The following is a 226,520-nucleotide window of genomic DNA, read 5'->3' as shown; positions in this document are numbered from 1 at the left end:
CGGCCGCCCCTCCGGCCGACCTTGCCCATACGCCGCCAACAACGCCTGCGCCTCAATCGGATCACCGAGCGTCGTCCCCGTACCGTGCCCCTCCACCACATCCACATCCGCAGACGACAGACCGGCAGCAGCAAGGGCCTGCCCGATCACCCGCTCCTGCGAAGGCCCGTTCGGCGCCGTCAACCCATTCGACGCACCGTCCTGATTCACCGCCGAACCCCGCACCACCGCCAGCACCGGATGCCCCAGACGACGCGCATCCGACAACCGCTCCACCAACAGCACACCCACGCCCTCGGAGAACCCGGTCCCGTCCGCCGTAGCAGCGAACGACCGGCACCGGCCGTCCGGCGAAAGCCCCCGCTGTCTGCTGAACTCCAGCAGCACCTCGGGCGTGGCCATCACGGTGGCGCCCCCGGCCATTGCCAGCGAGCACTCGCCGTTGCGCAGGGCCTGGGCCGCGAGGTGCAGGGCCACCAGCGACGACGAACACGCCGTGTCCACCGTGACCGCCGGGCCCTCCAGGCCGAACGTGTACGCCACCCGGCCCGAGGCGATCGCCCCGGCGGCGGAGCTGTTGGCGTAGTCGTGGTACATGACGCCCGCGAAGACACCGGTGGCGCTCCCGCGCAGCGAGGCGGGGTCGATACCCGCCCGCTCGAACGCCTCCCACGAACACTCCAACAGCAACCGCTGCTGCGGATCCATCGCCAGCGCCTCGTTCGGACTGATCCCGAAGAAACCCGCGTCGAACTCCCCCGCCTCATGCAGGAATCCACCCGAGCGCGCATACGTCCGCCCCGCCGTCCCCGGCTCCGGGTCATACAGCCCGTCCGCGTCCCAGCCCCGGTTCACCGGGAAGCCCGACACCGCATCCACCCCGGACTCCACCAGCCGCCACAACTCCTCCGGCGACGACACCCCACCCGGGAAACGACACGCCATACCGACAATCACCACCGGCTCGTCATCGACCCGCGCAACCGGCGCTGCCGGTGCGCGTCGGTCGGCCGTCCCGAGCAGGCGGATGTGCAGGTGGTCGGCGACGGCGGTCGCCGTCGGATGGTCGAACACCAGCGTCGCGGGCAGCCGCAGACCGGTCACGGCATTCAGCCGGTTCCGCAGCTCCACCGCGGTCAGTGAGTCGAAGCCGAGCTCTTTGAAGACACGGTCGTGCGCGACCCCGTCGACGGACGCATGGCCGAGGACGTCCGCGACCTCTCGGCGTACGAGGTCCAGCAGCATCGGCCGGCGCTGTTCCTCCGGCAGCCGGGCGAGGCGGTCGGCGAGCGTGGCGCCGGTCGCCGTCCGGTCGGCCTGGCGGCGCGGTGCCCTGACCAGGGCGCGCAGTACGGCGGGCAGCGTGCCGGACGCGGCCTGTGCGCGCAGCCCCGCGGGCTCCAGCTTCAGCAGGACGGGAGCGATGGCGTCGGACGCGATGGCCGCGTCGAACAGCGCCAGTCCTTCCGTCTGCGACAGCGCGCCGAAGCCATGCCGGTGCAGCCGGCGCAGGGCGGCCTCGTCGAGGTGGCCGGTCATGCCGGTGTCCCGCGACCACATGCCCCAGACACACGACTGGGCGGGCAGCCCTGCGGCCCGGCGGTGACCGGCCAGCGCGTCGAGGAAGGTGTTGGCGGCGGCGTAGTTGCCCTGGCCGCCGGGGGCGACGGTGCCCGCTGCCGAGGAGAACAGGCAGAACAGGGCGAGGTCATGGCCGGCGGTCAGTTCGTGGAGGTGCCAGGCGGCGTCCGCCTTCGCACGCAGCACGGCATCCAGCCGCTCCGCGCTCAACGACGCCACCACACCGTCGTCCAGCACACCCGCCGTATGCACCACACCCGTCAGCGGATGTTCAGCCGGTATCCCGTCCAGCACCGCACTCAGCGCCGCCCGGTCCGACACATCACAGGCCGCCACCGAGACCTCGGCACCCAGCTCCTGCAGCTCGGCCACCAACTCCCCCGCACCCGGCGCCTCCACACCCCGACGACTCACCAACACCAGCCGCCGCACCCCGTGTTCAGCCACCAGATGCCGCGCCACCAGCCCACCCAGACCACCGGTACCACCGGTGACCAGGACCGTGCCTTCGGGGTCGGGCGTGCGCGTGCCTTGGGCGGTGAGCGGTGTGCTGGTCAGCCTGGGGGCCAGGACCCTGCCGTTGCGCAGGGCCAGTTCCGGCTCGTCGCTGGTCACGGCGGCCGGAAGGGCACGTACCGAGGCGGGGTCGTCGTCGGTGTCGACCAGCACGAACCGGTCCGGGTTCTCCGCGACGGCCGCGCCGAGGAGTCCCCACAACGGCGCGAGCACCACGTCGGCGGGGTGTGTGTCTCCCGTGAGCGACAGCGCCCGCCGGGTCAGGACGACCAGCTTGGACGCGGCGAAGCGCTCGTCGGCGAGCCAGTCGTGGACCACGGTCAGCGCACCGCGAGCCACCTCGTGCGCGGCGTCCGGTACGGCCCCGTGATCGGGCCGGTCGACCGCCCAGACCACCGTGTCGGGCACGGTCTCCGTCTCGTCCGGCGCGGCGCGCACCACGTCCAGGTCGGCGAGGCCGGCCGTCGGCCCCTCCTCCCGCACCGCGAGCGGGATCCACTCCAGCCCGAGCGGCTCCACGGTCGGCGCGCCCCGTACGGACGTCAGGTGCTCGGGCGACACCGGCAGTGCCGACAGCGCGGCCAGGGACAGGACGGGGTTGCCCGCCGGGTCCGCGGCGTCCAGCCGTTCGCCGTCGGGTCCTTGAGCGATCCGGATCCGCAGCGCGCCGGCGCCCACGGCATGCAGCCGCAGCTCCGTCCACTCGAAGGGAAGCCGCGTGGCCGTGCCGGGCCCGCTGAGCGCGCCGGGGTGCAGACACGCGTCCAGCAGCGCGGGGTGCAGGAGGTAGCGCTCGGCGTCCGCCCGCAGGGCTTCGGGCAGTTCGACCTCGGCGAAGGTCTCCTCGCCCCGTCGCCATATCGCCGTGACGCCTTGGAAAGCGGGGCCGTAGCCGTACCCCTGGGTCGCCAGCCGGGCGTAGCCGTCCGTGACGTCCACCGCCGTGGCTCCGGCCGGTGGCCACTGCGTGAAGTCGAACGGTGCAGGGGTGTCCGCCGGGTCGGTGAGCAGGCCCTGGGCGTGCAGGGTCCACGGTCCCGTGTCCTCGGCGGCGCCGGAGTGCACGGTGAACGGCCGGGCGCCGGAGTCGTCGGCCGCTGCCACGGCGATCTGGACGGCCACGCCGCCCTGTTCGGGCAGGACCAGCGGTGCGCGCAGCGTCAGTTCGCCGAGCACGGGGCAGTCCAGCTGTTCGCCGGCGCACAGTGCCAGTTCGACGAGTGCCGCGCCGGGCACCACTCTCGCGCCGAACACCTCGTGATCGGCGAGCCACGGCTGGGCCTGGACGGAGAGCCGGCCGGTGAGCAGGGTGCCGCCGGCGTGTGCCGGTTCCACGGCGGCCGACAGCAGGGGGTGCTCGACGGTGCGCTGCCCGGCGACGGTCCGGTGCGCGGTCCCGTCGGCCGGGTCCTTCCAGTACCTCTTGCGCTGGAAGGCGTAGGTCGGCAGGTCGACGGTCCGGGCGCCCGGCAGGAAGGGTGTCCAGTCCACGGGGACGCCCCGGACGTGGGCCTGGGCCAGCGACAGGGCGAAGCGGTCGAGGCCGCCCGCGTCGCGCCGCAGTGAGCCGAGGGTGGCCGCGTCGACGCCGTATGCCTCGCAGCTGTCCTGGACGCCGTTGGTGAGGACGGGGTGGGCGCTGCACTCCACGAAGACGCGGTAGCCGTCCGCCAGCAGGGCCTGGGTGGCCTCGGCGAACCGTACGGTGCCGCGCAGGTTCCGGTACCAGTAGTCCGCGGTCAGCTCCGCCGTGTCCAGCGGGGCGCCGGTGACCGTGGAGTAGAACGCGATGTCCGCGGTGGTGGGCCGTACCGGGGCGAGGACGTCCAGGAGGCCGTCGCGCAGTTTCTCGACGTAGTGGGAGTGCGAGGCGTAGTCCACCGCGATCCGGCGGGCCTGGATCTCCTCGGCCGTCAGCTGGGCGAACAGTTCGTCCAGGGCGGCGGTCTCGCCGCACACCACGACGGACGAGGGGCCGTTGACGGCGGCCAGCTGGAGGCGGCCCGGCCATGGTGCCAGGCGGGGTTCGGCGTCCGTGCGGGAGAGCGGTACGGACAGCATCCCGCCGAGGCCGGCCAGTTCGGCCCGGATGAGCCTGCTGCGCAGTGCCACCACCCGGGCGCCGTCCGGCAGGGACAGCGCGCCGGCCACGCAGGCGGCGGCGATCTCGCCCTGTGAGTGACCGACGACGGCGGAGGGTCGTACGCCGTGCGACTCCCAGAGTGCTGCGAGCGACACCATGACCGCCCACAGCAGCGGCTGCACCACGTCGACCCGGTCCCACAGCGGAGATCCGGTGTCGCGCAGGACGTCGGTGAGGTCCCAGTCGACGAAGGGGTCCAGCGCGGCCGAGCACTGTGCCATCCGCTCGGCGAAGGCCGGTGCGGTGTCGAGGAGTTCGCAGGCCATGCCGCGCCACTGCGAGCCCTGGCCGGGGAAGACGAACGCCACGCGGGGGTCCGGCAGTGCCGTGCCGGAGACCGCGACGGCGGTGCTGTCGTCGGCGCGTTCGCCGGTGGCCAGCAGGCGCAGCCCGGCCAGCAGTCCGGGGGTGTCGGTGCCGAGGGCCACGGCGCGGTGTGCGAGCAGGGCGCGGGTGGTGAGCAGGGAGTGTCCGATGTCGGCCGCGCCGGCCGGGCCGCTGTCCGTCACGTGGGCAGCGAGGCGTTCCGCCTGTCCGCGCAGTGCCTCCGGTCCGCGGCCGGACAGCGCCCACGGGACCACCGTCGGGGCCCCGGCGGCCCCTTCGTGCCGCGCGCTCATGCCGTGTTGCGGGTGGGCCGGTCCGACGCGCCGTACGGGAGCAGGTCGCCGAACTCCGGGAACTGGGCGATGGCCTGCTCGGCGGTCAGCGCGGGCTTGCGCGGCCCGCGCAGCACCGCCAGCAGGAAGGCGGGGGACATCATCGCGGTCATCGGCTTGACCAGGGAGGCCACGCCGAACACGGCGTTGATGACGTCGCGGTCGCGGCAGCCGGTCCTGGCGACACGGGCCGCCATCCGGTCCGCGAGGGCGCCGCCCTGGAGGCGGACGTTGGCGCGGACGGCGGGCAGGCCCTGATCGGTGTTGGTGGCCAGCCGCCAGGCGCCGCCGTTGATCCGGGCGATGCCGGCCTGCACGCGGCGTGTCAGCTTGGGCCGCAGGCCGCCGCCCGCCAGTTCGTCGCGCAGGAGCCGGGCGCACTGGGCGGCGACGGACATGCCGGTGCCGTGCACGGGGTTGAGTGCGGACGCGGCGTCGCCGATGACGACGAAGCCGTCGGGCAGGGCGAGCTTCTCGTAACGGCGCCTGCGGTCGGGGATGTTGCGGTAGGTACGGATCGGGCCGGCCGGGGTGGCCCGTGCTATCAGATCGGCGATGATCGGGTGGTGCCGTTCACGGGCGAACCGTGCGAAGCCGTCCTCGTCGTTGGGGGGTTCGCCGCCGCGGCTGCCGAACAGGCTGAGGATCCAGCGGCCGTCCTCCATCGGCAGCAGTCCGGCACCCTGGCCGGGCTTCCCGGTGCCGGGGGTCATCTGGATCATCACGCCGGGGAAGTCGTCCTTGGTGCCGGGCGGTGCCTCGAACCATCGGCTCACATAGGTGATTCCGGCGTCGACGACGTCCTCGCGGACCTGGGGCAGCCCGAGCGCGGTCAGCCAGGCCGGGGCGTTGGAGCCCCGGCCGGTGGCGTCGACGACGAGGTCGGCGTGGAGCCGCTCCTGTCCTTCGCCGGTCTCGGTGACCACACCGGTCACCCGGGAGGCGCTGCCGGTCAGCTCCAGCACCTTGACGGCCTCGCGCACGGTGACCCGGCCGTCGCGCAGCACCTGGCGGCGGACGATGTGGTCGAGCAGGTCGCGGCTGCACAGCAGCAGATAGGCGTCGGTGTCGATGCGTTCCATCCACCCCTCGGGGCCGCGGGCCAGCGCGCCCCAGGGCAGTCCGCGTTTCTTGGCTCCGGCGGCGTAGAGCAGGTCGACGGTGCCGGGCAGCAGTTCGTCGATGGCTTCGACGCCGCCGCGCATCAGGATGTGGCTGTGGTGTCCCTGCGGCAGTCCGCGGCGGGGCACGGGAGCGTCGGGGAAGGTGTCGCGCTCCAGTACGACGACGCTGTCGACGGTGTCGGCGAGGGCGGTGGCGGCCAGCATGCCGGCGAGGCCGCCGCCGAGGACGAGTGCTCTGGTCACTGGTCGACCCCCGAGACGGCGAGGAACAGCTTCATCCGCTGTTCGGCCAATTCCGGGTCGGGGAAGGCGCCCGCCTCGTCGGCCAGCCGGTAGGCGGTGGCCAGGTGCGGCACGGACCGCGCGGACTGCTCGCCCCACACCATCCGGAAGTGCGGGGCGTGTCCGGACAGCCAGGCCAGGAACGTCACGCCGGTGCGGAAGAAGTAGATGCTGCGGCCCTCGCCGCTGAACAGGTGCCGGTTCAACGGCAGGGTGGCGTCGAGGAGTTCGGCGGCTTTCGCGTCGTCGCCGTCGTCCAGCGCGCGGACGGCACGGGCGGCGAGCGGGATCACGGGGTCGATCACCGGGGTGAGGCCGTGGCTGTGGCCGCGCTCGTCACCGACGAACATCCGCGCATAGTCGGTGGTGTCGCTGGTGTAGAACTTCACGCCGTCGGGCAGTTTGGCGCGCCAGGCGGTCTGGCGGTCGAGGTCGGCGGGGCCGATCTTGACGCCGTCGACCTTGCCGGGGTGGGCTTGGACGATCTCCAGGAGCGCGTCATAGGCGGGCTCGGGCTCCTCGTGGCCCCAGTACTCGGTGTTGCGGGGGTCCCACTCGGAGGTGATCCAGTGCAGGATCACCGGCCGGCTCGACTGCCGGATCAGGGCGCCGTACACCTCGGCGAAGTCGTCGAAGGCGCGGGCCGCGACGGTGAGATGGGGGCTGCACATGATGACCGGCTGGGCGCCCGCCTCCTCGACGACGGCCATCTGCTCCTCGTAGGCGGCCTGTACGTCCTTGAGGGTGCACGGCTCGAAGGGTTCGATCTGGTCGGTGAGAACGGCGGCGGCCATCCGGCCGCCCACGGCCCTGGCCTCGGCGCCGCAGCGACGGATCAGTTCGGCGGCCAGGGGCCAGTCGACGCCCATGCCGCGGTGTGCGGTGTCCATGCCCTCGCACAGGGTGAAGCCGTGGGCCCACAGGTGCCGGCGGAAGGCGAGCGTGGCGTCCCAGTCGAGGCTCTGCGGCGGCGGGGTGGGGCCCACCGGGCCGAGCGGCTCGTTGTCGGCGAGCGGGTCGGCGAGCACATGGGCCGTCGCCAGCATCGACCGGGTCCGGAACGGAGTGGGGTCGGCCGGGTACACCTGGGCGGTGTGGTCCGGTTCGTAGGTGGTGAGGGTGCCGTCCGCCTCGGGAAGCTTGATCATCTTCTGCTCCGTACCCCGTTCCCGGGAAGGTCTCGTGGAGCCGCGGAGCTCCGTCGGGAGCTCGCGCGGCTCATGCGTCGTTGACGGAAATCGCTTGGACCGGACAGTTCGCGGCGGCGGTCAGCGTCGCGGCGCGCAGCCCTTCGTCCGGCTCCCCGACGAGTAGGAGGACCCGGCCGTCGGGGTGCTGGTCGAACACGCCCTGAGCGAAGAAGACGCAGTTCCCCGATCCCACGCACGCCTCGCGGTCGACCGAGATCCGCATCGTTCTCCCCCTTGTCTCACCAGGTGACGGGCAGTTCGTGGAGCCCATAGGCGTGTGCGTCGAACATGTAGGGCAGCTCGTCGGCGGGTGCCGCGAGGCGCAGGCCGGGGATGCGGGTGAACAGCGTGCCGAACACCACTTCCAGCTGCATCCGGGCGAGGTTCGCGCCGGGGCACATGTGGTTGCCGTAGCTGAACGCCATATGGCCCTCGGCGTCGCGGTGGATGTCGAAGCGGTGCGGGTCCGGGTACCGGGCGGGGTCCCAGTTGGCGGCGCCGTTGAGGGCGAGGACGCCCTCGCCCTCGCGGACGGTCTCGCCACCGGACAGCTCGATGTCCTTGGTGGCGACGCGTACGGTCGCCGAGTCCAGGATGCTGAGGAAGCGCAGCAGTTCCTCGATGGCGCCGGGCAGCAGCGACGGGTCGCGCCGTACCTCGTCCAACTGCTCGGGGTGTTCGAGGAACACGGCGGTGCCCAGCGAGATGACGTTGGCGGTGGTGTCGGAGCCGGCGATGACCAGCAGCCGGGCGATGGCCACCAGGTCGTCGTGTCCGAGGGTGGGCTCCTCGGGCAGCTTGGCGGCGATGCGGCTGAGCAGGTCCTCGCCGGGGTTGCGGGTCTTCTCGGTGATCAGCTCGTCGAGGAACTCGTCCATCTCGGCGATGGCGCCGGCGACCGCCTCCATGCTGGAGTCGCGTCCGGTGGTGGTCTCGGCGTAGTTCCGGAAGTAGGAGATGTGCTCGGTGTCGGCGCCGAGCAGCTCGCAGAACTGGAGCGAGGGCACCGGCACGGCGAGTTCCGCGACGAGGTCGACGGGGCCGCCCTTGGCCAGCATGGCGTCGATCCGCGCGTCGACGATGGCCTGGGTGCGCGGCTTCAGGTCGGCGATCCTTTTGGCGGTGAACTCGGGGATCACCATCCGGCGGCGCACGGTGTGCTCCGGCGGGTCCATGGCGGCGAACGGGAAGGCGATGTACGGCAGCATCTCCTCCGGCACCTGGAACTGGTGCGGGTAGCCGGGGTTGCGGGCGTTGGAGCTCATCGACGGGTCGCCCAGCACCTGCCGGACGTCCGCGTACCGGGTCAGCGCCCACGCCTGCTTTCCGGTCATGCGGTTGACGACCTCGGCGACCGGCTCGTCGGCGCGCATCGCCTCGTATTCCTGGGGAACCGAGAGCGGGCACTTCCTGCGGTCGAGCGGAAACACCGGGAGTGACCCGGTGGTGCTGCCGGTCTCGGCGTTCTCGGTCATCGCCTGGGGGTCCTCTCTACGGTCGTGGCTCGATCCAAGCGCGCACCGGACACCCGGACAGCCGGGAAACCCCCCTAAGGTCGCCGGGCAACCCCTAGCGGGCTCCGGGGGCGCCGGCTGGGGTCGCCCCTACGCCCGGCGGGCCGGCGGCGCGGGGTGACGTATGGTCCTTACGGCGGGTGGTTCTCCCGGCCGGCCGCGGGGTCCGCTCCCCCGCGCCGCCGGCTGCGCCGACCGCCTCCCGCGGCGCGGGTGGCCCGGCGCCGGGGCGTTCCGGCAGGTCAGCGTGGGGGCCGTCGTGTGCTCGGCGCCGGAGCCCTGTTCGGTTGCGGAGAGGAACCACCTACACTGAGCCGCAGGACGACCGGTTCCGCCCCGGGCGGGACCATGCGAAGGAAGTGGAGTCGATGGACGCAAGCAGGGAGCCCACCCTGCCGAGCTACCTCGGCGAAGCATGGGGGCTGCGGGAGAGGCCGAACAAGGGACCCAAACGCGGTCTCAGCCTTCAGCGCATCGTCGACGCCGCCGTGGCCATCGCCGCCTCGGAGGGCCTGTCCGCCGTCTCGATGAGCCGTGTCGCGGCCGATCTGGGCGCCTCGACCATGGCCCTGTACCGCTATCTCGCGTCGAAGGACGAGCTGCTCGTCCTGATGATGGACGCGATCTACCAGACGCCCCCGTCGCCTCCTCAGACCCCGGACGAGGGCTGGCGCGCGGGTCTGTCGCGCTGGGCCTGGGAGCAGCACACCATCCTGCGTAAGCACACCTGGGCGCTGCGTATCCCGATCACCGGCCCGCCGGTGACGCCGAATCAGATCATCTGGCTGGAGCGCGGTCTGCACTGCCTGGGCGACACCCCGTTGTCCGAGGGCGACAAGCTGTCCGTGATCATGCTGCTGAGCGGTTACACCCGGAGCGAGGCGACCGTCTCCGCGGACGTCGAGGCGACGTTCATGGCGAAGGCGCCGGACGAGCTGGCGGCCATGGTGTCGTACGGGCAGCTCGTGCGCCGACTCGTCGGCCCCGACCGCTTCCCCGCCCTCAACAAGGTGATCGACGCGGGCGTGCTGGACGAGCCCGCGGGTCCGGACGACGAGTTCGTGTTCGGTCTGGAGCGCATCCTCGACGGCATCGGTGTACTGATCGACCAGCCACGGGACTGATTCCTCCCGTCTGCTTCCGCCGCTTGGCCGCGCACCCCTGATTTCGGGTCAATTCCCTGGGGTGCGCGGCTTTTTGGCCTTCCTTTACGGACCTTTCACCGGACCCGGGCAGGGTGCTTGACGGTCGTTTCCGGTACTGCGTAGCCTATACGCGTGCACCATACGCAGAAGCGTGGTGCACTGGCAGGCACGGCACACGCGGCCAGGACAGGAAGCCCGGCGAACGCGTGCATCATCTCCGCTCAGGGATGGGCGGCCCCCGGACAGCTGTACCCCGGCAGCTCTCGGCACGCCGGGGACGAAAGGTACGTCATCATGAGTGATTCCCCGGGCCTTCTTGCGAAGGTTCCAAGTGGCCGCGGATCCAAGTGGCTTGTCCTGCTGGGGTGGCTTCTCCTGGCCGGCCTGCTCACCCCGCTGTTCGGCGGCCTGGAGGACTACGAGGACCGCAGCCCCTCGGGCTCGCTGCCACGCGGCGCCGAATCCACCGCGGTCATGAACGAGTTGGAGAAGTACAGCGAGGCGCTGGAGGAGGCTCCCGCGGTCGTCGTCTACACCCGCGAGGGCGGCATCCAGGCGGCCGACCGGAAGAAGGCCGAGTCCGACCGGGCCGCGTTCGCGAAGCTGGCCGACAGCGGTGAGAACGTCGCCGCGGCCGTCCCGTCACGGGACGGCAAGGCCCTGATGACGGTCGTCCCGCTGACCCGCGACGACGTCGAGATCGACTTCGCGGTCAAGGAGATGCGCAAACGCGCGCAGGACGGCGCACCCGCCGGCCTGGGCGTGGCGGTCGCCGGTCCCGCGGGCCTGCTGAACGACTACACCCAGGCCTTCGAGAACCTCGACGTCAACCTGATGATCATGACCAGTTCGGTCGTCATCGTCCTCCTGCTGCTCATCTACCGCAGCCCGTTCCTGTGGCTGCTGCCCCTGCTGTCGGTCGGTTTCGCCGCCGTCCTCACCCAGGGCGTTGCCTATCTGCTCGCCAAGCACGCGAGCCTGCCGGTGAACCCGGCCAGCTCCAGCCTCCTGATGATCCTGCTGTTCGGCGTCGGGACCGACTACGCGCTGCTGCTGATCGCCCGCTACCGCGAGGAGTTGCGGCGCCACGAGGACCGGCACGCGGCCATGGGGATCGCGCTGCGGCGCTCGGGCCCGGCGATCCTGGCGTCCGCCGGAACCGTGGTGGTCGGCCTCGTGTGTCTGGCCCTGGCGGACATGCAGAGCTCCCGCAGCCTCGGCCTGGTCGGCGCCACCGGTGTGCTGTGCGCCTATGTCGCCATGGTCACGATCCTGCCGGCGCTGCTGGTCCTCGTCGGCCGCTGGGTGTTCTGGCCGTTCGTGCCGAGGGTCGGCCAGGCGGAGCGGTCCGCGACGGGCGCGTGGGCGCGGATCGGCACCTCCGTCGGACGCCGTCCCCGCCTGGTGTGGCTGGGCTGCCTGGCCGTGATCGCCGCCCTCGGGGTCAGCGCCCTCGGCATGAACCTGGGCCTGAGCAAGTCCGATGTGTTCCAGACGAAGCCGGAGTCCGTCACCGGTCAGGAGCAGCTCGCCCGGCACTTCCCGTCCGGCGCCTCCGACCCGGCCGCGGTCGTCGCGGACGCCGGCGCCGAGGGTGCCGTCGTCTCGGCGGTGCAGGGCGTCGACGGGGTGCAGGTCGGCGAGCGGTCGCCGAGCCCCGACGGGAACCGGGTGATGATCGACGTCGTCCTCGCCAACGCGCCCGACAGCGACGCGGCCATGGACACGATCGAGGATCTGCGGTCGGCCGTGCACGCCGTGCCCGGCGCACACGCCGTCGTCGGCGGCACCACGGCCGAGACGCTCGACATCGACCACGCGCAGAGCCGTGACCTCCGGGTCGTCATCCCGGTCGTCCTCGCGGTGATCCTGCTCTTCCTGGTCGTTCTGCTCCGGGCCATCGTCGCGCCGCTGATCCTGCTGTCGACCGTCGTGGTGTCCTACTTCGCCGCGCTCGGCGCCTCCGGCCTGCTGTTCGAGCACGCCTTCGGACATGCGGGCGTCGCCTGGCAACTCCCGCTCGTCAGCTTTGTGTTCCTCGCCGCGCTCGGCGTCGACTACAACATCTTCCTGATGACCCGGGTCCGTGAGGAGGCCCAGCTCCACGGCCATGCCGAGGGCGTCCGGCGCGGTCTGTCGGTGACCGGCAGTGTCATCACGTCGGCGGCGGTCGTCCTCGCCGCGACGTTCGCGGTGTTCACCTCGATGCCGGTCGTCGACATGGTCCAGCTCGGTGTGGTCGTCGCGGTCGGCGTCCTGCTCGACGCCTTCCTCGTCCGCACGCTGCTGGTGCCGGCGCTGTCCCTGGACGTCGGCCGCGCGAGCTGGTGGCCGGGCAGGCTGTACCGGCGGCTCGGCGAGGGCCCCGGACCGGCCGTCCGTGCGGGACAGCAGCGGGCGGACGCTACGGCGGCCCGCTGACCTTCCACCCCCCAGGCCGACCCACGGGCGGGCCCCCGACGCGGACCTCCGCGCCGGGGGCCCGCCGCGTGTGCCCCGCCCCAACAGGTCGGCCGCTCCCCCGGCTTCGGGGTGCCGGGGCCACGCAGGTGCTTCCGGTTAGGGGGCGCAAGGGGGACCGCCCTGGACTCCCCGTGGTTACGGTCTGCCCGGAGTGCGCCGCCCTGCGCTTGCCGCGTCGGCCGTCGCGCACCCGCAGCAGGGCCGCCGGGCGGGCAGGGCGTCGGGCCGGCGGTGCGACCGACACCCCCATCGCAGGAGGCGACATGACCGACACCAGCGCCGCGCTCTACCTGGAGCTGCTGAAGAAGGTACTCACGAACCGGATTCAGATGGACACCCCCTCGGCCTGGCCGGCCGGTCCCGGCGGCGCGGAGGACGAGGGCGAGGCCCGGCCGGGCGCGTTCACCGCGCACACCATGGTCAGCCCCGAGAGCCTCGACAACGTGCAGTACTGCGTCGAACACGCCCTCGCGGACGGCGTGTCCGGCGACCTCATCGAGACGGGCGTCTGGCGCGGCGGTATCTGCGTCCTGATGCGCGGCATCCTCAAGGCGCACGGCGTCGAGGACCGGCGGGTGTGGGTCGCCGACTCGTTCGAGGGCGTGCCCGAGGCCGACGACGGCAGCCACCCGCTGGACCAGGAGATGGCCCTGCACAACCTCAACACCGTGCTCAGCGTGCCGGCGGACGCGGTCCGGGCGGTGTTCAAGTCGTACGACCTGCTGGACGAGCAGGTCGAGTTCCTGGAGGGCTGGTTCAGCGAGACGCTGCCGGCCGCGCCCATCGAGTCGCTGGCCGTGCTGCGGCTGGACGGGGACCTGTACGTCTCGACGATGGACTCGCTGTCGGCGCTCTACCCCAAGCTGTCGCCGGGGGGCTTCGTCATCATCGACGACTACAACATGGCCCCGTGCCGTGCCGCGGTCCACGAGTACCGCGACGCCCACGGCATCAAGGAGGAGATCAAGGCGGCCGACAGCGTCGGTGTCTGGTGGCGCAAAGAGTCCTGACACACGGCGGCGGCCTCCACGACACGGGTCGTGGAGGCCGCCGCCGTCGGTGCGCCCGAGCCGACGGTGCGTCAGTCGGCGCGCCGCTGGAAGAAGACCGCGGCGAGCGTCACGGACACCAGCAGGATGCCGCCGGACCACACGAGCCCGATCCAGGCGTGGTCGCCGACCGGCCGGTCGAGCAGCAGACCGCGGACGCTCTCGATGATGGCCGTGCACGGCTGGTTCCGGGCCACGCCCTGCAGCCAGCTGGGCAGCGTGTGGATCGGCACGAACGCGCTGCTGATGTAGGGCAGGAACATCATCACGAAGGCGAAACTGGCGGCCGCGTCCGTGGACTTGGTGAGCAGGCCGACGAGGGCCGACAGCCAGGACATCGCGAGGATGAACGCCACCAGGATGCCGGCGGCCGAGAGCCAGCCGAGCAGGTCGGCCTTGGGGCGGAACCCGATGAGCAGGGCGACGCCGATCACCACGACGGTCGAGGCGATGTTCTTGACGATGCTGGCCATCACATGGCCGCCCAGCAGGGACGCGCCGCTGACGTCCATCGAACGGAACCGGTCGACAATGCCGTTGGTCATGTCGCTGGCGACGCCGACGCCCGTCTGGGCCGCTCCCCACGCGGTGCACAGCAGGAGCACGCCCGGTGCCACATAGGTGACGTAGTCGCCGCCCGTCTGGATCGCCCCTCCGAAGAGATAGACGAACAGCACCATCATCATGATCGGCAGCATCAGGGACATGATCATCGCATCGACGTCACGCCTCGTGAGGCGAATGCAGCGGCCGATCATCGTCGCCAGGCTGGACACCGTTCCGACGGAACGGGGCGTGGAGGTCAGGGCGATGCTCTCAGACACCGGCGGTCTCCTTCACTTCGCCGGCCTCCGCGTCGGGAACGGTGCGGCCGGTGAGCGCCAGGAACACGTCGTCCAGGGTGGCGCTGTGGATGCTGAACTTCGCGACACGGTCGCGGTCGGGGTCGACCTCGTCGAGCAGGGAACGGACCCGGTGGGCCGAGCCGTCCGTGGCCACGCCGATGGTCAGCAGGTCGCGGTCCTGCTCGGCGATGCGGTCGCCGAGCAGCCCGAGCACGGTCTCGAAGGCGTCCCGGTCGGCCAGTTCGAGGTCCAGACGCTGCCCGGAGACCCGCTCCTTGAGTTCGTCCGGGGTGCCCTCGGCGACCACCTTGCCGCCGTCGAGCAGGGCGACACGGTCCGCGAGACGGTCGGCCTCCTCCAGGTACTGCGTGGTGAGGAACACGGTCAGGCCGCTCGCGGCGAGATCCGCGACCACACCCCACAGCGCCTGCCGGCTGCGCGGGTCGAGCCCGGTGGTCGGCTCGTCGAGGAAGACCACCGACGGAGAACTGACCAGGCTCGCCGCGAGGTCGAGCCGGCGGGCCATGCCGCCCGAGTACGTGCCGAGCCTGCGCCCGCCCGCCTCGGTGAGGTCGAACCTCTCCAGCAGGTACCGCGCACGCTCGTGGGCCCCGGCACGGGACAGCCCGGAAAGCCGGGCCATCATGTAGAGGTTCTCCGCGCCGGTCTGGTTCTTGTCGATCGCCGCCTGCTGGCCCGTCAGGGTGATCCGCTGCCGGACCTTGCGCCGCTCCCGGGTGACGTCGAAACCGGCGACTTTCGCCTCACCGCCGTCGAGGGACGTCAGTGTCGACAGAATGCGGACCGTGGTCGTCTTTCCCGAGCCATTCGGGCCGAGCAGCGCGAAAACACTGCCCTTGCGAACGCCGATATCGACACCCTGGAGCACCTGTACTTTTCCGTAGGATTTCCGTAGACCACTGGCTTCGACAGCCATTTCGTGGATCATTCGCCGTTGCACCCCTCGCCATCCGGAGAGCACGTCCGCAGCATCTTGAACGCGATCTGCGTGTACCGTACGCTATAGAGCGTATCCCATACACAGTCCGGTGTCCACCCGCCTCCTGACCTGTGGAGAAGTCCAACTCAGGGCATCCGAGGCGGGGTTCGCATGCGAGGGATCGATGACTTGGAGGGCAAGCATGCCGTTACACCGGGAACGTGGCGTCGACGTCACGGTGAATCCGGACGGCTGGCTCGTGCTGCGCTGCGGGCAAACGGGTGAGGAGCACTTCTATCCGCCCCCGTTCACGGTCGCCTGGATCGCCCTGCAACGGTGGGGCGGCAACCCTCATCTCGCCACGGACGAAATAGCCGAGATGTGGCAGGAGGACCGGTCGGAGACATTCACCGCGGTCGAGAAATGGCTGGACGAACTGCGGTCGGCCGGGCTCATCCGCGACGACCTCTCCTAGGCCGGATTCCACACGCCCCCCACGGCCGATTTCGCACTCCCCCCACGGCCCGATTTCGCACTGCGACAGAAGGTGACGACTATGGAAGGGCACACGGACCAGGGCCTGCCCGCCCACCTCGCCGACGCGTGGGGACTGCGCGACCGGCCGGCCAAGGGGCCGAAACGCGGACTGAGCCTGCGGCGCATCGTGGACGCCGCGGTCGCGGTCGCCGGCGCGGAGAGCCTGGCCGCCGTCTCGATGAGCCGGGTGGCGGCCGAGCTCGACGCGTCCCCCATGTCCCTGTACCGCTACGTGGCGTCGAAGGAGGACCTGCTGCTGCTCATGGTGGACGCCATCTACCGCACCCCGCCCTCCCCGCACGCGGCGGACGGGGGCTGGCACGAGGGCCTGCGGCGCTGGGCGTGCGAGCAGCACGCGATCCTCGATGCGCACCTATGGGCTCTCTACGTCCCGGTCAGCGGGCCGCCGATGACGCCCCATCAGCTCAACTGGCTGGAGCACGGCCTGGCCCGGCTGGGCACGACCGCGCTGGCCGAGAGCGAGAAACTGTCGGTGATCATGCTGCTGAGCGGCTACATCCGCAACGAGGCGACGGTGACCGCGGAGGTCCGGCAGTCGTTCCTCGCGGCGGCGCCCGACGAACGAGCGGCGATGGCGTCGTACGGCCGCCTGATGCGCGGCCTGACCGGCCCGGGCCGCTTCCCGGCGATGAACCGGGTCATCGACGCGGGAGTCCTCGACGAACCCACCGGCAGCGACAAGGAGTTCACCTTCGGCCTGGACCGCGTCCTCGACGGCGTGGGCGCACTGGTACGGGCCCGGGCGAAGAAGGGCGACGACCATGTCCCGGCGGGCCGGTAGCACGGGGGGTCAGGGGCACGTCCCGACGCCGGCGGTAAACCGGGTCATCATCGACAGGCGCGGTTCTCGACGAACCCACCGGCAGCGACAAGGAGTTCACCTTCGGCCTGGACCGCGTCCTCGACGGCGTGGGCGCACTGGTACGGGCCCGGACGAAAGAGGACGACGGCCGCGTCCCGGCGGGCCGGTAGCGCGAGGGGCACGGGCACGCCCCGACGCCGGCCGTGGGCGAGGTCCTCGACGGCGTTGGTGTACTTGGGCGAGCCCGCGCGAAGGAAGGCAGCGGCTGAGGCCCGACCCGCCGGTAGGGCGGGAGTTACGGGCGTGGGCCGTACCCAGCGATCGACCGGGGCATCGACGCACGGGGCGCTCGACGAACCCACCGGCAGCGGCGAAGAGTTCGCGTCCGGCCTGGACCGGGTCCGCGACGGCGTGGGCGTGCTTGTGCGCCCCCGGGTGAACGGCGGCGGGCGTTACGGGCGTGTCCCGTTCTCCGCCGGCGCCGTCATCCGTCGTCGTATCAGCGCGACGACGTCCTTCGCGTGCCGGTTGAGATAGAAGTGGCCGCCGGGGAACACCCGCAGATCGAAGGGGCCCGTGGTGTGTTCCCGCCACGCCTCGGCCTCGGCCACCGTGACCTGGGGATCGGTGTCCCCGGTCAGCGCCAGCACGGGGCACCGGAGTTGTGTGCCGGGCCGGTGGCGGTAGGTCTCGGCGGCCTTGTAGTCGCTGCGGAACGCGGGCAGGATCATCCGAACGAGCTCGGGGTCCCGGAGCATCGCCGGGTCCGTGCCCTCCATCCTGACGATCTCGGCGAGCAGTTGCTCGTCGTCGCCCAGATGCACCCACTGCGTACGGTGCCGGGACGGTGCCGTACGCCCCGAGACGAACAGCGTCAGCGGGGTGATCCCGGCCGCCTCCAGCCGCAGCGCGACCTCGAAGGCGATCGTCGCGCCGAGGCTGTGGCCGAACAGGGCCAGCGGCCGGTCCGTGACGTCCGCGAGCTGCCCGGCGACGGCGTCGGCGAGCAGCTCCGCGTCCTCGAACGGCGCCTCCCGGCGGCGTTCCTGCCGGCCGGGGTACTGCACGGCCAGCACGTCCACGGCGGGCGACAGCGCCCTGGAGACGGGGAAGAAATAGGACGCGGCGCCGCCCGCGTGCGCGAAGCACACCAGCTGCGCGGCGGCCCCCGGAGCCGGATGGAAGCGCCGGATCCACTCTCCCGTGCCGACGGTCACTGCCTGTCCCTTCGTCGAACCGAACCGAACTGAACCAAACCGAACGTGCCGTCAGTTGTCGTCAGTCGCCGTCAGTCTTCGTCATCCTCGTCCGCGTACCCCGCCGCCGACAGTTCGGGCGCGATGGAGAAGTCCGAGACGTCCACCGTCGTGTGCTCGACCCGGCCGAGGGCCTCCTTGATCGGCACGCTCAGCCGCTCGGCCTTCTCGGCCTCCTTGCGGTCGCGGCCGTCGACGAACTCCGGCATCACCTCGCGGGCGAACAGCTCCAGCGACTCGCAGATGTGCTCGTGCTTGTTCTTGCCGATCTGCACCGAGAAGATGATCTGGTCGACGCCGACACTCTCGTAGCGGCGGACGATGTCGCGGATCTGCTCCGGAGTGCCGATGCCGCGCCGCAACATGCCGACCTGGTCCATCATCGCCTGCGCGACCTGCGACTGGACGTCCTCCTCGGCGGGCGCGACCGGCTCCCGGGTGAAGCCCATCGCCTCCTTGGCGGCCTGGAACTCCGCCCAGATGTCGGTGACTCCGGGGCGGTGCTCACCGGTGACGTAGTAGTGCATCAGCGAGTACGAGAAGAAGTGCGCCGCCTCCAGACCGCGGTCCAGGGCGACTTCCTCGTCCTCGTGGCACATGAACGGCAGCACCATGGACACGTTCGCGTTGACCGCGCGGCCCACCGGCCGGCACTCCTCCGACGCGAGGGTGGCGTAGTACGCGTCCACCCATTCCTTGGCCTCCTCGGGGTTGACGAAGGAGAAGGCCAGCGCGCCCATGCCCTCGCGGGCGGCGTCCTGGATGCTCTCGCGGCGTGTGCACGCCCGCCACAGCGGCGGGTGCGGCTTCTGCTTGGGCTTGGGCACGAGGTTGCGGGGCGGCATGTTCACCCAGGTGCCCTCGTGACCGGTGAACGGCGTCTCGGTCATCAGCCGGATGACGATTTCCAGAGCCTCGTGCCACTGCTCGTACTTGTCCTTGAGCTCGATGCCGAACGCGCCGACCTCCAGCTGCGAACTGCCCTGCCCGGAGCCGAAGTCCAGCCGTCCGCCGGAGATCAGGTCGAGCACCCCGAGCCGTTCGGCGATGCGCGCGGGGTGGTTGACCGCGGGCGGCATGTGGATGATGCCGTGCGCGAGCCGGATGTTCTTGGTGCGGGCCGCGGCGGCACCGAGGAACACCTCGGGCGCCGACGAGTGGGAGTACTCCTCGAAGAAGTGGTGCTCGGTCGCCCACGCGTAGTCGAGGCCGAGCCGGTCGGCCAGTTCGATCTGCTCCAGCGCCTCGTTGAACAGCCGCTCCTCGCTGTCCTCCTCCCAGGGCCGCGGCAGCTGGTGATGGTAGATCAGGCCGAATCTCATGGAATCCTCCGCAGGACGAGAACCGCACAGAAGGGGGCGTGAGGCCGACACTAGGACGCCGTGCCGGGCCGGTGAGACGGCCGACCGGGCGCTGAGGGGGTCGGCCGGACGCTTCAGGGGGTGGGTGCCGGACCGTTAGGGGTGGTGGGGGCGGCGCGGTGGTAACGGGCCAGGTAGAACAGCAGCGGGTCGGGCTCGTCGGGGGTGACGCCGAGGTCCTGCACCCGGCCTACGGCGATCCGGTGGTCGCCGCCGGGATACACCGCCTCGATCGTGCAGTCGACCCAGGCGAGTGCCCCCGCGAGCCGGGGCGATCCGGTGGCCGGGCTCGCCCTCCACTCCACGCCGGCGAACCGGTCCCCGTCGGTGGCCGCGAACCGGCGGCACAGCTGCTCCTGTCCGGCGCTGAGGATGTTGGCGCAGAACCGGCCCGCGCGCCGGATGCCCGGCCAGGACCGGGAGAACCGGGACACCGAGAACGACACGAGCGGGGGCGCGAGGGACAGCGAGACGAACGACTGGCAGGTGAACCCGACGGGCTCCCGGCCGTCCTCCCGCGCGGTGATGACGGCGATCCCGGTGCAGAAGTGGCCGAGGACGTGCCGCAGCTGGGCCGGCTCGAGTCGGCTGCCTTCGCTGGTCTGCTCGGTGTGTACGCGCATCGGCTGCTCCGCCCGTCAGTCTCTCGCCGCACGGCTGCCGTCGCCCGGTTCGGGAGCCGGCTGTTCGAGGACCACGTGCGCGTTGGTCCCGCTGATCCCGAACGAGGACACCGCTGCCCGCCGGGGCCGCCCGGTGTCCGGCCACGGTCTGGCCTCGGTCAACAACTCCACCGCACCGGAAGACCAGTCCACCTGGGGCGTCGGCGCGTCGACGTGCAGGGTCTTCGGCAGGACGCCGTGCCGCATGGCCAGCACCATCTTGATGACCGACGCGACTCCGGCGGCGGCCTGGGTGTGCCCGATGTTGGACTTCACCGAGCCGAGCCACAGCGGCCGGTCCGCCGGTCTGCCCCGGCCGTAGGTGGCCAGGAGCGCCTGGGCCTCGATGGGGTCGCCGAGGCGGGTGCCGGTGCCGTGCGCGTCCACCGCGTCGACCTCGTCGGCCTTCAGCCCGGCCTGCTGGAGCGCGTCCCGGATGACACGCCGCTGCGCCGGTCCGTTGGGCACCGTGATGCCGCTGGAGGCGCCGTCGGAGTTGGTGGCCACGCCCCGCACGACGGCGAGGATCCGCCGCCCGTTGCGCTCGGCGTCCGACAGCCGCTCCAGTACGAGCAGGCCGGAGCCCTCGCCCCAGCCGGTGCCGTCGGCGGCGGCCGCGAAGGACTTGCAGCGGCCGTCCGGGGCCAGACCGCGCTGCGAGCTGAAGTACACGAAGGTCTCCGGGGTGGACATCACGGTTACGCCGCCGGCCAGCGCGAGCGTGCACTCACCGGTGCGCAGCGCGTGCATCGCCATCCGGAGGGCGACCAGCGACGAGGAGCACGCGGTGTCGAGGGAGACGGCGGGGCCCTGCAGGCCCAGGGTGTAGGAGATGCGGCCGCTGGTGAGGCTGCCGCCGCCGTCGGCGCCGTCGTAGTCGTGGTACATGACGCCCACGTACACGCCGGTGGGGCTGCCCTTGAGGGACAGCGGGTCGATCCTGGCGTGCTCCAGCGCCTCCCACGCCGTCTCCAGCACCACCCGTTGCTGCGGGTCGACGTCCCGGGCCTCGCGCGGGGACATGCCGAACAGGTCCGCGTCGAACTCGGCGGCGTCGTGCAGGAACGCGCCCTCCTGGGTGACGGTCCGGCCGGGTCTGCCGGGCTCCGGGTCGTACAGTCCCCCGACGTCCCAGCCGCGGTCGGCGGGGAACGCGGTGACCGCGTCACGGCCTTCGGCCAGCAGCCGCCAGAACTCCTCGGGCGAGTCGGCTCCGCCGGGGTAGCGGCACGCCATGCCGATGATGGCGACCGGCTCGGCGGCGGCGCGCAGCAGCCGGACGTTGTCCTGCTTGAGCCGGTCGTTCTCCAGCACGGAGGCCCGCAGCGCCGCCACGATCTTCTCGGTGTCCGCGGTCGTCATCGGTCCTGCTCCGCACCGGTTTCGGCGGCCGCGAGGGCGGCGGCGACCAGATCGTCGACGTCCATGCTCCTGATCTCCTCGCTGCGGTCCGCCGGGGCGTCGGCCGCATGGTCGGTGGGTGGTGCGCCGGGTGCCGGGGCACCCAGGCGCAGGATCGCGTCCAGAAGTCCCGCCGCGCGCAGCGCCGATACGGGTACGGCGGCCAGCCGGCGCCGTACCTCCGTGTCGTCGGGCTGCCCGCCGCCGGGTGCGAGTGCGGGTGCGGGCTCCGCCGGGGCGGGGGCGTCCGGCAGGTCGGCGGCCAGCTCTTCGAGCAGCAGCGCGACCACGTCGGCCGGGGTGGGGTGGTCGAACATCATCGTGGCCGGCAGTCTGAGCCCGGTGGCCGCGCCGAGCCGGTTGCGCAGCTCGATCGCGGCGAGGGAGTCGAGTCCCAGTTCGGTGAATCCCCTGCCCATGTCGACGCTGCCGGCGTCGCCGTGCCGCACCTCGGCGACCTGGGCGCGCACGAGGTCGGCCAGCAGCCGTTCCCGGCCGTCGGCGGACAGTCCGGCCAGCCGCCGCACCAGGTCGTCCGGATCCCCGGCCCCCGCCGCCCGTTGTGCCGGGGCGGCCTCGGTGGGAGGTGCGCTGCGCGGGGCGGCCGGCATGACGTCGCGCAGCGCGGCCGGGATCTGCGTGCCGGACGGGTCGAGCCGCAGCGGGACCAGGACGGGCTCGTCCACGGTGAGCGCCCGGTCGAACAGGGCGAGTCCCTCGGCGGCGGTCAGCACCGGGGTGCCACGGGCGGCCAGGCGGTGCACCAGCGCGGGATCGGTGCTCCGGGCCATGCCGCCCTCCCCTGCCCACAGATTCCACACCAGGGAGGTGGCGGGCATCCGGTGCCGGTGCCGATGCCGTGCCAGCGCGTCGAGGAAGGCGTTGGCCGCGGCGTAGTTGCCCTGGCCGAGCGGGTCGAGCAGTCCGGCGACCGAGGAGAACAGCACGAACGCGTCGAGGTCGAGATCCTCGGTCAGCTCGTGCAGCGCCCAGGCCGCGTCCGCCTTCGGCCGGAGCACCGTGTGCAGGTGCTCGGGGGTCAGCGAGGTGACGAGGGCGTCGTCCAGCACGCCGGCCGCGTGGATCACGCCGGTGAGCGGATGGTCGCCGGGCACGGTGGCGAGCAGTTTGCCGAGCGCGTCCCGGTCGGCGACGTCGCAGGCCACCACGGTGACCTCGGCCCCCGACTCCTCCAGTTCGGTGCGGAGTTCGGCGACGCCGGGGGCGTCCGGGCCGCGGCGGCCGACGAGCAGCAGATGGCGTACGCCGTGTTCGGCGACGAGGTGACGGGCGAGCAGGGCGCCCAGCCCGCCGGTGCCGCCCGTGATCAGCACGGTGCCGTCCGGCCGCCAGCGCGAGGCCGGGGGCTGTGCCGGCTGCGGCACGTGGGCCAGTCGTGGGACGCGCACCTGGTTGCCGAGCACCGACACCTCCGGCTCGGACAGGGCGGCGACCGCGGGCAGCCTGGCGAGCGAGGACTCCTGGGCGTCCAGGTCGACGAGCACGATCCGGCCGGGGTTCTCGGCCTGCGCCGCGCGGACCAGGCCCCACACCGGTGCGACGGTGAGGTCCAGGTGTGCACCGTCCCCGTCGGCGCCGAACCAGGTCAGAACGGCCAGCCGGGTCGCGGCGAGCCGTTCGTCGGCGAGGAAGTCCTGGAGCGTGGCGAGCACGGTCGCGAGCCGCGAACGGACCGCGTCCGGCATCTCGTCGTCTCCGGGCTCGACCGGCAGGAACACCAGCTCCAACGGCGCCGCGTCGTCGTCCAGCGCGGCCCGGAGCGCGGTGAGGTCGGCGTACACCGGGACGTCCTCGGGGCCGATCCCGAGCCCGTCGGAGCCGAGGACGGCCCATCGGCCCGGGGCCGCTTCGCCCGCGTCGCCCAGCGGCAGCGGGATCCAGCCGGCCCGGAACACCGATTCCAGGTGCCGGGCCCCGGTCTGGGCGGCGCCCTCGGCGACGAGTCTGTCCGCGGTGACCGGCCGTACGACGAGCGACTCGACCGAGGCGACGGGGCTGCCGTCGGGTGCGGCCAGGTCGATGCGGACCGCCTCGGAACCGGCCTGTTCGTCGGAGCCGATCCAGTTGATCCGGGCCAGCAGCCTGCTGTGGCCGCCCGCCGAGTGCAGTCTCACCCCGGTCCAGGAGAACGGGAGTTGGCCCGCTCCGACGTCCTGCGGTCTGCGGCCGCCCAGGAAGTCCGTGGCGGACATGGCGGCGTCCAGCAGCGACGGGTGCAGCCGGTAGGCGCGGGCGTCCTGCTCGGCGTGGTCCGGGAGGGCGACCTCGACGAACAGGTCCCGGCCGCGCAGCCACACCGCGCGCAGGCCCCGGAACATCGGGCCGAAGTGGTAGCCCTTGCCGGTCAGGTAGTCGTAGACGCCGTCGATGTCCACCGGCTGCGCGTCGACGGGCGGCCACCGGTCGCCGCCGAGGCCGAACTCCTCGCTGCCGGGGGCGGGTTGCCGCTCGGTGGCCAGCATGCCGGTGACATGCCGGGTCCAGGGCACCTCGTCGGGGGCGTCCTCGAAGCGGGAGTAGATCGCGAACGGGCGCCGCCCCGACGGGTCCGGGCCGTCGACGACGACCTGTACGGCCGCGCCGCCCCTTTCGGGCAGCGGCATCAGCTGCTGGATCACCAGCTCTTCCACGGTGTCGCAGCCGGCCTCCTCCGCGGCGCGCAGGGCGAGTTCGACGAAGCCGGTGCCGGGCAGCAGGCCCATGCCCATCACGTTGTGGTCGGCGAGCCAGGCCTGGCTGTCGGTCTGCATCGAGATCCGGCCGGTGAGCACCAGGCCGCCGCCCTGCGGGGCGGGCATGACCGCGGACAGCAGCGGGTGGGCGGCGTTGCGCTGGCCGTGCCCGGTCGCGTCACCGGCCTCCCTTGCGCTCGTCGCGCCGGCCGGCGGCGAGAGCCAGAAGTGCCGCTTCTCGAACGGGTAGGTGGGCAGGTCGACACGCCGGGCTCCGGTGTGCGCGAAGGCCTGCGTCCAGCGGACCGGGATGCCGGTGACGTGGAGCTGGGCGAGGGCGGTGAGCAGTTGGGCGGGTTCGGAACGGTCGCGGCGCAGCGCGGGCGCCACGAGCCGGTCGCCGTCGGTGACTTCGTCGACCATCGGCGTCAGCGCGGCGTCGGGCCCGAGTTCGAGGAACGCGGTCACCCCGCGCTCGACGAGGCCGGCGACGCCGTCGGCGAAGGCGACGGTCCGCCGTACGTGTTCCACCCAGTAGTCGGGGGTGCACAGGGTCTCGGCGTCGGCCGGGCCTCCGGTCACGTTGGAGATCACCGGTATGCGCGGCGGGCCGTAGTCCAGTGTGGACGCCACGGCTCGGAAGTCGTCGAGCATCGGTTCCATCAGCGCGGAGTGGAACGCGTGGCTGACCCGCAGGCGGGTGGCCTTGCGGCCCTGCGCGAGGAACCGGTCGACGGTGGCGGTCACGGCGTCCTCGGGGCCGGAGACGACCACCGAGCGCGGTCCGTTGACCGCCGCGATGTCGACGCCCGGCGGCAGCGCGTCACGTACCTCGCCGGGCTCGGCCTGCACCGCGGCCATGGCGCCGCCTGCGGGCAGTGCCTGCATCAGCCGGCCCCGGGCGGCGACCAGCCGTGCCGCGTCCGGCAGGGACAGCACGCCTGCGGCGTGCGCGGCGGCCAGCTCGCCGATGGAGTGCCCGGCCACATAGTCCGGCTGTACGCCCCACGACTCGACCAGCCGGAACAGTGCCGTCTCCACCGCGAACAGCCCGGCCTGCGCGTACACCGTCCGGTCGACGAGTTCCTCGTCGTCTCCCCAGATCACGTCCCGCAGGGGCCGGTCGAGGTGCGCGTCGAGGAGGTCCACGGCAGCGTCGAAGGCGGTGGCGAACGCCGGGTGGACGGTGTGGAGTTCGCGGCCCATGCCGAGCCGCTGGGCGCCCTGGCCGGTGAACAGTACGGCGAGGCGGCCGTTCTGTGTGGCGGTGCCGGTCACCACGCCGGGCGCGGGCCGTCGGGCGGCGACGGCCGCGAGGCCGGCGAGCCGTTCCGTCCGGTCCCCGCCCAGCACCACGGCCCGGTGCTCCAGTGCCGCGCGGCCGGACGCGAGGGACCAGCCGACGTCGGCGCACGGCGGGGTGGTGGCGGTGACATGGGCGGCAAGCCGTTCGGCCGCGCTGCGCAGGGCCATGTCGGTCCTGCCGGACAGGACCCAGGGCACAGGCGTGGCGGCCGGGGGGTCGTCGGGGGCGGCGTCCGTGGCGGCGTCGACGTCGTCCGCGGGCGGCTCCTCCAGGACGACGTGGGCGTTGGTGCCGCTGAGACCGAAGGACGACACCGCCGCCCTGCGCGGCCGGTCGTCTCGCGGCCATTCCCTGGCCCGGGTGAGCAGTTCGACGGCGCCCACCGACCAGTCGACCTGGTCCGAGGGCTCGTCCACGTGCAGGGTGCGCGGCATGACGCCGTGGCGCATCGCCTGCACCAGCTTGATCACACCGGCGGCGCCGGCCGCGGCCTGCGCGTGCCCGAGGTTGGACTTGATGGAGCCGAGCCACACCGGCCGGTCCGCCGGCCGGCCCTGCCCGTACGTCGCCAGCAGCGCCTGCGCCTCGATGGGGTCGCCGAGCGCGGTGCCCGTACCGTGTCCCTCGATCAGGTCGACGTCCCGGGGCGAGAGCCCCGACGCGGCGAGCGCCGCCTCGATGACCCGCTGCTGGGAGGGGCCGTTGGGTGCGGTGAGACCGTTGGACGCGCCGTCCTGGTTGATGGCGGACCCACGGATCACGGCGAGCACGGGGTGGCCGTTGCTGCGGGCGTCGGAGAGCCGTTCCACCAGCAGCAGGCCGATGCCCTCCGACCAGGCGGTCCCGTCGGCGCTCTTGGCGAACGCCTTGCACCGGCCGTCCGGCGCCAGGCCGCGCTGCCGGCTGAAGTCCACGAACACGTCCGGCGTCGGCAGAACGGTCACGCCGCCCGCGAGCGCCATGCCCACCTCGCCCTGCCGCAGCGCCTGGCAGGCAAGGTGCAGGGCCACCAGGGAGGAGGAGCACGCGGTGTCGATGGTGACCGCGGGGCCCTCCAGGCCGAGGGTGTAGGCGACCCGCCCGGAGGCGATGCTGGCGCCGCTGCCGCCGGAGAGATAGGCGGCGATCTCCTCGGGAACGTGCTGCTGCACCCGTATGCCGTATTCCGTGTACATCACTCCGACGTAGACGCCGGTCCGGCTGCCGCGCACCGAGGCGGGGTCGATCCCGGCCCGCTCGAAGGTCTCCCAGGCCCCCTGGAGCAGGAGCCGCTGCTGCGGGTCCAGGGCCGGCGCCTCGCGCGGCATGATGCCGAAGAACTCGGGGTCGAACTCCCCCGCGTCGTGCAGGAATCCGCCGCTGCGGACGTACGTCTTGCCGGGGACGCCCGCCCTCGGGTCGTACACGCCGTCGATGTCCCAGCCGCGGTCGACCGGGAACCCGGTGACGGCGTCCCGGCCCTCGTCGAGCATCCGCCACAGGTCCTCGGCGGAGTTCACGCCGCCGGGGAAGCGGCAGTGGATGCCGACGACGGCGATGGGTTCGTCGGCCGGGGCGACGGCCGCCGCCACGGGTGCGGACACAGGGGTGGTGGTGGCGGACCCGGTCAGCCGGGAGACGATGAACTCGCCCACCGCCCCGGCGTTCGGGTAGTCGAAGACAAGGGTGGCGGGAAGCCGCAGCCCCGTCGCCGCGTTCAGCGCGTTTCTCAGCTCCACCGCGGCCAGCGAGTCGAAGCCGAGGCCGGAGAAGGGCCGGTCGGCGCGGACGTCGTCACCGCTCGCGTGCCCGAGCACCGTGGCGGCCCGGTCCCGTACGAGGTCGACCACGACACGCACCCGCTCGGTCCCGGACAGCCCCGCCAGCTGCTCGGCGAGAGCGTGAGCGGGTGCACCGCTGCCCGCGGCGGCCTGCGCGGCGCGGCGGGTGGTGGTGCCGCGCACCAGTCCCCGCAGCAGCGCCGGCACCTCACCCCTGGCCCGGACCACCGCGCGATCGACCCGCAAAGCCGTCGCACAGGGCTGCCCGGCGGTGACGGCGGCGTCGAGCAGGGCCAGCGCGTCGGCGGGCGGAAGCGCGGGGAGCCCCAGGCGCCGCACCTGGGCCACGTCGGAATCCGCGGAGGACTCGGCCGCGGCCGGGTCGCGGGTGTCCCAGAGGCCGAACGCCACCGACGTCACGGGCAGGCCCACGGCGGCGCGGTGCGCGGCGAGGGCGTCCAGGAAGACGTTGGCAGCGGCGTAGTTGCCCTGCCCGGCGGCCAGCACCAGTCCACCGGCCGAGGAGAACATCACAAAGGCGTCCAGGCCGGCGTCGAGGGTGAGTTCGTGCAGATGCCAGGCCGCGTCGGCCTTGGGCGCGAGTACGGAGCCGAGCCGCTCGGGTGTCAGATCGGTGACGAGCCCGCTGTCGGCGACGCCCGCCGCATGCACGACCGCGTGCAGCGGATGCTCGCCGGGAATCCCGGCCAGCACGGCGGCCACTTGCGCCCGGTCGGCGACGTCACAGGCCACGACGGACACCGCCGCGCCGAGCCCGGTCAGCTCCTCGCGCAGGGCCTTGGCCCCGGGCGCCTGCGGGCCGCGACGCCCGGTCAACACCAGGTGGCGGACTCCGTGTGCCGTGACGAGATGCCGGGCGACCAGCGCGCCCAGCGCACCCGTACCCCCGGTGACGAGCACGGTACTCGTGGAGTTCCACGGCTTCTCACCGCCGCCGGTCACGGTCAGGGGCGCGAGACGTGGCACGGTCAACCTGCCGGACCGCAGGGCGAGTTCCGGTTCGGTCGTCCCGGCGAGCCGTCCGAGCACGGCTGAGGACTCGGCCGTCCCGTCGGTGTCGACGAGCCCGAACCTGCCGGGATGCTCGGCCTGCGCCGCCCGGACCAGCCCCCACACCGGCGCCTGGGCAAGCTCGACCGGCTCCCCGTCGTCGGTCGCCGCGGCACCCCGGGTCACGAACACCAGCCGGCTGCCGGCGAACCGGTCCTCCGCCAGCCACTCCTGCACGGCGGCCAGCACCTCACCGGTCCTCGCACGACACCCGCGCAACGGATCGCCGTCCTCGGCCCCCACGGCCCAGAACACCACGGGCGGTACGACGTCCAGCGCTGCCAGTCCGGCAGCCCGCGGGAGCTCGGTGCCAGGAAGATCACCCACGAGCGCGGCCCCGCCCGCGCTCTCCGGCACCGGCACGGGTGTCCAGGCCAGCCGCAGGAGATCGCCGCCGTGACCGCCCCGGTCGAGTTGCTCGGCGGACACCGGGCGTACGGTCATCCGCTCCACGGTCGCCACCGGCCGCCCCGTCGGGTCGGCGAGCCGCATGGCGCACACCTCGTCGCCCCGCAGCCGTTCCAGATGCACCCGGAGCGCCGTCGCACCCGTGGCGTGCAGGGTCACACCGGACCAGGAGAACGGCAGCAGCGTGTCGCCGTCCACGGCCCCGTGCTCCCCCAACTGGTCCGCGTGCATGGCCGCGTCCAGCAGAGCGGGGTGCAGCCCGTACGCCGTGCCGTCACCGCCCTCGGGCAGCTCCACCTCGGCGTACACGTGCTCGCCCTGCCGCCAAGCCCTGCGCAGCGCGCGGAACACGGGGCCGTAGCCGTAGCCGCGCTCACGCAGACCCTCGTACAACCCGTCGACCGGCAACGGGATCGCACCGTCCGGCGGCCACTGCACCAGATCGAAGGACGCGTCGGCCACGTCGGGCGCCACCGCGCCGGTCGCGTGCAGCGTCCACGGTGTGTCGGCGTCGGGCCGCGAGTGGACGGTCAGCGGTCGTACGCCCGCCTCGTCCGGCGCGTCCACCACGACCTGCACGGTCACCGTGCCGACGGCGGGCAGGATCAGCGGCGCGCGATGGGTCAGCTCCTCCAGCCGTCCGCAACCGACATGGTCCCCGGCCCGGACGGCCAGCTCCACGAAGCCGGTGCCCGGCAGCAGCAGGCTCCCCAGGATGTCGTGATCGGCCAGCCATTCCTGACGGCCGGGCGAGAGCCGACCCGTCATGATCACGCGGTCGGCGTCGGCCACGGTGACGGCCGCGCTCAGCAGCGGATGCTCGACGGCCTCCAGCCCGGCGGACCCCACGTCACCTGCGGTGCGGAGGGGGGTCAGCCAGTAGTGGTCGCGTTGGAAGGGGTAGGTGGGCAGGTCGTCGATGTGCCGTCCGGGGTGGAGGGCGGTGAAGTCGACGTCGGTGCCCCGGGTGTGGAGGGCGCCGAGGGCGGTGAGGAGGGTGTGGGCTTCGTGCCGGTCGCGGCGTTGGGTCGCGATGACGTGTGTGTCTGCGGGGAGGGTGTCTTCGGCCATGGCGGCGAGGACGGTGTCCGGGCCGAGTTCGAGGAACGTGGTCGCGCCCTGGTCGGTCAGCGCGGTCACCGCGTCGGCGAAACGGACCGGCTCGCGGACCTGGCGGACCCAGTACTGGGGATCGCACAGGTCGTCGGTGACCGGCTGGCCGGTCAGGGTCGAGATCACCGGGATCAGCGGCGAGTTGTAGTGCAGCTGGGATGCGACCTCGGCGAAGTCGGCCAGCATCGGCTCCATCAGCGGGGAGTGGAAGGCGTGGCTGACGCGGAGACGGGTGACCTTGTGGCCATGGAGCTTGTCGATCGTCTCGGTCACCCCGTCCTCGGTGCCTGAAATGACCACGGAGCGGGGGCCGTTGACCGCCGCGATCTCCACACCGTCGACCAGCGCCTCGCGCACCTCGGCCTCGGCGGCCCGGACGGAGGCCATCGCGCCACCCGCGGGCAGCGCCTGCATCAACCGGCCCCGGGCGGCCACCAGTTGGGCCGCATCCACGAGCGTCAACACACCGGCCACGTGCGCGGCGGCGAGCTCTCCGATCGAATGCCCGGCCACGAAGTCCGGCTTCAGACCCACCGACTCCAGCAGGCGGAACAGAGCAATCTCGACGGCGAACAGGCCAGGTTGCGCCCAGCCGGTCTGCTCCAGCAATGCGGGGTCCTCGCCCCACAACACCTCACGAATCGGCCGCTCAAGGTGGGCATCCAGTGCCCCGGCTACCTCGTCGAAAGTCTCGGCGAACACCGGGAAACGGGCGGCCAGTTCACGCCCCATCCCCACCCGCTGAGCACCCTGCCCGGTGAACAGGAAGGCGAGCTTGCCCTCCAGCCGGGAGGCCGTACCCACATCGCTCAGCCCGGCCAGCAACTCCTCACGGTCCGCACCCACAACCACGGCCCGGTGCTCGAACCGCGCACGCCCGGCCAGGGACCACGCCACATCCGGCAGAGACAACGCCTCATGCTCGGCCGCATACGCCCTGAGCTGATCGGCCTGCGCCACCAGCGCCTCGGGCGTCTTCCCCGACACCACCCACGCCACCGGCGCCACATCACCACCAGAAGACGCCGCCTCGCCGGCCGCTGGCTCCTCCACGATCACATGCGCATTGGTCCCACTGATCCCGAACGACGACACCGCCGCCCGACGCGGACGCCCCGCAACCCCCGGCCACTCCCGAGCCTCCGTCAGCAACTCCACCGCACCGGAAGCCCAGTCCACCTGACCCGACGGCTCATCCACATGCAACGTCCGCGGCAACACCCCACGCCGCATCGCCAGCACCATCTTCATGATCCCCGCGACACCCGCCGCAGCCTGCGTATGCCCCAGGTTCGACTTGATCGACCCCAGCCACAACGGCCGCCCCTCCGGCCGACCTTGCCCATACGCCGCCAACAACGCCTGCGCCTCAATCGGATCACCGAGCGTCGTCCCCGTACCGTGCCCCTCCACCACATCCACATCCGCAGACGACAGACCGGCAGCAGCAAGGGCCTGCCCGATCACCCGCTCCTGCGAAGGCCCGTTCGGCGCCGTCAACCCATTCGACGCACCGTCCTGATTCACCGCCGAACCCCGCACCACCGCCAGCACCGGATGCCCCAGACGACGCGCATCCGACAACCGCTCCACCAGCAGCACACCCACGCCCTCGCCCCAGCCGGTGCCGTCGGCCGCGTCGGCGAACGACTTGCAGCGGCCGTCCGACGACAGGCCGCCCTGCCGGTTCATGTCGACGAAGGTGTCCGCCGTGGACATCACGGTGACGCCGCCGGCCAGGGCGAGCGTGCACTCGCCGGACCGCAGGGCCTGGGCGGCGAGGTGCAGGGCCACCAGGGAGGACGAGCATGCCGTGTCGACGGTCACCGCCGGGCCCTCCAGGCCGAACGTGTACGCCACCCGGCCGGACACGACGGCGGTGTGGCCGCCGTTGCCTAGGTAGCCGGCGTACTCCTCCGGTATGTCGCCGGGCCGGTTGGCCCAGTCGTGGTACATGACGCCGGAGAAGACACCGGTGCGCGAGCCGTGGACCGAGCGAGGGTCGATTCCGGCCCGTTCGAACGCCTCCCAGGAGGCCTCCAGCATGAGCCGCTGCTGCGGGTCCACGGCCACGGCCTCGCGCGGGCTGATGCCGAAGAAGTCCGGGTCGAACAGGGCGGCGTCGTAGAGGAATCCGCCTTCCTTGGTGGCGGTCTTGCCGGGCTTGCCCGGTTCGGGGTCGTACAGTTCGGCGATGTCCCAGCCACGGTCGCCGGGGAACTCGGCGATCGCGTCCCGTCCTTCGGCGACGAGCCGCCACAGGTCTTCCGGTGAGGACACGCCGCCCGGGTAGCGGCAGGCCATGCCGATGATCGCGACGGGTTCGTCGGAGACCCCGCGCACCGCGGGTGCGGTCGCCGCCCGCTTCGGACGGCCCTGGACGAGGCGGTCCGCGAGGTGTGCGGCCAGCGCTAGGGGTGTCGGGTAGTCGAAGACGAGGGTCGCGGACAGCCGCATGCCGGTGGCCGTGTTGAGCGCGTTGCGCAGTTCGACGGCGGCCAGTGAGTCGAAGCCGAGGTCGCTGAACGCCCGTTTGGCGTCGATCGCGTCCGCGCCGGAGTGGCCGAGTACGGCTGCGACCTGCTTGCGCACCAGGTCCAGGAGGTGGTCCCGGCGCTGCTCGTCGGACAGTTCGGCCAGACGCTGTGCGGTCGTGGTGGGAGGGGCCGGGTCGGCCGCTCGTCGGGCAGGTGCCCGGACCAGGGTGCGCAGCAGCGGCGGTATGCCTCCCGGCCTGCCGCGCAGGGCGGTTGCGTCGAACCAGAGGGGCGCGGTGAACGCCTCGCCTGAGCGCAGTGCGGCGTCCAGCATGGCGAGGTTCTCGGCGACGGAGAGTTCGCGCAGACCGAGCCTGGTCACGCGGTGGACGGCCACGTCGGACAGGCCGGCGCCCATGCCGTGCTCGCGGGGCCACAGCCCCCAGCCGATGGAGGTGGCGGGCAGCCCCGCGAGTCGTCTGTGCTCGGCCAGCGCATCCAGGAAGGTGTTGGCCGCCGCGTAGTTGGCCTGGCCCGCGCCGTCCAGGAATCCGGCCGCTGACGAGAACAGGACGAAGGCGCTCAGCGGCAGGTCGCGGGTCAGCTCGTGCAGGTGCCAGGCGCCGTCGGCCTTGGGGGCGAAGACGGTACCGATACGGTCCGGGGTCAGATCCTCGAAGGTGCCGTCGTCGACGATGCCGGCCGCGTGCACGACGCCGGTGAGGGGATGGTCCTCGGGTATGGCGTCGAGTACGGCGGACAGCGCGTCGCGGTCGGAGACGTCACAGGCGGTGACCGTGACGATAGCTCCGGCCTCGGTGAGTTCGTCGCGCAGCTGCTCGGCGCCTTGCGCCACGATGCCGCGCCGTCCGGCCAGGACCAGCCGTCGTACGCCGTGCTCGGTGACGAGGTGGCGGGCCACCAGCGCGCCGAGCCCTCCCGTGCCACCGGTGATCAGCACGGTGCCGTGGTCGGGCCAGCCGGCCGCTTCCGCGGTGCCGCCGCCGCGCACCAGCCGGGGGGCGAGCAGCCGCCTGTCGCGCACGGCGAGTTCGGGCTCCCAGCAGGCCACTGCCGCGGGCAGCAGCGACGCCAGGCCCGCCGCTCCACCGGCCGTCGTCAGGTCCGCGTCCACCAGGATCACGCGGCCCGGATGCTCCGCCTGCGCCGCGCGCAGCAGCCCCCACACGGGTGCCGTCGCCCGCGCGGTCTCGTCGGGAGCCTCGGTCCACAGCGCCGGTACGGCGTTGTCGGTGACCACGACCAGTCGTGCGCCGGCCAGTTGCTCGTCGGCCAGGAAGTCCTGTACCAGCCGCAGCGCCCGCCCGGCGGCCTCGCGTGCCGCATCTGGCGGCGTGGCCCCGGCCCTCGCCCGGAGGGCGGTCACCACCACATCGGCGCCCGCCGCCTCGGCCGTATGCCGTGCGCCGAGGGCTTCGCCGAGTCCGTGGGGGTCGTCCCCGAGGACGGCCCAGGTGGCGTTCGCGGCGGATTCCGCGAGCGGCAGTTCGGTCCAGTCGACGCGGAGCAGTGCGCCCCTGGTGCCGGCTGCCGCGCCGATGCGGTCGGCATCGACCGACCGGACGACCAGGGAGTTCACCGTCGCCACCGACACGCCCGTGCCGTCGGTGAGTTCGATGCTCACGGTGTCGGATCCGGTCGCGGTGATCCTTACCCGCACCTCGTTCGCGCCGGTGGCGTGCAGGGACACTCCGTGCCAGGTGAAGGGCAGCGTCACCCGGCCGTCCGGCTGCGGCAAGGCGTGGCCGAGTGCGTGCAGCGACGCGTCCAGCAGGGCCGGGTGGAGGCCGTAGGCGGCGTCGCGGTGGTCCACCGGGAGCGCGACCTCGGCGTACACCTCTCCTTCGGTGCGCCACAGGGCGCGCAGGCCGTGGAAGGCGGGCCCGTACCCGTATCCCTCGTGCGTCAGCCGTTCGTAGAAGCCGGTGACGTCGACCGGCTCCGCGCCGGGCGGCGGCCACGCCGTCGTCCCCGCCGCGGGGGTGGTGGTGGCACGGGCGAGTACGCCGCCGGCGTGCCGCGTCCAGTCGTCCTCGGCGGTGCTGTCCTCACGGCGGGCGTAGAACTCCACGGTGCGCCGGCCGGTCGCGTCGGCCTCGCCGACCACGAGTTGCAGGGCCGTCCCGCAGTCGTCCGGCAGGGCCAGCGGCGCTTCCAGGTCCAGGGCCTCGACGGTGTCGCAGCCGACCTGGTCCGCGGCGAGCAGGGCGAGTTCCACGAAGGCCGTGCCCGGCAGCAGGGTGCTGCCCGCGATGACATGGTCGGCGAGCCACGGCTGTACACGGGGTGAGAGCCGGCCGCTCAGCAGTACGCCGTCGCCGGCGGCCAGGGTGAGCATCGCACCGATCAGCGGATGCCCGACGGGCTGCTGTCCGACACCTCGCGCGTCGCCCGCGGTCTTCTGCGCGGTGAGCCAGTAGCGCTGCCGCTGGAAGGCGTACGTCGGCAGGTCGATCCGCCGGGCTTCTGGGTGGCAGGCGTCCCAGGCCACGTGTGCGCCGCGTACATGGGCCAGCGCGACGGCCGACAGGACGCCGGTGTGCTCGTCGTGGTCGCGGCGCAGGGCCGGGGCGAACGCGCAGTCGGACTCGTCGGCGACGCAGTCCTCGGCCATCGCCGAGAGCACGCCGTCGGGGCCGAGTTCGAGGAAGGTGGTGACCCCGGCCGCCTCCAGGAAGGCGATGCCGTCGGCGAAGCGTACGGGCTGCCGTACGTGGTCGACCCAGTACTCGGGCGAACGGAGCCGGTCCGTGGCGAGCAGGGTGCCGGTGACATTGGACACGACAGGGATCGTGGGCTCGGCGTACGTCATGACCTGCGCGATCCGGCGGAACTCGGCCAGCATCGGTTCCATGAGGGCCGAGTGGAAGGCGTGGCTGACCCGCAGGCGTCTGGTCCGGTGTCCTCGGGCCGCGAGTGCGTCGGCGATCCGCAGGGCCGCCGTTTCGTCGCCGGAGATGACGACCGCGTTCGGTCCGTTGACCGCGGCGATGTCGACGCCGGGCTCGTCGCGCAGCAGCGCGGTGACCTCGTCGGCGGGCGCCTGGACGGCCACCATGGCGCCCGTCTGCGGGAGTTCCTGCATCAGCCGGCCGCGGGCGGCCACCAGCATCGCCGCGTCGGGCAGGCTGAGGACGCCCGCGACATGGGCCGCGGTCAGTTCGCCGACCGAGTGACCGGCGACGAAGTCCGGGCGCAGCCCCCAGGACTCGACCAGCCGGAACAGGGCGGTCTCCAGGGCGAACAGCGCGGGCTGCGCGTACATGGTCCGGTCGAGCAGCTCCGCCGCCTCGGAGTCGTCGGCGAACAGCACGTCCCACAGGGAGTGTTCCAGCTGGAGGTCGAGGTAGCCGATCGCCTCGTCGAGCGCCTCGGCGAACCGGGGGTGGGTGCGGTAGAGCTCCCGGCCCATGGCGTGCCGCTGACTGCCCTGTCCGGTGAACAGGAAGGCCAGCCCGCCGCCGGTCACCGTCCCGGTGACCAGCGCGGGATGGGTCTCACCGGCGGCGACGGCGCGCAGGCCGGCGTGGAGTTCGTCGTCGTCGGCGGCCAGCAGCACGGCCCGGTGCGGCATGGCGGCCCGGCCGGTGGCGAGGGAGTGCGCGAGGTCGTCCCGACGGGGGCGGGGCTCGGTGCGCACGAAGTCCAGCAGGCGTTGTGCCTGGGCGCGCAGGGCCTGTGCGGAGCGGGCGGAGAAGGCCGTGGGCAGCGGGCCCTCGGGCTGCGGGCGCGGTGCGGGGGCGGGCAGCGGGCTCTCGCTCTGCGGCCGCGGCTCGGGACGCGGGGGTTCCTCCACGACGACATGGGCGTTGGTGCCGCTGACGCCGAACGCCGAGACGCCGGCGCGGCGCGGGCGCTCGCCGGGCTCCCAGGGCACCGCCTCGGTCAGCAGACGGACGGTGCCGGCGGACCAGTCGACGTGCGGGGTGGGTTCGTCGACGTGGAGGGTGGGCGGCAGCACGTCATGCCGCATCGCCATGATCATCTTGATGAGTCCGGCGGCGCCCGCCGCGGACTGGCTGTGTCCGATGTTGGACTTGACCGAGCCCAGCCACAGCGGCGTCCCGGGCGAGTGTGCGGTGCCGTAGGTGGCGATCAGGGCGTGCGCCTCGATCGGGTCGCCGAGGGCTGTGGCTGTGCCGTGCGCCTCGACGGCGTCGACGTCGCCGGTGGTCAGCCCGGCGTTGGCCAGTGCCTGCCGGATGACCCGCTGCTGTGCGAGGCCGTTGGGCGCGGTCAGGCCGTTGCTGGCGCCGTCCGAGTTGATGGCCGTACCGCGGATCACGGCCAGCACGGGGTGCCCGAGCCGCCGCGCGTCGGACAGCCGGGCCAGGAGGAACACGGCGGCGCCCTCGGACCAGGCGGTGCCGTTCGCGGCGGCGGCGAAGGGCCGGCAGATCCCGTCGGGAGCCAGTCCGCGCTGGCGGCTGAACGAGGTGAACGCGCCCGGGTGGACCATGACGGACGCGGCGCCGGTCAGCGCGAGCACGCACTCGCCGGCGCGCAGCGACTGCACGGCGAGATGCAGGGCCACCAGCGCGCTGGAGCAGGCGGTGTCCACGCTCAGCGTCGGGCCCTCGGTGCCCAGGACGTAGGCGACCCGCCCGGACAGCACGCTCGGGGAATTGCCGGTCATCAGATAGCCGTCGAGGCCGTCGGGGGCCTCGTGCAGCGGCATGCCGTAGTCCTGGGGGTCGGCGCCGATGAACACGCCGGAGCGGCTGCCCCGGAGGGAGTCCGGGTCGATGCCGGCACGCTCCAGCGCCTCCCAGGCCGTCTCCAGGACGAGCCGCTGCTGCGGTTCCATGGCCAGCGCCTCGCGCGGGCTGATCCCGAAGAAGCCGGCGTCGAAGTCACCGGCTTCCTTCAGGAATCCGCCGTGACGGACGTAGGTGGAGCCGGGGGTGGCAGGGTCCGGGTCGTAGAGCCGGTCGAGGTCCCAGCCGCGGTCGTCCGGGAAGTCGTCGACGACGTGGCGTCCCTCGGCGATCAGCTGCCACAGCCGGTCGGGGGAGGCAGCGCTGCCGGGGAAGCGGCAGCCGATGCCGAGGACGGCGATCGGCTCGTCCGTGGCCTGGGGCGGCGGGGGCTCCTCGGTGGCCTCGGCGGCCGATCCGAGGAGTCCGTCGCGCAGATGGCGGGCCAGGTCGGCCGCCGTCGGGAAGTCGAACGCGACGGTGGGCGGCAGGGCCAGGCCGGTGGCTGCGCTCAGCAGCCGCTGGAGCTTGACCAGGCCCAGGGAGTCCACGCCGACTTCGCGGAACGGGCGGGCGGGGTCGACCGCGTCCGGCTCCTCGCCGGCCTCCCGCAGCACGGCCCGCACCTGCTCGCGCACCAGCTCGGCCAAGACTCTCAACTGCTCGGGTGCGGGCAACGTCCCCAGCGTGTGTGCCGACGTCACGAGGTCCCCTCCGCGATCTTGCTTCCGCCTGCCGTCGCGGGCCACGATCGCGCAGCGGACGCCGGCCAAGAGCCCCTAACGACCCCTACGTGGCGTCAGTTCGGCCGCGTAGGGCCCGCTTCCCCGGCCGCTTCCTCGGCGAGGCGTCTGCGGTCGATCTTCCGGTTGGAGTTCAGCGGGAACTCCGTCAGGTGGGTGTAGCGGCGGGGCAGCATGCCCTTGGGCAGGAGTTCGGCGAGCTGCTTGGCCAGACGGGGGGCGGGCATGGATTCGCCGGTGTAGAAGACCACGATCTCGACGGTGCCGTTCGCGGCACGGGTCACGGCGACCGCGTCCCGTACGCCGGGGCAGGCGGCGAGCGCGTACTCGATCTCGGCGAGTTCCACCCGCCAGCCGTTGACCTGGACCTGGGAGTCCCAGCGGCCGAGGTAGATCAGCTCGCCGTTGTCCAGGGTGCGCACCCGGTCGCCGGTGCGGTACCAGGTACGCCCGTCGTGGTGGAGGAACCGTCCCTCGTTGTCCTCGGAGTCGAGGTATCCGGGGGTCATCTGGGGGCCGGTGACGCACAGTTCGCCCTCGTGGCCGGAGAGCTGCCCGTCCGGTGTGAGCAGCAGATGGTCGTGGCCCTCGTGCAGGCTGCCGATGGGCACGAGGCCGTTGACGCACAGGTCCGGCGAGGTTTCGGGGGACCAGCGGTGGCCGGTGACGGTCAGGGTGAGTTCGGTGGGCCCGTAGATGTTCGCGACGGTGGAGCCGGGGGCCGCGGCCTGCCAGGCGACGACGTCCGCCGCGCGCAGAGCCTCGCCCGCGAACAGGCTCCAGCGCAGCGCCGGCATGGCGTCGGGGGCGAGAGCGCCGGTGCGGCGGGCGAGGGTGATGGCGCTCGGTGCCGAGAACCATACGGTCAGGGCGCGTTCGGCGAAGAACCCGGGCAGGTCGCGGTAGGCCTGGGCCGGGACGGGGTGGAGGCTCGCGCCGGCGCCCCAGGCGCAGAACATGTCGAACATGGCGCAGTCGAAGTTCAGGTCGAACGTCTGGGAGAACGCGTCCTCGGCGGTGAAGTCGTAGGACCGGTCGGCGAGCGTGAAGTAGTGCCGGGTCATGCCGTGGGTGAGGGGAACGCCCTTGGGCCGGCCGGTGGAGCCGGAAGTGAACAGGACGTACGCCGTGTCGGTGTCGCGCACCCGGGCCGGTGCGTCGAGGGGGCGCCCGGTCACCGGGATGCGGGGCAGGGTGCCGTCGTCGTCGGCCCCGGGCGCGAGCACCGGCAACCGCAGCCCGGCCTGGGCGAGTTCGCGCAGGGTGGCAAGGCCGGGCCCGTCGGCGACGACCGCGTCCACACGGGCCGTCTTGAGCATCCGCCGGGTGCGTTCCAGCGGGAAGCCCGAATGCAGCGGCACCACGGCGGCCCCGGCGTACAGTGCCGCCAGGACACCGGCGTAGCCCTCCAGGCTCCGGTCGGTGAGCACACCGACGGCGCGGGGCGGGCCGTCCGGGGCGGCGTGCAGGGCGCCCGCCCAGCTCAGGGCCAGTTCGTGCAGCTCGGGGTAGCGCACGGAGCGGGCGCCGACCCGTACCGCGGTGTTGGCGGGGGCGGCGGCCAGCCCGCGCAGGAAGCGCGCGGTCAGGGCGGAGTCGACCAGGTCGGACATTCCGATCTCCAGCGAGTAAGGGGGGATAGGGGTTGCCGCTACGTCCGGTAGTGGTCTTGCATCGCGAAGAGCAGCCACGTCTCTGAGTCGGAGTCATCATGCTCGACGCCAAGTTCGACGCCATACTGCGCAGATACCTTCCGTTCATATCCGCGGCGGATGTGATAGCCGAGGACACTTCGCTCCGGGATTACGGTCTGGATTCCATGGCCACGGTGGAGCTGATGAGCGACCTGGAGTCGGAGTACCGCATCCGGTTCGTCGACGACCTGCTCAGTCTGGAAACGTTCGCCACACCCGGTCGGATCTGGGCGAGTATTTCGCAGATGACCGCACCCGCCGAATGACCGCGGGGGTCGCCCGGGAGGGCGTCCGGCCGGTTGAGCGGCAAGTCCTTTTCGGACGGGCGTCATCCTGACGAGGTGCGGCGGGCACCGACACCCCTACCGACCCCAGAGTTCACCGTCAGGAAGCCCCTCACAGCGACCTTGCACTCGCACAACCCGACGCTACGCGCGAATACTTGATGGAATGTCACCATCTGGCCGCTCTCGGGCGGTCCGGGCCGTACACACGACCCGGGCGGCGGCGGCCCGAACCCCCGCGGCACACCGTCGCAAATCAGCCAACGGCGGCGGCTCGGGCCCCGGGGGCCCGTGGACCCGGCACGCTGTCAAGCGACTTGAACAAAATCCGAGGAAACAGCCGCGGACAGGAGAGCGCACCACGCATGAGCAAGCGGCAATCGCCCCAAGACCCTTACCGATTCTCTTGCGCCACCGAACAGTCGGACAAATAATGCGACCATCATGACGGACAGCATTACGGCCAAGATCACCGCTTCGCACGCGGGCCGACGCCCGGCACCCAACCCCGGTTACTTTTACCGTCAACCATTCCCGGGTGAGAACGGCAGCGATTCACCGCCGGCTCCCGCGCTGTTCGTAGACGATTTGCCATCGCCCACCCCCCACGGCGATACCTGCTTTTTACTTTTCCACCTGAAAAACAGAGCCTCCATCGCGTGAAAGAGGGTCCCCAAAGATGGGTCGGGTTGAGAACAAGGTTGTCGTGATCACCGGTGCGGCGAGAGGTCAGGGCCGCAGCCACGCGGTCCGGCTGGCCCAGGAGGGCGCCGACATCGTCGCCGTCGACCTGTGCAAGGACGTCGAGAACGCCGGCTACTCCATGGCCAGCAACGAGGACCTGGAGGAGACCGCCCGGCTGGTCCGCGAGACCGGGCGCCGCGCGGTGGTGAAGTACGCCGACGTACGGGACTACGCCGCCGTCCGCTCGGCCGTCGCCGAGGGCGTCGCCGAGCTCGACGGGGGTCTCGACGTGCTGATCCCCAACGCGGGCATCCTGCCGATGGGCCCTGATGTGACGGTCTCCGGCTTCGCCGCCAGCATCGACGTCAACCTGGTCGGCGTGCTCAACACCGTGCACGCCTCGCTGCCGCACCTGCGCGACGGGGCGTCCGTCATCCTGTCGGGCTCGATCGCGAGCCTCATGCCGCCCATAGGCGAGGACGAGATGGCCGGCGCCGGCTACGTCGGATACCGCTTCAGCAAACATGCCCTCGTCGACTACATGAAGGAGCTCACCCTTCAGCTCGCGCCGCGCGGAATCCGGGTGAACTCCGTCCACCCCACCACCGTGGACACCGACATGACCAACAACGAGGCCATGTTCAGGACCTACCGCCCCGACCTGGAGAACCCCACCAAGGACGACGTCGCACCGATCCTGGCCACCCTCCAGGCGATGCCCATCACCCATGTCTCCACCGCCGACGTCTCCCACGCCGTGGTCTACCTGGCCTCGGACGAATCGCGCTACGTCACCGGAACACAGCTGAGGATCGACGGAGGTGCTCTCGCCAGACACCGCCTGTGAACGGGGCGCGCGCCACTCGGCGCGCCGTCTCGCTCAGCACAGGACAAGGCCGAGCTCGGGGGTAGGCACAGATGGCGAGAATGGGCTACGACGCAGCATTGTCCCAATTGCGGGGACTTCTTGCGGAGAGCAGGAGCGGTAGCGGCAGACTGGCCCTGGTCGAGGGCGGCCTGGCCAGCGGCAAGACACATCTGCTGCACGAGTTCTCACGGCAGGCGGTGAAGTCGGGCGCCCTGGTGCTCACCGCCACCGGTTCGAGGGCGGAGCGGAAACTTCCGATGGGCGTCGTGGACCAGTTATTCCGCAGCGCCGGCCCGGCGGCGTCGCTGCCGGAGCACGCCACACGGCTCATCGGCATCCCGGACGAGTCGGCCGCTTCGTGGGGAGCGAACCAGCTGACTCCGTACCGCACTCCGGACACCAGGGTCCGCGAACTGTGCGGCCTGCTCCTCGACCTGTGCGCGGACCAGCCGGTGGTGCTCGCGGTCGACGACGTGCAGTTCGCCGACGGGCCGTCGCTCAGACTGCTGCTGTCCCTGCAGCGCAGAATGGTCAGCGCCCGGCTGCTGATCGTCCTCAACGAGTGGCACCGGGGCAAGCCCACACTCCCGGAGTTCCGGGCCGAGCTGACCCGCCACCCCTACAGCCACCTCCGGCTGGCGTCCCTGTCGGTCGAGGACATCACCACCCTGCTCGCCAAGGAGGCGGGCGTCCCGGACCCCGCGCGGCTCGCCCAGGGATACCACCGGGTCACCGGCGGAAACCCGATGCTGATGCACGCCGCGCTGGACGACCGGGCGGGCGCGCTCGCCGCCGACGAGGACGCCGACCGGGACGGACCCGTGGTCGGGTTCGCCTTCGCGCAGGCCGTCCTGGCCGGCCTGTACCGGTGGGACGCCGAACTGCTGTCCGTGGCACGCGCCGCCGCGGTCCTCGGCGGCCGTTCGACACCGGCGCTGATCACCCAACTGCTGGGCAGCAGGCTGGAGGACACCGAGGAACTCGTCCGTATCCTCGCGGACTCCGGCATGCTGCTCGGCGCGCGGATCCGGCATCCGCGTGCCGAGACCGCGATCCTCGACGGCATGCCGTACGGGGAGCGGTCGGGCCTGCACACCCAGGTGGCACGACTGCTGTACGAGCGGGGCACGGCCGCGATCGACGTGGCCCGGCATCTGCTGGCCGCCGACGAGGCGCCCGAGCCGTGGGCGGTGGCCGCGCTGCGTGACGCCTCCGAGCACGCACTGGCCGCGGGCGACCCGGACACCGCGGTGCGCTGTCTGGAGCTGGCGGTCGGCGCGAGCAGCGACCCGCGGGAACGTCACGCGAGCATGTACGACCTGACGCGCGTCCTGTGGCGGAAGAACTCGGCGGTGGCCACCACCTATCTGCCGTCGCTGCGCGGCGCCGTGGAGGCGGGGCAGCTGTCGGTCGCCGCCGCGGTCGCGGTGGTGCGGTACTCGCTGTGGCACGGCGAGGTCGAGGCGGCGACGCGTGCGGCGGCCGTGCTGACCGAGGCACCGGACGGGCTCGATCCGCGCAGCGCCGCGGAGCTGTCCGCCACGTTCCACTGGTACTTCGGCTCCGACCGCCGGCTGAAGGCCGGCACCGACGGCGCCCGTTCATCGGCGCGCCGGGGCACCTGGGCCCATGCCGTGGACCGGATGACGACGTTCTGGGTCCGGGGCGGCAGCGACACGGCCACGACGTCCGCGCAGCACATCCTTCAGAGCTGTCATGTCGGGGACACGCCCCTGGAGGTGGTGGCGGGCGCGCTGCTCGCCCTGCGGTGCGGCAGCAAGCCGAAGCTGGCGCGGTCGTGGTGCGAGCGGCTCACCCAGGAGGCGGCCCGGTTCGGCGACGTCACCTGGCAGGCGGTGCTCAGCGGCATCAGCGCGAGCATCGCGCTCAGGCTCGGTGACCTGGCCACCGCCGTGCAGCAGGCGGAGCGTGCGCTCCAGCTCCTGCCGGCCAAGGCCTGGGGCATCCTCATCGGACTGCCGCGCGCCACGCTGGTCGCCGCCCGCACCTGCCTCGGCGACTACGACGCGGCCGCCCAGGTGCTGCGGCAGCCCGTACCGGACGCCATGTTCGAGACGTTCCTCGGGCTGTACTACCTGGAGGCGCGGGGCCGCTTCTTCCTCGCCACCGACCAGGCGCTTGCCGCGGGCGGCGACTTCCAGCTGTGCGGCAGGCTCATGCGCGAGTGGGAGGTCGACCTGCCGGCGCTCAACCCGTGGCGCGGCAACCTGGCCCAGGTGAACCTGGAGCTCGGCCACACCGGCGAAGCCCGCGAACTGGTCCGGCAGCAGCTGGAGCGGGCGCGGTCGGCGGACATCCGGATCCGGGGCATCTCGCTGCGGGTGCTGGCCGCGGCCAGCGAACCGGCCCAGCGTCCGGCCCTGTTGCGGCAGAGCGTGGAGTTCCTGACGGCGGCCCAGGACAGGCTGGAGCTGGCCAGGGCGCTCAACGACTTCAGCCTGGCGCATCAGAAGCTCGGCGAGTGCGACCAGGCCCGGCTGCTGGCGCGCCGCGCCACCCAGGTGACCCGGGCCTGTCTCGCGCCGGGGCTGCCCGCCGACGAGGAGGGCGGCGCCGACCAGCGCACAGCCGCGCAGGCGGGCTGGCGCCAGGAGGACCACCAGACGCGTCAGGTGCTCAGCGAGGCGGAGCGCCGGGTGGCGGAGCTCGCCGCGCTCGGGCACACCAACCGTGAGATCAGCCAGATGCTGTACATCACGGTGAGCACGGTCGAGCAGCACCTCACGCGGGTCTACCGCAAGCTCGGAATCACCCGGCGCACCGATCTGCTCGCGGTGTACGAACTGCGCGAGCACGGTGGCGGACCCCAGCAGAACGATCTCACCGACGCGGACACCCTGTTGTCCGCGGGCCGCGAGGACATCGCCAGCTGAGGCGGGCCGGGGGGTGGTTGTGGTGGGCCGGGGGCGCAGCGCGATCGCGGGGGTCAGGGGCACCACGTCGAACCTGGTGCGGACACAGTCCACGCGGCCCCACAGCCCGTCCGGCCCGGAGACCGCCAGGCGTTCGACGCCGTGGTGGGCGAGGGTGGCCATCGCCGTGGGCCACTGCACGGTCCGTACGACACCGTCCAGCAGCAGCCGCCGTACGCCTGACGCCGTGTCGACGACGGTTCCGTCGTGGTCGCTGACGATCGGCAGCTGCGGGTCGCGGAGGTCGAGCTTGTCGACGAGTTCCCGCTCGATGATGTCCCGCAGCGGGGCGAACACCGAGGCGTGCATCGGCGGACGCATCGTGTACATCGGCAGGCCTCCCCCGGCGCGCAGGGTGGTCCGCAGCCAGTCGAGCCGGTGTTCGCGCAGCGACAGCATCCAGAAGTCGTCGTCGACATGGCAGGCGATCTCGTACCACTCACCCGCCTCGTCCAACTCCCCGAGGATCTCCGCGAGCCGGGGTTCGGGGGTGCGCGCGAACGACAGGGTGACCACGTCGCCGTGCTCCCGGGCGAAGTACTGCTCGACGCAGTCGTTCCACCCGGCGGTCAGCCGGACCGCCTCGGCGAAGTCGAGGGCTCCGGCGTACACGGCCGCGGGCGTGCCGCCGAAGCTCGCGCCTGCGCACAGGCGGGGTCTGAGGTCGAGGGCGTCCTCGGCCCAGTGCGCCAGCGCCAGACAGGTGACGAGGAAGGAGACCCGTTCGCCGACGGAGTAGTCGTCGTCCGCCTGGCGGTAGCGGTCGAGGGTCGAGCAGCCGAGCGTGTCGTCGGCGATCTCGGTGAGCCGGCGCGCCACCGGATTGATCAGCAGGAACTTGCCGAGGTCGGAGAACGGGCTCGGCCTGATGCCGGGGAAGACGACCGCGGTCGCCGGGTCGGCGGCGCTCACCGCAGCGCCTCTGCTTCGGCGACGGGCCGCTCGCCCAGGATCTCGCGGGCGATGGCCTCGACGTAGTCGGTGATGGTGACGTCCCGGTCGAGGTACGGCACCAGCTTTCGGGTCCGCTCGTACAGCTGCCGCGTGCCGCTCGACAGGGCGTCGGCGCCGCCCCGGATGTCGACCGCCTGGCACGCGCACAGCAGCTCGAACGCGACGACGTACGTGGCGTTGTCCAGTGCCTCGCGGGCCTTGCGCGCGGCCACGAAGCCGAAGGACACGATGTCCTGGAAGTCGCCGGTGCTGGTCAGCGACTGGATGGACATGGGCATCGCCATGGCCCTGGTCTCGGCGGTCAGGGACGCCGTCATGAACTGGCCGCCCATGAGCCCGAGACGCAGGCCCGGGTTCTCCCGGCACAGGAAGGCGGGCAGGCCGTTGCTGTTGCTCTTGTCCAGGAAGCGGTCGATGCGGCGGTTGGCCAGGTTGGTCATGGTGGCCAGCGAGATGACCAGGTGGTCCATGGCCATGGAGACGTACTGGCCGTGGAAGTGGCCGTTGTGGAAGACGTCGTTCTCCTCCGGCACCACCAGCGGGTTGTCGTTGGAGGAGTTGAGCTCGTCCTCCAGGGTCCTGGCGACCTGCGTCATGTTGTCCAGGACGGGGCCGAGGATCTGCGGGGTGCAGCGGATCGAGTAGGCGTCCTCGATGGGCTGCGAGGCGTGCTTGGCCGAGTCCTCCATCTCACCGGCGAGCGTGGTCTCGGTGTCGAGTTCATTGACCGCCATGGCCGAGTCCTTGAGGACGTCCCAGAGCCGCTTGGCGATCTCCCGCTGGCCCCGGTGCGGCTTGAGTTCGTGCACCCGGGGGTCGAACGGCTTGGTCATGCCCCGCAGACCCTCCACCGACAGCGCCGACACCATCAGGTAGGCGTCGAGCAGCTTGCGGGCCCGGGCGAAGACGAGGCTGCCGAGGCCGACCATGCCGGACGTGCCGTTGATCAGCGCCAGGCCCTCCTTGAAGCTGAGCGTCATCGGCTCGATGCCGGCCTTGGCCAGGGCGTCCGCCCCCGGCATCACCTCCCCTTCCAGCCGGGCCTTCCACTGGCCGATGCCCACCAGGGCGATGGCGGCGAGCGGTCCGAGGTCGCCGCTGGTGCCCAGCGAGCCCTTCTCCGGCACACAGGGGGCGATGCCCGCGTTGTGGATCTGTATCAGCTTCTCCAGGTTCGCGGGGGAGATGGCCGAGTTGCCCCGGGCCAGCGAGACGATCCGGGAGAGCATGATGGCGCGGACCGTACGGTCGTCGAGGTACTGACCGACGTTGGTCGCCACCGCGTTGATCAGGTTCTCCTGCAGCTCCTGGGCCATCGTCACGGGCACGAGCCAGTCGACGAAGCCGCCCATGCTGGTGTTCACGCCGTAGATGACCCGGTCGTTCTCGACGAACTTCTCCAGGGTCTCGCGCGAGGTGCGGACCCGCTGCCACACCTCGGTGTCGAGCTCGACCGGGACGGCCCCGGCCGCCGCGGCGTCCAGCTGTTCCAGGGTGATCCACTGGTTGGCTTTGATGGTGAGCGTCATGAGGAGACCCTCCTGATGTCTGGTGATCATGTCCCCGCGATGACAGGGCAGGCGATCCCCAGCCAAACCAGCCACACCGACGCAGCGCACCGCCATTGCCCCCTAAGGCGCGCCCCGGATCCCCCTAACCGTCCGGCCGGGCCGGGGCGGTCGCCCGGACACGGAGAAGCCGTCCGCGTCTCAACGCAGCCTGCGTGAGCGCCTGTTGAGGCGCGGGACGCGGTCGAAGACCGCTGCGAGGCGGGCCGCCTGGTCGAAGAGGGTGTCCGGGCGGGAGCGGTCGCCGTCGAGGTGGGTGAGGGTCTCCATGCCGAGGTAGAACGCCACCGCCGCACCGGCCAGGACGCGCACACGGACCAGGGACGCGAGCGGCTTGCCGCGCAGGAGGACGGTGAGCAGTTCCTCGGACAGCTGCTCCCAGTTCCGGGTCTCCTCGGCCAGCTGGGCGGCCAGCCGTGACCCGGGCCTGGCTCCGGAGTACAGCTCCTGGACGGCGGCGATGTGCCCGGTCTCGGTGTCCTCGTCGTACAGCTCCCGCAGCCGCGCGACCAGGGGCACGGCACGGTCGGTGCCGGACAGTTCGGTGCGGTAACGGTCGATGCGGGAGCCGCTGGTCCGTGCCAGCGCCGCGACCAGGAGGTCGTCCAGGTCCGAGAAGTGGTAGTAGATCACCCCGGGCGCGAAGCCTCCGGTCTGCGCTATCGCCCGCGCGGTGGTTCCGCCGTGTCCGTTGCGCACCAGGCAGGCGAGGGTGGCGTCGAGGACACGGTCACGGGTGTCAGACAACGCGCACCGGCCGTACTCCGTGGGCGGCGAAGTGGCCTTCGAGCCGGCGCGCGAGTTCGGGCAGGTGGTGGCTGGGCACACGCGGGTAGAGATGGTGCTCCAGGTGGTAGGTGAGCTCCAGGAAGACCGCTGGGACGATCCTTCCGCGCAGGGTGCGGGTCTGCGTCAACGGGGTGTCTCCGTAGTCGTGGTGCGGCAGATACACCGTCAGGAGCGGGTACACCCAGCTCCCGACGATCGCCATCACCGTATAGAGCAGCAGCCCCGGTGTGTACGGCAGGAGCAGCACTCCTCCGGCCAGCGCGGCGAGGGGGGCGGCGGCCTCCGCGAGGAGCCAGCGGCGGTCCCGGCCGCGCCGGTAGGACCACAGCCACAGGCGTACGAGGAAGACGGGGCCGTAGCAGACCGCGCCGAGCAGGGACAGTTCGGCGGGGTAGCCCTCCGGGTCGTCGGGGTGCGGGAAGAGCCGGTGGTGCTGGGTGTGCGTGGCCCGGTAGGCGTGCCCGCTCTCCAGCAGGACCAGTCCCGTCGCGAACAGCGCCCAGTCGGTGGCGCGCGGCGACAGGCCGATCGTGCGGTGCACCACGTCGTGGGTGACGGTGACGACGGCGACGAAGACGCCGAAGACGATGACGGGAGTCAGCCACCACCAGCCGAGCCACATCGCACCCGCGAAGCAGAGCACTCCGATCGCGGGCCGGGCCAGTGCGAGGATCCGCTGCCTGCGGGTGGTGACGAGCAGGTCCTCACCGAGCTCCGCGAGGGTGGGCAGGCCGGGAGCGGGGGGCCCGTCGGCCCTGCGGGGTTCCTCGGCCGGCCGGAAGCCGGGGGCCGGGTCGGGCGGCGTCATCGGGTTCCTCCTCTTTCCTTCCGGGTCTCCTTGACCACGCCCTCGGCGACGATGCGGCTGCCCAGGACGCAGGCGACCGTGCCGAGGCCCGGCCAGGTGGAGTCGCCGACGAGCCACAGCCCCGGACCGCCGAGATCGTGCGGAACGGCGTGCTGGTTGGTGTTGCGCAGCCGTTGCCGCACTCCGCCGACCGCTCCGTGCGGGCGGAAGCCGAACCGCTCGTAGCTGCGGGGCGTTCCGGTCTGGGCGATCACGGCGCGTTCTCCGAGGCGCGGGTACGCGCGCCGGGCCCAGCCGACGAGCCGTTCGCCGGCTTCCTTCTTGCGTTGTGCGTACGCCTGCGGGTCCAGGTCGCGCCAGTCGGCGAGGTCGGTGTGCGTGGAGATCATCACCGCACGGTGGCCGGGTGGTGCGCTGACGGTGTCGCCCGGTGCGGAGACGGAGACGAACATGTTGTTGCCGTCGCCGAGGGGACGGTCGTACGACTGCAGCAGTTGATGGTGGGTGAGGTCCTGCCCGGCCACTTCGGATTCGGGGACGCCGAGGAAGACGACGGTCGCGCCGCCGAGCGCGTCCGCGTCCCGTTCCAGGTATCTCCGCAGCCGGCGGGCGACCGGGAGTCCCGCGCAGATCGTCGCCGTGGTGGCGGCGGGGACCGCGCAGACGAGCCGACGGGCGTGGACGGTTCCCCGACGGGTGGTCAGCCGGTAGGCGCCCGGGGCGCCGTCGACGCGCGAGACAGGCCAGCCGACCCGCAGCGAACCGCCCATACCGCGGTAGTGCGCGACCAGGACGCGCCAGAATCCATGCATGCCGCCGGTGTGCCGGCTGAGACCCGCGCCCCGGATGGTCACCCCGAGCGCCCCGTTGATCAGGGGCGCGTCGTCGACACCGGTGTGCAGGGTGTCCTCGACGAGCATGCCGAGCAGCGCGACCAGCGCGGTGTCCCCGCGCAGCGAGTGGGCGCGCAGGGCGTCGCCCAGGGTCCGGTTCAGGTGCCGGGCGTGCAGGACGCCACTGGCCCCGACCGCCCGCAGATCGTGGAGAGCGTCGGCGGGGCCTCGGACGGGCAGCCGTACGCCCGCCCGGCTGGCGCGCCAGAAGGTGTGTGCCAGCCGGTCGAGCTGGGCCCAGAACCGGCGGTGGTTCTCGCTGTCGCCCAGCGTGCGCAGCCGTTCGGCCTGCCAGGCGGCACGGTCGCGGTACAGCACCACCTGACGGTCCGGCAGAAATGCCGTGTAGCCGGTGAGTTCCTGCGCCTCCAGTGGTCCCAGCCCCACGCTGTCGAGGAGTTCGCCGCCCACACCGCCGGGCCCGAAGTCGACGAGCGTGGTCGCGCCGACGTCGAAGGAGAATCCGCGCTTTCTGTAGTACCCGGCGCATCCGCCCGCGTGGCCGTGCGCCTCCAGCACGACGGTGGACAGTCCCGCCGTCTGCAACCTCAGCGCCGTGGCCATGCCGGCCATCCCGCCGCCTATCACCGCCACGTCGGCACAGTCGTCCGCGGTCTGAACGTTCGTTCTGAACATGCGTTCAGGGTGTGGCAGTTGGGTTCTTCCCGTCAAGACGCGGGCGTGTGCGCAGAATCATGGGGAACGGTGACCGGCCGGTAGTACGCAGGGCATTGCGTAGGTCCACGGATGCGGCGGCGGGCGCCCTCGGATCGGCTTGCCGCACGCCCGAGGGATCGCCTCGTGTGTCCGCACGTCGCCGGGTGACCGGTGCGCTGGACGGGCCCCCCGGAGCGATTGTCAGTGGCCGCCGCTAGCGTTCCGCACATCGTCGCACTGGGGCCGGGATTCCCCGGCTGCAGTGCGCTGTCCTGTGGACCGGATGCGGAGGGCTGGGGCTCGTGGGTTGGCTGTCGGCGGGTGACGGGTATGAAGTCGCCCTTGTGGAGGGGCGGGTGGCGGCACGCGCCACCTCGGGCCGGGCGGCGGGACGGCAGTTGAAGGCGCTGCCGCGCGCGCTCAAGGACCATCCGGAGGTGGACCGGCTGCGGCGGCTGGCCGAGTGGCTGGACCGGCACGCGGCGGCGTGCGTCGCGCAGGTCGACTCCTGGATGGTGTCCTCGCTGCCCGTGCCCACCGGCCTGCTGGCCCGCGTGTGGCCGGACGAGGCATGGCAGTCGGCGCTGCGGGACATGGCGGTGGTCGGCGACGACCCGGACGAGGTCGGCTTCCTGCGGGGCGCGACCGAGGCGGGCGAGCTGCGGATGGTGAACCTGGACGGCGAGACGGTCCGGCTGTCCCCGCGCACGGTGACACTGCCCCACCCGGTTCTGCTGCCGGACCTCGACGACCTGCGGGAGTTCGCGGCCGAGCTCGGCATCGTCCAGCGCGTCGAGCAGATCCACCGTGCCATCTGGCGACGCCCGGACGACCTCGGCGCGAAGGCGACCGAGGTGCGGGACTTCACCGGGGGCTCGTTCCGCTCCCGCTTCGCCCTCGCCGCGCGCGCGTCCTCGCTGGGCTACCGCGTGTCCGGCGGCTGTGCCACCGCCCGGGTGCGGGACGGCGGGCGCACCGTCGAGGCCTCCGTGTGGATCGGGGAGCCGTACTGGGACGACGAGGTGGAGACCGGCAGCCTGACCTGGCAGGACCAGGACGGCCGCGCCCTGCCGCTGCGCGAAGTGGGCCCGGTGGCCTGGTCGGAGGGGATGCGCATGGCCGCGGCGCTGTACGCCGGGCGTGTGATCGAGGAGGGCAAGGGCGCATGAGCGGGGGGACACAGGTGTCGTACGAGGAACTGCTGACGGCGGGCGGAGTGCTGCCGCCGGACACGGAGGGGGCCGGCGAGCGGGCGGTGCCGCTCACGGCGCGGGCCTACCGGCACCCGGGGGTCGACGACCGGGTGGTGGTCCGGCTGGTCGCCGGGGAGCTGGGCGCGGCGGAGGACCTGGCCGCCGGGTTCCTCGGCCTGGAGCAGGACGCGGAGCCGGTCGTGGTGGGCCTCGGGCTGCGTCAATCGCTGGGCTTTCCCGAGTGGGTGCTGGTGCACCACCCCGAGGACGGGCACCACGCGCTGGGCGTCGTGCCGGACCTGGAGAAGGCGGCCCGGCAGGCCAAGTCCAAGCCGAAAGCGGCCATGGACCAGTACGTCGAGCTCGGCGGGCGGCTGGCGGCCTCGGTGCCGCACTTCCTGCCCACCTACTACGAGCAGGCCGGCCGGGTGTTCCTCGCGGAGGAGAACGCCACCTACGCGGCCCAGTTGTTCACCCGCGCCCGCAAGGCCGAGGCCGAGCACGGGCTGACGCTGGACGAGGAGCGGCTGGACGCCGTGTTCCTGGAGTTCGCGCTGGCCGGTGCGCTCCCGGTGAAGGTGCTGTCGGCGTACGCGAAGGAACTGGCCGCGCGTGTGCCGGCCGAGGAGGCGCTGCGGCGCTTCACCCGGCTGTGCCAGCGCCGTACCGCGGGCGGTATGCCGCCGTCGGCGCAGATGGCGAACGACCTGCGCAAGCTGGCCCGCGCCGCGGGCCGGGACGCCGATCTGACCGAACAGGAGTACCTGGCCGAGCTGCTCGGTCTGCCGGCCACGCTGCGCGCGGCGGCGGGCTGGTGGAAGGGTCACCGTACGGCCCTGGTGGCGCTGGCCGGGCGCGAGCCGCGGGTGCGGGGCGCCCTGCTGGACCTCCTCCCCACCTGCCGCGACGACGAGATGCCCGCGCTGTGGCTGGGGATCCTGGAGGAGTCCGGTGCCACGGCGGGGCTGTGGGACGGCTCGCTGCCCGAGGAGGAGCGGCCGCGGGACGGTACGGCGGGCTGGCTGGAGCGGTTCCTGACGTTCCGGGAGGACGTGCGCTCGTGGCGCGGCTCCACCCGGATGGCGGAGCTGTACCCGCTGGCGGAGCGGGCGGCGGACCGGCTGCGGGCCGAACTCTCGGCATCCGGCGGCGAGTTGAAGGTCCTCCATGACATCGACCTGATGGACCTGATGCTGTCCCTGGACGTGCCGGTGGCCGCTCCGGAGAAGCACGGGGAACTGCTGCTCGCGCAGTGGGCGCCGGGCGAGGGCCACCGGGAGCTGCTGTCGCTGGCCGCGGACGCCCGGTTCCACGCGGCCTTCTGGCGGGGTGCGGACAGCTTCGGCGACAACGACCAGGGGCTGCGGGCAATCCGGCTGCTGGCGGCGTCGCCCGGCGGGCGCCCGATGCTGACGGAGTGGGTGCGCGGGGTCGTCCGGCGGTTCACCGCGGTCGGTCTGCCCCAGCTGCCCGACGCGCTGACCCGGCTGAGGTGGCTGCCCGCCGAGGCGCTGGCGCTCGCCGAGGACGAGGTGCGCGAGGCCGTCGCCACCGACCTCGCGCCGGTGCTGGCGCGCACCCTCAAGGCCGGGCTCTTCGACGAACTCGGCTGGCCCGCCTGGGAGGACGCGGCCGCCGGCCTCGTCCCCAAGGACGACGTCGAGGACCTGATCGTCGCCGACGCCTGGCCCCATCTCATCGTGGCGGGCTCCGCCCAGGCCCGGGTGATCGGCGCCGAGGGCACCCTCCTCACGCACGACCTGCGCATCCCGGCGCACGACAGCTGGGGCGACCCGGGCTTCCACCACGTGGACGGCGAGCTCCTGGTCTACTGGAACACCCGCGACGACGGCCTGCGCGGCTACTGGCACACCCGCGCCGACCGCCCCCAGACCCTCCAGGGCGCCCACAACACCCGGGGCACCCAGATGAACTGGTACAACGGCAGCCTCCCGATCACCCTGCCGCTGCCAGGCGGCGGCCGGACCACCGGCGGCGGCGTCCTGCACGCCGGGGACACCACGCTGCCCGAGGAGCGGTGGGTGGTCACGGACGGCGTGTCGTACTGGGCGTGGCATGCGGAGGGCGAGGACCGCTCCACATACGGCTGTTACGAGTACGACCCGGCCACCGGGGAGCACGGGCGCAAGAGCAAGCCCGCCTTCCTGGCCGACGCGCTGCGCGACGCCCCGGCCGGCAGCTCCGACGACGGCGGCTGGCTCGGCCCCTCGCCGACGGCCGGCCCCACGCCCGCCTGCGCGCCAGTGGGCGGACTGGTCGGCCTGCGTGTGGTGACGCTTCCCGACGGCTCGCGGCGCGCCCAGGACCTCGCCGGACACACCGTCACCCTGCCCGCGGACATGGACCGGCCGGCCGCACTCGTGGTGTTCCCCGGCGACGACCGGGCCCGTGCCGTCGTGCGCAACGGCTGGCAGCTCGAACTGATCGACACGGACGGTGTCGTCGCCTCCGTGGCCAAGACCGACAATGCGCCCGGTGTCTTCGGCGAGGGCTCGCTGCTGCTGCCGCCGGTGCAGTTCTGGGAATGCATGACACCCCGCGATCCGCAGGGCTCCGAGGCGCTGCGACGCATCGACCGGGACACCTCGGCGGCCCTGCTGGCGGCCGCCGCCCAGGAGGACAAGGACGCGCTGCCCGAGGCGATCCGGACGCTCCTGCCCGTCACCCACGCCGCGCTCCTCGCGGGCATCGCCGGAATCGTGCGCCACGCCGCCGGTCAGCAGGCCGTCCTCGACGCCGCGGCGGCCCGGCTCACCCGGGCACTCGACGGCGGCCTGGAGGAGGAGGGTCCGGCCGGGCCTGCGGACGTCGTGCTCCTCGACGCGATGAGCGGTCTCGGCGGGTCGAGCGGCTACTGGTGGAACCGCGACGAGGAGGCCGACACCGCCTTCCGTGCCCTGCGCGTGATGAGCAGGGCCGCCGGACTTCTCGACGCGCCCCGGCCCAAGGGGCCGGCCGTGCCGGAGGGGCCGGCCGTGCGTCTCCACCTCGAAGGACCCGGGCTGCCGAGCGGGCAGCCGGAGCTGGAGGCGCTCGTCGACCGCGCTACGGCCCTGGCGTACCGGGCCGCCGCCGGGACCACCTCCGAGGAACACCGCGAGGCACTGCGCGCGCTGCTCGCCGGGTTCGACGCACTGGGGCTGGGAGCGTCCGCCGCGCCCGAGCGGTGGCGCAAGGTCGAACTGCACCTGGAGGCAGGCCTGTTGCGCTCGCCGTCGGGCGAGTGGCGCCAGGGCCAGTGGCAGGGGCTGCTGCCGCTGGGCCAGGGTGCCTTCATCGCCTGCGTACGGCACGACTCGGCGTACCGGTCCGACGACGGCTGCGTCTTCACCGGGTACTTCCACGACCCGGCAAGCCGGTTCGAGGTCCCCGAGCCCTACACGCTCCGGCAGTCGTCCCCGCTGGGCGAGGACGATCACGCCGGAAGGCTCGGGGCGTTCCTCGCCGAGCTCGCGGCGCGCGGACCGGCGCCCTGGTTCCCGGAGGCCGCCGAGGAGTTCGCCCGCCTGACCGGGGTCACCGACACGATGGCCCGGCTGATCGTGGCCGGTCTGCCGCGCATCGACGTCTACGAGCGCACCTTCCTCACCACCGAGGCACGGCACGTCATCGGCGTGAAGGCCGCGCCCGCGGCCGTCGCCAAGGACGAACTGCGTGGCATCGGCAGCGAGATCCGTGCCGCGGTGGTGGCCGCGCTGCTGCCGGCCGAGCCCGCCCGGCTGTGGACCGAGGGACCGGACGTGGCCGCCGCGGCCGAGGTCTGGAACAGCACGGTGGGCAGACGGACGGCCGTCCCCGAGGAACTGCTCGGCGACGCGCTCCGCGCGCTCCGGCATGCGCGGTGGGGAGTACGGGAGGCGTTGCCCGCGCTCCTGCACCCGGCCGGTGAGCCCCGGCTCACCCGGGACCTGGAGTGGGCGGTCGACGGCGACCGGGTCCGGCCCGTCGGCGACGACACGGCCGGGTTCACGGCGGACACCCTGGTCGGCTCGGTGGGACTCGCCGCCTGGCTCGCCCACCGCCTGCCCGCCGGCGACCCGGTCCGGGCCGCGCTGCCCGCCGCGCTCACCGCCGTACGCGAGCGCCTGGCCCACCCCGGGCTCGTGCTCGACCTCGGCCGGTACATCAGTCTCCCCGATTTCCGGAAGACCGCAGGCACCCCGACCGAGACCGGGAAGGGCTTCGAGCGGTACGGCGCCGTCATCCTGGCCACCCACGACGACCAGCCGGCCCCGGGCCTCAGGGTCGCCCTGCTCGACGAGGCCGGCCAGGACCCGTACCTGCCCGCGCTGCGTGAGGACGCCCGGCGGCCCTACTCGGCCGAGGTCGCGCTGCGCCTGGCCCGCGACCCCCGGTTCGCGGCCCTCCTCGCGGACCCGGGCGACCCGAGCGCGGGCGAGCGGGGCAAGGACGGCACCTGGTGGCCGCAGGACCCCGGGCGTTCCGTGCCCGACCTCGTGACCGAGGCGGCCAAGCAGCACGGCATCGGCGAGGACGCCGCCACGCTCTATCTGATGCTGCTCGCCATGCCCGACCCGACCGACCGGTCGACGGCCCGGTGGACGGGCTGGAAGCCGGCCCGGCTCAAGGCGGCGCGTGCCGAACTGGCCGCGGGCGACCTGGTGGTGGAGGCCGGCCGGACCAGGGCCGGTCGTTCGCTCTTCCTGCCCGGCGGCTGGGTCGACACGAAGGCGCCGCGCGTTCCGCTGGAGCGGTGGAAGCTGCCGCTGTACAGCGACCTCCTCAGTGACGAGTACACGCCATTCGGGGTGATCGTGCCGACCGAACCGGCCGCCGACCTGTACCGCAGGGCCTGGCAGCGGGTCCAGGACGGCGACGCGCCCCGGTTCGAGGAGCTGAAGGTGCGGCGGGGACGCCGCCGCTGAGGGTCGGGGGCGGTGGGAAACCGGCTCCGACCCGCGCCCCACCGCCCCCAACCCCCGCCCCACGACGCCGGACAGACCCGCCGATCGACGCCGGACCGACCTCCCGACCGACCACAGTCAGACCCACCACAGACAGACCGACCGAGCAAGGACATCCATGACCCCGACCGATACGGTGACGGCCCCTCCGGCCCGGCAGACCCTGCCCGCCGAGGAGTTCCACGCCGCCGAACTCGCCTTCCTCGCCGCCCACGACGAGGGACCCCGCCCGCCCGGCTGGCGGCTGACCCCGCGCTCCGTGGTCACCTTCGTCTGCGGCAGCGGCGGCGAGACGCTGAAGCTGCCCAAGCCGCACGAGACGCTGCCCGACCGGCTGGTGATCACCCCCAAGTTCGTCGGTGAACGCGCCCTGGTGGAGCGGTGCGTGGTGACCCTCGCCGGCGAGCGGGGCCTGCTGCTCGTCGGCGAGCCAGGCACCGCCAAGTCGATGCTCTCCGAGCTGCTGTCGGCCGCCGTCTGCGGCACCAGCGCGCTGACCGTGCAGGGCACGGCGGGCACCACCGAGGACGCCTTCCGTTACGGCTGGAACTACGCCCTGCTGCTCGCCCAGGGCCCCAGTCCGCAGGCGCTGGTCGACTCGCCGGTGCTCGGCGCCATGCGCACCGGGCGCGTGGCCCGCGTCGAGGAGATCACCCGCTGTCTGCCCGAGGTGCAGGACGCGCTGGTGTCGATCCTGTCCGACCGGCGGGTGAGCGTCCCCGAGCTGTCCGGCACGGACGACGCCCAGGTCGCGGCCGCTCCCGGATTCACCGTCATCGCCACCGCCAACCTCCGCGACCGCGGTGTCTCGGAGATGTCCGCCGCGCTCAAGCGCCGCTTCAACTTCGAGACCGTCCACCCGATCGCCGACGTCGACGCCGAGACCGCGCTCGTGCGGCGGCAGGCGGCGGCGGCCGTCGAGCGGGCGGGCGCTGCCTTCGGCGTCGACGACGCGGTCCTCGACGTGCTGGTCACCGTCTTCCGCGATCTGCGGGCCGGGCGGTCCGCCGAGGGCTGGGACGTGGAGCGGCCCGGCACGGTGATGTCCACCGCCGAGGCCGTGCAGGTCGCCGCCTCCCTCGGGGTGGCCGCCGCCTACCTGCCCGGCGGGGACGCGGTCGATCTCGTCCCCGGTCATCTGCTGGGCGTGGTCCGCAAGGACGACCCCGCCGACCACGCGCGGCTGCTCGGCTACTGGGACGGCCCGGTGCGCCGCCGTGCCGAGGACGGTTCGGCGATGTGGCGCCGCCTCTGGGACCTGCGGGAGAACCTTCGGTGACGCACGCTCAGGAACCGCGGGCTGCGGTCATCGGCCTCGCCGACTCCACGGTGCCGTATCTGCTGGGCGTACGGCACCACGGCCCGGCGCTCGCCGCGGCCGTGCCGGCGTTGCTGGACGCCGCCGGCGCCGAGGTCGTGTGCGTGGAGCTGCCCGCCGACTTCCAGCCGTGGCTCACCCATCTGGCGGCCCCCGGCACCGTCGCACCGGTCGCGCTGGCCGGGGCCGCGGAGGGCGGGCGGCTCGGCTTCTACCCGTTCGCGGACTTCTCCCCCGAACTCGCCGCGGTCCGCTGGGCGCGGGAGCGGGGGGCGAAGGTCGTGTGCTGCGACCTGCCGATGTCCGATCCCGCGTGGGACGGGTGTGTCGGGCTCCCGGCGGGGGACACGAACAGCGGGGACAGCCCCGCCTCGGCTGCGGACCCGCGTGCTACGGACAGCCCCGCCGAGGGCGGCGACCCCCGGCAGGCGGACAACCCCGCCCCGGCGGGGGACACCGCGAGCGCCGACCCCGCCCCCTCAGGGAACACCCGGACCGCGGTCGTCGAGGACGCGCCCCCCGCCTCGTCCTCCGTCTTCGGGGACGCGCTCACCGCCGCCGCGACCGGACGTGACGGTGACGACCTGTGGGACCGATGCGTGGAGGTCCTTGCCCCGGGGTGTGCCCCCGAGGCGATCCGCCGCGCCGCCCTCGGCGTGGGGTGGGCGCTGCGCCGGGACGCCGAGTCGGCGGGGGGCGTGCCGTCGGTCGACCTCGCCCGCGAGGCCCACATGCGCGAGACGATCGCGCGGGCCGCGGCGGGCGGGCGCCGGGTCGCGGCCGTCGTGGGTGCGTTCCATGCACCGGCGCTGGTGGACAACGCCACACCGGCCCCCGGTGAGGTCCACGGGGCGTCGGTGACGGTCGCAGCACCCCCTGTCGGCACGGCCGTTGCCGACGCACCCCGCGTAGGGGAACACCCGCCCGTCGTCACCTCCCTCGTCCCGTACGCCTTCGATCTGCTGGACTCCCGTTCCGGCTACCCCGCCGGCATCCGGGACCCGCGCTGGCAGCAGGCGGTGTTCGCGGCCGGGGGCGACCCCGGGCTGCTGCACGACGCCGCCGCGCGGGCGATCACCGATGTGTGCCGGGAACTGCGCGCGGCCGGGCACACCGCGGGCACGGGTGAGGCCACCGAGACCCTGCGGATGGCATGCGATCTGGCCGCGCTGCGGGGGCTCGCGGCCCCGGGCCGGGGCGAGGTGCTGGAGGCGCTGACGACCGTGATGGGCCAGGGCGAGCCGCTCGGCCGCGGGCGGGCCCTCGCGCGGGCGCTCGAGGTGGTCCTGGTCGGCACCGACCGTGGCCGGATCGCGCCGGGCACACCGCGCTCCGGACTCGGCCCGTCCGTGGAAGCGGAGCTCGCCGCGCTGCGGTTGCCGGGCCCGGACGACCCCGGTGCACGCGAGATACGGCTCGACCCGCTCCGTTCCGCCCTCGACGCCCGCCGCGAGATCCTGCTGCAGCGCCTCGCGGTGTGCGGCGCCGGCTACGGCGAGGCCGTCGACGTGTCCCGCACGGGCGACGGGACCGCGCTCACCACCCGGTGGCGGCTGACCTGGACACCGGCCGTTCCCGTACGTCTCGACCTGGCCGGGGTACGGGGCGTGACCGCGGCCCTGGCCGCCGAGGGCACCCTGCGGGACACCTTCCGCCGGGAGTCGGCGGACGGCGGGCCGACCTGCGCCCATGTCCTCACGGGGCTACGGGCGGCCGCCCGTTGCGACCTGCCCGCGCTGGTCGCCGAGCGCCTGGCCGACGCCGCCGCCGTACTCCCCGCCGCCGCCACGCTCCCCGAACTCCTCGAAGCACTGGACCTGTTGGAGGCACTGCGCCGGGGCCATCTCCCCGGCACCACGCCCGAGCGCAGACAGGAGGCCGCCGAACTGGCCGCCGACCTGCTGGAGGCGGCGGTCCGTGCCCTGCCCGGCCTGGCGGGCAGCGACCAGCCGAAGGACGCGGCAGCACTGATCGCGCTGGCCTCACGGGCCGGTGAACACCGTCTCGGGCTGCGGATGGACGACGCCCTGGCCACGCTCGTGCGCACCGGCTCCCCGCTCGTCCAGGGTGCGGCCCTGGCCGCGCGGGTCCTGCTCGACCTCGACGACACCGGCACCGTCGGCGCGCGTGCCGCCGGCTGGATCGACACGGCCACCGGCCCCGACGGGCGCCAGGGGCTGGCCCGTCGGCTCACCGGGCTGCTCAGTGGTGCCGCAGCGCTGCTCCAGTCGGCCTCGACCGTTCTCGACCCCCTGCTCGACCGCATCGACACACTCACCGACCAGGGGTTCCTGGACCGGCTGCCCGCGCTGCGCGGCGGCTTCGACACGCTCAGCCCGGCCGACCGCGACCGTCTGCTGAACACCGTGACCGAGCGTCTCGGGGACCGCCTCGACCTGTCGCTCGGTGCCTCACCACGGCTCCTCGCCCTGTGGACGGCCGCGGACACGGCGGGCCTCGCGGCAGTCAACTCCCTGCGTCTGCCGGTCGGGACGGACCTGACGGAGTCCGAGGACGCCGACGTTGCCGCCCCCGGCGACGCCGTACCCCGCCCCGAGCAGACGCCTTCCCCCATCCGCCGGCTCACCCCCACCGACCGCTGGCGGCTGCTGCTCGGCCGGGAGAGCGACAAACTGCCGCCGGGCGCCCGCCGTTACGCGCACGCGCTGGACGAGCTGTACGGCACCGGCAGGGGCGAGGGCGCCTCGGACCTCGGCCGGGACGGGTGCCAGGGCGGGGCAGGCGGCCAGGAGGCGTCCTTCCCCACGGCCCGCGAATGGGCCGAGGAGCTGGACGCGCTGTTCGGCAGGGAGGTCCGCGAGGAGGTCCTTGCGCGGGCCGCCGACCAGGGCCGTACCGACGTACTGGCCGAACTCGATCCCAAGGCGGTTCGCCCCTCGGTGGACCTGCTGACCTCTGTGCTGTCCCTCGCCGGAGGGATGCCCGAGCAGCAACTGGCCAAGCTGCGCCCGCTCGTACGCCGACTCGTCGACGAGCTGGCCAAGGAGCTCGCCACCCGGATGCGTCCGGCCCTGACCGGACTGGCCACACCGCGCCCGACCCGCCGTCCGGGCGGCCGGCTCGACCTGCCGCGCACGCTGCGGGCCAATCTGGCGCACGCGCGCCGGACCGGGGACGGCCGGACCCTGGTCGTCCCGGAGCGGCCGGTGTTCAGTACCCGCTCCCGCAAGGAGGCGGACTGGCGGCTGATCCTCGTGGTCGACGTGTCCGGGTCGATGGAGGCCTCCGTCGTCTGGTCGGCGCTGACCGCGGCCGTCCTGGGCGGGGTGCCCACGCTGTCCACCCACTTCCTCGCCTTCTCGACCGATGTGATCGACCTGACGGACCGGGTGGACGACCCGCTGTCGCTGCTCCTGGAGGTACGCGTGGGCGGCGGCACCCATGTCGCGGCCGGGCTCGCGCACGCCCGCTCCCTGGTGACCGTGCCCAGCCGCACCCTCGTGGTGGTGGTGAGCGACTTCGAGGAGGGCTACCCGCTGGGCGGACTCCTCGGCGAGGTCAGGGCCCTCGCCGGTTCCGGTGTGCAACTGATGGGCTGCGCCGCCCTGGACGACACCGGCACCCCGCGCTACTCGGTGCCCGTCGCCCAGCAACTCGTCGCGGCCGGTATGCCCGTCGCCGCCCTCAGTCCCCTTGCCCTCGCCCGCTGGGTGGGCGACTGCCTCCGCGGAGAGACCCGATGAACGCCGAACTTCCCCCGGTGGCGCCCGATGTGGTTGCCGCCGCAGTCGAGAGCCTGACCTCCAGGCTGCGCAAGAAGCTGGACGCCGCGATCGAGTCGTACGCGGCCACGCCCGTCACCGCCGACGACGGCGTGGTGCGCATCCGGTGCGGTGAGGACGCCGAGGTCACCCTCACGCCCGGTCCCTCCGGCGCGGTCTCGGACGCCGGGCAGGCGGTGTGCAGTTGTCTGCTCGCGCCCCGCTGTCTGCACCGCGCCGCCGTGCTCGGCGCCTGCCCCTTGGCGGAGGCGGACGTGATGGCGGAGCCGCCGGACGCGGTGGCGGACGCCGAGGGTGACGCCGTATCAGCGGAAGGAACCGCCCCCGAGGCGGCAACCGGGCAACCCACCGCCCTCGCCGCTTCGGACCCCGCCGAACCCACGGGAGTGGGCGCCACCGAGGTGACGACGCCCGCCGGCCCGACCGACGCCCAGGTGGCCGCCGCGACCGCTCTGTGGGCGGCCACCGCGGCCGTCCTGGCCGCCGGGGTGCCCGCCGCGGGCGCGGTGCCGCAGGCGGAGCTGCTGCGGGCGGCCCACACCGCCCGGCTGGCCGGGCTGCACCGCGCCGAGGCGGCCGCCCTGAGGGTCGTCCGAGGACTGCGCGGCGCCCGCGCCCGGCAGGACGGCCACCGGCTTGCCGACCTGGTCGGCCATGTGCGGGAACTGCTGCTCACCACCACTCTGTTGGCGGCGGCGGACCCTGATCCGGCCCTGGTCGGCACCGCCCGCCGCAGCTACCGGCCGGGCGGCAGTCTGCGGGTGCACGGTGTGTGCCGGGAGCCGGTGATCGCGGCCACCGGCTACGGCGGTGTCGTCACCCATCTCGTCTCCGACGACGGGCGCTGGTTCTCCGTCGCCGACGTCAAGCCCGGCGGCCCGGCACGGGCCCGGGGTGCCGGCACAGCCACCGTCGCGCTCGGCTCGGGCAGCCTCGATCACGCCCAACTCGGCCGTGGCGGGCTGCTGGTCTCCGGTGCGACGCTCTCCCCGGACGGCCGCCTCGGCTCCGGCAAGGGCGTACGGGCCACTCCGGTCGCCGGTCTGTCCTGGACGTCGGGTCCGCTCGCCGCCCTGTTCGCCCGCCCCCTCACGCAGGCCGTCGCCGAACGCCTCACGGGAACCGCGGGGACCGACCCGGACCGGTCCGAGCAGGCGGTCCGTGAGCTGATCGGCTGCGACCTGGTTCTCGTCGGCGCGGCCGGCGACCAGTTGCTCGCCCGCGAACTGATCCCCGGACGACCGGACGCGGACGGCCTCCTGATCCGGCTGACCCCGGCCAACGGCCATCCGGACCTCGCCCACACGGCCAACTTCCGCCGACTCGCGTCGCGGCCCGGACTGCGGCTCCGTGTGATCGGCCGGCTGGACCCCGACCGCGCCGCCACGCTCCGCCCTCTCGCGGTCGGCCCCGTGCCGGACACCGAGGCGACCCTGCGGCTGCCCGAGGACTGGATGGGCCGTGCCGACCTGGGCTACGACCGTCTGGAGGGCGTCCACTTCCCGCCACCCGGTGCCCTGCCTCCCGTGGAAGGCCTCGGCGACGTCCCGCCGGACCCGCTGGCCGAGGCCCCTCTGTGGCGGCTGCGGCGGCTGGTCGAGGTCGCCGTGTCCGGGGGCCGGCGGGCCGTCGCCGAACCCGCGCGCGACGGCGACCGGAACGGGGGTCGGGCGGCGCTGCGCCGCAGCGGATTCCGTACGGCCGCGGACCTGGCGACCGCGCTCTCCGCGGAGGCCGACCGCCGCACCCGCGATGTCTTCGGCCGCACCGCCGAGGCCGACCCGGACGCCTACGCCCGGGCGTGGCTCGCCGCGGCCGTCTATCTGACCAGCACCGAGCGAGCCCTGATACAGGCCACCTGGGTCACAGGAGACTCCCTCACCTAGTGCCCCGGCAGGCACTGGCAGGGGGTAGGAGCCGCAGGCCGCGCGCGCCGGACGTCGCGGGAATGCGTTCCAGGACGCCGCCCGCGAAGACGTCGTAGAGCGGCAGGGTCTCGAGGTGGACGTAGCCGATGTGGCAGTCGCAGACGGTCAGGGGGCAGGGGCGCGGGCCGAGTGCCGTACGGTACGAGCCGTCGTAGAGGTTGCCCAGTTCGGTGCGGACGAAGTGGCAGCGGCGGACCGTGCCGTCGCCGTCGACCGAGATCACGGACTCGCCGGTGCGGCAGGGCAGGCCGGCGCTCGCGTGGGGGTGGCGGCTGTACGGGAAGAGGGGGTCCAGGGCGGTCCAGAGCCCGGCCTCCGTGTCGTCGTAGGTGTGGCCCTCCGCGGCGTTGACCCACAGGTACACCTGCTCGGGCAGTTCGGCGCGCAGGCGCCGGGCGGCTTCCAGATGGCCGGGCAGCCCGACGATGCCGACGCTGAAACGGACGCCGAGGCGGGCCAGTTCACGGCACTTGGCGAGGAAGCGGTCGTACGGCGTCTGCCCCGGGTGGTACGTGCACCACAGGGCCAGGGTGTCGAGGTCGGCGTCGGCCAGCCAGTCGGTGCGGCAGCTGAGGTTCGTCTGGATGGCGACGCGGCGGATGTGGGGCTGGTGGGAGAGGTCGGTGAGGGTGCGCCGGTACCAGGAGCGCACCAGGCCCTCTCCCCACGGGGTGAAGAGGATCGAAAGACCGTCGTCGGTGTTGCCGGTGGCCCAGTCGGCGAACCGCTCAAGGCTCGTCCGGTCCGCGCGCAACTGCTCCCTGCTGTCGCGGCGCTTGGCGAAAGGGCAGTAGGGACAGTCGTAGTCGCAGGACGCGAGAGGGCCGCGGTACAGAAGGGTCAGGTCCATCGCCGCGGGCTCACTTCCTCTCGTAGGCGGCCATCGCGGCCCGTACGGCCGGGGAGAACAGCTCCGGGCCGATGGCGTCGGAGTGGGCGAGCCCCTCCGGGGTCAGGCGGAGGACGGCGGCGTGCGGGTCGCCGGATTCCAGCCAGCCGCGGTCGGCGAACCGCTCCAGTTCGGCGGCGAAGTCGTCCGCGGGGGTGCGGCCGCCGAACCGCGCCCGGTAGTCGGCGACTTGGAGCCCTTCGGCCTGGAGCAGCGACTGCAGCAGATGACGGCGGCGGGCCTCGTCTGGGTTCATGGGGCGGCCGTGTTCGGCGTGGGCGAAGTCCGTGGCGGGGCGGGAGACGTAGTCGTCGATGATCGAGCGGATCTGGTGCATCCCGACGGCGTAGTCGAAGGAGTAGTGCAGCCGCGCGGTGTAGGAACGGGCCCCGCAGCCCAGGCCGATCATGCCGTCCGTCTGGCAGGCGTAGTCGTCCGCGCCCTGCGGCGGTGCGTCGGCGCGCCGGAACATACGCATGGACTGCTGCTCGTAGCCGTGCGCGAGGAGGTGGTCGCGGCCCGTGCGGTAGAGGCGCAGGCGCTGTTCGTCCCAGGCCTGGTCCGGCCCGTCGGCCCGGCGGCCGAGGCCGGTCAGGGGGCGGATGTAGAGGGGGTAGAGGTAGAGCTCCTCGGGGCGCCAGGCGAGGGCCGCGGCCAGGGAGCGCAGCCAGGTCTCCTCGGTCTGGCCGTCGATGCCGTAGATCAGGTCGATGTTGAGCACCGGTATCCGGGCGTCGCGGACGCGGCCGAGTGCCGCCTCCACGTCGGCGCGGCGCTGCGGGCGTACGGCGGCCCGGGCCTCGGTGTCGTCGAAGCTCTGCACACCGAGGCTGAGGCGGGTGGTGCCGCGTTCGGCCAGGACCGTCAGCCGGTCGGCGGTGGCCGTGGCGGGCGAGGCCTCCACGGAGAGGGGCACGGCCCGGAGGTCGGCGCCCATGCGGTGTTCGGCGATGTCGCAGAGCCGTTCCAGTTCGGCGGCCGTGAGGAAGGTGGGGGTGCCGCCGCCGAAGGCGGCGGTGGCGAACCGCACCGGTGCCTCCTCCCCCAGCGCCGCCCTCACGGCGGTGGCCTGGCGGTCCAGAGCGTCGAGGTAGGCCGTGGTGAGGCCGTCCGGGGCGCCGATACGGGTGAACAGGTTGCAGAACCCGCAGCGGATCTCGCAGAACGGAATGTGGAGGTAGAGGGAGAGGGCGTCCTTGGGCTCGGCCGCCCACAGGGTGCTGAGCGGCGGGCGGTCGTCGAGCTTCCGGTACGCGGTCTTGTGGGGGTAGGCGTAGACGTAACTCTGGTACGGGGCCACGCGGTCGGGGCTCGTCACGGTCGTCATCGGGCGGCCTCGGCGGTGGCGGGCGTGGTGTCGAGGAGGAAGTGGGCGTAGGGCACCGTCCACACGGATTCGTGGCCGATGCGGTGACCGGTGTAGCCGTCGTCGCCGTACGCCGTGCCGTGGTCGGAGCAGACGATCGCGAAGCAGGGGCGTCTGCTGCTCGCGGCGGCGAACAGACGGCCGATGTGCCGGTCCACGTACTCCAGGGCGGCGGCGTGCGTCTCGCGGGAGTCCCCGGCCTCTTGGGTGGCGCCCGGGAGGTGGAACCAGTTGGGCTGGTGCAGGGCGGACACATTGACGAAGAGGAACAGGCGCTGCTCCTGGGGCAGTCGGCCGATCACCTCCTCCGCGCGGGTCACCTGTGACGCGAACGACGTCCGTGACGTCACTCCGAACTCCGGCTCCCAGTGGGACTCCTGGAAGAGCCCCGGCAGCACCGAGCCGAGCGGACCCCGCTTGTTGAAGAAGCCGACTCCCCCGATGCACACGGTGCGGTAGCCGGCCTTCGCCAGGCCGGAGACCAGGTCCGGGGTGTCGTAGACGAAGGTGCGGTCCGCCGTTGTCTCGCTGCCCGCGAAGTCGGCCGCGAACAGGCGGGGGTGGCGGCCGGGAGCGGCGGGGGTGGGCAGGAAGCCGGCGAAGATCGCCTGGTGGGAGGCGTAGGTGAAGCTGCCCGGGGCGTGCCGCTCCTCCCAGCGGCCGGCGGGCAGATGGCGGGCGAGGTGGGGGATGCGGCCGGTCGCGGCCAGGTCGGCGGCGACGTCATGGCGCAGGGTGTCGAGGGTGACCAGCAGGATGTCGTGGCTGCCGACGATCTCGTTCATGTCCGGAGTGCCGGAGGGGGGCGGGAGCAGACCGGGGCCCGGCTCCGGGCGGGTCGGTTCAGGCGCTGACATGGCTGGTTCCTGTTCTGTGCGGGTGGTGCGAGGCGGCCTGTCCGGCGGGCAAAGAACGGCGCAGGACAGCGGCCACCTGGGCCGCGTAGGTGTCGAGGCCCTCCGCTTGGCTGCCGGGAAGTCCGGTCAGCCGGGGCAGCAGGTCGCCGAAGGCGTTGACCTCGCCGACGGCGGCCCTGCGCCAGCCGACGGCCGGCAGCAGGTCGACGCCCACGCACAGGGTGCGCGGGAAGCAGGCGGCGGCCTGTTCGCAGACGGCGAGGACATCGCTCCAGCGGGCGCCCGCGGCCTCGAGGGCCTGCCGGGCCTCGTCGAGGTCGCCCCGGCTGCCGCCGAGGTGGAGGTTCGTCAGCGGCGAGGAACTGGTGCGGACCACCGCATGGGTGGCGCGGCCGTCCACGACGACGACCCTGAGATCGGCGGCGCGGCCCCGCTGGGAGGCCTTGGGCAGCCAGCGCTCCAGGTGCAGGCCGTCGGGGGCCAGCGCGTCCACGATGGCCGCGATGTCCTGCTCCCGTTCGTAGCGGCGCACCTTGAGGGAGTTGAACAGCCTGCCGTCCGGGACGAGTTCGACGGAGGTCGTGGCCCTGATCCGGCCGGCACCCGCCGACTCGACGGCGAGGACCCCGGACGCCGACGAGCCGTGCGCGGGCTTGACGAAGAGCCTCGGCATCCTGTGCTCGCGCATCAGGGTCCGTACGTCGTCCCAGCCACGGACCGCCGCGGCCCGCGGGCCCGAGGTGGGCGAGGCCGGGACCGGGACACCCGCAGCGGTCAGGACCGCGTGGCAGCGGCGCTTGTCGAACAGGACCGCCACCTCGTGCGGGTCGTCGAGCCGGATGCCGCCGCGCAGGCTGCGCAGGGCCGCCATGAAGTGCGTGTACCAGCGGGCCGAGCCCTCGACCCGGGTGGGGTCCGGGGTGCCGCGCAGAAGCAGGTCGACCTCCGGGTTCTCGCCGGGAGAGTCGATCCGGACCGTCTCCTCGGCCGCGAAGTCGGCTCCGCCGTCGCGCAGTATCTCCTGCCAGGACACGATGCGCGGGCCGGGCAGGCCGGCCGCGCGCACCGCCTCGGCGAACAGCGTGACCCGGCGGTTCTCGGGGTTGCCGACCACCGCGAACCGCGGCCGGGTGTCACTCGCCGACGGCGACATACCGCGCCTCCGGGCCGTCCCTCAGATGCGAGCGGCGGCGGGCCGGGGTGAGGGCGAGGCTCACCCCGTGCGGCTCCAGCGTCTCGCGGAAGCGCTCGACCAGTTCGTCGCCCATGAAGTGGTGCCGCAGGTCCAGCGACCGGAGATGGGTCAGCGGCCGGCCCGCGAGCAGTGCCGCGCCACCGTCGTCGCTCAGCACGCCCATGCTCAGATCGAGGGACTCCAGACCCGCGACGACGGGAGCACCGGCCAGGGCGGCGGCGATGTCGTCCTGGATGTCGCTGTTGCGCAGGCCCAGGTGACGCAGCTCGGGGCAGCCGGCCGGAGTGGTCAGGAGCGGGGCGATGTCCTCGCGCGTGCAGTCGCCGCCGTACCGGGTGGTGCCCAGCCACAGGTCCAGGTGGCGCAGCGCCTTGAAGTCGCAGGCCGCCAGCGCGCGGACCGGGTCCGGGGGCAGGCCGCCCGACTCGATGCGCAGGGTGTGCAGCCCGTCGTGGCGCAGGGGTTCGATCACCAGGCCGTCGGCTCCGCGCACGCCCAGCTCCCGCAGCCCTGGCCAGGCGCGCAGGACGCGGGTGACCTCGCCCTGCATGATCCAGGAGATCTCCGACTCCTCCGACACCACGTCCCCGAGGAACACGGCGCGCAGCCGCGGGAAGCGGGGTGCCGCGGCGGTGAGCAGCTCCAGGACGGGGTCGATGCCGTTCTCGTCCCACTCGTCCCACCAGGCGCCGAGGACCAGTGCCGTGACCTGGTCGGTGCGCACCTGATCGAGGAAGCGCCGCCACAGGGAGTCGAAGGGGAACTCCCCCTCGGTGGTGAGCTTCCATGCGACCGACCCGGGGGCGGGCAGCGGGGTGTGGCCCTCCTCCTCGACCACGGGAAAGACGTGAACGGGCAGACCGTGGAGGTGGGTCAGGTGTGTCGGGTAGCAGCCCATGGGCGTGCGCTCACTCCCCCACGGCGACGTACCGGTAGACCGTGCCGTCGTCGTCCTCGTCCTCGTCCGCGTCGTCGCGGTCCAGGTCCACCACGACACCGGCGGGTTCGAGGGTGTCCCGTATGCGCTCCTTGAGCGGCTCGCTCAGGTAGTTGTGGTGCAGGTCGAGCGTCTTCAGATGGGTGAGCGGCTGCCCGGCGAGCAGCGCGGCGGCGCCCTCGTCGCTCAGGACGCCCATCGACAGGTCGAGGACCTCCAGGCGGGCGACCACCGGGGCGGACGCGACGGCCGCGGCGACCTCGTCCTGCATCTCGCTGTTGCGCAGGGCCAGATGCCTGAGGCTCGGCAGACGGGTGCCGGACAGGATCGGCTCCAGGTCGGCGGCCTCGCTGTCGCCGCCGTAGTCGGGGGTGCCCAGCCACAGGTCCAGATGCTCGAGGGCGGGCAGTTCACTGGCGGCGACACCGCGTACCACCTCGGCGGGCATGCCTCCGGTCTCCACCTCCAGCTTGCGCAGGCTCTTGTGGCTCACGGCCGTGAAACCCAGGCCCGATCCGCCGCGCACACCGAACTCCTCCAGCGCGGGGAAGCCTTCGAGCAGCCCGGAGACATCCGTCTGGTTGATCCAGGAGATTTCGCACTCCTCCATCACGATGTCGCCGAGGAACAGCGACCGCAGGGCGGGCAGCCGGTCACGGGCGGCCAGCAGGGCCTCGATGACGGAGGACGCGTCGGTGTCGTACGCCTCCTGCCAGGCGCCGACGATCAGCGCGCGCACCCCCGTCGTGTCCACCGCGGAGCAGAAGCGGGCGAAGGCCGCCTCCCACTCCTCGTCGGCGTCGTACACATCGCTGGTGATGCGCCAGGCGACGGCGCCGGCCTCGGGCAGCTCCGTCTTGGCGTCGGGCCCGGGGAAGGTGAAGGCGGGGAGGCCGTACAGCTCATGCAGGTGGTCGCCGATGGTCATGCGAGTTGCTCCTGACGTGCAACGGATGAGGTGTGCGTGCGCTGTGCGGCGCGTGCAGCAGTTCTACCAACAGGGACTGACAACGGGCCGCGGCGGGGCGGCGTCCGAGGCCGTTGTCAGTGGCGGCTCGTAGTGTCGATCTCGACGCCGGGGCACTGTGCACCGGGCGGGAGGGAGAGCCATGTACCGGCAGGGGGACGTACTGATCGTGTCCGTGGCGGAGGAGGCCGTGCCCGCACATGTGGCGCACGCGCCGAGGGAACCGCGTGACGCACGGGGGCGGTTGGTGCTCGCGCTGGGCGAGGTGACCGGGCACGCCCATGCGGTGGTCGGTCCGGGCGAACTGGTGCGGGAACCGGGGCCGTTCGGTCCGCTGCTGCTGCATCTGCCGCAGGGCGGGCGCGTCGTGCACGAGGAGCACGCGGCGATAGCGCTGCCCAAGGGGTGGTTCCGCGTGATCCGGCAGCGGGAGTACGTGCCGGGGTCGGTGCGGATCGTGGCGGACTGAGGCGAGAGACAGAGGGAAGGGCGGGAACCCGGTGAGCGAGACGATGGTGGCGGACGAGGTCCGGCTGTGGCGTGCGTGTGCGGCCGCGGCCGTACCGGCGGACCGGGGGGCGGCGGAGGCCGGGGTCCGGCTGGCGTACCGGCGGGCCGGGCTGGCGCAGCCGGAGCGCGTGGTGTGGGCCGGCTCCCCGCGTGAGGCGGTGACGCTGATACAAGGCTCGTCGGACCTGGGCCCGAGCATGCGCGAACAGGTCCGCAGCGCTCCCTGGGCCGCCGAACGACAGCGTGTGCACGAGGAGTTGGGCGCGGCGGGCTGGTCCGCACGCTGGACCGCGACCGGCGGGCGCCTGTGGGACACGACGCGGGCACTGGTCGACCGGATCCAGCAGGGCGTACTCGAGGAGCTCGCGGACGGCGACCGGCGCGCGGGGACGGAGATCCGGCTGATCCTGCTGGACGCCGTGCTCGGACAGCACGACGCGCCGTGGCTCGCCGCACTCGACACGGACCGGGCCCCGCTCGACGGGCTGGCCCAGGTCTGCCGCAGCGCGGGCTGGTGGTGGCCGTTCGAAAGGGCCGCGGTGGTGTGCGAACGCCCGGTCGCCCTGCACCGCGACGAGGCGGGCAGGCTCGACCGCGGAGACGGTCCGGCGCTGGCCTACCCCGACGGTTTCGCCCTGTACGCCTGGCGTGGCATGCCGGTGCCGGCCGGCTTCCTGGCCGAGCTGCGCACGCTGACACCCGAGCGCCTCCGCGCCGAGGAGAACGCCGAGTTGCGGCGCGTCATGCTCGAGTACTACGGCTACGACCGCTACCTCGCCGACTCCGGGGCCCGGCCGGTCCACCGGGACGAGACCGGAACGCTCTGGCGCATCGATCTCGTCGGGGACGAGCCGGTCGTGATGGTGGAGGTCCTCAACTCCACACCGGAGCCGGACGGTACACAGCGTACGTACTGGCTCCGGGTGCCGCCGACGACACGGGAGGCAAGGGAGGGAGTGGCCTGGACGTTCGGTCTGAGGCCCCAGGTGTACGCCCCGCTGCGGGAGACATGACGGCCGGCAGTCAGGCTCCGGTGCGGCAGGTCTCGGCCGCCCGCAGCCACGGTGCGAGGGACACCACCACGGTCACGGTGATCGTGGTGAGCCACACCCGGTACAGACTGGCGGGCCGCACCCGGCGACGCGAGACCACCCACACGGTCCACGAAACCGCCGACCCCGCGGCCAGCGCCCCCAGGACGGCGGTGGGCAGCACGGAATCCGAGAGCGGGTGCTCGGGAGGGATGCTTCCGGCGCTGCAGTACGTTTCGTGGCCCGTGAGTCCGACCGCCATCAGCACCAGCGAGGTCACGAGCACCGACGAGATCCAGGCCGCGGCGGCCACCAGCCCGGGCCACACCCCGCGCCGGTCGCCCAGGGCATGGGCCAGCCTCCGGCGCATCAGCAGGATCGGCACCGCCATCATCAGCGCCGAGAACCAGAGGTCCTCATAGCGGGAGTCGTCGACCTGCCCGTCGTCCTGCCAGTAGAAGCACAGGTAGGTCTGCACGAGCGCGGTGAGGAACACCAGCGCGGCCAGCGCGTTCGCACAGACACGGGCGCCGAGTGGTGCGCCCCCGAAGGACGGAGGCCACAGGATGTGGTGCGCACGGATGCCCGGCCCCAGGCTGACGGCCTCCCGCCGGCGGTCACTGATCACACGCCTCACGGCCCGGTCGCCCCCCTGTGCTCTGCCGGGTTTCGCGGCGCACACGCACCGCGGAAGCCGACATCACGCACGACCCTGCCGTAACGCGCACCCGGGCGGCATCCGTGAATCCACGTGATCCACTACGTAGATGCGGCCAGGTCCTCGGGGGACGACGGAGTGGCTGCCGGGCGGCGCCAGGGACGGGCGATGGGTCCCGACACGGCACGCCACCACGGATCGGAGGGGAGGGCTCCGGCGGGCTCGAAGGGCTCGCCGGGACGGGGGAACGCGGCTGCCTGCCCGACCTCCTCGGCGGCATCCCTGGTCCACTCGCCGGGCTCGGCCCAGGCGTGCAGCGCCAGATTGAAGGTGCCCCAGTGGATCGGCAGCAGCACCCCGTGCGGCCGGCCGCCCTGCAGGTCGAGGTGCGCCCGGACCCCTTGGGCGGGTGACATGTGGATGTCCGGCCACGCGCCCGGCAGGGGCGTGGGGTCCGCGCGGTCCTTGGGCCAGTAGTCCGAGTAGGCACCGATCTGGATCATCGTGGCGTCGAACGGGCCGTGCGCCGCACCGATGTCCTGGAAGCCCTCGAAGTACCCGGTGTCGCCGCTGTGGTAGACGCGATGCTCGGCACCGGCGACCACCCAGGAGGCCCAGAGCGTGTGCTGGGTGTTGCGCAGCCCGCGGCCGCAGAAGTGTCGGGCCGGGGTGGCGGTCAGGGTGAGCCCGCCGACCTTCGTCTCCTCGTGCCAGTCCAGTTCGAGCAGCCGGTCGGCCGACACACCCCAGTACTCGAGATGGGCGCCGACGCCGAGCGGCACGGCGAACATGGTGTCCGTGCCGGCCAACGCCTTGAGCGTGGGCATGTCGAGGTGGTCGTAGTGGTCGTGCGAGATGACGACGACGTCGACCGGGCCGAGCGCGGCGAGCGGCAGGGGCACCGGATGCAGCCGCCGGGGTCCCGCGAACGGGAACGGGGAACAGCGCTCGCCCCAGACGGGGTCGAACAGCACCCGCTGTCCGTCGATCTCCGCGAGGACGCTGGAGTGGCCCATCCAGGTCAGCCGCAGTCCGCCGGCGGGCTGCCGCGCGATGTCGGCGAGCGTCGTGGCGTGCACGGGGACGGTGCCGCTGGGCGCGCGGCGGGACCGGGCCTCCTTGTCGAGGAAGTCCTTCACGAAGGCCGACGCCGAGCCGGAGGGCCGTATGCTCGTCGGCCCGCCGGGATTCTGGAAGACCCCGTCCTTGAAGTGCGGCGATCTGCGGATGCGCGCCATGCGCTCACCGCTGGGGTCCGCGCCGAACGCCGCGGGCCTCGGCGTGCGGAGCCCGGAGCTGAGGGAACGGAAGCCGGCCACGGTACCTCCAGATGGAGTCGGTGAGACATTCCATTATGGGCAGCCCCTCCGACAGGACGGGGCCGGACCGATCACGTCCGGTCCGGCAAGGCCCCGCTGATGATCCACTCACCGCGTTGACAGGCCATGACACCACTCCGGATACTGACCCGCGATTCAGTAACCGGCTCTGATCACCCTCCCCGAGGAGACCGCATGACCGCCCCCGTGATGTCGCTGACCTGGACCGACCACCTCACCGGTCGCCAGGGCTTCCTGGTCGTCGACCGGCTGGTGCGCGGCGTCTGCAGCGGCGGGCTGCGCATGCGCGGGGGCTGCACCCTGGACGAGGTCGCCGGCCTCGCCCGCGGAATGACCATGAAGGAGGCGCTGCACTACAACCCCGAGGGCCGCTACATCCCCCTCGGCGGCGCCAAGGGCGGCATCGACTGCGATCCCCGGGACCCGCAGGCGTACGGAATCCTGGTGCGTTATCTGCGCGCCATGCGGCCGTACATCGAGAGCTGCTGGACCACGGGCGAGGACCTCGGCCTCGCCCAGGACCTCGTGGACCGGGCGGCCGCCGAGGCGGGGCTCGTCTCGTCCGTCCAGGCCGTCTATCCCCTGCTCGACGACGAGACGGCCGCCCGGCGGCGGCTCGCGGACGCGTTCGCGGTCGAGGTGGACGGCATCGGGCTGGACGAGCTGGTCGGCGGCTGCGGGGTCGCCGAGTCGGCGCTCGCGGCCCTGGACCGGGACGGTGTGCCGTATGCGGGCGCGCGGGTCGCGGTGCAGGGGCTCGGCACCATGGGCGGGGCCACGGCGCGCTTCCTCGCACGGGCGGGGCTCACGGTCGTGGCCGTCGCCGACATCAAGGGCACGATCGCCAACCCGGCGGGCCTCGACGTCGAGGCACTGCTCGCCGCGCGGGATGTGCACGGCACCGTGGACCGGGCCGCGCTGCGCCCCGAGGACCGTGAGCTGCCGGTCGACGCATGGCTGTCCGCCGACGCGGAGGTCCTGGTGCCGGCGGCGGTCTCGTACGCGATCGACACGGCCGACCAGGAACGGATCACGGCTCGTTGGATCGTCGAGGCGGCCAATATGCCCGTACTGCCACGGGCGGAGGAGCTGCTCGCTGCGCGCGGGGTCGTCGTGCTGCCGGACGTGGTCGTCAACTCCGGGACCAACGCCTGGTGGTGGTGGACGCTGTTCGGCGACATCGGCGCGGACGCGGACGAGGCGTTCGCGCACACCCGCCGCGCCATGCGCACGCTGGTCGGCCGGATGCTGGAGCGCGCGGCGGCCGACGGGACGACACCGCGGGCCGCGGCGCACGCCCTCGTCGCGGACCGGCTGCCGGTGATCGCGGAGCGTTTCGGCTGGTACCGGTGATGGTGCGCCCGCCACCGCACACCCCGCCCCTTCGCCGGCCGGGATACGGTCGTCCGCGCACGTCACAGCCGGGAGGGGCTGTGTAGGGTGACGCCGTGACGAGAGTGCGGTTGAGCGTGGCGGAGCGGCGGGAGGAACTGCTGCGGGCCGCCGTCGAGCAGATCGAGGCGCGAGGTGTGTCGGCGGTCCGGATCGCCGACGTCGCCTCGGCGCTCGGCGTGAGCAACGCGCTGGTGCTCTATCACTTCTCGACCAAGGAGAAGCTGGTCGCCGCCGCGTTCACCCACGCGGCCGCGGGCGATCTCACACGGCTGCGCAAGCTCCTCGGCCGGCGCACCACGGCGCTGCGCCGGCTGCGGTCGGCCGTGCGGTGGTACGCCCCGACCGGCCAGGCCAAGGGCTGGCGGCTGTGGATCGAGGGCTGGGCGGCGGCGCTGCGCGAGCCCGCGCTGCGGGAGGTCACCCGTGACCTCGACCGGCAGTGGAAGGCGGCCCTGACCGAGGTCGTCACGGAAGGGGTGGCCGCGGGCGAGTTCCAGTGCCCCGACCCGACGGGCACGGCCCTGCGCCTGACCGCCCTGCTCGACGGTCTCGCCGTACAGATGACCACCTACGCGGGCGCGGTGTCCCGCGCACGGGCCCTGGAATGGGTGGACGAGGCCCTGGCCCGCGAACTGGGCCTGGCCCGTGAGGCGTTGACGACGGCGTAATCACGAGCCGCGCCGACCGCCGCTCGGGATCGACAGCTCGCGCTCTCGTTCTCCGTCGCGCGCAGCCACGGCCTGGGGAGCCGGGCCGCCCCACACAAATCGCGGCCCTGCGACGGGCCCGGGCACGCCAGGCGCCAACGAAGCCGGCACCGTTCGCAGGGACCCGTCGAGGCAAGGCTCCGGCTGGACAAACGCCTCCGGCGCGCGGCGCGCTTCGCGACCCCGCGGACAGCGGAGTTGCCCGGCCGGACGTTCCACGCCGAGCGCCGGCGCAGAACGACACCGACCACAAAGCACCGTCAAACCACGGCGCGCCAACCGCACAAACCCCTCCAGCGCGCGGCGCGCCTCGCGACCCCGCGAGCGACGGAGTGCCCGGCCGGGCGTACGCCGCCGCCGTAACACACCCGCCCGCCTGCCGCTGCTCGTACCGTCCTCACGCCACCGACGCGATCCGCATCTTGATGTCGTCCGGCGACAGTGCGCCCTTGGCCGTCACATGGTCGCCCGAGGACTCCCCGCGCAGTCGGCGGCCGATCCACGGGACCAGGTACTCGCGTGCCCAGTGGACGTCGTCGCGCCGGACGTCGAGGGTGCCCCGGGGCGGGAGCGGGGGCCAGGGCTGGTCCGGGTCGGCCGGGACGTCCAGGCCGAGGACCTGGCCCGCGCGCAGCGCCACGCGGGTGTGGCCCTCGGGCGACAGGTGGAGCCGGTCGTCGTCCCAGGCACGGCGGTCCTGGACGGTCTTGAGGGACCACAGGTCGAGCACCGGGCAGCCGTACCGGTCGGCGATGGCCCGCACATGACCGTTGTAGGTGGCAATCTTGCCGCGCAGATGCTTCAGCACGGGTACGCCGCGGGTGTCGAAGCCGGTCGTCACCATGACGGTGCCGCAGACCTCGGCGAGCCGGGCGAGCGCCCTCTCGAAACGCTCGGCGACCTCGTCGGGGTCGGTGCCGGGCCGGATGATGTCATTGCCGCCGGCACAGAACGACACCAGGTCCGGGGCCAGTTGGACGGCCTGCGGAAGCTGGTCCTCCACGATCTGGTCGAGCAGTTTGCCGCGTACCGCGAGGTTCGCGTACCTGAAGTCGCCCTCGGGCCGCCGGTCGGCGAGAAGTACCGCGAACCGGTCGGCCCAGCCGACGAACGCCCCGTCGGGGCCGGGGTCGCCGACGCCCTCGGTGAAGCTGTCCCCCACCGCCACGTACGACCCGATCACTGATCTGCTGTCACTCTTCGAATCGTCTGCCACATCGGTCCATGATTCACCTTCGGATGTGACCTACGCGATCGTAGGAAGGGGTTGACGAGCGGTGAGATAAGCCACTCCTAAAGGGTTCGCCAACCCGGGAATACGCGGGGATACCCGGGACACACCGACACCCCGACACACCGACACATCAGACACACCGATGGCCGGACCCGGGGATCGGGGTCCGGCCATCGGCGGCGTGTCAGGCAGGTGAAGTGTGGCGCGCCGGTCGTCAGCCGATGGCGACGCCGTGCGAGCGGAGGTAGGCGACCGGGTCCACGTCCGAGCCGTAGTTCGGCGTGGTCCGGATCTCGAAGTGCAGGTGGGGTCCGGTGACATTGCCGGTCGCCCCGGAGAGGCCGATCTGCTGGCCCGCGGTGACGGTCTGGCCCGCCGAGACGGAGAGCGAGGACAGGTGGCCGTACTGGGCGTAGTAGCCGTCGTTGAGCTTGATGACGACCTGGTTGCCGTAAGCACCGCCCCAGCCCGCGGAGACGACCGTGCCCGCGGCCACGGCCTTGAGCGAGGTGCCGGTCGGGACGACGAAGTCGGCGCCGGTGTGGTAGCCGCTGGACCACATGCTGCCCGCCACGCGGTAGGCGGTGCCGACGGTGGCACCGCTCAGCGGGGCGCTGTAACCGCTCGAGGCGGCGGCCGGCTGAGCGGCCCGGGTGACGGCCGCCGGTTTCTTCGCCGGGGCCTGCGCGGCCGAGGACGACTTCGCGGCGGAAGACTTCGCGGAGGACGGCGACTTGGCCTTCGGGACGCTCGTCACGGCCTTCTTGTTGATGCTGAGCTTCAGGCCGGGGTGGATCAGCGACGGGTTGTCACCGACGAGATCACGGTTGTCCTGGTAGAGCCTCTGCCAGCCACCGCTGACATGCTGCTCCTTGGCGATCTTCGAGAGGTAATCGCCCGCGCGCACCGAATAGAGCCGCACATCCACCTTCTGCGTGGCGGCCTTCTTCCCGGTCGCCTTCGTCGCGGCCGGAGCGAACTGCACGGCCTTTTCCGAAGCATTCTGGGAAATGGACTGGGAGGGGGCGGCGTGGGCTCCGGTGGCTCCCAGGAGCGGGAGGGCGAGCGCGGCGCCGCTGGTTCCGGCGACGGCGATCGAGCGGGTGAAACGACGGGACTTGGGACGGCGATGCTTACCCTTCGCGGGCATGGCGAATTCCTCTCCGGCGCCTGCGAGGTGAGCTGTCGGGTGCGGACTGGAGATGTCCGGCCGCGCCGAAACGCGGCTTTACCCCTAGCCGTTCCGGAGACCGGAACAGGCGTTGTACCTGTGGGTCCCCCGCTCCTGCCGTGCACGGGTGAGTGTGTGCTTGCTCCGGGCGGCGGCAGGATTGGGCGTCCGTCCGGATCGGTGGCGAACGTAAGCGAGCACGGCACAAAGGGACAACCGACCGGTTCCGCACGAATGCGTTTCTCTTGATCCCTTACGGGAATTTACGGTCACCCTCAGTGAATTAGAAGGCCGTCGCTCTCCTCAAAGTCCATGAAAAGCACCTGAATTACGTGAACATGACGGACGACGCACGGTCACGAATATGACGCTCCTCACGCACCACTGCCCAGGACCCCCTATTCCAGAAGGAGTTGGAATGAAGGCGCCAATTCGGACAGAAGGCTCAGATGCGGCGGAGCTATTTAAATTGACGTCGTCGCGCATCCGGCAGTGGGGCGCTGTGCGGCCCGGACAGAAGCCACGTACGGCCGTTTTCGGCGATCTCCAGCGCCATGCCTCACAGGTCCGAACAGGTGCACTCAAGGACCAACATCATCAGCGGACGCCGGCGGGCGGGACAACGCCTGTGGACACATCATTGCCTCAGGAATCCATGTCGTATCGTCGAGAGCGTGTCCGTCGATGAGCCACGTCGACGGGCCGGATGGGGAGGAGCCCTCGTGACGCAGCAGATCCCGTCGACCGAGCCCGAGCTCGCCGGTGTGCGCAACTTCCGTGACGTCGGCGGACTGCCGACCGTGGACGGCCGGCGGGTGCGGCACGGAGTCCTGTTCCGCAGCGGCCACCTCGCCCATGCGACTCAGGAGGACGCCGCGTTCCTCGGCTCCCTGGGCCTGCACACGATCTTCGACTTCCGCAACGCGGCCGACCAGAAGCTTGAGGGCCCGGACGTCGAGCTGCCGGGCGTGCGCAATGTGAATCTGCCGCTGTCCGACCCCGCGGACGGCGCCGAGTTCTGGAAGATGGTCCGCGACGGCGAGATCGAGCAGCTGCGCGGGATCCTCGCGGACGGCAAGGCGGCGAACCGGATGATCACCTCCTACCGCAGGATCATCAAGGAACGCACCGCCGAGCACTCCGAGGTGCTGCACTCGCTCGCAGAGGACAGTGTCCCCGCGCTGATGCACTGCGCGGCGGGCAAGGACCGCGCGGGACTGTCCGTCGCGGTGACGCTGCTCGCCCTGGGCGTGGAGCGCGAGGCGATCCTCGCCGACTACCTGGAGTCCAACGCCACGCACCGCCGCTACAAGGTGCACCGCAGCAGCAAGTCCGCGGCGGCCTACTCCCCCGAGGTCATGGAGCTGCTCAGCCCCCTGTTCGACGCGCGCGCCGAGTACCTCACGGCGGCCCTGGAGACCATCGAGGAGACCTGGGGCGCCGTGGACGCCTACCTGGAGAAGGGGCTGAGGGTCACCCCGAAGATGCGTGAGCGGCTGCGGGAGCGGCTGCTCGACTGACCTCCTGGGTCCCCATGTGACCGCCCGGGTCCCCATTGCTCCCTACTGCTTCACTGCTTCGCGCCGACCTCGAACAGCAGGTAGACGAACGCGGCGAAGACGTGCCCGACCGCGATGTAGATGATCAGCCGTATCCACAGGGCGCGGGGGAACTTCTCCTCCATGTTTCTGTCGCTCATGGCATCTCTCCGGTGACGGGGCCCAGGCACAGCGTGGCCGTGGGGCTCTGCAGCAGGGTGTGGACGAACAGGAGCTCGACCCCGTCCGGGTCCAGGGCGGCGATGCGGTGCGGGGTCAGCGAGTCGAAGTGCGCGCTGTCGCCCGGGCCGAGCCGGTGCGTGGTGTCCCCGAGGCGCAGCCGCAGCCGCCCCTGTGTGACGTACAGCCATTCCTCGCCGGGGTGCACCCGCACGATGTCGCCCTGGGAGCCGTACGGGACGTGGACGCGCAGGGCCTGCATTCCGCGGCCGGGCGCACCGGCCTGCCAGTAGGTCCAGCCGGCCGCCGCGGTCGGCTCCATGTCGGCGGCGCGCACGACGGCGTCCCGGTCGGCGACCGTCTCTCCGAGCAGCTCCGAGACCGTCGTACCGTAGATGCGCGCGAGAGCCAGCAGCATCGGCAGGGAGGGCTGCCGCTGCCCCGTCTCCAGGCGGGAGAGGTGGGCGGGCGACAGTCCGGCCGCGCGGGCCGCGGCCTCCAGGGTGAGGGAGGCCCGCCGACGCAGCGACCTGAGCTGCGGTGCGACGGCGGGCAGGTCGGTGACCGGCCCGGTCGACGGCTCGTTCTCGGCTTCCGGGGAGCTCATGCTCTCCATTCAGCCGAAGCTTTGCCCCTTGGGCAAATTTGTTGCCTCTCAGGCAAAACCCAGGAATCAACGGTTCGCGACCGCCTGCTTCACCAGCGTCTTGCCGAAGTCCCACATCAGCCCGCCCCCGCTGTGCGCGTCGTCCATCACGGCGGTGAACGCCTCCACGAACCGGTCCACCTCCCGTTCGCCGATGATCAGCGGAGGGATCAGCTTGATCACCTCCAGGTGGTCGCCGGAGACCTGGGTGAGGATCCGGTGCCGCTGGAGCAGCGGGACCACCACCATCTGGGCGAAGAGTCCCTTGCGGGCGGCCTGCAGCATGGTCCAGCGGCTGCGCAGCTTCAGCGAAGCGGGTCTGCCGAACTCGATGCCGATCATCAGGCCACGGCCGCGGACGTCGGCGAGCAGCTCGTACTTGTCGGTCAGCGCCGCGAGCCGGCACCTGAGCTGCTCACCCGTGGCGCGGGCGTTCGCGACGATCTGCTCGTCCTCGATGACGGACAGCACGGCCAGGCCCGCCGCCATGGCCTGCGCGTTGGACCCGAAGCTGGCCGAATGGACCAGCACCCGGTCCATCGACGAATAGACCTTCTTGAAGATCCAGTCCTTGCCGAGGGTGGCGCCCACCGGCACATAGCCGCCGGACAGCGCCTTGGCGACGCACACCAGGTCCGGCTCGACGCCCTCCTCGTGCTGGTAGGCGTAGAAGTCGCCCGTCCGGCCGAGGCCCGTCTGCACCTCGTCGGCGATGAGGAGCGCCTTGTGCCGGTGCAGCAGGTCCTGGGCGGCACGCAGATATCCGGGCGGGGCCTCGTGCACACCCTTGCCCTGCACGGGTTCGACGATCAGGGCGGCGACGTCGCCCTTCTTCAGCTCCCGGGCCAGGGCGTCGAGATCACCGAGCGGGACGGCCGTGTCGGGCAGCAGCGGGGCGAAGCCGTCCCGGAAGCCGTCCTCGCCGTTGACCGACAGCGACCCGGTCGTCAGCCCGTGGAAGGCGTGGTCGCAGTACAGGACGCGCGGCTTGCCGGTGGCGTACCGGGCGAACTTCAGCGCGGTCTCGACCGCCTCGGTGCCGCTGTTGCCGAAGAACACCCGGTCCAGGTGCGGGCTGTGCGCGAGCAGCTTCTCCGCCAGCAGCCCGGGCAGCGGCTGGCAGTCGAAGCGGGTGAGGTCGGCGAGCTGCGCGTCGAGGACGTCGTGCAGCGCCTTGCGGACGACGGGATGGTGACGGCCGAGGCCCATCACCCCGAACCCGGCGAGCATGTCCAGGTAGTCCTCGCCGTCCGCGTCCCAGAAGTACGCGCCCTCGGCCCGCTCGTAGACCTTGTCGAAGCCGATGGTGTGCAGCATGCGCGGGAGCTGGTGGTTGAGATACCTGCTGTGCAGCTCGTAGCGCTCGGCTCCGCGCTCGGCCAGCAGGGCACCGAGGTCGAACTCCTTGGTCATTCGGCTTTCTCCTTGACTGGCACGGCGGCCGGACCGTCGTGACTGCCCTCGGCCTGCTCCTTGACGGCAAGGCTCGCGCTGATACGGCCGGCCACCTCGACGGGCGTGAGCCCGATGTCGGCCAGTACCTCCCCGCGCTTGGCGTGCGCGAGGAACTGCTCCGGGATGCCGAACCGCCGTACGGGGACGTCGACTTCGGCATCGCCCAGCGCCAGCGCCACCGCGGCGCCGACCCCGGAGGCGCGGCTGTTGTCCTCGACGACGGCGACGAGACGGTGTCCGGCGGCGAGGCCCGGGAGCGCCGGGTCGACGGGCTTGACCCAGCGGGGGTCGACGACCGTGCAGCCGATACCGCGGGCCTCGAGCAGCTCGGCGGCCTGGAGGCACACCGGTGCCATCACGCCGACGGCGACGAGCAGCACCTCGGACGGGCCGGGCCCGCGGTGCAGGACGTCCATTGCGCCGACACGGTCCACCGCCGGCACCGACGGCCCCACCGACTCCTTCGGGAAGCGCACCAGCGTCGGCGCGTCGTCTACGGCGACGGCCTCCCGCAGCTGCGCCCGCAGCTGGTCGGCGTCGCGCGGTGCGGCGATCCTCAGACCCGGTACGACCTGGAGGATCGACATGTCCCACATACCGTTGTGGGAGGGCCCGTCCACGCCGGTGACACCGGCGCGGTCGAGGACGAAGGTGACCCCGCAGCGGTGCAGTGCCACGTCCATCAGGAGCTGGTCGAAGGCACGGTTGAGGAAGGTGGCGTACACGGCGACGACGGGGTGCAGTCCGCCGGTGGCGAGGCCGGCCGCGGAGACGGCCGCATGCTGCTCGGCGATGCCGACGTCCCACACCCGGTCCGGGAACCGCTCGGCGAACTTGCCCAGCCCCACCGGGTGCAGCATGGCCGCCGTGATCGCCACGACGTCCTCCCGCTCCTCCCCGATGCGGACGATCTCGTCGCCGAAGACCGAGGTCCAGGACGGACCGCCCGAGGGTGCGAGGGGCGCGCAGGTGAGCGGGTCCATCACACCGACGGTGTGGAAGTGGTCCTCCTCGTGGGCGAGAGCGGGTTCGTAGCCGCGGCCCTTCTCCGTCAGACAGTGGACGAGGACCGGCCCGTGGAAGCGTTTCGCGCGCCGGAGCGCGGACTCCACGGCCCCTACGTCGTGCCCGTCGATGGGGCCCACGTACTTCAGGCCCAGGTCCTCGAACATGCCCTGCGGCGCGAACGCGTCCTTGAACCCCTTCTTCGCGCCGTGCAGCGACTCGTAGATCGTGGTGCCGACGACGGGCGTGCGCAGCAGCACGTCCTTGCCCCAGGCGAGCACCTTCTCGTAGCTGTCGGTGGTCCGCAGGGTGGCCAGATGGTTCGCGAGTCCGCCGATGGTCGGGGCGTACGACCTCTCGTTGTCGTTGACGACGATGATCAGCGGCCGGTTCTTGGCGGCCGCGATGTTGTTCAGCGCCTCCCAGGCCATGCCGCCGGTCAGCGCCCCGTCGCCGATCACCGCGACGACGTGCCCCTTCTCCGCCTGCACCTGACGGGCCTTGGCGAGTCCGTCGGCCCAGCCGAGCGCGGTGGAGGCGTGGCTGTTCTCGATGACGTCGTGCTCGGACTCCTCGCGCGAGGGGTAGCCGGACAGGCCACCCTTGCCGCGCAGCTTGGAGAAGTCCTGCCGGCCGGTCAGCAGCTTGTGCACATAGCTCTGGTGGCCGGTGTCCCACAGGATGCGGTCGACCGGTGACTCGAAGACCCGGTGGAGCGCGAGCGAGAGTTCCACCACGCCCAGATTGGGCCCGAGGTGTCCGCCGGTCCTGGCGACCGCGTGCACCAGGAACTCCCTGATCTCTTCGGACAGTTCACCCAGTTCCGCCTCCGACAGCGCCTTCAGGTCGCGTGGTCCCCGGATCTTCTCCAGAATCGTCACGTCGGGCCCCCTCCAGGTCCGTGCTGATCAACTCACGGTGACGGCCGGCTCCCCCGAGGCGACGCCGTCCTGTTCCATCTGTTCGGCGATCTTCATCGCCTCCTCGATGAGGGTCTCCACGATCTTCGACTCGGGTACGGTCTTGATGACCTGGCCCTTGACGAAGATCTGCCCCTTGCCGTTGCCGGAGGCGACCCCGAGGTCCGCCTCCCGCGCCTCGCCGGGGCCGTTGACCACACACCCCATCACCGCGACGCGCAACGGAACCTCCATGCCCTCCAGGCCCGCCGTGACCTCGTCGGCCAGCTTGTAGACGTCGACCTGGGCGCGCCCGCAGGACGGACACGACACGATCTCCAGCCGGCGCTGCCTCAGGCCGAGCGACTCCAGGATCTGGATGCCGACCTTGACCTCCTCGGCGGGCGGTGCGCTCAACGACACCCGGATGGTGTCCCCGATCCCCCGTGAAAGGAGCGCCCCGAAGGCGACGGCCGACTTGATGGTCCCCTGGAAGGCCGGGCCCGCCTCCGTGACACCCAGGTGCAGCGGGTAGTCGCATCGCTCGGCCAGCAGCCGGTAGGCGTCGACCATCACCACGGGATCGTTGTGCTTCACCGAGATCTTGATGTCCCGGAAGCCGTGCTCCTCGAACAGCGACGCCTCCCACAGCGCCGACTCCACGAGCGCCTCGGGGGTGGCCCTGCCGTACTTCTCGAGCAGGCGCCGGTCCAGCGAGCCCGCGTTGACCCCGATACGGATCGGCGTGCCATGGTCCCCGGCGGCCCGCGCGATCTCCTTCACCTTGTCGTCGAACTGCTTGATGTTGCCGGGATTGACGCGTACGGCCGCGCAGCCGGCCTCGATCGCCGCGAACACGTACTTCGGCTGGAAGTGGATGTCGGCGATCACCGGGATCTGCGACTTGCGGGCGATGGTGGCGAGGGCGTCCGCGTCGTCCTGCGTGGGGCAGGCGACGCGCACGATCTGGCAGCCGGACGCGGTGAGCTCCGCGATCTGCTGGAGGGTGGCGCCGACGTCGGACGTACGGGTGGTCGTCATCGACTGCACCGACACCGGAGCCCCGCCGCCCACCGCCACCGGACCGACGTGGATCTGCCGCGACACGCGCCGCTCGGCGATCGGCCGGACCGGTGGCTCGGGGACGCCCAGGGAGACGGCGGTCATGACGTCACTCCCGGTTTCCGGAGACCGTCTCGCGCATCGCGCGCAGGGACTCCTTGAGGGACCCCATGGTGGCGAGGACGGCGGTGGGCTCGTAGCCGCAGTGCGCCATGCAGTTGGCGCAGCGCGGATCCTTGCCGCGGCCGTACTTGTCCCAGTCGGTCTCCTCGATCAGTTCGCGGTACGTCGGCACATAGCCGTCGCTCATCAGGTAGCAGGGCCGCTGCCAGCCGAAGAGCGAGTAGTTCGGGATCGCCCACGCCGTGCAGGGGAAGTCGACCTTGCCCTCCAGGAAGTCGAGGAACAGCGGGGAGTGGTTGAGCCTCCAGCGGCGCCGGTTGCCGCCCGCGAAGGCCTTCTTGAACAGCTCCCGGGTCTGCTCCACGCCGAGGAAGTGCTCCTGGTCGGGCGCCTTCTCGTAGGCGTAGGCGGGCGAGATCATCATCTCGTCGACCTTGAGGTCGTCGTTGAGGAAGTTGAGCACCTCGATGATGGTCTGCGGGGTGTCCGTATTGAAGAAGGTCGAGTTGGTGGTCACCCGGAAGCCACGCCGCTTGGCCTCCTTGATGGCCTCCACGGCCTCGTCGAACACGCCCTCCTTGGCAACCGACTCGTCGTGCCGCTCCCGCAGCCCGTCGATGTGCACGGCGAAGGCGAAGTAGGGAGAGGGCTTGAACCTGTCCATCTTCTTGCGCAGCAGCATGGCGTTGGTGCACAGGAAGACGTATTTCTTCTTCGCCACCAACTGCCGTGCGATCTCGTCGATCTGAGGGTGCATCAGGGGCTCGCCGCCCGCGATGGACACCATCGGCGCACCCGATTCGAGCACCGCTCCCACGGCCTGCGCCACCGGCATGCGCTGCTTCAGTACTCCGGCCGGGTGCTGGATCTTGCCGCAACCCTCGCACTTCAGGTTGCATGCGAAGAGGGGTTCCAGCTCGACGATCAGCGGAAACTTGTCTCGCTTGCGGAGCTTTTGTTCAGCCAAGTACGTAGCGACCTTGATGGACTGACGCAGCGGCATGGCCATCTGGCTCACCTCCTGGGGAGCAGCAAAGAACGGTGCCATTCAAAGAACGCGGGAAGAATGGAACGAAGGACACGGAAAGCTGATATTCCACCGCGCACCGTGCCGATTCGTACAAGTTCATGTTCTGGAGCGTCCACCACCACCCGGACGGCCGCAACCGGGCGCTCGCCCGTGCGCAGGGCGCTCAGCAGCGTCGCCGCCGACTCCATGTCGACCGCGATCGCACCGGTCGCCAGCAGCTCGGAGCGTTCCGGGCCGCGCACGACGTGATCGGAGCCGGTCAGCGGCCCGGTGTGGACAGTGCGCCCGGGCACGGCACGCACCAGTTCCTTCACGAGCAGCTCGGTGCCCACGCACGGGACGTTCCCGCGCGGGTCCCGGGTCTCCTCGGCGACGACCAGGTCACCGGGGTGCATCCCGGGGGCCAGTCCCGCGCAGAACCCGGTGGCGAGCACGGCGGCCCCGGCGAGCGCGGGGCCGGCGAGCAGCCGGGTGACCGAGCGCTCGGCCGCCTTGGGCCCCATGCCGGTACGCAGGACGGTGACGGGCCCGCCGGCGGCCCATGTGTCCGGTTCGGCTCCCCGGCGCTCGCTCAGGCGCAAGGCGAGGTGCTCGATGCCGAGCGCGCAGGCGATCAGCAGCGGGGCCGGGGCGGGCCGGGTGCTCATCAGCCCCCCTCGGCCCCGGCGAGCGGCTTCTTCGCGAAGGGCTCCCCGTTGACGTACCGGCCGAGTGCGGTGAGCGGGAACACCTGCCGGTAGAGGTGGTAGTTGATGGAGAAGTCCCAGGGGAACCCGGTGCCGGTGAAGTACGGCTCGTCCCAGGAGCCGTCCTCCCGCTGGGTGGCGGCGAGCCATTCGACACCGCGCTCGACCGCCTTGGAGTCCTTCTCCCCCGCGGCCAGCAGCGCCATCAGCGCCCAGGCCGTCTGTGAGGCGGTCGAGGCGCCGCGGCCGCTCCACTCCTTGACGTACTTGTAGGAGCGCAGGTCCTCGCCCCAGCCGCCGTCGTCGTTCTGGACCGACTCCAGCCAGGCCACGGCCCGCACGATCGCGGGGTGTGCGGCGGGAAGGCCGGCCGCGGTCAGCGCGGGTACCACCGACCCGGTGCCATAGATGTAGTTGACGCCCCAGCGCCCGAACCACGAGCCGTCCGGCTCCTGTTCGGACAGCAGCCACTGGATGCCGCGCCGGGTGCGCGGGTCCTTGGAGAGCCCTTCGACGGCCAGCATCTCCACGACGTGCGCGGTGACGTCGGCGGACGGCGGGTCGATGACCTCGCCGAAGTCGCAGAACGGCAGCCGGTTGGGGAACGGGCTGGTGTTGTCGACGTCGAAGGCGCCCCACCCGCCGTTCCTGGACTGCATCCCGAGGTTCCAGCGCACCCCGCGCCCGATCGCCCGCTCCACCCGCTCCGGGTCGTGGTGGCGCACACGGCGCAGCGCGAGGACGACCTCGGCGGTGTCGTCGATGTCGGGGTAGTTGTCGTTGTGGAACTCGAACGCCCAGCCGCCGGGTGGCAGTCCGGGCCGCTTGACCGCCCAGTCACCGGGCCGGACGATCTCCTCGCCGAGCATCCAGTCGGCGGCCTTCACGATCTGCGGGTGATCCGCGGGCACCCCCGCGTCGACCAGCGCGATGGTGGCAAGACAGGTGTCCCACACGGGCGACTGGCAGGCCTCGATCATCCGGGCGCCGTCCTCGCGCCACACGGCGAAACGGTCCAGGGACTCCAGCCCCGAGCGCATCACCGGGTGCTGGAGGTCGTAGCCGACCAGGTGCAGCGCGATGATCGAGTACACGGCGGGCGGCTGGATACCGCCCCAGCAGCCGTCGTTCTCCTGCCGCTCGATGATCCAGCGGGCGGCGCTGTTCATGGCGGCCCTGCGCAGCGAGCGCGGTGCGACCTTGCGCAGGGCGTGCAGCGCCTTGTCGAGCCGCTGGAATGCGCCGTCCCAACTCGCCGCCGGAGCAAGGGGCTTGGGCGGGCCGGGGCGGTCAGGGTCGGTGTGCAGCTCGTCGAGCGCGAAGGGCGCGGGCCGTACCGGGCGCTTCGCGGAGACGATCGTCAGCGGGACGATGGTCTGCCGGGCCCAGCACCCGAAGTCGTAGATGTTGAGAGGTACCCAGGTAGGGAAGTAGATGAGCTCCGGGGGGAGTTCGGGCAGGTCCTCCCACTTCCACCAGCCGAACAGCGCCAGCCAGATCCGGGTGAAGACCCGGGCGGCGGCGATGCCGCCCTGCTCGCGGATCCAGGCGGAAGCCCTCGCCATGTGCGGCGCGTCCGGGGCGTCCCCGGCCAGCCGCAGGGCGACATAGGCTTCGATGGTGGCGGAGAGTTCGCCGGGTCCGCCGTAGAACGTGGCCCAGGTGCCGTCCTCGCGCTGCTCGCCCCGGATGAAGAGTCCGGCGGCGTGGCTCGTCGCCTCGTCGAGGATGCCCAGGAACTGACGGAGCAGCAGGTCCTCGGCGTCCATGGTGACGTTGGTCTCGAGGTCGCCCTTCCACCAGCCCTCGTCGTCCTGCCGGGAGAGCAGGAAGTCGGTGGCGCGTTGCGCCGCGCGCGCGGCGGCTTCGTGCACCCCGGCCGCCACGGGGGTGTCGGTGTCGGTGTCGCTGGCCGCGGCAGCTCGGGGCGGCAGGGCCCCGGTGCTTCCGTCGGTCGTCGCTGTCATGGCTTCCCCTTCGTGCAGTCGTGCAAGTCGTGCTGCTGTGGGTCCGCCGTCGGCCGGTGCTCGTGCGCCCGGGGCACCGGCCGGCGACTACGCGAGGGCTGTTCGACCGATAGTGATCATCTCTTTCGTACGACGACGAAGTCGGCGAGCGCCGCGAACCGCGCCCGTACCCGGTCGGGCATGTCGATGGCGTCGAGGGCCTCGACGGCGACGGTGTGCTGGCGGCGCGCCTCCTCGGCCGTCCACTCGCGGCCGCCCGCCTCCTCGATGAGGGCGGCGCGGGCCGCGAACTCCTGCTCGGAGAAGTTCTCGAAGTCGCTGCTCTTGGCGTCGGCGGCGAGCATCTCGCCGAGCCGCTCGGAGGCGGGGCCGCCCGCCGCGAGCGCGGCCACGACCGGCAGGGACTTCTTGCGCTGGCGCAGATCGCTCCAGGTCTGCTTGCCGGTGGACACCGGGTCGCCCCAGATGCCGAGGAGGTCGTCGACGGCCTGGAAGGCGAGGCCGAGGTGGTAGCCGTACTTCTCCAGTGTGTCGGCGGTGCGGTCGTCCGCGCCGCCGAGCACGGCGCCGATGGAGCTGGCGCAGGCGAGCAGCGCGCCGGTCTTGTTGCCCTCCATCTCCAGGCACTCCTCGACGCTGACGCGGTCGCGGTGCTCGTAGGAGATGTCCTGCGCCTGGCCGTCGATCAGGGCGCGGGAGGCGGTGGTCAGACGGCGGGTCGCCCGTCCGGCCTCGACCGAGCCGAGTTCCAGCAGAACCTCGTTGGCCAGGGCGAACAGGGCGTCACCGACCAGGATCGCCTGCGCGGGGCCGTGCACCTTCCAGACCGTGTCGCGGTGGCGGCGCTGTTCGTCGCCGTCCATCAGGTCGTCGTGCAGCAGCGAGAAGTTGTGGACCAGCTCGACGGCGACCGCCCCGGGGATGCCCACCTCGGGTCCGGCGCCGGTGACCTCGGCGGAGAGCACCGCGAGGGCGGGACGTACGGCCTTGCCGCCGTCGCCGTCCGCGGGGTTGCCGTCGGCGTCGATCCAGCCGAAGTGGTAGGCGGCGACCGTGTCCATGGGAGGTGCCAGGCGGTCGATGGCCGCCCGCAGTACCGGTGTGGCCAGGGTCCGGCCGCGCTCCAGGAGCGCGGTCACGTCCACCGCGGTCTCTCGAGCGGCCGTCGAGGCCGGGGGCACAGTGGGCACAGTCTCTCCTCTTGTTGCGGTACCGGGGGTGCGGGGACCTGCCTCATGCTGATCGAGCATCAAGCCGCCTCCTCGAACTCGAAGAGATGACGGGGGCGGGGCCGGCCCAGGGCGGCGAGTGCGGCGTCCGCCGCGCTCACCCCGCTGCGGACCGCACTCTCCATGGTCGCGGGCCACCCTGTGGCGGTCCACGCTCCGGCCAGGTACAGGCCGGGGGCCTTGGTGCGGGCGCCGGGCCTGAGTCTGCCGACGCCGGGGGTCGGAGCGAACGTCGCCGTGCGCTCCCTGGTCACGAAGAAGTCCCGCACTTCGGCGCCCCGTGAGGCGGGCAGCAGCCGCTCCAGCTCGGGCAGATAGCGCTCGCGCAGCGCGGCGACGGGTTCGTCGATCTCGTCCTGCGCGGCCGACTGCGACAGCGCCAGGTACTGGCCGTCCCGCAGTCCGGAGGCGCCGGTCCGGTCGAAGACCCACTGCACCGGGGTGCCGAGGGCGGCGAAGAACGGTTTGTGCAGCACCTTGCGGTCGTAGACCACATGAAGGTTGAGGATCGGCGCCGTGCCCATCCTCAGCAGCCGCCCGGGATCGTCGAGCGCGCCGGGGGGCAGCAGGTCGTGGGCCTCGCGCTGCGGTACGGCGAGGACGACCGCGTCGGCCGGCAACGTCTCCCCGGGAACCTGAACGTTCCACCTGCCGTTCTCGTTTACAGAGACGGAGGTGACGCGTGAACGGACCTCGGTACGCACGCCCGTGGAGTCGAGCGCCTTGCGGGCGAGCCGGTCGTGCAGTTCGCCCAGCGGCACATGCGCCCAGCCGATGTCGGCCGCGCCCGGGTCGGACAGCAGACCGGTCTTGAACACCATCGCGGCGAGCCCCAGCGAGGCGTCGCCCGCGAACGCGTTGAGGGTGGCGACCCCGACCAGGTCCCACAGGGCCTCGACGGCACGCGCCGACTGACCGTGCGCGGTCAGCCAGCTGCCGAAGTCCTGTGCGTCCAGGGTCGGATCGGCGAGGTCGAGCCCCTTGAGCGCGAGCGCGGCACGCCCCACCCGGGCCCGCTCGGCGAGCGAGAGATGCGGATACGTGGCGAGGCTGCGCCCCAGATGCAGGGGCACGGGCAGCGCGTCGCGCCGCAGCCTGCCGAGCCGCTGCCCAGCGGGCCGTGCGATGTCGAGTACGGGCACGTCGAGACGATCCTGCAGGGGTGCCAGAGCCGTCCCGTCGATCCGGTCGAGGAACCAGCGGTAGGCGGTGCAGCACCGCAGGTACACATGCTGGCCGTTGTCGACGGTCAGTTCGCCGCGCTGGAAGGAGAAGGCGAGTCCGCCCAGGCGCGGCCGGCCTTCGAGCAGCGTCACGCGCACTCCGGCGTCGGCGAGCGCGAGCGCGGCGGTGATGCCGGCGAGCCCGCCGCCGACCACGACGGCGTCCCGCACGGCGCCCGCCGGACGGCCCCCGGGCGGTCCCGCGGACCGCGTGGCGTCACTCATCGTGCACCCTCCCCGACGCGCCCGTCGTGCTGGTTGAACGGTGCACGGCAGGCCGTTGCAGTCAGGGACGCCGCCCGGAGCCGGAGGGTTGCGTGCCGCTTCTCGCCGGTGGCATCACCTGGTGCCCCGGCAGGCAACGTTTGCCCGTCAAAGGTTGCCTCTCGGGGCACGGGGAGCGGATTGTCCATCAGGTGCGCCTCCTGACGGTCCGCCGGGTGACATGCCGGGTGTCCAGACCCGACAGGCCGCGCACGGCGACGTACGCCTTCTCGCGTCCGGGCAGCGACACCCGGCCGCGCAGCACGGCCTCCGGGTCGCGCTCGATGCGGTCGAGCAGCCGGCGGTAGATGCCGGCCATGGCGGCGACGCAGGCGCCGCTGCGCCGGTCGAGCATGGGGAGCAGCCGGTAGCCCTCGGCGAAAAGGGCGCGGGCCCGTCGCACTTCGAAGTGCACGAGGCCCGCGAAGTCGGAGCCCTCCGGTGGTTTCGGCCCCTTGAACCCGGCCGAGCAGCCGAACTTGGCGAGGTCGTCGGCGGGCAGATAGGTGCGCCCGCCCTCGGCGTCCTCGCGGACGTCCCGGAGGATGTTGGTGAGCTGGAGCGCGAGCCCGAGCGTGTCGGCGTACTCCGGTGCGCGCTCGGCGCCGCGCGCCCCCGGTTCGGTGCCGAACACACCGAGCGAGAGCCGCCCGATGGCGCCGGCCACACAGCGGCAGTACACCTTCAGGTCGTCCCAGGTCTCGTAGGTCTCGCCGCGTACGTCCATCAGCACGCCGTCGATCAGCTCGTCGAGGCCGCCGAGCGGGATCGGGAAGGTGCCGGCGGCGTGTGCGAGGGCCACCGCGACCGGGTCGATGTCGTCCTCGTCGACCGCGCCCTCCCGGACCCTGGTGAGCAGCCCCCGGGTGTCCTCGAGCCTCGCGATCTTGACGTCGTCGGCCAGCGCGCCGTCACCGATGTCGTCGACGCGCCGCGAGAACGCGTACAGCGCCGACATCGCGCGGCGCTTGGGCGACGGCAGCAGTCTGATGCCGTAGGCGAAGTTACGGGCCTGCTGTCCGGTGACGGCCTCGCAGTAGCTGTAGGCGGCGAGTACCGGTGCGGACACGTGTTGTTCCGACTCCACGGTCCGGATCACCCCTCTCCTCGCAGAGTCACGCCCACCTCACGCAGCAACTGGATCTTGCCGGGCTTGGGCGGGCCGGGAAGTACGTCGTATTCGGCGGCGGCAATCGCCCGGATCGCCGCCCTTCCCCCCGCCACGAATCCTGCGAGCAGCAGCCTCAGCCTGCCGTGGACGCTACCCACCAAGGGGGCGCCTTCATTCAGGAGATCGCGGGCGCGTTCCGCTTCGTACGCGACCAGTGCGCGCACCGATGCACCCGCGGTTTTCGTGGCGAGATCCGCTTCCTGGACGTGAAAGCGCTTCATGTCCTCGGCGGGCAGGTAGATACGGTCGCGGCCGAGGTCCTCGGCCACGTCCTGGAGGTGCTCCACGATCTGCAGGGCGGTGCAGATCGCGTCGGAGAGGCGGATCCGCTCGGGGGTCGACGTGCCGGTGACGCAGAGCACCAGGCGGCCGACGGGGTTGGCGGACAGTTCGCAGTACGCGAGGAGGTCGTCGTAGGTCTCGTAGCGGCCGACGAGCTGGTCCTGGCGGTTGGCGGCGATCAGGCCGAGGAAGGGCTCGGGGGTCAGCGAACACCGGCGGACGGCCGGCTGGAGGCGGCGCAGCAGCGGGTGGCGCGGTGTCGAGTCGAAGACCCGGCGCAGATCGGTCTCGAAGGCGTCGAGCAGCAGCAGCCGGTCGTCGGCCTCCTCGGGCGACACGCCCAGCAGACGGGCGTCGGCGCCGCCGGGGGCAAGGTCGCCGTCGCCGATGTCGTCGACGAGGCGGGCGAAGCCGTACACCGCGATCAGGTCGGTCCGCCAGGCCCGGGGCAGGAAGAAGGGGGCCACGGGGAAGTTCTCCGCCGCGGCCTTGTCGAGTGTGCCGCGCTCCGGATCGGCGGCGCGCGGCGTGCCGGTTCCCGTCACCGCGGACCGCCCGGGGCGGGGACGGCACCTGCTGTGGTGAGCTGGGGAGTTTCCGTAGCCATCGCCGTCACATCTCCCGTTCTACACCGCCGACCCAATACACACTATTTCGGACACGCCGCCCGGCCGTCCGGGCGGCGGCCCGGCTGAGGATGTCGCGTATTATCGCCCCACTTGCCGCCTTTCGGCACCGGTACAGCTTACGTTGTACAACGCAATATCGTTCGCCCGGGTGTCCTGCACATCACAACAACACACCGATTGCCGTCAAGATTCCTAAGGGCGGCCGGAGTTGACGTTTCCTTTGCAGACGCAGGGCCCCACCGGTCAGTTCCGGCGGGGCCCTGGACAAAACGGGTTACTTCCCCGTGAACTTCTCGTACTCCTTGAGCACCTCGTCGGTGGGGCCGTCCATGCGGAGTTCGCCGCGTTCCAGCCACAGCACGCGGTCGCAGGTGTCACGGATCGACTTGTTGTTGTGGCTGACCAGAAACACCGTGCCGGCCTCCTTGCGCAGTTCCCGGATGCGCGCCTCGGAGCGCTTTTGGAACTTGCGGTCGCCGGTCGCCAGGGCCTCGTCGATCATCAGCACGTCGTGGTCCTTGGCCGCGGCGATGGAGAAGCGCAGGCGGGCCGCCATGCCGGAGGAGTAGGTGCGCATCGGCAGGGTGATGAAGTCGCCCTTCTCGTTGATGCCTGAGAAGTCGACGATCTGCTGGTAGCGCTCCCTGATCTGCTCCCGGGACATCCCCATGGCGAGCCCGCCCAATATGACGTTCCGCTCGCCGGTGAGGTCGTTCATCAGGGCCGCGTTGACGCCGAGCAGCGAGGGCTGGCCGTTGGTGTAGACCCTGCCCTCCTCGGCGGGGAGCAGGCCCGCGATGGCGCGCAGCAGGGTCGACTTGCCGGAACCGTTGGAGCCGATCAGGCCGATGGCCTCGCCGCGGTACGCGATGAAGGAGACGCCCTTGACGGCGTGCACCTTGCGCACCCCGCGCTCCTCGCCCCGCCGGAGGATGCGGCTGAGGGCGGCGGTGGCGCTGCCCTTGCCGGTCTTGGCGCCGTTGACGCGGTAGACGATGTGCAGCTCGTCCGCGATGACGGTGGGGATCCGCCGCTCGTTGGTGTCCTCAGCCACGGCCGTACCTCTCCTCCGCCTTCCAGAAGTACACGAAGCCGCCGACCGCGAACAGGACGGCCCAGCCGACCGCGACCGCCCACACGTGGTCCGGCAGGTTCTCGGAGCCGTAGCCGTCGATCAGGGCGAAGCGCATCAGGTCCATGTAGATCGCCGCGGGATTCCACTGGAGGACGTCCGCCACCCACTGCGGCTTGTCGGCGAGCATGATCGGGATGGAGAACATCACACCGGACGCGTACATCCACGTCCGCATGACGAACGGCATGAGCTGCGCCAGGTCCGGGGTCTTCGCGCCGGCCCGGGCCATGATCAGCGCGAGGCCGGTGTTGAAGAGGAACTGCAGGCCGAGGGTGGGAAGGATCAGCAGCCAGGACAGGCTGGGGTAGCTGCCGAAGCCGATCACCACGGCGAACAGCACGATCATCGAGGCCAGCAGCTGCTGGAGCTGCTGCATCGCGAACGAGACCGGCAGCGAGGCGCGCGGGAAGTGCAGGGCGCGGACCAGACCGAGGTTGCCGGAGATCGCGCGTACACCGGCCATCACCGAGCTCTGCGTGAAGGTGAACACGAACACGCCCGTGACCAGGAAGGGGATGTACACCTCCTTCGGCATGCCGCGGCTGGCGTTCAGGATGACGCCGAAGATGAAGAAGTACACGGTCGCGTTCAGCAGCGGCGTGGCCACCTGCCACAGCTGGCCGAGCTTCGCCTGGCTGTACTGGGCGGTCAGCTTCGCCCGCGAGAAGGCGAGGATGAAGTGACGCCGGTCCCAGAGCTGACGGACGTACTCGACGAGTGAAGGCCGGGCGCCGCTCACGGTCAGCCCGTACTTGTCGGCGAGCTGTGCCGCCGTGAGGCCCTCGTCGGGCGACGCGGGCACGCTCACCGCGACCCTGCCGTCGTGCGTTGTCTCACTCACTGGTGGAAACTTTCGTCTTCGAGATGCGCAGCCCGGGTTGGCCTGGCATGAGCCTGGGGGCTCGGTACGGCCCCGTTGCTCTCCGGAACGAGCTTGTCAGATGACGGGGGGCCGGCCCAGTCGCGTCAGGCGCCACACCGTACGCCACTTCATGGGCCGGCGCGGCCCGCACGACGTGGTCCAGCCTTCCCGGAATCCGCCGAACCACGCCTTCAGTGCGGAGCGCGAGGGGCGGCGCAGCAGGGTCAGCAGCAGCCAGACGCCCAGGTAGACCGGGATCAGGGGGACAGGGAGGTTGCGGCGGGCGAGCCAGACGCGGTTGCGGGCGACCATGCGGTGGTAGACCGCGTGCCGGGAGGGCGCGGTCGTCGGGTGGTACAGCACCATCTCGGACCGGTAGTCGATCATCCAGCCCGCGTCGAGGGCCCGCCACGCGAGGTCGGTCTCCTCGTGTGCGTAGAAGAACTCGTCAGGAAGTCCGCCGACCTCGGCGAAGACCTTCGTACGGACGGCGTTGGCGCCACCGAGGAAGGTGGTGACCCGGGAGGAGCGCATCGGGTCGGAGGCACGCAGCCGCGGGACGTGACGGCGCTGGGTGACGCCGGTGTCCGGGTCGGCGATGCGGAAGCTGATGATGCCGAGTTCCGGGTCGGCCTCGAAGGCCTCGCGGCACAGCTGGGCGGTGTCGTGGTGCGCGAGGAGGCCGTCGTCGTCCAGGAAGAGCAGGAGGTCCACGTCACGGCCGCCGGGGCCGAAGGCCTCGATGCCCACGTTGCGGCCGCCCGGGATGCCGAGGTTCTCGGGGAGCTCCAGGGTCCGTATGCCCTCGGGGACGTCGGGGACGGGCGAGCCGTTCCCGACGACGACGACCTCGACGGCGTCACCGTCCTGCTTGGCGATCGAGTCGAGCAGCGCGCGCAGCTCGTCGGGGCGGTTGCCCATCGTGATGATGACGGCGCCGGCCTTGAGCGAGGAAGCCACGTCGCTCACCTCAGCCTGCTGGACGCAAGGATGGAGACGAGGTGGAGGACGGTCTGCAGGAGCGCGATGCCCGCCAGCACCGCGACGCCGAGCCGGGTGAAGAACAGGTCGCCCCGCATCTGGTCCAGGACGGCCAGGACGAGGATCAGCAGGGAGGCCTCGATCCCGAGCACCAGCCGGTGGAACTTCAGCGCGGCGGCCGCCCTGCGGGCCAGCGCCATGCCGGACGAGCGCGGCTCGGACGCCGCCTCCTTGACCGGCGGCATCCCGCCCTGGTGCCGGGCGACGCCGACGAGGTCGGTCTCGGCCTTGATCAGGATCGCGCCCAGCGCGGCCAGGGTGCCGAGGAAGGCCCAGAGCCAGTCGATACGGCCGCTGCCCCACAGGTCGGCGGCGCGCAGACCGAAGCCGACGAGCACCGCCGCGTCGGTCAGATAGGCGCCGACGCGGTCGAGGTACACCCCGCTGAGCGAGTACTGCTGCTTCCAGCGCGCGATCTCGCCGTCGACACAGTCGAGCAGGAGGTAGAGCTGGACCATCAGCACACCGAGCACGGCGCCCGCGACCCCCGGCACCAGCAGGGCCGGGGCCGCGAGGACGCCGCAGACGGTCATCAGGTACGTGAGCTGGTTGGGTGTGACCCTGGTGTTCACCAGGTAGCGGTCGACCCGCAGGGACACCTCGCGCATATAGAGGCGTCCCATCCAGTGCTCACCGCTGCGCCGGTCCTTCACCCCCGGGGGGTGGACGACCGGTCGGAGTTCAGCTACTGATGGCCTTGACATAGTCGGCGTAGATGTCCTTGATCTGTTCGGTCTTGAGGTCGAGGTGTTCCAGGATCGTGTAGCGGCCGGGCCGGGTCTGCGGGGCGAACTCCACGACCCGGACGAACTCGTCGTGCGTGAAGCCGATCTCCTCCGGCAGCACCGGCAGTCCGTGCCGGCGCAGCACCTCGGCCATGTACGCCGACTCCTCGTGCGCCCCGCGCAGATACATCGCGAAGGCCGCGCCGAGGCCGCACTGCTCGCCGTGGGCTGCGGCGCGCTTGGGGTACAGCAGGTCGAAGGCGTGGTTGATCTCGTGGCAGGCGCCGGAGGAGGGCCGTGAGTCGCCCGACACCGACATGGCGATACCGCTGAGGACCAGCGCCTCGGCGAGCACCTGGAGGAAGTCGTTGTCCCCGATCCCGCCGGGGTGGCGCAGCACGGCCTCGCCGGCCTGGCGGGCCATCGCCGCGGCGAGCCCGTCGATCTTCTCGCCCTTGACGCGGTGGGCGAGCTCCCAGTCCGCGATCGCGGAGATGTTGGAGACGGCGTCGCCGATGCCCGCGCGCACGAAGCGCACCGGCGCCTCGCGGATGACGTCGAGGTCGATGACGACGGCGATCGGGTTCGGCACGCCGTACGAGCCGCGCCCCGCGTCGTTGTCGAGGGTGGCGACCGGCGAGCACAGGCCGTCGTGCGCGAGGTTCGTCGGTACGGCGACCAGCGGAAGGCCGACGCGGGCCGCGGCGAACTTGGCGCAGTCGATGATCTTGCCGCCGCCGAGGCCCACGACGGCGTCGTAGCGGCCGGCCTTTATGTCGCCGGCCAGCCGGATCGCGTCGTCGAGGGTGCCGCCGCCGACCTCGTACCAGCCGGCGCCGGGCAGCGAGGGGGCGAGCCGCTCGCGCAGCCTTGCCCCCGAGCCGCCGCTCACGGCGACGGCGAGCTTGCCGGAGTGCGAGACGCGCTCGTCGGCGAGCACGGAGGCCAGGTCGTCCAGGGCACCCGGGCGGATGTCCACGACGACCGGCGAGGGAATCAGCCGCGTCAGTACCGGCACGCGATCTCCCGTCCCTTGGCGAGATCGTCATGGTTGTCGATCTCGACCCACTTGACGTCGCCGATCGGCGCCACGTCGATACGGAAGCCGCGGTTGACGAGTTCCTGGTAGCCGTGCTCGTAGAACTGCTGCGGGTCGGTCTCCCACACGGTCTTGAGCGCGTCGGCCAGTTCGGGGGCGGCGTCGCCCTCGATGAGGGTGACGCCGATGTACTCGCCGGTGGCCTCGGACGGGTCCATCAGCTTGGTGATCTTCGTCATGCCCTTCCCGGGGTCGACGACGACCTTCATCTCCTCGTCCGCGAGGGACTTCACGGTGTCGAGGGCGAGGATGATCTTCTTGCCGTCGCCGCGGGCGGCGAGCAGCGTCTTCTCGACGGAGACCGGGTGGACGGTGTCGCCGTTGGCGAGGATCACCCCGTCCTTGAGGGCGTCACGGCCGCACCACAAGGAGTAAGCGTTGTTCCACTCCTCGGCCTTGTCGTTGTCGATGAGGGTGAGCTTGAGGCCGTACTTCGCCTCCAGCGCCGCCTTGCGCTCGTACACGGCCTCCTTGCGGTAGCCGACGATGACCGCGACCTCGGTCAGCCCGATCTCGGCGAAGTTGCCGAGGGTGAGGTCGAGCACCGTGATGCTGTCCTCTATGCCCGCGGGCCCCACCGGCACCAGCGCCTTGGGCAGGCTGTCGGTGTAGGGGCGCAGACGCCGTCCGGCGCCGGCCGCCAGCACGAGGCCGATCATGCGGGTTCTCCTTCATCGTGTACGGCGGGCGCACCCCTCAGATGAGAGGCCACCCAGAAGCGGATGCTCTCGACGAGCACCACGAGGGCGACGGCCACGGCGAGGACCGTGAGCGCGACCGTGAACTGCGAGGCGGTGAGCACCGCGGCAAGGACGGTGACGAGCAGCGTCCGCCCCTCCTGCCCCCCGATGGCGCGCACCAGCCAGGCCGGAGGCGCTCCGGCGTTGCCGCGGATGCGGTACACCGTGTCGTAGTGATGGTAGGCGACGGCCGCCACCAGTCCGAAAGCCGCAGGAAGGGCTCCGTTCACGTCCGCGTGGGCCGCCAGCACCAGGACGGTGCCGTACTCGGCGGCGCGGAACAGCGGCGGGACCAGCCAGTCGAGGGCGCCCTTGAGGGGCTGGGACAGGGCCAGCCCCGAGCAGACGACGTAGACGGCCGCGCCCGCGACCGCCGCCCAGGGCTCGCCGGAGGGGACGGCCGAGGCGAGGATCGCAGCGCCGATCACGGCCAGCAGCAGCGGGGAGCTCGGGTAGAAGCGGGTGTTCGGACTGCGCCGCTTCGCCACGAACCCGGCGAGCGGGCCGTTGTCCGCGAGATCCGCCAGCGCCTGTGCCGCCCGGTCCGTGCGGCTCGCCTTCCGGGTCAGCGACCGCAGTACGCGGCCCGCCGCGGTGTACGTCGCCGCGAAGGCGCAGCCGATGAGCAGCGCGTAGAAGGTGATGCGGGGGGTGGTGACCGCCGTCAGGACGGCGATCATCGCCCAGCGTTCACCGATCGGCAGGACGATCATGCGGCGGACCCAGACCGTCCAGCCGACGCTGTCGAGCTTGTCGGAGAGGGCGGCGGTCGGGCTGGTGTTGGCGGTCGCGTCGTGGTTCGCCTCGTTGAAGGAGAAGTCCACGACATGCCGGCACGTCTGCAGGATCATCGCGCCGAGCGCGAGGGCCCATACGTCGTCGCCGCCCCGGGCGGCTCCCAGGGCGAGGCCCGCGTAGAAGGCGTACTCCTTGGCCCGGTCGAAGGTGGCGTCCAGCCAGGCACCCAAGGTCGAGTACTGCAGGGAGTAGCGGGCGAGCTGTCCGTCCGTGCAGTCCAGGACGAAGGAGGCGATCAGCAGGACACCGGCCGCCACAAAGCCGCCGCGGGTGCCGGTGGCCGCGCAGCCCGCCGCGATCAGCGCGGTGAGCAGCGACGCGGTGGTGACCTGGTTGGGGGTCAGTCCGCGGCGGGCGCACCAGCGGGCGATGTAGCGGGAGTACGGGCTGATGAAGAACGTGGTGAAGAACCCGTCGCGGGCCTTGACGGCCGACTTGAGGCGTATCGCCTCGTCGTCGACGGCGGCGACGGCCTGCCGTGCCTCGTTGCGGGTCTGCGGGTCGGCGGGGACGGCGGCGACCAGGCTGCCCAGCTCGGGACGGTGCACGCCGGCGCCGTCGGCGTCCAGGGCGGTGACGATCCGGTCGGGGAGGCTGTCGACGGCGACGGCCGTACCGCCGCCGGCCGAGTTCTCCCGGGCCAGCGCACGGGTCAGGGCCTGCCTGCCCCCGGGCTGGGCCGTCATCGCGCCCGGCACCGCGGCGAGCGGGAAGCGGGGGTCGGTCAGGCCGAGACGCAAGGCGTGCAGGTGGCCCACGAAGCGGGCGTCGATCACAGCGACCCGCTGGTCCGCGGGTACCCCGGCGAGAAGCGTCTCGGCGTCGGCGGCGTCGGCGGCGACGCGCACATCGAAGCCGAGGGACCGCAGATCGCCCTCGATCGACGATCCGGGGACCGGCTGACCGGTGAGGATGGCGGTCGACAACCGAACTCACTCCCTGGGTGCCGACGCCTCCGCGCCGGTCGCGTGTGCATGATGGGGCGCCTTGCCTGCGGCACCCGGGCGGCATGTCGGCAGAGGCTATCGGATGCCCGGAAGCCCGCGTTCACCGCCCGTTTCACGTCCCGATCGACGTGGTTTGAACAGGTCTTTGCCGCGATCATCATCGGGGATCCCGGGCCCGGCCCACAAACCGCACGCACAGAAGGGGCATCCCGGACAGCGCGTCGCGCCCCGCCCGAGCGGCATAGGGTGAGCGGTCATGACGTGGCTGATCACCGGCGGTGCCGGGTACATCGGGGCCCATGTGGCGCGGGCCATGACCGACGCCGGGGAGCAGGCGCTCGTGCTGGACGACCTGTCGGCGGGAGTCCCCGCGAGGCTGCCGGCACACATCCCGCTCGTGCACGGCTCCTCGCTCGACGGCGCCCTGCTCAAACGGGTCTTCGCCGAGCACACCGTGACCGGTGTGGTGCACCTCGCGGCGCGCAAGCAGGTCGCCGAGTCCGTCGCCGGGCCGACGCGCTACTACAGGGAGAACGTCGGCGGGCTGGGCACGCTGCTGGAGGCGGTCGCCGAGGCCGGGATCACACGGTTCCTCTTCTCCTCGTCGGCCGCCGTCTACGGCAATCCTGATGTGGATCCCATCACGGAGGACACGCCCTGTGCCCCGGTGAATCCGTACGGTGAGACCAAGCTCGCCGGGGAGTGGCTGGTGCGGGCGGCCGGCCGGGCTCACGGGATCGCGACCGTGTGCCTGCGCTACTTCAACGTGGCGGGCGCGGCGGCGCCGGAGCTGGCCGACACGGGCGTGTTCAACATCGTGCCGATGGTCTTCGACCGGCTCACCCGCGACGACGCCCCGCGGATCTTCGGGGCCGACCATCCGACGCCGGACGGCACCTGCATACGTGACTACATCCATGTCGCCGACCTGGCCGAAGCCCATCTGGCGGCGGCCCGGCGGCTGGCCGGGGACGGGGTGCGGGGCGACCTGACGGTGAACATCGGCCGCGGCGAGGGCGTCTCGGTGCGCGAGATGGTCACCCTGATCGGCGAGGTCACCGGGGACCGCCGTCCGGCCGTGGTGGAGGCCCGCCGCCCCGGGGACGCGCCGCGCGCGGTCGCCTCGGCCGCCCGGGCCGCCGAGGAGCTCGGCTGGCGTGCCCGGCGCGACGTACGCGAGATGGTCGAGTCGGCCTGGCAGGGCTGGCAGCTGCACCACGGCGGCTGAGCCGCTGCCTCCCCCTCCCCCGCACCCGCCCTGACCTGCAGATCGTTTCCGCAGGTCAGGGCATATGACAACGGTGTTCAGTGCCGCGTTGCCCAATACCCCCCACCCGTAGTTCACTGTGATCCCGGGCGCACCACAGGAGGGCAGTTTTCATGGGTGCAGGGCACGATCACGGTCATGCGCACGGCGCACCGGCCGGCGGTACGGCGGCTGCGGCATACCGCGGCCGGCTGCGGGTCGCGCTGTCGATCACGCTCGGCGTCATGGTGGTCGAGATCGTCGGCGGTGTGGTCGCCGACTCGCTCGCGCTCGTCGCGGACGCCGCGCACATGGCGACGGACGCCCTGGGCCTGGGTATGGCGCTGCTGGCGATCCACTTCGCGAACCGGCCGCCGACCGGGAACCGCACCTTCGGCCTGGCCCGCGCCGAGATCCTCGCCGCGCTCGCCAACTGTCTGCTGCTGCTCGGGGTCGGCGGCTATGTGCTGGTCGAGGCGGTCCAGCGGTTCGTGACGCCGGCACCCACCGAGGGCGGGCTGATGCTCGTCTTCGGCGCGATCGGCCTGGTCGCGAACATGGTCTCGCTCACTCTGCTGATGCGCGGCCAGAGGGACAGCCTGAACGTGCGAGGCGCGTTCCTTGAGGTCGCCGCGGACGCGCTGGGCTCGGTCGCGGTGCTGATCTCGGCGGCGGTGATCCTCACCACCGGCTGGCAGGCCGCCGACCCGATCGCCTCCCTGGTCATCGGCCTGATGATCGTGCCGCGCACCTTGAAGCTGCTGCGCGAGACCCTCGACGTACTGCTGGAGGCGGCCCCCAAGGACGTCGACATGGCGGAGGTGCGGGCCCATGTCCTCGCCCTGGACGGCGTCGAGGACGTCCACGATCTGCACGCCTGGACCATCACCTCCGGGATGCCGGTCCTGTCGGCCCATGTGGTGGTCCGCTCCGACGTCCTGAACGCGATCGGTCACGAGAAGATGCTTCATGAGCTGCAGGGCTGCCTCGGCGACCACTTCGACGTGGAGCACTGCACCTTCCAGCTGGAGCCGGTCGGGCACGCGGAGCACGAGGCGCGGCTGTGCCACTGAGCCCCCGGCCCTGACGGAATGCAGCGATCCGGAGCGCGGATGCGTCCTCATGCTCATCACCCCGCTCCGGGCGGTTCCGTGTTCGCCGCGCCGGGCACGATCAACTGCCGGGAGTGCCGGATTCGTACGGCAGACTTGGGGCGCGAAGACCGATGCGAAGGATGGGTATGCCGATCACACCTGCCGCGGCGGAGCACAGTTCGTCGAACGGCACCGCGGACGCGATTCTGCTGGAACTGGTCGACGAGAACGGCGTGACGATCGGCACCGCGGAGAAGCTCGCCGCCCATCAGCCGCCGGGGCAGCTGCACCGCGCCTTCTCCGTGTTCCTCTTCGACGAGCGCGGCCGGCTGCTGCTCCAGCAGCGCGCCCTGGGCAAGTACCACTCCCCCGGTGTGTGGTCCAACACCTGCTGCGGCCACCCCTACCCCGGTGAGTCGCCGTTCGCGGCGGCGGCCCGGCGGACGTACGAGGAGCTGGGAGTCTCCCCTTCGCTGCTCGCCGAGGCGGGCACGGTCCGCTACAACCACCCCGACCCGGCCTCCGGTCTGGTAGAGCAGGAGTACAACCATCTGTTCGTGGGGCTGGTGCAGACCCCGCCCCGGCCGGACCCGGAGGAGGTCGGCGCGACGGCCCTCGTGACCTCGGCCGAGCTCGTGGAACGGCATGCGAAGGACACCTTCTCGTCGTGGTTCATGACGGTGCTGGACGCGGCCCGTCCCGCGGTGCGGGAGCTGACGGGCCCGTCGGCCGGGTGGTGACGGGCCTCAGAGGACCCGCGTGGGTTTGAGCGGCAGCGCTGCCCAGATGACCTTGCCGCCGCTCGGGGTGTGCTCCACATCGCACGCCCCGCCCGCCTCCCGGGTGATCTCGCGCACGAGCAGCAGTCCGCGGCCGCCGGTCCGGCCGTGGTCGGCCTCCAGGGCGGTCGGGCGGTAGGGGTGGTTGTCCTCCACGGACACCCGCACCCACTCGGCGCCGACGGCGACCTCCACGGCGAGCATCGGTGAGAGCAGCGCCGCGTGCTTCACGGCGTTGGTCACCAGCTCCGAGACGATCAGCAGGAGCCCCTGGACCAGATCGTCCGAGACCGGTACGCCCTGGCGGTGCAGCAGGTCCCGCACGGCATGCCTGGCCTGCGGGACCGAGGCGTCGACGGCGGGAGCGGTGAACCGCCACACGCCTTCGTACGGCAGCGGATCCGGCGGCGTCGGTACGAGGGGCTCGTCTGCGCCGCCTGCTGGGCGTGGGGCGGGCCCGCGCCCATGGTTGTCCATCGTCCGGTCTCCACCCTTGCGCTCGATTGTCACCACACGTCGAGTGTTGGTAACGACCCGCTCCGTGCCGGATACCTGACCAGAAGTCAGCTGGTATCGAGCGTTTCTGACCATTGGCGTATGACACGGTCAGTTGTGGGACTGATTCCTGCCCTGTTGTGCCGCCTCGGCGCACTCTTCGGGTTGTACGGGTTGGGCGGCGACGCCCGCCGGAACGGGGACGGATAGCATCCGCCGCATGGAGCCCCAGCTGTTGCACGGCGTCACCGACTCGGTGGCCACCGTCGTCGTCCACCATCCGGCCAAGCGCAACGCCATGACGGCCGCCATGTGGCGGGCGCTGCCACCGCTCCTCGACACACTGGCTGCCGATCCCGACGTACGGGCCCTGGTGCTGACCGGGGAGGGCGGCACGTTCTGTGCGGGGGCCGACATCTCGGCACTCCAGGGATCACCGGACGAGGCGCAGGGTCTGGCCGTGCGGGCGGAGGAGGCGCTCGCCGCGTTCCCGAAGCCGACGGTGGCGGCGATCCGCGGGCACTGCGTGGGCGGCGGGTCGCAGCTCGCGGCGGCCTGCGATCTGCGGTTCGCCGAGGAGGGTGCGCTGTTCGGGGTGACGCCTGCGAAGCTCGGGATCGTGTATCCGGCCTCCTCCACCCGGCGGCTGGTGTCGCTGGTGGGCCCGGCCGCCGCCAAGTACCTGCTGTTCTCGGGCGAGCTGATCGACACGCAGCGCGCGCTGCGGACCGGCCTGGTGGACGAGGTGCTGCCCGAGGGCGAACTCGCCAAGCGGGTCGGGGAGTTCACCCGCGTGCTGGTGTCCCGTTCGCAGCTGACGCAGGCCGCCGTGAAGGAGTTCGCGGGCGGGCGCACGGACCGGGACGCGTACTGGGCGGAGCAGGCACGCGGCAGCGGCGACACCGCCGAGGGGGTCGCCGCGTTCCTGGAGCGCAGGCAGCCCAGCTTCACCTGGACCGTGGGCGACCCGGCGTCGTAGGGCGGCTGCGGGTCGTACTCCGTGGCCAGCTGTACGGCCTGGGCGTGGTCGTCGCCGGGCAGGGCGTCGCGCTGCGCGAGGAGATCGAGCGGGCGACGGACCGAAGGGACCGTGCACCGTACGAGCACCTGGCGTTCGCCGGCACGGCACTCGCGGTCGCACGGCGAGCATGCCGCCGGGCAGCTGAGGTACCCGGGTCTCTCCCGGCCACGGGGGCCGGGAGAGGAAAGGGGAAGTTCGTGTTCCGTGCGATTGCAGATGTTCTGCGGCAGATCGGCGCGGCCGTCGCCACCGTGGTGACGCTGCCCTTCCGGATGCTGGCCAGGCTCTTCGGCGGGGCCTCGGGCTCCACGCGCAGCCGCAGGGCCTGATTCCGCCGCCCGGCCCGCCGTGTGCCGCCCTTGATCCCCGGTTGTCGGTGCCACCTGCCACAATTACCGCGCAACCTCAGTGAGAAGGCGGTACGGGATCGTGACCACACCCGGGTCCCTCGGAGCAGGGTCCATCGAAGGCAGGATCGCCGAAGAGCTCGGCGTACGGGAGCGGCAGGTCAAGGCCGCCGTGGAACTGCTCGACGGCGGTTCGACGGTGCCCTTCATCGCCCGCTACCGCAAGGAAGCGACCGAGATGCTCGACGACGCGCAGCTGCGCACCCTCGAGGAGCGGCTGCGCTATCTGCGGGAGCTGGAGGAGCGGCGGACGGCGATCCTCGACTCCGTGCGCGAGCAGGGCAAGCTCACCGAGGAGCTGGAGGCGCAGATCCGCGCGGCCGAGACCAAGGCCCGGCTCGAGGACATCTACCTCCCGTACAAGCCGAAGCGGCGCACCAAGGCGCAGATCGCGCGCGAGGCCGGGCTCGAACCCCTCGCCGACGGGCTGCTCGGCGACCCGGGCGTGCAGCCGCTCGCCGCGGCCGCCGCGTTCGTCGACGCCGACAAGGGGGTCGCCGATCCGCAGGCCGCCCTGGACGGCGCGCGGGCGATCCTCACCGAGCGGTTCTCGGAGGACGCCGACCTGATCGGCGAGCTGCGCGAGCGCATGTGGGTGCGCGGCCGGCTGGCCGCCAAGGTGCGGGACGGCAAGGAGGAGGCGGGCGCCAAGTTCGCCGACTACTTCGACTTCGCCGAGCCGTTCACCGAGCTGCCCTCGCACCGCATCCTCGCCATGCTGCGCGGCGAGAAGGAGGAGGTCCTCGACCTCGTCCTGGAGCCGGAGGAGCCGACGGAGGGGCCGTCGTCGTACGAGGGCATCGTCGCGGTGAAGTTCGGGATCGCCGACCGCGGGCGTCCCGCCGACAAGTGGCTCAAGGACACGGTCCGCTGGGCCTGGCGCACCCGCCTCCTGGTGCACCTCGGCATCGACCTCAGGCTGCGGCTGCGGACGGCGGCGGAGGACGAGGCCGTGGGCGTGTTCGCGGCGAACCTCCGTGACCTGCTGCTCGCCGCCCCCGCCGGCACGCGCGCGACGCTGGGGCTGGACCCCGGGTTCCGTACGGGTGTGAAGGTCGCCGTCGTCGACGCGACCGGCAAGGTCGTGGCGACGGACGTGATCTATCCGCATGTCCCGGCCAACAAGTGGGACGAGGCGATCGCCAAGCTGTCAAGCCTCGCCAAGGAGCACGCGGTCGAACTGATCGCGATCGGCAACGGCACGGCGTCCCGGGAGACGGACAAGCTCGCCGGTGAACTCATCACCAGGCACCCCGAGTTGACGCTCACCAAGGTGATGGTCTCCGAGGCGGGCGCCTCCGTGTACTCGGCCTCCGCGTTCGCCTCGCAGGAGCTGCCCGACATGGACGTGTCGCTGCGCGGCGCCGTGTCGATCGCGCGCCGGCTCCAGGATCCGCTCGCCGAGCTGGTGAAGATCGACCCCAAGTCGATCGGCGTCGGGCAGTACCAGCACGACCTGTCCGAGGTGAAGCTGTCGCGTTCGCTGGACGCGGTGGTGGAGGACTGTGTGAACGGCGTGGGGGTCGACGTCAACACGGCGTCGGCGCCGCTGCTCGCCAGGGTCTCCGGCATCACCTCGGGGCTCGCCGAGAACATCGTGGCGCATCGCGACACCAACGGCCCCTTCACCTCGCGCACCCAGCTCAAGAGCGTGGCGCGGCTCGGTCCGAAGGCGTACGAGCAGTGCGCGGGCTTCCTGCGGATCCGCGGCGGCGACGACCCGCTGGACGCCTCCAGCGTGCACCCGGAGGCGTACCCGGTGGTGCGGCGGATGGTGAAGACCGCCGGGCAGGAGGTGGCCGCGCTCATCGGCAACACGAGCGTGCTGCGCTCGATGAAGCCGGGGGACTTCGTGGACGAGACGTTCGGTCTGCCGACGGTGACCGACATCCTCAGGGAGCTGGAGAAGCCCGGACGCGACCCGCGGCCCGCCTTCAAGACGGCCACCTTCAAGGAGGGCGTGGAGAAGATCTCCGACCTGGCCTCCGGCATGGTCCTGGAGGGCGTGGTCACCAATGTGGCCGCCTTCGGGGCGTTCGTGGACGTCGGCGTCCACCAGGACGGCCTGGTGCATGTCTCCGCGATGTCGAGGACGTTCGTGAAGGATCCGCGGGACGTGGTCAAGCCCGGGGACATCGTCAAGGTGAAGGTGCTGGACGTCGACATCCCGCGCAAGCGGATCTCGCTGACCCTGCGCCTCGACGACGAGGCCGCCCCGCAGGGTCAGCAGGGCGGCGGAGGCGAGCGCCGGCAGCGCGGCGGGCGTCCGCCGCAGCAGCGCCAGCAGCGTCAGGGCCGTGACGGCGGCGGCTCCCGCCAGGCACCCCCGCCCGCCAACAGCGCGATGGCCGACGCCCTGCGACGAGCGGGACTGCTGGACCCCAAGCGGCGGTAGTCGGGTACGACACGGCCAAGGTGACGGAAGCGCCCCCTCGGGGGCGCGGGGCTGTGTGGATGTGCGGCTCCGCCGCGCGGGCGCGACCAGCCACAACGCACCCGCAGACGGCGACCGCACCCAGCGGAGCGCCTACCGTTCCGTCACCTTGCCGTCCGCCACCTCCAGGCGCCGTGTCACCCGCACCGCGTCCAGCATCCGCCGGTCGTGGGTGACGAGGAGCAGCGTGCCCTCGTAGCTGTCGAGGGCCGACTCCAGCTGTTCGATCGCCGGAAGGTCCAGGTGGTTGGTCGGCTCGTCCAGGACGAGCAGATTGACACCCCTGCCCTGAAGGAGAGCAAGCGCCGCCCTTGTGCGCTCGCCCGGCGAGAGGGTGGCCGCCGGGCGCAGGACATGGTCCGCTTTCAGCCCGAACTTGGCCAGGAGCGTACGCACTTCGACCGGTTCGGTGTCCGGCACCGCCGCGCAGAAGGCGTCCAGCAGGGACTCCGGACCATGGAAGAGCCCCCGGGCCTGGTCGACCTCACCGACCAGGACTCCAGGGCCCAGCGCTGCCGAGCCGGCGTCCAGCGGAACGCGGCCCAGCAGCGCGCCGAGCAGGGTCGACTTGCCGGCGCCGTTGGCTCCGGTGACCGCCACCCGGTCCGCCCAGTCGATCTGGAGCGAGACCGGACCGAGCACGAAGTCGCCGTGGCGCACCTCGGCGTCCCGGAGCGTGGCGACCACCGCGCCCGAGCGCGGCGCCGCCGCGATCTCCATGCGCAGCTCCCACTCCTTGCGGGGCTCCTCGACGACCTCCAGCCGTTCGATCATGCGCTGGGTCTGCCGGGCCTTCGCGGCCTGCTTCTCGCTGGCCTCGCTGCGGAACTTACGGCCGATCTTGTCATTGTCGTTGCCCGACTTTCGGCGCGCGTTCTTGACGCCCTTGTCCATCCAGGCGCGCTGCATCTGCGCCCGGTCCTGGAGCGCCGCCTTCTTGTCGGCGTACTCCTCGTAGCCGTCGCGGGCGTGCCGACGGGCCACCTCCCGCTCCTCCAGATAGGCCGCGTAGCCGCCGCCGTACAGGTTGATCTGCCGCTGGGCCAGGTCGAGTTCGAGGACCTTGGTGACCGTGCGGGTGAGGAACTCGCGGTCGTGGCTGACGACGACCGTCCCGGCGCGCAGGCCGCTCACGAAGCGTTCGAGCCGTTCCAGGCCGTCCAGGTCGAGGTCGTTGGTCGGCTCGTCGAGCAGGAAGACGTCGTAGCGGGACAGCAGCAGTGAGGCCAGTCCGGCTCTGGCCGCCTGCCCGCCGGAGAGCGAGGTCATCGGCTGGTCCAGGCCCACGGCCAGGCCCAGGGTGTCGGCGACCTCCTCGGCACGCTCGTCCAGGTCGGCGCCGCCGAGCCCGAGCCAGCGCTCCAGGCTCGTCGCGTACGCGTCGTCGGCGCCGGGTGCTCCGTCGACGAGTGCCTCGGTGGCCTCGTCCATCGCCCGCTGGGCCTCGGCGACTCCGGTACGGCGGGCGAGGAACGCCCGTACGGTCTCGCCGGGCCGGCGCTCCGGCTCCTGCGGCAGATGCCCGACGGTCGCTGTGGGCGGGGACAGCCGCAGCTCCCCCTCCTCCGGTGCGGCCAGTCCGGCGAGCAGCCTGAGCAGCGTGGACTTGCCGGCTCCGTTGGCCCCGACGAGGCCGATCACCTCACCGGGTGCGACGACGAGGTCGAGCCCGGTGAACAGGGAGCGGTCGCCGTGGCCGGCGGCGAGGTTCTTGGCGACGAGGGTGGCAGTCATCAGAGCGCCGATCCTAACGGTCGCCCCGGCGCGGCGGTGTCCCGGTATTCACCGTGACACGGCCTCCACCAGCACGCTTCCAAAGGTGCGGGCCACCACGAAGGCCTCGCCCTTCACCGCCTCGGCGTCGAGGGCGATGCGGTGGTGTCCGGCCTCCAGGACGCCGTCGAAGATCTCGTGGGTGTGGGTGCGGTGGAGGCGGTCGAGACGGTACGCGGTGAGCCGGACCCGGCACGGGGCGGTGACCTCGACGCCCGCCTCGCCGTCGGCGGCCACCAGCCCGGCCAGCCGGCGTCTCTCCAGGGGGCTGCGGTCCAGGGCGTGCTGGATCTGGGCGACGAGGAGAGGAACGATCGGGGCGAGGCCGTCGACATGGGCGACGTCGACACCGGCGCGTTCGAAGGAGCGGCGTACCGCGTCCCGTTCCGCCTGGGGGACGGCGCGGCCGAAGGCGACGGCGCCGTAGGCACGCAGTTCCTCGGCGGGTACGTCGTTCGCGTCATGGGCGATGTCCGCGCCGATGCCGATGCCGCGCAGCGCGGCGGCGAGCTTGGCCAGGACGGCGACGCGGGCGCCGATCAGCAGGACCCGGCGGCGGGCGCCGCTCCCGTCGCCGTCCAGCAGGGAGGCCAGTGCCGCGCGGTACTCGGTCCCCCGGAACCGGAAGGGGCCGATGCCGTGGTAGCCGCTCAGGTGCAGGTCGGCCTGTTCGTCGGTCTGCCAGGCGAAGTCCCGCCAGATGTAGTCGTCGCCGTCGCGCGCGATGACCGCCGTGACGGCGCCGCAGGCCAGGTCCTCGCACTCGGGGCAGCCGTAGACGACGTAGCGGCCGCCGGGCAGCGGTGCCTCCGTCTCCAGCAGCAGACTGCGGACCTGGGCGGTGAAGATCGCGGGCGGGACGTCGGAGGCGAGCGGGGAGACGGCATCGAGGTCGGAGAGCCGGAACAGCAGCGGGCGTCCGTCGACGATGAAGTCCACGAAGTCCCGGTGGACTTGGTAGTCACCGCCTGCGAGGACTCCACCGGCACGCATCGCCGGTGCCAGGGCGAAGGTCGCGTATGCGGCAGACATACGGGGAGTATTCCCACATCGGGCCCGGTCCGCGCACGACACGGCACATTCCGCTAGCGTCGGCGCGTGGACAGTGGGCAGGGCGGCGAGGTCGTCGTGGTCGGCGGCGGGATCATCGGGCTGACGACGGCCATGGTCCTCGCCGAGCGGGGCGTCCGGGTGCGCGTGTGGACGCGGGATCCCGTCGAGCGGACCACCTCGGCGGTCGCGGGTGCGCTGTGGTGGCCGTACCGGATCGAGCCGGTGGCGCTCGCGCGCACCTGGGCACTGCGCTCCCTGGACGTGTACGAGGAGTTGGCCGCACGGCCCGAGCGGACCGGCGTACGCATGGTCGAAGGGGTGTTGGGCGAGGCCGACCCTGCCGGGGCGCAGGCGTGGACGGCGGGCCGGGTGCGGGGGCTTCGGGCGTCGACGGCGCGGGAGTACACGGGCACCGGGGTGTGGGCGCGGCTACCGCTCATCGACATGCCCGTCCATCTGCGATGGCTGCGGGAGCGGTTCCTCGCGGCGGGCGGTTCGGTCGAGCAGCGCACGGTGTCCGGCCTCGCGGAGGCGGACGCGCCGGTCGTGGTCAACTGCACGGGGCTGGGCGCCCGCGAGCTCGTGCCGGACACGTCGGTGCGTCCCGTGCGGGGACAGCTGGTCGTCGTGGAGAACCCCGGCATGCGCACCTGGCTCGTCTCCACCGACGCCGCCGGGGAGATGGCCTACTTCTTCCCGCAGCCGGGCCGGCTGCTGCTCGGCGGCACGGCGCAGGAGGGCGTGTGGTCGACGGTGCCGGATCCGTCCGTGGCCGAGGCGATCGTACGGCGGTGCGCGGCGCTGCGGCCCGAGATCGCCGGGGCGCGGATCCTGGAGCACCGGGTGGGGCTGCGGCCGGTGCGGGACTCGGTCCGGCTGGAGCGCGAACCGCTGCCGGACGGACGGGTGCTGGTGCACAACTACGGCCATGGAGGCGCGGGCGTGACCGTGGCCTGGGGCTGTGCGGAGGAGGCGGCGGACCTGGCCGCCTCCTCCGGCTGAACGGGTCAGCGGCCCGGCGTCGGGAAGGCGCTCACCGGCTCCCTCCGGGGATCCGGTGGACCGTGCCCGGCGCCTGGACCCCGTCGAGGGGCGTGGCCCGCGGTGCGGCGGACGCCGGGCCCGCGGTGGCCCGGGCGAACGCCGGCGCCCCGCCGACCAGCGGCACACGGGCCGACGTACGGGACAGGTCGAGCGTGAGCGTGGGCGGGCTGGACGGCGGGTCGATGAGGTCCTTGTCGGTGCCCGCGACGATCAGGGCCAGGCGGTGGCCGGCCGGGACGACATGGTCGGTGGCCGCAAGGTCCAGGGTGATGGTGTACGCCTTGCCCGGGGTGAGCGGGACGCCCTTCGCGTCGGAGGCGTGGTTGCCGAGGTCGGCCCAGCCGCGGCTGACGACCGTGTGGTCGACGTCGGCGGTCCTGGCCCGTGTGTCCTTGAAGCAGGCGCTGTCGCCCGCGCTGCTGGCGCCCCAGCAGGTGCGGTCGGTGAGCGTGGTGATGCCCTCGCCGCTCGCGGCGTAGTCGCGGATGGTGTCGGGGCCGAGGTCGACCAGGACGGCGGACAGGTGCGCCGTCGAGGTGGTGGGGGTGGCGGTGACCTTGACCTCGGAGGAGCCGGAAAGGCGCAGGCCGCGGGTGAGCGGAACGGTCACGAAGCCGGCCTTGTCGGGCGTGGAGGTGTCGATCCGTGCGGCCCAGTCCGTCTCGCCGTGCTGCGGGTCGTCGGTGAAGGTCTCGGTGCCGGTGCCCCTGTTCGGGCCGAGCGTGCCGACGCCGGGCTGTGGGCCCGAGTCCGGGCGCAGGGTCGTGGTGGCCGTGCCGCGCGGGGGCCAGACCTTCGAGGTGATCCACTGGTCGGGGTGGCGCTCGATGTCGGCCATGGGCTCACGGTCGATGCCGTTGTCGTAGCCGAGCAGTTCGTGGTCGAACCAGCGGTGCAGGGTGTCGACCCAGGTGGCGCGGCGGAAGTCGAAGGGGTCGACGTGGCCGGTCTGGGAGAGCCAGATCTTGCGCTCGACACCGTGCTGCGCGAGGGCGTCCCACCACTGGCCGAGGTGCTTCATCCGAACGTTGAGGTCCTGTTGGCCGTGGATCGCGAACACGCTCGCCTTCACCTTGCCCGCGTCCCTGACGTAGTCGCGCTCGGTCCACAGCGACGTCCAGTCGCCGGTGCGCGGGGCCTCGTCGACGAGCCTGCGCTGGACGGCGGCGCATCTGGCGCGGGCATCGGGGCTGTCGACGTAGTCGGACAGCCAGTCGGGGCCGGAGTCGTACAGGGGTGCGCCCTTGGCGAAGTAGTAGTCGTACCAGGAGGAGATGGCGCTGATCGGGACGACGGTCTTCAGGCCCTTCACTCCGGTGGCCGCGACTCCGTTGGCGATCGTGCCGTCCCAGCTCTTGCCGATCATCCCGGTTCTGCCATTGGTCCAGGCCGCCTTGGCGCGGACCGTGCCGGTGCGGGTGGTGTAGGCCCTGGCTCGGCCGTTCAGCCAGTCGACGACGGCCTTCGCGGACCGGATGTCGGAGCGGCCGCCCACGTCCACGCAGCCGTCGGAGCGGTTGGTGCCGGCGAGGTCGACGCCGACGAAGGCGTAGCCGCGGGGCACGAAGTAGTTGTCGTAGAACAGCGGCATCCGGACAACGTTGCCGCCCCCGTCGTACGTCTTCTTCTGGCTCTCGTTGCCGCGCCCGCAGCAGGAGTAGTAGGGGCTGGCGTCCATGATGACGGGCACCTTGCGGCCCTGCTGGGCGGGTTCGCGCGGGCGGACGATGTCGACGGCGACCCGGTCGGTCTTCCCGTCGCCGTCGCCGTCTAGGCCGGTGGCCACCCAGACGGCCTCGCGGATCGCGTTGTCGTACGAGTAGACGGGCCGGCTCTCGCGCGGGGCGCCGTGGGCCGCGGCGGGGGTCAGGAGTGCGGCCGTCAGGGCGGCGATCGCCGCCGTCGCGAGCGGTCTCCAGGTCGTGAGGCGCATGCGTTTCGGCATGCGCGGACGGTACATCGGTCAACTCCCGTGCAGAAGAGGGAAATCGGACGTGCGTGTGAACCGTGCAGGGCCTTGGGACGGGGTCACTCAAGACGGCTGAATGGCGATCGTGTGACAGGCGCGGCCGTGGACACGTCCCGGGACACAGGGACTCAATAGGCTCCGGAACAGCCCATGTGCCCCTACGACTTGGAGCTTTCGTGCACCGCAGAATCATCGCGCCGGGCGCACTCGCTTCGGCCACCCTGTTGCTGGCGATCCCGGCCTCGGCGGCGAGCTACTCCCCCGGTGCGCCGGGCATCGGCGACCCCTACTACCCGGCCTACGGCAACGGCGGATACGACGTCTCCCACTACGACCTCCGGCTGAAGTACCAGCCGGCCACCGACGAACTGGAGGGCACGGCGACCCTGCTGGCCCGGACCACGCAGGATCTGTCCCGGTTCAATCTGGACTTCGTGCTGGACGTCGGCGAGGTGCGGGTCAACGGCGCCGAGGCGGCGTTCCGGGCCTCGGGCGAGCACGAGCTGGAGATCACGCCCAGGACGCCGCTGCCCAAGGGCACGGCCGTCACCGTCGTGGTCCGCTACCGCGCAGTGCCGTCCACCAAGCAGGCGTACGGCTTCACCGGCTGGCACCGGACCCCCGACGGCGGCATCGGGGCGAACGAACCCGAGGCGGCCTGGTGGTGGTTCCCGAGCAACGACCACCCGCTCGACAAGGCGACCTACGACGTGTCGGTGGCCGTGCCGGACGGCACTCAGGCCATCTCCAACGGCACACTGCAGTCGACGGTTTCCCGGCTGGGCTGGACCCGCTACAACTGGCGGTCCAACAAGCCGCAGGCGACCTATCTCGCCACGCTCGCGGTCGGGAAGTTCGACATCACCACGGGGAGGACCGACAGCGGTGTCCCGGTGATCAACGCGTACAGCAAGGACCTCGGCGACAACTACGGCGCGGCGCGGGCGAGTGTCGAGCGGACCGGGGAGATCGCCGACTGGCTGAGCGGATACTTCGGGAAGTATCCGTACAACGCGCTCGGCGGGTACGTGCCGAACACCACGACCGGGTACGCGCTGGAGACGCAGACCCGGCCGTTCTACAGCCCGCGGCAGTTCGCGAACGGCTCCAACGTGTCCGTCGTCGTCCATGAACTGGCCCACCAGTGGTACGGCGATCTCGTGTCCGTCGCCGGCTGGAAGGACATCTGGATCAACGAGGGCTTCGCACGGTACGCGCAGTGGCTGTGGTCCGAGCACGAGGGTGAGGGCACGGCGCAGGAGCTCGCGGACCACGTGTACGCCTCGCACCCGGCCGACGACGCGTTCTGGACAGTGAAGCCGGGCGACCCGGGGCCGGACAACCAGTTCCATCTCGCCGTCTACGACCGGGGTGCGCTGGCCCTCCAGGCGCTGCGCAACGAGGTGGGCGACGACGCGTTCTTCGCCCTGCTCAAGGGCTGGCCGCGGAAGTACGCCTACGGCAACGCCTCGGTCGCCGCCTTCCGGGCGTACGCGGAGGAGGTGTCCGGCAGGCCGCTGGCGGCGTTCTTCGACACGTGGCTGTTCCAGCCGTCGAAGCCCGGCGTCTCCGCCGCCCGGGGCGCCTCGATCTCGACCCGGGACCCGGGAACGAAGGGTGCGCCCGGTCGGCCGGAGTCCTGGAAGAAGATCGCGGCGACGAACGGCGTGCACGAGCACCCGGAGCGGTGACCTAACGCGAGAAGGCCGGGGACGACTCCAACCCGTCGACCCGGGACAGGAGTTCGTCCCGGGCCAGCGCGTCGGTCCGGGTCGCCGGCACGGTGCAGGCGTGGGCGCCGGCGACCGCGCCGTACAGGGCGCAGCGCTGCGGTGGCTCACCGCTGAGGCGGCCGAAGAGGAACGCGGCCGCGAAGGCGTCGCCCGCGCCGTTGGAGTCGACGACCGGCGCGGGCGGTGTCACCGCCGGTACACGGGTCAGCTCGCCGCCGGCCAGCAGGTACGCGCCCTCGGCACCGGCGGTGGCGACGACGGCCTCGGCCCGGCCGCGCTCGGCGATACGGCGCATGGTCCGCTCGGGGTCGGTGAGGGCGGCGGCGGAGAGAAAGACGACGTCGGCCGCGTGCGCGAACGGCTCGTGGTACGGGTTGTGACCGTCCCAGTTGTGCAGGTCGGTCGAAACGGTGACTCCGGCCTCGCGCAGGACGGGCAGCATGTCGGCGCACGGCTGGGTGATGCAGACGTGCACATGGCGGCTCGACTCGGCCAGGGCGCGGACGACGGGCACCGGAAGCCGGTCCGCCGCGCGGGTGCGACTCGTGTCGTAGAGCGACAGCCGCCTCCCGTCCGGCCCGACGAGGTTGACCGCACGCTTGGTGCCGGCGGGCTGGGGGACGGCGGTCAGCGCGATGCCACGGTCACGGTGCAGCGCACGGACGAGGTCGCCCTCGGGATCGTCGCCGATCAGGTCCAGATGGTGCGTACGCAGACCGAGGGCACTCAGTCCGAGGGCCACGAAGTCACCGGTCTGCCCGGCACGGGCCCGGATCCCGGAGTCGATCATGTAACTGTCGGCATACGGAAGCGGCAATTCCGGCACCTGCACGATGGTGTCCACCCCCGCACCACCCAGCACAAGAACATCCACGCCCCGACTCAACTCCGCCCCTCCCCATGGTCGCGCGCCCCTTGGGGTGCGCCGCCCTGACCGTACGCCGACATGTGCAGCTGTGTCACTCACAGGTTTCACAGCGATGGTGAGACAGCGATACTGCTGGACATGACGAACGACACCGGGGAGCCGTCCCTCACGATCGACGAGCTGGCCGCGCGGGCGGGTATCACGGTTCGTACCGTTCGTTTCTACGGGACCAAGGGGCTGCTGCCGCCGCCCGTGATCGGTGCGCGGCGGGTGGGGCACTACGGGCAGGAGCATCTGGCCCGTCTGGAGCTGATCGAGGAGCTGCAGCGGCAGGGCATGACGCTGGCGGCCATCGAGCGCTATCTGCAGCAGCTGCCGGCCGGCCTGAGCGCCCACGACCTGGCCATCCACCGGGCGGTGGTGGCCTCCTGGGCGCCGGAGGCCGTGGAGACCGTGGCACGGGAGGAGCTGGAGCGGCGGGCGGGGCGGGCGCTCGGCGACGACGAGATCGAGCGGCTGGGCGCGATGGGGGTGGTCCGGGCGGAGGACGGCTCGTACCAGGTCGACATGGGTCTGCTGCGGCTCGGCGTCCAGCTTCTGGACGTACCGCTGTCGCAGCAGGCGATTCTCGCGGCGCGCAAGGTGCTCATCGAGCACTCGCGCGCCGCCGCACACGAACTGTCGCAGCTCTTCCGCGGGGAGGTGGGCCAGCGGGACGCGCGGGACGTGAGGTCCCTGTCGGAGCACATGCACCCGCTGGTCGTGCAGGCACTGCTGACGACCTTCCAGCGGTCCCTGAAGGAGGAGCTGCGTGAGTGGGTCAGTGCGTCACAGGTGCGCCGGCCCGCCTGACATGTCGGTTCCGACGGCAGCTCAGCAGCGTGGAACCGGTTTGCTGTACGAGGTGCTGCTCGGCGTGGCCACGTAGTGGTCCGACACGTAGTGCCCGTTGTCCAGCCGGTCCCACACCTTCGTGGCGCCCACCGTCGATCCCGCGCGCTGGCAGGTGACCCAGGCCAGCGCCCCGTTCGGCGAGGTGCCGACGGCCGTGTACCCGGAGCCGGGGCCGCTTCGTTCGGTCAGGCCGCCCGCGGCGGTCACCTGGTACGGATAGGTGCAGCGGGGCAGGGGCGCGCTGTAGCCGGTACCGGACGGCGTGCTGACGTAGTGGTCCGAGACATAACTGCCGTTGCTCAGCTTGTCCCACACGGACGTGGTGCCGACCTTGGATCCCGGTGCCTGGCAGACGACCTTGACGGACGAGCCGGGCGCATGGGTCCCGGAAACCGGGTAGCTCGTCGACGGACCGGTGCGGGCGTTGAGCGGGGTGGTGCTGGTCACCTTGTACGGGTGGGCGACCGTGGCGACGGGAGCGTCGAGACGGTCGTTGTCGATGTTCAGGGTGACACCGCCGTACGTCTCGTCGTGGCTGCCGCGGTACTGCTTGGCCCGCTGGTGGACGGCCCACTTGGAGTCCGCGATGCCGGCCCAGCCCTTGAGGGAGTCGACGCCGTCGTAGCGCGCGATCCACAGGGCGTCCGGACGGGCGTACGTCGTCGACGTGTAGACGTCCGCGAGTTGCTTGGCGCCGAGGTTGAGGTTCATGTAGACGCCGGAGACATAGCCGATCCGGTGCAGTTCCTTGGTCCAGGCGGAGACGTAGGTCAGCACGGCGGTGCGGCATACGCTTTCGGTCTGGGAGTAGTGCTCGATGTCGTTGTAGAGGGCGCTGCCCGGCAGCATGCCGAGGGCCTTGGCCGCCGTGACCGCCTGCTGGGCCGCCGCGGTGCCCTGCGACCGGGCGGTCGCCGGGCTCGTGCTGATCTTCGCGTCGGTCGGCCGGGCCCCGCAGGGCGGCTGCAGGCCCTTGTGGATGGGGATCAGACGCCACTTCAGCTTCGACACGGAGGCGACCCACGATGCGGTCAACTGGGGCTGGGCGCAGGTGCGGTTGACGCCGGAGACATAGACGCCGAGCGCACGGTACGGCGAAGCGTTCCATGCCTGCACGGTGGAGAGCGGCGGTGCCGTGCAGGCGTCGAAGGCGAGACCCGAGTACCGGGTGGCGGTCGCGCCCGACGGATAGGCGACGGGTGTGGACGGTTCGGCGCCGGCGACCGGAGCGAGCGCCAGCACGGCGGTGCCGCTCAGGACGCAGGCGGACGTGACAGCAAGAAGTCTTCGCAGGGCAGAACGCGGATACGGCATGACGGACCCCCCTGGGCGTTTCGGCCGAGTGCCGTCAGGTTCAGCGCCTGTGCCGCCCCCTGGCAATACGTCGAACGGCCCTATCTCTGCCGTTCATTCACCGATCACCAGCGGGCGCGCGCGAGCCGGAGGCGGCGTGACGCTCGGCGTCACGCCGCCTCCGGCTCGGCTCTCAACAGCCTCGTCCCCAACCCGCCGGACGGGCCGGCCTCAGTCGGCGAACCGCTCCCCCTTCTCCGCCTTCTCCACCAGCAGCGCCGGCGGCGTGAAGCGCTCGCCGTAGCGTTCGGCGAGTTCACGGGCGCGCGCCACGAAGCCGGGCAGGCCCGCACCTACCCGGGCGCTGCCCTCGTAGCCGTTGATGTACTGGAGGATGCCGCCGGTCCAGCCCGGGAAGCCGATGCCGAAGATCGAGCCGATGTTGGCGTCGGCGACGGAGGTCAGGACGCCCTCTTCGAGGAGCTTGACCGTGTCGAGCGCCTCGGAGAACAGCATGCGTTCCTGCATGTCCTCGAAGGGGATCTGCGCACCCTCACGGCTGAAGTGCTCCCGCAGGCCGGGCCACAGGCCCGCCCGCTTGCCGTCCTCCCCGTACTCGTAGAAGCCCGCGCCGCCGCTGCGGCCCGTACGGCCGAACTCGTCGACCATGCGGTCGATGACCGCCTCGGCCGGGTGTCCGTGCCAGGTGCCGCCGGCCTCCTCGACGGCCCGCCTGGACTCGTTGCGGATCTTGCGCGGCAGGGTGAGCGTCAACTCGTCCATGAGGGACAGCACCTTGGCGGGGTAGCCGGCCTGCGCCGCCGCCTGTTCGATGGACGCGGGCTCGATGCCCTCGCCGACCATCGCCACGCCCTCGTTGATGAAGTGCCCGATCACCCGCGAGGTGAAGAAGCCGCGCGAGTCGTTGACGACGATCGGGGTCTTCTTGATCTGCCGGACCAGGTCGAAGGCCCGGGCCAGCGCCTCGTCGCCGGTCCGCTCGCCCTTGATGATCTCGACGAGCGGCATCTTGTCGACCGGTGAGAAGAAGTGCAGCCCGATGAAGTCGGCCTGGCGCTCCACGCCTTCGGCGAGCACGGTGATCGGCAGGGTGGAGGTGTTGGAGCACAGCAGCGCGTCCGGCTCGATGATGTGCTCGATCTCCTGGAACACCTTGTGCTTGAGCGAGGTGTCCTCGAAGACCGCCTCGATGACCGCGTCGCAGCCCGCGAGGGCCGCCGGGTCCGCCGTGGGCGTGATGCGGGCGAGCAGCGCGTCCGCCTGCTCCTGCGTCGTACGGCCGCGGGAGACGGCCTTGGCGCACAGCTTCTCGGAGTAGCCCTTGCCCTTGGCGGCGGCTTCCTGGGACACGTCCTTGAGGACGACCTCGATGCCCGCGCGGGCGCACGAGTAGGCGATGCCCGCGCCCATCATCCCGGCACCGAGCACGGCGACCTTGCGGACCTGGCGCGGCTCGACGCCCCTTGGCCGGTTGGCGCCGGAGTTGACGGCCTGGAGGTCGAAGAAGAAGGCCTGGATCATGTTCTTCGAGGTCTGGCCGGCGGCCAGTTCCACGAAGTAGCGGGCCTCGATGACCTGCGCGGTCTCGAAGTCGACCTGGGAGCCTTCGACGGCCGCGGCGAGGATGTTGCGCGGGGCGGGATAGGGCGCCCCGTTCGTCTGCTTGCGCAGATTGGCCGGGAAGGCGGGCAGGTTCGCCGCGAACTTGGGGTTGGCGGGTGTGCCGCCGGGGATGCGGTAGCCGGGCTTGTCCCAGGGCTGCTGCGAGGCGGGGTTGGCGTCGATGAACGCGCGGGCCTTGGCGATCATCTCGTCCGGGGTGGCGGCCACCTCGTGGACGAGCCCGTTCTCCAGCGCGCGCCGCGGGCTGTACTGGGTGCCCTGGAGGAGCACCTTGAGCAGCGCGTCGGCGATGCCGAGCAGGCGGACGGTACGCACGACGCCGCCGCCTCCGGGCAGCAGACCGAGCGTGACCTCGGGGCAGCCGATCTTCGAGCCGGGCGCGTCGAGGGCGACCCGGTGGTGGCAGGCGAGGGCGATCTCGAAGCCGCCGCCGAGGGCCGCGCCGTTCATCGCGGCGACGACGGGCTTGCCCAGGGTCTCGATGCGGCGCAGGTGGCGCTTGATCGCCATGCCGCCGTCGAACAGGTCCTGCGCGGTCTCGGGGGTGACCCGGACGAGGTCGCGCAGATCGCCGCCGGCGAAGAAGGTCTTCTTGGCGGAGGTGAAGACGATGCCGCGGATGCTGTCCTTCTCCGCCTCCAGGCGGTCGGTGATGACGGCGAGGGAGTCGCGGAACGCCTGGTTCATGGTGTTCGCGGACTGCTCGGGGTCGTCGAGGACGAGGGTGACGACGCCGGTGTCGTCCTGTTCCCAGCGGATGGTGGTGCTCTCGGTCATGACAGGGTCTCCGTTGAAGTCTCTCGGGTCCGGATTCCGCCGGGGATTCAGATGCGTTCGACGATCGTCGCGATGCCCATGCCGCCGCCCACGCAGAGGGTGGCGAGGCCGTACCGCTTGTCCTGGCGTTCCAGTTCGTCGACGAGCGTGCCGAGGATCATGGCGCCGGTCGCGCCCAGTGGGTGGCCGAGGGCGATCGCGCCGCCGTTGACGTTGACCTTGTCCAGGGACAGGCCCATGTCCTTGACGAAGCGCAGCACGACCGCCGCGAAGGCCTCGTTGATCTCGACGAGGTCGATGTCGTCGATGGTCAGGCCGGCCTTGGCGAGTGCCTTGCGGGCCGCCGGGGCGGGCCCGGTGAGCATGATGGTCGGCTCGGAGCCGGACACGGCGGCGGAGATGATCCGGGCGCGCGGGGTCAGGCCGTAACGGTCGCCGACCTCCTTGGAGCCGATGGCGACGAGGGAGGCGCCGTCGACGATGCCGGAGGCGTTGCCGGCGTGGTGGACGTGGTCGATCTTCTCGACCCAGTGGTACTTCTGCAGCGCCACGGCGTCGAAGCCGCCCAGGTCGCCGATGTCCGCGAAGGACGGCTTCAGCTTGGCGAGGGAGTCGGCGGTCGTCCCCGGGCGCATGTGCTCGTCGTGGTCGAGGACGACGAGGCCGCTGCGGTCCTTCACCGGGACGACCGACCGGTCGAACCGGCCCTCCTTCCAGGCCGTGGCCGCGCGCTCCTGCGACAGGGCCGCGTACTCGTCGACGTCCCGCCGGGAGAAGCCCTCGATGGTGGCGATCAGGTCCGCGCCGATGCCCTGCGGCACGAAGTTGACGGCCAGGTTCGTCATGGGGTCGTTGAACCAGGCGCCGCCGTCCGAGGCCATCGGGACCCGGGACATGGACTCGACACCCCCCGCGAGGACCAGGTCCTCCCAGCCCGAACGGACCTTCGCGGCGGCCAGGTTGACGGCTTCCAGGCCGGAGGCACAGAAGCGGTTCTCCTGTACGCCGGCCACCGTGTCCGGCAGCCCGGCGGCCACGGCGGCGATCCGGGCGATGTCGGAGCCCTGGTCGCCGACCGGACCCACGACACCGAGGACGATGTCGTCGATCGCGGCCGGGTCCAGGCCCGGGAAGCGGGCGCGGATCTCGTGGATGAGTCCGACGACCAGGTCGATGGGCTTGGTGCCGTGCAGGGCTCCGTTCGCCTTGCCGCGGCCGCGGGGGGTGCGGATCGCGTCGTACACGTACGCTTCGGTGCTCACTGGAAAGCCTTTCGCGGAGGGTTAACCCAGGAGGGACCGGCCGATGATCTCCTTCATGATCTCGGTGGTCCCGCCGTAGATGGTCTGGATGCGGCCGTCGGTGAAGGCCCGGGCCACCGGGTACTCGGTCATGTAGCCGTAGCCGCCGTGCAGTTGGAGACAGCGGTCGGCGACCCGCTTCTGCAGCTCGGTCGCCCACCACTTGGCCATGGAGGCGTGCACGGCGTCGAGCCCGCCGCTCGCGTGCTCCTCGATGCAGCGGTCGAGGAACGCGCGCGTGACCGCGCACTCGGTGGCCATCTCGGCCATCTCGAAGCGGACGTGCTGCTTGGTGGACAGGGGGCGGCCGAAGGCCTCGCGCTCCTTGACGTACTGGGTGGTGATCTCCACCAGGTGTTCGGCGGCGGCGATCGCGGAGACGGCGATGCTCAGGCGCTCCTGGGCGAGGTTCGTCATCAGGTGTCCGAAGGCGCCGTTGAGCTCGCCGAGCAGGTTCTCCTTCGGCACGCGCACGTCGTGGAAGAACAGCTCGGCCGTGTCCTGCGCCTTCTGGCCGATCTTGTCGAGGTTGCGGCCGCGTTCGAAGCCGGGCATACCGCGCTCCACGACGAACAGGGACAGGCCGCGCGCGCCGCCCTCGGGCGTCGTCCTCGCCACGACGATCACCAGGTCGGCGATGATGCCGTTGGAGATGAACGTCTTGGCGCCGTTGAGCAGCCAGTGGTCGCCCCGGTCCGCCGCGTGCGTCCGGATGCCCTGGAGGTCGGATCCGGCGCCGGGCTCGGTCATGGCGATGGCCGTGACCAGTGAGCCGTCGCAGAAGCCGGGCAGCCAGCGCCGCTTCTGCTCGTCGGTGGCCAGACTCGTGAGGTACGGGCCGATGATGTCGTTGTGCAGCCCGAGGGCGAGTCCGGGGGTGCCGGCGCGGGTGAACTCCTCGGCCAGTACGGCGCTGTAGCGGAAGTCGTCGGTGCCGCCGCCCCCGTAGTCCTCGGGGACGGCGATCCCGAGCAGGCCCTGCTTGCCGGCGGCGCGCCAGGCGTGGCAGGAGACGATGCCGTCCTTCTCCCACTGCTCGTAGTACGGCAGCACCTCCCTGGCCAGGAAGCTGCGCACGGTCGCGCGGAACGCCTCGTGCTCGGCTGCGAAGATCTGCCGCTTCATTCAGGGCCTTTCATGAGGTCGGGTACGTCCCAGTCGCGGGCCACGTCGGCCGTGTCGGCGCCGGGTTGCGCGGGGCCGGTGCGGACTCCCGCCGGGGTTTCGGAGAAGCGGGGCGCGGGGGCGGGCTGGGTGATGCCGCCGTGGTCGGTGAAGGTGCCGCGGGCCGCGAGGTGCGGATGGTGCGGGGCCTCGCCGAGCGACAGCACGGGGGCCACGCACGCGTCGGAGCCCTCGAAGACGGCGGTCCACTCGTCCCTGGTACGGGACTTGAAGCGGGCGGCGACCGCCTCGCGCAGCTCGCCCCAGCGCGTCCAGTCCTTGCGGGCGGCGGCCTGGTCCTCGATGCCGAGGAGATCCAGGAACTCCTCGTAGAACTGCTGCTCCAGCGCTCCCACCGCCATGTACCGGCCGTCGGCGGTCTCGTAGGTCCCGTAGTAGGGGCAGCCGCCGTCGAGGAGGTTGGCGGCGCGCCGGTCCTGCCAGCCGCCGGCGGCGAGCATGCCGTGGATCATGGCCGAGAGATGGGCGGTGCCGTCGACGATGGCGGCGTCGACGATCTGGCCGGTGCCGGTCGCGCGTGCGTGGTGCAGGGCGGCGAGGACGCCGACGACGAGGTAGAGCGAGCCGCCGGCGTAGTCGCCGAGCAGGTTCGCGGGGACGGCCGGCGGCTCGTCCGGGCGGCCGATCATGCCGAGGGTGCCGGTGAGCGCGATGTAGGCGATGTCGTGTCCGGCGCGGTGGGCGAGGGGGCCCTCCTGGCCCCAGCCGGTCATCCGGCCGTACACGAGCCGCGGGTTGCGGGCGTGGCAGGCCTCGGGGCCGACGCCGAGGCGCTCGGCGACGCCGGGGCGGTAGCCCTCGATGAGGATGTCGGCGCGGTCGGCGAGGCCGAGGACGCGGGCGGCACCGTCCGGGGACTTCAGGTCGACGATCACCGAGCGCTTGTTGCGGTTCGTGACGTCGAAGTCGGGGTTGACCGCGAGTCCGGTGCCGCCGGGCCGGTCCACGCGGACGACGTCGGCGCCGAGGTCGGCGAGGAGCATGGCCGCGAACGGGCCGGGCCCGATGCCGGCCAGCTCGACGACGCGCACGCCGGTGAGCGGGCCGTGTCCAGGCGTCTTTGCCGCTGCCATGCAGCCCCCAGGATCGTGACACAACTGCTGTAACACCGATGATGCTAGGAACGTGTTCCACCAGGCACAAGACCTGGACGAGCAAGCGCTTAGCCAATTCTGGCCACGATCGGCCGCAATCTGCCGCTCAGTGCCCGTCCAGCTCCGCTATCAGCCGCTTGGGGGCGATCACGCGGTAGCTCTCCTCAACCCAGTCGCACAGCAGCTCGGCCGCCGGGGCGCCCTTCTCCTCCAGCGAGATGCTGACCCAGCCGGCCTTCCCCAGGCCGTACCCGGCGGGCTCGGCGCCGGGCAGCGTCAGGGCGTGGGCGTGCGCGGACTCGTCCTTGAGCTTCACCGTGACGCCGAGCGGGTAGCTGCCGTCGTCGACGCCGAGGAAGACGAACACCTTCTTGTTGACCTTGGCGACGGTCTCGCCCCAGGGATGCTCCTCGGTGGCGCCCGGCAGGCCGAGGGCGTACTCGCGCACTTTCTCCCACTTCTTCAGGGCATTCTTGGGCACGGTCACCGCATACCTCCGGGCTCGTCGTCGGGCTCCGCACTCCTCACGCTAGCCTCGGCCACCGACAACGGCGCGTACTGCGGGACCGAGGGGTGTCATGAGCAGGCTGAACAGGACGGATCGTCCGTACGACATCGTGCTCTTCGGAGCCACCGGCTTCGTCGGGACGCTGACGGCGGAGTATCTCGCCGCGAACGCGCCCGAGGGGCTGCGCTGGGCGATCGCGGGGCGCAGCGAGCGCAAGCTGCAGGAGCTGCGGGAGCGGCTGCCCGGCGGTGCCGGGGTCGGCGTGCTGCGTTCGGATGTCGCCGACCCGGCCTCGCTGCGCGAACTCGCGGAGCACGCGCGCGTGGTGGCCACGACGGTCGGCCCCTATGTGCTGTACGGCGAGGAACTCGTCGCGGCCTGCGCGGACACCGGGGCGGACTATGTCGACCTCACGGGTGAGCCGGAGTTCGTGGACCTGATGTACGTCCGGCACGACACACGCGCGCGTGAGACCGGCGCGCGGCTGGTGCACGCCTGCGGGTTCGACTCGGTGCCGCACGACCTGGGCGCGTACTTCACGGTCCGGCAACTGCCGGAGGGCGTGCCGCTGACGGTGGACGGGTTCGTGACCGCCGACGCCACCTTCTCGGGCGGCACGTTCGCCTCCGCGCTCGGCCAGTTCGCACGCGGGCCCCAGATGCTGGCCGCAGCGCGCGACCGGGGGCGGCACGAGCCGCGGCTGGTGGGACGGCGGGCCTCCGCTCCGACGGGCGCTCCGCGGTTCGCCAAGGAGGTCGGCGCCTGGGCGCTGCCCCTGCCGACCATCGACCCGCAGATCGTCCGGCGGTCCGCCAAGGCGCTGGAGCGGTACGGCCCCGACTTCCGCTACCGGCACTACGCGGCGGTCAAGCACCTGCCGATCGCGGTGGGCGGAGTGGCGGCCGTGGGCGGGATCGCCGTCGCCGCCCAGCTGCCGCCCGCGCGGCGCTGGCTGTCGGACCGGCTCAAGCCCGGTGAGGGGCCGAGCGCCGAGAAGCGCGCGAAGAGCTGGTTCCGGGTCCGCTTCGTCGGCGAGGGCGGCGGCCGGCGGGTCTTCACGGAGGTCGCGGGAGGCGATCCGGGATACGACGAGACGGCGAAGATGTTCGCCGAGGCGGCGCTGTCGCTGGCCTTCGACGACCTGCCGCCGACGACCGGCCAGGTCACGACGGCGATCGCCATGGGCGACGCGCTCACGGAGCGGCTGCGCGGGGCGGGGATCACGTTCCGGGTGGCGGCAAGCCGCTGAACCGGCCTTGCGGTGGGCCGGTGACCCGGCCCTAAAGGGTCCACCCGGCCACGGTGAGGATCATCCCGCCGATCCAGGCGACTCCCGCCACCACGGCAAGAACCAGCGCGGCCGTCACGGCACGCTCGACGGGACGGTTCGGGTCGGACAGGGGCTGCGGGGCGCGACGTGTCGTCATGCGCAACAGCCTGCCGATCACGGCGGGGCGACCACATCCGTACGGATACTCAGACAACGTACTCACAGGACTTACTCATGGGACGTACTCGGGAGGCGTGCTCGGCCGTCGCGCTCAGTCGGTGAGCCCGGAGGGCGGCCAGTCCCCGGGCGGCCAGTCCCCCAGCGCCTCCGCGATCCGGTCCCGTACGGACACATCGTGCGCGACGCCGGCGAGACGGACGGCGAGGGGACCGATCTGCCAGCCCGCGTGATGGTCGAACAAGGGAGGGGGTCCTGCCTCGTTGTGGGCGACCTTGCCCACGAGCTCCGCGAGGCGGACCAGCAAGCGCTGCTCCTCCGTCGGGTCCGCCCCGAACGGGAGCCCCCGCGCGCGGACCAGCTCGAACACCTCGCGTCCCCGGTGCCACTGCTCGCGGTCGCCCGCCAGTTCCAGCGCGGCCTCGATCTCCGGGGTCCGGCCCGGGCCCTCCGCCGCTGCCGCGAGCACCCGCCCCGCCCAGGCCACGGGCAGGGGCTGGCGCTCGAACAGGGAACGGCCCCAGCTCCGTTCGGGGTCGGCGGCCGCGCGGTCGGCCAGGGGGCTCCGCCCCTGTGTCGCCTCCCGCAGCGCCCGGCGGCACAGCGCGTCCGCCCTGCGGGTCGTCTCCGGGAGGCGGTACTCCGGGGTCAGGGTCAGGGTGTGGGCGCAGGCGTTGGTGAGGGTGGTTCGGTGGCCCACGGAGACGAAGACCGGCTTGACCGTCTTCCGGGTGCGCAGGGCGCGACCGACCTCCTCGGTGCCCGCGAGGAGCGGCGAGGAGGCGCCTCGCTCGGGGCCCGGATCGTCGTACGTGAAAGTGAAGGGGTTCTTGGCGACGCCGATCGTGGGCAGGCCCGTGAGGACGCCGAGGTGGCTGGCGAGGCCGAAGCGGCGGGGGTGGGCAAGGCCGTAGCCGTCGCACACCACCAGGCCGGGCGGGCAGGGCAGGGCGTCGAGCGCGGCGAGCACCGTGGGGATCTCGCGGAAGGCGAGCAGACCCGGGACGTACGGGAAGGAGATCCGGCCGACGGCGGTGGCCTCGGCGACGACGTCGAGGGTCGCCGCGTCCAGCACGACGGCCGCCGCGGCCACGACGTCCCGCTCGTCGTCGTAGGCCACGTCGACACCGGTCACCCGTCCCGTGCCCGGCGGCGGACCGGGCTCGTCGAGCACCACCCGCTGCCGCAGTTCGTCCTGCACGGCACGGGCGTGCTCCTCGGTGGCGGGCCAGCCTTCGGGGATGCGTACGGTCGTCGTCATGGTGTGACGAGCGTACGCGGCCGGGCCGGCCCGGCGGTCAGCTTTTCTTTCCGGCCAGCGCGCGCTGGAGCTGGCGCTTGTTCATGTCCGAACGGCCCTGGATGTTCCGCTTCCTGGCCTCCTCGTACAGCTGGTCGTACGTGGGACCCTGGGAGCCCTTGCCGGACCGCCTGCCGCCCCGCTCGCCGGACGACATGTCCCGGACCGAGGTGCGGCTCGCGGTCTTCGACTCGCCGGACCGGGCGCGTTCCTTGTTCACCGTGCGGGCCGCGATCTCCTCGGCCCGCCCGGTGCTCTCGCCGCGGTCCTGCGCGCTCTTCTTGATGTGTTCGTACTGGCGCTCCCGCTTGGGGCTGGACCCGCGTGGCATGTCGCTCACTCCTCTCACGTCCCCCTCTCACGTCCGGAGGGACGGGTGCCCACCTCGGCGGGCACATGCGGCATACCGGCGCGCGTCACCGCTCCAGCCGGGCCACCCGCCCCTTCTCGCCCGAGGCCCAGCAGCCCAGGTCGGCCGTGCAGTCCACGGTGTCGTACGAGCCCGTGTCCACCGTGCGCCAGGTGCGGCCGCCGTCCGTGGTCAGGTCGGTGCCCGTGGGGCCGACCGCGAGGGCGGCCCTGCGGCTGTGCGGGAGCCAGGCGACCCCGGAGCGGTAGGCGGGCGGCGGTTCGGCGGCGGGCAGCCAGGTGCGGCCGCCGTCGGCGGTGCGCGCGGCGGCCCGCGGTGAGGGCTGGTCCGCACGGTAGTCGCCGCCCACCGCGAGACCGTGCGTACGGTCACGGAAGGCGAGCGCGAACACACCGCGGGCCGGGTCGCCCGCCGGGACCGGCGTGTCGGTGGCCGTCCAGGTCAGCCCGCGGTCGTCCGAATGCAGCACACGCGCGCGTGCGGCCCCGCCCGTGGCCAGCCAGACGTCCTTCGGCCCGGAGCTGACCAGGCACTGGCCACTGGCCGCGAACCCGGCCTCGCCGTCCTGCGCGGCCGGCATCCCCCCGCTCGGCAGCACCGTCCAGGAGCGCCCGCCGTCCCGGGTGGACAGGATGCGGAACGTGCCGTCGACCGGGTCGCTCATCGCCAGGCCGTGGCGGCGGTCGAAGAAGGTGAGGCAGTCGTAGAAGGCCTTGGCGTCGGTGTTGCGGAAGGACTCGGTCCAGGTCGCCCCGCCGTCGTCGGTGCGGTAGACACGGGACGCCTCCCCCTCCCCGATGGCCAGCACCACGGCCCGGCGCGCGTCGAACGCCTCGATGTCCCGGAACTGGAGTTCCGCGGCACCCGGCGGGGAGACGTCGCGCCAGGTGGCCCCGCCGTCCGTGGTGCGCAGGACGGTGCCCCGGGTTCCGGACACCCAGGCGGTGTCCCGGCTCACGGCCGACAGGCCGCGGAACCGCACGTCCTCGGTGCCGCTGTCCTTGAGTTCCCAGTGCGGCGCCCCGGGCCCTGACTCCCGCGCCTGCGCGGGTACGGCCGTCAGGGCGGCCAGCACCGCCACACAGACCGTCCCCAGCGCCGCCACCCTCCTCGTACGTCCCGCCCGTGCCGGTCGTGTCGTGCGTCGCGTGTTCCCCAAGCGCCTCATGGCGGGGGAAGCTAGTCCACGGCCCACGCCCCGTCCAGATGGCCGCGATCACCCTTGCGAAGGCGGAGCGGTGGGCACAACTGCCCCTGGGGGCACGGGAAATGGACCGGATCATTTCTGTGCAGGAGAACGGTGACCGAGGTCACTCGACTTCCATGTATACGGATTGGCTGATTCCGACGTCTCTTCCAGTGCCCGGCCCGATCCACCGGCCGTCCGTCCAGCCGTCACAAGGGAGCAAGGCGTTGTCCACCGTCATCGAGCAGACCGTCGAGGCCCGCCTCGTCGCCGCCGCGCCGCGGATGCCGAGCATTCCGGCCACCCTGCACTACGACCGTTGCGATCCGTTCGCGGTCCGCATGACCTTCCCCGCCCCGGCCACGCTGGAGGGAGTCGAGGTCTGCTGGACCTTCAGCCGCGAACTGCTCTCGGCGGGCATCGAGGAGCCCCAGGGCCACGGCGACGTACGGGTCCGGCCGTACGGATACGACCGCACCGTCATGGAGTTCCACGCCCCCGAGGGCACCGCCGTCGTACACGTCCGCACGGGCGAGCTGCGCCGGTTCCTCAAGGCCGCGGACGAGCTGGTGCCCGCCGGTCTGGAGCATCTGCAGCTCGACCTGGACCACGGCCTGGCGGAGCTGATGCGGGACGCCTGCTGAAGCGGCGTCCGACGGGCTCGCCGTAGCCGAGCGCTTCCTCCGGCGCGCCCCGCGTCCCCTTGCCCAGCAGCTCCCGCACGGCACGGAGGACGAACGCGAACATGATCGTCCCCGGGTCGACGGCCCCGGGGACGAAGCTCATCGGGCCGCCGACGCGGCCGACTTGCGCACCTCCTGGACGACGGTGCGCAGCACCGGAGCCGCCGCCCCGACCCGCTCGGTCAGTGCCTCGACGCGCTCCTCGGGCAGGCCACGCTCCTCGCCGGGCAGCAGCATGCCGGGCTCCGCGGCGGCGGCCAGCACGACGAGGGCCGCGTCCCGCTCGGAGACCTCCGCGACCGGCACCGGCCCCAGCAGAACCTCCCGCGCCTCCTCCCGCAGCGCGTCCACGACGGCGCCGCGTTCCAGGGCGTACTCCACCGTCGGGAAGACCCCGAGGACCCGCTTCTTCTCCGCCCGCAGACATCCCTCGGCGGTCAGCTGCTCCCGTACGGCGTCCAGGGTGACCCGCGCCCGCAGGGTCACCCAGGACCGCCAGCGGTGCGGCCGGGATTCCCGGACCAGTTCGAGCAGCCGGTCGAGGACGGCGTCCCCGGTGCGGGAGTCCAGGTCGGCGGGCGTGGCGATGCCCTCCTCGTCGACGAGCAGCCCGCGCCGGGCCAGTTCGGTGAGGGCGCCGGCCCTGACCAGCCGGGGCAGGCGGGCGGCGCCGGAGGCCTCCGTTCCCAGGGTGTCCCAGGCCAGCAGGCACAGCCGGGCCGGGAGCGAGAGCGAGCCGAGGGGCACGGGATCTCCTTCGTGCGGTGCGGTCGGGGCTCACGTTAATTCGTTGACACGCCCCGGGGCCGCTCGTACGGTGTGTGGCGGTCCTGTTGCCGTCGAATGGAGAAGGACGTTGCTCGTCTGAGGTCCTGAGACACCGTCACACATCAGCTGTGTGCACCGCGTGCGACCTCGGCATTCGAGCCGTCCCCGACGAACAGGGCTTTTCTCGTGCCCTTGGGTCCTCCCTCCGCTCGGTGGCCGTGGTCGCCCTCCAGTGTCTCGACACGCGTTTGCCCCCCGACCGCATCAAGCAACCGCGGAGACCCCTATGTCCACGTCCATCACCTGTACGTCCCTGTCCTTCACCTGGCCCGACGGCACCCCCGTCCTCGACGGTCTCGACGTGGCCTTCGGCCCCGGCAGGACCGGACTCGTCGGCGTCAACGGCTCGGGAAAATCAACCCTGTTGAAGCTGATCGCCGGGGAGCTCACGCCGGCGGACGGCACTGTGCGCGTCACCGGCGAGGTGGGCCATCTCCCGCAGAACGTCACGCTCGACACCGGCCTCAGGGTCGACGAGGCACTCGGCATCGCCGCACGGCGGGGCGCGCTGCACGCCATCGAGGCGGGCGACGCGGCCGAGGAGCACTTCGAGACGGTCGGCGACGACTGGGACGTCGAGGAGCGCGCCCTCGCCACGCTCGGCGAACTCGGTCTCGGCCACATCGGGCTGGACCGCACCGTCGGCGAGGTGTCGGGCGGCGAGTCGGTGCTGCTGCGCCTTGCCGCGCTGCTGCTGCGCCGCCCGGACGTCCTGCTGCTCGACGAGCCCACCAACAACCTCGACCTGTACGCCCGCAGACGCCTGTACACGGCCGTCGCCTCCTGGCCCGGAGTGCTGGTCGTGGTCAGTCACGACCGTGGGCTCCTGGAACTCGTCGACCAGATCGCCGATCTGCGCTCCGGGGAGATCACCTGGTACGGCGGCAACTTCTCGGCGTACCAGGAGGCCCTCGCCACGGAACAGGAGGCGGCGGAGCGGATGGTGCGGGTAGCGGAGGCCGACTTCCGCAAGCAGAAGCGCGAACTGGAGGACGCCCAGGTCAAGTTGGCCCGCCGTAAGCGGTACGGGCAGAAGATGTGGGACCAGAAGCGCGAGCCGAAGATCGTCATGGGAGCACGCAAACGCGCCGCCCAGGTCTCCTCGGGCAAGCACCGCATCATGCACGAGGAGAAGCTCAGCGACGCGAAGGAGCGGCTCGACGAGGCGGTGGAGGCCGTGCGGGACGACGACGAGATCCGGGTCGAGCTGCCGTACACGGCCGTACCGCCGGGCCGTACCGTCCTCACCCTCCAGGACCTCCGGCTCGCGTACGGCGCACGCGTGGCCGGCGGCCTCGAACTGCGCGGACCCGAGCGGGTCGCGCTGATCGGACGCAACGGCGCGGGCAATCCGACACTTGAGATTTAGCACATATAAGACCTGTCCGGCAAGCGCGAGCAGCCCGCCGCCAGAGGCTTCCTGCTCCTCAGGTGCGACAGCGCTGCGGGTGCGCCGAAAGGCCCCGCCCATCCGCCGGGGAGCAGAAGAGCGGGGCCGTTCAGGGGGCCAGACGCGATCAGGCCCCCGGCTCCATCATGTGAGCGAGCGGTCGGCGATGTGCTGGAGCCGCTCCTCGAACACCTTCCGCGCGTCCGGAGTGAGCGAGGCGAGAGCGATGAGGGCCGTGATCGTGACGTCGCAGAGCTCTTTCTGAACGTCATCGAACGTATGGCTTGCGCCCTTCCTCGGGTTCGTCCCCATTGCTCCGTGCAGGGCCTCGGCGACCTCGCCGAACTCCTCGCCGATCTTTAGCACGCGCATGACCTTCGCCATGTCGCCAGTCACCGCGCTCTCGGCGTCCAGCCAGTCACGGAGCCGGTCGACGTGGTCCCAGGTCGTTCCGTCCATCAGGTTCTCCAAAGGGGGGTGTACGTGCGGTGGTCGGGTCAGAAGAGGGCGCCAGCCGTGCCCGTGGGGTTGCCCACCGGTAGCTGCTCAACGGGCGTCACATCGAGCTGCACGGCGAGTGTGGAGTGATCGGTGAGCCTGTCCGTACGGGTGCGGGGCTCGTGGAGGTAGAGGCACCCGCGCACCGCGCCGGCCAAGCCGACGGAGACGTGGGCGTGGTCGTACCGGTAGCCGTCCCCGGTGCGACCGACCCACGAGTATTCGGTAGCCGTCGGGGCCAGGTGCCGGAACGCGTCGACGTATCCGGCCTCCTCCAGCCCCTCGTAGAAGGCGTACTCGAACGGCTTGAAGAACGGATACCGCGGCTCGTGCTTCGGCTCCAGGATGTTGAAGTCCCCGATGATGAGCCGGGCCCCCGTCGTGCCGCGCGGGATCACCCGCTCGGCCTCCTGGAGGAACTGGCGTTTGCGCTCCGTCTTCGCCTCCGTCGCGTCCCGGGAGGGGACGTAGAGGCCGATGATGTCGAGCGGCCCGGCCTCGGTCGCGACAGTCACCGAGACGGCGCGGTGCGGCAGGTAGCCGAAGCGAACACCGGAGCCCTCAATGGGCACACGGCTTACGATCATCACACCGCGCTCTCCGCGCTCCGGCCGGGGGAAAGTGACGTGGTACCCGGCAGTCCAGAACTGGGCGGCCAGGAACTCGCAGCCCTCACTCGGTGCCGTCTCCGTCAGCACCAAGACGTGTTCCGGCCGGGACGCCAGATACGAGAGCTGCCGCTCCGCCCGCTCCCTGGACGGGTTGTTGAGGTTGAACGTCAGCACTTCCAGCGTCATGAGGCTTCCTGCTCCGCAGTGCGAGGACCTCGCCCGCGACGATGCGCGCGAGTGTTTCCGGGTCGGTGGCGGTGGCGTCCAGCTCCAGGACGTTCACGCCGCGGTCAGTGAGGAACGTAGCGGCATCGGCGAACAGCCCGTACTCGACTCGGGTACTTCCGGGCTGCCGCTCGTACCGACTGTGGGCGCCGCGGGCCGTGAGCCGGTCCGCGATCACGTCCGGGTGACCGGTGACGAACACCGCCAGGTCGGGGAGGTCGGCCGACTCGTTGAGCTGCCACACGAGGTCACGGTCCAGGCCGTCCATGACCTGAAGCACTAGCGACGAGGCGATGTACCGGTCACAGACGACGATCTCGCCACGGGCGAGCGCCGGCCTGATCTCCGTCTCCAGGTGCTGGTACCGGTCGGCGGCGATGAGGTGCGCCATGGTCCGGCCCCGATAGGTGTCGGTGCCGTGGCGCGCCAGGTTCCCTAACGGCGCGTCGGTCGGCTCGCGCGTCTCATGCACCACGAGACCGGATTCCCGGAGGACGGCGGCGAGGGCTCCAGTGAGCGTGGACTTGCCGACGCCGCCGGGGCCGTCGAGGGTGACGAACAGCCCGCCGGTCACGAGACACCGACCACGGGCAGGACACGCGTCTGGCGGGGCACGACGGGGCACTGTTCGCTGTCGACGGCTCCGATGCGGTATCCGGCCGCGACGACGGCGGCCGGGCAGCCCTTCCCGCACTCGGAGGACATCGAGCAGCCGCCGCACGTGTCGTTGGCGCCGAGATCCCACCGCTCGTGGAAGCGGTACGCGTCCAGACGGGCCGCGATGTCGTCGTGCTCCCACACGTTGCCGACGATGAAGTCCGTGTCGGGATGCTTGCTGGCCCTGGTCCTGGCGGCGAACACGAGGTACGGGCAGACTGCCACCTCGCCCTGCGTAAACACGTAGATGATCGTGCCCGCCTCGCAACCGCTGAGCGGCTTGCCGTCGTTGGGGAACCGGATGTGGACCATGTCCAGGCCCTCGTCGACGAACGGCATCGTCAGGTCCCGGATGTGCCGCATGTGGTCGTCAGGACGGCGCAGCTTCTTCGCCGACCGCTGGCCGCGCCCCATCTCGCCGAGCGGGTTCATCAGCACGTACCTCGCGCCGTGCTCCTTGGCGAACGCACACAGCTCCGCGTACTCCTCGTCGTCGGCGAGGTTGTTCGGCGTGCACAGCAGGCCCTGCAACAGACCCGCAGCGGCGAACTTCTTCACCGTGTCCACGGTCACGTAGAACGACTCCGGGTCCCCTCGGAACTTGCCGTGGCTTTCGCAGGCGAAGCCGTCGAGGGACACGTTGACGTGGACATCCCCGATCTCCACCAGCTCGGCGATCTGCTCGTCGGACGTGAGCGTCGCGTTCGTGCACAGGCCGATGCTCATGCCGGCCGCGCGGAAGCGACGTACGACCTCGATCATGTCGGGGTGCATGAAGGGGTCGCCGCCGGTCAGCGTCACGCGGTCGACGCGCGCCTCAACGAGCTGCGGGATCACCCGGTCTGTGATCTGCTCTAGGGTCATGTACGTGCCACGCCGGGTCGCGTTGACGAAGCAGTGCCCGCACTTCAGGTTGCATCGCTCGTCGACCTGTACGAGCGCTTTGCGGCGTCCTGATTCGACGGTCGTGCGGAAGTAACAGGACGCGGCTTGTTCGTCGGTGATGATCAGTCGCGCGGTCATACGGACCTCCACGGATCGAAGTGGAATGCGCTCCGCAGCCGTACGGCCTAGGAGACGCAGACCCGCCCCAGGGCTCGACCTGTCCAGGGCTGGGGCCCGGGGCGGGAGTCTTAGCGACCCGTCCCGCCGGAGGCTTCCGTTCCTCCGGCGGGACGAGCGTCTGTGGACCCTGCGGCCAGTCCTTCCTGTTCCCGGCCGGAGGGAGTTCGAGGCGCGCCCCTGACCCTGCGGTCGCCATGGGGGCGCGTCAGTTCGGTTTCCTCACGAGCACCAGGGCGAGGACCGGCGCTACTGCTGCTCTTCCGCCATCAGATGCCTGCCGGCCCCGATGAACCGGGCCACAGTCAGTGGTGTGCACAGCTCGCCCATCGACTCCATGGGCACCGACCAGTACGAGGCGAGGGCGTGCGGTTCCTGCCTGGTGAGCCTGGGTACGCCGAGAACGGTTCCTCGGCCCAGGGCATCGACGTCCATGACGCGCCAGTCGTCAACCGCCGCACGCCAAGACGTGGGCACGCTCGCCGGCACGAGGACGTAGTAGCGCTGGTGGCGAGGGTCGCAGATGACGGGGCCGCCGCCCAGGGCGTCGTTGAGCGTGGCGTCGATCTCCCGGGAGGGCAGGGAGTGTGCGCCGGTCACGGCGAGCACAAGCCGTCCGGGTAGCCGGATCGCAGAGAACAGGGTGCCCAGGGGCAGCATGACCACACCCTGCGTGTTCCACTCCTGGCGGCCGCGCCCCGGCTCGGCGAGGCTGGACAGGAGCCAGTGTTCGGCGGCGAGTCTCCGGTCGGCGCTCGAATGCACCAGCGTTCCCGGCTCTGGCTCGATGGGCCGCAGTGCCGCGGTTCCCAGTTGCGCTGTAGGTTTCATGGTGTCGGCGCTCCTTCGCAGCGTTGGCCGGCCCCGGAGTCGTTCGCGCGGCTGCCGGGGCGCATCCTGCGGCGACGGCGGCAGGCCGCGAGGTTGTGCAGGCTGATGCTGTTCGGAACGGTCCGAGCATGCGTCATCGCGCTGTCCCTGCCTCGTCGTTGACCAGGTGTGAGAACAGCGTGACGCTGCGAGAAGAGGGGAACGCTCACAGTTTTGTGAGCGTTGTGAGCATGAGCTACAGGCCGACCCAGGCCGCCATGTGGTTGAGCGTGTCCGGCGTGCGTCGAGCCTGGTGCACCAGTCCGGTGATCGTCTCGCGGGCAGCTGGGTGGTAGCGGGTCTGCTCCGGCGCGATTTTGCGGGCCTCGACGAGATGCTCCAGTGCCTTCTCGGTGTGGCCGGTCTCCATCTCGGTGCGCGCTTGGTCAATCAGGAAGTGCGCCCGGCGCGACGTAGCCAGTCGCGACGGGAGCTTCATCCGTCGGGCTTGCTTCAGTGCGTCGTCGTACTGGCGCATCTCGACGGCGGCGGACATCTTGTGCAGGGCGACGTTGGCCGGGCCGAAGCTCAGCCAGTGCACGTCGGAGGCGTCGCCGATCCGTTTCGCGATCCGGCGCGCCTCCCCGATGTGCAGGTTCACCGCGGTCTTGTCCTCGGCGCGCGCGCAGATCACCGACGCTCCGAGGTGGAGTTGCCCTGCCACGGCCAGGGCCTCGCGGGTCTCCGCGGCCTGGCCCACGATGCCGTGGCCGGAGGCGACGAGCCGCTGCCCGATCCGGTACTCGCCTTCCCGGAAGTACACCAGCGCCCGCATGTACTGCCGTACTGCGCCGAGGCACGGATCGGAGGCGCGTTCCGCTGCCCACGCCATGCGGTCCAGGGCGACGGCGGACAGGTCGTAGTAGCCGAGCTTCACACTGATGTCGTGTGCGGTCCGGTAGGTCGAGGCGAGCGCCTGCCACAGAGTGGTGGAAGGCGTCGACCACGCGGAGTGAGTGAGTTCCGCCATCAGGCCCGGCAGCTTCCGCGCCGCGGTCCGCAGGTGCGTCGCCCGGACGTCTGCGCACAGCTGGTCCGCGCCCGCGATGAGCTTTTCTGCCGTCCGCACGGTGAGATCCGGGTTGGGGCCGAGGTCGTACAGGTCCAGGGCTTCACGGATCGGCCGCACCAGTTCGGCGAGGCGGTCGCGCTGCAATTCGGACACGTACGGCTGCCCGGTCAGCACCGTGACGTCAACGTTGAGGGCCTTCGCGCACGCAGCCACAAAGTCCGCCGTCGCCGGACGGGCACCACACTCCACCTGGTTGAGCAAGCTGTACGAGTAAGGCAGCAGGTCGGCCAGCTGGCGTTGCGTGAGCCTGGACAGTCTGCGCTGTTCCTTGATGCGGGCGCCCGTGTGGTTGTCGTCCAGTGTGGGCATACTGGTCTCCGTTCTGAGCAGCCACTTGGAACAGTACCCGCCCCCGACTCTCCTCAGAGCGGGGGCGGTTGCATGTGGTCGTATATGCGCATGACGACAACTGACCGTGTGCTCTACCTGTTCGGCTCGGCAGCCCCACCCGTCTTCGACGTCGCGAACGTGATCCACGATGCCCACGCCCGTGGCTTCGACGTGTGCCTCGGCCTCACCCCGACTGCCGCACGCTGGCTCGCACCCCAGCTGGCCGAGCTGGAGCGGCTGACCGGTCACCCGGTGCGCAGCGAGTACAAGATGCCCGGCGAGCCGGACGTGTGGCCGCCGGCGGAAGTGATCGCTGTGGCGCCAGCGACTTTCAACACGGTCAACTCGTGGGCGCTGGGCCTCACTCACGACTTCGTGGTGGGGGTCGTCGCGGAAGGCATCGGCAAGCAGATCCCGACCGTGACGATGCCATGCGTGAACGCGGCCTACGTGCAGCACCGGCAGTTCGAGCGGAGCGTCGCCGAACTGCGCGCCATGGGCGTGACCGTCCTGTACGGCGAGGGCGGATTCGTACCCAACCAGCCCGGCCAGGGCAAGCCTAAGGAGTACCCCTGGCATCTGCTTCTCGAAGCGGCAGAAGATGCGCACCGTCGCAGGTGACGAGCGAGGTGGGCACAGCACGCTGCCCCGACCGCTACGGGGGATGCGGCCGGGGCAGCGTGCAGCGCCCCGCGGCAGCACGGGCGCGACCATCACCCGGGGGAGGCGAGCCTGGGGCGACGCCAGGGAGGTGATCGGGCGACCACAATGCGCCACCCTGGCCAGAACGCGCAATACGTGAAACACGAAAAAAGATCCCCACCTCCCGAAGGCAGCAGGGATGCCGAGGCGTAACAGTTGGGTCAGTGCCGACGGAAGCGCTCGGGGTTCAAATCTTCCATGCGGCCACCATGCAGTCGCGACACAAGTCCTGCCAGCGAAGACCCACATCGGGCACGTGAATGCGGCGGGTGGCTACGGCTGGAGCCCCGCACGCCGAACCCATGCCCTACACACCAGGGACAGAAATCATCTACCAGCTGGCGGCCGACGGCGACCTGACCAAAGGGCTCGCCACCGACATCCTCGAGCCGGTAGACGGGACGGTCATCGTCCCCCTTGACCCTCGCGAGTGCAGCAAGCGGCTGCCGCCGGCCATGACGCAGATGGCCATCCACCAGATGGTCAACGGGTCGTGGCGCCGCAGGCTGACTCACGACGGCCGCATGAATCGGACCGCGCAGGACCTCGGTCTGGCCATCTCCCGGTGGGAGCGCGTGCCAAGCCATGAGCTCCCGCAGGACTTCATCGTCGTCGCGATCGAGGAGGAGGGGAGCTGCGTCATGCTCATCGACGAGGACGAGTGCACGAAACGCCTGTAGAACGACATGAACCTCCTCCTCCACCGGGCCGCCGGTGACGGACTGTGGATTCAGGTCTGGTTCCGGCACAAGCCAGCGCTACTCGGGCATGGCTCACGTACCGGGCTCATCCTGCCGACCGCATCGCTGGTAGCGGTGTAACCACCCGCTAAAGCCCTTACCCGGTGTGAGGCCCTTCGACGGCCGGGGTTCTGCCGAGCATAAGTCGAGACCAGGCCTCGTAGCCGCCCACAATGATCGCAATGCAGCGGCTATTTTCGACAGGGACTGAGGGGACCACTTGGGCAGCGCGAACCGGGACCACGTTGCTCCGTTCGTGAAGGTGGTGACACCATCACAGGTTCATGATCGGCAACGAGAATGGGGGCCACCTCTATCGGGTGACTTCTGCCGTGGTCTACATGAAGTCGTGTGTCCGTGTCGGCGGGAGCGGGTCGAGTGGCTAGGTTGGGGGGCTGTGTCCCTGACAGGCATGGCTTGGGCGCCCCCGGTCTTGTGTGTGGGCCATGGGCGCTTGTTCGCGTTCGCGGCTGGCCCACGCAGGGGCGATCTGGTCGGCGGTGGGACTCAAGGACGATGCGGCTGGCTCTGACACTCTCGATTGACGGATGTCCCGTCAAGACCCGATTGCACCGCGGAGGTTCCAGGCAGAGATGTGGATGGGCCCCTGCACCGCGCCCGTGGACCAGTAGCGCCGTACATATTGAGGGCCTCTGAAAAAATATGCCTTGCCCTGGTGTGCCCCCTCGCCGTTCAGGGCTGCGTGCACGCCTCTCCGGAAGGTTCCCGGCAGGCTCCAGGGGGATTGAGGCGACGGACCCTCCGTCTGCCCTGTGGCCCAGTCGTAAGTGACGTACTGGTCGTCCTTGAAGAAGTACGCCTTTCCGGCGTAGGCGCCCTGACCGTCGATCGCCGTGTCAATACCGGAAGCAAAGGACGGCGGCAGATTCCACTGGGAAAGTGGACCCGGGTCACTGCCCTGGTTCGTGTTCCAGTCGTAGGTGACATACTTGTCGCCTCGGAAAAAGTACGCCTTGCCCTGATGCTGCGCACCCCCGTTTAGTGCGGCGTCCACGCCGGTCGTAAACGCCCCCGGCAGGTTCCAGCCAGACACATAGAACGGGCCGTAATCGGCTCGATCCAGCGCCCAGTCGTAGCGCACGTACCGGTCGTCCCTGAAGAAATAGGCCTTGCCTGCGTAGGCTCCCCGGCCGTTGAGTGCCGTGTCGAAGATGTAGGCCATGCGATCTCCGCTGTTGAGAAGGACTGGTGCCGGACCGCGCCGGTCTCCGGTTACCCGAGGTCGCCGAGCGGATTTCGAATTCGATGTGCATTCGCCGACAGCAGCATGCTTCCACCCGACTCGTCTCTTCGCATCCCGGGGCAGTCGAGGCTGATAAGTTGCAGCCCTCGAACCACAGGTCAAGTGGGCACGGCCGCTTGCAAAATGTGCTTGCACGCGAATGGGGCTAGCCTCTAGGTATGACCACGAATCGTTGTCCGGTCGAGTTGGAGCTTGACACCGAGACGCTCGTCATCCTTGACGAGACCCGTCTACTTCTGGGCTTCCGTGAGCCGCAGGAACACGAAGCACTCGAGGCATGTTTGCGGGAACTGGACCTGGAACTGGAACCGAGCGACTCGGCGGAGAGCAAGAGATTCCAGGGAGAGATCGTCAGTCACACCGATCGTCTCTTCTGGGTCTGCTCGTCACTCGGGGAAGCCATCGAGGGTGAACTCTATGACGCCGTCGAGGCGGCGTTCGACGAGCAGTTGGAATGGATCGGTCCGGTCTATCACCATCCTCATGTGCCCGGGCGGGCCGGCCTCCAATGCCCGCTGCCGAACGCTCTGTTGGTCAAGGAGGGCGTTGTCGAGGCGCCGCTGCCGACCGACATCGAACTGCGGGAGGACGAGTTCAGGTCGCGCTACCTGCCCGGCTATCGCTATTACACGATCGTCGACCCCCGGAGCCACCCCGCCCACGAAGTCCGGGCTCGGCTGCTGGAGCATGAGAGGTACGACTCCAACGGCGTGCTGTTCGAGAACATGGCGATGCTGTACCCGTACACGTTTGAGCCGGTCGACACGTTCTACAAGCCCGATGCCGCGACGGGGTACCGAGGGCAGTGGAACCTGGTCAAGACTCATATCGCGGGCCCCGGGCGGACGGCCTGGGATCTGCACATGGGCCAGGGCACGATCGCCGTCATCGATTCGGGGTGCGATCTGAGCCATTCCGACCTGTACTTCGTCGGTGGCCTCGGCGGCCCGAACAACATCGGCGATGACAATCCGAGCCTGCCCGGGTTCGCGCGCGGTCACGGCACGATGGTCGCGGGTGTCGCCGCGGCCACCACCCACAACCTCAAGGGAGTCGCCGGCGTCGCCGGCTACGGCGCCAAGGTCATGCCCCTCGCGTTCACGACGCTCACTGACGGCTGGTTCGTGCATCTGCTCACCTTCGCGGTGGACAACGGTGCCGACGTGATCAACATGAGCTTCAGCATGCCGTCGTGGGGCAGTTTGGTCGCGGTCGATCAGGCTCTCACGCGGGCTTACAACAGCAACATCGTCCTGTGCGCTTCATCCGGAAACAGCGGCGGAGCAGTGGGGTTTCCGGCTTCCCACAAGCACGTCATCGCCTGCGGCGCGACCGACGCGACCGACTCAAGGGCCGCGTTCTCGAGCAAGGGCAGCGCACTGTCGGTCATGGCGCCCGGGGTCGACATCCCTACGACGGCCGTGCGGGGGACGGGGAACCTCTCGGACCTCGACCGCCGCGACTGGTTGTCGGACTTCTGGGGTACGTCACCGGCCGCCGCCCACGTGTCCGGCCTCGCGGCGCTGCTGCTGAGCGTCGATCCGTCGCTGACCCCCGACGAGGTGCGGGCCATCATCGAGGGCACCGCGGACCGGGTGCCCCTCTCCTGGATCTACGACCAGGTGAGTGCAAACGGCCCTCGGAACGCTGACTTCGGACACGGCCGCATCAACGCCCTGGACGCGCTACTCGCGGCACTGCCCCCGCGCCTGCGCCGCAAGCCGTAGCAGGACTGAGAGGACAACATGCCGATCCACCCACTCCACCGCGAGCGTCTCGAACGCGCCCTGGAAGCCCACGAAACCGCGCTCCAGTACACCGACAAGCCCCTGAGCCCCACGAGGACCAAGGTGCACAGGGTCCTGCTCGAACTGGGCCGCGACGACGACATCCTCAAACTCATCGACGATTTCGTCGACTCACCGCAGCTCGCCGACGAGATCCGTTACGACGGTTACTCGGTTCTGAGCGCACGCGGCATCAAGCTGCCCGAAACCGTGACGATGAAGGTCGTGAACGGGAACGGCAAGGATCCGCAGCCGATCCTGCGCTTCCAGTTCACGGTGCGGAGTCTCACGGTCCTTGCCGACTGGGACCCGAAGTCGGGCGCCTGCACCCGGGCAGCTGTCGCCGGAGACGGCGCAAGCGCCGCGTGAGGGCCATGATGACCCTGGTGGCCGACTGCCGCTCCTGACTGACTGCGGGCACATTGATCACGACCAGCACCGCGGAGCGACTCCCGAAAGCACCGGCAGCTACGGCCCTTCACCGCGACCGGTGCCGAGCTGTCGTGCATCATCGAGCAGGATCCATTACGCCGAAAGCAGCATGTCACACACCATCAGGCCGGGTGGTCCCCCATCTCGTTGCCTAAACCGTGGCTCCCGTTCTCACCGTCCGAGCGGTCCCCCTACATCCTGTCGAAAACACAGCGGCTCACTGGCCCGCGCGATTCGGCTCGACGAGAACGGACGTCGGGTCGGAATATCCGCTACCCGGCCGGCGCACGCGCGGGCCGGGCAGGACCGTGACCACGGCGATCTCTCTGAGGACCATCCGCCGCACGCCGAGATCGAGCCGGTCCCATACCGCGGCCGGATCGGAGCGCCTCACCAGCTCGGAGAAAGGGCCGCCCGTGCCATCCCCACCGGCCTCGGCAATCCGGGCCTCCACCTCGCGCAGCCGCCCGAGGTTGCGTTCGTTGCTGTCGAAGTACTGCGCTCGCGTCTTGAGACCGTTGTCGCAGTCTTCCTGGTTCTCACGGAGCCGCGCTTCCAACGCGGCGGCCTTGCGGATCTCCGCAGCCTCACCGGGGCAGGCCCGAGGGTTCGTGGAGGTCCCCACGGTGACCGGCGCTTGCGCTTCCTCCGCAGCGGCTCGACGTGCTCGACGGCGAACGCAGCGTCGCCGAGAACGTGGCCCGCTTCGCACCGGGCGCCACCAACAACCGGGTGCGGGCGCGGCTGGCCCGCTTCCTGTTCCGGGGTGCCCGAGCCGACCAGAAGGCGGCGACCCTGTCGGGCGGCGAGCGCTTCCGAGCGGCCCTCGCCGCGCTGATGCTGGCCGAGCCGGCCCCGCAGCTGCTGATGCTGGACGAGCCGACGAACAACCTCGACATGGCGAGCGTGCGGCAGCTGACGACGGCGCTGGAGTCGTACGAGGGGGCGCTGATCGTGGCGAGCCACGACATGCCGTTCCTGGAGTCGATCGGGATCACGCGGTGGCTGCTGCTGGACGGGGAGCTGCGGGAGACCGCACCGGAGGCGGTCGGGTGAGCGCAGGCGCGGGCGGAGCCGTCTCAGCAGGAGCACAGCCTGACAACGGGGGGTTTTGCCCGCGCCCACCGGCACTGCATGATGGCTGACCGGCGCCCTTTCACGGGCGCCGTGACCATCCCGCCGATTCGGAGACCGTCGTGCCCAGCAAGAAGGCCCTCATCCGCCGCCCCAGCCCCCGCCTGGCCGAAGGTCTGGTGACGCACATCGAGCGGGAGAAGGCCGACGTCGAGCTCGCGGTCGAGCAGTGGGAGGCGTACGCGGAGGCACTGCGCACCCACGGCTGGGAGACCGTCGAGGTGGACTCCGCCGACGACTGCCCGGACTCGGTGTTCGTCGAGGACACCGTGGTCATGTACAAGAACGTCGCCCTGATCACCCGGCCCGGCGCAGAGTCCCGGCGCGTGGAGACGACAGGCGTCGAGGAGGCGGTGGCCCGGCTCGGCTGCTCGGTGAACTGGATCTGGGAGCCGGGCACGCTGGACGGCGGCGATGTGCTGAAGATCGGCGACACGATCTACGTCGGCCGCGGCGGACGCACCAACGCGGCCGGGGTCCAGCAGCTGCGGGCCGCCTTCGAGCCGCTGGGGGCACGGGTCGTCGCCGTGCCGGTGAGCAAGGTGCTGCACCTGAAGTCGGCGGTCACGGCGCTGCCCGACGGCACCGTGATCGGGCACATCCCGAAGGTGGACCGGCCGTCGCTGTTCCCGCGCTTCCTGTCGGTGCCCGAGGAGTCGGGCTCCCATGTGGTCCTGCTCGGCGGCAGCAAGCTGCTGATGGCGGCGAGCGCTCCCCAGACGGCCGAGCTGTTCACCGACCTCGGCCACGAGCCGGTGATGGTCGACATCAGCGAGTTCGAGAAGCTCGAGGGATGTGTGACATGTCTCTCGGTGCGTGTCAGGGAGCTGTACGCCTGACCGGTGGCCGCCTCATTCTTTCAGCCCCGGACCTGCGGTCCTGGGGCCGAGCGGTATCTCCGGGCACCCTGCCTGATCAGCGGGCTTTACAGCGCACTTAACCTACGGTCTCGTAACCTACGGATTCGTAGCCTACGATTCCGTAGGTTCCGGCGCCGCCCGTCGGTCTTCCCTCTCGTGTTACGTCCCCTGGAGTTCCCGTGACGATCGCCTCCCCGCACCTCGGCAGCCTTTCCGTCTGGACCGACGCCCGGCTGCTGCACGCCCTGGAGGAAGTCGTCGAGAAGGAGCTCAACCGGCATCTGAAGGTCGCCAAGGACTGGATGCCGCACGAGTACGTGCCGTGGAGCGACGGCCGCAACTTCCCCGGTGTCTTCGAGGACGGCGAGGCCTGGGACAAGGAGCAGTCCAAGGTCACCGAGATCGGCCGGATCGCCCTGGTCGTCAACCTGCTCACCGAGGACAACCTGCCCAGCTACCACCACGAGATCGCCTCGCTCTTCGGCCGTGACGGCGCCTGGGGCACCTGGGTGCACCGGTGGACCGCCGAGGAGGGCCGGCACGGCATCGTGATGCGCGACTACCTGCTCACCTCGCGCGCGGTGGACCCGGACAAGCTGGAGCAGTTCCGCATGGCCCACATGAGCGAGGGCTTCGAGTCGGACAACCGGCACTCGATGCTGCACTCGGTCGCCTACGTGGCCTTCCAGGAGCTCGCGACCCGCATCTCGCACCGCAACACCGGCCACCAGTCCGGCGACCCGGTCTGCGACCGCATGCTGTCCCGCATCGCGACCGACGAGAACCTCCACATGGTCTTCTACCGCAACCTGCTCAAGGCGGCCTTCGAGATCGCCCCCGACCTGACCATGCAGGCGGTACGGGACGTCGTCGTCGACTTCCGGATGCCCGGCCACGGCATTCCCGGCTTCGAGCGCGCGGCCGCGCAGATGGCCATCGGCGAGGTCTACAACCTGCGCATCCACCACGACGACGTGCTCCAGCCCGTGCTGCGCTTCCTGAAGATCATGGAGATCGACGGGCTCGGCCCCGAGGGCCTGAAGGCCCAGGAGGAGCTCGGCCTGTTCATGGGCGGCCTGGACGCGGAGGCCGCGAAGTTCGACGAGCGCCTCGCGGCACGCAAGGCGCGGGTGGCGGCACGGGCGGCCGGCTGACCCGGCACGCCCGTCGCTCCCCAACTCGGGGTCGTCAGCGCGTGCGCCTGAGCTGCAGGCGTTCCTTCTCCGACAGGCCGCCCCAGACGCCGAACCGCTCGTCGTTCTTGAGCGCGTACTCGAGGCAGGCGGAGCGCATCTCGCACATACCGCAGATGCGCTTCGCCTCGCGCACCGAGCTGCCCGGCTCGGGAAAGAAGAAGTCGGCCCCCGTCTGCGCGCAGAGCGCCTGCGCCTGCCATGCGGGGTGGGCCGGGGTGATCGTGTCGAAATGCATGGACGTGATCGTGCCGGGCAGCGAAAAACGTTCGATCAACGCGCGATCAACGACGCGTTCATGACCTCCGGCCGATCCGATGATGGCGCCGCGGGACCCGTGTGCGCACGGCGGCGCGCGGAAGGCCGGAAAAAGCGTGCCGAAGCCTGTGGCGGCTTCCGGCGGCACTTGTCAGTGGGCGGTGCAAGACTCGGCATTGCAGGCAACGGGACCTTCGAAGGGCGGCAGAGATGCTCACCACCCGTTATGTCACCGGCGCCCCGAACTGGCTCGATCTCGGCACACCGGACATCGACGGCGCCGCGTCGTTCTACCACAGCCTGTTCGGCTGGCAGTTCCAGCGGGGCGGGCCCGAGACCGGCGGTTACGGCTTCTTCCAGCTCGGCGGCAGGACCGCCGCGGGCGGCATGCAGACATCGCCGGAGCAGGGCCCGCCGTCCTGGACCGTGTACTTCCAGACCCCGGACGCCGACGCCACGGCGAAGGCGGCCGAGCAGCACCGGGGCGCCGTGCTGATGCAGCCCATGGACGTGCTGGACCAGGGCCGTATGGCGATCCTCGCCGATCAGGCGGGCGTGTCCTTCGGCATCTGGCAGCCGGCGGCCAACAAGGGCCTGGACGTCGTGCAGGAGCACGGCTCGCTGTGCTGGCTGGAGCTGTACACGCCGGACCTCCCCGCGTCCGCGGGGTTCTACAACGCCGTGTTCGGCTGGGAGACCTCCGGCGTCGAGTTCTCCGGGGGCACGTACACCACCGTGCACCCGGCGGGCACCGAGCTGGATGCCATGTTCGGCGGCATCGTCCCGCTGGAGGAGGATCCGACCAAGGCGGACGCGGGGGCCTGGCTGCCGTACTTCGAGGTGGCGGACACGGACGCGACGGTCGGCGCGGCGCAGGAGGGGGGCGGCACGGTCCGCATGCCGGCGACGGACATGCAGGACGTCGGCCGGATCGCCGAGCTCGCCGACCCGTACGGCGCCCGCTTCGCGGTGATCAAGAGCGTGCCGCGGCAGGAGTAGGCCGGGGCCGGGTCTTCTATGCGGAGGCGCGGCGCACCAGGGTCGTCGGCGTGACCACGCTGGCCGGCGCGCCCACCGCAGGGTCGTGGCCCTCATCGGGGTGGAGGCGGTCCAGGCCGCGCAGCAGCAGGCGGGCCATCAGCCGGCCCATCTCCTCGATGTCCTGGCGGACCGTCGTGAGGGGCGGGTCGGTCTGTTCCGCGACGGGGAGCATGTCGTCGAACCCGACCACGGCCACGTCCTCGGGCACGCGCCGGCCATGTTCGCGCAGCACACGCAGGGCGCCCGCCGCGGTCAGGTCGTTCGCGGCGAACACGGCGTCCAGGCCGGGGCAGCGGTCGAGGAGTTCGCGCATCGCCCGCTCGCCGCCGGCCGGAGTAAAGTCGCCCTCGGCGATCAGCCGCGGGTCCACGTCGGCCATGACGTCCCGGAACCCGTCGAGCCGGTCCACCGCGGAGGTCTGGTCGAGGGCGCCGGTGATGTGCGCGATGCGGGTGCGGCCGAGGCCTACGAGGTGGCGTACCGCCTCGCGGGCGCCGCCGCGGTTGTCGCTGTCGACGTACACCACGCCGCTCGTGCCGTCGCTCCAGCCGGGCCGCCCGCCGAACACGGTCGGCACTCCGGCCCGCTGGATCAGCCCGGGCAGCGGGTCGTCGAGGTGGAGCGAGAAGACGAGCGCCCCGTCGACATGGCCGCCCGCGAGATAGCGGCCGACCCGGGCGTGGTCGTCGCGGCCCTCGGTGAGCAGCAGGACGAGCTGGTTGTCGTGGGCGGTCAGCTCCTTGCTGATGCCGCGCAGTTGCAGCGCGAAGAAGGGGTCGGCGAAGACCCGGGTCTCCGGTTCGGCGACAACCACGGCGATCGCGTCGTGCCGTTTCGTCACCAGGCTGCGGGCCGCCTGGTTGGGCACGTACCCGAGCTCCTCCACCGCTCGCCGCACCCGCTCGACGAGGGGTTCGCGCACCCCGTCCCCGCCGTTGACCACCCGGGAGACGGTCGCCCGCGACACACCGGCCCGCGCGGCCACGGCCTCCAGCGTGGGTCGCTGCACTGTCTCGGTCACTTGGGGACTCCTCGGTGCGGTTGCGGATCAGAATAGCCGTGGGCAGGTGGCGCAGGTGAGAGCGCTCTCGCAGGAGGTCACCCCGTTTCGTTCCGCGGCCTGCGGCGGTACGGCTCGTAGCATCGCCTCCGCGGCCGGGAGCGACCCGGTCCGGACGGGGTGAGGGGAGCGGCAGGTGGGCGTCTCGGTCGCTCTGTTCACCGCGGACCTGCGGGTGCACGACAACCCTGTCCTGCGGGCCGCCCTGAGGGACGCGGAGCGCGTGGTGCCGCTGTTCGTCGTGGACAGCGGTATCCGTCGTACGGGCTTTGTCGTGCCGAACCGTGCGGCGTTCCTCGCCGACAGCCTGGCCGACCTCGACGCGGCCCTGCGGGCCCGCGGCGGCCGGCTGGTGGTGCGCGCCGGCGACGTGGTCGAGGAGACCTGCCGGGTGGCGGTGGAGACCGGAGCCTCGGTGGTCCACATCGCGGGCGGGGTGAGCCGGTACGCGGCCCGGCGGGAGGACCGGCTCCGGGCGGAGCTCGCGCAGGGCGGGCGCCTGCTCCGGGTCCACGACGCTTCGCTGACCGCCGTACCGCCTGGGACGCTGACCCCCGCGGGCAAGGACCACTTCGCGGTCTTCACGCCGTACTTCCGCCGGTGGGAGGGCTTCTCCGTACGAGATGTCCTGCCCGCCCCGGACGCGGTGCCCGTGCCCGAGGTGGGCTCGGCGGGCCTGCCGGACGTGAAGACCCTGCTGTCCTGCCCGCCGGGTCCTGTCTCACCGGGTCTGCCGGCCGGCGGGGAGACCGAGGGCCGCCGCAGGCTGCGGTCATGGCTGGCCGGCCCGCTGGACCGGTACGAGGAGCAGCACGACGACCTCACCGCCGACGCGACGTCCCGGCTCTCCCCCTACCTGCACTTCGGCTGTCTGTCCCCGGCCGAAGCGCTGCACCGGGTGCGTGCGCACGCCGGCCCCGGGGCACACGCCTTCGTCCGTCAACTGGCCTGGCGGGACTTCCACCACCAGGTCCTGGCCGCCCGCCCGGACGCGGCCCACCACGACTACCGCCCCCGCCACGACCGCTGGCGCGCCGACGCCGAGCAGATCCGGGCGTGGAAGGAGGGCCGCACGGGCTACCCGGTCGTGGACGCGGCGATGCGACAGCTCCGCCATGAGGGCTGGATGCCGGGCCGGGCCCGCATGCTGGCCGCGAGTTTCCTCGCCAAGACGCTGTACGTGGACTGGCGCGTGGGCGCCCGTCACTTCCTGGACCTGCTGGTGGACGGCGACATCGCGAACAACCAGCTCAACTGGCAGTGGGTGGCCGGCACCGGCACGGACACCCGCCCCAACCGGGTCCTCAACCCCCTCGTCCAGGCCCGCCGGTTCGATCCCCGGGGCGCATACGCCCACCGCTGGCTCCCCGAACTGCGCGCCACCGACGCCATGCACCTGCCCGACGCCGTCCGCAGGGAGGCCGGCTACCCCAGCCCGATCGTGGACCTGGCGGAGGCGACGGCCCGGTTCCGGCGGCTGCGGGGCTGACGCGGGCCTACCCCTGCGGGTCCTTCTTCGCGCGGCTCGGCTGGACGCGTTTCGGTTCGCCGGGCATCTTCGGGTACTCCGGCGGATACGGCAGGTCGCCGAGGCCGTGGTCGTGTTCGTCGCGGCGGGCGAGGTCGAGCAGGGCGTCGAGGGAGAAGGCGTGCTCGTCCATGTCGGCGTGCACGTCGCCGAGTTCGGCGAACCGCGCGGGCATGGTGGCCAGGTCGAAGTCGCGGGGGCGGGCCTCGCCCACCTCCTCCCAGCGCAGGGGTGCCGAGACAGGGGCGTGCGGGCGGGGTCTTACGGAATAGGCGGAGGCGATCGTGCGGTCCCGCGCCGTCTGGTTGTAGTCCAGGAAGATACGGGCGCCCCGCTCCTCCTTCCACCACCTGATCGTCACCTGCTCCGGCATCCGCCGCTCCATCTCACGGCCGACGGCGATCGCCGCGCGCCGGACCTGGGTGAAGGTCCAGCGGGGTTCGATGGGCACGAAGACATGCAGGCCGCGGCCGCCGGAGGTCTTGGGCCAGCCGCGCAGTCCGCCGAACTCGTCGAGGACGGAGCGCAGTTCATGGGCGGCGCGCACGGCGTCGTCATAGTCGGTGCCGGGCTGCGGATCGAGGTCGATACGGAGTTCGTCCGGGCTGTCGACGTCGTTGCGGCGCACCGGCCAGGGGTGGAAGGTGAGGGTGCCGTACTGGGCGGCCCACAGGACGGCGGCCTCCTCCGTGGGGCACATCTCGTCCGCGCTGCGGCCGCTGGGGAAGGTGATGTGGGCGGTCGGGATCCAGTCGGGCATGTTCTTGGGCGCCCGCTTCTGGAAGAAGGACTCGCCGGTCACACCGTCCGGGTAGCGCTCCAGGGTGGTGGGCCGGTTGCGCAGGGCACGCAGGATGCCGGGGGCGACCGCCTGGTAGTAGCGGGCGAGGTCCAGCTTGGTGAAACCGCGCTCCGGGAAGAAGACCTTGTCCGGGCTGGACAGCCGTACGCTGCGGCCACCCGCTTGCAGTTCCACCGCTTCGCCCATGCGAGCCACGGTAGGCCCACCACGCACACCCCGCACACCGGGCGGCAAGGGGGGTATGCGGGCAGAATCTGGAGCATGGACCTGCCGGTGATGCCGCCCGTGAAGCCCATGCTCGCCAAGTCGGTGGCGAAGATCCCGCCGGGCATGCACTACGAGGCGAAGTGGGACGGGTTCCGGGCGATCGTGTTCCGGGACGGCACCGACGTGGAGCTGGGCAGTCGTACGGGCAAGCCGTTGACCAGGTACTTCCCCGAGCTGGTGGTGGCGCTGAAGGAGCGGGTGCCCAAGCGCTGTGTGCTGGACGGGGAGATCGTGATCGCACGGGAGGGCCGACTGGACTTCGACGCGCTCACCGAGCGCATCCATCCCGCCGACTCCCGGGTGCGGATGCTGGCCGAGAAGACGCCGGCCTCGTTCGTCGCCTTCGACCTGCTGGCGCTGGCCGACGAGTCGCTGCTCGACGTCCCGCTCGGCGACCGCAGGGCGCTGCTTGCCAGGGCGCTGGCCGGGGTGACGGCGCCGGTGCATCTGGCGCCGGCGACGACGGACATCGATGTGGCACAGCGCTGGTTCGAGCAGTACGAGGGGGCGGGCCTGGACGGAGTCGTCGCCAAGCCGCTCGGCCTGCGCTATCTCCAGGACGAGCGCGCCATGTTCAAGATCAAGCACGAGCGCACGGCGGATGTCGTGGTGGCCGGCTACCGCCTCCACAAGAGCGGCCCGATCGTGGGCTCGCTGCTGCTGGGCCTCCACGACGAGCACGGCAGGCTCCAGCACATCGGGGTGTCGGCGGCCTTCTCGATGAAGCGCCGCGCCGAGCTGGTGGAGGAGCTGGAGCCGCTGCGCATGGAGGACGTCTCGGGGCATCCCTGGGCGGCGTGGGCCGAGGAGGAGGCGCACGAGAGCGCCCGGCTGCCCGGTGCGCCCAGCCGCTGGTCGGGCAAGAAGGACCTGTCCTGGGTGCCGCTGCGGCCGGAGCGGGTGGCCGAGGTGGCGTACGACCACATGGAGAACGGCGTGCGCTTCCGGCACACGGCCCGGTTCCGCCGCTGGCGCCCGGACCGGACCCCGGAGAGCTGCACCTACGCGCAACTGGAGGAGCCGGTCCGCTACGACCTGGCCGAGATCCTCGGTCCACCGGCCCGACCGGGCGGTCCCGCGGCCTGACCGGGGGCCTCAGGGCTCCTTCAGGGCCTCAGGGCTCCTTCAGGGCCTCAGGGCCTCAGGGCCTCATCAGCACCTTGACCGCGCCGTCCTGCTTGCGCTGGAACATCTCGTAGGCGCGCGGGGCCTCGTCGAGCGGCAGCCGATGGGTGGCGAACTCCTCGACGCCGAGCGGGTCCTCGTCCTTGAGGTAGGGGATGATCTCGTCGCTCCAGCGCCGTACGTTGGCCTGGCCCATCCGGATCTGGAGCTGTTTGTCGAACATCGTGAGCATCGGCAAGGGATCGGCCGTGCCGCCGTACACGCCGACGAGCGAGAGGGTGCCGCCGCGGCGCACCAGCTCGATGGCGGTGTGGAGGGCGGCGAGCCGGTCGATGCTGAAGCGTTCCGCGAACGGGCCGCCGAGCTTGCGCGGAAGCAGCGCCGAGGCCTGCTGGGCCAGCCGGGCGGCCGCGCTGCCGTGTGCCTCGGTGCCGACGGCGTCGATCACCGCGTCGGGACCGCGGCCGTCCGTCTCGTCGCGGATCGCCTGGACGAGATCCTTCTCGTTGTCGAAGCCCCTCAGGTCGTACGTCTGCACACCCCGGGCCCGCGCCCGGCGCAGCCGCTCGCTCACCAGGTCCACCCCGAACACCTGGCCGGCGCCACGGACCTTGGCGATGCGGCAGGCCATGTCCCCGATCGGGCCGAGGCCGAGCACGGCGACGCTGCCGCCCTCGGGGATGTCCGCGTAGGCGACCGCCTGCCAGGCGGTGGGCAGCACGTCGGAGAGGTAGACGAAGCGGTCGTCGGGCGGGCCCTCGGGGACCTTGATCGGACCGAACTGCGCCTGCGGGACACGCAGGTATTCGGCCTGGGCGCCCGGTACCGCACCGTACAGCCGGGTGTAGCCGAACAGGGCGGCGCCCATGCCCTCGCTGGTGACCTGGGTGGTCTCGCACTGGGTCGGCAGGCCGGTCATGCACATCCAGCAGTTGCCGCAGGCGATCTGGAACGGCACCACGACCCGGTCGCCCGCCGCGAGGTCCGGCACGGCCGCGCCGACCTCCTCGACGATGCCCATGGGTTCATGGCCGAGGATGTCGCCGGGTGTCATGAACGGGGTGAGCACCTCGTAGAGGTGCAGGTCGGAGCCGCACAGTCCGGTGGAGGTGATGCGGATGACGGCGTCCGTCGGCTCCTCGATCCTCGGATCGGGCACGGTCTCCACCCGTACGTCCCGCTTGCCCTGCCAGGTCACTGCCTTCATCGCGCGCTCTCCCTCCGTCAGGTCGGCGTGTCCGGTCCTGCGGTGGCGCCCGGGTACCCGGACGCGCCGCGCCGAACCGTGAGCGGTGGGCCGGTCGGCGTAGTCGACGAGCCCCATCGGAACCGAACGGGTAGAGGCACGAATGAACTGATGAGCGCACAATCGAAGACACGGGATGTGGTGCCACGGTGAGAACGGGACGGAAGACGCGCCGACCGCGCGCCGCGACGACATGGGCTCTGCTGGCCGCCACGGCGGCGGTGTCCGTCGCGGCGGGCTGCACGGGAGGGCGCGGCCCGGTCGACGACGGACGCGGCCGGCTGCGTACGCCGGTCCCGAGCAGCACCGCGACCGGTCCCGCCACCCCCAGCACCTCCCCCAGCGCCACCCCGACCGGCTCCGTACTCGCCGTGAAGATCGACAACGTGCGCGCCGCCCGGCCCCAGACGGGCCTGGACTCGGCGGACGTCGTGTACGCGGAGCAGGTGGAGGGCGGGCTGAGCCGTCTCATGGCGGTGTACGCGACCAGGTTCCCGGACACCGTCGGGCCGGTGCGCAGCGCACGCGAATCCGATCTGGAACTGCTGCGTCAGTTCGACGAGCCGATGCTCGCCTTCTCGGGGGCGCAGCACAAACTGCTGCCGCTGATCGACCAGGCACCCGTGCGCCCGGAGCCGCCGGGCAAGACGTCCGACGCCTACTTCCGCGGCGGCGACAAGGCCGCGCCGCACAACCTCTATCTGCGGCCGAACCGGCTGACACCCGATCCGCCGGGCCGGGCCGCCCTGACGACCGGCTTCCGCTACGGGGACGCACCCCCGGGCGGCAGGCTGGAGGCCTCGCGCACCGTCCGCTACCCGGCGGCCCGCTTCACCTTCGCCTGGTCCGAGAGACAGGACCGCTGGCTGGTGTCGATGGACGGGACGCCCACCGTGACCACGACCGGGAAGCGGGTGGCACCGGCGACGGTCGTCGTGCAGTACGTGAAGGTGCGCAGGTCTTCGTTCCACGACTTCCTCGGCAACAACACCCCGTACACGGAGACGGTCGGCTCGGGGAAGGCGAAGGTGCTGCGCGACGGGCGGTCCTACGACGCCGAGTGGTCCCGTGAGGAGGCCACGGACGGTACGGAGTTCACGACCCCGAACGGCAGGCCGATGAACTTCGCCCAGGGCCAGGTGTGGGTCGTGTTCGTCAAGTCGCCCTGAGCGGGGGCGCGGGGGCACCCATGACATGCCTGCGCTGCCTGCCTACGGTGGAGGCATGTCCACGATTCTGATCACCGGTGCCACCTCCGGCCTCGGCCGGTACGTCGCCTTCGAGCTGGTCCGCTCCGGTCACCTCGTCCTCGCGCACGGCCGCGACCCGGAGCGTACGGACAAGCTCGTCGAGGAGCTGCGCGCCGAGGGCGCGGCCGAAGGGTTCGTCGCCGATCTGGCCTCGCTCGCCCGGGTGCGCGAGCTGGGCGCACGGGTGGCCGAGGCGCACCCCGAGCTGGACGTGCTGGTCAACAACGCGGGTGTGGGCTTCGGGCCGCGCGGCTCGGGGCGTGAGCAGAGTGCCGACGGGCACGAACTGCGGCTCGCGGTCAACTACTTGGCGCCGGTCGCGCTCACCAGGGCCCTGCTGCCGGTGCTGCGTGCCAACCCCCCCGCGCGGATCGTCAACGTGGGCTCGGCCGGGCAGGAGCCCCTCGACTTCGACGACCCCGAGTGCACCCGCGGCTACAGCGGTGTGTCGGCGTACTGCCGCAGCAAGCTCGCGCTCGCCGCCCACACCTTCGCCCTCGCCGAGGAGCTGCGGGGCACCGGCGTCGCGGTCAATGTGCTGCACCCTGCGACGTACATGGACACCACCATGGTCCGCGACAGCAGCATCACCCCGTGGAGCACGGTCGCGGACGGCGCCCCGGGGGTACTGGCCCTGGCCACCCAGGACCTGGGCTCGGGCGGCTACTTCGACGGCACACGTCCCGCACGAGCACACGAGGACACCTACGATCCTCAGGTGCGCGAGCGGCTGGCGGCGGTCACCGAACAGCTGCTGGAGCCGTGATGCGCGGCCTACCCTGAGGGCATGGACGGCAGGGAACCCGAAGTCCGGCCCGAGGACGTGCTCGTGCTCGTCCGGCATCCGTTCGGCGACGTATGGGCCACGCTGGCCACGTGGAGGGAGCACGGTCCCGGTTCCCGTTTGCTGGTGCGTCCGGTGGCCGCGAAGTCACGCCTCACCGGTGAGTCGCTGCCGGTGACGATGATCCCCCTGCCGTACCGCAACGACGACGAGTCGCGGGCAGCCGTCCGGCGCGGCGAGTTCCCGGTCCCCTGGGGCAGGCCGTTCGAGACCGGTGCGTACGTGTGCGGGCCGTTTCCGCCCGGGCCCGGCAGGCCGTCGGGGCCGTCGGGTTAACGCAGTCCCCGTCCCGTCTCCAGTACCTCCCTCGCCCGGGCCACCAGGCCGTCCGCTCCGCAGGAACGGGCCAGGGCCAGGCCCCGGTTGAGTTCTGCCGTGGAGCGGGCGGCGATGCCGTACTCGACTCGGGCCGCGGCGTGTTCGTACTGGCAGGGCGAGGCCTCCAGATAGGCGACCGCCTGGGCGGCCAGTCGCACTGCGCGCTGCCCGGTCTCCAGGGCCGCGGCGCAGCGCAGGGCCTCGCCGACGGCGGTGTCGGTGCCGAAGCGTTCGGCGTGCCGGCGGACGTCGGTGGCGAGCTGGGCGGCCCGCGTCGGGTCCTCGGTGGCCAGGGCGCGGGCGAGGTCGACGGCCCAGGGGACGAGGACCGGGTTGTGGTGGCCGCGGGCGGCCGCCGCCTTCTCGGCGGCCTCCAGTTCGTTGATGCCCTCCTTGGTGCGGCCCACCGCGAGCAGCAGCCGGCCGCGCACCGACCTCGGGTCGGGCAGCACGATGGTGGAGGGGTACGGCGGGGCGAAGCCGTACTGCCCGGCGATCGACCAGGCCTCCTCGACATGGCCCCGGGCGAGCAGCGTGTCGACGAGGTTGCAGGTCGCCGTCCAGTACAGGGGCAGACCGCGGCCGACGCGCTCGGCCAGCCGCAGCGACTCGCGCAGCGAGGTCTCCGCCTCCCTGAGCCGGCCGCGCCTGCGGTGGGCGAGTCCGACGTAGGCGTGGGCCAGGGCGAGATGGCCGCCGCTCCAGCCGGCCGACTCGTAGGTGCGCAGGCCTTCGGAGTACAGGGCCTCGGCGCGGTCGAGCCGGTCGGTGTAGGCGTACGCGGTGGCCAGCATCAGCAGGAGCTCGATGCCCCATTCGGTGTCGGTCCAGCCGAGTCCGGGCGCCAGGCGGCCGTTGACGAGGGCGCGGTCGCACAGTTCGGCGACCTCCTCGGCGTTCTCGCCGTGGGTCATGGCGTCGAAGCCGCGCAGGATGAGCAGGGCGCGCTCGGAGTTGTCCCGGCCGGTGCAGGTGCGGGCGAGTGCGGCGAGGGACTCGGAGCGGCCGGGTGAGGAGGATTCCTGGGCGTGGACGCCCTCCCACATGTAGTGCACGGCCTGCAGTCGCAGCTTCGCGGGCCCGGGTTCGTGCCGGGCGGCCTCCGCCTCGACCGCGCGGACGGCCTCCTCCAGCTGGTTGTTGTGGAGCAGGGCCTGGGAGAGCCGGACGACGGCGTCCACGCGCTCGTCGTCGTCGAGGCCGGTGATGGCGAGCGCGGTCTGCAGATGGCCGATGGTCTTGGCGGGCGCGGTCAGCAGGGTGGCGCAGCCGAGCTCGTAGAGCACGCGTGCGTGGACCGCCGGATCGGGCGGTTCCAGCAGGGCGCGTTCGAGGCAGCGCCGGGCCGCGTCGGGGGCGCCGACGGCGAGGTGCTCGCGGGCGGCCTCGCGCAACTGCTCGACCAGTTCCTCGTCGTCGTCCGGGTGGACCTGGAGAAGGTGGCGGGAGGCGGCCGCGGCGCCGAGCCCGGAGTCGGTGACGACCTGGGCGGCGATGCCGTGCATGGCCGTGCGCAGGGCGTCGGGGATGGAGTCGTAGACGGCGCTGGCGATCAGCGGGTGGACGAACTCCAGGTCGCCCTCGTCCGCCGGGCCGTTGGCGGGGTCGGGCTCGGTGAGGATGCGGGCGGTGCGCAGGAGTTCGGCGCAGCGCACGGCATCGTCGCGGCGCATGGTGGCCAGGCGGGCGACCAGGCCGACCGAGATGCCGGTGCCGAGGATGGCGGCCGCCCAGGCGAACCGGGTGGCGTCGATGCCGAGTTCCTCCAGGCGGGCGACGAGGCCGCCGCCGCGGGCGGAGCGGTTCAGGTCGCGCAGTTCGGCGGCCGCGGACTCGGTCGGCTGCAGCTCGCTGTCGCGCACCTTGGCGAGGAGTTCGACCGTCTCGTAGGGGTTGCCGCCGGTGACGGCCCAGACCTCGCGGCAGAACGGGGCGTCGGCGTGCGCGCCCAGCGTGGCGCGGGTGAGCCCTGCGGTCGCGTCCGGGGTCAGGGCGCTCAGGGTGGCGACGGGCCGGCCCGAGGCGGCGGCGACCGTGTCGAGCAGGCGGGCGCTCTCGCCGGACACGTCGCCGTTCCGGCGGGCGACCACGACCAGGACGGACAGGTCGTCGAGGCGTTCGGCGAACGCGGCGAGCCACTGCAGGGTCTCCTGGTCGGCCCAGTGCGCGTCGTCGATCAGCAGCACGAGCGGCCAGTCGCGCTTGGCCAGCCGGCGCACCGCGGCGACCAGACCGTCGCACACGCCCTGCGGGTCGGCCTGCCGCTCGCCGGGGTCCGCGATGCCGAGGGCGGGACCGGCGATGTCGTACCAGTCGCCGAGGTACTCGCGCGCCTCCTCGGGCATCAGGGACACGAGCGCCGGCTGTAACAGCTGCCGGACCACGTTGAAGGGGACCGACCGGAGGGTCTCGCCGCCGCGGGCCGACCACACGGTGCAGCCGCGCCGTTCGGCGATGCGGCGCGTCTCGGCCAGCAGGGCGGTCTTGCCGAAGCCCGCCTCGCCCCGCAGCACCAGCACGCTGCCGGAGGAGGCGCGGTCCGCGCAGAGGGTGTCGACCGCTCGCTCCACGGCGGCGACTTCCTCGCCGCGCTCCCACAGGGAAGCAGTCGAGGCGGCCGCCGTCGGCCGTACCTCCGTCATCCCGCTACCTCCCCAAGTCGCCCGAACGACGTACAGACCTTGAGCGTAGCCGTCCGATTGCCGAAGTGGAGGCCGGTCGAGGTACCTGTTGCCGTGATGGGTGACCGGCGGTTCGGGCGGTCGACGACCCCTGCCCGCGACCAGCCGTCGCGAAACTGACCAGCAGTCAAAAACGAGTGAGAGAACGAGCGAACGGTACGACTCGTACCGAAGTGACCGATCCAGACCGGTTCCGCCCCGGAATTACCCCCTCCCCTCTCATCGCTCTTTCACGGAGGCCTCATACGGTGGGGGCATGACGCAGGTGACTCCTCCCGGGTGGTACCCCGACCCGGGGCAGAAAAGTGACGGTCCCGCCACCGAACGCTGGTGGGACGGCAGGGCATGGACGGACCAGACCCGCCCCGCGGGATCGGCCGCCGCATGGGGTCCCCCGGCGCAGCAGCCGGTCGCGGGGGCTCACCCGGCATACCACGCATATCCGACGTATCCGGCGTATCCCGTCCCGCGGACGGCCGGCTCACGGCGCGGTCTGCGCACGGGGATAGCGGTCGCCGTGGCCGTCACGGTGCTCGCCAGCATCGGTATCGGCGTGTACGCCCTGACCAAGGACGACGGCGGCGGCCGCAGCGCCGCGGACTCTCAGCAGGGGCCGGGCGGTCAGGGCGGACCCGGCGGCGGGTCGGGGGGCCCCGGCGGACCGGGCGGACCGGGCGGACCGAGCGGTTCGCCCGACACCTCTCCCTCCCCCGGCCCGCCCGAGGCCCCGAGGATCGAGAGCGGTTCGGTGACCGACTCGGTCGACGGGATCAGCATCCCGATCCCGGACGGCTGGTACGGCCAGGAGTTCCCGGCAGGCGCAGGGGTCACGTCCGACGACTCCTACGACTGCCCCGGCGACACCTCCCAGAGGTGCACGAAGGGCGGCGCGTACTCGGCGCCCGCACTGGCACTCGGCACCAAGGGCGCCACGGCCGAGCAGGTCGCGAAGGCGGACATCCCGGTCAACGCCGAGAAGTCCTACGGCGGCAAGACCTACGGTTCGATCACCTCGCACGACGTACTGGCCTCCAAGGCCGTGACCGTGGCCGGGCAGAAGGGCTACCTGGTCCGCTGGAAGGCGGTCACCAGCAAGGGCGCCGACGGCTACGTCCAGTCGCTCGCCTTCCCCTCGCCCAAGAACCCGAAGCAGATCGTGGTGGTCCGCTTCGGCGTCGACGTCGGGGAGAAGCAGTCCGTGCTCGATGAGATCACCAAGGGGATCAAGGTGTCGACGGGCGGCGGCAGCGGGCAGAACGTCTGACCCGCCCCCCGCACCGGTCGGCCGGGCGGGGCTCCTCTCCGCTCCAGAGGAACCCCGCCCGGCCGGGGGGTGTGCGCCGCCCCCGTCCCCACGGTGCGGCGCGAACAGGTCACCGTCCAGTCATCCCGTGGACGGCGGCCTGAGTCTCAGCCGGAGGCAGGACCTGTCCGGTCCGAGGAGGTCAGGCCCAGCGCCGGCAGCACGGCGGCCTCCACGAAGCGCAGGACGTAGTCCGAGTCGGCGTACTCGCCCTCCAGGACGGGGCGTACGCGCAGGATGCCGAACATCTGCGCAGGGACGTACTCCAGCGCGGGATGGCCGGCGGGGACCTCTCCCCGCTCGACCCCGCGGCGCAGGACCTCCTTGAGCGCGGCGACCTCCGGTTCGACGAGCGCCTCGCGCAGGGCCCGCGCGAGCTCCGGGTCCTGGGTGACGGCGTGCCCGAGCGCCTCGATCAGCTTGGTGTCCCTGCCCGACCACTCGCCCGCGGCCCGCGCGGCCCGGCGCAGGTCCTCGGCGAGCGAGCCGGTGTCGATGTCGGCGAACGGTGTCCGCCGCCTGGCACGCAGGGCCGCGGCGACGAACTGGGGTTTCGTCCGCCACTGCCGGTAGAGCGTGGACTTGCTGCAGCGGGTGCTGGCGGCGATGCCCTCCATCGTGAACGAGTCGTATCCGCATTCGCGGATCTGGTCGAGCACGGCGTCGAAGAACTCCTGCTCACGCTCCGGCGTGATCTTGGAGCGGCGCGAGGCGGCGACCGTTTCCGGTCCGTCCGCGGCCTGCGACGTCATGGGCTCTGCTCCTCGCTGCTGTCCGGCGGCCGGGAGGTCCGCTCTTCGGTCTCCAGTGTGTCGTACGGCTGACGACACGCGTCCCATCAATCGATACGCCAGTGTACCGGTACCCGACCGTATCGGTACACTGGCGTATCGGTACAGTAGCGTTTCGGAACAGCCCCGTACCGGTACAGCTCCGTACCGGTACAGCTCCGTACCGCAGCGCCCTCGTGTCGATGAATTTCACCGGCGCGACGAGTCACCAGCTCTGCCCGCACCACCCGCACGCACCACCGTCAGCGAAAGGGCCGGGGGATGAATGCCCGCACCGAGCCTGAACCGGCGCAGCCGGCCGCAATAGCGCGGCCGCCGCTCGTCCGTGAGCTCCTGCTGGTCGCAGGGCTCTTCCTCGTCTACAAGTCCGGCCGGCAACTGGCCACGGGCCACACCGACGAGGCCTTTCGCAACGCGCACCGCGTGTGGGACCTCGAACGGGCCGTCCACCTTCCCGGCGAGGGCTCGGTGCAGTCGCTGCTGCTGCACGGCGACACATTCGCGCACCTCGCGAACACCTACTACGCGACGGTCCACTTCCCGGCCACCGCGGCCTTCCTCGTCTGGCTCTATCTGCGACGGCCGGCCCACTACGTCCGGGCCCGCCGGATCCTCGCCGCGATGACCACCGCCGCCCTGGTGCTGCACCTCGTGGTCCCGCTGGCCCCGCCGCGCATGCTCGCGGCGACCGGTCTGGTGGACACCGCGCGGACGTACGGTCCTTCCGTGTACGGCCCGCCGCAGAGCGACCACCTGACGAACCAGTTCGCAGCGATGCCCTCGCTGCACTTCGGCTGGGCCCTGATGGTGGCCGTCGGTCTGATCGTGGCGACCCGGTCGCGCGGGCGGTGGCTGTGGCTGCTGCATCCGCTGCTGACGCTGCTGGTGATCGTCGGGACGGCGAACCACTACTGGCTCGACGCGATCGCTGCGACGGCTCTGCTCGGGGCCGCGCTCACGGTGATCCACCTGCCGCACCGGACGGTCACGACGGCGGGACGCGGCCAGGAGGGGCTCGTACCGGCGGACGACCGTGCCCTCGTGGGGGCGGGCCGATGAACGCCACCCTCCTCGCCGTCGCGCTGTCCCTCTTCTCTGCCGTCGCCTACGCGGCCGCCGCCGTCGCCCAGGAGCGGCTGGCCTCCCGGACCTCCGGCACCGGCACACTGCGGCTGCTCGGCAGCGGCGCGTGGTGGGGGTCGGTCGGTCTGAACTCCTCCGCCGCGCTGCTGCACGTCGTGGCCCTCAAGTACGGCCCGCTCACCGTGGTCCAGCCGCTGGGCGCGCTCACCCTGGTCGCGGCGGTGCCGCTCGGCGCGCGGATCGCGGGTCGGAAGGTCGGCGCGGCCGAGTGGCGGGGCACCGTGTACACCCTCGCGGGCCTTGCCGCGATCCTCGTGACGGCCTCCGGGTCGGCCCCCGACGCCGTGCTGAGTGTCCCTCAGGCGCTCGCGGTCACGGGGGTGACGGCGACGCTGATCGGCCTGCTGGCCCGGCCCGGCGCACGGCCCGGCCTGCGCCACGCGACCGCGTCCGGCTTCGCGTCCGGTGTCGCCTCGGCGCTCACCCAGACCGTGACGGTGGCCGCGACGGACCGGACGGGCCCGCTGCTGAGCGCACAGGTGATCGGGGTGGCGCTGCTGGTCGCGGTGTTCGCGGCGGGCGGACTGCTGCTGTCGCAGACGGCCTACCGGGGCGGTCTCGGTGCGCCGCTCGCGGTGGTGACGCTGGCCAATCCGACGGCGGCCGCGGTGATCGGGCTCTCGCTGCTGGGCGAGCGGCTGCAGGGCGGCGCGGCAGGCGTGCTGCTCGCCCTGGCGGGCGCGGGGCTGGCGTCCTGGGGCGTGGTGCTGCTGTCCCGGGTGCCACCCGAACGCCTCGTCCGGAACGACGACGGCCACGAGGAGCACCCCGTGGCCGCCGTACTGGCACTGGAACCGGCAACGGCCCCGGCCGGACCGGCGCTGCTGCCCCAGCCCGCCGGGCCCGGGCAGCTCACACCCTTGTGAGCGGGCTCAGCCGAACCCTCGCGCGTCCTGCTTGAGGGCCGTGTCGACGGTGAGCGCCGTCGCCACCACGAGGCTGAGCAGCGGCTCGGGCAGCTGGTAGTGGATCTGGAGGACGTAGTTGTCCGCCGTCGTGAACATCGTCTTGGCGAGGCCTTCCCAGGTCTTGGTGATCCGGGCGACCTCGTTGTCCGCGTGGTCGACGATCGCGAAGTTCCACGCCCGCCAGTTCTCCGCCTTGATGGCGCCGACCTGCTGGCCGTTCACGTTCATGGCGAAGTTGATCTTGCCGATCATGTTCTGCTGGACGATCTCACCGACCGGCTGACCGTCCGGACGGGTCACGATCACCCGCGACTTGAGGAACTTTGCGGGCCGGGTCAGCAGCAACTGCGGCTGGCCGTAGGCGTCGCGGATCTCCAGCCTGTGCGTCAGGAACTGGTCGATGCTGGCGAGGAAGCGCACCACCTTGCGCAGTGCGCTCTGCCCGACCTGGACGACCGAGCCGATCTGGTTGCCGGACTGATCCATGACCTTGTACTCGTTGGTCAGCTCGATCAGCTTGGCCTTCTGGTTCACCACCAGAACCGGCTCGGTGAACAGGGTGCCGCCGCCGGCGCCGCTCGGAGCGACGCCGGCCTGCTGCTGCACCTGACGCTGAACGCGCGCGTCCGGGGCGGCCGTCTGCTGCTGCGGCACCTGCGGCACGCCCTGCTGCTGGTTGTTGGTGTTCTCGGTCCACTGCACGCCGTCCCAGTAACGGAGCGTCTGGGGCGCCCCGTGCGGATCGGGGTACCAGCCTGCAGGTGTGTTCGATTGCGTGGTCACCGGGGCACACTACCCCCGAGCCCACCGGCACCTGAACAGCCCCTGCGATACCGCGTTCATCAGGGTTTTGCCCCGCCTTCTACTCGGTGATGAAGGCCGGATCGCTCACACCGGAACGGCCGTTCTCGACATGTCCGGCGAATCGCCGCACAAAGGCCGGGTCGGCGTCGGAAGTGACCGTCAGGTCGTACCAGCGCCGGCTCGACGCGAGGTCGACGGTGCGCCGCGCGGTGGCGCCGGGGCGCACCGTGACGGTCGTGGGCCGGCCGCCGTAGGCGCTCGTGACCCTCAACCGGACCGGGCCCGAGCCCTTGTTGGTGAACGTCAGCTCGATGTCGTCGCCGCAGTGCCGCGCGCCGACCTCAGGTCCGGCGGCCTTGTTCGGGCCCTTGAAGGTGCGCAGGAACCCGTTGGGGCCGTGCACCGTCAGGTCGTACGACCCGCCGGAGTACGCCGAGTTCCAGGTGTCCGAGAGGGTCTTGCCCGCCTCGGTGGTGTAGTACCAGGGGCCGTCGGTGCGGTTGCCGGAGGTCACCAGGAACGCCGCGCCGGCTTTGGCGCCGGAGGCGAAGGTGAGCGTGAACTTCCCGGCCGCGGTGTCCGCCGAACCGTCCGTGTACGGCGCGTACTTGAGCGGTCGGGCCGGACGCAGCCCGCGCTCCTGCCGGGGCATGCTGGGGTCGGCGGGCACGGTCGGACGGTAGTCGGGGTGCCGTTCGCGGTCCGCCGGCTCGTACTCGTCGGTGTCCGGCAGCGCGGCCGGCCTGCTGTCCTTGCGGGAGAAGTCGAAGGCGGAGGTGAGGTCGCCGCAGACAGCCCGCCGCCACGGCGAGATGTTCGGCTCCAGCACCCCGAAGCGGCGCTCCATGAACCGGATGATCGAGGTGTGGTCGAGGGTCTCGGAGCAGACGTAACCGCCCTTGCTCCAGGGCGAGACGACCAGCGTGGGCACCCGCGGGCCGAGACCGTAGGGACCGGCGACACGGTTCGAGGTCCCCGGGTACAGATCGAGGGTGACGTCGACGGTCGACTTGCCCTGGTCGGCGGACTTCGGCGGCAGCGGCGGGACCATGTGGTCGAAGAAGCCGTCGTTCTCGTCGTACGTGATGAACAGCGCGGTCTTCGCCCAGACCTCGGGGTTGGCGGTGAGCGCGTCCAGGACCTGCGCCATGTACCAGGCGCCGTAGTTCGAGGGCCAGTTGGAGTGCTCGGAGAACGCCTCGGGAGCGGCGATCCAGGAGATCTGCGGCAGCTTCCCCGCCTGGACATCGGCCCTCAGCCGGTCGAAGTAGCCGTCGCCGTTGTTGACGTCGGTGCCGGTGCGGGCCTTGTCGTAGAGCGGATCGCCCGGCTTGGCGTTGCGGTAGGCGTTGAAGTACAGGAGCGAGTTGTCGCCGTAGTTGCCGCGGTAGGCGTCCTGGATCCAGCCCCAGGAGCCGGCGGCGTCCAGGCCGTCACCGATGTCCTGGTAGATCTTCCAGGAGATCCCGGCCGCTTCGAGCCGCTCAGGGTAGGTCGTCCAGCCGTAGCCGAGCTCGTCGTTGCCCAGGACCGGGCCGCCGCCCTTGCCGTCGTTGCCCGTGTACCCCGTCCACATGTAGTAGCGGTTCGGGTCGGTGGAGCCGATGAACGAGCAGTGGTACGCGTCGCAGACGGTGAAGGTGTCGGCGAGCGCGTAGTGGAAGGGGATGTCCTCACGGGTCAGGTACGCCATGGTCGTGGTGCCCTTGGCGGGGACCCACTTGTCGTACTTGCCCGAGTTGTAGGCGGCCTGTCCGTCGGGCCAGCTGTGCGGCAGGCCCTCCAGGAACTGCATGCCCAGGTCGTCGGCGTCCGGGTGGAACGGAAGGATGTCCTTGGTGCCGTTCGACTGGTGCCAGACGGACTTGCCGTTCGCCAGGGTGACCGGCCGCGGGTCGCCGAAGCCGCGGACGCCTCTCAGCGAACCGAAGTAGTGGTCGAAGGACCGGTTCTCCTGCATCAGAACGACGATGTGCTCGACGTCCTCGATGGACCCCGTGCGGTGGTTCGCGGGCAGTGCGGCGGCCCGCTGGATGCTGCTCGACAGCGCCGTGAAGGCCGTGGTGGCGCCTGCGAGTTGAAGGAAGCGGCGCCGGTTGACTTCGGGCATGAGTTGAGGGACCTCTCGCCTTGAGGGGGGATCGACGGGCCGGGTCATGACGGAATGCGCGCGAAAGGAGTGTTCCAGGAGCACCAAACGTCAGGGAAGGGTGCGGTTGCGCTCGTGTGAAAGTCGTCGGTACGCGAGGTGCGCTCTCAGCGGGCGTCGCTCCCGCCACATCCCCACCGCCCGACCACCCAGCACCGGGACTAAACACACGTACGAATTCGAGCAGATGCGGAAAAGGGAATTCCGAATCAAGCTCCAACGAAGAAACAATGCGAAAGCACTCGGTCAACTTCCGTCACTTTTAATTGATCAACGCTCGCGCTCTGCTTGATTGGGTCAAACCCTTACGGGGCGTCATCGCCCGGTGCTACAACTACCTACACGGTCTCGCAGGGTGCCAGGGGGGTGGTCCGATGCGGACGGGTGCCTCCCGCCGTACGTCGGGAAGACGGAGTTCATCTTCGCGAGAATCGTTACGCCGCAGCTCATTTCGGCCCATCAGTCTCGGCCACAGATTCGCCGTGGTGTGCGCCCTTTTATTGGCTCTGCTTCCCGCTGCCATTCCCACCTCGGCCCACGCCGAGGATCAGGATTCGCTGAGTCCGGAACCGATTGACTTCGTCGTCCTCGTGGACGAGTCCGGGAGCCTTTCGCCGGCGGACGTCGCCGCGGAGCGAGCGGCGGCCTCGGTGCTGGCGCTCGGTGAGGTCTCCGACCGGTCCCGGGTGGCTGTGGTCGGCTTCGGCAGCGTGACGCGTCAGGGCCAGGCGCCGGTGGACACGGTCTGCCCGCCGACCCGCGTGGACGCGGCGGGCCGGGAACGGCTGAGTTCGTGCGTGTCGGGGTTGCACCGGCGCTCGGACTCCGAGGGCAACGGCACCGACTTTCCGGCCGCCCTGGCGCAGGGACTGTCGCTGCTCACCGACAGCGACGACAGCACCCCGAAGATCATATTCCTGCTGACCGACGGACGTCTGGACGTCAGCGACAGCCCCGCCTACGGCGACGATCCCGCCTCGCGCAACGCCAACGGGCGGAAGACGCTTGCGAAGAGGGTCGCGCAGGCCCGCTCGGACAAGGTGCAGATCTGGCCGCTCGGCTTCGGCTCGGACATCGACAAGGAGCAACTGGCCGCGCTGGCGGCGGGCGGCTATCAGAGCCGTTGCGCGGACCTGCCCTCGGCTCGTCCCACGGCCCGCGTCACGGCCGGGTCCTCGGAGGTGGCCGACATCCTCCTCACCGCCTTCGCGGGCGCGCGCTGCGCCCGGACGATGCACAGCCGGGCGGAGTCGGTGTCGTCCAGCGCCGACCTGAAGGTGACGATCCCGCCCGTCGCCACGGACGGGACCATCGACGTCGTCAAGGAGAACCCGGACGGGGTCGCCGTGACGTACTACGACCCGCGCGGGCGCAAGGTGCCGCTGCACGGCAAGGCCTACGGCTCGGAGTTCGAACTGGTCGGCCAGTCCGGGCCGGTTGAAGCGCTGCGGATCCGCAATCCCTATCCGGGGACCTGGCGGGTCCATGTGCAGGTGCTCGACGGGGCGTCGGCGCAGCGGATCACGGCCACTGCGATCTGGCAGGGCGTGCTGCGCTCGTACATCCTCGTCGACCCACCGGTCCCGACGGCCGGACAGCAGGTGACGGCCCACGTCACGCTGCAGACCCGTCAGGGCGTCGTCCTCACGGAACCCGGCCAGCTGAACGGGATCAGGGTGTCGGTCAAACTCACGGGCGCCGGTTTCCCGGCACGAACGGTGAGACTGGAGGACAGCGGAAAGGACCCGGATCCCCGGGCCCACGACGGCGAGTTCTCGGCACGGATCACCGTGCCACGCACCGCCACCGGGTCGCTCTCCTTCACCGGCCTGATGGTCGGCGAAGGCATCGCCGGCGACCAGCGCCCGTACTCGACCGAACTGGCCTCGATCTCGCCCCCGGTGACCGGCGCGATCGTCTTCGACGACCGCGAGGTACACCCGGGCAGCACCGCCCAGGGCGGCATCGAACTGCGCAACGACGACGACGCCGCGCACCGGTTGCGCCTGACGTTGCAGGGCGGCTCGGCTGCCAGCGCCCTCACCATCGGCCCGCAGCGGATCACCGTCGCGCCGGGCCAGGCAGTGCGCGTACCCCTGCGGATGCGCTTCGGCCCGGGCGCGGCGCTGGGCGCGGTGCCGGGCAGACTGACGGTCCGGGACGAGTCGTCCGGCCAGGTGGTCACCCAGGCCTTCGTGACGGTCCGGGTGGTTCCGGTGCCCGGCTTCCTCGACCGGTACGCCAACGCGGTGGGCGCCGGGGCGGCGCTGACGCTGGCGCTCGCGGTGCTGCTGGCCCTGCGCTGGCAGGACCGCCGGCGGGCCCGCGACACCTCGGACATCCAGCTGATCCTCTATCGCGCCGACACCGAGCTCAGCCGGCTGCGGGCACCGGCGCACGCCGGCCCCGAGTTCGGCTTCTCCCTGCGCGCGGCGGCCGGCGGCAACCAGCGGCTCCTCCTGGACGAGGCCCAGGGTCGCCATCGCGTACGCCGCACCGCCGACGGCGGTCTGACGGTTCGGCTGCCCGACGGACAGCGGATCGTCATCCCACGCAACCAGCGCTCCGCACTTGCCGACGGTCTCTCGCTCGGCTTCGCCGACCACCGCCCCGCCTCCCGGTCAGCGCGAGGTTCCCGGGCTGAACGCGGTACACGCGGTTCCGGTCGGCCCGTGCCGAAGGAACGGACACGACGACGCCGCGGCGAGCGCGAGTCCGCCGTCCGCAACGCCACGCTCACCACACGGCGGCCCTATGACAACGACTTCTGACACGCGACGCGCCCGTACGACCCCCGGCACAGCCATCGGGTCACCGCGCGCCTGCGCCACGTCCCCACGAGGTGAAGCCCAGTGAAGATCTATCAGCCGATGCTCTTCGTCGGCCTCGGGGGCAGCGGGTGCCTCATCGGTGCCGAACTGGAGAACCGGCTCCGGGAAGCACTGTGCGGACCGGACGGCACCGCCCTGCTGTCCGTACTCCGAGGACGGCAGCTGCTGCCGTACCAGCTGCCGGACTGCCTGCAGTTCGTGTACGCCGACCTGAACGAGGCCGAGCTGAACCGTCTGCCGCACATGCGTGCGGAGGGTCCGCTCAAGGCGGCGTACAGCAGGACCTCGCACGCCACCTTCGGCCTGCTGCCGCGGTTCGACTCCTATCCCGAGGTGGCCCGCAGCCTGCGGACCAATCTGCCCGGGCCGATGTGCACCTGGTTGCCGCCGCGCACCGGCGAACCGCGGATCGCACCGCTGATCCGGGGCGCCGGGCAGCTGCCCACCGTGGGCCGGGCGGCCATGTTCGAGACGTTCCGCAGCGGTCTCGGCGCGGCGATGGGCCCGCTGCGTGATGCGATCTCGATGATCAGCAAGTCCGGCGGCGACCTGACGTCGCTCGGCGGCACACTGGCCGACAGCTGCGACGTGTTCGTGGCGTTCTCGGTGGCGGGTGGCACCGGCTCGGGCATCTTCTACGACTATCTGCACCTCATTGGACAGGCCTTCGAGGAGGCCCACTACCGAGTGAAGATCTACCCACTGGTTCTCATGCCCTCCGCATTCGACGACGGGCGCGGCGGCGGCCGGGCCGCACGGCTCAACGCCGGCCGCTCGCTGGTAGATCTGTTCCGCCTGGTGGACGACCAGAACGCGCCCGAGGCAGAGGACAACCTGGACGACGTGGGCACTCAGGGCCAGCTCCGGCTGGAGTATCCGGGCGGGCTGGCGGTGCGACTGCGCCCGTCCACCGCGCAGACCGCCTTCCTGTTCAGCCGCACATCCGGCATCGAGCGCGAAGACCTGCACCGCAGCGTCGTCTCGCTGATGATGTCGCTGCTCGGCACCGAACTGGGCGACGACGACGGACGGACGCACGACAGCGACCATCTCTACCAGTCCTTCGCCGACTCGTTCATCAACACCAACGTGGAGCGGGCCGCGGTGGCCCCCACCGGCATCGGCCACCGCGGTGTGTCCACGAGTCTGGTGGCCTCCATGACCGTGCCGGTCGACGAGCTGGCCGAGCTCCTCGCCTCCCGGCTGCAGGCCACGGCGCTGCGCCAGCAGGACGCCGCGCCCCGCCCGCCGGAGGGCCCGGGGCGAGAACTCATCCGCGAGTTCTTCACCGCCTCGAACATCGACCGCCTCTGGAGCCGGACCAGTCTGCCCTTCAACGAACCGCGCCCCGCCACCGGCGCCCGGGCCATCCTCGACGCGCTGGCGACCCGCCAGCTCGCCATGGAGGATGCTCTGGGCGATCTCGACCGCCAACTCCGCCAGCAGGTCGCCGAGTTGGCCGCGGTCTTCGATCCGGTGAGGGGCGTGCGGCAGCTGCTGGGCCGATGCGACGTCACGGAGATCCACCACCTGGTCCTCGGTGACCCCGGTGCCAAGGACCGCCTGGAACGGGTCGGCTTCGCCGGGTTGCTGGAGAACCGCCGCCGTGAGCCCGAGCGACCACCCGGGCTGACCACCGGTACTCCGCAGCCACAGGGCATCCGGGACCGTATGGGCGGCCTGGTCAAGGCCAAGTGGACCGACCCGGAAGTGGCCGCAGTTCTGCAGCAGCAGGACACCTGGTACGAGTGGGAGTCCCGGCGCACCTGGCACCGTCACTGGGCCGACCACGCGGGCCGCTGGGACCGTACGCTGGCCGGCGTCAAGTCGGAGCTCAACGCCCTGGTCACGTCCTTCCGGGAACAGGCCGACGAGGAACACGCCTCCTTCAGCCAGCGCACCCGCCACCTCTACCGCCCGCGCACCGGCGTCTCGTACCTGCTCCCCGCACAAGCCGACCTGACGTCGTTCTACGAAGCAGTGGTACGGCGCCTTCTCCTGGCCGAGGGACTGCGTGAGACCGACGACGAACGCGCCCTGATGGGGCGCCTGGTGAGCCCCGAGCAGTGGCGGACCGCCTTCGGCGAGGCACGGGCCGATCCCCGCCGCGCGGTGCACATGATCAAGGATCAGCTCCAGCACCGGATCAAGCGGCTCTTCGTGGAGCCCGGTGACCGGGAGGAACGCCCGCTGCTGCCACGGCTGGGCACGCTGCTGGCCGAAGCCGCGACCGGAGGCGGTGGGCCGGTCGGCGACGACGCCCTGGAGCAGTGCCGGCACAAGCTGGCCTCACTGCTGCCGGTCGGCTTCTCGCCGGAGGGCACCGGGCGGCTGAAGGTCCTCATCGTGTATCCGGCGACGTCCTCGGACGCACATGTGCGCAGGTTCCTGGAACGCGAGATGCGGCTGCCCCGGGACAGCGCACGGGAGATCGAGTTCCGGCCGGTGTCCACCGAATCCATCACCGTGGTGCTGTTCCGCAGTTCGATGAGTCTCACCGAGGTGCCGGAGGTCCGCGAGACACTGACACTGTGGGCCGAGGCCCTCGCGACGGAACAGCCGGGCGACCATCTGAGATGGCGTCAACGGCTCGGCTACGGCTACGACTTCCTGATGGGCACCGAGTCCGACCGGCGGCACATCCTGCATCGGCTGCTGTGCGCCATGTGGAACAACCAGGTCCAGGTGTTCGGCGACGTCATGAGTCCGCTCCGGATCCGCATCGGTCTGCAGGACCGGGACTCCGCCGCCATGGTCTGCCCGCTCGACGCGCCCGGCGGCGGGCTGTCCAGCTGGGGCAACCTGCTGCGGGCGTACGAAGCATGGACTCTGGCCGAGGACAGCGGCGGCATCCGCAACGCCTTCTGCGAACAGTTGATGCAGACCACCCCGATCGGCCTGGAGATGTCGCCGATCCCGCCCCACGGCATGTTCCACACGCTGGTGCACGAGGTGGCCCCGCAACAGGGCGGGCTGCTGGAGCAGTTGGCCCACCGGACGGACGGGCAACGGCCGGCCGGGCATGCCGATCTGACCGCGTTCTGGAACGAGACCCTGCCGGGCGCTCTCGACCTGCCCTTCCCACGGGCGCACCGGATGTCCGGCTGGACCCTGCGCACACTCGACCAGTCGTTCCAGGCCGCCCCCGGTCACTACCAGTCCCCCGTGCACGACCGGCGCTTCAGCGCCGGTGCCGAACTGACCAAGGACCCCCGGGGAGAGCGACAGTGATCGGCTCCACCGACGACCAGCTCGTCGTCTGTATCGATCTGCGCCACGAACTGGCCGAGGTGATGGACCCCCAGGCACTGGTCGAACGCTTCCGCGACGCGATGCGTGACGCGCACGTGCGGTCGGCGGACGTCTCGCGCGTCCTGGTCATCGACACCGTCACCTCATTGCTGCGGCATCACGCGGCGTACGAACGACTGTGTTCCAACCCCTTGGTCTCGTCCTTGCTGTGTCTCGCGGTGGGACCGCTGCCGGGGCCGGACGAGCGGGTGCTCAGCCTGCCCTCCCAGCTGCGGCCCCCGGTGGCCGCGACGCTGTGGATCGGGGACGTACGGGGCATCGGCTGGCGACCCGGTCAGGCGCGTTCGCTCGCGTTGACGGACAGCGACAGCGCAGCCGACGACATCACCGGCCTGGAACCGCTGATCGACCTGCTGCGGGTGGCCGAGGTCTTCGACGAGACCGTGGCGGCACTGGGCGAACTGCCGTCGGCGGTCGCCAGCCCCGCACTGCGGCTGCTGGTGCACGAAGTGCCCGAAGAGGACCTGATGCGTGCCCAGTTGCAGGCGCTGGACAGCTGCGTGTCACCCTCGGACGATCTGCGCACCGGGCTCGCTCCGGGCGGGGCCCTGGACGTCCTGGCCGGCCACGTCCAGCCCGAAGACCTCTCCGTGGAGGACTGTCTGCCCGAGAGCAGCCTTCTCCGGCAGGCCCACTGGCGCAGTGTCGAACGGCTCGGTGAGGCAAACGACGCCCTGGACGTACTGGCGGGCTGGCGGGGCCTGCTGATGATGAGCGAACCGGCCTTAGACGCGGTGCAGTCCGTGCGCGAGACCGGGCACTGCCTGGCCGACTACCGGGACGCCATCGAGCAGACGTTTGAGTGGGCCGACGGGAGGGCCGGCCTCAACGCGGACGGTCGTGACCACCTCGCGCAGATGGGCATCCAGCTGCCGCCCGTGCCCGGCACCCGCCCGGACGAAGTGGGCGCCGAACTGCGGCGGCAGGTCGCCCAGCGACTGCACCGGCGCCGGCCGCTGCCCGAGATCGTGGACTGGCTGCGCGACTTCGCCGGACGCACCGTGCCCACCGGCAGCGCCGCCCAGCTCGACCGGCTTCACCGCCTCTGCCCGGACGACCTGCTCGACACGCTGCGAGAACCACCGCCGCCGCCCATCGGCACCGACCTCGTGCCGCCGTCCCTGTGGGCGGCCGCCGCCGCGCTGCTGGCGGGGCTGAGTCCGCTGGGCGTGTGGGGAACGGTGATCGTCCTGGTGCTTCTCGCGGTCGGCTCGGTCCGTGCGGCGGGCTCACCCGGCAGGGTGCCACCCGCCACAGCCGGGGCGCTGGCCGTCTCCTGGCTGGCCGGCGGCGGGGCGGGGCTGGGGCTGCGCTCGGTCGGTGTTCCCGTCTGGACGGGTGCCCCGCTGATCGTTCTGGCTCTGCTGGCCGCGGCGCTGTCCGCCCGTTCGCTGTGGGTCACCGCCGTGCGGCAGTGGCGGACCGACGCCGGCCTGGCAGCAGCCGGCGAGGCCGTCGACCGGCTCGGTGACGTCCTCGACCAGGGCGTTCTGCAGCACTGGCTGCTGGCCGACGCCCGAGCCGGGGCCTCCGACCAGGCCAAGGCGCTGGCCCATCTGGTGCAATCCGTCTGCGACACACTGGCGGAGTTCGCCGAACAGCTGGGCCGCCGCGCACGACCGGCCTGGGACTCCGGCCCACGCGGCGGACGGAGCGGGCCCGCCGGCGGACGCGGAGGGACCACGTTCGCCGTGGAGTACGTCGGACAAGCCGGCCAGACCTTGCAGACCACCCTTGCGGGCGACGTCTGCGACCTCGTGGCCGAGGTCCTCGCCCCGTACTGGGAGGTGGTGCTCCGGGACCCGGCCAGCGCCGCTTCGCTGCCCGTGGTCTCCCGCACGGACGAGCTGATGCACGGGTACCAGCAGCAGCTGGCGCGGGCCGGCACCACACCCGCACCCCCGTTCGCCTCCGCGTCGGCGGGCCGGCCGGATCCGGCAACGCTGGTCGGGGTCGACCTGCACCGCATCGTCGACGTCCTGCTGCCGGACAGCCGCAGCGACGCTCTCCAGTTGTGCTCCCCGGACCAGCTCCGCATGCTCGACCGGGCCCCGGGTTCGGCGCGCAGCTTCGGCTTTGTGCCGCAGGCGATGCAGGGAGCCTTCTGGAAGGCCGTGGTGAGTTCCTCGGGTGCCGAGAAGGGGCACGGCGGCCGGGGCCGTGGGGACGGGGCTCCACAGAGCGGTGACTGGGCCGCGCACAGCTCGCCGGTCATGGTGGGCATGCCCGAGATCGTCTGGACGGCGTCCGGCAGGTTCGCCGGTCTGCTGAGGCTCGTACCCCTGACGACAGGGGCCGTGCGGCCCGTGTGGCCGGAAGAGGCCGATGTGGGCACCACGTCGTCAAGGGACGCCACCCCTCCCCCGTCGGCCTCTCGTGCGCCGGGCGAGGCAGGGTGACACGGAAAGGCACGACAGGATTGGAACGCAAGGAAGCCCGGAGCGTGACGGGATGAACGAGACCTTGTCCTTCGTCGACTCCGCCGGCATGCCCGAACGGGTCCGGGTGCTGGAGTACGGAGTCGACGAACAGCCCACATCGGGCTCCGGGTTCCGCACACGCACCCTGCGGCTGGAGGACGGACGGCTCTTCCTGCAGCGGCGTCTGCTGCCCGCGTACACCACGCGCGCGGAGAGCATCGACGCCCTGGAGGCGGAGATCCGGGCCGGACTGACGCTGATCCGGACGTTCCAGGAGGTCAGCTATCCCCCGGAGTTCACCAGGCTGGCCGGGTACGCCATCGAGGTGGAGCAGCCCTTCCTGCTGCTGGACCCGCCACGCGACGCACGGACCCTCGCCGAGCGGGCCGGCGGACTGATGCTGTCCGCGGAGCAGAAGAAGTTCGAGAGCAGCCTGTTCCGGGCCCTGCGCCTGCTGGAGCGGGCAGGGCTGGTGCACCGGTCGATCGGACCGGCGACGGTGCGCTGGGACGGTGCCCGGGTTCAGGTGACCGACTTCAGCACCGCCGACCGCGTGGGCCGCCCCAGACAGCGGATCGGGTCCCAGCCCTGGGTCTCGCCCGAACAGCACGCGGGAACAGGCAACAACGACCACCGCGACGACATCTGGAGCGCGGGGCAGCTGGTGTACTTCGTCGCCCACTCCCGTGAGCCGACGGGCAACCGCATGCCGCCGATCGCCGGACCGGTACGCGACGACCTGCTCAAGGACGTGTTCGCCGAGCGCGCCGACCAGCGGCCGGACGCCAGGACGATGCTGCGACGCATCGCCGCGTCGGATCCCTGGGACGCCCTGGGCCGTCCCTCGGACCCCCTCCTCGAGGGCCGCCGCCGATTCGTCGAACTTCTTGCCGACAAGGGTCCGTCGGCCTGGCCGGCGGCTCCCCCGGCCGAGGAGCCCGAACCGACACAAACCGCAGTTCCTGACCCCAGTACCGGCGGGAGCGGTGACGTGAAAGAGCAGTACGGCAGCGGCTGGGGACGGCGACGACCGCGCCCCGGACCGGGGCGCTGGGGAACGAGCGGCCGCAGAACGGGAGAAGGCAGATAGTGGATCAGGTACTCCCCGACGAGCGACCGCGGCAGCGGGTACGCTGCCCGAGTTGCCTGCAGGATCTGCAGTTCGACGAACGGCAGCTGTTCCTCCCCGACCCCCGCACCAATGATCTCGCGCCGTGGGACCCGGGATCGGAGCCCAACAGCATGCGGCGGCAGGACCAGTTGAACCGCGCCTTCCTCAAGTGCCCCAATGACAAGGCCCAGCCGCACTTCCTGCCCGTGCCGTACCTCATGTTCGGCAGGCCGCTCACCATCGCCTTCGTCGGCCAGTCCGGTACCGGAAAGACGCATCTGCTGGCGGCGATGATGGCCGAGATCGGCCGCGGGGGCCTGGACTCTCTGGGTATCCGCAGTCGCTCGGTCAACACGTCCCAGCACCACGCCTTCCTGGCCCGGGCCGTCAACCAGCTGGAGGCGGGACGGGTCCTGCCGGCCACCCGGCCCACGGACTTCGTCGAGTTCACCGACGCCCTGCTGATCACGGTCAACGGCGAGACCAGACCGGTGGCGTTCTTCGACATCGCCGGAGAGTCCCTGCATCTGCCCGGAACGGTCACCGAGTTCCTCCTCGGCGTGGACGCGCTGATCTTCGTCGTCGACGCGCTCAGGGCGCTGCGGCTGAGGCAGCTCACGCTGGCCCGGGAGGTCGCCGGTGTGCCTCCGCAGTCGGCGGGGACGGCCGACCCGACCTTCACGGCCGTACTGGACCGGCTGCCGCGTGAGGACGGCCTGTGCAATGTGCCGACGGCGATCGTGCTGAACAAGTGCGACGTGCTGCGCTTTGAACCGCCCATCGACCACTGGCTGCGTGAGGAGAGCCGGCCCAAGGCCGCTCCGGAGCCCTCGGAGGTCTTCCGGGAGAGTCAGGACGTCTATGCCTTCCTGACGCATCATCAAGCCACGCCGTGGCTACGTCCGTTCATGGAGTGCCGTCGCTGCACCCTGCACTTCGTGTCCGCCACCGGAATGTCCCCGGCCGTACTGCCGTCCGCCAACGGCAGCTCAGGATCCGCCGCCTCCGCGACCGCCTTCGCCGGCGGCATCCGCCCCCGCCGCGTGCTCGGGCCGCTGCTCTCCGTGTTCCAGATGTGGGGTCTGCTGCACGCGCATGTGCCCGCTCCCCGGCTCAGAGAGGTGTGACAAACGTGCCCGTCTCGAACGCCGAGGTCCATCAGGTCATTTGCGCCTACGACCCGGACAACCCCGCCCGCAACACCGGCTTCGGCCCGGTTGCCTCCTCCTACCTCATGTCGGAGGAGGTCAGCCTCTTCAAACTCGCCGAGCCCATCCTGCGGCCTCCCGGCGACTCCGCCACCGCGGACTCGCTCGCGTACGAAGGCCTTCCGTCGGACCAGGACCTGATCGTGCGCCGTGTCGTCGCACTCGACACCCTGTTCCGCGGCAACCTGCGCAGCCAGGCCCTGATCAGTGCCCGGGGTCAGTTCACCCCCCAAGTCGCCCTCGGACTCGACCACGCGGACTGGCCTCTGGGGGATGAGGTCACACAGGTGCGGCTCGGACAGCGGCTGGGGCGTATCGACCCTGGCGAGCTGGACCGACGGGGCCGGCAGGGCGCGGCCCGCCTCCGGGAGGAGAGCCGCGCACCGGCGCTCGCGGAGGCTCTGCGTCATCTCACGACCTGGGTGCTCACCGATCCGGAGCGCAGGTTCTCGATCGCCGTCTCCGAGGTCGGTGACAACCCCCGTGCGGTCCTCCTCGGCCTGGTGGACATGCTCTCGCCGCTGGTCCCCGGTCGCTGGACCTTCTCGACGCTGGAGTCCGTGGAGTCCAAGAGCTACCGCCTCATCGTCATGCCGGAATGGCCCCGGCCGGGCAGTCACAACTACGGGCGTCGGCGCCTGGGCGGACAGCCCGCGCCCGACGGTCCGGCTCACGAAGCGGCCTCGATGCTGGTCGCCCGCTATCAGGACTACGGCCTGGACGGGCTGGAGGCCCTGTGCCGCGAGCAGCGCTGGTACTCGATGGCACCGACCGAGCGGGCCGAGACGCTCTGCAGCATCCTGACCGTGCATGCCGGTATGACGCCGTACAAGGAACTGACGGCCGGCCCGCCGGTCACACCATCGCCTGCGGAGTACGTCATCGAAGGCGCCGAGGAGTTGGAAGGGCTCGCGGAGCACCAGGAAGCCCACGACGTCCGGACGCCGGGTGTCCAGGCACCGGAGGCCGAGGAGACCTCCGTGCCCACCGTCGACCCGGCAACCGAGCCGTTGTCACCCGGGCAGGGCGCCGAAGACTCCGCGCTGCGGTCCCCGGAAGCCGAGAGCCGGGATCGTGAGGCAGCGGCTCTCGTCGAGCGGCTGCTCCAGCCACGCACCGCTCAAGAGGCCCAGGATCTGTTGTTCGAGCTGCACAACAGCGTCGACCGGTGGAGCGAGTCGGAGAGGGAGATCGCCTGTCTGACGGCGCTCCGCCTCCGGCTCGGCCTGGTGGACGACCGCCCGCACGCGGAGTCCTGGCAACCGACGTTCACCCACGATGCACAGCACCTGTTCGATCTGCTGGTCCGCGACGCCCTCCTGTGGAAGGGACCGGCGCTCGCCTGGGCCGTATTTCTGCGGGAACATTCCGACCCCGCTCTCCCCGACCCGCTGCGACCCGTCGTACTGCGGATGTTCGAGCTGTACGAGCACAAGTGCCTTTCCATCCACCCCGTCTTCTTCGTGGTGATGGGTCGATGGGCGATCCCCCGGGCCCTGCAGTTGGATGCGCTGTCCGAATTCTCGGAGCGGAAGGCACCGCCCATGCCCAACCGGCCGCCCAGGGCTCGCGGCAGGGTGAGGCTGACGGGCTGGCTGCCGGGCGGCCGCCGCGTCGGCACCGCGGAACGCACACCCCGAGCGGGCGCCGACGCCGGCCATCGGGCGAGGCCGGAGGGGACGGCCGACGACATCCGGCGGCTGTTCATGGCTGTCTCCGTCGCCGTCGCCATCATTGTCGCCGTCCCTCTGGTCGTCCTGGTGCTCATGCTGGCGGCGGTCAACCGGCCCTGATCACCGGGATTCCGGTACCGTCACAGCAGGCCGATGCCGAAGGTCTCCTCCTCCGGGATGTGGGTCAGCAGCCTGATACGGGGCCCGAAGCGCGCCTCGTCGCCGTGCCGCGCCGCGAACTGCTGGAGCCGCTCGGCAATCTGATGGGCGGTGCGGCCGAAGCGGACGGCCTGGGACAGGGCCGTCCGGCGCCATGTGTCGTCCGGGTCCACGGCCACGGGACCGGAAGCCAGCACGGCGGGAACGTAACCGAGCAGGTGCAACTGGAAGGCGAACAGGTCGCGCAGTTGCGACTCGCTGCCGTCGGCCGCTTCCTGCGGCAGTACGTCCAGCACCACCAGCGGTGGTGGTTGCCGGCGCTCGTCGCACAGGGTGCGCACGGCCCGGTCCACGTCCTCGGGACGGATGGAGCGGGCGCTGCCCGGCAGCCGCAGAGCAGCTCCCTGGTCGTAGGGCCGCATCTCGCCGTGCAGCAGGATGACGTCCACGGGCCTGTCGCCCGCCACACCGAGTGGTGTCGGGGAGAGCAGGAAGTCCTCTGTCGCCCGCCAGACGAGCGCTCCTCCGGACGGGCTCGGATCCACCGTGGGAGACGAGTCGGGCCGCGGTGCGGTGCCGACGGCGTTGCCCTGGACGTCCACCACGACCTGGGTGACGGGCCGTTCCTCGGCGGCCGCCCGGACGGCCTGCCGCAGATGCGCGGGCACTCCTCCGCGCGCCTCTCGCTGATAGGCGGCCCAGGCTCTGCGCCACGACTCGTCGGCCTTTCCGGTGGGCAGCCCGCCCTCGTACCGGCCGAGTCGGCGCAGTGCGAACTGCAGGTTCCGGCGGCGCGCCTCCTCCAGCAGGGGTGTGTGCAGCAGTTCCGCCAGTGCATCCGCCGGCATACCGACGTCGGCGCCGTCCCTGGCGGCGAGCAGATGCCATGCGGTGGGCACGGTGGTGTCGTCCGTGGCGAGGCTGCCGAGGAGTCCGGCGGCTTCCTCCGCTGCCCGGCGGCGCCGCCTGCGGGCATCGTGATGTGCGCGGGCCAGCAGGTCGGCGGCACGCAGGACCAGCCGCTGGGCCTGGTCGTGGGCCTTGGCGAGCGGCAACGGTTCGGGCACGAGCTCCGCGTCCGGGGGCAGCAGGCGGTGCAGTCGCAGCCAGGTGAGATGCAGCCGGCCGTTGTCCCGGCCCAGTCGCTGCGCGGCGGTGCGCATCTCGGCGACCGTCCTGGGGCCCCCACCGAGCAGCAGGGTGCGCACTTCCGCGGCCCACAGGGCCCGCAGCCCGGCCGCCGGCGCGTGTTCACCCGGTACGGAACGCTGCCTGGCCAGCAGTTGTTCGACCGCGTCGATGCGCGGCTTGTCGGTGAGCACCGCCGCATCAGGGATGGTCGCGTACAGACGTGCCTGCTCGGCGAGGAGCATGAGACGACGGTTCGTCCCGGGGATGGACTCCAGCGCCGTGTTGATGGCCGCAAGGTGCTTCTTCACGTCGCCGACCGGTCCGCACACCAGCGCGTGCAGGCCGAACGAGAGCCATTCGGCCGCGGTGGGCGGCGATCCGTGCCGTCCGGTGTCCTTGCGGCGGAAGCACAACTCGTCGGCCCAGCGGCGCAACAACTCCTCGGCGTCCCCGAGCCGCCCCCAACGGTGCAGCAGGGCGCACTCGGCGCCGAACATCGCCGTGCCCGCCGCGCCGCGGGACTCCTCGCGCAGCGGCCGGGCCCGGGCGATCCATTGATCCGCTCGTCCGAGGTCGCCTGCCGAGGACAGTGCCGTCGCGGCCCCCAACGCCATCACAGCCAGCCGCCGCTCGTCGTCGGAGGCACGTCCCATGGCCATGTGCGCATAGGTGTCGGCCTGCTCGAGTTCGAGCATCTGCGCTTCGGCCCTGGCCAGGATCATCAGCGTTTCGAATGCCAACTCCGGTTCCATTTGCCCGGATACGGCGGGCAGGGTGACCTGTTGCAGCAGTCGCTCGGCCAAGTGGGGTTCACCGACCAGCAGGTGCGAGCGGGCCGTCAGCAGGTCCGCCCGTAACGCCTCGCGGCTGAAGCCGGAACGCGCGTACCAGTCGTCCTGCAATGGCAGCCCCGAGCCCAACTGCGCCGCGGCGGCCGCCAGTTGCGTCCAGTCGTCCGTGGGTGCCGAGATCGCCTCGAGCCGCCGTTGCCAGGCCCGCACCAGGTCGGGGCGGTCGGCCAACTCCCAGTCCTGCATCGCGTAGCGGGACATGAGCCGGGCCTGGGGGGGCGCATGCGACACGGCCGCGTCGAACATCTCGACGAACGCCCGGTCGGCCTCGGCGTGGCCGACATCGGCGCGTTCCTGTGTCCGTCCGATCCTTACGCGGCAACTCGCCAGCAGCAATTGGGCGTCGGCCACCCACAGGTCCCGGAGGTGGTGCTCCGAGGGGCTCTCGTCCGTCTGATAGGTCTGGAGGACATCGCTCAACAGCGCGTTCGCCTCGCGCACCGGGTCCAGCCCCTCACGCAGTCCGTCGTGCAGCCACAGCGCCGCCTGGACGACGTCCGCGCGCAACCGGTCCTGCCGGACCGGCGGCCGGCCCGGTGAGGTCATCTCGGCGCGGCGACGCGTCAGCTTCAGATAGCGGTCCACATCGAACCAGCCGGGCCTGCCGCCGTACAGCACTGCATGCAGTTCGCCGTACGCTCGTTCGAGTGCGATGTCGTACCAGAGCTGCGGCGACATCACTCGTGGGTCGGGCTCGCCGAGGCCTTCCCCTTCGTTCTCCGCGTTCTCCGCGCTCTCCAGGTCTGCGCTGAGCAACCGGTCGGCCAGGTCGATCACGCCGGCGAAGTCGCCCCGCCGCCAGGCCAGAGCGACCTGACGGTGCCAGGTCTCCGCGACGCCGTTCAGGAATTCCTCGTGGTCGCTGTGCCGGTCCACCGCCGAGTGCAGTTCGTGGTACACCTGCTCGGCGACCCAGCCTGCGGATTCCTCGGCGCTCCCGGCCTGCCGGGCGAGCTCTCCACAGCGCCCGGCAGCATCCCGGTGGAACTGGCGCCACGCCGACTCCTCGTCGGAGCGCATGCGCCTGCGCAGTTCACGCCGCACATTGACGTGCACGTCCAGACGAGTGTCCTGGCCCTTGATCCACGCGGATCGCCTGGCATAACCGATCAGCCGGTCCCACAGCTCTTTGGGATCCTCGGGTTCTTCCGCCAGTGCGCCCGTGAGGCCGGTGCCGCCGACGGACAACAGGGGGACGAGAACCTTCACGAAGTAGTCGTACGTGGGATGACGGGCAACCGCACAGTACTTGAGGGCGTTGCGGGTGTACTTGTCCTTGATGTGGTCCAGTTCACGGTCGACGACGAAGAGATAGAGCGAGTCGCCCGCGCTGGGCAGTTCGTCGGGCGAGCCGGCCAGCAGTGCGAGAACGAGTGGCGTGAAGGCCGGTGAGCCCTCGATGTCCTGTTCGCACGCGGCAACTATCCGCGCCGCCTGCTCGCGGTCGATCCCCCGCAGCCTCAGATAGGTCCCCGCCTCCTTGGCGGTGAACGGCTTGAGACCGAGGCTCCGCCACGGCACGTCGCTGAAGCACTCCCGGAAGACGGCCCTCTCGGTGACGTCGGACCGGCCCGACAGCACCACACGCATCCGGTCGACCTGGTGGACGAGGTCGTGCAGCATCCGCAGCAGCGGGGCCAGTTCGTCCTCGGGCGCCTGCAGCAGCTCGTCCGTCGTGTCCAGGCAGAGCAGTACGGGAGCGCGCGCGATGGTGTGCAGGGTGTCGGCGAATTCGGTGAGCACGCTCTTCGGCAGAGGATCGGGATTCCACCGCTGGAGCGGTGTGCTGCCCGGTGCGTCGAACTCTCGGTCCAGCTCGCGGCTTCGATGCCCGTACTTCCCGAGGAGCCGGTCGAGTTCGTGGTGCCGGTACCCGGGTGTCAGGACCTGGGCCTGTTTCAGGAACTGGTCGGCCGCCTTGATCAGCAGCAGCTCCGGCAAGGCGAGCAGGCGCTCGGTCACCATCGACTGCGCGTCGAGGACGGCGGAGAGCACCGGCGGTTCCTGCTGAATGCCGTACCTCGCCACCAGCCAGGCGAGTTGAGTGCTCTTGCCCATGCCGCCGTGGGCGTGCATATGGATCACGCGGGGCGGCCCGGGCGGGATGCCGTCCTGGATGATGCCGGGAGGCGGAGGTTCGGTGCCATGAACCGCCGATTCCAGGATGCCCTCCACATCACGGCGGGAGACGTAGTGCCGGGTCTGCTCGAAGAACTCGTGCAGGCCCCTGCTCATCTCCAGCCTGCGCTCCGCGCGGGTGCGGCGCTCCAGCAGGTCCCAAGGGAGCGCGTGCTCGGCGAACCGCAGCAGATCGTCCGGCGCCACGGCTTCCGCCAGCCTCCGGCACACGGCGAAGTCGGCCACGTTCTCGAAAGCCGGGTACCACTTGTCGAACTCTCTGCCCGCCTCGTGATGGCGCCCCGCGAGCACCAGCAGCCGTAGCCGCTCCACCAGTGCGGTGTCACCGTCGGTGCCGCTCAGATGGGCGGCGACCCGTTCCGCCGTTTCGGCCATCCGGGCGGGCAGCCCGTCCTCCGCGGCGATCTCCTGGGGATCGAGCCACCAGGCGGCCCAGGCACCCTTGCGGATCATACTGTTGAGCTGGTACCAGCCTGCTTCGGCGGGATACGAGACCAGTACGCGTTCCAGGTCCTTGAAGGAGTACTGCTGCAGTCCCTCGGCGGCGACGGCGAAGACGGGCTCGTTGATGCACGTCATCAGGCTGCAGCGTTTCAGGACGTCGTAACGCTCGGGCTTGCGTTCTCGCGAGTCCTTGAAGTATCGAAACGCCTTTTCGTACTCGTCGATCCCGGCAGCTGGCACGCGTGCTGTCCGTTCCATTCGCCATTCGCCCCCTCTCTCAGCCGATCCGGGTCAGGGCTGCGTCGTAGACCTCTTCGAGGAACTGCGGTCCGAAGTCTTCCGCAATCGAGTCGAGTTTCTCTCTCACCAGCTCCCGCCACTCGGGCATGCCGTGCCAGTCGTACCCCAGGCGGGTGCCGAGCTCGCGCAGCAGGGGACCTCCATGGTGGGCGGACCAGCGCTGGAGGGTGATGTGGTGCCGCTCGGCGACGAACCCCGCGAGCCGGTCCGCGGTCTGGCGGTCGTGCAGGTTCTTGGCGGTCGCCACGACGGTGACGGCACTGCGGCTGTGCAGCACAGGATTGAACAGCTCGTTCACCAGGTAGTGAGCCGCAGCAGAGCTCACCTCGTTGTTCTCCACGAAGTGGTCGAGTGCCAGTACGAGGTGTGTGTTGGGCCGGGCGGCTTTGACGAGCAGTTCCACGGCAGCGCCGACGAGCGGGTGCCGGACGGCACTGTTCTCGGTGCGGTAGCCGCCGTCCTGCAGGACGTTCAGGCTCTCCCGGGCGATCTGCTCCTCAAGGGCGGTGAGATCGTCGTCGATGTCCCAGCCGCCGTGGCGTTCGCTGTGCCTGCGCAGGCTGCTGGTCAGCAGGGCCACCGTCTCCAGCACGATGTCGCCGCCCTGTGGCGGCCTCTCGGCCGGCCTGAGCGGATTGGTGCTGCGGCGGCGCTCGAAGTCCAGGTAGAGGGCCCGGCGACCCGGCCGCTCCTCCCAGGCGCGAACCGTGGAGAGCAGGAACCAGGTGGCGCCCATCCGGGCGTCCTGTGCGCCGCCGGACAGCACGATCAGTCGTTTGACGCCGGCTCCCGACTCCAACTGCTCGAGCGCCGTCCTGCGCTGACCGACCCGGTCCGTGGCCCTCTCCAGAGGTTCGTACAGGTCGAAGGCCGAGGGCGGGAGGGGTTGCGAAGGCTTCGGTAACACCCGTTCCGGGAGGCAGTTGACGGTGACGGCGGCGGACATCGCCGGGTCGGCGTCGGTGACGGACCGGACCGCGGCGTCAAGGCTGCTGCCCGCGATCAGTTCGCCGTAGAGCGTGGTCAGCGACTCGCACAGGTCGTGCTCGGGATCCGGTTCCGGTCCGGAGGTCAGGGACACGGCGGCGAGCACCGGGTGCAGGGCATCGGCCTGAACATAGGGCTCGAGCAGCCGCCGCGCCTCGTCCGGGGGCTCGTGGCAGCTGGAGACGACGAGCCGGACGGAGGACAGGTTGAGTACGTCCGGTGCCGACGATGCCTCTTCGAACAGCCTGCGGGCGGTGCTCCCCGCCAGGTGGAGCACATGCGGCTTACTGACCTTCAGGGTTGTGGAAAGGACGCTGTGGCTGACTGGCTCCGGGAGCACGTCGACCTCCCACCGTTCGGCCCGCGCATGAACCGCGGCATGCACAGCGACATCCTCGTGCCACGGAGGGTCGCTCGCCGCCCCCCGTCCCACGTGGGAATCCACCCCCACTACCAGTACCCGCACCGGTAGATCACCGAACGACAACCGCTCGCCTCTGTGAAAACTGCCGGGGCCGACGGCGGTGCGCAGCACCACGGGCGAACCGGATCCGTCGTCCGTTTCACCGTCCCGGGCAAGGCGTTCCCAGTCCAGGGCCCGCAGTTCCGGCTCGTGCAGACGCAGGACCACCACGCCGAGGTCGTCCCCGTCCCTGATGTCGTCGGCCACCAGCGACCACAGTGAATGCCACAGGGCCGGGGGGCCGTCCGGATCCGTCAGTCCCAGTGGCACTTCGATCTCCAGTGTTTTCTCTACAACGGTGTTCCCCTTGATGAACGTCGCTTCGACGGCGTAGGTCGCCGGAGAGAACTCTCCGGCCGTCCTGATCCTCAGGTGGACGACGTGCGCCATTCCCCCACCCCCCATAGTCCGCGCACTTTATCGGTGGAGCCTATGAATCCGCTGACATTCCCCGGAAAGCCTCCGTCAACTCGGAGTCGTCATCCACGAGTTTGCGAAGAACGTTTTCCGGATCCATCGCGCCGGACCCCTGCTCCCGGCCCTCTGTGAAAACGTCGGCCCGGATGCGTTCGCACAGGTCCTGCACGCTGTCCGGAAGCTCCGTGCCCTGCGAGCGGAATCGCCGCCAGGCCTCACGATCCGAGGGCCGCTCCTTCAGCACATGCGCTCCGGTGAGCCTGCCGAGCAACGCCGCGTACATCTGGTGGACCGGTGTGCTGTTCCTCAAGCGCTCGTGCTGACATGCGAGTTGGTCATCTCCGACGCGTCGGTGGCAGGCACCGATGTCCATCGGCGTGCCCTGGGCGTAGAGCAGCCGCAGAGCCTTCAGTTCGTACTCCCGGGCCTGCATCATGGCCCCGTGCCCCACCCATTCCCCGCCTCGATCGGGTGCCCGGCGGGCCAGTTCGCGTTTGATCCGGGCACGCGCCGAGTCGGTCATGGCCTGCACGACGACATCTCCGGAGCGCTCGGCCTCTCGCGGACAGTCCCGCAACTGGCGGTCGTACAACTCCAAGTCGTGCTGTGTTCCCTCCAGTCGGCGGTCCACCCCCAGCAGACATCCCTCCACGGCATGCAGATGCTCTTCGATCTCGTCCGGTCCCTCCAGCGCCAGGTACTGTCCGAGGCGTTCGTGGTCTGCGCGGGCCAGCTGCAGATGACGAGCGCGCGCGGCGTCGTCCTTCACGGCCTGGGCCAGCAGGACATGACTGTCGCGCCGTATGGTGAACAGCTTCTTGCGCAGGATCTCCCCGTCGGCCCAGTCGGTGTGGACGGCGTCACGGAAGCGCACGTCGGCAATCGCCTCGAAGGCGAGTTCGATGCGGCCCTGAGCCTCGGTCAGCTCCCCCTGGTCGACCATCACCCGCAGGAGTTCGACCTCGACGGCACTGGCCACGAGGGTGGCCCTGGTGCCGACCGCGACGAATCTGAGGTAGTCGTTGCCCACTTCTCGCGCCACAGCCAGTCGGCCGGTGTCCCGCAGCCCACTGAGGATGCCGACGCCCATGGCCATGGCCAGCGGCGAGTTGTCCACGACGGCATCGCTGGGGCCGTTCCCGAGAAGCGCGGAGAGTCCGGGCCGATCGCCCTCGCCCAGAGCCTTGAACACCCTGCCGAGCCGCTCGGCCATCTTGTACTGGTCCGAACCCTTGTCCCTTATGTCAGCGGTGACCCGCTCGAGTTTGCGCACCATGCCGTCCAGGCCGCGGCGCCCTCCACGCGACCGGGTCATACGAATGGCCACGAGGGGAAGCCACGCCTCCCAGGCACCCGCGCGCTCCAAGTAGGGCATGGCTTCGGGTATGAGCCGCTGGACGTCGGCCGTTCTGCCGTGCGTTCGGTGCCGAAGGGCATCCTCCACCCGCCCCGCGGTGTGCCGTATGGCGATCCGGTCCACGTCGGCGCGCAGTGAGCCGTCGCCGTCGAGCCAGGTCGCGTGGTGCCGCCGCACTGCTTCTCCGACCGCCGGCTGCATGCGGATCCTGATGCGTTTACCCTCGGGCAGTTCCAGGCAGTCGATCAGACACGCACGGCCCAACGCGTCCAACAGCTCCCGGAGTTCCTCCCGCTCACCGATGGCGGGCGGCGCCTCTTTCGGGAGGGGTTCCGGATCCCGTGCTCCGCCCCACAGGCGGTGCCGATGGACGCGCAGACCTGCCCAGACCTCGGCGAGCAGCCCCGGCACGGAGTCGTCGTCCGGGGGCAGCACACGATGCCGGGCGCTGAGCTCCGACAGGACGAGGAGCAGCAGATGCCGAGGGTCGCCACGCGGAATGCAGTTCAGCACGCCCTCCGCCCACTTCTCGATCTTCTGCCAGGCTTCGGGGATCTGTTCCGAGGAATCCCGCCCCAGCTCGTGGCTGTCCGCCATCGCGAGGCGTCGCAGTCGTCTCCGGCCGTCCGGCTTTGCGGCCACGTCACTGGCGAAGCGGAGCAGCCCCGGATGCCCCTCGGCCCGCGCCAGCACATGGTGCACGATCCTGCGACCGTCCTCACCGGACACGTCCCGAGCGGCGTCGGCGATGACACCTGCGAGGCCGGGAAGACTCTGGGCGTACAGGAATGCCTCGGCGGGTGCCAGCAGGGGTACGGGAACGTCGGGCAGACGCCGCTGGTCGAGGTGGAGCGGGGCCGGGCTGGTGATCAGCAGGCGGAACCCGCGGGCATGGTGCGCGGTCATGGCATTGATCAACCGCTCCCACCGCTCGTCCCGCCAGGGGCTCTGAGCCGAGGGGCCGTGTCCGTTCGAGGAGAGCGTCCGCAGGTCTTGCGGGCGCTGCACGATCAGGTTCCCGATGTCCGAGAGGCAGACCAGGACGTAGGCCGTGTCGCTGGTCGTCAGACGCTCGTCGATGTCCTCGCAGAGGCGTTCGAAGGCGTCGGCGTTCGCGAGGAATTCCTCCAGCTCCGACGGCGCCGGGATGCGCTCCCTCCGCTTCTCGAACGCCTGCTGCAGAGCCGGCAGCTTCAGCAGGGCGGCGACGAAGCCCTTCAGAGCAGCCGACGGGCTGTCGTCCATCGGTCTGTCCGGGAGCGGATATCTCACGACCTCGCGGTAGCAGTGGGCGTACTGACCGATCAGTTCGTCGGCGCAGGTGGTCTTGCCCACACCGGCCATGCCGTGCAGGACGGCGCCGTTGGCGTGGGTGCCACCGAGCCGGGCGAAGATCGCGCTGGCCGTCCACATGGGATCGTGGTGCCCGATGAGGCTCGGTGGAGGCTGCTGCTGCGTCGGCTCGTCGGGCGTCGGGAGCGACGGAGGGTCGATCACCAGCCCGCAGGCGTCTGCGCCGTAGATGACGGGCGCGACGACGTCGAGGTCCGTCAGCAGCTTCTGCGCCTTGCATTCGGCGATGGCCACACCCACAGCCCGCGGCAGGGGCAGCCTGTGAGCGAGCAAGTGCTCGTACACCTTCACCATGACGGCGACGGCCGCCTGGTCTGCGATCCCGTGCCGGAAGGCCAGCACCGCGCAGCCCAGTCGCCGGGCCAGTTCGAGGGCCAGCCCATCGGCGTCCGGTTCGGGACTGACCGCCTTCGAGGGCTCCGTTGCGAGGTGCGAGGGGATGCGGAACATCTCGAGCTGGTCCGCGAGGGACGGGCTTTTGGCGGGTCGGGTGGTGATCACCGCGAGTCGCAGGCGCTGGTCGTTGTCCCCCGTCTGCAGCATGTCGACGAGTTCCGAGGCGCTCAACGGCGACTTCGCACCGGGCACCGCGCCCGGGCGGGAGTCGTCGACCGCCGACCAGCTCCCGGGAGCACCGCGGTCGGCCAGATGCAGGATCATCTGCCACTGGCCCGGATCCCCTTGTCGGTCGGGGCGCTTGGCGCTTTGCAGGTGCGCCTTGAGCTGGTCGTGTGTCACGTGGTACGAGAGGGTGCGTCTCGTGATGTCTCTGCCGCTGCCAACGGCGGCGATGTGACGCACCTTGCCGAAGACCTGTGACTGTTCGGCGTGCAGGTCCAGTGGTTCACCGGCCTTGGTGCGATTGAAGACCCCGACCAGATGGAGCGGGGCGTCCGCTCGTGCCCGACGGGCCTCCTCGTCGCCGTGCGAGCGGGCCGGCGCCACGTCGTGGACGAACACCAGTTTACGCTCGGCGAGGGAGCCTGTCTTGTCGGCTGCCAGGACAAGCGGATAGCCGAGTATCTCGCGTTCCGGGCCATCCGCGTTCAGCCGGACCAGCACCGTCGACGGCCTCGCGGGCAGCCTGTCCCAGATCTCCTGCGTGAGCACGGAGGTCCGCAGCCAGTCACCCAGCCAGCGCAGGGTATTGGCCTCCCCCGAAGCGCCGAGCCGGGCGCGCCACATGAACTCGTGCGGGTCGCCGAGGAAGCCGTAGTTCTTGGCGTTCTCCGCACTCGCGCCGGCCGTCAGATCGACATCTGCCACCCACTGTTCACCCGCGCGGTTGCCTCGTGTGATCCGCCAACGCCAACGCGGACCGTTCTTGTCCTTGCTGAAGTCCAGGACTTCCAGTAAGGCGTCGTAATCCCCCGACACGTTCCCCGTCCCCCCCAAAAAACCCTGCGCATATGCCAGTGCAGAGCAGCGTAGACCCATACGGGCCGCGTGTACCCGGAAGCAGTGAAGAAATATCACCCGGCCTTGACTCCGATGTGGATTCGGGATCTCAATGGGCATCGAATTCGAATACCGCTACGAATTAGGGGTCATTGATCGCGCAGCCACTCTTCGAGGGTCTCCACGGTCCTGGCCCTGCGCTCCGCATCCAGCAGCCGATCGGGCCTGCCAGCGGCCCGGCGCACGACCCTGGCGGCGGTCACCGAGGTCCGGCGCACGCGCGACAACGCCCCCAGCCGGGGCAGGGTACGCAGGATCTGCCACATCTCGTCGTCGTCCAGCGGGGGCAGCTCGGTGCGGGGCAGACAGGAGGCGAGGGCGGGCAACTCGGCGCGGGACGTCAACAGGATTCTGCCGGGGCCGTCCTCCTCGGCGAACCGTTGGACGAGGTCGGCGAAGCGCGGGTCCTGGCCGACGGCCCGATCGGCAGCGTCCAGCACGAGGAGAAGCCGTAGGGCGGCCGCCCTGCCGATCCATTCGGGCCAGGGCAACTCACGGTAGGCGCGGGCAAGTTCGGGAACCTGAACGACGATGCGGCGCAGCAGGTCGGCGAAGGGGTCACCGATGGAGGGAGCGACCGCCTCCGGTGAGGCGGGTCGGGGATGCCACACAATGACGTCGAACGCCTCGCGGTGATCGTGGGCCAGCAGCGCCGCGCAGGTCGTCGCACCCATCCCCGTCACGCCGTGCACGACCGCGCCGCGCACACCGCTCTCGGGGGCGAGCGCGCTGCTCAACCGCATCATCTCCCGCAGCCGCCCCACGAAGGAACGCGGCCGGTCGGGCAGCGCCCCGACGCCGTTGCTTCGCGGGCCGCGCGGGGGAACGCTTCTCATGGGGCGGTCGGGCAGGGACTGTGTCAAGGCAGCGGCGCCGTAGAGCATGGGCGTGGCCGCACAGAGCAATGGGTAGCGCCGCTCGGGGAGTTCGGGGTCGGCCAGGGTCTCCGCCAGTGTGTTGCGCAGCGCCTGCGGCAGCGTGTGGGAGGACCGGAAGAGGTGGGTGTACAGGCGAACGGCGAAGATGCGGGCGAAGTCGTTGCCCACCGGAAAGCGCATCGCGACGACCGCGCACCCGAGCTCCTCGGCGACGGCCGACGCCAGGGAGGTGAGCGCGGAGGCCCGCTCCGGCGCGGGTTCCTCGTCGACGGCGTCCGAGAGATCCGGTTCCTGGCCTCCGGACCAGCAGGCGGAGAGGAACACCAGGCGGGTGCGGCCCCGCCCCTGCCCGAGCAGTTCGACCAGATCGCGCGTGCTCACTCGGTCTGTCGTGCCGTCCCGTCGCTCCAGGCACAGGCCCCCCGGGAGGCCATGAGCGACGATGTGAATGACGTCCCAGCCCGCCGGCTCGCGGAGCATGGACCGCAGCGTGTCCCGGCTCACTCCGAACTGCCGGGTGCGCAGTTCCAGGGGTGTGCCGCTGTCGCGTCCGCCGGCCGACAGATCGAGCAGGCGCGCACGCAGGTCGGCACGATGGGCACCGAGGTCAACCGGCGTGGTGGTCTGCGGCAGGCTGAACAGTGCCAGCATGCGCAGATGCGACGGCAGGTCGCGCGGATCGGCCGCCCGGCCGGTGCCGGACCCGGAGCCGAGCACGCCCCGCACGAACATCACGCCGTGCTGCACGAGCGGCACGCCGTCGACCAGCGCCATCTCCCATGGAAGCGCCTCGAAATCCCTCAGGCCGGTGGGCAGTTGAAGGTGCACGACGACCGGGCCCAGGGCCTTGAGATGTTCCGTCATGCGGGACAGTCCGGTCCGCGCGATCCACTCCCCCCGGGCCCGCACGGCCTCCTCGATCGCCGCGTGGCCGGCCCTGGACGAGCGCAGTTCGGCGATCCGCCGCGGAAGTGCGTGCAGCATCTCCAGCTCCGCCGGGTCGTCGAGTCGCACTTCGGTGGACTCGGTGTTCAGCACTCCCGGACGCTTCAAGGACCAGACCCACCAGTCGGGGCCCCCACCGTTCGGTTGACGGTGATACTGGCGGACGGCGAGCACCGCGGATCGCATCATGTCGCAATGTGTCCTTCTCTGCTCGGTTCCAACTCTCTTGTAAGCAAGACATATTGATTGCGCGTCAAACGCCTTACGCTACGACATCGACCGCTTGAGGAGAGACACAACGGAGGACGGGGTGCCGAACGACCGCCACAGGCAGTACATCAGGAAGGTCCGGGCCGATGTCGGCATGGAACCGGCGTGGCCGCCGTCCGCCGACCGGCGACTCGGCGATGTGGGTGTCTTCCGCAAGGGGCACTTCGAGCGCAAGGGCACGCTGAAGACCCTCTTCGGCATCGACATCGAGAACAGGCCGTCGAAGAAGAACATCACGGTCTTCCACGGTGATTCGAAGGGCAGCGTGCAGATCCACCTCAACACCGGGATAGGTGCGGGGGCAGCACTGGTCACCGCCGACGGCTCGATGGTCCTGGAATTCGGCAGGGCGAACTCGGTGCTCTTCCACGCAGCCGGCTGCCGTACCGAGGAGATCAGGAACATCGACCTGGTCGAGAAGCGCATGAAGGAACTGCACGCCGACAAGAAGTGGCCGCGTGACCATGTCGTGGTCACCGAGGTCACGCACGCCGAACGGACCACCGCCATCATGTGCAGCCGACGCAACGGCCGCATCGCCCTGCGCGCCGCGGCCGATCCCGCCGCCACCGGCCTCGACCTGCTCACCGCCACCGGTGGTCTGCAGTGGACCGGAGGTGCCGCCGCGAGCCTGCAGGTTCTGTCCGAGGGCCGGCTGACCCCGCTGTACCGAGCGCGGGGCATGATCCGTCACTGGTTCCGCGAGGACGAACCCGGCTTCCTCGACGACATCGACGACGAGGCCGAGGACGGCACCGAGGAGTGGTTCGTGGACTACGTCAGCAGCGAGGACTTCGAAGCCGACGACTACGACGAAGCCACCGACGACGAAGCCACCGACGACGACGGCGACTGAGGCACGAGCCGGCGGCGCGTCGTAGTTGGTGACCGCGCGCCGCCGGAACACACGGGCACATCCATGCCGTGGCCGGACCACGGGGTGGGACGGCCGGCCGACTCGTGGCCTCGTCGACTCCTCGCGTCAGCGGGCGGCCCACATCCCCCGCACATGCCCCAGATGCCGTGTCATCACCTCGCGCGTCCGCTCCGTGTCGCGGGCGGTCAGCGCGTCGAGGAGGTCGAGGTGCTCCTCGGCGGACGCCTCCAGGCGTCCCGCCTCCACCAGTGCCGTCAGCCCGTACAGTCGCGAACGGCGCCGCAGGTCCCGTACGACCTCCACGAGGTGGCCGTTGCCGGCAAGGGACAAGAGCCCGAGGTGGAAGCGCAGGTCGGCCTCGATGTAGGCGATCAGGTCACCGGACGCGGCGGAGCTGACGATCTCCTCGGCCACCGGGCGCAGCGCCTCCAGGTCGGCCGGGTCCGCGGTGGTGGCGAGTGAGGCCGTTGTCGGGATCTCGATCAGCGAGCGGATGTGCGTGTATTCGTCGAGCTCCCGCTCGGAGACGACGGTGACCCGGAATCCCTTGTTGGGGACCGTGTCCACCAGCCCTTCCTTGGCGAGGTCGAGCATCGCCTCGCGCACCGGTGTCGCCGAGACGCCGAAGCGTGCGGCGAGCCCGGGCGCCGAGTACACCTCGCCGGGGCGCAGCTCCCCGGCGATCAGCGCGGCCCGCAGCGCGTCGGCGACCCGCTCCCGGTAACTGGGCTTCCGGCCGCCCAGCGTGGGCAGGGCGGGAGTGTGCTGCGGCACCATGTCGGTCGTCCTCCTCGGGTGGTCACGGACATTATCGACGCCCCCTGCGAGCGCCTCGCCTCTACAGCACGAACCCGGCCGGGAAGGGGTCCTCGGGATCCAGCAGATACTGCGCAGTGCCGGTGATCCAGGCGCGGCCCGTGAAACTGGGCAGGACCGCTGGACGGTCCGCCACCTCGGTGGTCCCGAGCAGCCGTCCGGTGAAGCGGGTGCCGATGAAGGACTCGTTGACGAACTCGGTGTGCAGCGGGAGTTCGCCTCGCGCATACAGCTGGGCCATGCGCGCGCTCGTCCCGGTGCCGCAGGGCGAGCGGTCGAACCAGCCGGGGTGGATCGCCATCGCGTGCCGGGAGTGGCGGGCGGTGGCACCGGGCGCGTACAGGTGGACGTGGTGGCAGCCGCGGATGGACGGGTCCTCCGGGTGGACCGGCTCCTCCTCGGCGTTGATGGCGTCCATCAGCGCCAGCCCCGCCTTCAGGATGTCGTCCCTGCGAGAGCGGTCGAAGGGCAGGCCGAACTGCTCCAGCGGCAGGATGGCGTAGAAGTTGCCGCCGTACGCGAGGTCGTACGTCACCGTCCTGCCGTCCGGCAACGTCACCTTGCGGTCGAGCGCGACCGCGAACGACGGCACGTTCCGCAGCGTCACCGCCTTCGCCGCGCCGTCCTCCACCGACACCTCCGCGACGACGAGTCCGGCAGGGGTGTCGAGGCGGATGGTGGTGACCGGTTCGACGGCCTCGACCATGCCGGTCTCCACCAGCACGGTGGCCACGCCGATGGTGCCGTGCCCGCACATGGGCAGATAGCCGGACACCTCGATGTACACCACGCCCCAGTCGCAGTCGGGCCGGGTCGGCGGCTGGAGGATCGCGCCGCTCATCGCGGAGTGCCCGCGCGGCTCGTTCATCAGCAACTGCTTGATGTCGTCGCGGTGTTCACGGAAGTGGAGCCGTCGTTCGTTCATCGTCGCGCCGGGGACGGTGCCGATCCCGCCGGTGATGACGCGGGTGGGCATGCCCTCGGTGTGCGAGTCGACGGCGTGCAGGACGAGCTTGCTGCGCATGGTCCGGTCTCCTTACGCGAGGCCCGCGGCAACGGCCTTCTCGGTGGCGGCACGGACGGCGGCCTCCTGCTCGGGCAGCAGCGGCGTCCGGGGTGGCCGGACCGGCCCGCCGTGCCGTCCGACGACATCCATGGACAGCTTGATCGCCTGCACGAACTCGACCCGGGAGTCCCACCGCAGCAGGGGGTGCAGCTGCCGGTAGAGGTGGCGCGCGGCGGCCAGGTCGCCGTCGACGGCCGCGCGGTACAGCTCGGCACTCGCGGCGGGCAGGGCGTTCGGATAGCCGGCGACCCACCCCTTGGCGCCCGCGATCGCCAGCTCCAGCAGCACATCGTCGGCGCCGACCAACAGGTCCAGTTCCGGGGCGAGCTCTGCGATCCGGTAGGCCCGGCGGACGTCCCCGGAGAACTCCTTGACGGCGTGGACGTACCCCTCGCCGTGCAGCTGGGCGAGGAGTTCGGGGACGAGGTCGACCCTGGTGTCGATCGGGTTGTTGTACGCCACGACCGGCAGGCCGGCTTTCGCGACCTCCGCGTAGTGGGCGAGCACCGAACGCTCGTCGGCACGGTAGGCGTTGGGCGGCAGCAGCATGACGGACGCGCAGCCCGCGTCGCGTGCCTGCTCGGCCCAGCGGCGGGCCTCTGCGGAGCCGTAGGCGGCCACGCCGGGCATCACCCGTGCGCCCCCGACGGCGGCCACGGCCGTCTCCACGACCTTCGACCGTTCCTCGGGGGTGAGCACCTGGTACTCGCCGAGGGAGCCGTTGGGGACGACGCCGTCGCAGCCGTTGTCGACGAGCCAGGCGCAGTGCTCGGCGTACTTGCCGTAGTTCACGCGGAGGTCGTCGTCGAGCGGCAGCGCGGTGGCGACGAGGACGCCGCGCCAGGGGCGGTGGTCGGTCATGAGGATCCTCTCCCGGTGGGGTGGGTGTGCTGGTGTGCCAGGACCCCGAGCGGCACGGGTCGCGCGAACGGCCGCCGGGACGGGGTGAGTTCACAGCCGGCGAGCCCGGCGACCGCGGGCGCGCACACTCGGCCCTGGCACCAGCCCATGCCGGCCCGGGTGAGCAGCTTCACGGTGCGCAGATCGCCGGCGCCGAGTTCCCCGACAGCCTCGCGGACCGCACCGGCGGTGACCTCCTCGCAGCGGCACACGACGGTGTCGTCGGTGATCTGCTCGGCCCAGTGCGCGGGCGGCGCGTACACGGCATCGAGCGCGGCGGAGAACGCCCGCAGCCGGGTACGGGTCTTGGCGGCCGCGGCCCAGGTGCGCGGGTCGGGTGCGTGGCCGTGGAGGCGGGCCGCGACGGACCGCCCGGCGATATGGCCCTCGGCCAGCGCGAGGGCCGCGCCGCCGATGCCGGTGGTCTCCCCCGCCGCCCAGACGCCGGGCACGTCGGTGCGCTGCTCGTCGTCGACGCGGACGCCGGTCCCCTCGAGGCGGCAGCCGAGGCTCTCGGCGAGGTCGGTGTGCGCAAGCATGCCGTGGCCGACGGCGAGCGTGTCGCAGGGGATACGGCGCTGCGTCCCGGGCCGGACCCGTCGCTCGGCGTCGAGCGCGGCGACCGTCACCGCCGCCAGCATGTGGGTCGTGCGCCTCCCGGGCGCCGCAGCCGGTGTCGAGAGCCCGGCCGTGCCCGGCACAGCCGGTGTCGAGAGCCGGGCCGTGCCCGGCCCTTCGGGCCTCCGCGTGCTCGGGCCCTCCCCTCCGGAGCGCCCCTGCGGCTCGCTCCCGCCCCGCTCGGCCCCGTGCGCCTCGACGACCGTGTGACGACCGAGGAGACGCACCCGGTGCCGGGCCAGCCGGGCCGCGTATCCGGCCCCTTCGGCGAGCTTGCCCGGCTGTGCCGCCAGCGCACCGGTCCGCCGCAGGAACGCCCGGGGGCCGGCGGACTCGACGAGCGCGGCCACCTTCACCCCGGCCGCGGCGAGCCCGGCCGCCACGGGCAGCAGCAGCGGCCCGGTCCCGGCGACCACGGCGGTACGCCCGGACACCGCGAGGGTGCCCTTGAGCATGGCCTGGGCACCGCCCGCGGTGAGGACACCGGGGAGCGTCCAGCCGGGGAAGGGCAGCACCTTCTCGTACCCACCGGTCGCGAGGAGCACGGCGTCGGCGGGCACGGACACCGGTTCCTCCTGCTCGGGGCCGAGCAGCGCATGCACGGTGAAGCCGTCGGCCCCGCGTTCGACGCACCAGACGTGATGGTCCGTCAAATGCCTCACGTGCCCGGCCTTCACATGAGCGTCCAGTGCGTCCCGCAGTCGTTCCCAGGTCCGCCACTGGTGGTGCAGGGCCTGGGGGCGCCGGGCGCGCAGCCCGTCGGCCGGCTGCCGGTAGAACTGCCCGCCCGCCTGCGCGGCCGAGTCGAGCAGCGTGACCCTGAGACCGTGCGCGGCGGCGGCCACGGTGGCGGCGAGGCCCGCCGGTCCCGCACCGATCACTGCGAGGTGCGGTCGCTCAGTCATCGTGGCCCGCCCCCTCCTGCGTACGGATCGCGTCCCCGGGACGCAGCGGCACCAGGCAAGCCCGTTGGTTGGGGCGGTCGTTGACGGTCACCAGGCAGTCGAAGCAGACGCCGATGCCGCAGAAGATCCCGCGCGGGCGGCCCTCGCCCCGGGTGGTGCGCCAGGCCGTGACGCCCGCGGCCCACAGCGCGGCGGCGACGGTCTGTCCGGGCAGCGCCTCGATCTCGCGGCCGTCGAGAGTGACGGTGAACGCGGGCCCGGGCCGGGCTCCGGCCAGCTCGTGCGGAGTTGTTGTCACGCCGCCTCCTCGGTGAACCGGTCGGGCCGGAACGGTGTCAGGTCGAGGTCGGGGGTCCTCGCGGTGAGTGCCTGTGCGATCAGATGCCCCGTTCCGGTGGCGAGTCCGATGCCGGCGCCCTCGTGCCCGCAGGCGTGGTACAGCCCCGGTGCCCGGGGGTCGGGGCCGATGGCGGGCAGATGGTCGGGCAGGTACGGACGGAAGCCGAGGTAGGCGCGGACGGCGCGGACGTCCGACAGGAAGGGGAACAGCCGTGTCGCGCCCGCCGCGAGAGCCCGTACGGCGGGCAGCGAGAACGACCGGTCGAAGCCGACCCGTTCCCGGCTCGCGCCGATCAGGACCGGCCCGGCGGCGGTGCCCTCCACGACCGGCGAGGCCTGCAGTGCGGCCGAGTCGCTGGCCACATCGGCGACATAGTCGGCGGCATACACCTTGTGGCGGACCCTGCGCGGCAGCGGTTCGGTCACCAGGACGAAGCCGCGCCGCGGGAGGACGGGCAGGGTGGTGCCCGCGAGGGAGGCGAGCTCCGCGCCCCAGGTGCCGGCCGCGTTGACGACCGCCGGCGCGTGGAGGTCGCCGTGGTCGCTACGGACTCCGCGTACGGCCCCGCCCGGAGTGCGCAGTACGTCCGTCACGGTCCGGCCGGTGAGCAGGCGGGCGCCCGAGGCCCGTACGGCATGGGCGGCGGCCAGGGCCGGCATGACCTGGCAGTCCTGCGGGTAGTGCACGGCGCCCGGCAGACCGTGGGCGAGGTGGGGTTCGAGGCCGTAGAGGGCGTCGCCCTCTACGGGTTCGGCGACGACTCCGGCGGCGCGCTGTCCGGCGGCGAACCGCCCGAGCGCGGCGAGGGATGCGGGCGAAGTGGCCACCACCACGCCGCCCTTGGCCTCGTACTCGACGGCCGTCCCGAACTCCCCCGCGAGCTCGCCCCACAGGCGGAGCGAGAGCAGCGCGAGGTCCAGCTCCGGGCCCGGTTCCTTGTCGGACACGAGGAGGTTGCCCTCGCCCGCACCGGTCGTGCCGCCGGCCACCGGGCCGCGGTCCACCAGGACGACGTCCAGGCCCGCACGGGCCGCGTACAGGGCACAGGCGGCCCCGACCATACCGGCCCCGACGACCACGACATCGCAGGTCAGTCGCTGACTCACACCAGTACTATGTCACATACCGCAGCCTCGGGAAATGGTGCGCGAGCAGCCCGGGGGACACGCCCGCCGCCCCTGCTGGGGCCGGGTCATGTTGTTGAAGATCCAGAAGCACGGTGCCGAACGCCGAGTTGAGGTCGACCGGGAATCACACTCGACCGGGAATCACACTCGATCGACCGGGAATCGCGCACGTCCCCCGCAGTCCCGCTCCGGGCCGGGGGTCACACCCCCGCCGGCCGTGCGGGAACGCTCCGGCGCCGTCGGCGACCTGAACGCCGACGGTGCCGGAGCGGTGGGGCCTGTCACGCCTCCGGCGGCGGTACGACGCTCAGGTGCCCGGTCTTGCGGGCACGGCGCACAGTGGGCGACGGCCGGCGGGCCGAGCGCAGCACCAGCGTCAGCCGGGTGCAGCCCATGTCCCGCAACGTCGGAGGGGTCTCGTCGACGACACGGCAGTCGGTGGCACCCCAGCGCGGATCGGGATGCAGCAACGGACGGACCGCGCCGTCATGCTCCACAGCTCGCTCCCCGACCGCACGGATCCAGTGCGGCAACCCCTGCCGGTAGGCGGCCTCCATGATCGGGTCCTGGGCGATGTCCCGGCGGATCGACTGGAGCCCGGGGTCATGACCGTTCCGCTCCAGGGCCGCCGCGAAGTGGGCGAGCATCGGCAGGCACCAGCGCGACTCGTGCTCGCCGAGGACGGAACTCGCCTCGGGGTGGAACAGGACGAACCTGAGGAAGTTCTCGCCGGGCATGGCCGTCGGATGCGGGCCGACACCGCGGAAAAGTGACTGGAAAGCGGTGTTGGTCAGCACCACGTCCCAGCCATGGTCCAGCACCACGGACGGAAAGGGGACAGCCGCCAGGAGGGTGGCGTAGTCCTGCAGATACGCCTGGGCCTCAAGACTCTCGGGGACAGGCCGCGGCGCGGACCGCTGCCCTCCTGCCTGATACGCCATCGGGAGGTCACCCCTCTTGCCTATGCGGCCTTCACGCGGCGCCTTGATCCTGCTGCCACGACATATGACGTGTCAACTATCGTGGCATTTCATGCCCGTTGACGGCTGAAATTGGCCACAGTTGTGGCGAGACCTGGATGTGAGTTCGAACAACCCGCTACTCTCCGGGAAGTTCACGGCAACCCCCTGTGTTGTGAGAAGCCTGTGAGAGACGTAGGAGATCTGTCGGTGTCGGGTGGCTTCGAGGGTCCGGGCAACACGGCGTCGGCTGTTCTGCCCGCGGTCGTGGCCCGCGTCACCGCTCTCGCCGACCGGCTCGGCGTGCCGCACGCGGAGGTCTTCCACACCGGCCGCCTGTCCGTCGGCTCCGGCGTCCCCGAGCCCGTCGTCAAGGCGCTGCTGAGCGGCCGCCGCGCGGGCGAGCCGGATGTGCAGGCCCGCTTCCTGCAGCGTCTGGACCTGCTGCGCCGCACCCGGCTCAAGCCCAACGGCCGCAAGTACACCCAGCAGGAGATCGCCGACGGCGCGGGCATGTCCCGCCAGCAGGCCGGAGCGCTCATCAACGGCGACCGGCGTCCCACCATGGAGCACTGCGACGCCATCCAGCGCTTCTTCCGCGTGCACGCGGGATTCCTCACCGCGGAGGACCCCGAGGCGCTCGCCGGCGCCCTCCAGCGCACGGAACAGGAGCTTCTGCAGAAACTCGCGGAGCGGGAGGCCGCCCAGGCCGCCGACGACCCACTGGAGCGGCTGCTCCAGGACCACGGCGTCCGCGGGATCGCCTGGCGCGCCGCCCAGCTGCCCACCGACCAGCACCGAGACAAGGTCGCTGAGTGGCTCGACATGCTCTTGGAGAGCGTCAAGCGGCCCGAGTCGTGATCCGGGGGAGGACTGTGGGCATCGGAAAGGAAATGCGCCGCCTGTGCGGCGAACTGGTCTCGGAGCTGACCCTGCCCGCACCGGCGCCGCCCGCGGCCCTGTACGGAGCGCTGTGCACCGCGATGAGCAGACGCCGGGGCCGCCCCGTCCACTTCCGTACGGCCGCCTTCCCGCCCGGGACCGCCAGCGGTCTGTGGCTCGACATGGCGGAGCAGGACCTCGTGGTCATCGAGGAACGTACCGCCCCCGACCACCAGTTGGTGATCCTCGGCCATGAGCTGTGGCACATGAAGGCCGGGCACTGCAGCCACCACGTCGAGGGCGCGGCGGTCGCGGCCCGTTTACTGCACGACGAGGCGGACCTCCAGGCGACGGTGCTGAAGGTCGCCGCCCGCACCCGTTTCGACCTGGCCGACGAGAGGGAGGCCGAGAGCTTCGGCCTGCTCCTGGCCAGCAAGTGCCGCACCTGGCTGGCCGGTTCATCGCTGAGGGCCCCGGTACAACGCGACCACCTGGCAGGCCGCATCGAGGCATCCCTGGGCTACGTAGGCCCCCAGGGCTGACAGCAGCACCCCTGTCCACACCGCCCAGACGGGCCACCAGCCCAGGTTGCGGGCCCACCAACGCCCACTGTCCCCACGCGCCGGCCGCGAGGGAGCCGAAGGGGCGCGCCGGAGTCGAGAGCACGAACGCCCGCAGGCCCCCAGAACTGACAGCAGCACCCCCGTCCACACCAGCCCAGGTCGCGAGCCCACCAACGCCCACCACCCCCACGCGCCGGCCGCGAGGGAGCCGAAGGGGCGCGCCGGAGTCGAGAGCGCGAACGCGCGGAGGCCCGAAGGGCTGAGCACGATCGCGCTCTCGACACCGGCTGAGGCGCCCCGCAGGCGACCGAGCCATCAACACTGTCAGTACCCCACGGCAAGCTGGAGTCGGAATGACGCCGACACGGGGAGACCCCATGCACACCGCCGTACTCACCGACCACGAGCGCACCGCCGTCCAGGCCTGTCTGCGGCTGCTGCACACAGTGCGGGCCGCCTTCGACGTGGTGGACGGCCCGCCCGGGAACCGCCGACCACCCGTGGTCCCGCCCGCCGTGCTCGCCGAGGCGGAACAGGCCCTGAGGGCCGCGGGACTGGCCGGGAACGAGGAGACGTTCTTCCGGCTGCTGAAGGACTGGTGTTCCGAGGACTGACGTGAGCGGGGCCGGCCACGGCCGCCGGTCAGCCGTGCGGCACCGTCACGGCTGTGGCCACCAGGCCCTGTCGTACCGTCCACCGGCCTTCGAAGGAGCCGATCCGCCGCCCGCCCACCACGGGCCCCGGGACGAGGAGCTCGGCGTGGAAGCGGCCGCCAGGTCGCTCGCCGGGCTCCACGCCGACCTCGATGTCGGCCTCCGTGAACTCCAGCCACAGGCCGGTGAGGGGGAACCACGCCTTGTAGACGGACTCCTTGGCGCTGAACAGGAGCCGTTCCCAGTGGATGTGGGGGTGCTGGTGGGCGAGCAGGCGCAGCCGGTCCCGCTCGTCGGGCAGGGACACGGCGGCCAGCACCCCGTCCGGCAGCGCCTGGTGCGGTTCGGCGTCGATGCCGAGGGAGGCCAGGTCGGTGGCGCGGACGAGCGCGGCGGCGCAGTAGCCCTCGCAGTGCGTCATGCTGCCGGCGACACCGGCCGGCCAGCGCGGGGCGCCGCGTTCGCCGGGCACGAGGGGCTGCGGCGGCACGCCCAGTTTCTCCATCGCGCGCCGTGCGCAGGAGCGTACGGCGGCGAACTCGCGGCGGCGCTTGGGCACCGCCTGCGCCACGACGGCCGCCTCCTCGGGGTACAGGTGCGCGTCGCCGACCGCCTCGTCGCCGTGGGCCTCCACGGTCACCACCGAGCCCGGCAGCAGTTCCTCGATCACGCGTCCCCGTCCTTCCTGTCCTTCCCGTCCTCCTTTTTCTCCTTGTCCTCCCTGATCTCCCGGTCCTCCCGGTCCTCCCTCGGCAGGATGCGCCGCAGCCGCCCCGGCGGCTGCGACCGTTTGCGCCACTCCCGGGGGTACCCCACCGACACCTCCTCGAAGCGGACGCCCTCGTGCCAGGTGGTCCGCGGGATGTGGAGGTGGCCGTACACCATGGTCTCGACGCGGAACCTGCGGTGCCAGTCCGCGGTGAGGCGGGTGCCGCACCACATGGCGAACTCGGGGTACCACAGGACGTCCGTCGGGTGCCGGTCCAGCGGGTAGTGGTTGACGAGGACCGTGGGCAGGTCGCCGGGGAGCTCGGCGAGCCTGCGCTCGGTCTCCTCGACGCGGGCCCGGCACCAGTCCTCGCGGCTCGGATAGGGGTCGGGGTGCAGCAGGTACTCGTCGTTGCAGACGATGCCGGTTCCGCGCGCGTACTCCAGCCCCTGCTCCTTGGTCTCGCAGCCGGCAGGCAGGAACGAGTAGTCGTACAGCAGGAACAGCGGTGCGACGGCCACGGGACCGCCGGGGCCGTCCCAGACGGGGTACGGATCTTCCGGTGTCGTCACTCCGAGCTCCCGGCACAGGGCGACGAGGTGCTCGTAGCGGGCGAGGCCGCGCAGGGTGACGGTGTCCTTCGGATGGGTCCACAGCTCGTGGTTGCCGGGGGCCCAGACGACCTTGCTGAAGCGGCTCGCGAGGGTTTCCAGGGCCCAGTGGATGTCGGCCACCTTCTCGGCGACGTCGCCGGCCACCAGCAGCCAGTCGTGGTCCGAGTCGGGGCGCATCTTCTCGACCAGGGCGCGGTTCTCCTCGTAACCGATGTGCAGGTCGCTGATGGCCAGCAGCTGTCCGGCTCCACCGGCCGTCGACGTCACGTTCGCCCCCTCCGCGCACACGAATGGCACCACGACAACACATCCGCGCTCCTTGTACAAGGCAGGAGCGCGCCACATGGAACGCGTGGCGCGGCCCGGCCCAAGAACGGGCGACGACCCCGGCGCGAAGCCGGCGGACATCCCACGCCCGAGACTGCGTACGCCCGACGCCCCACGCCCGAAACGGCACACCATGATCGGGAAATCCGTAACACGCGCGTTGCACGCCGGACCCTCGCGAAGCCGTATGATCCCCCCAACACCACCGCCACGCATTCCCTTCGCAAGGGCGGTTCGGCGTCCCTCCCACCACCCCTGGCCGGGCACGGCCTGCTTCGCCCTGCCCGCGAACCCCGAAAGGACGGCCCTGCATGGTCTCTCGCGTACGCGTCTGGCTCAACCGCACGTACGCGGAGAACGTGTTCTTCATGGATCAGCTGCGGAGAAATCCCGGCGACCGGGCCGTCGAGATCCATGCCACGCACGGCGACGCCGACTCCCCCGTGCTGGCAGCCGCCGACACCGCCGATCTGGAGCCGGAGGGCCTGTCCCCGGCCGCGTACGTGGAGTACGCGCTGGACCAGTGCGCACGGCGCGCCGTCGACGTGTTCGTGCCCCGGCTGCACCAGACGGCGATCGTGGCGCACCGCGCCGAGTTCGAGGCGGTCGGTACGGCTCTGCTCGCGCCGCCTCCGGAGGCGGTGGCCGTCTTTCACGACAAGGTGATCGCGTACGAGGCCGTGCAGGCGATCGGTGTGCCGGTGCCGCCGTGGTTCCGGGTGCGCACGACGGACGAACTCGTCGCGGCGGTCGAGGAGTTGGAGGCGGGCGGCCACAAGGCGTGCTTCAAGCCGGCGTCCGGTGCGGGCGGGGTGGGCTTCCGTGTCATCACCCGCGCCCCCTTCTCGATGGTTCACCTCAACGGGTTCCCGAGCCCGTATGTGCCGCTGGACCTGGTCGTGGAGGCGCTGAAGCAGGCGGCGGAGCCGGTGGACTGGCTGGTGATGCCGCGCCTGGAGCAGCCGGAGGTGTCGGTGGACTGCCTCACCGGCCCCGACAACCGGGTGCGCCTTGCCGTGGGCCGCACGAAGAACGGACGCCGGCGCGGGTTCACGCTGGGCGAGCAGTGGCTGGAGCCGGCCCGCCGGATCGCGGAGGGCTTCGGACTGCACTACCTGTCCAACATCCAGTTCCGGATGTTCGGCGACACGCCCGTCCTCATGGACGTCAACACGCGTCCGGCGGGCGGGCTGCACCAGCTGGCCCTGTGCGGCGTCAACGCGCCTTGGGCGGCTGTGCGGTTGGCTCTCGGCGATGATCCGGGGGAGATGGTTCCGCCGTTCCTGGGACAGGACTACACGGTGGTGGCCGGACCGCGGCCCGTGCGCGCGGTGTCGATTCCGCCGCAGCGGGTGGAGGCGGAGCAGTTGCTGCCGGCGCTCCCCTCGCAGGCGCCGGTTCCTGCGGTCGGGGCGGCTCAGGTACTGCCGCTCTAGGTCGTCGGTCGGCCGCGGGTTCATCGCGGCTTGCCGCGCAGTTCCCCGCGCCCCCCTTTCGGGGCGCCTCTGCTCACCGGTATGGACCAATTGAGGCGTCAACTCTTGACACCCCGATTGGTCCATACCAACTTGGTGTGCGCACCGTACTGCCCCTCTCTGCACTCCCGAACGCCCCCATACCTTCAGGGAGATCGCGTGCGCAATCCACTCAGACGTCCCGGACGTCGTCTTCTCGCCCTGCTCGGCTCCGCCGCCCTCGCGCTCGCCGGAGCCGTCGCCCTGCCCGGAACGGCCCAAGCAGCCAATGTCCTTGCCAACTCCGGTTTCGAATCCGGGAGCCTCTCCCCCTGGTCCTGCACCGGCAATCTCGGCTCGGTCGTCTCCTCCCCCGTGCACGGCGGCTCCAAGGCCCTTGCGGGGGCGGTGAGTTCAAGTGACAACGCCAAGTGCAGCCAGACCGTCTCCGTCCGCCCGAACACCGCGTACACGCTGAGCGGTTGGGTCCGCGGGAGCTATGTCTACCTCGGGGTGGAGGGCGGCTCCTCCACCTGGACGACGTCCCCGTCGGCGTACAGCCAGCTGAGCGTTTCCTTCACCACGGGCGGCTCGCAGACCAGTGCCACCGTCTTTGTCCACGGCTGGTACGCGCAAGGCACCTACCACGCCGACGACATCAGCCTCGACGGGCCGGGCGGGGGCGGCTCGGACACGCAGGCGCCGACGGCTCCCGGCAGCCTGCGTTCCACCGGCAAAACCTCCTCCAGCGTGTCCCTGGCGTGGAACGCCTCGACGGACAACGTCGGGGTCACCGCGTACGACGTCTACAGCGGCTCCAACCAGGTGCTGAGCGTCTCGGGTACGACCGCCACGGTCGGCGGCCTCTCGCCGAGCACCGGCTACACCTTCACCGTGCGGGCACGGGACGCCGCCGGGAACACCTCGCCGGCCTCCAACTCCGTGTCCGTCACGACCGATGCGGGCGGCGGCGGCACCGGGTTCAAGCAGGCCGCGCCCTATCTGTACCTCGGCTGGGGCGATCCGCCGAGCGCGACCTCGGTGATGAGTGCGACCGGGATCAAGTGGTACACGATGGCGTTCATCCTCTCCTCCGGCGGCTGCAACCCCGCCTGGGACGGGTCGCGTCCGCTGACCGGCGGCAACGACCAGACCGTCATCAACTCCATCCGCTCCGCGGGCGGTGACATCGTTCCGTCGATCGGCGGGTGGAGCGGCAACAAGCTCGGCCCCAACTGTTCGAGTGCCGAGGCGCTGGCGGGTGCCTACCAGAAGGTGATCGACGCGTACGGCCTCAAGGCGATCGACGTCGACATCGAGAACACGGACGAGTTCGAGAACGCAACGGTCCAGGACCGGATCCTCAACGCGCTGAAGATCGTCAAGGCGAACAACCCGGGACTGCGTACGGTCCTGACCTTCGGCACCTCGACGACCGGCCCGACGTACTGGGGCAACCGTCTCATCGAGCAGGCCAAGGCATTGAACGCGGGCATCGACGTCTTCACGATCATGCCGTTCGACTTCGGCGGCGGCTCAGACATGTACGGCAACACCGTGAACGCGACGGAGGGCCTGAAGACCAAGCTGAAGTCGACCTTCGGCTGGGACGACGCGACGGCCTACGCCCACATCGGCATCTCCGGCATGAACGGCCTGAGCGACCAGCAGGAGCTCACCTCGCCGCAGATCTGGACCCAGATCCGCGACTGGGCGAACTCCCACCACATCGCGCGGCTGGCCTTCTGGTCGGTCAACCGTGACCGGCCATGTCCGGGCGGCGGCGTGGTGAGCAACTGCTCCGGCATCAGCCAGAGCACCTGGCAGTTCACCTCGATCACGGCCGGTTTCACCGGCTGATCGCCCGCACGACGTCCCCCCGGCCCAAAGCCGGGGGGATTTTTTTCTGCACGGGGTGTATCAGGGGGCGGGGGGCGGGGTCCTGATGAGTGAACGACAGCACAGGGCCCACGGGGAAGCGGGGGAAGGGGCCCACGGGGGAGTCGACGGGGGACGGGGGAACAACGGGGGATCGGGGGATCGGGTCGGGCGGCCGCTGTCACGGGGAGCGGCCGCCCGCTCGTTCGTGCCCTCACCCCACGGAGTAACCCCAGGCGCGGGCGATCTCGCCGAGGCGCGGCGGCAGTTCGACGGACGGATCGGCGGGGCGCGCGGGCTGGATACGGCCCGACTTGATGGTGCCGGACCAGTCGCCCAGCTGCGGCCGGAAGACACCGTGGTCACGGTTGCCGTACTCCAGCATGGCGGGCTCCCACGGCACATCGAGGTAGGCGCACAGGGCACGGGTCGTGCCCTCGGGGTCGGCGGTGAGCTCCTCGTACAGGACGACGTGCGGGTCGAGACCCGTCCGGGCCTCCTCCAGCTTCTCGGCGTAGCCCAGGACTTCGGCGCGGATCTCCGCCGGATCGGGGTTCTGGCGGCGCTCGGGGAGACGGCACGGCGTTCAGCGTGCGGCGCGGCGGGCTCACCGCCTCCCTCATCAGCCTCCCGCGGCGCTTCAGCCCCCTGCCGATCGCGGATATGCGCGGATCCCTCATCGTGACACCTCTCTCTCGCGCCCTTCGGCCGCATCTCAGGGGCAGCGGGCGAACGCCAGGTGTCGCGCAGGGAAACGGCTCTAGTCACGGAACGCCTCATTCCGCCCGTGACCAGGCCTCTTACCCGCTTCTTAATTCTTCCTATGCATGCGGGGTCTCGGGAGCGGAGGAAGGGGGAGGGAGGAGGGAGGAGGGAGTGCGCTTACGCCAGGTACGCCAGGCCGGGATGGACCGCGGTGTAGCCCTCCATCAGCCGCCGGGCCACATTGACCGAGTCGACCAGCGGATGCAGCGCGAATGCCTTCACGGCCGTCGCACGGGAGCCGGACGCGGCGGCGGCCAGCACCTCTCGCTCAACCGCCTTCACCGCGCACACGAGGCCGGTCGCATGGCCGGGCAGCGGGGCCACGGCCAAGGGATGCGCACCGTTGGCGTCGACGAGGCACGGGACTTCGATGACGGCGTCCGTATCGAGCACCGACAGGGTGCCCTGGTTGCGCACATTGAGGATCAGGGTGGTCCGTTCGTCGCGGGCGATGGCCCGCATCAGGGCGAGGGCCACCTTCTCGTAGCCGCCCGAGAGGTCGTCGGCGTCGCGTTCGCCGGCGCCGGCCGTCTCCCGGTTCTCGGCCATGTAGGTCGCCTCGCGTTCGGCGCGGGTGCGGTCCCAGACGGTCAGGGCCGCGGCGTCGGGGCGCTGCATCTCGTCGTAGAAGCGGGCCTGCTGGTCGCGCAGGAAGGCACCACGGGTCTTGTCGGCCTTCTGGTAGGCGCGGACGGCTTCCCGGTTGAAGTAGTAGTAGTGCAGGTACTCGTTGGGGACGGCCCCCAGGGACTGCAGCCATTCCACACCGAAGAGCTTGCCCTCCTCGAAGGAGCCGAGGAGGTCGGGGTCGGCGAGCAGCCGCGGCAGCTCATCGCGGCCGGCCACGCGCAACCCCCGGACCCAGCCGAGGTGGTTGAGGCCGACGTAGTCGATCCACGCGTCCTTCGGGTGCACGCCGAGCGTCCGGGCGATACGTCGGCCGAGACCGACCGGCGAGTCGCAGATGCCGATGACGCGGTCGCCGAGATGCCGGGACATCGCTTCGGTGACGAGGCCCGCCGGGTTGGTGAAGTTGATGACCCAGGCGTCGGGGGCGAGGCGGGAGATGCGCCGGGCGATGTCGACGGCGACGGGAACCGTCCGTAGACCGTAGGCGATGCCGCCCGCGCCGACCGTCTCCTGGCCGAGCACACCCTCCGCGAGCGCCACGCGCTCGTCGTTCGCCCGTCCCTCCAGACCGCCGACGCGGATCGCCGAGAACACGAAGTCGGCGCCGCGCAGCGCTTCGTCGAGGTCGGTGGTTGTGGCGACCGCGGGCGCGTCCGGCACACCGGCGGCTTGTTCATTCAGCACACGGGCGATTGCATACAGTCGATCGGCGTCCAGATCGTGCAGAACGACTTCCGTGACCCGGCCCTCACCGCGGTCCCCCAGAAGCGCCCCATACACCAGCGGCACGCGGAAGCCACCACCGCCCAGAATCGTCAGCTTCACGCCGCACCCTCCTCCCCCGGTGCACCCGGATCGCCCGATGCGCCCGCCACGACCACCTCGACGCCCGCCTCCTCCAGGGAGGTCAGCGTCGCCGTGTCCACCGGCGCGTTCGTCACCACCGCGTCCAGGTCCTCGGGACCGCACACCGTCGCCATGCCCGTACCCGGGAACTTCGCCGAGTCGGCGAGCAGGACGATCCTGTCACCGGCCCCGATCATTGCTCGCTTGAGCGGCACCTCGACGACCGTCGTGTCCATCACCTGCCCGCCCGGCCGCACTCCACTGGTGCCCAGGAACAGCCAGTCGGCATGCAGCTGGCGCAGGTTGTCCTCGGTGAGGAAGCCGACCAGGGAGCGGTGGTCGCGGCGCACCATGCCGCCCAGCAGCACCAACACGATGCCCTCGTCGTCGGCGAGTTCCTCGTACACCACCAGGTTGCTGGTGATCACGGTGAGTCGGCGGCCGTGCAGCTGCCGGGCCAGGCGGTAGGCGGTGGTACCGATGTCGAGCAGCACGGTCTGACCGTCCGTGACCAGCGAGGCGGCGTGCGCGGCGATGGCGTCCTTCTCGGGCACGCGCACCTCGGCCACCTCGGCGAAGGGCTGGTCGCCCTCGTCGGCGACGGCGCCGCCGTGCACCCGTGTGAGCAGGCCGTCCACCTCGAGCTTGAGCAGGTCACGCCGGATGGTGGCAGGGCTGACGCCGAGTTGCTCGGAGAGGTCGGTCACCGTGGCGGGGCCGCCCGATCGCAGGACCCGCAGGATGAGCTGATGTCGTCGTTCTGCCAGCACAGTATGAACACTACTCGTCACCTTCAATCATTGCCACGCTCGGTTCTGCTCAGTTATTGACCACTGTCGCTGTCCGTCCGGTACCACGGCGGGGCGCTCGCGGCGACCCGCCCGCACAGCAGCAGCAGCTTGGCAGCAGTGACCCTTTGGCAGCAGCACCCCCTGTCCGCCACACCCCGAACAGATCCGAAAGGGGGTGGGAGCGTTGCGGCTCTCACGAAGAGGCCTGCTGCGCGCGGGACTTGCCGGACCGGCCACAGCCCGCTCGCCGACCACCGGGCTGCCATCGAGGCAACCCCAGGTCTTCAGGGCGGCTTCATCCGGGAGTTCTGGGACCACGGAATTCTGCAACGCGTGAGCGACGGAAGACCGGCCGGGCGCGCGGGCGCCGGGCTCCACGACAACGGTGTCACCGCGCCCGGCCACCGCTGGGCGTACGGAGGTGACTTAACGGCCATCTGCTCGACGGCCTCGACGTCCGCCTCAAGCGCGACTGCGACCACGGCCGGGGCGTCACCCTCGGTGGCCGGCTCAGGGTCCGCAAGGGCGAAAGGCTCACCCTGAACGTCACCGTGACCACTGCCTCACGCCCCAACGCCCAAGGAAACAGGCCGGAGTTGGCGCACGTGGACGTGATCCGCGGCGCCGTGCGCGGCCCCGTCGCGGACCGCGACACCTGGCGGGCGCCCGACACCAAGGTCGTCCGCACGAAGGACGTGTCGGGACGGCAGGGGACGCACACGCTGCGCATCCCGCTGACCGCGGGCGACGAGTCCTTCTACGTCCGGCTGCGCGGCAGCGACGGCAACCGCCACGGCGCTGGATACCTGGGAGCGTCGGTCGACCCGCACGGTCCGATCCCCCACGAGCCCGGAAACGGTGACCCGTGGGCCGATACGTGGTTCTATTCCAACCCCATCCTCGTCGACGTGGCAGGTGCCTGATGAAGCGTCATCTCACCACTCTGGCTTGCTTATCGGGAGCTCTCACGCTGGGCGTGAGCACGGCGTCCGCCGCCGGTGACCCGCACTGGACCGAGACCGGCACGGCCTACACCGACACCCTCGGCGGCGGCCAGGGGCTCGCGAGCCGGGCCGACGGCTCGCTGCTGTACCGCGGTCTGGCCTCCATCCCCCTCGGCCTGCGCATCAAGGGCTGGAACCACGTCGGTGACCCGGACATCGCGCGCGGCCATGTCTTCGACGCCTACCAGGGCGCCGACACGGCCACGTCGAAGATGTTCGCGGTCACCACACCGGCCGGGAAGCGTTACGAGTACGTGCACCGCCTCAACCCGGGCGAGAAGGTGAACAACTCCTTCGCCACCGTCTCGCCCGACGGGCAGTGGCTGGTGTCGGGCGAGTGGGGCGACCAGAACAGACTCCAGGTCTTCCCCGCTCCCCTGCTCAACCCGGCCACGCCGCCCACGGGTGGTGCGCTGAACGAGGCCTGGCAGATCACCCTGGACAAGCCGGTACGCGACATCCAGGGCTGCGACTTCGTCAACGACACCCGGCTCATGTGCGCCTCGAACGACGCCACGGGCACCCGTTTCCCCGAGATCCGGCCGCTGCTCCAGGTCGACCTGGAGCGCAAGCTCGACGGGCAGCCGATCACGGGCTCGGTGAAGAGCCTGTTCGCACTGCCTCAGCGCAGCATCTGCAAGACCGGCACGTTCGAGACGGAGGGCGTGGACTACGACGCGCAGCGCGGCACCCTGCGGGCGGAGATGATCCCGCCGGGGGTGTGCGCGGTGGCGACTGCGGTGTACTCGTATCGGCAGGGCACGGACTGAGCGTCAACTCGCGGTAGGGCGTTCCGCGTTTTCCACGGTCGGCGGTCGGCGTGCACATCCCATCGGCGCGCGGCGGCCGCTGCACGCCACCGCCGTCGGGCTCGCCCGCCGTAGGCGGTATACCGCGGCGCTGCGGCCAACTGTCGTCGGTATACGGTCGACTGCCAACTGCAGCCCTCCGGGCGACCGGCGTCACCCCCTGGGGTCAGTGGACGGCGGACAGTGCACTGTAGACACTCCGCGCCACACCGTATGCAGTCCACCGTGTTCACGGAGTGAACTCCCGTACAGCAGAAGGTATTTCTCGGTTACACCTCTTGACGACCGGGATGGCTGAGAGCACATTGGGCCCACTTTGAGAGCGCTCTCAAAAACCGTGAGCGCTTCTCGAAGTCACCCCGCGCACCCCACCCCACCCCACCCCACCCCACCCCGTACCCGAGAGGCCCCCATGAGCGATACCTCCGGCATACCCGTCCCCGGCGCGCACCGCAGACGCCGTCCGCTGCGGCGGGCGCTCGTCGCCGTCCTCGGCACACTCGGCCTGGCAGCGGCCGCCACCACGGTCGTCTCCCCGGCCGCGAACGCCTCCGCCCCCGCACCCCCGACCGGCTGGTCCCAGGTCTTCCTGGACGACTTCAACGGCGCCGCCGGCTCCGGCGTCAACACCGCCGACTGGCAGTACGACACCGGCACTTCGTACCCCGGAGGCCCCGCCAACTGGGGCACCGGCGAGGTCGAGACGATGACCTCCAGCACGAACAACGTCTCGCTGGACGGCAACGGCAACCTCCGTATCACCCCGCGGCGCGACTCCGCCGGCAACTGGACCTCGGGCCGTATCGAGACCAACCGCACCGACTTCCAGCCTCCGTCCGGTGGCAAGCTGCGTGTGGAGGCGCGGATCCAGATGCCGAACGTCACCGGCACCGCGGCCGAGGGCTACTGGCCGGCCTTCTGGATGCTTGGCGCGCCCTACCGCGGCAACTACCAGAACTGGCCGAGCGTCGGCGAGCTGGACATCATGGAGAACGTCCAGGGCCTCAACCGGGTGTGGGCCACCCTGCACTGCGGCACCAATCCGGGCGGCCCGTGCAACGAGACCTCCGGCATCGGCAACTACACGGCCTGCCCCGGCACGGCCTGCCAGGCCGGCTTCCACACCTACACCATGGAGTGGGACCGCTCGGCCGGCCCGGAGGCGATCCGCTTCTCCGTCGACGGCACCACGTACCACACCGTGACGGCGAACCAGGTCGACGCGACGACCTGGGCCAACGCCACCCACCACGGCTTCTTCGTCATCCTGAACGTGGCGATGGGCGGCGCCTTCCCCGACGCGTTCGGCGGCGGCCTGGACAGCGGCACGGAGCCCGGCCACCCGATGGTCGTGGACTACGTCCAGGTCCTCCAGACGAGCGGGGGCGACACCACACCGCCGCCGTCCGGCAACCGTGACGCCTACGGCACCATCCAGGCCGAGTCCTACGACAGCCAGTCCGGCGCCGGCACCGAGACCACCTCGGACACCGGCGGCGGCCAGAACATCGGCTGGCTCGCGAGCGGCGACTGGGCGCTGTACAAGGGCGTCGACTTCGGCGCGGCCGCGGCGACGCAGTTCGCCGCGCGGGTGGCGAGCGGTGCGGGAGGCGGCGTCAGCGGCCTGGTCGAGGTGCGCCTGGACAGCCGTACCGGCCCGCCCGTGGGCAGTTTCGCGGTGGCCAACACGGGCGGCTGGCAGTCCTGGAGGACGGTCCCGGCCAACATCGGCGCGGTGACGGGCACACACGATGTGTACCTCACCTTCACCAGCGGCCAGCCGTCGGACTTCGTGAACGTGAACTGGTTCACCTTCGCTCACTGAGCTCCGGGCTGACATCCGAGGGGCGGGCCGACACAGGCCCGCCCCTCCGTTGTCGCGAGGACTCTTGAGCAGCCGCGGCAGGTCCGCCGCATGGTCAGGACCGTTCCGCGGTACTCGATCAGCCGCGAGAAACGGTGGACGGCGTGGACCTGCCCCCACGCCGCGACGCGCCCTCGAAAAGGTCATACTTTTGCTGTTGAACGCGTCGAGCACCCTCTCCCCTCCCGGCGAGGACCTCTTGAAGATGACCACCGAAGATGACCACCCGGGCGGCCGCGTTGCGGTCGAGGCCTGGGTCGGTCCGACGTGGTACCGGTTCGTAGGCGCACCAGAACGAAGAGGTCACTGAACAGCAAGGGGGTCGACGCAGAATGAGCAACGAACTGTCCGAGGCGGCCGAGGCCGTGACGACCCTTCCGGACGCCCCGCCCGTCGGCTGGTCCAACGCGCTGCGCGACCGGCGCGACCGCCGCCTGCCGCGTATCGCGGGCCCGTCCGGGCTGGTCGTCTTCGGGGTCACCGGCGACCTGTCCCGCAAGAAGCTGATGCCGGCCGTGTACGACCTGGCCAACCGCGGGCTGCTGCCGCCGGGCTTCACCCTCGTGGGGTTCGCCCGCCGGGACTGGGCGGACGAGGACTTCGCGCAGGTCGTGCACGACGCCGTCCGCGAGCATGCGCGCACCCCCTTCCACGAGGAGGTCTGGCACCAGCTCGCCGAGGGCATGCGGTTCATCCCCGGCGACTTCGACGACGACACGGCCTTCAAGCAGCTGAAGGCGGCCGTCGAGGAGCTGGACCACTCCCGCGGCACGGCCGGCAACCACGCTTTCTACCTCTCCGTACCGCCGAGGTTCTTCCCGAAGGTGGTCCGGCAGCTCAAGAAGCACGGGCTGGCCGACGCGCCGGAGGGCTCCTGGCGCCGCGCGGTGATCGAGAAGCCGTTCGGGCACGACCTCAGGTCGGCCGAGGAGCTGAACAGGGTCGTCCACGACGTGTTCGAGCCGGACCAGGTCTTCCGTATCGACCACTATCTCGGCAAGGAGACCGTCCAGAACATCCTGGCGCTGCGCTTCGCCAACGAGATGTACGAGCCGGTCTGGAACCGGTCGTACGTCGACCACGTGCAGATCACGATGGCCGAGGACATCGGCATCGGCGGCCGTGCCGGCTATTACGACGGTATCGGCGCCGCCCGTGACGTCGTCCAGAACCACCTGCTGCAGCTGATGGCGCTGACCGCGATGGAGGAACCCATCGCCTTCGACGCGGAGTCGCTGCTCACCGAGAAGCTCAAGGTCCTCAAGTCGGTGCGGGTGCCGCGGAACCCGGGCGAGCACACCGTTCTCGCGCAGTACGCGGAGGGCTGGCAGGGCGGCGAGAAGGTGGCCGGGTACCTCCAGGAGGAGGGCATCGATGCGCAGTCGAGGACCGACACGTACGCGGCGATCAGGCTGGAGGTCGACAACCGGCGCTGGGCGGGCGTCCCCTTCTATCTGCGCACCGGCAAGCGCCTGGGCCGGCGGGTCACCGAGATCGCTGTCGTCCTCAAACGGGCGCCGCATTCGCCCTTCGACGCCACCGCCACGGAGGAGCTGGGCGAGAACGCGGTCGTCATCCGTGTGCAGCCCGACGAGGGCATGACCGTCCGGTTCGGTTCGAAGGTGCCGGGGACCTCGATGGAGATCCGGGATGTCTCGATGGACTTCGCGTACGGCGAGTCGTTCACGGAGTCCAGCCCGGAGGCGTACGAACGCCTCATCCTGGATGTGCTGCTCGGCGACGCCAACCTGTTCCCCCGTCACCAGGAGGTGGAGGAGTCCTGGAAGATCCTCGACCCGATCGAGGAGTACTGGGCGCGGCACGGCAGGCCCGCGCAGTACGCGGCGGGCAGCTGGGGGCCCGTGGAAGCCGACGAGATGCTCGCACGAGACGGACGGAGCTGGCGCAGGCCATGAAGATCGACCTGACCGACACCACGGCAAGCAAGATCAACAAGGCGCTTGTGCAGGGCCGCCGCGCCATCGGCACACCCGCCGTGGGCATGGTCCTGACGATGGTGATCGTCACGGACGAGGAGAACGCCTACGACTCGATCAGGGCGGCCGAGGAGGCCTCGCACGAGCATCCCTCGCGCACCCTGGTCGTCATCAAGCGGCACGCCCGCACCCCGCGCGAGCGCACGGCCGCCCGGCTGGACGCGGAGGTCCGGGTCGGCTCGGAGGCGGGCACCGGCGAGACGGTCGTCCTGAGGACGTACGGCGAGGTGTCCGACCACGCCGACTCCGTGGTGCTGCCGCTGCTGCTGCCGGACGCGCCGGTCGTCGTGTGGTGGCCGGTGGACGCGCCCGCGGTGCCCGCCAAGGACCCGCTGGGCGCGCTCGCGCAGCGCAGGATCACCGACATGTACGCCGTCGAGCACCCGCCGGCGGCCCTGGAGGCCCGGGTCGCCTCCTATGCGCCCGGCGACACCGACCTGGCCTGGACCCGGCTCACCCCTTGGCGCTCGATGCTGGCCGCGGCCCTGGACCAGGCCCGCGCGAAGGTCACCTCGGCGGCCGTGGAGAGCGAGGCGGAGAATCCGAGCGCGGAACTGCTGGCCCGCTGGCTGGAGGCCCGTCTCGATGTCGCCGTGGACCGGGTCGTCACCGCGGGGCCCGTCGTCACGGCCGTACGCCTGGGCACCGAGAAGGGCGAGATCGTCATCGACCGTCCCGAAGGGCCGCTGGCCACGCTGTCCCTGCCGGGCCAGCCCTCGCGCACCCTGGCGCTGAAGGTCCGGTCCACCTCCGAACTCATCGCCGAGGAGCTCAGGCGCCTCGACGCGGACGAGATGTACGCCGTCGCCCTGCGCGGCGTGGCCGGCAAGGAGATTCCCGCTCATGTCTGACTCCCCCCAGCTCACCCGGCGGCCGGAGTGGGCCGCCCTGGAGGACCACCGGGCGCGGTGGACCGCGCATCTGCGGGAGCTGTTCGCGGCGGACCCGGGGCGTGCGGAGCGGTACGTCGTGCATGTCGGCGATCTGCGCATCGACTACTCCAAGCACCTCGTCACCGACGAGACGCTGGCCCTGCTGTACGAACTGGCCGCCGCCACCGATGTGTTCGGGCTGCGTGACGCCATGTTCCGCGGTGAGAAGATCAATGTCACGGAGCGGCGCGCGGTCCTGCACACCGCGCTGCGCGCCCCGGCCAACGCCGTGATCGAGGTCGACGGCGTGAACGTCGTCCCACAGGTCCACGCGGTCCTGGACAAGATGAGCGACTTCGCGAACCGGGTCCGCTCGGGCGAGTGGACCGGCCACACCGGCAGACGGATCCGCACCGTCGTCAACATCGGCATCGGCGGCTCCGACCTGGGTCCTGCGATGGCGTACGAGGCGCTGCGGGCGTACACGGACCGCGGGCCGGCCTTCCGCTTCGTCTCGAACGTGGACGGCGCCGACCTGCATGAGGCGGTGCGGGACCTGGATCCGGCGGAGACCCTGTTCATCGTCGCCTCCAAGACCTTCACCACCGTCGAGACTCTCACCAACGCCACCTCGGCGCGTTCCTGGCTGCTTGCCGGTCTCGGCGGCGAGGAGAAGGCGGTCGCCAGGCACTTCGTCGCATTGTCGACCAATGCCTCGAAGGTCGCCGGGTTCGGTATCGACCCGGACAACATGTTCGAGTTCTGGGACTGGGTCGGCGGCCGCTACTCCTACGACTCGGCGATCGGCCTGTCGCTGATGATCGCGATCGGCCCGGACCGCTTCCGGGAGATGCTCGACGGGTTCCGCATCGTCGACGAGCACTTCCAGCGCACGCCGGCCCGGGCCAACGTCCCGCTGATCCTGGGTCTGCTGGGCATCTGGTACGGCAACTTCTTCGACGCCCAGTCCCATGCGGTGCTGCCCTACAGCCACTATCTGTCCAAGTTCACGGCGTACTTGCAGCAGTTGGACATGGAGTCCGACGGCAAGTCCGTCGACCGCGAGGGCCACCCAGTGGAATGGCAGACCGGCCCGGTGGTGTGGGGCACGCCCGGCACCAACGGCCAGCACGCCTACTACCAGCTCCTGCATCAGGGCACCAAGCTGATCCCGGCCGACCTGATCGGCTTCGCGCGGCCCGTCGCCGAGCTGAGCGGCGAGCTCAAGGCGCAGCACGACCTGCTGATGGCCAACCTGTTCGCGCAGGGCCAGGCGCTCGCGTTCGGCAGGACCGCCGAGGAGGTACGGGCGGAGGGCGTGCCCGAGGAGCAGGTGCCGCACCGCACCTTCCAGGGCAACAAGCCCACCACGACCATTCTGGCCACCGAGCTGACCCCCTCGGTCCTCGGCCAGCTCATCGCCCTCTATGAGCACAAGGTGTTCGTGCAGGGCGCGATCTGGAACATCGACTCCTTCGACCAGTGGGGCGTCGAACTCGGCAAGGTCCTGGCCAGGCGCGTCGAGCCCGCCCTCACCGAGGGCGCGGAAGTCCTGGGCCTCGACCCTTCCACCGCCGCCCTCGTGGCCGCCTACCGGACGCTGAAGAACGCGTAGAAGGAAGTGAAGTGACCATGACCGCAATGCAGTTGGGCCTCATCGGCCTCGGCAGGATGGGCGGCAGCATGCGCGAGCGGATCCGCCGCGCCGGCCACACCGTCATCGGCTACGACCGCAACCCCGAACTCTCCGACGTGAAGAGCCTCGCCGAGATGGCCCAGCGGCTCGACGCCCCGCGCATCGTCTGGGTGATGGTCCCGGCGGGCGCCGCCACGCAGTCCGTCGTCGACGAGCTCGGCGGCCTGCTGGAGGCCGGCGACACCGTCGTCGACGGCGGCAACTCCCGCTGGACCGACGACGAGAAGCACGCCGAGGAGCTGGGCGCCAAGGGCATCGGCTTCGTCGACGCGGGCGTCTCCGGCGGTGTGTGGGGACTGGAGAACGGCTACGCCCTGATGGTCGGCGGCGACAAGGAGCACGTCGACCGGCTCGCGCCGGTCTTCGAGGCGCTCAAGCCGGAAGGGCCGTACGGCTTCGTCCACGCCGGCAAGGTCGGCGCCGGGCACTTCTCCAAGATGGTCCACAACGGCATCGAGTACGCGATGATGCAGGCGTACGCCGAGGGCTGGGAGCTTCTGGAGAAGGTCCACTCCGTCACCGGCGTGCGTGAGGTCTTCCGCTCCTGGCAGGACGGCACGGTCATCCGCTCCTGGCTGCTCGACCTCGCCGTGAACGCCCTCGACGAGGACGAACACCTGGACAAGCTGCGCGGTTACGCGGAGGACTCCGGCGAGGGACGGTGGACCGTCGAGGCGGCGATCGACAACGCCGTGCCGCTGCCCGCCATCACCGCCTCCCTCTTCACCCGGTTCGCGTCCCGCCAGGACGACTCCCCGCAGATGAAGATGATCGCGGCGCTGCGCAACCAGTTCGGCGGCCACGCCGTCGAGTCGAAGTAGGCCACACCCTCGGCGGTGGCAACCGGCCGCCGCCGAGGGCCGGTTGACAGTCGCGCACGGTCGCGTCAGAGTCCCGGCTGATGGAGATCAACGATCTGACGCCGGCCGAGGAGCGGGTGTGGCGGGCGTTCGCGACGGGCGCGGCGGTGGACTTCCGTACGGCCGAGGACGAAGACCCGGCGCAGGGTGAGGGCTGGGGACCCGAACGGACCGTACGGGCCGCCGTGTTGCGGTTCTTACTGCTCAACGGGCCTGAAGAGCAGGGGGAGACAGCCTCCCTCAAACTGGCCGGGGCCCGCATCGGCGGCGTGCTCGACCTCCGGTACGCGACCACCGAACGGGCGGCCCGGCTGCGGCACTGCTTCTTCGACGACGCACCCCAGCTGTACGGCGCCCACATCCGTCATCTGAACCTGAGCGAGTCCGTGCTCCCGGGCCTGACCGCCCACACCGTGCGGGTGGACGACGTGCTGCGGTTCACCCGCTGCCGGTTCCGCGGGCCCGTACGGCTCGACGGGGCACAGGTCTCCGGGTCCGTGTTCATGGAGGGCGCCGAGTTCGCAGCGCCGGATGCCGAGGAGCCGGTACTGCAGCTCAACCAGGCGTCCGTGGGCGACGACATCTGGGCCCCCGGGCTGCGGGCGCTGGGCCGGGTGCGGCTCACCGGCGCGTCCGTCGGAGGCACGGTCAATCTCTCCGGCGCCCGTCTCGACCGTCCCGGCCACACGGCCCTTCAGGCGCAGAACCTCTCCGTGGGCGCCGACCTCCTCGCCATGCAGCTCACCGTGCACGGGCGGGTCGACCTGCGCGGCATCCGGGTGCCCGGTCAGGTCGGTCTGGCGTTCGCCCGGCTGTCCCACCCCGACGGCATGGCGCTGCGCGCGAGCAGCGCGGTGATCGGGGAACTCTGGCTGCACGAGACCCTGCCGATCGAGGGCTGTGTCGATCTGCGCCGTGCACAGATCGAACTCATCCAGGCGGACCCGGGCGTCTGGCCCGCGCATGTGCACCTGGACGGCCTGACCTATGCCACCCTGGCCCCGCACGAACCGGCGGAGCGCCGGCTGCCGCTCCTGGAGCGGGACGACGACGGCTATGTCCCGTACGCCTACGAGCAGTTGACCGCCTCCTACCGCCGCGTCGGCGACGACCACGCGGCCCGGCTCGTCCAGCTCGCCAAGCAGCGCCGGCTCAGGGCCACGCGTGCCTGGTACGCCCGGGTCTGGGGCTACGTCCAGGACGCCACCGTCGGCTACGGCTTCCGCCCCCTGCGCGCCGCCGTCTGGCTGCTGTCCCTGCTGGCGGTCGGCTCGATCGCGTACGGGCTGCACCATCCCCGTGCGCTCAAGGCGTCCGAGGCCCCGGAGTTCGACCCGGTCTTCTACACCCTCGACCTGCTGCTGCCGGTGATCTCCTTCGGGCAGGAGGGCGCGTTCGCCCCGGACGGCTGGTACCAGACCCTGTCCTACGCCCTGGTGATCGCCGGCTGGATCCTGGCGACGACGGTCTTCACCGGCGTCACCAGGAACGTCAGCCGCCAGTGAGCCGTGCGCTGCGCGCCGCACCGCTTGCCGCCGTGCTCCAGGACGTCACTGGGTGTGAGGCGCTGTTGACAGACGGCGTTCACCAGTATGAAGATCAGCGCGAACGAGCGGAACGGACGGCGCTGGACCCCACAGGCCTCCGCGCGCTCCGGCCGGTTTCAGGGACGGCCGGGGCGCGCGGTACGCAGCGCACATCGGAGGCTCAGCCTCGACCGGCCGCTCGGGGAATCGCCCTGGGAATCCCGTACGCCCGTTCCACCTTCAGCCGCAGCACCAGCCGCCGGTCCCGGACCATCGCGGCACGGAAGTCGTCCCAGTCGGGGTGCTCGCCCACCACGTCGCGGTACAGACGGACAAGCTCCTCGACCGTCTCGTCGTGCGGGTCCTTCGCCACGGGCGAGAGGTCGGCCGTGCCTTCGGCGACCGTCCAGGCCCACCGGTCGGAGCTGGTCACGTGATACGACGCCCGGGGGTCCCGGCGCAGATTGCGGGTCTTGGCCCGGTCGTCCGTGACCGAGATCCGTACGATCCGCTCGTCCGGGTAGTAGTGGTGGCTGACGTTCGACAGCTGGGGCCGGCCGTCCCGCTTGAGGGTGACCAGCACCCCACCACGGCTTTCGGCGAGCAGTGCGAGCAGTGCGTCCTGGGTCATACCTGGTCAACCTGCCCGGCCGGGCACCGCATTCCCCGAGGGACACGCCGGGGGCACCGTCGTGAGGCGATGATCACGGGCATCCGAGGGACCGTTCCCGTGTTCCTGCGCCACGATGAGGTCAAGGGGCGTTCCGGCGGGGCAGGCCGGAGCGAGCCCCGGCATACGCACCCGGAGGAGAGCGATGGCACCGCTGCGACAAGAGGCCGATCCGGCCGAGGCCGGGCTGGACGCGAAGGCGCTGGAACGGCTCGACCGGCACTTCGCCCGCTACGTCGACGAAGGACGTCTGCCCGGTTTCCTGGTGGCCGTCTCCCGCGGAGGGCGCGTCGCCCATCTCACGGTGTACGGCCACCGGGACATCGCGGCCGGACTGCCCGTCGAGGCCGGCACGCTGTGGCGGATCTACTCCATGACCAAGCCGGTCACCTCGGTCGCCGCACTGCTGCTGGTCGAGGAGGGCCTGCTCTCCCTGGACGACCCGCTCGACCGTCACCTCCCGGCCTTCGCCGACCCTAGGGTCTACCTCGGCGGCTCCGGCGCCGAGGTCAGGACCCGCCCGGCCGACGGGCCCCTGCGCATCCGTCATCTGATGACCCACACCGCGGGCCTGACCTTCGCCTTCTACCACACCCACCCCGTGGACGCGCTGTACCGCAGGGCCGGTCTGCAGTCGGCGGTGCTGCCGGGCTCGGACCTGGCTGGGACGGTCGAGGTGTACGCGAGCCTGCCGCTGCAGTTCGAGCCGGGCACGCAGTGGAACTACTCCGTCGCCACCAATGTCCTCGGCCGGGTCGTCGAGGTGGTGTCGGGACAGCCGCTCGACACGTTCTGCGCCGAGCGGATCTTCGGCCCGCTCGGGATGACCGACGCCGGGTTCTGCGTCATGCCCGAACAGGCGGACCGGCTCGCCGAGTTGTACGGCGAGTCCGAGGGCGGCGGCATCGAGCCGATCCCGGGGCTCCCGCTTCGGGGCCGCCCCCGCTTCCTGTCCGGCAGCGGCGGCATGGTGGCCTCCGCCCACGACATGCACCGCTTCATGGAGCTGCTGCGCCGCCGCGGCGAACTCGACGGCCTGCGCCTGCTCGCCCCCGAGACCGTGGATCTGATGACGCGCAACCACCTCCCCGGTGGCGTCGACCTGCGCGCCTTCGGCAGCCGGCCCGCCCATGACGAGCCCGGCAACGACGGCGTCGGCTTCGGTCTCGGCGTGTCCGTGGTGATCGACCCGGACCGTACGGCGGCCCCCGCCGGCCTCGGCACCTACGGCTGGAGCGGAGTGGCGACGACGACCTTCTGGGTCGACCCCGGCCGCGACCTGACCGTGCAGTTCATGACCCAGGTCCGGCCGAAGGGCTCGCACACGGTCTTTCCGGAACTCAAGCGGCTGGTCCACGAGGCGGTCACGGCCTGAAGGCCGCCTCCGGGACGGCGAGTTCGCGGAGCCGCGTCTTTGCCGTACGCGGTCGTCCTCCGGGCGCGGGGCGCCGGCCGGGGATGCGGCCGGCGCTCTGCGGGCCCCGCGTTCAGGACCAGTGCGCCACGGCGTCCAGATGGGGCAGGTGGTGGTCGAGCCGCTCCCGCTTGGTGCGCAGGTAGGTGATGTTGTTCTCGCACGGCGGGATCAGCAGCGGCACCGTCTCGGCGACCCGGATGCCGTGCCGTGTCAACGCCTCCCGCTTGCGCGGGTTGTTCGACATCAGGCGAACCGACCGCACGCCCAGATCGCTCAGCATTCCGGCGGCGACGCCGTAGTCGCGGGAGTCGACCGGCAGGCCGAGCGCGAGGTTCGCCTCCACGGTGTCCAGCCCCTCCGCCTGCAGGGCCATCGCCCGCAGCTTGGCGAGCAGACCGATACCGCGGCCCTCGTGGCCCCGCAAGTAGACGACGATGCCGCTGCCTTCGGCGACGACCGCACGCAGTGCGGCGGCGAGCTGGTCGCCGCACTCGCAGTGCTGGGAGCCGAACGCGTCACCGGTCAGGCACTCGGAATGCAGCCGGGTGAGGACGTCGTCGGAAGCGATGTCACCGTAGACCAGGGCCACTTGCTCGTCACCGCGGTCGTGGTCCAGGTAACCGACCGCCTGGAATTTCCCGTACACGGTGGGCAGCGGGGCATTCACCACGCGCTCGACGCCCGTCCGCTGTGGTGACTTCTTGCCGAGTACACCGATTTTTTCTGTCATGATCTGGTTCCTAAGCAGAGACGAAAGGCCGTGAAGAAATGAGTGGTTCACCAATGCGGTCGGCGGCACACGGTACGTTGCCGGCGGACACCACGGAAGACGTACGGGCGCGGGGGGCCGGCCTCGCCCGGCAGGTCGCCGTACTGCCCGTGGGGAGCTTCGAGCAGCACGGCCCGTACCTTCCCCTGGCGACGGACACGCTCGTCGCCTGTGCCATCGCCCGGGAGATCGCCGCGGCGTACCCGGTGCACCTCCTCCCTCCGGTGACGGTCTCCTGCTCGCACGAGCACGCGGCCTGGCCGGGGACCGTCAGCATCTCCTCAGTGACCCTTCACGCGGTGGTACGGGACATAGCGGCTTCGCTCCGCCGCTCCGGCGTCGACTGCCTGGTGGTCGTCAACGGGCACGGCGGAAACTACGTACTGGGCAATGTCGTTCAGGAATCCTCCGCCCGCGGCGAGCGCATGGCACTCTTCCCGGCCGTGGAGGACTGGGAAGCGGCACGCGAGCGGGCGGGAGTGGCCACCTCTCTGCTCAGCGACATGCACGCGGGGGAAATTGAGACCTCCATCCTTCTGCACACCCATCCCGAATTGATCCGACCGGGTCATGAGACTTCCGACTTCGTCGCGGACGACCGGCGCCATCTGCTCTCCCTCGGTATGTCCGCCTATACCGATTCGGGTGTCATCGGCCGCCCCTCGCTGGGTTCGGCGGAAAAAGGGAGTGAACTGCTGGCGAGCCTGACGGATTCCTTCGGCGCGTATTTCTCATTGCTCACCTCGGGGGACGGTTCCGGGCGGGAGTAGCCGGCGCGCAGGCCCGTGTACCAGCGGGCGGCCAGTACGAGGGCGCCCGGCAGGGCGGCCACGAAGCTGAGCACGCCGTACACGACGGCGACGGCCAGCCCGCTGCTCGCGCCGAGGCCGGCGGCGCCGAACGCCCAGGCGGTGACGCCCTCGCGGGGGCCGAAGCCGCCGACGTTCAGCGGCAGTCCCATGGCGAGCAGGGCGAGCACGGCCAGCGGGATCAGCAGGGCGACCGAGGCGGCGGATCCGGCGATCCGGGCCGCGAGGACGAACATCCCGATGTGCCCGGCCAGGACGACGGCGGACGACACGGCGACGCCCGGCCCGTTGCGGCGGGACAGCAGTCCCTCGCGGGCCTCGGCGAGGGTGGCGCGCAGGGCCCGTCCACGGCGGGACGGGGCCCGGTTCATCCGCAGGGCCAGGACGACCGCGAGGGCGCCCAGCGCGGCGAGGCCGACGAGCGGGGCGAGCTGCCGGGCCTCGTCGAGCACCGGGGACGGCATGGTCAGCAGCACCACCGCGCCGAAGAGGGCCAGTGCGACCTGCCCCGCGACCCGTTCGAGGACGACGGAGCGGACGCCGCGGCCGAGGTCACCGGCGCTCTGCCCGTGCCGCACCGCCCGGTGCACGTCACCGAGGACGCCGCCGGGCAGGGCCGCGTTCAGGAACAGGGCGCGGTAGTAGTCGGCGACGGCCGGGCCCAGCGGGAGCCGGATCCGCAGCCCGCGGGCCACCAGTTGCCAGCGCCAGGCGCTGAACACGGTGGTGACGAGCCCGATGACGAGCGCCGCCAGCACGGTCGCGCCGTCGATCCGCCGCAGCCCGTCCAGGAACACGCCGGTACCTAGCCGCCAGAGCAGCACCGCGAGGATGGCGACGCCGACCGCGGTGCCGAGGTGGGTGCGCAGGGTACGGGAGTTCATACGGGTGAGAACGAGACGCAGGGCGCCCGGGTTCACTCGGGCGCGAACGGCCCGCGGAATCCGGCGGGTCCGGGGTGCGTCCTGGGTGGCGTCGGCCCGGGGTGCAGAAACGATCACCCCGATACGGGCGCCGGAAACGGCGGTGTCGGAACGTACTGCCGACCGGCGCGCGTCGGCGGGCGGGGCAGGCCTCGGTACGACCGCCGTGCCGGAGTCCGTCCGCCCGTCCCGCGAGTCCGTCCGCCTGTCCCGCGAGTCCGCGCCGGGCCGCGGCAGGACCCACGCCCGCACCGTCTCCACGCTCATGACGCCCCGTCCGTCGGCCGGGAAAGCGCCAGCAGGTCGCTGTGGTGGACCACGACACGCAGCTCCCCTGCCTCGCAGGCGGCAAGGCGCTCGCGCAGATAGGTCTCGGCGCGCTCCGCGAGCTCCGGACGCTGTTCCACGGCCGCGCCGACCCAGCCGCGCAGCCACTGCGCCGTCAGCGCCGACTCCGCGGGGCCGAGCCGCCAGGGGCTCGGGTTGACCCGTACCGTCGCACCGCGCTCGGAGAACGCCTCGCACGCCACGGTGACCGCGTCCGGACCGAGCAGCCCGTCGCGCCGCTGGTGGGCGTTGAACGCCTCGGCGATCTCCGCGTCCAGCGGGTCGGACGGGGTCAGTTCCACGCGTCCGGCGACCGAGAGCGTGAGCAGGGCCGTGCAGCCGGCGCCGGTGCAGGCCTCGGCGAGGGTGTCGATCTCCTCGCGGGTGAGGACGTCGAGCAGCGCGGAGGCCGTCACCAGCGACGTCCCGGCCAGGGCGTCCGGGGTCAGCCGCGCGACGTCACCGCGCCGCGTTTCGACGGTGACCCGGCTGCCGTCGGCAGCCGAGCGCGGGGAGGCCACCGCGGCGAAGTGCAGCAGGTAGGGGTCGCGGTCGTGCAGGACCCAGTGCTGGGCCCCGTCCAGCCGCGGGGCGAGCCAGCGGCCCATCGACCCGGTACCGCAGCCCAGGTCGTGCACGACCAGCCCGTCGGCCCGGCCGGGGAGGTTGGCCAGCCGGATGCGCAGCGTGTCGATCAGGTCGTCCGACCGGGCGGCGGCGTCCGCGCCCTCGCGCAGCTGAAGCCACTCGGGCGCATAGCGGGGCTGGTCGTCCGGCCCGTCCTCGCGCAGCCGTACGGTGGCCCGCTCGCCGGGGCGGCCGGTGGGCCCGGCGCCGGCTATCACGGAGTCCGCGGACTCGGCGGCGTCCTCGGGTCCGGGCTGCGTCGGTATCTTCCCCGGGTGCTGCGTCGTCGCCGTCTTCTTCATGCCGCCCTCCTGGGTTCGCTGGGCAGCCGGCCCAGTACGCCGGCCAGGCTGCGGGCCGTGGCGGCCCAGCCGTCCAGGGCGGCCCGCCGGCTCCGGGCCGCCGCCTTCAGCCGGCGTCGTACGTCCGCCTCGCCGAACCAGCCGCGCAGTTCGGCGGCGAGCGCGGCGGGGTTCTCCGGCGGGACGAGGATGCCGGGCACACCGCCGTCGGGGGCGCGTCCGAGCGCCTCCGGGAGCCCGCCGACATCGGTGGCCAGCACGGGGATGCCTCGTGCGAGAGCCTCCGTGACCGCCATGCCGTACGTCTCCGCGTACGAGGTGAGGACCATCAGGTCGGCGGCGGCATAGCTGGCGTCGAGCCGGGCGCCGGCCTGCGGGCCCGCCAGATGCAGACGGTCCTCAAGGCCGTACTTCCCGATCAGGGCCCGCAGCCCGGCGACGTACTCGGGGTCCTGGCCGAGTCCGCCGACGCAGACACAGCTCCACGGCAGGTCCCGCACCGTGGCCAGCGCCTCCACCAGCCGGTGCTGGCCCTTGCGCGGGGTCACGGCGGCCACGCACAGCAGCCGGGAGACACCGTCGGTGCCGGAGGCGAGGGGCGCGATGTCGGCGCCGGGAGCGGCGACATGGACCCGGTCGGGGGCGAGGCCGTGGTGGGAGACGAGGCGGCGCACCGCCCAGTCGCTGGTGGCGATCACGGCGGACACGGCCCGCAGCACCGCGCGTTCCCGTGCGTCCAGTTCGGCGGCCACGGCGGGTTCGAGTCCCGTCTCGTCGCCGAGCGGCAGATGCACGAGGACCGCCAGACGCAGCCGTTGCGCCTCGGGGACGACGATCTCGGGGACACCGCAGGCGACCAGGCCGTCGAGGAGGACGGCCGTGCCGTCCGGCAGCTCACGCAGCGTACGGGCGAGTTCCGCGCGGGCGTCCTCGCCCGGCCGGGGCCAGTCGCCCGCCATCGGGAGCTTGTGGACCTGCCAGCCGAAGCCGGGCAGGTCCAGGCACACACGCCGGTCGTAGGCATTGCCGCCGCTGGGCGTGGCGGGGTCGTCGACACCGCCCGGCATGACGAAGTGCACGGAGCGCAGGGCCATGGGGATGATCTCGGCGTTCTTGAGGGCGGAGTGCTGCACGGGCACATAGCCCAGTGTCGTACCGCTTTTCTCCAGGGTCACATCGGTCACAGCGCACGCTCGTAACTCGCCCAGGCGACGTGCGACTCGTGCAGCGTGACCGTGATGCCGGCCAGGCCCCTGGCGCCCTCGCCGAGGGCGCCCTTGTGGATGCGTTCGGCGAGGCGGTCGGCGATGACCTTGGCCAGGAACTCGGTGGAGGTGTTGATGCCGGCGAAGTCGGGCTCGTTGTCGAGGTTCCGGTAGTTCAGCTCGCCGACGACGGCACCGAGTTCCTGGGTGGCCAGTCCGATGTCGACGACGATGTTGTCGTCGTCCAGCTGCTCCCGCCGGAAGGTGGCGTCCACCAGGAACGTTGCTCCGTGCAGGCGCTGCGCGGGTCCGAAGACCTCGCCGCGGAAGCTGTGGGCGATCATGATGTGATCGCGGACGGTGATGCTGAACAACGGGCGACCCTCCAGGTGCGGCGCGTCTGGCCCCTCCGGCCCCTTGCTGCCGGGGATGCCGTGTAGTACGGCTCTTCGCTTCCCCGTGTTCAGCCGCCTCTCACTCTTTTCTCAGGTCAGCGACTCAGCGCACCTTCGGTGCGCGCCGGGGGCGTGGTAAATGCCGTGGCGCGCGCCGGACATGCTTCTGTCTGCCCTGACGTGGGCTGATGCCGTTCGGGGACGCTGAAGGTGTTCG

Annotated in this window: 164 protein-coding genes, 10 pseudogenes and 1 riboswitch; of the genes and pseudogenes, 70 read left to right on the top strand and 104 right to left on the bottom strand. The window is 71.4% G+C overall.

Translation table 11 applies throughout. The features are described 5' to 3' along the window. The 5 genes from F7R91_RS20675 to F7R91_RS20655 form a co-directional block, all read right to left on the bottom strand. On the bottom strand, nucleotides 1–4,860 hold a 4,860-nt coding region (locus F7R91_RS20675), incomplete at its 3' end, for a type I polyketide synthase (RefSeq protein WP_150950552.1). Beyond that, the gene (locus F7R91_RS20670) at nucleotides 4,857–6,266 is read right to left on the bottom strand and encodes an NAD(P)/FAD-dependent oxidoreductase (protein ID WP_150950551.1); all 1,410 of its coding nucleotides are present in this window, start codon (nucleotides 6,264–6,266) and stop codon (nucleotides 4,857–4,859) included. The genes F7R91_RS20670 and F7R91_RS20675, both read right to left, overlap by 4 nt. Next, nucleotides 6,263–7,453, bottom strand: a complete 1,191-nt coding sequence (locus tag F7R91_RS20665) for a DUF993 family protein (protein WP_150950550.1) — start codon at nucleotides 7,451–7,453, stop codon at nucleotides 6,263–6,265. Before F7R91_RS20665 ends, F7R91_RS20670 begins: the two co-directional genes overlap by 4 nt. A gap of 70 nt (nucleotides 7,454–7,523) precedes the next feature. Beyond that, nucleotides 7,524–7,718: a ferredoxin gene (locus F7R91_RS20660; RefSeq protein ID WP_150950549.1), complete on the bottom strand. Its 195-nt coding sequence runs from the start codon at nucleotides 7,716–7,718 to the stop codon at nucleotides 7,524–7,526. 16 nt (nucleotides 7,719–7,734) lie between these two features. Further along, complete coding sequence (locus F7R91_RS20655; RefSeq protein ID WP_150950548.1) at nucleotides 7,735–8,970, bottom strand: cytochrome P450; 1,236 nt, start codon at nucleotides 8,968–8,970, stop codon at nucleotides 7,735–7,737. Nucleotides 8,971–9,377: 407 nt separating this feature from the next. Between F7R91_RS20655 and F7R91_RS20650 the strand changes: the two genes are divergently transcribed. The 3 genes from F7R91_RS20650 to F7R91_RS20640 all read left to right on the top strand — a co-directional run bounded on the left by F7R91_RS20650 (nucleotide 9,378) and on the right by F7R91_RS20640 (nucleotide 13,627). After that, entirely contained in the window at nucleotides 9,378–10,133 is a 756-nt protein-coding gene (locus F7R91_RS20650) for a TetR/AcrR family transcriptional regulator (protein WP_150950547.1), read from the top strand. Nucleotides 10,134–10,448: 315 nt separating this feature from the next. Then, nucleotides 10,449–12,575 carry an MMPL family transporter gene (locus F7R91_RS20645; RefSeq protein WP_150950546.1) on the top strand — a complete coding sequence of 709 codons (2,127 nt, stop codon included), beginning with the start codon at nucleotides 10,449–10,451 and terminating at the stop codon, nucleotides 12,573–12,575. 305 nt (nucleotides 12,576–12,880) lie between these two features. Further along, nucleotides 12,881–13,627 (top strand): TylF/MycF/NovP-related O-methyltransferase, encoded by a 747-nt coding sequence (locus F7R91_RS20640; protein WP_150950545.1) that lies wholly within the window; start codon nucleotides 12,881–12,883, stop codon nucleotides 13,625–13,627. Between the two features lie 71 nt (nucleotides 13,628–13,698). Here F7R91_RS20640 and F7R91_RS20635 read toward each other — a convergent pair whose 3' ends face one another. Then, nucleotides 13,699–14,442 carry an ABC transporter permease gene (locus tag F7R91_RS20635; protein WP_150950568.1) on the bottom strand — a complete coding sequence of 248 codons (744 nt, stop codon included), beginning with the start codon at nucleotides 14,440–14,442 and terminating at the stop codon, nucleotides 13,699–13,701. Between the two features lie 40 nt (nucleotides 14,443–14,482). After that, nucleotides 14,483–15,460 (bottom strand): ATP-binding cassette domain-containing protein, encoded by a 978-nt coding sequence (locus tag F7R91_RS20630; RefSeq protein WP_150950544.1) that lies wholly within the window; start codon nucleotides 15,458–15,460, stop codon nucleotides 14,483–14,485. A gap of 193 nt (nucleotides 15,461–15,653) precedes the next feature. Here F7R91_RS20630 and F7R91_RS20625 point away from each other — a divergent pair, with 193 nt between their 5' ends. Continuing rightward, nucleotides 15,654–15,926 (top strand): hypothetical protein, encoded by a 273-nt coding sequence (locus F7R91_RS20625; RefSeq protein WP_150950543.1) that lies wholly within the window; start codon nucleotides 15,654–15,656, stop codon nucleotides 15,924–15,926. A gap of 81 nt (nucleotides 15,927–16,007) precedes the next feature. Continuing rightward, entirely contained in the window at nucleotides 16,008–16,790 is a 783-nt protein-coding gene (locus F7R91_RS20620) for a TetR/AcrR family transcriptional regulator (RefSeq protein WP_150950542.1), read from the top strand. A 473-nt stretch (nucleotides 16,791–17,263) separates the two neighbouring features. Here F7R91_RS20620 and F7R91_RS20615 read toward each other — a convergent pair whose 3' ends face one another. From F7R91_RS20615 to F7R91_RS20590, 6 genes and pseudogenes are all read right to left on the bottom strand, one after another. Further along, nucleotides 17,264–18,028 (bottom strand): thioesterase II family protein, encoded by a 765-nt coding sequence (locus F7R91_RS20615; RefSeq protein WP_150950541.1) that lies wholly within the window; start codon nucleotides 18,026–18,028, stop codon nucleotides 17,264–17,266. Between the two features lie 71 nt (nucleotides 18,029–18,099). Next, nucleotides 18,100–19,389, bottom strand: coding sequence for an LLM class flavin-dependent oxidoreductase (locus tag F7R91_RS20610; RefSeq protein WP_150950540.1), 1,290 nt, complete (start codon nucleotides 19,387–19,389; stop codon nucleotides 18,100–18,102). A gap of 113 nt (nucleotides 19,390–19,502) precedes the next feature. Beyond that, complete coding sequence (locus F7R91_RS20605) at nucleotides 19,503–20,051, bottom strand: flavin reductase family protein (RefSeq protein WP_150950539.1); 549 nt, start codon at nucleotides 20,049–20,051, stop codon at nucleotides 19,503–19,505. Nucleotides 20,052–20,096: 45 nt separating this feature from the next. Beyond that, nucleotides 20,097–21,452: pseudogene (locus F7R91_RS20600) on the bottom strand (type I polyketide synthase); the annotation flags it as partial. Continuing rightward, nucleotides 21,449–37,741 (bottom strand): type I polyketide synthase, encoded by a 16,293-nt coding sequence (locus F7R91_RS20595; protein ID WP_225320707.1) that lies wholly within the window; start codon nucleotides 37,739–37,741, stop codon nucleotides 21,449–21,451. The gene F7R91_RS20595 and the pseudogene F7R91_RS20600, both read right to left, overlap by 4 nt. Before the next feature lie 95 nt (nucleotides 37,742–37,836). After that, nucleotides 37,837–39,393, bottom strand: a complete 1,557-nt coding sequence (locus F7R91_RS20590) for an AMP-binding protein (protein ID WP_150950537.1) — start codon at nucleotides 39,391–39,393, stop codon at nucleotides 37,837–37,839. A gap of 98 nt (nucleotides 39,394–39,491) precedes the next feature. Between F7R91_RS20590 and F7R91_RS20585 the strand changes: the two genes are divergently transcribed. The 4 genes from F7R91_RS20585 (at nucleotide 39,492) to F7R91_RS20570 (ending at nucleotide 44,204) form a co-directional block, all read left to right on the top strand. Beyond that, entirely contained in the window at nucleotides 39,492–39,740 is a 249-nt protein-coding gene (locus F7R91_RS20585; RefSeq protein ID WP_150950536.1) for a phosphopantetheine-binding protein, read from the top strand. 462 nt (nucleotides 39,741–40,202) lie between these two features. Beyond that, nucleotides 40,203–40,421 carry a hypothetical protein gene (locus tag F7R91_RS20580; protein WP_150950535.1) on the top strand — a complete coding sequence of 73 codons (219 nt, stop codon included), beginning with the start codon at nucleotides 40,203–40,205 and terminating at the stop codon, nucleotides 40,419–40,421. A 16-nt stretch (nucleotides 40,422–40,437) separates the two neighbouring features. Then, the gene (locus F7R91_RS20575; protein ID WP_150950534.1) at nucleotides 40,438–41,289 is read left to right on the top strand and encodes a mycofactocin-coupled SDR family oxidoreductase; all 852 of its coding nucleotides are present in this window, start codon (nucleotides 40,438–40,440) and stop codon (nucleotides 41,287–41,289) included. A gap of 71 nt (nucleotides 41,290–41,360) precedes the next feature. Beyond that, nucleotides 41,361–44,204 carry an AAA family ATPase gene (locus tag F7R91_RS20570; protein WP_150950533.1) on the top strand — a complete coding sequence of 948 codons (2,844 nt, stop codon included), beginning with the start codon at nucleotides 41,361–41,363 and terminating at the stop codon, nucleotides 44,202–44,204. Nucleotides 44,205–44,621: 417 nt separating this feature from the next. Here F7R91_RS20570 and F7R91_RS44055 read toward each other — a convergent pair. The 5 genes and pseudogenes from F7R91_RS44055 to F7R91_RS20545 form a co-directional block, all read right to left on the bottom strand. Continuing rightward, a pseudogene (locus F7R91_RS44055) lies at nucleotides 44,622–44,759 on the bottom strand (ACP S-malonyltransferase); the annotation flags it as partial. Nucleotides 44,760–45,151: 392 nt separating this feature from the next. Further along, nucleotides 45,152–46,726 (bottom strand): phenylalanine aminomutase (D-beta-phenylalanine forming), encoded by a 1,575-nt coding sequence (locus F7R91_RS20560; protein ID WP_150950532.1) that lies wholly within the window; start codon nucleotides 46,724–46,726, stop codon nucleotides 45,152–45,154. 180 nt (nucleotides 46,727–46,906) lie between these two features. Then, on the bottom strand, nucleotides 46,907–47,512 hold the full coding sequence (locus tag F7R91_RS20555; RefSeq protein ID WP_150950531.1) for a TetR/AcrR family transcriptional regulator: 606 nt from the start codon (nucleotides 47,510–47,512) through the stop codon (nucleotides 46,907–46,909). Further along, nucleotides 47,505–48,362, bottom strand: a complete 858-nt coding sequence (locus F7R91_RS20550) for a fatty acid desaturase (protein WP_150950530.1) — start codon at nucleotides 48,360–48,362, stop codon at nucleotides 47,505–47,507. The genes F7R91_RS20555 and F7R91_RS20550 overlap by 8 nt, the downstream gene beginning before the upstream one ends. Then, nucleotides 48,359–49,891 (bottom strand): phytoene desaturase family protein, encoded by a 1,533-nt coding sequence (locus F7R91_RS20545; RefSeq protein WP_150950529.1) that lies wholly within the window; start codon nucleotides 49,889–49,891, stop codon nucleotides 48,359–48,361. The genes F7R91_RS20550 and F7R91_RS20545 overlap by 4 nt, the downstream gene beginning before the upstream one ends. Nucleotides 49,892–50,214: 323 nt before the next feature. On the opposite strand from F7R91_RS20545, the gene F7R91_RS20540 reads away from it, so the two are divergent. From F7R91_RS20540 to F7R91_RS20520, 5 genes are all read left to right on the top strand, one after another. After that, nucleotides 50,215–51,081: a DUF4132 domain-containing protein gene (locus F7R91_RS20540; RefSeq protein ID WP_150950528.1), complete on the top strand. Its 867-nt coding sequence runs from the start codon at nucleotides 50,215–50,217 to the stop codon at nucleotides 51,079–51,081. After that, a complete protein-coding gene (locus F7R91_RS20535) occupies nucleotides 51,078–56,012 on the top strand; it encodes a DNA-binding protein (RefSeq protein WP_191971565.1) in 4,935 nt (1,644 codons plus the stop codon). The genes F7R91_RS20540 and F7R91_RS20535 overlap by 4 nt, the downstream gene beginning before the upstream one ends. 157 nt (nucleotides 56,013–56,169) lie before the next feature. Next, on the top strand, nucleotides 56,170–57,330 hold the full coding sequence (locus F7R91_RS20530) for an ATP-binding protein (RefSeq protein ID WP_150950527.1): 1,161 nt from the start codon (nucleotides 56,170–56,172) through the stop codon (nucleotides 57,328–57,330). After that, nucleotides 57,327–61,073, top strand: a complete 3,747-nt coding sequence (locus F7R91_RS20525) for a vWA domain-containing protein (RefSeq protein WP_150950526.1) — start codon at nucleotides 57,327–57,329, stop codon at nucleotides 61,071–61,073. The genes F7R91_RS20530 and F7R91_RS20525 overlap by 4 nt, the downstream gene beginning before the upstream one ends. Continuing rightward, nucleotides 61,070–62,998: an SWIM zinc finger family protein gene (locus F7R91_RS20520; protein WP_150950525.1), complete on the top strand. Its 1,929-nt coding sequence runs from the start codon at nucleotides 61,070–61,072 to the stop codon at nucleotides 62,996–62,998. Before F7R91_RS20525 ends, F7R91_RS20520 begins: the two co-directional genes overlap by 4 nt. Here the strand turns inward: F7R91_RS20520 and F7R91_RS20515 are convergent. Genes F7R91_RS20515 through F7R91_RS20490 form a run of 6 tightly spaced genes read right to left on the bottom strand, consistent with a single transcriptional unit; the run spans nucleotide 62,991 to nucleotide 69,212 of the window. Further along, nucleotides 62,991–63,890: an STM4011 family radical SAM protein gene (locus F7R91_RS20515; RefSeq protein ID WP_150950524.1), complete on the bottom strand. Its 900-nt coding sequence runs from the start codon at nucleotides 63,888–63,890 to the stop codon at nucleotides 62,991–62,993. The two genes, F7R91_RS20520 and F7R91_RS20515, sit on opposite strands and share 8 nt — an antisense overlap. A gap of 10 nt (nucleotides 63,891–63,900) precedes the next feature. After that, complete coding sequence (locus F7R91_RS20510; protein ID WP_191971564.1) at nucleotides 63,901–65,256, bottom strand: STM4012 family radical SAM protein; 1,356 nt, start codon at nucleotides 65,254–65,256, stop codon at nucleotides 63,901–63,903. Beyond that, a complete protein-coding gene (locus F7R91_RS20505; protein ID WP_150950564.1) occupies nucleotides 65,253–66,080 on the bottom strand; it encodes an STM4013/SEN3800 family hydrolase in 828 nt (275 codons plus the stop codon). Before F7R91_RS20505 ends, F7R91_RS20510 begins: the two co-directional genes overlap by 4 nt. Nucleotides 66,081–66,138: 58 nt before the next feature. Continuing rightward, nucleotides 66,139–67,305, bottom strand: coding sequence for an STM4014 family protein (locus F7R91_RS20500; protein ID WP_150950523.1), 1,167 nt, complete (start codon nucleotides 67,303–67,305; stop codon nucleotides 66,139–66,141). Then, complete coding sequence (locus tag F7R91_RS42085) at nucleotides 67,286–68,245, bottom strand: STM4015 family protein (RefSeq protein WP_191971563.1); 960 nt, start codon at nucleotides 68,243–68,245, stop codon at nucleotides 67,286–67,288. The genes F7R91_RS20500 and F7R91_RS42085 overlap by 20 nt, the downstream gene beginning before the upstream one ends. Before the next feature lie 10 nt (nucleotides 68,246–68,255). Continuing rightward, nucleotides 68,256–69,212: an STM4015 family protein gene (locus tag F7R91_RS20490; RefSeq protein WP_150950522.1), complete on the bottom strand. Its 957-nt coding sequence runs from the start codon at nucleotides 69,210–69,212 to the stop codon at nucleotides 68,256–68,258. A 181-nt stretch (nucleotides 69,213–69,393) separates the two neighbouring features. Here F7R91_RS20490 and F7R91_RS20485 point away from each other — a divergent pair, with 181 nt between their 5' ends. Together F7R91_RS20485 and F7R91_RS20480 are read left to right on the top strand one after the other, a co-directional pair. Beyond that, entirely contained in the window at nucleotides 69,394–69,720 is a 327-nt protein-coding gene (locus tag F7R91_RS20485) for a hypothetical protein (protein ID WP_150950521.1), read from the top strand. A 43-nt stretch (nucleotides 69,721–69,763) separates the two neighbouring features. Next, on the top strand, nucleotides 69,764–70,774 hold the full coding sequence (locus tag F7R91_RS20480; RefSeq protein ID WP_150950563.1) for a DUF6745 domain-containing protein: 1,011 nt from the start codon (nucleotides 69,764–69,766) through the stop codon (nucleotides 70,772–70,774). A gap of 10 nt (nucleotides 70,775–70,784) precedes the next feature. Here F7R91_RS20480 and F7R91_RS20475 read toward each other — a convergent pair whose 3' ends face one another. Together F7R91_RS20475 and F7R91_RS20470 are read right to left on the bottom strand one after the other, a co-directional pair. Beyond that, entirely contained in the window at nucleotides 70,785–71,420 is a 636-nt protein-coding gene (locus F7R91_RS20475; protein ID WP_150950520.1) for a hypothetical protein, read from the bottom strand. Between the two features lie 131 nt (nucleotides 71,421–71,551). Then, nucleotides 71,552–72,769: an MBL fold metallo-hydrolase gene (locus tag F7R91_RS20470; RefSeq protein ID WP_150950519.1), complete on the bottom strand. Its 1,218-nt coding sequence runs from the start codon at nucleotides 72,767–72,769 to the stop codon at nucleotides 71,552–71,554. A gap of 195 nt (nucleotides 72,770–72,964) precedes the next feature. Between F7R91_RS20470 and F7R91_RS20465 the strand changes: the two genes are divergently transcribed. Together F7R91_RS20465 and F7R91_RS20460 are read left to right on the top strand one after the other, a co-directional pair. Beyond that, on the top strand, nucleotides 72,965–74,143 hold the full coding sequence (locus F7R91_RS20465; RefSeq protein WP_150950518.1) for a Glu/Leu/Phe/Val dehydrogenase dimerization domain-containing protein: 1,179 nt from the start codon (nucleotides 72,965–72,967) through the stop codon (nucleotides 74,141–74,143). Nucleotides 74,144–74,238: 95 nt separating this feature from the next. Beyond that, nucleotides 74,239–74,853, top strand: a complete 615-nt coding sequence (locus F7R91_RS20460; protein ID WP_191971562.1) for a TetR/AcrR family transcriptional regulator — start codon at nucleotides 74,239–74,241, stop codon at nucleotides 74,851–74,853. 436 nt (nucleotides 74,854–75,289) lie between these two features. Here the strand turns inward: F7R91_RS20460 and F7R91_RS20455 are convergent, their stop codons facing one another. Next, on the bottom strand, nucleotides 75,290–76,075 hold the full coding sequence (locus F7R91_RS20455; RefSeq protein WP_150950561.1) for an SGNH/GDSL hydrolase family protein: 786 nt from the start codon (nucleotides 76,073–76,075) through the stop codon (nucleotides 75,290–75,292). A 265-nt stretch (nucleotides 76,076–76,340) separates the two neighbouring features. Next, nucleotides 76,341–77,276: a M23 family metallopeptidase gene (locus F7R91_RS20450; protein ID WP_150950517.1), complete on the bottom strand. Its 936-nt coding sequence runs from the start codon at nucleotides 77,274–77,276 to the stop codon at nucleotides 76,341–76,343. Nucleotides 77,277–77,278: 2 nt separating this feature from the next. Then, a riboswitch (cyclic di-AMP (ydaO/yuaA leader) is annotated at nucleotides 77,279–77,437 on the bottom strand. Between the two features lie 582 nt (nucleotides 77,438–78,019). Between F7R91_RS20450 and F7R91_RS20445 the strand changes: the two genes are divergently transcribed. Further along, nucleotides 78,020–78,817 carry a tyrosine-protein phosphatase gene (locus F7R91_RS20445; protein WP_150950516.1) on the top strand — a complete coding sequence of 266 codons (798 nt, stop codon included), beginning with the start codon at nucleotides 78,020–78,022 and terminating at the stop codon, nucleotides 78,815–78,817. A 50-nt stretch (nucleotides 78,818–78,867) separates the two neighbouring features. Here the strand turns inward: F7R91_RS20445 and F7R91_RS20440 are convergent, their stop codons facing one another. The 20 genes from F7R91_RS20440 to F7R91_RS20350 form a co-directional block, all read right to left on the bottom strand. Next, nucleotides 78,868–78,996: a DUF6126 family protein gene (locus F7R91_RS20440; RefSeq protein WP_150950515.1), complete on the bottom strand. Its 129-nt coding sequence runs from the start codon at nucleotides 78,994–78,996 to the stop codon at nucleotides 78,868–78,870. Continuing rightward, nucleotides 78,993–79,622, bottom strand: coding sequence for a helix-turn-helix domain-containing protein (locus tag F7R91_RS20435; protein WP_150950514.1), 630 nt, complete (start codon nucleotides 79,620–79,622; stop codon nucleotides 78,993–78,995). Before F7R91_RS20435 ends, F7R91_RS20440 begins: the two co-directional genes overlap by 4 nt. Nucleotides 79,623–79,688: 66 nt before the next feature. Beyond that, a complete protein-coding gene (locus tag F7R91_RS20430; RefSeq protein WP_150950513.1) occupies nucleotides 79,689–81,074 on the bottom strand; it encodes an aspartate aminotransferase family protein in 1,386 nt (461 codons plus the stop codon). After that, nucleotides 81,071–83,002, bottom strand: coding sequence for a 1-deoxy-D-xylulose-5-phosphate synthase (gene dxs, locus F7R91_RS20425; RefSeq protein WP_150950512.1), 1,932 nt, complete (start codon nucleotides 83,000–83,002; stop codon nucleotides 81,071–81,073). Before dxs ends, F7R91_RS20430 begins: the two co-directional genes overlap by 4 nt. 27 nt (nucleotides 83,003–83,029) lie before the next feature. Continuing rightward, nucleotides 83,030–84,187: a flavodoxin-dependent (E)-4-hydroxy-3-methylbut-2-enyl-diphosphate synthase gene (ispG, locus tag F7R91_RS20420; RefSeq protein WP_150950511.1), complete on the bottom strand. Its 1,158-nt coding sequence runs from the start codon at nucleotides 84,185–84,187 to the stop codon at nucleotides 83,030–83,032. Nucleotides 84,188–84,191: 4 nt separating this feature from the next. Continuing rightward, nucleotides 84,192–85,214, bottom strand: coding sequence for an adenosyl-hopene transferase HpnH (hpnH, locus tag F7R91_RS20415; protein ID WP_150950510.1), 1,023 nt, complete (start codon nucleotides 85,212–85,214; stop codon nucleotides 84,192–84,194). A gap of 5 nt (nucleotides 85,215–85,219) precedes the next feature. After that, complete coding sequence (locus F7R91_RS20410; protein ID WP_150950509.1) at nucleotides 85,220–85,882, bottom strand: phosphorylase family protein; 663 nt, start codon at nucleotides 85,880–85,882, stop codon at nucleotides 85,220–85,222. After that, nucleotides 85,882–87,888: a squalene--hopene cyclase gene (shc, locus tag F7R91_RS20405; protein ID WP_150950508.1), complete on the bottom strand. Its 2,007-nt coding sequence runs from the start codon at nucleotides 87,886–87,888 to the stop codon at nucleotides 85,882–85,884. The genes F7R91_RS20410 and shc overlap by 1 nt, the downstream gene beginning before the upstream one ends. A gap of 116 nt (nucleotides 87,889–88,004) precedes the next feature. Beyond that, complete coding sequence (locus F7R91_RS20400; RefSeq protein ID WP_191971569.1) at nucleotides 88,005–89,069, bottom strand: polyprenyl synthetase family protein; 1,065 nt, start codon at nucleotides 89,067–89,069, stop codon at nucleotides 88,005–88,007. Between the two features lie 68 nt (nucleotides 89,070–89,137). Beyond that, complete coding sequence (hpnE, locus tag F7R91_RS20395; RefSeq protein ID WP_150950506.1) at nucleotides 89,138–90,565, bottom strand: hydroxysqualene dehydroxylase HpnE; 1,428 nt, start codon at nucleotides 90,563–90,565, stop codon at nucleotides 89,138–89,140. Further along, entirely contained in the window at nucleotides 90,562–90,753 is a 192-nt protein-coding gene (locus F7R91_RS44270) for a DUF6380 family protein (protein WP_225320705.1), read from the bottom strand. The genes hpnE and F7R91_RS44270 overlap by 4 nt, the downstream gene beginning before the upstream one ends. Continuing rightward, entirely contained in the window at nucleotides 90,753–91,703 is a 951-nt protein-coding gene (gene hpnD, locus F7R91_RS20390) for a presqualene diphosphate synthase HpnD (protein ID WP_150950505.1), read from the bottom strand. The genes F7R91_RS44270 and hpnD overlap by 1 nt, the downstream gene beginning before the upstream one ends. Next, nucleotides 91,700–92,602 (bottom strand): squalene synthase HpnC, encoded by a 903-nt coding sequence (gene hpnC / locus F7R91_RS20385; protein WP_150950504.1) that lies wholly within the window; start codon nucleotides 92,600–92,602, stop codon nucleotides 91,700–91,702. Before hpnC ends, hpnD begins: the two co-directional genes overlap by 4 nt. A 358-nt stretch (nucleotides 92,603–92,960) precedes the next feature. Further along, nucleotides 92,961–93,740 (bottom strand): ABC transporter ATP-binding protein, encoded by a 780-nt coding sequence (locus F7R91_RS20380; RefSeq protein WP_150950503.1) that lies wholly within the window; start codon nucleotides 93,738–93,740, stop codon nucleotides 92,961–92,963. Then, entirely contained in the window at nucleotides 93,733–94,662 is a 930-nt protein-coding gene (locus tag F7R91_RS20375) for an ABC transporter permease (RefSeq protein WP_150950502.1), read from the bottom strand. Before F7R91_RS20375 ends, F7R91_RS20380 begins: the two co-directional genes overlap by 8 nt. Before the next feature lie 96 nt (nucleotides 94,663–94,758). Next, complete coding sequence (locus F7R91_RS20370; RefSeq protein WP_408056048.1) at nucleotides 94,759–95,604, bottom strand: glycosyltransferase family 2 protein; 846 nt, start codon at nucleotides 95,602–95,604, stop codon at nucleotides 94,759–94,761. Between the two features lie 44 nt (nucleotides 95,605–95,648). Continuing rightward, nucleotides 95,649–96,428, bottom strand: coding sequence for a CDP-alcohol phosphatidyltransferase family protein (locus F7R91_RS20365; protein ID WP_150950500.1), 780 nt, complete (start codon nucleotides 96,426–96,428; stop codon nucleotides 95,649–95,651). Continuing rightward, nucleotides 96,406–97,467: an iron-containing alcohol dehydrogenase family protein gene (locus tag F7R91_RS20360; protein WP_150950499.1), complete on the bottom strand. Its 1,062-nt coding sequence runs from the start codon at nucleotides 97,465–97,467 to the stop codon at nucleotides 96,406–96,408. The genes F7R91_RS20365 and F7R91_RS20360 overlap by 23 nt, the downstream gene beginning before the upstream one ends. After that, the gene (locus F7R91_RS20355; protein WP_150950498.1) at nucleotides 97,455–98,207 is read right to left on the bottom strand and encodes a phosphocholine cytidylyltransferase family protein; all 753 of its coding nucleotides are present in this window, start codon (nucleotides 98,205–98,207) and stop codon (nucleotides 97,455–97,457) included. The genes F7R91_RS20360 and F7R91_RS20355 overlap by 13 nt, the downstream gene beginning before the upstream one ends. After that, entirely contained in the window at nucleotides 98,204–100,012 is a 1,809-nt protein-coding gene (locus F7R91_RS20350) for a DUF5941 domain-containing protein (RefSeq protein WP_150950497.1), read from the bottom strand. The genes F7R91_RS20355 and F7R91_RS20350 overlap by 4 nt, the downstream gene beginning before the upstream one ends. 277 nt (nucleotides 100,013–100,289) lie before the next feature. On the opposite strand from F7R91_RS20350, the gene galE reads away from it, so the two are divergent. The 3 genes from galE to idi all read left to right on the top strand — a co-directional run bounded on the left by galE (nucleotide 100,290) and on the right by idi (nucleotide 103,113). Next, nucleotides 100,290–101,261: a UDP-glucose 4-epimerase GalE gene (gene galE, locus F7R91_RS20345; RefSeq protein ID WP_150950496.1), complete on the top strand. Its 972-nt coding sequence runs from the start codon at nucleotides 100,290–100,292 to the stop codon at nucleotides 101,259–101,261. Nucleotides 101,262–101,413: 152 nt separating this feature from the next. Continuing rightward, nucleotides 101,414–102,352, top strand: a complete 939-nt coding sequence (locus F7R91_RS20340) for a cation diffusion facilitator family transporter (RefSeq protein WP_150950495.1) — start codon at nucleotides 101,414–101,416, stop codon at nucleotides 102,350–102,352. A gap of 167 nt (nucleotides 102,353–102,519) precedes the next feature. Next, nucleotides 102,520–103,113, top strand: coding sequence for an isopentenyl-diphosphate Delta-isomerase (idi, locus tag F7R91_RS20335; protein WP_150950494.1), 594 nt, complete (start codon nucleotides 102,520–102,522; stop codon nucleotides 103,111–103,113). A gap of 6 nt (nucleotides 103,114–103,119) precedes the next feature. Here idi and F7R91_RS20330 read toward each other — a convergent pair whose 3' ends face one another. Continuing rightward, nucleotides 103,120–103,629 (bottom strand): ATP-binding protein, encoded by a 510-nt coding sequence (locus tag F7R91_RS20330; protein WP_150950560.1) that lies wholly within the window; start codon nucleotides 103,627–103,629, stop codon nucleotides 103,120–103,122. 238 nt (nucleotides 103,630–103,867) lie between these two features. On the opposite strand from F7R91_RS20330, the gene F7R91_RS20325 reads away from it, so the two are divergent. Further along, nucleotides 103,868–104,626, top strand: coding sequence for an enoyl-CoA hydratase/isomerase family protein (locus F7R91_RS20325; RefSeq protein WP_150950493.1), 759 nt, complete (start codon nucleotides 103,868–103,870; stop codon nucleotides 104,624–104,626). Here the strand turns inward: F7R91_RS20325 and F7R91_RS42805 are convergent. Then, a pseudogene (locus tag F7R91_RS42805) lies at nucleotides 104,608–104,682 on the bottom strand (DJ-1/PfpI family protein); the annotation flags it as partial. The gene F7R91_RS20325 and the pseudogene F7R91_RS42805 overlap by 19 nt on opposite strands. A 183-nt stretch (nucleotides 104,683–104,865) precedes the next feature. Here F7R91_RS42805 and F7R91_RS43830 point away from each other — a divergent pair. After that, nucleotides 104,866–104,997 (top strand): LPFR motif small protein, encoded by a 132-nt coding sequence (locus tag F7R91_RS43830; protein ID WP_269144750.1) that lies wholly within the window; start codon nucleotides 104,866–104,868, stop codon nucleotides 104,995–104,997. A gap of 100 nt (nucleotides 104,998–105,097) precedes the next feature. Further along, entirely contained in the window at nucleotides 105,098–107,470 is a 2,373-nt protein-coding gene (locus F7R91_RS20310; RefSeq protein ID WP_150950491.1) for a Tex family protein, read from the top strand. Nucleotides 107,471–107,602: 132 nt separating this feature from the next. On the opposite strand, the gene F7R91_RS20305 is transcribed toward F7R91_RS20310, so the two are convergent. Next, nucleotides 107,603–109,243, bottom strand: coding sequence for an ABC-F family ATP-binding cassette domain-containing protein (locus F7R91_RS20305; RefSeq protein ID WP_150950490.1), 1,641 nt, complete (start codon nucleotides 109,241–109,243; stop codon nucleotides 107,603–107,605). A 48-nt stretch (nucleotides 109,244–109,291) separates the two neighbouring features. Continuing rightward, nucleotides 109,292–110,314 (bottom strand): oxidoreductase, encoded by a 1,023-nt coding sequence (locus tag F7R91_RS20300; protein WP_150950489.1) that lies wholly within the window; start codon nucleotides 110,312–110,314, stop codon nucleotides 109,292–109,294. Between the two features lie 132 nt (nucleotides 110,315–110,446). Between F7R91_RS20300 and F7R91_RS20295 the strand changes: the two genes are divergently transcribed. Then, nucleotides 110,447–111,337: an FAD-dependent oxidoreductase gene (locus F7R91_RS20295; RefSeq protein WP_230989800.1), complete on the top strand. Its 891-nt coding sequence runs from the start codon at nucleotides 110,447–110,449 to the stop codon at nucleotides 111,335–111,337. 31 nt (nucleotides 111,338–111,368) lie between these two features. On the opposite strand, the gene F7R91_RS20290 is transcribed toward F7R91_RS20295, so the two are convergent. Then, nucleotides 111,369–113,324, bottom strand: coding sequence for a Xaa-Pro dipeptidyl-peptidase (locus F7R91_RS20290; protein ID WP_150950487.1), 1,956 nt, complete (start codon nucleotides 113,322–113,324; stop codon nucleotides 111,369–111,371). 200 nt (nucleotides 113,325–113,524) lie between these two features. On the opposite strand from F7R91_RS20290, the gene F7R91_RS20285 reads away from it, so the two are divergent. Further along, on the top strand, nucleotides 113,525–115,039 hold the full coding sequence (locus tag F7R91_RS20285) for a M1 family metallopeptidase (protein WP_191971561.1): 1,515 nt from the start codon (nucleotides 113,525–113,527) through the stop codon (nucleotides 115,037–115,039). Between the two features lies 1 nt (nucleotide 115,040). Here F7R91_RS20285 and F7R91_RS20280 read toward each other — a convergent pair whose 3' ends face one another. Continuing rightward, the gene (locus F7R91_RS20280; RefSeq protein ID WP_150950485.1) at nucleotides 115,041–115,967 is read right to left on the bottom strand and encodes a PfkB family carbohydrate kinase; all 927 of its coding nucleotides are present in this window, start codon (nucleotides 115,965–115,967) and stop codon (nucleotides 115,041–115,043) included. A 120-nt stretch (nucleotides 115,968–116,087) separates the two neighbouring features. Here F7R91_RS20280 and F7R91_RS20275 point away from each other — a divergent pair, with 120 nt between their 5' ends. After that, nucleotides 116,088–116,801, top strand: a complete 714-nt coding sequence (locus tag F7R91_RS20275; protein WP_191971560.1) for a MerR family transcriptional regulator — start codon at nucleotides 116,088–116,090, stop codon at nucleotides 116,799–116,801. A 21-nt stretch (nucleotides 116,802–116,822) separates the two neighbouring features. Here F7R91_RS20275 and F7R91_RS20270 read toward each other — a convergent pair whose 3' ends face one another. The 6 genes from F7R91_RS20270 to F7R91_RS20245 all read right to left on the bottom strand — a co-directional run bounded on the left by F7R91_RS20270 (nucleotide 116,823) and on the right by F7R91_RS20245 (nucleotide 124,624). Next, complete coding sequence (locus F7R91_RS20270) at nucleotides 116,823–118,157, bottom strand: glycoside hydrolase domain-containing protein (RefSeq protein ID WP_150950483.1); 1,335 nt, start codon at nucleotides 118,155–118,157, stop codon at nucleotides 116,823–116,825. Nucleotides 118,158–118,367: 210 nt separating this feature from the next. After that, entirely contained in the window at nucleotides 118,368–120,557 is a 2,190-nt protein-coding gene (locus tag F7R91_RS20265) for a 3-hydroxyacyl-CoA dehydrogenase NAD-binding domain-containing protein (protein WP_150950482.1), read from the bottom strand. A 47-nt stretch (nucleotides 120,558–120,604) separates the two neighbouring features. Further along, entirely contained in the window at nucleotides 120,605–121,819 is a 1,215-nt protein-coding gene (locus tag F7R91_RS20260; protein WP_150950481.1) for an acetyl-CoA C-acetyltransferase, read from the bottom strand. A gap of 21 nt (nucleotides 121,820–121,840) precedes the next feature. Then, nucleotides 121,841–122,983, bottom strand: coding sequence for an acyl-CoA dehydrogenase family protein (locus tag F7R91_RS20255; protein ID WP_150950480.1), 1,143 nt, complete (start codon nucleotides 122,981–122,983; stop codon nucleotides 121,841–121,843). After that, nucleotides 122,980–124,116: a CaiB/BaiF CoA transferase family protein gene (locus tag F7R91_RS20250; RefSeq protein WP_150950479.1), complete on the bottom strand. Its 1,137-nt coding sequence runs from the start codon at nucleotides 124,114–124,116 to the stop codon at nucleotides 122,980–122,982. The genes F7R91_RS20255 and F7R91_RS20250 overlap by 4 nt, the downstream gene beginning before the upstream one ends. A 127-nt stretch (nucleotides 124,117–124,243) precedes the next feature. Further along, on the bottom strand, nucleotides 124,244–124,624 hold the full coding sequence (locus F7R91_RS20245; RefSeq protein WP_150950478.1) for an MmcQ/YjbR family DNA-binding protein: 381 nt from the start codon (nucleotides 124,622–124,624) through the stop codon (nucleotides 124,244–124,246). Between the two features lie 91 nt (nucleotides 124,625–124,715). Here F7R91_RS20245 and F7R91_RS20240 point away from each other — a divergent pair, with 91 nt between their 5' ends. Then, on the top strand, nucleotides 124,716–125,894 hold the full coding sequence (locus tag F7R91_RS20240; RefSeq protein ID WP_150950477.1) for a saccharopine dehydrogenase family protein: 1,179 nt from the start codon (nucleotides 124,716–124,718) through the stop codon (nucleotides 125,892–125,894). A gap of 31 nt (nucleotides 125,895–125,925) precedes the next feature. Here F7R91_RS20240 and mmpA read toward each other — a convergent pair whose 3' ends face one another. The 4 genes and pseudogenes from mmpA to F7R91_RS20220 all read right to left on the bottom strand — a co-directional run bounded on the left by mmpA (nucleotide 125,926) and on the right by F7R91_RS20220 (nucleotide 128,867). Next, nucleotides 125,926–126,072, bottom strand: a complete 147-nt coding sequence (gene mmpA / locus F7R91_RS20235; RefSeq protein WP_191971559.1) for a morphogenic membrane protein MmpA — start codon at nucleotides 126,070–126,072, stop codon at nucleotides 125,926–125,928. 594 nt (nucleotides 126,073–126,666) lie between these two features. Beyond that, nucleotides 126,667–127,353: pseudogene (locus F7R91_RS20230) on the bottom strand (endonuclease V); the annotation flags it as partial. 37 nt (nucleotides 127,354–127,390) lie between these two features. Further along, nucleotides 127,391–127,723: a plasmid stabilization protein gene (locus tag F7R91_RS20225; protein WP_150950475.1), complete on the bottom strand. Its 333-nt coding sequence runs from the start codon at nucleotides 127,721–127,723 to the stop codon at nucleotides 127,391–127,393. Between the two features lie 85 nt (nucleotides 127,724–127,808). Further along, nucleotides 127,809–128,867, bottom strand: coding sequence for a WD40/YVTN/BNR-like repeat-containing protein (locus F7R91_RS20220; RefSeq protein WP_150950474.1), 1,059 nt, complete (start codon nucleotides 128,865–128,867; stop codon nucleotides 127,809–127,811). Between the two features lie 308 nt (nucleotides 128,868–129,175). Here F7R91_RS20220 and ssgD point away from each other — a divergent pair, with 308 nt between their 5' ends. Further along, on the top strand, nucleotides 129,176–129,592 hold the full coding sequence (gene ssgD, locus F7R91_RS20215) for a spore wall synthesis regulator SsgD (protein WP_150950473.1): 417 nt from the start codon (nucleotides 129,176–129,178) through the stop codon (nucleotides 129,590–129,592). A 138-nt stretch (nucleotides 129,593–129,730) separates the two neighbouring features. Here the strand turns inward: ssgD and F7R91_RS20210 are convergent, their stop codons facing one another. Continuing rightward, nucleotides 129,731–130,378, bottom strand: coding sequence for a GOLPH3/VPS74 family protein (locus F7R91_RS20210; protein WP_150950472.1), 648 nt, complete (start codon nucleotides 130,376–130,378; stop codon nucleotides 129,731–129,733). 307 nt (nucleotides 130,379–130,685) lie between these two features. Between F7R91_RS20210 and F7R91_RS20205 the strand changes: the two are divergent. Then, a pseudogene (locus F7R91_RS20205) lies at nucleotides 130,686–131,819 on the top strand (ATP-binding cassette domain-containing protein); the annotation flags it as partial. A 174-nt stretch (nucleotides 131,820–131,993) separates the two neighbouring features. Here F7R91_RS20205 and F7R91_RS20200 read toward each other — a convergent pair. The 6 genes from F7R91_RS20200 to F7R91_RS20175 form a co-directional block, all read right to left on the bottom strand. After that, nucleotides 131,994–132,308, bottom strand: coding sequence for a MazG-like family protein (locus tag F7R91_RS20200; RefSeq protein WP_150950471.1), 315 nt, complete (start codon nucleotides 132,306–132,308; stop codon nucleotides 131,994–131,996). Nucleotides 132,309–132,346: 38 nt separating this feature from the next. After that, entirely contained in the window at nucleotides 132,347–133,138 is a 792-nt protein-coding gene (locus F7R91_RS20195; protein WP_225320708.1) for an endonuclease/exonuclease/phosphatase family protein, read from the bottom strand. Then, nucleotides 133,020–133,757: a dTMP kinase gene (gene tmk / locus F7R91_RS20190; RefSeq protein ID WP_225320704.1), complete on the bottom strand. Its 738-nt coding sequence runs from the start codon at nucleotides 133,755–133,757 to the stop codon at nucleotides 133,020–133,022. The genes F7R91_RS20195 and tmk overlap by 119 nt, the downstream gene beginning before the upstream one ends. Further along, nucleotides 133,754–134,863: a radical SAM protein gene (locus F7R91_RS20185; protein WP_150950470.1), complete on the bottom strand. Its 1,110-nt coding sequence runs from the start codon at nucleotides 134,861–134,863 to the stop codon at nucleotides 133,754–133,756. The genes tmk and F7R91_RS20185 overlap by 4 nt, the downstream gene beginning before the upstream one ends. Nucleotides 134,864–135,151: 288 nt before the next feature. Next, nucleotides 135,152–135,733, bottom strand: a complete 582-nt coding sequence (locus F7R91_RS20180; RefSeq protein WP_150950469.1) for a hypothetical protein — start codon at nucleotides 135,731–135,733, stop codon at nucleotides 135,152–135,154. 235 nt (nucleotides 135,734–135,968) lie between these two features. Then, a complete protein-coding gene (locus F7R91_RS20175) occupies nucleotides 135,969–137,153 on the bottom strand; it encodes a helix-turn-helix domain-containing protein (protein ID WP_150950468.1) in 1,185 nt (394 codons plus the stop codon). 90 nt (nucleotides 137,154–137,243) lie between these two features. Here F7R91_RS20175 and F7R91_RS20170 point away from each other — a divergent pair, with 90 nt between their 5' ends. Next, nucleotides 137,244–137,795 carry a flavoprotein gene (locus F7R91_RS20170; protein ID WP_150950467.1) on the top strand — a complete coding sequence of 184 codons (552 nt, stop codon included), beginning with the start codon at nucleotides 137,244–137,246 and terminating at the stop codon, nucleotides 137,793–137,795. Between the two features lie 383 nt (nucleotides 137,796–138,178). Beyond that, a complete protein-coding gene (locus F7R91_RS20165; RefSeq protein ID WP_150950466.1) occupies nucleotides 138,179–138,556 on the top strand; it encodes a hypothetical protein in 378 nt (125 codons plus the stop codon). A 616-nt stretch (nucleotides 138,557–139,172) separates the two neighbouring features. Here the strand turns inward: F7R91_RS20165 and F7R91_RS20160 are convergent. Beyond that, nucleotides 139,173–139,799: a hemopexin repeat-containing protein gene (locus F7R91_RS20160; protein WP_150950465.1), complete on the bottom strand. Its 627-nt coding sequence runs from the start codon at nucleotides 139,797–139,799 to the stop codon at nucleotides 139,173–139,175. Between the two features lie 239 nt (nucleotides 139,800–140,038). On the opposite strand from F7R91_RS20160, the gene F7R91_RS20155 reads away from it, so the two are divergent. Together F7R91_RS20155 and F7R91_RS20150 are read left to right on the top strand one after the other, a co-directional pair. Next, nucleotides 140,039–141,607: a S8 family peptidase gene (locus tag F7R91_RS20155; RefSeq protein ID WP_150950464.1), complete on the top strand. Its 1,569-nt coding sequence runs from the start codon at nucleotides 140,039–140,041 to the stop codon at nucleotides 141,605–141,607. Between the two features lie 18 nt (nucleotides 141,608–141,625). Then, the gene (locus F7R91_RS20150) at nucleotides 141,626–142,036 is read left to right on the top strand and encodes a hypothetical protein (protein ID WP_150950463.1); all 411 of its coding nucleotides are present in this window, start codon (nucleotides 141,626–141,628) and stop codon (nucleotides 142,034–142,036) included. Between the two features lie 280 nt (nucleotides 142,037–142,316). Here F7R91_RS20150 and F7R91_RS20145 read toward each other — a convergent pair whose 3' ends face one another. After that, nucleotides 142,317–142,658, bottom strand: coding sequence for a hypothetical protein (locus F7R91_RS20145; RefSeq protein ID WP_150950462.1), 342 nt, complete (start codon nucleotides 142,656–142,658; stop codon nucleotides 142,317–142,319). An 89-nt stretch (nucleotides 142,659–142,747) separates the two neighbouring features. On the opposite strand from F7R91_RS20145, the pseudogene F7R91_RS20140 reads away from it, so the two are divergent. The 3 genes and pseudogenes from F7R91_RS20140 to F7R91_RS20130 all read left to right on the top strand — a co-directional run. Continuing rightward, a pseudogene (locus F7R91_RS20140) lies at nucleotides 142,748–143,155 on the top strand (ATP-binding cassette domain-containing protein); the annotation flags it as partial. 140 nt (nucleotides 143,156–143,295) lie between these two features. Then, nucleotides 143,296–144,072 (top strand): dimethylargininase, encoded by a 777-nt coding sequence (gene ddaH, locus F7R91_RS20135; RefSeq protein ID WP_150950461.1) that lies wholly within the window; start codon nucleotides 143,296–143,298, stop codon nucleotides 144,070–144,072. Nucleotides 144,073–144,272: 200 nt separating this feature from the next. Then, the gene (locus F7R91_RS20130) at nucleotides 144,273–145,247 is read left to right on the top strand and encodes an acyl-ACP desaturase (protein WP_150950460.1); all 975 of its coding nucleotides are present in this window, start codon (nucleotides 144,273–144,275) and stop codon (nucleotides 145,245–145,247) included. Nucleotides 145,248–145,281: 34 nt separating this feature from the next. Here F7R91_RS20130 and F7R91_RS20125 read toward each other — a convergent pair whose 3' ends face one another. Next, a complete protein-coding gene (locus F7R91_RS20125) occupies nucleotides 145,282–145,524 on the bottom strand; it encodes a WhiB family transcriptional regulator (protein WP_191971568.1) in 243 nt (80 codons plus the stop codon). Between the two features lie 230 nt (nucleotides 145,525–145,754). On the opposite strand from F7R91_RS20125, the gene F7R91_RS20120 reads away from it, so the two are divergent. After that, nucleotides 145,755–146,543, top strand: a complete 789-nt coding sequence (locus tag F7R91_RS20120; protein ID WP_150950459.1) for a VOC family protein — start codon at nucleotides 145,755–145,757, stop codon at nucleotides 146,541–146,543. Between the two features lie 16 nt (nucleotides 146,544–146,559). Here F7R91_RS20120 and F7R91_RS20115 read toward each other — a convergent pair whose 3' ends face one another. Continuing rightward, nucleotides 146,560–147,606: a LacI family DNA-binding transcriptional regulator gene (locus F7R91_RS20115; protein WP_150950458.1), complete on the bottom strand. Its 1,047-nt coding sequence runs from the start codon at nucleotides 147,604–147,606 to the stop codon at nucleotides 146,560–146,562. Nucleotides 147,607–147,781: 175 nt separating this feature from the next. On the opposite strand from F7R91_RS20115, the gene F7R91_RS20110 reads away from it, so the two are divergent. Next, nucleotides 147,782–149,134, top strand: a complete 1,353-nt coding sequence (locus F7R91_RS20110) for a cryptochrome/photolyase family protein (protein ID WP_150950457.1) — start codon at nucleotides 147,782–147,784, stop codon at nucleotides 149,132–149,134. A 7-nt stretch (nucleotides 149,135–149,141) separates the two neighbouring features. On the opposite strand, the gene ligD is transcribed toward F7R91_RS20110, so the two are convergent. Then, nucleotides 149,142–150,161, bottom strand: coding sequence for a non-homologous end-joining DNA ligase (ligD, locus tag F7R91_RS20105; RefSeq protein WP_150950456.1), 1,020 nt, complete (start codon nucleotides 150,159–150,161; stop codon nucleotides 149,142–149,144). A gap of 75 nt (nucleotides 150,162–150,236) precedes the next feature. Here ligD and F7R91_RS20100 point away from each other — a divergent pair, with 75 nt between their 5' ends. Continuing rightward, complete coding sequence (locus tag F7R91_RS20100) at nucleotides 150,237–151,328, top strand: ATP-dependent DNA ligase (protein ID WP_150950455.1); 1,092 nt, start codon at nucleotides 150,237–150,239, stop codon at nucleotides 151,326–151,328. Between the two features lie 55 nt (nucleotides 151,329–151,383). On the opposite strand, the gene F7R91_RS20095 is transcribed toward F7R91_RS20100, so the two are convergent. Then, the gene (locus tag F7R91_RS20095) at nucleotides 151,384–152,574 is read right to left on the bottom strand and encodes a zinc-dependent alcohol dehydrogenase (RefSeq protein WP_150950454.1); all 1,191 of its coding nucleotides are present in this window, start codon (nucleotides 152,572–152,574) and stop codon (nucleotides 151,384–151,386) included. A gap of 188 nt (nucleotides 152,575–152,762) precedes the next feature. On the opposite strand from F7R91_RS20095, the gene F7R91_RS20090 reads away from it, so the two are divergent. From F7R91_RS20090 to F7R91_RS20080, 3 genes are read left to right on the top strand one after another with little or no spacing between them, the layout of a single operon-like run. After that, on the top strand, nucleotides 152,763–153,782 hold the full coding sequence (locus F7R91_RS20090; RefSeq protein WP_150950453.1) for a DUF3048 domain-containing protein: 1,020 nt from the start codon (nucleotides 152,763–152,765) through the stop codon (nucleotides 153,780–153,782). Nucleotides 153,783–153,837: 55 nt separating this feature from the next. Next, nucleotides 153,838–154,629, top strand: a complete 792-nt coding sequence (locus F7R91_RS20085) for an SDR family NAD(P)-dependent oxidoreductase (RefSeq protein WP_150950452.1) — start codon at nucleotides 153,838–153,840, stop codon at nucleotides 154,627–154,629. A gap of 21 nt (nucleotides 154,630–154,650) precedes the next feature. After that, nucleotides 154,651–154,983 carry a hypothetical protein gene (locus F7R91_RS20080; protein ID WP_150950451.1) on the top strand — a complete coding sequence of 111 codons (333 nt, stop codon included), beginning with the start codon at nucleotides 154,651–154,653 and terminating at the stop codon, nucleotides 154,981–154,983. On the opposite strand, the gene F7R91_RS20075 is transcribed toward F7R91_RS20080, so the two are convergent. Further along, nucleotides 154,980–157,667: an ATP-binding protein gene (locus tag F7R91_RS20075; protein ID WP_150950450.1), complete on the bottom strand. Its 2,688-nt coding sequence runs from the start codon at nucleotides 157,665–157,667 to the stop codon at nucleotides 154,980–154,982. The genes F7R91_RS20080 and F7R91_RS20075 overlap by 4 nt on opposite strands. 295 nt (nucleotides 157,668–157,962) lie before the next feature. On the opposite strand from F7R91_RS20075, the gene F7R91_RS20070 reads away from it, so the two are divergent. Continuing rightward, nucleotides 157,963–158,970, top strand: coding sequence for a DUF2510 domain-containing protein (locus F7R91_RS20070; protein ID WP_150950449.1), 1,008 nt, complete (start codon nucleotides 157,963–157,965; stop codon nucleotides 158,968–158,970). Nucleotides 158,971–159,116: 146 nt separating this feature from the next. Here F7R91_RS20070 and F7R91_RS20065 read toward each other — a convergent pair whose 3' ends face one another. Further along, a complete protein-coding gene (locus tag F7R91_RS20065) occupies nucleotides 159,117–159,761 on the bottom strand; it encodes a TetR/AcrR family transcriptional regulator (RefSeq protein WP_150950448.1) in 645 nt (214 codons plus the stop codon). A 300-nt stretch (nucleotides 159,762–160,061) separates the two neighbouring features. Between F7R91_RS20065 and F7R91_RS20060 the strand changes: the two genes are divergently transcribed. Continuing rightward, nucleotides 160,062–160,859 carry a phosphatase PAP2 family protein gene (locus F7R91_RS20060; RefSeq protein ID WP_150950447.1) on the top strand — a complete coding sequence of 266 codons (798 nt, stop codon included), beginning with the start codon at nucleotides 160,062–160,064 and terminating at the stop codon, nucleotides 160,857–160,859. Beyond that, nucleotides 160,856–161,809: a DMT family protein gene (locus F7R91_RS20055; protein WP_150950446.1), complete on the top strand. Its 954-nt coding sequence runs from the start codon at nucleotides 160,856–160,858 to the stop codon at nucleotides 161,807–161,809. Before F7R91_RS20060 ends, F7R91_RS20055 begins: the two co-directional genes overlap by 4 nt. A 6-nt stretch (nucleotides 161,810–161,815) precedes the next feature. Here F7R91_RS20055 and F7R91_RS20050 read toward each other — a convergent pair whose 3' ends face one another. Both F7R91_RS20050 and F7R91_RS20045 read right to left on the bottom strand, forming a co-directional pair. Beyond that, a complete protein-coding gene (locus F7R91_RS20050; RefSeq protein ID WP_150950445.1) occupies nucleotides 161,816–162,634 on the bottom strand; it encodes a phospholipid scramblase-related protein in 819 nt (272 codons plus the stop codon). A gap of 79 nt (nucleotides 162,635–162,713) precedes the next feature. Then, entirely contained in the window at nucleotides 162,714–164,765 is a 2,052-nt protein-coding gene (locus F7R91_RS20045) for a phosphocholine-specific phospholipase C (protein ID WP_150950444.1), read from the bottom strand. A gap of 413 nt (nucleotides 164,766–165,178) precedes the next feature. Here F7R91_RS20045 and F7R91_RS20040 point away from each other — a divergent pair, with 413 nt between their 5' ends. The 6 genes from F7R91_RS20040 (at nucleotide 165,179) to F7R91_RS20015 (ending at nucleotide 177,479) form a co-directional block, all read left to right on the top strand. Next, nucleotides 165,179–167,575, top strand: coding sequence for a vWA domain-containing protein (locus F7R91_RS20040; protein ID WP_150950443.1), 2,397 nt, complete (start codon nucleotides 165,179–165,181; stop codon nucleotides 167,573–167,575). An 81-nt stretch (nucleotides 167,576–167,656) separates the two neighbouring features. Further along, complete coding sequence (locus F7R91_RS20035) at nucleotides 167,657–170,866, top strand: tubulin-like doman-containing protein (protein ID WP_150950442.1); 3,210 nt, start codon at nucleotides 167,657–167,659, stop codon at nucleotides 170,864–170,866. Next, nucleotides 170,863–173,346 (top strand): hypothetical protein, encoded by a 2,484-nt coding sequence (locus tag F7R91_RS20030; RefSeq protein WP_150950441.1) that lies wholly within the window; start codon nucleotides 170,863–170,865, stop codon nucleotides 173,344–173,346. Before F7R91_RS20035 ends, F7R91_RS20030 begins: the two co-directional genes overlap by 4 nt. A 52-nt stretch (nucleotides 173,347–173,398) precedes the next feature. Further along, nucleotides 173,399–174,457, top strand: coding sequence for a serine/threonine-protein kinase (locus F7R91_RS20025; protein WP_191971557.1), 1,059 nt, complete (start codon nucleotides 173,399–173,401; stop codon nucleotides 174,455–174,457). Then, nucleotides 174,457–175,605 (top strand): TRAFAC clade GTPase domain-containing protein, encoded by a 1,149-nt coding sequence (locus F7R91_RS20020; RefSeq protein ID WP_150950439.1) that lies wholly within the window; start codon nucleotides 174,457–174,459, stop codon nucleotides 175,603–175,605. The genes F7R91_RS20025 and F7R91_RS20020 overlap by 1 nt, the downstream gene beginning before the upstream one ends. 5 nt (nucleotides 175,606–175,610) lie before the next feature. Then, nucleotides 175,611–177,479 carry a hypothetical protein gene (locus tag F7R91_RS20015; protein WP_150950438.1) on the top strand — a complete coding sequence of 623 codons (1,869 nt, stop codon included), beginning with the start codon at nucleotides 175,611–175,613 and terminating at the stop codon, nucleotides 177,477–177,479. 20 nt (nucleotides 177,480–177,499) lie between these two features. Here F7R91_RS20015 and F7R91_RS20010 read toward each other — a convergent pair whose 3' ends face one another. From F7R91_RS20010 to F7R91_RS19995, 4 genes are all read right to left on the bottom strand, one after another. Beyond that, a complete protein-coding gene (locus tag F7R91_RS20010) occupies nucleotides 177,500–182,323 on the bottom strand; it encodes a hypothetical protein (protein WP_150950437.1) in 4,824 nt (1,607 codons plus the stop codon). A 37-nt stretch (nucleotides 182,324–182,360) separates the two neighbouring features. Continuing rightward, nucleotides 182,361–184,223, bottom strand: coding sequence for a hypothetical protein (locus F7R91_RS20005; protein ID WP_150950436.1), 1,863 nt, complete (start codon nucleotides 184,221–184,223; stop codon nucleotides 182,361–182,363). 40 nt (nucleotides 184,224–184,263) lie between these two features. Continuing rightward, nucleotides 184,264–188,226: a hypothetical protein gene (locus tag F7R91_RS20000; protein WP_150950435.1), complete on the bottom strand. Its 3,963-nt coding sequence runs from the start codon at nucleotides 188,224–188,226 to the stop codon at nucleotides 184,264–184,266. A gap of 281 nt (nucleotides 188,227–188,507) precedes the next feature. Then, entirely contained in the window at nucleotides 188,508–190,334 is a 1,827-nt protein-coding gene (locus F7R91_RS19995) for a CHAT domain-containing protein (RefSeq protein ID WP_150950434.1), read from the bottom strand. Between the two features lie 217 nt (nucleotides 190,335–190,551). On the opposite strand from F7R91_RS19995, the gene F7R91_RS19990 reads away from it, so the two are divergent. Continuing rightward, complete coding sequence (locus tag F7R91_RS19990) at nucleotides 190,552–191,367, top strand: hypothetical protein (RefSeq protein ID WP_150950433.1); 816 nt, start codon at nucleotides 190,552–190,554, stop codon at nucleotides 191,365–191,367. A gap of 126 nt (nucleotides 191,368–191,493) precedes the next feature. Here F7R91_RS19990 and F7R91_RS19985 read toward each other — a convergent pair whose 3' ends face one another. From F7R91_RS19985 to F7R91_RS19955, 7 genes are all read right to left on the bottom strand, one after another. Continuing rightward, nucleotides 191,494–192,165: a GntR family transcriptional regulator gene (locus F7R91_RS19985; protein WP_150950432.1), complete on the bottom strand. Its 672-nt coding sequence runs from the start codon at nucleotides 192,163–192,165 to the stop codon at nucleotides 191,494–191,496. 61 nt (nucleotides 192,166–192,226) lie between these two features. Beyond that, a complete protein-coding gene (locus F7R91_RS19980; protein ID WP_150950431.1) occupies nucleotides 192,227–193,228 on the bottom strand; it encodes a proline racemase family protein in 1,002 nt (333 codons plus the stop codon). Nucleotides 193,229–193,240: 12 nt separating this feature from the next. Further along, entirely contained in the window at nucleotides 193,241–194,131 is an 891-nt protein-coding gene (locus tag F7R91_RS19975) for a dihydrodipicolinate synthase family protein (RefSeq protein ID WP_408056047.1), read from the bottom strand. After that, nucleotides 194,128–195,693 carry an NAD(P)/FAD-dependent oxidoreductase gene (locus F7R91_RS19970; RefSeq protein ID WP_150950429.1) on the bottom strand — a complete coding sequence of 522 codons (1,566 nt, stop codon included), beginning with the start codon at nucleotides 195,691–195,693 and terminating at the stop codon, nucleotides 194,128–194,130. The genes F7R91_RS19975 and F7R91_RS19970 overlap by 4 nt, the downstream gene beginning before the upstream one ends. Next, nucleotides 195,686–195,991 carry a (2Fe-2S)-binding protein gene (locus F7R91_RS19965; RefSeq protein WP_150950428.1) on the bottom strand — a complete coding sequence of 102 codons (306 nt, stop codon included), beginning with the start codon at nucleotides 195,989–195,991 and terminating at the stop codon, nucleotides 195,686–195,688. The genes F7R91_RS19970 and F7R91_RS19965 overlap by 8 nt, the downstream gene beginning before the upstream one ends. Further along, complete coding sequence (locus F7R91_RS19960; protein WP_150950427.1) at nucleotides 195,988–197,139, bottom strand: NAD(P)/FAD-dependent oxidoreductase; 1,152 nt, start codon at nucleotides 197,137–197,139, stop codon at nucleotides 195,988–195,990. Before F7R91_RS19960 ends, F7R91_RS19965 begins: the two co-directional genes overlap by 4 nt. 302 nt (nucleotides 197,140–197,441) lie before the next feature. After that, complete coding sequence (locus F7R91_RS19955; protein WP_191971556.1) at nucleotides 197,442–198,101, bottom strand: MmyB family transcriptional regulator; 660 nt, start codon at nucleotides 198,099–198,101, stop codon at nucleotides 197,442–197,444. A gap of 228 nt (nucleotides 198,102–198,329) precedes the next feature. Between F7R91_RS19955 and F7R91_RS19950 the strand changes: the two genes are divergently transcribed. From F7R91_RS19950 to F7R91_RS19940, 3 genes are all read left to right on the top strand, one after another. After that, the gene (locus F7R91_RS19950) at nucleotides 198,330–198,980 is read left to right on the top strand and encodes a helix-turn-helix domain-containing protein (RefSeq protein ID WP_150950557.1); all 651 of its coding nucleotides are present in this window, start codon (nucleotides 198,330–198,332) and stop codon (nucleotides 198,978–198,980) included. Nucleotides 198,981–199,012: 32 nt separating this feature from the next. After that, the gene (locus F7R91_RS19945; RefSeq protein ID WP_150950556.1) at nucleotides 199,013–199,543 is read left to right on the top strand and encodes a toxin-antitoxin system, toxin component; all 531 of its coding nucleotides are present in this window, start codon (nucleotides 199,013–199,015) and stop codon (nucleotides 199,541–199,543) included. Nucleotides 199,544–199,941: 398 nt separating this feature from the next. Then, nucleotides 199,942–200,178, top strand: coding sequence for a hypothetical protein (locus F7R91_RS19940; protein ID WP_150950425.1), 237 nt, complete (start codon nucleotides 199,942–199,944; stop codon nucleotides 200,176–200,178). A 28-nt stretch (nucleotides 200,179–200,206) separates the two neighbouring features. On the opposite strand, the gene F7R91_RS19935 is transcribed toward F7R91_RS19940, so the two are convergent. Together F7R91_RS19935 and F7R91_RS19930 are read right to left on the bottom strand one after the other, a co-directional pair. After that, nucleotides 200,207–200,887, bottom strand: a complete 681-nt coding sequence (locus F7R91_RS19935; protein WP_150950424.1) for a 4'-phosphopantetheinyl transferase family protein — start codon at nucleotides 200,885–200,887, stop codon at nucleotides 200,207–200,209. After that, nucleotides 200,884–201,807, bottom strand: a complete 924-nt coding sequence (locus F7R91_RS19930) for a metallophosphoesterase family protein (protein WP_225320703.1) — start codon at nucleotides 201,805–201,807, stop codon at nucleotides 200,884–200,886. The genes F7R91_RS19935 and F7R91_RS19930 overlap by 4 nt, the downstream gene beginning before the upstream one ends. Nucleotides 201,808–202,178: 371 nt before the next feature. On the opposite strand from F7R91_RS19930, the gene F7R91_RS19925 reads away from it, so the two are divergent. Both F7R91_RS19925 and F7R91_RS19920 read left to right on the top strand, forming a co-directional pair. After that, nucleotides 202,179–203,303, top strand: a complete 1,125-nt coding sequence (locus tag F7R91_RS19925) for an ATP-grasp domain-containing protein (RefSeq protein WP_150950423.1) — start codon at nucleotides 202,179–202,181, stop codon at nucleotides 203,301–203,303. Nucleotides 203,304–203,501: 198 nt separating this feature from the next. Further along, nucleotides 203,502–205,181, top strand: a complete 1,680-nt coding sequence (locus F7R91_RS19920) for a carbohydrate binding domain-containing protein (RefSeq protein WP_150950422.1) — start codon at nucleotides 203,502–203,504, stop codon at nucleotides 205,179–205,181. 232 nt (nucleotides 205,182–205,413) lie between these two features. On the opposite strand, the gene F7R91_RS42800 is transcribed toward F7R91_RS19920, so the two are convergent. The 4 genes and pseudogenes from F7R91_RS42800 to F7R91_RS19905 form a co-directional block, all read right to left on the bottom strand. Then, on the bottom strand, nucleotides 205,414–205,584 hold the full coding sequence (locus F7R91_RS42800; RefSeq protein WP_225320702.1) for a hypothetical protein: 171 nt from the start codon (nucleotides 205,582–205,584) through the stop codon (nucleotides 205,414–205,416). Nucleotides 205,585–205,599: 15 nt separating this feature from the next. Then, nucleotides 205,600–205,665, bottom strand: a pseudogene (locus F7R91_RS44265) (hypothetical protein); the annotation flags it as partial. Between the two features lie 416 nt (nucleotides 205,666–206,081). Continuing rightward, a complete protein-coding gene (locus tag F7R91_RS19910) occupies nucleotides 206,082–207,419 on the bottom strand; it encodes a 6-phospho-beta-glucosidase (RefSeq protein ID WP_150950421.1) in 1,338 nt (445 codons plus the stop codon). Next, nucleotides 207,416–208,210, bottom strand: coding sequence for a DeoR/GlpR family DNA-binding transcription regulator (locus F7R91_RS19905; RefSeq protein WP_150950420.1), 795 nt, complete (start codon nucleotides 208,208–208,210; stop codon nucleotides 207,416–207,418). The genes F7R91_RS19910 and F7R91_RS19905 overlap by 4 nt, the downstream gene beginning before the upstream one ends. A gap of 264 nt (nucleotides 208,211–208,474) precedes the next feature. On the opposite strand from F7R91_RS19905, the pseudogene F7R91_RS42795 reads away from it, so the two are divergent. The 9 genes and pseudogenes from F7R91_RS42795 to F7R91_RS19860 form a co-directional block, all read left to right on the top strand. Then, nucleotides 208,475–208,657 (top strand): annotated as a pseudogene (locus F7R91_RS42795) (hypothetical protein); the annotation flags it as partial. A 2-nt stretch (nucleotides 208,658–208,659) separates the two neighbouring features. Continuing rightward, nucleotides 208,660–209,154 (top strand): annotated as a pseudogene (locus F7R91_RS19895) (histidinol-phosphatase); the annotation flags it as partial. Further along, nucleotides 209,154–210,005, top strand: coding sequence for a hypothetical protein (locus F7R91_RS19890; RefSeq protein WP_150950419.1), 852 nt, complete (start codon nucleotides 209,154–209,156; stop codon nucleotides 210,003–210,005). The pseudogene F7R91_RS19895 and the gene F7R91_RS19890, both read left to right, overlap by 1 nt. A gap of 451 nt (nucleotides 210,006–210,456) precedes the next feature. Then, nucleotides 210,457–211,869 (top strand): glycoside hydrolase family 16 protein, encoded by a 1,413-nt coding sequence (locus tag F7R91_RS19885; RefSeq protein WP_150950418.1) that lies wholly within the window; start codon nucleotides 210,457–210,459, stop codon nucleotides 211,867–211,869. Between the two features lie 371 nt (nucleotides 211,870–212,240). After that, a complete protein-coding gene (zwf, locus tag F7R91_RS19880; RefSeq protein WP_225320701.1) occupies nucleotides 212,241–213,824 on the top strand; it encodes a glucose-6-phosphate dehydrogenase in 1,584 nt (527 codons plus the stop codon). Next, complete coding sequence (gene opcA, locus F7R91_RS19875; protein WP_150950417.1) at nucleotides 213,821–214,756, top strand: glucose-6-phosphate dehydrogenase assembly protein OpcA; 936 nt, start codon at nucleotides 213,821–213,823, stop codon at nucleotides 214,754–214,756. Before zwf ends, opcA begins: the two co-directional genes overlap by 4 nt. After that, complete coding sequence (pgi, locus tag F7R91_RS19870) at nucleotides 214,749–216,392, top strand: glucose-6-phosphate isomerase (protein ID WP_150950416.1); 1,644 nt, start codon at nucleotides 214,749–214,751, stop codon at nucleotides 216,390–216,392. The genes opcA and pgi overlap by 8 nt, the downstream gene beginning before the upstream one ends. Nucleotides 216,393–216,409: 17 nt before the next feature. After that, nucleotides 216,410–217,294: a phosphogluconate dehydrogenase (NAD(+)-dependent, decarboxylating) gene (gene gnd, locus F7R91_RS19865; protein WP_269144751.1), complete on the top strand. Its 885-nt coding sequence runs from the start codon at nucleotides 216,410–216,412 to the stop codon at nucleotides 217,292–217,294. 80 nt (nucleotides 217,295–217,374) lie between these two features. Continuing rightward, a complete protein-coding gene (locus F7R91_RS19860) occupies nucleotides 217,375–218,838 on the top strand; it encodes a pentapeptide repeat-containing protein (protein WP_150950415.1) in 1,464 nt (487 codons plus the stop codon). A 202-nt stretch (nucleotides 218,839–219,040) separates the two neighbouring features. On the opposite strand, the gene F7R91_RS19855 is transcribed toward F7R91_RS19860, so the two are convergent. Further along, nucleotides 219,041–219,490 carry a PPOX class F420-dependent oxidoreductase gene (locus F7R91_RS19855; RefSeq protein WP_150950414.1) on the bottom strand — a complete coding sequence of 150 codons (450 nt, stop codon included), beginning with the start codon at nucleotides 219,488–219,490 and terminating at the stop codon, nucleotides 219,041–219,043. Between the two features lie 184 nt (nucleotides 219,491–219,674). On the opposite strand from F7R91_RS19855, the gene F7R91_RS19850 reads away from it, so the two are divergent. Continuing rightward, nucleotides 219,675–220,904, top strand: a complete 1,230-nt coding sequence (locus F7R91_RS19850) for a serine hydrolase domain-containing protein (RefSeq protein ID WP_150950413.1) — start codon at nucleotides 219,675–219,677, stop codon at nucleotides 220,902–220,904. Between the two features lie 112 nt (nucleotides 220,905–221,016). On the opposite strand, the gene ribA is transcribed toward F7R91_RS19850, so the two are convergent. Next, on the bottom strand, nucleotides 221,017–221,676 hold the full coding sequence (ribA, locus tag F7R91_RS19845) for a GTP cyclohydrolase II (protein ID WP_150950412.1): 660 nt from the start codon (nucleotides 221,674–221,676) through the stop codon (nucleotides 221,017–221,019). A 38-nt stretch (nucleotides 221,677–221,714) separates the two neighbouring features. On the opposite strand from ribA, the gene F7R91_RS19840 reads away from it, so the two are divergent. Next, the gene (locus F7R91_RS19840) at nucleotides 221,715–222,485 is read left to right on the top strand and encodes a creatininase family protein (protein WP_161066907.1); all 771 of its coding nucleotides are present in this window, start codon (nucleotides 221,715–221,717) and stop codon (nucleotides 222,483–222,485) included. Nucleotides 222,486–222,541: 56 nt separating this feature from the next. Here the strand turns inward: F7R91_RS19840 and F7R91_RS44050 are convergent. The 4 genes and pseudogenes from F7R91_RS44050 to F7R91_RS19820 form a co-directional block, all read right to left on the bottom strand. Continuing rightward, nucleotides 222,542–223,408 (bottom strand): annotated as a pseudogene (locus tag F7R91_RS44050) (lysylphosphatidylglycerol synthase transmembrane domain-containing protein); the annotation flags it as partial. A gap of 302 nt (nucleotides 223,409–223,710) precedes the next feature. Further along, nucleotides 223,711–224,703, bottom strand: coding sequence for a class I SAM-dependent methyltransferase (locus F7R91_RS19830; RefSeq protein ID WP_150950410.1), 993 nt, complete (start codon nucleotides 224,701–224,703; stop codon nucleotides 223,711–223,713). After that, a complete protein-coding gene (locus tag F7R91_RS19825; RefSeq protein WP_150950409.1) occupies nucleotides 224,700–225,887 on the bottom strand; it encodes a glycosyltransferase family 4 protein in 1,188 nt (395 codons plus the stop codon). Before F7R91_RS19825 ends, F7R91_RS19830 begins: the two co-directional genes overlap by 4 nt. Next, nucleotides 225,884–226,282: a 6-pyruvoyl trahydropterin synthase family protein gene (locus tag F7R91_RS19820; protein WP_150950408.1), complete on the bottom strand. Its 399-nt coding sequence runs from the start codon at nucleotides 226,280–226,282 to the stop codon at nucleotides 225,884–225,886. Before F7R91_RS19820 ends, F7R91_RS19825 begins: the two co-directional genes overlap by 4 nt. Nucleotides 226,283–226,520 lie beyond the last annotated feature (238 nt).

This window comes from Streptomyces luteolifulvus (genome assembly GCF_008806595.1).
Classification (GTDB): domain Bacteria; phylum Actinomycetota; class Actinomycetes; order Streptomycetales; family Streptomycetaceae; genus Streptomyces; species Streptomyces luteolifulvus.
The sequence above is the reverse complement of the archived record's forward strand: the minus strand, read 5'-3'. Positions and strand labels throughout refer to the sequence as shown.

Bases quoted from the DNA above. Each gene is read 5' to 3' on its own strand.
- F7R91_RS20665 (WP_150950550.1), bottom strand. From the start codon at position 7,453: ATGATCAAGCTTCCCGAGGCGGACGGCACCCTCACCACCTACGAACCG.
- F7R91_RS20660 (WP_150950549.1), bottom strand. From the start codon at position 7,718: ATGCGGATCTCGGTCGACCGCGAGGCGTGCGTGGGATCGGGGAACTGC.
- F7R91_RS20655 (WP_150950548.1), bottom strand. From the start codon at position 8,970: ATGACCGAGAACGCCGAGACCGGCAGCACCACCGGGTCACTCCCGGTG.
- F7R91_RS20650 (WP_150950547.1), top strand. From the start codon at position 9,378: ATGGACGCAAGCAGGGAGCCCACCCTGCCGAGCTACCTCGGCGAAGCA.
- F7R91_RS20645 (WP_150950546.1), top strand. From the start codon at position 10,449: ATGAGTGATTCCCCGGGCCTTCTTGCGAAGGTTCCAAGTGGCCGCGGA.
- F7R91_RS20640 (WP_150950545.1), top strand. From the start codon at position 12,881: ATGACCGACACCAGCGCCGCGCTCTACCTGGAGCTGCTGAAGAAGGTA.
- F7R91_RS20630 (WP_150950544.1), bottom strand. From the start codon at position 15,460: ATGATCCACGAAATGGCTGTCGAAGCCAGTGGTCTACGGAAATCCTAC.
- F7R91_RS20625 (WP_150950543.1), top strand. From the start codon at position 15,654: ATGCCGTTACACCGGGAACGTGGCGTCGACGTCACGGTGAATCCGGAC.
- F7R91_RS20620 (WP_150950542.1), top strand. From the start codon at position 16,008: ATGGAAGGGCACACGGACCAGGGCCTGCCCGCCCACCTCGCCGACGCG.
- F7R91_RS20610 (WP_150950540.1), bottom strand. From the start codon at position 19,389: ATGAGATTCGGCCTGATCTACCATCACCAGCTGCCGCGGCCCTGGGAG.
- F7R91_RS20605 (WP_150950539.1), bottom strand. From the start codon at position 20,051: ATGCGCGTACACACCGAGCAGACCAGCGAAGGCAGCCGACTCGAGCCG.
- F7R91_RS20590 (WP_150950537.1), bottom strand. From the start codon at position 39,393: ATGTCCGACCTGGTCGACTCCGCCCTGACCGCGCGCTTCCTGCGCGGG.
- F7R91_RS20585 (WP_150950536.1), top strand. From the start codon at position 39,492: ATGCTCGACGCCAAGTTCGACGCCATACTGCGCAGATACCTTCCGTTC.
- F7R91_RS20580 (WP_150950535.1), top strand. From the start codon at position 40,203: ATGACGGACAGCATTACGGCCAAGATCACCGCTTCGCACGCGGGCCGA.
- F7R91_RS20575 (WP_150950534.1), top strand. From the start codon at position 40,438: ATGGGTCGGGTTGAGAACAAGGTTGTCGTGATCACCGGTGCGGCGAGA.
- F7R91_RS20570 (WP_150950533.1), top strand. From the start codon at position 41,361: ATGGCGAGAATGGGCTACGACGCAGCATTGTCCCAATTGCGGGGACTT.
- F7R91_RS20560 (WP_150950532.1), bottom strand. From the start codon at position 46,726: ATGACGCTCACCATCAAAGCCAACCAGTGGATCACCCTGGAACAGCTG.
- F7R91_RS20550 (WP_150950530.1), bottom strand. From the start codon at position 48,362: ATGACGCCGCCCGACCCGGCCCCCGGCTTCCGGCCGGCCGAGGAACCC.
- F7R91_RS20545 (WP_150950529.1), bottom strand. From the start codon at position 49,891: ATGTTCAGAACGAACGTTCAGACCGCGGACGACTGTGCCGACGTGGCG.
- F7R91_RS20535 (WP_191971565.1), top strand. From the start codon at position 51,078: ATGAGCGGGGGGACACAGGTGTCGTACGAGGAACTGCTGACGGCGGGC.
- F7R91_RS20530 (WP_150950527.1), top strand. From the start codon at position 56,170: ATGACCCCGACCGATACGGTGACGGCCCCTCCGGCCCGGCAGACCCTG.
- F7R91_RS20520 (WP_150950525.1), top strand. From the start codon at position 61,070: ATGAACGCCGAACTTCCCCCGGTGGCGCCCGATGTGGTTGCCGCCGCA.
- F7R91_RS20515 (WP_150950524.1), bottom strand. From the start codon at position 63,890: ATGGACCTGACCCTTCTGTACCGCGGCCCTCTCGCGTCCTGCGACTAC.
- F7R91_RS20510 (WP_191971564.1), bottom strand. From the start codon at position 65,256: ATGACGACCGTGACGAGCCCCGACCGCGTGGCCCCGTACCAGAGTTAC.
- F7R91_RS20505 (WP_150950564.1), bottom strand. From the start codon at position 66,080: ATGAACGAGATCGTCGGCAGCCACGACATCCTGCTGGTCACCCTCGAC.
- F7R91_RS20500 (WP_150950523.1), bottom strand. From the start codon at position 67,305: ATGTCGCCGTCGGCGAGTGACACCCGGCCGCGGTTCGCGGTGGTCGGC.
- F7R91_RS42085 (WP_191971563.1), bottom strand. From the start codon at position 68,245: ATGGGCTGCTACCCGACACACCTGACCCACCTCCACGGTCTGCCCGTT.
- F7R91_RS20490 (WP_150950522.1), bottom strand. From the start codon at position 69,212: ATGACCATCGGCGACCACCTGCATGAGCTGTACGGCCTCCCCGCCTTC.
- F7R91_RS20485 (WP_150950521.1), top strand. From the start codon at position 69,394: ATGTACCGGCAGGGGGACGTACTGATCGTGTCCGTGGCGGAGGAGGCC.
- F7R91_RS20480 (WP_150950563.1), top strand. From the start codon at position 69,764: ATGGTGGCGGACGAGGTCCGGCTGTGGCGTGCGTGTGCGGCCGCGGCC.
- F7R91_RS20465 (WP_150950518.1), top strand. From the start codon at position 72,965: ATGACCGCCCCCGTGATGTCGCTGACCTGGACCGACCACCTCACCGGT.
- F7R91_RS20450 (WP_150950517.1), bottom strand. From the start codon at position 77,276: ATGCCCGCGAAGGGTAAGCATCGCCGTCCCAAGTCCCGTCGTTTCACC.
- F7R91_RS20440 (WP_150950515.1), bottom strand. From the start codon at position 78,996: ATGAGCGACAGAAACATGGAGGAGAAGTTCCCCCGCGCCCTGTGGATA.
- F7R91_RS20435 (WP_150950514.1), bottom strand. From the start codon at position 79,622: ATGAGCTCCCCGGAAGCCGAGAACGAGCCGTCGACCGGGCCGGTCACC.
- F7R91_RS20430 (WP_150950513.1), bottom strand. From the start codon at position 81,074: ATGACCAAGGAGTTCGACCTCGGTGCCCTGCTGGCCGAGCGCGGAGCC.
- ispG (WP_150950511.1), bottom strand. From the start codon at position 84,187: ATGACCGCCGTCTCCCTGGGCGTCCCCGAGCCACCGGTCCGGCCGATC.
- hpnH (WP_150950510.1), bottom strand. From the start codon at position 85,214: ATGGCCATGCCGCTGCGTCAGTCCATCAAGGTCGCTACGTACTTGGCT.
- F7R91_RS20410 (WP_150950509.1), bottom strand. From the start codon at position 85,882: ATGAGCACCCGGCCCGCCCCGGCCCCGCTGCTGATCGCCTGCGCGCTC.
- shc (WP_150950508.1), bottom strand. From the start codon at position 87,888: ATGACAGCGACGACCGACGGAAGCACCGGGGCCCTGCCGCCCCGAGCT.
- hpnE (WP_150950506.1), bottom strand. From the start codon at position 90,565: ATGAGTGACGCCACGCGGTCCGCGGGACCGCCCGGGGGCCGTCCGGCG.
- F7R91_RS44270 (WP_225320705.1), bottom strand. From the start codon at position 90,753: ATGGACAATCCGCTCCCCGTGCCCCGAGAGGCAACCTTTGACGGGCAA.
- F7R91_RS20370 (WP_408056048.1), bottom strand. From the start codon at position 95,604: ATGGGCAACCGCCCCGACGAGCTGCGCGCGCTGCTCGACTCGATCGCC.
- F7R91_RS20365 (WP_150950500.1), bottom strand. From the start codon at position 96,428: ATGTCAAGGCCATCAGTAGCTGAACTCCGACCGGTCGTCCACCCCCCG.
- F7R91_RS20355 (WP_150950498.1), bottom strand. From the start codon at position 98,207: ATGATCGGCCTCGTGCTGGCGGCCGGCGCCGGACGGCGTCTGCGCCCC.
- galE (WP_150950496.1), top strand. From the start codon at position 100,290: ATGACGTGGCTGATCACCGGCGGTGCCGGGTACATCGGGGCCCATGTG.
- F7R91_RS20340 (WP_150950495.1), top strand. From the start codon at position 101,414: ATGGGTGCAGGGCACGATCACGGTCATGCGCACGGCGCACCGGCCGGC.
- idi (WP_150950494.1), top strand. From the start codon at position 102,520: ATGCCGATCACACCTGCCGCGGCGGAGCACAGTTCGTCGAACGGCACC.
- F7R91_RS20330 (WP_150950560.1), bottom strand. From the start codon at position 103,629: ATGGACAACCATGGGCGCGGGCCCGCCCCACGCCCAGCAGGCGGCGCA.
- F7R91_RS20325 (WP_150950493.1), top strand. From the start codon at position 103,868: ATGGAGCCCCAGCTGTTGCACGGCGTCACCGACTCGGTGGCCACCGTC.
- F7R91_RS20305 (WP_150950490.1), bottom strand. From the start codon at position 109,243: ATGACTGCCACCCTCGTCGCCAAGAACCTCGCCGCCGGCCACGGCGAC.
- F7R91_RS20300 (WP_150950489.1), bottom strand. From the start codon at position 110,314: ATGTCTGCCGCATACGCGACCTTCGCCCTGGCACCGGCGATGCGTGCC.
- F7R91_RS20295 (WP_230989800.1), top strand. From the start codon at position 110,447: ATGGTCCTCGCCGAGCGGGGCGTCCGGGTGCGCGTGTGGACGCGGGAT.
- F7R91_RS20290 (WP_150950487.1), bottom strand. From the start codon at position 113,324: ATGCCGAAACGCATGCGCCTCACGACCTGGAGACCGCTCGCGACGGCG.
- F7R91_RS20275 (WP_191971560.1), top strand. From the start codon at position 116,088: ATGACGAACGACACCGGGGAGCCGTCCCTCACGATCGACGAGCTGGCC.
- F7R91_RS20270 (WP_150950483.1), bottom strand. From the start codon at position 118,157: ATGCCGTATCCGCGTTCTGCCCTGCGAAGACTTCTTGCTGTCACGTCC.
- F7R91_RS20265 (WP_150950482.1), bottom strand. From the start codon at position 120,557: ATGACCGAGAGCACCACCATCCGCTGGGAACAGGACGACACCGGCGTC.
- F7R91_RS20255 (WP_150950480.1), bottom strand. From the start codon at position 122,983: ATGAAGCGGCAGATCTTCGCAGCCGAGCACGAGGCGTTCCGCGCGACC.
- F7R91_RS20250 (WP_150950479.1), bottom strand. From the start codon at position 124,116: ATGGCAGCGGCAAAGACGCCTGGACACGGCCCGCTCACCGGCGTGCGC.
- F7R91_RS20240 (WP_150950477.1), top strand. From the start codon at position 124,716: ATGAGCAGGCTGAACAGGACGGATCGTCCGTACGACATCGTGCTCTTC.
- mmpA (WP_191971559.1), bottom strand. From the start codon at position 126,072: ATGACGACACGTCGCGCCCCGCAGCCCCTGTCCGACCCGAACCGTCCC.
- F7R91_RS20225 (WP_150950475.1), bottom strand. From the start codon at position 127,723: ATGCCACGCGGGTCCAGCCCCAAGCGGGAGCGCCAGTACGAACACATC.
- F7R91_RS20200 (WP_150950471.1), bottom strand. From the start codon at position 132,308: ATGGACGGAACGACCTGGGACCACGTCGACCGGCTCCGTGACTGGCTG.
- F7R91_RS20185 (WP_150950470.1), bottom strand. From the start codon at position 134,863: ATGACCGCGCGACTGATCATCACCGACGAACAAGCCGCGTCCTGTTAC.
- F7R91_RS20180 (WP_150950469.1), bottom strand. From the start codon at position 135,733: ATGAAACCTACAGCGCAACTGGGAACCGCGGCACTGCGGCCCATCGAG.
- F7R91_RS20175 (WP_150950468.1), bottom strand. From the start codon at position 137,153: ATGCCCACACTGGACGACAACCACACGGGCGCCCGCATCAAGGAACAG.
- F7R91_RS20170 (WP_150950467.1), top strand. From the start codon at position 137,244: ATGACGACAACTGACCGTGTGCTCTACCTGTTCGGCTCGGCAGCCCCA.
- F7R91_RS20165 (WP_150950466.1), top strand. From the start codon at position 138,179: ATGCCCTACACACCAGGGACAGAAATCATCTACCAGCTGGCGGCCGAC.
- F7R91_RS20160 (WP_150950465.1), bottom strand. From the start codon at position 139,799: ATGGCCTACATCTTCGACACGGCACTCAACGGCCGGGGAGCCTACGCA.
- F7R91_RS20155 (WP_150950464.1), top strand. From the start codon at position 140,039: ATGACCACGAATCGTTGTCCGGTCGAGTTGGAGCTTGACACCGAGACG.
- F7R91_RS20150 (WP_150950463.1), top strand. From the start codon at position 141,626: ATGCCGATCCACCCACTCCACCGCGAGCGTCTCGAACGCGCCCTGGAA.
- F7R91_RS20125 (WP_191971568.1), bottom strand. From the start codon at position 145,524: ATGCATTTCGACACGATCACCCCGGCCCACCCCGCATGGCAGGCGCAG.
- F7R91_RS20120 (WP_150950459.1), top strand. From the start codon at position 145,755: ATGCTCACCACCCGTTATGTCACCGGCGCCCCGAACTGGCTCGATCTC.
- ligD (WP_150950456.1), bottom strand. From the start codon at position 150,161: ATGGGCGAAGCGGTGGAACTGCAAGCGGGTGGCCGCAGCGTACGGCTG.
- F7R91_RS20100 (WP_150950455.1), top strand. From the start codon at position 150,237: ATGGACCTGCCGGTGATGCCGCCCGTGAAGCCCATGCTCGCCAAGTCG.
- F7R91_RS20095 (WP_150950454.1), bottom strand. From the start codon at position 152,574: ATGAAGGCAGTGACCTGGCAGGGCAAGCGGGACGTACGGGTGGAGACC.
- F7R91_RS20085 (WP_150950452.1), top strand. From the start codon at position 153,838: ATGTCCACGATTCTGATCACCGGTGCCACCTCCGGCCTCGGCCGGTAC.
- F7R91_RS20080 (WP_150950451.1), top strand. From the start codon at position 154,651: ATGGACGGCAGGGAACCCGAAGTCCGGCCCGAGGACGTGCTCGTGCTC.
- F7R91_RS20075 (WP_150950450.1), bottom strand. From the start codon at position 157,667: ATGACGGAGGTACGGCCGACGGCGGCCGCCTCGACTGCTTCCCTGTGG.
- F7R91_RS20070 (WP_150950449.1), top strand. From the start codon at position 157,963: ATGACGCAGGTGACTCCTCCCGGGTGGTACCCCGACCCGGGGCAGAAA.
- F7R91_RS20065 (WP_150950448.1), bottom strand. From the start codon at position 159,761: ATGACGTCGCAGGCCGCGGACGGACCGGAAACGGTCGCCGCCTCGCGC.
- F7R91_RS20060 (WP_150950447.1), top strand. From the start codon at position 160,062: ATGAATGCCCGCACCGAGCCTGAACCGGCGCAGCCGGCCGCAATAGCG.
- F7R91_RS20055 (WP_150950446.1), top strand. From the start codon at position 160,856: ATGAACGCCACCCTCCTCGCCGTCGCGCTGTCCCTCTTCTCTGCCGTC.
- F7R91_RS20045 (WP_150950444.1), bottom strand. From the start codon at position 164,765: ATGCCCGAAGTCAACCGGCGCCGCTTCCTTCAACTCGCAGGCGCCACC.
- F7R91_RS20040 (WP_150950443.1), top strand. From the start codon at position 165,179: ATGCGGACGGGTGCCTCCCGCCGTACGTCGGGAAGACGGAGTTCATCT.
- F7R91_RS20025 (WP_191971557.1), top strand. From the start codon at position 173,399: ATGAACGAGACCTTGTCCTTCGTCGACTCCGCCGGCATGCCCGAACGG.
- F7R91_RS20005 (WP_150950436.1), bottom strand. From the start codon at position 184,223: ATGGCGCACGTCGTCCACCTGAGGATCAGGACGGCCGGAGAGTTCTCT.
- F7R91_RS19985 (WP_150950432.1), bottom strand. From the start codon at position 192,165: ATGGTGCCGCAGCACACTCCCGCCCTGCCCACGCTGGGCGGCCGGAAG.
- F7R91_RS19980 (WP_150950431.1), bottom strand. From the start codon at position 193,228: ATGCGCAGCAAGCTCGTCCTGCACGCCGTCGACTCGCACACCGAGGGC.
- F7R91_RS19975 (WP_408056047.1), bottom strand. From the start codon at position 194,131: ATGACCGACCACCGCCCCTGGCGCGGCGTCCTCGTCGCCACCGCGCTG.
- F7R91_RS19970 (WP_150950429.1), bottom strand. From the start codon at position 195,693: ATGACTGAGCGACCGCACCTCGCAGTGATCGGTGCGGGACCGGCGGGC.
- F7R91_RS19955 (WP_191971556.1), bottom strand. From the start codon at position 198,101: ATGGCGTATCAGGCAGGAGGGCAGCGGTCCGCGCCGCGGCCTGTCCCC.
- F7R91_RS19945 (WP_150950556.1), top strand. From the start codon at position 199,013: ATGCGCCGCCTGTGCGGCGAACTGGTCTCGGAGCTGACCCTGCCCGCA.
- F7R91_RS19940 (WP_150950425.1), top strand. From the start codon at position 199,942: ATGCACACCGCCGTACTCACCGACCACGAGCGCACCGCCGTCCAGGCC.
- F7R91_RS19925 (WP_150950423.1), top strand. From the start codon at position 202,179: ATGGTCTCTCGCGTACGCGTCTGGCTCAACCGCACGTACGCGGAGAAC.
- F7R91_RS42800 (WP_225320702.1), bottom strand. From the start codon at position 205,584: ATGCTGGAGTACGGCAACCGTGACCACGGTGTCTTCCGGCCGCAGCTG.
- F7R91_RS19890 (WP_150950419.1), top strand. From the start codon at position 209,154: ATGAAGCGTCATCTCACCACTCTGGCTTGCTTATCGGGAGCTCTCACG.
- F7R91_RS19885 (WP_150950418.1), top strand. From the start codon at position 210,457: ATGAGCGATACCTCCGGCATACCCGTCCCCGGCGCGCACCGCAGACGC.
- zwf (WP_225320701.1), top strand. From the start codon at position 212,241: ATGAGCAACGAACTGTCCGAGGCGGCCGAGGCCGTGACGACCCTTCCG.
- opcA (WP_150950417.1), top strand. From the start codon at position 213,821: ATGAAGATCGACCTGACCGACACCACGGCAAGCAAGATCAACAAGGCG.
- pgi (WP_150950416.1), top strand. From the start codon at position 214,749: ATGTCTGACTCCCCCCAGCTCACCCGGCGGCCGGAGTGGGCCGCCCTG.
- gnd (WP_269144751.1), top strand. From the start codon at position 216,410: ATGACCGCAATGCAGTTGGGCCTCATCGGCCTCGGCAGGATGGGCGGC.
- F7R91_RS19860 (WP_150950415.1), top strand. From the start codon at position 217,375: ATGGAGATCAACGATCTGACGCCGGCCGAGGAGCGGGTGTGGCGGGCG.
- F7R91_RS19855 (WP_150950414.1), bottom strand. From the start codon at position 219,490: ATGACCCAGGACGCACTGCTCGCACTGCTCGCCGAAAGCCGTGGTGGG.
- F7R91_RS19850 (WP_150950413.1), top strand. From the start codon at position 219,675: ATGGCACCGCTGCGACAAGAGGCCGATCCGGCCGAGGCCGGGCTGGAC.
- ribA (WP_150950412.1), bottom strand. From the start codon at position 221,676: ATGACAGAAAAAATCGGTGTACTCGGCAAGAAGTCACCACAGCGGACG.
- F7R91_RS19840 (WP_161066907.1), top strand. From the start codon at position 221,715: ATGAGTGGTTCACCAATGCGGTCGGCGGCACACGGTACGTTGCCGGCG.
- F7R91_RS19830 (WP_150950410.1), bottom strand. From the start codon at position 224,703: ATGAAGAAGACGGCGACGACGCAGCACCCGGGGAAGATACCGACGCAG.